The sequence below is a fragment of the Pseudarthrobacter sp. NPDC080039 genome (genome assembly GCF_040702335.1).
Classification (GTDB): domain Bacteria; phylum Actinomycetota; class Actinomycetes; order Actinomycetales; family Micrococcaceae; genus Arthrobacter; species Arthrobacter enclensis_A.
The window spans coordinates 57672-220319 of sequence record NZ_JBFBKY010000002.1 but is presented as its reverse complement, the minus strand read 5'-3'; the positions used below and the strand labels follow the sequence as shown (position 1 = coordinate 220319).

The following is a 162648-nucleotide window of genomic DNA, read 5'->3' as shown; positions in this document are numbered from 1 at the left end:
GTTGCGGGGTCGGTGGTGACCCCGCCGGTCCCGAGGTTTACGGTGGCGGCGAGGTCTGCCGTGGTTGCGTCCGTGGTTCCGGTCCCGGTGGTGGTGCCCCCGAGGCCGAGGTTGACGTCGGCTGTGGCGGCCGGGTCGGTGGTTGCGGGGTCGGTGGTGACCCCGCCGGTCCCGAGGTTTACGGTGGCGGCGAGGTCTGCCGTGGTTGCGTCCGTGGTTCCGGTCCCGGTGGTGGTGGTGCTGCCGAGGCCGAGGCCGAGGTTGACGTCGGCTGTGGCGGCCGGGTCGGTGGTTGCGGGGTCGGTGGTGACCCCGCCGGTCCCGAGGTTTACGGCTGCGGCGAGGTCCGCCGTCGTTCCGTCCGTGGTTCCGGTCCCGGTGGTGGTGCCGCCGAGGCCGAGGTTGACGTCGGCTGCGGCGGCCGGGTCGGTGGTGCCGGTGGTGGTGGGGTTGGTGGTGACCCCGCCGGTCCCGAGGTTTACGGCTGCGGCGAGGTCCGCCGTCGTTCCGTCCGTGGTACCGGTCCCGGTGGTGGTGGTGGTGGTGCCGAGGCCGAGGTTGACGTCGGCTGCGGCAGCGACACCAGTTGAACCGGCCGTCGTTGGGCCGCCCAGCAGGCCCAACGACGTCGACTCGGCGGGTGCCGCTGCCGAGATGAGGGCGGAAGCGGAAAGGTCCGTCCCGCTGGTGGTGTCTGCGGCGTTTGCCGCGGCACAGCCGAAGGCCAGAAGGCCGCCGGCAAAGAGGGTGCTAAGCAGCCCCCTGCGAAGGGTGCAGTTCATGATGGTTCTCCTGAGAAATTGATGTTGTCCGGGCGCAGGTCAGCTGCCCGTATAGCCACGTGCTGCCGGAAGGGGCAGGTGGCCTCAACTAGTCAGGAGAAGAACCGGGGTCGAATGACACCGGTGCAGGGAGGTGCTGGGAAGAGTCGCCGACGGGTATGACGCCGGGGCGATCAAGACCAAGGTCGAAAGGGCTCAGCCATGCTGCGGCACCGGACGGACTGCCCGACGACCCGCTGCTGCCCGTGCCGGATCCGGGGGCCGCGGGGGCCTGTCCGGGGAGGGGAACCGGACCCCCGGTCAATGGCGGCTCCACGGGAGCAGAGGCCGCGGCTATGTTAAAGTGCAGGACGTCCCCCGAGGCGACCGGATCGCTCCGCTCGTGGCCTGCGTTGCTGCCGGCAGGCGCCGCGGCAGTCAAGACTGCCGCAGCCTCGTCCGGCTCCGCGGCCGTCATGGCAATGTCCGCGGCGGCTTCCGGGGCTGACGGGCCGGCATCTGCCGAATCCAGGTTTGCTGCAACGGGAAGTTGCGTGGGCACAACCTCAATTGGCGCATCAGGAACCGCAACGGGCAGCGGAGCGGAACCGGTCAGAAGATCAGAAACCGGCTGCAGCACCGGGTCGAGTACGGGAACGGCTTCGACGGCAGGGGCAACAACACCCTGCGCAACACCTGCCGAGACGTCGTCGACGGCGCCTGCAAGGGGAGCGGATACCGAGGAAACAGATCCCGCAGGAACCACTAGGTTGAGCGCTGGAACTGACGCGATGAGGTTGTCTGCCAGGCCCGAGACGGGCGCTGCAACAGGTTGCAGCACCCCCGGGCCTGCAGCGGTTCCGGCCGGGAAGCCGGCAGGAGCCGGTGACACCGCACCTGAAAGATCCTGGGTCAAGGACGAAACCGAATTGGTGACACCGCCGGGAAGGGGCGGGGAGTCCTGGCCGGTATCGGCAGAGGCAGCGGCGGATGACAGGGTCAGCCAGGTAATCGCCGCAGCCCCCGCCAGGAGCGCCGGGCGCAGGGCACGCCATGGCGAACTCTTACGAGCCATGCGTACCACCCCCCAGTGACCGGCGCAATCGATGCTGCCTAAATCGTAAGACTGCTTATTACCGGAAGTCCAGATGTTGCTTAAGGGATTTTACAAAGCGTGCCGACAGGTATGAAAAGCGTCAACGGCAACGGCACCTCGAAATGCGGTGACCCACCCCAAAAGTGGCAAAACCGCCGTCGTGGTTTTCCGCCGCGCCTAACGCCTGTCGTTGGGGTAGGTCACCCCGAGCTGGGCCCGGACACCGTCAAAAAGGCGCATGGTGTTCAAAGTGTCCTCCAGCGGCATGACTGGGCTTTCGGTCAGCCCCTGCTGGACGCACCGCATCACCTCGCGCAGTTCGTAGGCATACCCCTTGCCGACGACGTCGAAGGTTTCCGTCCGGCGGTCCTCCCACCCTTTGGCGATCAGGAGTTCGCGGGGGTTGTTGATGGAACCTATGCTCTGCAGGAAGCCGCGGCTCCCAGCCACTGTTGCGGTCCGCGGTCCGTGTGCCAGCAGAGAGGAGGTGAGCTGGACCTGGGCAGCGTGGTCGTAGCCCAGGGTCATGGCGTTTTGTGCGTCCACGCCATCGTCGTTGACAACGCCTGTTGCGCTGACTGTTTGTGGAAAGCCGAGGGTGCCGAGCGCCCACAGGAGCGGGTAGACGGAGAGATCCAGCAGGGCGCCCCCGCCGTCGCTCCGGGCCCAGAGCCGGGCGGTGGGGGAGTAGGGCGCCGGGAACCCCAGGTCTGCGGTGACCCAGTGGATGTCTCCCAGTTCGCCGGAAGCGGCGATCTCGAAAGCGCGCTGCATTGAGGGCAGGAACCTACTCCACACCGCCTCCATCAGGAAGAGCTTTCGGCTCCGGGCCAGGTCGATGAGCTCTGACGCTTCCCGCGCGTTGATGGTGAAAGCCTTCTCGCAGAGCACGTGCTTGCCGGCGTTGAGGGCGGCGAGGACCATCTCGTGGTGCTGGGCGTGCGGCGTGGCCACGTAGACGACGTCCACGGCATCGTCGGCGAGCAGCCGCTGGTACCCGGGGACACCGCCGTCGTCACCGTATGCCTTGGCAAAATCGTAGGCGACCGCGAACGCGTCCGCCGTGTCCTGGGTCCTGGAACTGACCGCGTACAGCTCGGCGTCTTCAAGCAGCGCCAGGTCCTGCGAGACGGCGCGGGCGATGCTGCCGGTAGCGATGATTCCCCAGCGCAGCGGGGCTCCGGTGGCGGACCGGGGGTCCTGGCTGGGCTGGCTGGACAGCCATGGCGTGGCGATGGGGGCAGTCATAGCTGCAATCCTGTCACAGGGCCGCAGCGCGGCCCTCGAATCCCCGGGTGCTGCGCGGCTGGACAACGGGCTGCTGTGCCCAGATACGGAAAGCCCGGCCCCTCCGTGAAGGGGCCGGGCTTTCCTGTTGCCGGTTGTATCCGGCGGGTATTACAAGGTGTTACTTGGTGATCGGGCCGAGGATGGGATCGTCGACGTAGGCCGTCTTCACGTTGTCCTTGGTCACGATGACCGGGGGCAGGAGGTAGGCCGGAACGGTCTTCACCTTGTTGTTGTATGACTTGTCGTCGTTGATCTCAGGCGTCTTGCCGGCCTGGAGATCCTTGACCATGGTGATTGCGTGCTCCACGAGCTTGCGGGTGTCCTTGTTGATGGTGGAGTACTGCTCACCGGCAAGGATGGACTTGACCGATTCAACCTCGGAGTCCTGTCCGGTAACGATCGGCAAGGGCTTGCCGGCTGCCTTGACCGAGGTCAGGATGGCACGGGCCAAGGTGTCGTTCGGGGACAGCACGCCGTCCAGTGAGGCACTGGTGTAGCTGCCGGCCAGCAGGGTATCCATACGCTTCTGGGCGTTCTCGGCCTTCCAGCCCTGGGTGACGGCCTGTTCGAACGACTTCTGGCCGGAAACCACGTTGAGGGTCTTGTCGTCGATCTTCGGCTGCAGGACACTCATGGCGCCGTCGAAGAACACCTTGGCGTTGGCATCATCGGGGGAGCCGGCGAAGAGCTCGATGTTGTAGGGGCCGTTCGGCTTCTTGGACTTCAGGCCGTCCAGGAGCGCCTGGCCCTGCAGCACACCAACTTTGTAGTTGTCGTACGCCACGTAGTAGTCCACATCCGGAGTGTTGAGCAACAGCCGGTCGTAGGCGATGACCGTGGCCCCGGAGTCCTTGGCCTGCTTCAACTGCGTGCCCAACTGGGCGCCGTCGATGGCACCCACGATGATGACCTTCGCACCCTTGGTGATCATGGCGCTGATCTGGTTCTGCTGCTCCGAAACGCCGCCGTTGGCGAACTGAACGTCGGCCTTGAAACCGGCTCCGTTGAGCCCATCGTTGAACAGCTTCTCCGCGAGGACCCAGTTCTCGCTGGTCTTCTGGGGAAGCGCGACGCCGATGTCGGAGTTCTGGGGAAAGCCGCTGGCGCCGCTGCTGGATCCGCTGCCGGAATTGTCAGCGCGGCCGCAACCCGTCAGGGCCAGGGCCGCAATCGCAGCAACTGCCGCAGCCTTTCCTGTTTTACCAAACATTCGCATTGTTAGGGTTCTCTTTTCTTTGTGTTGGATAACTCGATCAGGATGCGGGGCTCAGGCTTCCCTGGCGATCGCTTCCTTGGTGGAGGTGGTCTCGTCGGGTTGGAGCGGGTTGCTCGGGCCACCGCCGGAGGAGCGGTTGAAGTTCCTGGTCAGCATGCCAATGATCGACGTCTTGCCCTGCGACTTGTTGTAGACATCGAAGGCGACAGCGATCAGGAGCACCAGGCCCTTGATGATCTGGGTCAGGTCGGCGCCGACGCCGAGGAGCTGGAGTCCGTTGTTCAGGACCGCCATGACCAGGCCACCGATGATGGATCCGATCACGGTGCCCACGCCGCCGGTCACGGCTGCGCCGCCAATGAAGACTGCAGCAATGGCGTCGAGTTCCCAGCCGACGCCGTCGAACGGGCCGGAAGCGGTGGAGCGGCCCACGAAGATCATGCCGGCGAGGCCAGCCAGGATGGACATGTTCATCATCACCAGGAAGTTGACCTTCTTGGACTGGACACCGGAGAGCTCGGCCGCATGGCGGTTGCCACCCACAGCGTAGATATGGCGCCCCACCACGGTCTTGGATGAAATGAATCCGTAGATCAGGACCAGGACCGCGAGGATCAGGCCGGGGATGGGGAAGGACGTTCCGGGACGGCCGGTGGCGAAGAGGTCTGTGGCGTACAGGATGGCGGCGCAGATCAGGACCAGCTTCAGGACGACCACCCAGGTTTCGGGAACCTCGGCGCCCAGGGCCTTGGCTGTCCGGCGCCGGCGGACTTCGCTGAAGATGACGTAGGCCACGGCTGCGAGGCCGATCAGCACCGTGAGGTTGTTGTAGGACGTATTGGGACCGATCTCAGGCAGGTAACCGGAGCCCAGGTACTGGAAATCCTGTGGCACGGGAATGGTGTTGGACTTGCCCACGAACTGGTTGAAGCCGCGGAACAGGAGCATTCCGGCCAGGGTCACGATGAAGGCTGGAATGCCCACATAGGCGGTCCACCACCCCTGCCAGGCGCCAATGAGCGCGCCGAGGAGGAGGCCCAGGAGGACGCCGAGGTACCAGGGGATGCCCCAGTCACGGATGGCTATCGCAACGGTGACGCCGACGAAGGCCGCCACTGAACCGACGGAAAGGTCGATATGGCCTGCGATGATCACCAGCACCATGCCAATGGCCAGGATGAGGATGTAGGAGTTGCCGTTGAAGAGGTTGATCACGTTGCCGGGGGTCAGCGTCCGGCCTTCAGTGGCTATCTGGAAGAAGATAATCAACGCCACCAGGGCAAAGATCATGCCGAATTGGCGGGTATTGCCACCAAAGAGCTTCTTGAGCGCGTTCATTGTTTCAGTCCTTGTGTCCGGAAGGTCTGGAGTGGTCCAGAGGGTCAGGCGGCGGCTTTACGTGCGGAGGTCATCAGCTTCATCAGGCTTTCCTGGCTGGCCTCGTCTTTGTTCAGGACACCGGTGATGGCGCCTTCGAAGATGGTGTAGATACGGTCGGAGAGGCCCAGGAGTTCGGGGAGCTCCGAGGAGATGACGATGACTCCCTTGCCCTGGTTCGCGAGCTGCTGGATGATGCCGTAGATCTCATACTTGGCGCCCACGTCGATACCACGGGTGGGTTCATCGAGGATCAGCAGGTCGGGGTCGGTGAACATCCACTTGGCCAGCACCACTTTCTGCTGGTTCCCGCCGGAAAGCTTGGCCACCCCTTCCTCAACGGAGGGCGTCTTGGTCCGGAGGGACTTGCGGTACTGTTCCGCAACGGTGAATTCCTGGTTCTCGTCCACCACGAGGTGGCGGGTAATCTTCCGCAGGTTCGCGGACACCGTGGTGGTCTTGATGTCGTCAAGGAGGTTCAGGCCCAGCGACTTGCGGTCCTCCGTGACGTAGCCCAGCCCGGCATCAATGGCCTGGCGGACGTTCTTGAGGACCACTTCGTGGCCGTCCTTGTAGATGTGACCGCTGATGAACCGGCCGTAGGACCGGCCGAAGACGGACCTGGCCAGCTCGGTGCGGCCCGCGCCCATCAGGCCCGCGAATCCAACGATCTCGCCGCGGCGGACGAAGAAGCTCGAACCCTTGCAGACCAGACGGTCCTGGATCGCCGGGTGGCCCACGGTCCAGTCCTTGACCTCGAAAAACACTTCCCCAATCTTGGGCGTGTGTTCCGGGAACCGGGACTCAAGGGTGCGTCCCACCATGCCCTTGATGATCCGGTCCTCGTCAACACCGTCTGCCTTGACGTCGAGGGTCTCGATCGACTGGCCGTCACGGATGATGGTGATCGAGTCGGCGATCTGCTCGATCTCGTTGAGCTTGTGGGAAATGATGATCGAGGTGATGCCTTTGGCCTTCAGGCCCAGCATCAGGTCCAGCAGGTGCTGGGAGTCCGACTCGTTCAGCGCTGCCGTGGGCTCGTCCAAAATAAGGATCTTCACGGACTTGTTCAGCGCCTTGGCGATTTCCACCAGCTGCTGCTTCCCGACGCCGATTTCCTTGATGGGGGTGTCGGGGTCATCACGCAGGCCCACGCGCGCCAGCAGGTCCAGGGACCGCAGGCGGGCTTCAGCCCAGTCGATCACGCCGTGCTTGGTGGGTTCGTTGCCCAGGAAGATGTTTTCCATGATGGACAGTTCGGGGATCAGCGCGAGTTCCTGGTGGATGATCACGATGCCGGCGTGTTCGCTGGCCCTGATGTCCCGGAAGTGCTGGATCTGCCCCTGGTAGACGATGTCGCCGTCGTAGCTTCCGTATGGGTAGACGCCGGACAGGACCTTCATGAGGGTGGACTTGCCGGCGCCGTTTTCGCCGCAGATGGCGTGGATTTCGCCGGCCTTAACCCGCAGGCTCACGTTCGATAGGGCTTTAACCCCGGGGAACTCTTTGGTGATGGACCGCATCTCGAGAATGATCGGCTCCGTATGCGTGGTCTGGGACGTCATGAGCCCTAACCCTCCAATGCGATGACTTCTTTGTCCGGCCGGCAAAGCGCAGGGCCGTCTGAACCAAAAGTAAACTGGATCACAGCTATTGTCGTCAAGTCTTTAACGCAATTGCTGGATAACGAAATGGTCTAGGGCTTTCGGATGCCGGCGTGCTGGAAGACCAAAGCCGCGGCGCCGAGGGCCTCCGCCCGGTCTCCCAGCGAGGACATGGTAAGGATGGTGGTTTCCCCAATCACGGGCACGGCATGGCGGATCAGGCCCCTCCGGATGGGGTCGAGCAAGATGTCGCCAAGGCCGGCCAGGGGCCCGCCCACGACTATGACCTCGGGGTTGATCAGGTTGGCTACGTTGCCCAGTGCGCGACCTACCGCCAGCCCCGCATCGTCCACTACGCGCAATGTGGCGGAGTCGCGGTTGAGGGCCTTGCGGACAATGTCCGCGGGCGTCAGCGGAGGGTCCTCGCCGCGGCTCAGGAGTTCGATCATGGTGGTGGTGGACGCGATGGTCTCCAGGCAGCCGCGATTGCCGCAGCGGCACACCAGTCCCTGTTCGTGGATGGTGGCATGACCGATTTCGCCGGTGATTCCAACGTTGCCGTAATAGGGGGCGCCATTGAGGATCAAGCCGGCACCGATGCCCGATCCGATCTTCATGAACATCAGGTTGCTGACCCCCGAGTGCTGCCCCCATGTCACCTCCGACCAGGCGCCCAAATTGGCGTCGTTGTCAACAAAGACGGGGATTCTCAAGGTTTCCTCAAGATGCTGGAGGATGTTGATGCCTACCCATTCGGGAAGGATGGCCCCCTGGGCCACCGTCCCGGTCCGCCGGTCGATGGGACCTGGAATTCCGACGCCGGCGCCCACCACGGAGGAGCGATCCACGCCGCTTTCGCGCAGCAGTTTCTCCAGCAGGCCCACGGCCGCCTGGATGCCGTTATCAGCCTGGTGGCCCAGGGGGAGCATGACCGATTCCTCGGCAATGACGTGGTAGCTGAGCGATGCCAGGACTACCCGCAGGTGGCGCCGGCCGAAGTCGATCCCGACCGCCACCGCGCCATTGCTGTTCAGCCGGACATTCAAGGCGCGGCGGCCGGAACTGGTAATGGGTTCGGTGGACGCCAGCCCGGAATCCAGCATGATTTTCACGATGTTCGAGACCGTTGCCGTGGACAGTCCGGTTTGCCGGGCGAGTTCCGCCTGTGTTGACGGGCCGCCCATGAGCGTCTCGATAATCCGCTGCTGGTTCAGCTGCCGCAGGGCTGACTGCGACCCGGGATTCTTGGGCTTGCTCCTCGTTGAGCGCGGGGTTGCGGACATGCTAAGAACATTGCCCTATCGCGGCTCTTGTAGTCAAGAAGTTAACGCATTGCTGTTCCTCCGCCCGTAGAACATGAGACAGCCCGGTCCGTTCGACGGCCACGTGCATTCCGTCCCGGAGCGCCGGGACCCGGGTCCAAACGCCCCGCTGGTCTGCGCGTGGTGCTGGCTAGGCTGGAGGCGAGAAGATACCGCCCCTGCATTTCCCTGGAGCGGCATACAGAAGGTGGTAACGATGCTGCTGTCCGTCCTGCAGGCCAACGCCGTGGTTATGGATGTGGAGGCCAATCTTCGGACCCTGGAGGAGGCCGCCCAACGGGCCGCCCAGGCAGGCGCCGACCTCCTCCTGACGCCGGAGCTGTTTCCCGTGGGATACGCCCCGCTGAGGCTGCGGGAGGAACTGGATCCCGCAGCCCTCCCCGCCATCCGTGCCCGCCTGGCCGGGATTGCCCGCCGGAACGGGATAGCCCTCGTCTACAGCCTGCCTGCCCTGGCACACGCCAAAACGGAGGCGTCCACGGAGGGCGCTCCCTGGCACATCTCGGCCACACTCGTGGATGCCACAGGCGCCGAACTCCTGGGCTACGCCAAGGTCCACCTCTTCGGCCGCGAAGAACGGGAGGCCTTCGAGGCGGCCGCGGAGCCTCCCGCCGTCGTCACCATCAAGGGCATCCGCACCTCCCTGCTGATCTGCTACGACATCGAGTTCCCCGAAGCCGCCCGCGCTGCGGCTGCGCGGGGGGCCGAGCTGCTTTTGGTGCCAACTGCCCTGTCCGCCGGCTTCGACGCGGTGCCGCAAGTGCTGGTCCGTGCCCGGGCCCTGGAGAGCCAGCTGAACGTGGCCTATGCCAACCACTGCGGGAATGAGGACATGTACACGTTCGGTGGCGGCAGCGTGGTCGCGGGACCGGACGGCACGCTCCTCGCGGGCGCGGGGGAAGGCCCGGAACTGCTGTTCGCGCAGGTGGGCGCCGAGGCCGTGCGTGCAGCCCGGGAGGAAGTGCCGTACCTGCGGGAGCGCCGCCCGGGACTGTATGCCGCCTGGGAGGCCGGGCTTCCGCGCGATATCGGCCCGGCGGGAAGGGGACGCCCCTAGAAACGGCCCCTAATCGGCCGCAGTCACTTCCTCCACGTACTGCAGTGCAATCCACAGCTCCGCCCGCACCTGTGCCCGGTTCAGGTCCATGCCCAGCAGCTCGCCGAGCACACCGATCTGGCGCCGCACGCTGTTCCGGTGCAGACCCAGCGTTTTGGCGGAGCCATCCCAGCTGCCGTTCTCGCCGAGCCACCCGCGGAGGACAGCCAGCAGCGGGTCCCGCCGGTCCGGTTCCAGCGCCAGGACCGGTCCCAGCAGCCGACCGGCCAGGAGGCTCCCGGCCTCCCGGCCCAGCAGCCCGGTCACGGACCAGGACACTTCGTCCGCGCGGATGCTGCGGCCACTTCTCTGGACCTGGCTGCGCAGTGACGTGGCGCGCTGGTAGGCGGCCGGAAGGGCGGTGAGCTCGGTGGGTTCACTGACCACCAGGCGCCACCCGAGCTTCTCCACGTCGGCAAGCAACGCGTCGTCCACCTTCAGCCGGGTCACGGCGGCGAATCCGTAGTCCGTGATCTCCACCAGCTTTGAATCAAACATGCGCCGCCATTGGAGCAGCTCCCTCACTGGGCTGTCGCCGGCTGGCCAGCCGGGAGCTTCCACGTTGATGCCCTGTACCACCCGCATGGGCGCGGACCGCGTGGAGGACAGGCTTTGTGCCAGCAGGTCCTTGAGCCCGTTGAGCTGCCTGGTTCCGCCGGTACGAAGGCTTTCGGGGTGCAGCAGGATTGCGGTGGCAAGCTGGCTGGGCGCCAATGACCCGCTGGTGCGTTGCCGCAGCAGCAGTTCAAGCAGGCCGACGGCGGTCTGGACCACGTTGTTCTGTGCCGGGCTCAAGGGAACGTCGGAGCCCAGGATCAGGGCGCCAAGGTTTGCGTCCTTGGTGCTGCGCAGCGGGTGGCCAACAACAAGCGCAGAGCCCGGCTGGTCGAAGCCGTCCATTTCCACGCGCGGGCCACGCCCGGTCAGCAGCCGTTCCAGCATGGGTTCCAGGAGGGAAAGTTCGACGGCGGTGCTGCCGCCGGCGCTGGCACCGCGGGCCCGGATCCGGCCGTCCGCGCCCACCATCAACGCCCAGACCGGCACGCGCTGGACCAGCGCCGCCAGCAGTTCATGCTCTGGCCGGGGGGAAAGGACGGCCCGCATAAGCTGCCGGTTGGTCTCGGCCAGCTGGCGGAAAACCCTGGCGTTGTCGGTCTCCAGCAGTTGGGAGAATTCGAGGCCGATAGCGGCGAACGGAAGCGACTCCGGCACCTCGAACAGGGTGAGGTTGTGCCGGCGGCAGGCGTCCTGCACCACACCGGGGACGGCGTCGAAGTAGGGCCTGATGCCAAAGCCAAGCGCAGCAACCTTGGCCTCCACCAGGCGCCGTACGTAGGCGTCCACGCGGGTGGGAGAACCGCCGTCGCCAAGGAACGGGAGGCCGGCGGTGAGCAGGAACTCACCCTCCGGAAGGTAGGGGGTGGGGTCCTCCAGTTCACTGGGCTCCACCCAGCGCAGCAGCCGGCCGCCGCTGCCACCGTCGTGAAGCATCTTCAGGACCGGAGGAAGTTGGTCCAGGAACTGCTGGAGGGTGACAAAGCTCAGCCTCCCGGCGGCTTCAGAGGACATGGCGGTGTCCCCGGGGCCCCGCTGCAACCGTCAGCCAATTATGTGCATAAAGTCTCATGCTGGTTGACTATAAGTCATTTTGCACCAGCCTGAGAGTTGGCTCACATGCCAACCTTGGTGAGGGGAAACCGCCAACTACTCTGAAGGGACGTCAACGGTGACTGTGCCTGTGACCACCGAAACAACCACTGAGTCAACAACCACTGACCCGGCAGCCAATCCGTCCCGGGGCCAACTGCCCGGCCTCGGAGCGCAGCTGCTGCGGCGTAAACCAATCAGCCAGATGGCCAGCGAAGCCGGCAGCGGCGAGGGCGGCGGACTGGTGCGCAGCTTCGGCGTCCTCCACCTGACCATGATCAGCGTGGGCGCCACTCTTGGAACAGGCATTTTGGTGATCCTTGGGGAGTCGGTTCCACTCGCCGGCCCTGCCATCTGGATCTCCTTCGTCATTGCCGGCCTGGCCGCACTGCTCTCGGCGGTGTCGTACGCGGAAATGGCCGCGCTCGTCCCGGTAGCGGGTTCGAGCTACTCCTACTCCTATGCCACCATGGGCGAAGGGATGGCATGGATTTGCGGCTGGTGCCTGGTCCTTGAATACGCGGTTTCCGTCGCCGCGGTAGCCGTGGGGGCCGGCCAGTACGTCAACGAGGCGCTGGCCGCCTTCGGACAGGTGCTGCCCGATGCCATGTCCCAGCCGCCCGGTGACGGAGGGGTGGTGAACATCCCGGCGGTGGCCATCGTGGTGCTGGCCATGGTCCTGCTGGTCCGCGGCGCCCGCGAAAGCGCCTGGATCAACACGTCCATCGTGATCATCAAGGTCGGCATCCTGCTGTTCTTCTGTGCCGTTGCCTTCACCGCCTTCAATGCCGGGAACTTCGAGCCGTTGATGCCCATGGGCGCCGCAGGCGTATCCGCCGCGGCATCGCGGGTGTTCTTCTCCTACATCGGGTTCGATGCCGCCTCCACCGCAGGCGAAGAGGCCCGGAATCCCAAACGCGACCTCCCGCGTGCCATCCTGCTGTCGATGGTGATCGTCACCAGTATCTACGTCCTGGTCGCTGTGGCTGCCATCGGCGCCCGCCCGTGGGGCTGGTTCGACGGCACCGAGGCCGCCCTGGTCCAGATCCTTGAGGAGCTCACCGGCCAGCCCTGGATTGCCCTGGTCTTTTCCGCCGGCGCCGTCCTGGCCATTGCCAGCATCGTGCTCACCGTCCTCTATGGCCAGACCCGCATCCTCCTGTCGATGTCCCGGGACGGCCTGGTGCCCAAGGTCTTCGGACGCGTTTCTCCCCGCACCGGCACCCCGGCCGCCGGAACCCTGATTGTGGGCACCGCCGTCGCCCTCACCGCGGGCCTGGTGCCGCTCGGCGCCCTGGCCGACGCCACCAGCATTGGGACTCTGTTCGCGTTCGCCCTGGTCAACATCGCCGTCATCTACCTGCGCCGCAACCGCCCCGACCTGAAGCGCAGCTTCCGGGTGCCGCTGTACCCCATTACCCCTGTGCTGGGCACCCTCATGTGCGCCTACCTGATGGCCAACCTCGGTGCTGATACCTGGGCTGTCTTCGGGGCCTGGATGCTCGTGGGTATCGCCATCTACTTCGGCTACGGACGCCGGAACTCCAAGGTAGCGGCGCTGAGCGAGCCCGACTACCGTGAACTGACCACCATGGCACCACGCCAGGAACCTGTGAAAGCAGAACAACCATGACCATCGCCACCGAACTGCCCGCGTTCGACCCCTCCAGCACCTCCACGCCGCCCGCGGACGCAGCCGGACGCGGCACCGGCGGGGAGGCAGCCCCCATCACCATGCTGAACCCCGACTTCCCGTTCAGCTACGACCACTACCTGGCCCACCCGGAGGGCCTGGGCTCGGTCCCACCGGAACTGTACGGCACGGAAGTGGCCGTGATCGGCGCCGGGCTCTCCGGCCTGGTCACCGCCTACGAACTGATGAAACTCGGGCTCCGCCCCGTCGTCTACGAGGCCGACCAGATCGGTGGCCGCCTCCGCACGGCAGCCTTCCCCGCAGCGCCCGGTGTGGTGGCGGACCTGGGCGGAATGCGGTTCCCGGTCTCGGGCAAGGCGTTCTACCATTACGTGGACCTGCTGGGCCTGGAGACCCAGGACTTCCCCAACCCGCTTGCCGAGGCCACCTCCAGCACCGTGATCGAGCTGGCCGGCAGGAAACACTATGCCGAAAAGCCGGGCGACCTTCCGCCGTTCTTCCGCGAGGTGGCGGACGCCTGGAAGGCCGCGGTTAACGACGGTGCAAAATTCGTGGAGATGCAGGAGGCCATCAAGGCGCGGGACATGGCCCGCATCAAGGAACTATGGAACGAACTGCTCCCGCTGATGGACGAGCAGACCTTTTACGGTTTCATCGCGGCCAGCGAGTCCTTTAAGAAGGCAGGGTTCGCGCACCGGGAAGCCTTCGGCCAGGTGGGGTTCGGCACCGGCGGCTGGGACACAGACTTCCCCAACTCCATCCTCGAAATCCTCCGCGTGGTGTACACCGACGCGGACGACCAGCACCGGCTCATCCGCGGGGGAGCGCAGCGGCTGCCCGAGGCACTGTGGCAGCACGCGCCGTCGGACCTGGTGCACTGGCCCGCCGGCACCTCCCTGTCCTCCCTGCACTCCGGCTCGCCCCGCGGCGCCGTGGGAAAGATCAGCCGGGACCCGGACGGCAACCTGCGGGTCCGTGAACGCTGGGGCCGCGAAGCCAGCTACCCGGCGGTGGTGACCACGTGCCAGTCATGGCTGCTGTCCACCCGCATCCACACCGAGGAGGCACTGTTCCCCGCCGAGCTGTGGACCGCCATGGAGAAATCGCACTACATGCAGTCCTCCAAGACCTTCGTGATGGTGGACCGGCCGTTCTGGAAGGACATCGACCCCGAAACCGGCAACGAGGTCCTGTCCATGACCCTGACGGACCGGCTCAACCGCGCCACCTACCTGCTGGACAACGGCCCGGACCAGCCCGCCGTCATCCTGCTCTCCTACACCTGGAACGACGACGCCCTGAAGTGGCTTGCCCTGGACGCGGACGAACGCGTGGAACTGATGCTGCACTCGCTCGAGCAGATCTACCCCGGCGTGGACATCGCCGGGCACATCGTGGGCCAGCCCATCACCGTGTCCTGGGAAGCGGATCCCAACTTCATGGGCGCCTTCAAAGCCAACCTGCCCGGGCACTACCGCTACCAGCAGCGGCTGTTCACCCACTTCAAGCAGGACAAACTGCCGGATTCCCAGCGCGGCATCTTCCTTGCCGGCGATGACGTCTCCTTCACCGCCGGCTGGGCCGAGGGCGCCGTGACCACCGGGTTGAACGCGGTCTGGGGCGTGGTGAAGCACCTCGGCGGGTCATCCGCGCCCGGCAACCCGGGCCCGGGCGACCTGCTGGACGAGTTCGGGCCGATCAGCCTGGACTAGCTAATGAAGGTCGCGGTGTTTAGCCGCGAGCTCCACGTAGCGCGTCGCATTGGCGCGCACGCCGTCGAACTCCTCATCAGTGAGTTCGCGGCGCACCTTGGCGGGTACCCCCGCCACCAGTGACCGGGGCGGAACCACCGTTCCTTCCAGCACCACGGCGCCGGCCGCCACCAGCGAGCCGGCGCCGATCACTGCCCCGTTGAGGACGGTGGCGCCCATCCCGATCAGGCAGTCGTCCTCCACCGTGCAGCCGTGCACGACGGCGGCGTGCCCCACGCTGACGCGTTCGCCCACCGTGCAGGGGAATCCGGGGTCGGCGTGCAGCACCACATTGTCCTGCAGGTTGCTGCCCGCGCCCACGGTGATGGCCGCGGTGTCGGCCCGGACTGAGACGCCGTAGAAGGCGCTGGAGTCCTGACCCAAAGTGGCGTTGCCGATGATCGAGGCCGACGGTGCCACGAACGCTGATTCATGGACGGCCGGGGAGTTGCCGGCGAAAGGGTAAAGAGGAGCCATGGCTTCACCCTAAGCCACCCCTGCCGGCGCCGGCATCCGTGTCTATTGCGACTGCCCCCGCCCGGGAGGGGGTTAGTTGAAGACCACCGTCCGGTTGCCGTCCAGCAGCACCCGGTGCTCGGCGTGCCACTGCACGGCCTGCACCAGTGTGCGGCCTTCCACGTCGCGGCCCATCTGCACGAACTGTTCCGCGGTGCGGGCGTGGTCCACGCGGATGACTTCCTGCTCGATGATCGGGCCCTCGTCCAATGCGGCGGTGACGTAGTGGGCGGTGGCACCGATCAGCTTCACGCCGCGGGCATGTGCCTGGTGGTACGGCTTGGCGCCCTTGAAGGACGGCAGGAACGAATGGTGGATGTTGATGGCCTTGCCCGTGAGGTCGGTGCACAACTCATCGGAGAGGATCTGCATGTAACGGGCCAGGACGGTCAACTCGATATCGTGCTCGGCAATCAGGGCGCGCAGCTTGTCCTCCGCCTGGCTCTTGGTGTCCTTGGTGACGGGGATGTAGTGGAACGGGATGCCGTAGAACTCGGCGAGCCCGGCCAAATCCCGGTGGTTGGACACAATGGCGGGAATCTCGATGGGAAGCGTGCCCGAGCGCTGCTGGAAAAGCAGATCGTTAAGGCAGTGCGCCGACGTGCTGGCCATCACCAGGGTACGCACCTTATCGCCCACAGTATTAAGGCTCCACTGCATGGAGAAGGCTTCCGCCACCGGCTCAAGCGCGGCGCGCAGCCCGGACTTGGGAGCAGCCGTGGTGACCTCCACCCGCATGAAGAAGTTCCCCGTTGTGGGGCTGCCGTACTGCTGCGAATCGGTGATGTTGCAGCCTGCCACCAGCAGTGCTCCGGCCACGGCGTGGACAATTCCGGGACGGTCCGGGCAGGACAGGGTTACGACGTACGCTTGGTTCAGCAGCTGTTCATTCACGCGTAATAGCCTACCCGCGCCGCAGGCCCCGCTTTTGGTAGGCTGGAACGGTCGCAACTGGCGTTGGGTGGCTAACCACCAGGGAGCGGCAATCACGAAGACCACGGATCGTACGCCTGGGCCGAGGGTCATGTCTTGCCGGAATTGGGGCTGCACCCCGCGTCAGCGCAGCAGTGCCATGCCGTGCTTCCATACCCTGTCATCAACACGGTAGGAAAGCGCGCCAGCCGGTAGCCTGACCTAAGCAGTGCCCGTATCCCTAGCCAGGAGTTCTTCGTGACTACTACAGCCACCTCAACCACAGCCGTCAGCAACCAGCCGCTGGCCGAGCTCGACCCCGAAATCGCCAAAGTCCTCGAGCAGGAGCTTGGCCGCCAGCGCGGCACCCTGGAAATGATTGCCTCCGAGAACTTCGCCCCGCGCGCCGTGATGGAGGCCCAGGGCTCGGTCCTCACCAACAAGTACGCCGAGGGCTACCCGGGCCGCCGCTACTACGGCGGCTGCGAATACGTCGACGTCGCAGAGCAGCTGGCCATCGACAGGGTCAAGGCACTGTTCGGCGCCGAGTTCGCCAACGTCCAGCCGCACTCCGGTGCCCAGGCCAACGCCGCGGCGCTCTCCGCCATGATCACCCCCGGCGACAAGATCCTTGGCCTGTCCCTGGCCCATGGCGGCCACCTGACCCACGGCATGAAGCTTAACTTCTCCGGCAAGCTCTACGAAGTTGCGGCCTACCAGGTGGAGGAAGACACCTTCCGGGTGGACATGGACAAGCTCCGCGAGCAGGCCATCAAGGAAAAGCCCCAGGTGATCATCGCCGGCTGGTCCGCCTACCCCCGCCACCTGGACTTCGCGGCCTTCCGCTCCATCGCCGATGAAGTGGGCGCGCTGCTGTGGACCGACATGGCGCACTTCGCCGGCCTGGTTGCCGCCGGACTGCACCCGAGCCCGGTGCCGCACTCCGACGTCGTCACCTCCACCGTGCACAAGACCCTGGCAGGCCCCCGTTCCGGCGTCATCCTGGCCAAGGAACAGTACGGCAAGAAGCTGAACTCCAACGTCTTCCCCGGCCAGCAGGGCGGCCCGCTGATGCACGTCATCGCCGCCAAGGCCGTAGCCTTCAAGATCGCCGGAACCCAGGAATTCAAGGAACGCCAGGAACGCGTCCTCGAGGGTGCAAAGATCATCGCCGACCGCCTGAACCAGGCGGACGTTGCCGAGGCCGGCGTCTCCGTCCTCACCGGCGGCACGGACGTCCACCTGGTCCTCGTCGACCTCCGCAACTCACAGCTGGACGGCCAGCAGGCCGAGGACCTCCTGCACTCCGTGGGCATCACCGTGAACCGCAACGCCGTTCCGTTCGACCCCCGCCCGCCGATGGTCACCTCCGGCCTGCGCATCGGCACGCCTGCCCTGGCCACCCGCGGCTTCGGCGCCACCGAGTTCACCGAGGTTGCCGAGATCATCGCCACCGCCCTCAAGGCAGGCAACAGCGCCGACGTCGAAGCACTGCAGGCCCGCGTGGACAAGCTGGCAGCAGACTTCCCGCTCTACCCGCAGCACGAGCAGTGGTAACCAATGACTGAAACCACAACCGCACAGATCCTCGACGGCAAGGCCACCGCCGCAGCCATCAAGGCCGAGCTGACCGAACGCGTGGCCGCACTCAAGGCTAAGGGCGTCACTCCCGGCATCGCCACTGTGCTGGTGGGCGCCGACCCCGCCTCGCAGCTGTACGTCTCCATGAAGCACAAGCAGTCAGTGCAGATCGGGATGAACTCCATCCAGCGCGAGCTGCCGGCCGACGCCACCCAGGAACAGGTGGAGGCCCTCATTGACGAACTCAATGCGGACCCCGCCTGCCACGGCTACATCGTCCAGCTGCCGCTTCCCAAGCATCTGGACACGGACGCCATCCTGGAACGGATCGACCCCGCCAAGGACGCCGACGGCCTGCACCCCACCAACCTCGGCCGGCTGGTGCTGAACGTCAACAACAAGATCACCACGCCGCTGCCCTGCACTCCCCGGGGAGTCATCGAACTCCTCGAGCGCAACGGCTACAGCCTTGCCGGCAAGCACGTCGTGGTGGTCGGACGGGGCGTGACCATCGGCCGTTCCATCGGGCTGCTGCTCACGCGGCGGGACGTCAACGCCACCGTGACCCTGACCCATACCGGGACCAAAAACCTGTCGGAGCTGCTCCGGCAGGCGGACGTGATCGTGGGCGCGGCGGGTGTGAAGCACATCGTCAAGGCCGCCGACGTCAAGCCGGGCGCAGCACTGCTGGATGTGGGAGTGACCCGTGAGACCGATCCGGAGACGGGCAAGAGCCGCGTCTACGGTGACATCGATCCCGCGGCCGCCGAGGTCGCCGGCTGGATCTCGCCCAACCCGGGCGGCGTGGGCCCCATGACGGTGGCGCTGCTGATGACCAACGTGGTCGAGGCCGCGGAACGCGCATCAGGCGTCGGGGAGTAGGACCGCCCCGAAGCGCACGACGGCGCCGCGGTACCTTCCGTACGGAAGGTACCGCGCCGCCGTCGGCCGTTTAAGCGCAGCGCCGGCAGGCCCGCCGAGGCGGCCCCGTGCACCTACTCCAGGAGGAGTACGGGCGCTACGCCGCCCACCTGACGACTTTCACAGTCCGCGGGAATAGGCTCGGACCATGCAGCACCGTTTCAGGGGACCGCCCACCGCCGTCATCGTGGTGGTGGTCGCCGTGATCCAGGTGGCAGGGTCGGCGTTCGCGTCCTCACGGCAGCCCGGCCACGTCCCGCTGGATCCGCTGGCACTGGCACTTCTGCTGCTGGGCCCCGCAGCCCTGGCCTTTCGCCGGCGCGCGCCGCTGGTGATGCTGCCCGTCGCCGCCGGGGCCACCGCAGCGTACCTTGCCATGGGCTACGCCTGGGGTCCGGTGGTCCTGTCCTTCGCGCTGGCCCTGGTCCTGACGGCGGCGGCCGGAAAGCGCGCTGCGGCATGGTTGGGGGCGGCGGCAGGAATCCTGGCGTTCTTTCTTGCCGCCGCACGCAGCGGCGACGAAACGGCGTTCGTCCGCGCATTTGCCGGTTCCTCATGGCTGGCCATCCTGGTCCTGATCGGCGAAGGGGTGCGGTTCCGCGGCGAACGGCTGGCCGAACGGCGCCGCCAGGAGGCCGCGGCGGAGCAGGCTGCCCGCGACGAATACCGGCTTGCCCTGGCCCGGGACATCCATGACGTGGTGGCCCATTCGCTGTCCCTGATCAATGTTCGGGCTTCGGTGGCGCTGCACCTGGGTGAGAAGGATCCGGCGCAGTTCCGGCCCGCCCTGGAGACCATCAAGGCAGCGAGCAGGGAATCACTGGCCGAGGTCCGGCAGCTGCTGGGCGTGCTCCGGGAAGATGCGCCGTTGAGCCCCACCAGCCGGCCGAGCCTGGACCGGGTCCCGGAACTCGTTGACAACGCGCGGCGGGCCGGGCTCGAGGTCCGGCTTCAGGGCGGCCCGGGTACGGAACACGTTCCCGCTGCAGTGCAGGAAACGGCGTACCGGATCATCCAGGAGGCGCTGACCAATGTGGTCCGGCATTCCGGGGCGCGGACGGCCCAGGTTTCCATCCACGCTGCGAAAGGGGAGCTGCTGGTGACCATTGACGACGACGGCGCCGGGGCCGGCACACTGCCCGAAGGTAACGGCATCACCGGCATGAGGGAGCGGGTGGCAGCTTTGGGCGGCAGGCTTGGGCTCGGGCCAGCACCGTCCGGTACGGGCTGGCGGGTCCGCGCGGTCCTCCCGCTGCCCGCCCGTGCAGGGCAGGAACCAGGATGATCAGCATCTTGCTTGCCGATGACCAGAACCTCATCCGTGCGGGCTTCCGGGCGCTGCTGGACGCCGAAGCCGACATGAAGGTGGTGGCGGAATGCGGGACGGGTCGCGAAGCGGTGCGGCTCGCCCGCCAATACCACCCCGACGTGGTGCTGATGGATATCCGCATGCCGGACGGTGACGGCCTGGAGGCAACGCGCCGGATCCTCTCCGATCCCTCGCTGTCCGGTACCCGGGTGGTCATCCTCACCACCTTCGAGCTGGATGAATACATCGCCGAGGCCGTGCGGGCCGGTGCCGCCGGTTTCCTGGTCAAGGACACCGAACCGGCCGAGCTCCTGCGCGCGGTCCGCATCGTGCATGACGGCGATGCGCTGCTGTCGCCGTCGGTGACCCGGCGGATCATGGCCCAGCTGGCACGCCACTCCCGCGCCGCCGAACCGCCCGTGGCGCTGGACCGCATCACCGAGAGGGAACGGGAAGTCCTGCAGCTTGTGGGGGAGGGGTTGAACAACGCCGAAATAGCGGACCGGCTGTTCATCACTCCGCTCACGGCAAAGACGCATGTCTCGCGGATCATGGCGAAGCTGATGGTCAGGGACAGGGCGCAACTGGTGGTCCTGGCCTACGAATCCGGCCTCGTCAGGCCCGGCTGGGCAGGCTGACCCCGGCATCGGGTGCAGCCGCCGGACTCCCAGGGGAGTACGCGGCCGGGTGCAGGTGACTCCCGCCGCCGGACGCGCCCGCAGGCTCCGGCAACGAGACTCGATACAAGGCCGGATCCCCGGCCTGTTGAGAAAGTCTGGAGAACGAAAATGTTGCCTTCACTGACCACCGCACTGTCCGCCGCAGCCCTGTCCGCGGCTGCGCAGGTGCCGGCCGACACAGTCGCCTACGGACCCTGGCACGGTGCCTTTTCCCCCTGGTTCCTGTTGTTCCCGCTCTTCTGGATCCTGGTGATCGCGCTGTTCATCTTCGTGGCCCGCAGGACCTGGCGCCGGAACCAGCACTGGGCAGCCGGCCAGGGGGCCGAAGGAGTGCTGCGCGAACGCTATGCCCGCGGCGAGGTCGACGAGACAGAGTTCCGGCAGCGGCTGGAGGTCCTGCGCAGCGGAGACCGACGCCAGAAGTGACCGATTGCTCCCGCGCTGTTCGCCCGAGGTGGAAGGCGGCGGGAGCACGGTCCACCGTTTGAGACAATAGCTCCATGCGAACTTTGGGCAGCTCTTCGTCATCCTCCAAACCCGCCAGGGGCGGCTTTTCGATGTTCCGGATCAGCGGGCCGGGCCTGATGGTCCTGGTGACTGCCTTCATTGTGGCGGTCATCTTCGCCGCCAACCAGAACGACGCCGTGGGCTGGGTTGTCGCCGTCATTGCCGCTTTCTGGCTGGCGCTGGCAGCGTTTGTGGTCTTCAGCATCCAGCGGGCCGCCAAGAAGGCAGGGGCGAAGCTCTCAGAGGCGCAGAGCGCCTTCCACACGGCCACCGGACGCGCGCCGGCCCATACAGCTGCGGACCAGGGCGGCACACGCGTCATCTACGAGCGCCGCGACGCTGACGAAGTGCGGGACCTGAAGCTGGACCACTCCTTCAAGATCGTCCAGGTGCAGGTCCGCGTGGTGGAGGAGGAACGCGCCAAGGGCGCCGCCGCCAACCAGGACACCATCAACCGCGCCCTGGAGACGATCGAGATCACGGCCACCAACGCCAGGGACATGATCAAGTCTTCCGGCGGCAGCGGCGAGCCGGTGACCGGAACCATCATCGACTAGAGTGGAGCGGGTGAGCTCGGCATTGAACAAGGACCACATCCGCATCGCATCCGTGAACGTCAACGGCCTCCGGGCTGCCTACAAAAACGGCATGGCGGCGTGGCTGGAGCCGCGCGAAGTGGACATTCTCTGCCTGCAGGAAGTGCGCGCCCCTGACGCGATCGTCCGGGAGCTGCTGGGGGATGGCTGGCACATCCTGCACGCCGAAGCGGAAGCCAAAGGCCGTGCCGGCGTCGCCATAGCGTCCCGCCAGGAACCGCTCGACACCAGGAACGGCATCGGCGACGACTACTTCGCCACTGCCGGCCGCTGGGTTGAGGCCGACTTCCGCGTCCCGGATGCCGCAGGGAACCCTGTCCACCTCACCGTTGCCAGCGCTTATGTGCATTCGGGCGAAGTGGGGACCCCCAAACAGGACGACAAGTTCCGCTTCCTGGACGTTATGAGCACCCGGCTTCCGGAGCTGACCAAGCACAGCGACCACGCCCTGGTGGTAGGGGACCTGAACGTCGCCCACACGCCCAGGGACATCAGGAACTCCAAAGGCAACGTCAAGAAGGCCGGGCACCTCCCGGAGGAACGCGCCTACTTCGACCGTTTCCTGGGCGAGGGGATCGGTTGGCACGATGTCCACAGGAACCTGGCCGGCGACGTCGACGGGCCCTACACGTGGTGGTCCTGGCGCGGCAAGGCGTTCGACAACGACACCGGCTGGCGCATCGACTACCATCTGGCCACTCCCGGGCTGGCGGCGTCCGCCATTTCGGCGGTCGTTGACCGTGCAGCCTCCTGGGACACCCGCTTCTCCGACCACGCCCCGCTGGTAGTGGACTACCAGCTCTAAGCCCGAAAGTTTCTCCATGACCACCCAGACTTCCCCCACCGCCAAAAAGCGCATCCTGTCCGGCGCCAAGCCCACTGCCGATTCCCTGCACCTGGGCAACTACATCGGAGCCGTGCGCAACTGGGTGGACATGCAGGCGGAGTATGACGCCGTCTTCTTCATCCCGGACCTGCATGCCATCACCGTGGATTTCGACCCCTCGGAACTGGCAAAGCGCACCCGGATCGTGGCTGCCCAGTACATTGCCGCCGGGATCGACCCCGACAAGAGCATCTTCTTTGTCCAGTCCCATGTTCCCGAGCATGCCCAGCTTGCATGGGCCTTGAACTGCATCACGGGATTCGGCGAGGCGTCGCGGATGACGCAGTTCAAAGACAAAACCCAGAAGTCCGGCGCCGACGCCGCCACGCTGGGCCTCTTTGCCTACCCCACCCTGATGGCCGCGGACATCCTCCTTTACCAGAGTGATCTCGTGCCCGTGGGTGAGGACCAGCGGCAGCACCTTGAACTCACCCGGAACCTGGCCCAACGGTTCAACACCCGGTTTGGCCACACGTTCACCGTTCCCGAGGCGACCATCGTCAAGGAAAGCGCCAAGATCTACGACCTCCAGAATCCCAGCGCCAAAATGTCGAAGACGGGGGAGTCGCCCAACGGCGCCATCCAGCTCCTGGAAGATCCCAAGATCGCCGCCAAGCGCATCAAGTCCGCAGTGACAGACGCCGGCACGGACATCCGCTTCGACCCGGAGGAGAAGCCGGGGGTCTCCAACCTGCTGACCATCTTCTCCTCCCTTACGGGCAAGTCCGTGGCGGACCTGGAAGCCGAATACCAGGGCAAAATGTACGGCCACCTCAAAGTGGACCTCGCCGAGGTGGTGGTGGACTTCATCACCCCCCTGCGCAACCGGACCAACGAACTCATGGCTGATCCCGCGGAACTCGACAGGCTGCTGGCCCTCGGCGCGGAACGGGCCCGCGAGATTGCCTCGGTCACCCTGGGCCAGGTGTACCAGCGCATGGGCTTCCTGCCGTCCCTCAGCCTCGCAGGAGTCCGCTAGCGTCATGTCTTCGGGAAACGTCACCGCCAGGGGAGGTGCCCGCCCTGCCGCCCAGGCCGAGCGGACCCTGGCCGACCGAATCGGAGACCAGTCAGGCAAGAGCCCCGGCGCCGAACAAAGCGTGACGCCCAGCGACGAAATCAGCGTGGGCGTCATCCTGGGTTTTCCGCCGGAGATCGCCGAAGAACTCCAGCGATGGCGGGCGTCTTTCGGCGACCCCATGGCGGGCGTGGTACCGGCACATATCACCCTGGTGACCACCACCCCCACCCAGGACTGGGAGGCCACCCGCCGGCACGTGCGCGAAGTGGCCAGGTGCCAGAGCCCCTTTATGGTCACCATCGCCGGGACCGGAACCTTCCGGCCGGTTTCTCCCGTGGTCTTCATCAACGTGGAGGACGGGTTTGATCACTGCGTGGACCTGCACCGCAAGCTCCAGCAGGGCCCGCTCCACCGCGAACTGCCCTTTGCCTACCATCCCCACGTAACCATCGCCCACGATGTTGCCCCCGAAAGCCTCGATGAGGCCGAAACGGTGCTGAAGAACTACAGGGCAACCTTCCCCGTGGTTAGCATGGGACTCTATGAGCATGATGCCGACGGCATCTGGCAGCTACGGGAAGAGCTGGACTTTGGGACCGAAACTGACAACCACGGCGACACCCGCTTCAGGGGCGATGCCGCGGACACCCCAACGGACGCAGGGTAACCAGCAGCCGCTGCCCACTGAGCACGCCCAGCTGAAGCTGGAGGTCATCCAGAAGCGGTTGGAGTGGAACAGGGTGCGCAGGACCGGAGCCAGGTTCGCCGCCCTGATGGCCCTTGTGCAGTGGCTCACTGCCCGCGTGAACGTCCTGCGGCCCATGCGCGCGTTCCGGCATTACAGCCTCCACTACGGGCCCTTGATGAGCGCCGGCATCGGCTTCACCATGTTCTTCTCCATCACCGGCCTGCTGGCCACCGGTTTTTCCGTGGCTGGCCTGGTGCTGAGCAGTCAACCGGCGCTGCTGGACACGATCATCAAAAGCGTGGCCACCAGCGCCCCCGGCCTGCTGAAGATCAATGGCGGCCAGGGCCTGGTGGATCCCAAGGACCTGCTCAATCCCGGCAGCCTTGGCTGGACCGCCATCATCAGTGCCGTGGTCACGGTTGTCACGTCCCTCGGCTGGATCAACGGCCTGCGGGACGGCCTCCGTGGCGTGCTGCAACTGCCGCCACTGATGGTCAACCCCATCCTGCTGAAACTCCGCGACGCCGGAACCCTCCTGCTGCTGGGGGTGGCCCTGGTACTCAGCGCGGGTGCGTCACTGGTATTCGGCACGGCGGCCGGCTGGGTTTCGAACTTCCTGCACCTTACCGAAGCCCTGGCCGGTCCACTCACCACGTCCGTCAAAATCTTCGTCCCGCTGGTGCTGAACTGGGTTACCGCGCTGATCATGTACCGGCTGGCAGCAGGCCTGAAGCTCTCACGCCAGGCCCTGCTTGAGGGCACCATCCTCGCCGCCCTGGGCACTACTGTGCTGCAGATCTTCAGCACCGAGCTCCTGGGCGGGGCCAGCCGCAACCCCCTCCTGGCCTCGTTCGCCGTCATCATCGGGCTCTTGATCTGGTTCAACCTGGTCAGCCAGGTCTACCTTGTCTCCGCAGGGTGGGCAGCCGTGCGGGAGGCCGACCTGGACTCCGGCAGCTCTCCCCGGAAAGCCATCCTCGGGGCGCGCCGAGCGACGCCCCAGACCTGACCACAGGGGATGGCCTCCGGTGCCGTTCTAGGAGCCGTTCCCGGCGTCCAGGTACTGGTCTGCCCAGGCGGCGATGATCCGGGCGGCCCGGGCAGCCTGGCCCTTGCCCGTCAGCAGGTGGTCGCTTCCCTCCAGCGATACGAAGTTCCGCGGGTGCCTGGCGGTCTGGAAGATGGTGCTGGCGTTCTCGATCCCCACCGTGTTGTCGGTGGGGGAGTGCAGCACCATCAGGGGCTTGTGCAGCTGCCGGATGCAGTCCGTCAGGTCTGCGTTCTCCAGGTCCTCGACGAAATGACGGCGGATTTCCACCCGCTTGCCGCCCAGGTCCACCTCGGCACTGCCCTCGCTGAGGATCCTGTCCAGTGCTGCATCGAAGACGTGCGCCACGTGCTTGGGGGAGAAGGGTGCGCCCACCGTGGCAACGGCATCGAGCTCCGGGATCTCCCGCGCGGCCGCAAGCACGGCGGCGCCGCCAAAGGAGTGCCCCACCAGGAGCGAAATCTCCTTCCCTTCGCTGCGCATGAACTCCGCAGCCTTTACCGTGTCAGCCACTTTGTGGCTGAAGGACCCCGCGGACCATTCACCGGCAGAGCCGCCCAGTCCCACGTTGTCGAAGCGCAGCATGCCAATGCCGCTGTCCGCCAGCGCCTTGCACATGCGGGCTGCGGAGGGGCTGTCCTTGCCCAGCGTGAAGCCGTGCGAGAAGACGCCCCACCCCTTAACCGGACCTTCCGGGACGTCGATGATGCCGGACAGCATTTCGCCCGTGGAACCGGCAAAGGAGACTTTTTCGGAGCGGGACATGCCGTCCCCTTTCTGTGCCAAAACGAACGACGGCGCCGCCACCACGTGTGGTGGGCGACGCCGTCGGCCGTTGTACCTGTTGTTGGACGCGACTAGATCCGGCGGGCCAGGATGGCCTGCTTGACCTCCGCGATGGCCTGCGTGACCTGGATGCCGCGCGGGCATGCCTCGGTGCAGTTGAAGGTGGTGCGGCAGCGCCACACGCCTTCCTTGTCGTTGAGGATTTCCAGGCGCATGTCACCGGCATCGTCACGGGAATCGAAGATGAAGCGGTGTGCGTTGACGATCGCTGCGGGACCGAAGTACTGCCCGTCCGTCCAGAACACGGGGCAGGAGGACGTGCACGCGGCGCACAGGATGCACTTGGTGGTGTCGTCGAAGCGTTCCCGGTCCTCTGCGGACTGCAGGCGTTCGCGGGTAGGCTCGTGGCCCTTGTTGATGAGGAACGGCATGACTTCGCGGTACGACTGGAAGAACGGTTCCATGTCCACGATCAGGTCCTTCTCCACCGGCAGGCCCTTGATGGGCTCCACTGTGATGGGCTTGGACGTGTCCAGGTCCTTCAGCAGCGTCTTGCAGGCAAGGCGGTTTCGGCCGTTGATGCGCATGGCGTCCGAGCCGCACACACCGTGGGCGCAGGAGCGGCGGAACGACAGGGTGCCGTCCATTTCCCACTTGACCTTGTGCAGGGCATCAAGCACGCGGTCCGTCCCGTACATGGTCAGGTGGAAGTCGTCCCAGGTGGCTTCCCCGGAAACCTCCGGGTTGTAGCGGCGGACCCGCATGTGGACGTCGAACGTGGGGATTTCCCCGCCTCCGCCGACGCCGGCAGGAAGTTCAACCTTTGAGGCTGGCTCAGCGATTTCAGCGGTCATCTTAGTACTTCCTCACCATCGGCTCGTAGCGGGTAAAGACAACCGGCTTGGTGGCGAGGCGGATGCCGGCGATTGATTCCGCCGATCCGTCGGCCGGCGCATGGTCATCCTTGTACGCCATGGAGTGCTTCATGAATTTCTCGTCGTCACGATCGGGGAAGTCCTCGCGGAAGTGTCCGCCGCGGGATTCCTCGCGGTGCAGTGCGGCCACGGTCATGACCTTGGCCAGTTCCAGCAGGAAGCCGAGCTCAACGGCCTCGAGCAGGTCCAGGTTGAAGCGCTTGCCCTTGTCCTGGACGTTGATGCGCTTGTACCGCTCCTCGAAGGAGGCAATGTCGCGCAGCACCTGGTTCAGGGTGTCCGCCGTGCGGAACACCTGCATGTTGGCGTCCATCGTGTCCTGCAGTTCCTTGCGGATCTGCGCCACCTTCTCGTCGCCGGTGCCGTTGCGGGCAATGTCCAGCAGTTCAGTGGTGTAGGCCAGCGGGTTCTCCGGCAGCTCCACGAACGGGGCGGTCTTGGAGTACTCCGCAGCGGCGATGCCGGCGCGCTTGCCGAACACGTTGATGTCCAGGAGCGAGTTGGTGCCCAGCCGGTTGGAGCCGTGGACGGATACGCAGGCCACTTCACCGGCGGCGAAGAGGCCGGGGATCACGGTGTCGTTGTCCTGCAGGACCTCGGTCTCGATGTTCGTGGGGATGCCGCCCATGGCGTAGTGCGCCGTGGGGAATACCGGCACCGGCTCGGTGTACGGTTCCACGCCCAGGTAGGTGCGGGCGAACTCGGTGATGTCCGGAAGCTTGGCGTCGATGTGTGCCGGCTCCAGGTGGGTCAGGTCCAGGAGGACGTAGTCCTTGTTCGGGCCGCAGCCGCGGCCTTCGCGGACCTCGTTGGCCATGGAGCGGGCCACGATGTCACGCGGTGCCAGGTCCTTGATGGTGGGGGCGTAGCGCTCCATGAAGCGCTCACCCTCGGAGTTGCGGAGGATGGCACCTTCACCGCGGGCGGCCTCGGACAGCAGGATGCCCAGTCCGGCAAGGCCGGTGGGGTGGAACTGGAAGAACTCCATGTCCTCCAGCGGGATGCCGCGGCGGAATGCGATGCCCATACCGTCACCGGTCAGGGTGTGGGCGTTGGACGTGGTCTTGAAGACCTTGCCGGCGCCGCCGGATGCGAAGACCACGGACTTGGCCTGGAACACGTGCAGTTCACCGGAGGCGAGGTCGTAGGACACGACGCCGGCCACGCGCTTCTGCTTGTAGGGCGTGCCGTCGGGGCGGACAGCATCCTCTTCGACCGTCAGCAGGTCCAGGACGTAGTACTCGTTGTAGAACTCGACGTTGTGCTTGACGCAGTTTTGGTACAGGGTCTGCAGGATCATGTGGCCGGTGCGGTCCGCGGCGTAGCATGCCCGGCGGACCGGAGCCTTGCCGTGGTCGCGGGTGTGGCCGCCGAACCGGCGCTGGTCGATCCGGCCTTCGGGCGTCCGGTTGAACGGCAGGCCCATCTTTTCCAGGTCCAGCACCGCGTCGATGGCTTCCTTGGCCATGACCTCCGCGGCGTCCTGGTCAACCAGGTAGTCGCCACCCTTGACGGTGTCGAACGTGTGCCATTCCCAGTTGTCTTCCTCGACGTTGGCAAGGGCTGCGCACATGCCACCCTGTGCCGCACCGGTGTGCGAGCGGGTGGGGTAGAGCTTGGTCAGTACTGCTGTGCGCGCGCGCTGACCGGATTCGATCGCGGCGCGCATGCCAGCGCCACCGGCACCGACGATGACGACGTCGTACTTATGGACCTGCATACCAGACGCTCTTTCTCTCAAAATTCGCTATGAAACAACGGGGCGGCTTTGCCTGCTCCGCAAAACAGGGCCCGCGGCAATGCCCGCGGGCCCGGGGTGGTGCCAGTGCTAGGCAGGGCAGAATCCGCCCGGAAGGGCGACGCCGTTCACCACGGGGCACGGGTTGAAGGTAAAGATCACCAGCGTGCCAAGGAGGATGATGACCACTGCGGCCGCATAGAGAACCGTCTTCAGCCAGCGGCGGGTGGACGTCTTCTCCGCGTAGTCGTTGATGATGGTGCGGACACCGTTGGTGCCGTGCAGCATGGCCAGCCACAGCATGGCAAGGTCCCAGAACTGCCAGAACGGGTCAGCCCACTTGCCGGCCACGAACCCGAAGTCGATGGCGTGGATGCCCTCGCCCACCATGAGGTTCACGAACAGGTGGCCGAAGATGAGGACCACCAGCACCACGCCGGAGAGGCGCATGAACAGCCAGGCGATCATCTCGAAGTTGCCCTTGGCGCCGCCGCTCCGGCGGTACTGGGGGGCGATCCGCCCGCTGCGGGGGCTCTCGATCGTTGCAGTCATGGCTTAGTGACCTCCGAGGGCGAGGGACAGGTGGCGGATGGAGAAGGCGACCATGGTCACAACCCAGAGGGCCAGTACTGCCCACAGCATCTGGCGCTGGTACTTGGCACCCTTCTTCCAGAAGTCGACCGCAATGATCCGCAGGCCGTTGAAGGCGTGGAAAACGATGGCGGCGACGAGGCCGGTCTCGCCCAATGCCATCAGCGGGTTCTTGTAGGCGCCGATGACAGCGGTGTAGGCCTCCGGTGACACACGCACCAAGGAGGTGTCCAGCACGTGGACCAACAAGAAGAAAAAGATCACTACACCGGTAATGCGGTGTCCTACCCAGGACCACATGCCTTCACGGCCGCGGTACAAGGTGCCAGCTGGTTTTGTCGGCACTGATAAACCTCCCTGCAACACAGCGGCGCTGGCATGAGATCCATGCGGGGGGAACGCCTGCTGCGAGAGCACTCGTAGCTCAGGCCTAAATCTAGGCTCCGCTTACAGCTTATTCAATTTAGACGTTCGTTGGTGCCCAGTGCTGGTGCGGATTTTCGCCCTAAATGAGACCAACACCACACCATTGGCCGCATTTGGACCCGGCGGCGGGGCGAATCACGGTGCGCCGGTGACATCACGGCCGGTGTCATCACAGGAGCCACTTGCCCCCCTTCGGCTAAAGTAGCCGTGATGAGTACAGACAAAGTGACAAGCCCGGCTTCACCCCTTGACCGCTTCATTGCGGTGATTCCGGCAGGCGGAGTGGGGACCCGCCTCTGGCCTCTGTCACGAGCAGCAGCTCCCAAGTTCCTTCACGATCTCACGGGATCCGGCAGCACTTTGCTGCGCGCCACATATGACCGCCTGCACCCGCTGGCTGGCGACCGGATGCTGGTGGTGACCGGCAAGGCGCACCGTGAAGCGGTGTGCCGCCAGCTTCCCGAGGTCCACGACGCCGACCTGGTCCTTGAGTCGGAGCCCAAGGACTCGGCCGCAGCCATCGGCCTTGCCGCGGCGATCCTGCATGAGCGCGATCCCGACACCATTATGGGTTCCTTCGCCGCTGACCAGGTGATCAGCCCGGATGCGCTGTTCCAGCAGGCTGTCCGCGAGGCGATCCACACGGCCGCCGCGGGCAAGATCGTCACCATCGGCATCAAGCCCACCCACCCCTCCACCGGTTTCGGCTACATCCGTTCCGGCAAGGCATTGAATGTCGAGGGAGCGCCGAGCGCCCATGACGTGGTGGAGTTCGTCGAGAAGCCCGACGAGGTGGTGGCCCAGCAGTACGTGGACAGCGGCGACTACGTGTGGAACGCCGGCATGTTCGTGGCGCCCGTCTCGCTGATGCTCAAGCACCTCGAGGCCAACCAGCCCGAACTGTTCCAGGGCCTGCAGGAAATCGCACGCGCCTGGGACACCCCGCAGCGTGACGAGGTCACCGCCCGCATCTGGCCCACCCTGCCCAAGATCGCCATCGACTACGCAGTGGCCGAGCCCGCCGCCGAAGCCGGGGACGTCGCCGTCGTGCCCGGGTCCTTCCGCTGGGACGACGTTGGCGACTTCGCCTCGGTCGGCCGGCTGAACAGCGCCAAGGAAGTGGACGACGTCACCGTCCTCGGTGAAGGCGCCCGCGTCTTCACCGAGAACTCCAGCGGCGTGGTGGTCACGGACACCAAGCGCGTGATCGCGCTGATCGGCATCCAGGACGTCGTCATCGTCGATACCCCGGATGCCCTGCTGGTGACCACCATGGCCAATTCCCAGCGGGTAAAGGCCGCCGTGGACGCTCTGAAGGCAAGCGGGGACACGGACGTTCTTTAGCCGGCACAACCTGCCGGCGCCGCGCGTGCCGGCAGGTTCCGATGTAATGCTGCGTCAGTGAATGGGTGCTAAAGCGGGCACCCTCGCTAGAGTGAAGCAGTGCGCAATTACACTACTGAAGCCGAGCCCACCGCTTTGGTGGCTCCGTGGCTCGAACCGCTCCTGCCGGAACTGATCGAATTCCGGAGGGACCTCCATGCGCACCCGGAACTGTCCTTCAAGGAATTCCGCACCACTGAAAAGCTGGCCGAGCGGCTCGAAGCGGCCGGCCTGTCCCCACGCCGCCTGGAGGGCACCGGCCTGACGGTGGATGTGGGCGAAGGCCCCATTGCCACCGCCCTCCGCGGTGACATCGACGCCCTGCCCATCATCGAGGAAACCGGCCTGCCGTTCGCGTCCAGGAACCACGGCGTGACCCACGCCTGCGGGCACGACGTGCACACCACCACCATGCTGGGCATTGCCCTGGTCCTGCAGCGGATGCACCAGGAAACGCCGCTTGGCGCCACCGTCCGGATCATCTTCCAGCCGGCCGAGGAAACGATGCCCGGCGGAGCGCACTCCTGCATCGAGCAGGGCGTCCTGGAGGGGGTTCCCCGCATTCTGGCGCTCCACTGCGACCCTCGGATTGAAGTGGGCAAGGTGGGAACGCGCATCGGTGCCATCACCTCGGCCTCGGACACCATCCGGATCGAACTCTCCGGCCGGGGCGGGCACACCTCACGTCCGCACCTCACCGAGGACCTGGTGTTCGCTTTGGCCCAGATCGCGGTCAACGTCCCTGCGGTGCTGTCCCGCCGGGTGGATGTCCGCAGCGGCGTGTCCGTGGTGTGGGGCCAGATCACGGCCGGCTCCGCACCCAACGCCATCCCCGGCACCGGCTACATGGCAGGCACCATGCGGTGCCTGGACCGGGACGCCTGGCACGCTGCCGGTGAACTCCTGGACGAGGTGGTCCACCAGGTGGCGGCGCCCTACGGCGTGGACGTGCACCTGGAGCACACCAGGGGAGTGCCCCCTGTAGTGAACTCCGAGCATGAGACCGCCATTATCGAGGCTGCCGCCCGCGCTGAAATCGGCGAGAACGCCGTGGTGCTGACCCCGCAATCCATGGGCGGCGAGGACTTTGCGTGGTTCCTGGCCGAACTTCCCGGAGCGATGATGCGACTGGGCACCAAAACCCCGGGCGGCGAGGACTACGACCTCCACCGCGGCGACTACATCCTGGACGAGCGGTCGCTGGGCATGGGCATCCGCGTCCTCGCCGCAGCAGCCCTGCGCACCGTCCGGGACCTCGAGCAGGCGCCGGTTCCCTAGCCGGGACACTGTCCTCGCCAGCCGCGCTAGAGGTACGACGGCGGGCGGCCCGCGCCAGCGCTGCGCCAGTTAAGTTGTGCACAATTTAGTTGTGCGATACGTTGTTGTTATGACCGAAGCGCCCCGCCTGGACCGGCAAGTATGTTTTGCGCTGTACTCGGCGTCCCGCGCCGCCACCGCTGTCTACCGGCCCATCCTTGAAGAGCTCGGACTCACCTACCCGCAGTACCTGGTGATGCTGGTGCTGTGGGAAAACGAACCACGCGGCGTGAAGGAACTCGGCGGGGAGCTGGGGCTGGACTCGGGCACACTGTCGCCGCTGCTCAAGCGGCTGGAGGCACTTGGGCTGGTGGAGCGCCGGCGGTCCGGCGAGGACGAACGCCGAGTGGCCATCCATCTGACGCCTGCTGGGCGCAGCCTCAGCGGGCCGGCAAGTGCCATTCCCCAGCGGCTGGCAGACGCTGCCGGCCTTTCCCTCGACGAACTCGAACAACTGCGGACCACCCTGGGCAAGCTCACGGCCGCACTGCATGAATCGCTGTAACCATCCACCAACAGGACGGACATCCCAATGAAGACTCTTTATACGGCCGAGGCCCTTGCCTCCGGCGAAGGGCGCGACGGCACTGCGCGCAGCAACGACGGCCGGCTGGCAGTTGACCTGGCAAGCCCCGTCGAACTTGGCGGCAACGGCCAGGGCACCAACCCTGAACAGCTCTTCGCCGCCGGATACGCAGCGTGCTTCCACTCCGCGCTGCGGCTGGTGGCCCGCAAGGCCGGCGCCGACCTCACCGACTCGGCGGTGGCGGCGAAGATCCATCTGGGGCAGCTGGACGGCGGGGCCGGCTTTGGGCTGGCCGCAGAGCTGGAAATCGCCCTTCCGGCCCTGGACCTGGCAACCGCGGAGGACCTGGTGGCCAAAGCGCACCAGGTCTGCCCTTATTCAAACGCCACCCGCGGCAACATCAATGTCGACCTCAAGATTCTGGAGTACGCAGCATGAGCACAGCACTGGCAACCACAACCCGTGAAATCCGGCTGGCCTCCCGTCCGGTGGGACGCCCGGGCGCCGACAACTTCGAGCTGGCAGAGTCCCCGCTTCCCGCGCTCGAGGACGGCCAAATCCTGGTGCGGAACCTCTTCATGTCCGTGGATCCCTACATGCGGGGCCGGATGAATGACGTGAAGTCCTACGCCGCCCCCTTCGCCGTGGGCAAGGCGCTCGACGGCGGTGCGGTGGGCGAGGTGATCGCGTCCCGTTCGTCCGCACACAAGGAGGGTGACGTCGTCGTGCATTCCCTCGGCTGGCGGGAGTACGCCGTGGTTGACGGCGCTGCCGCCACCCTGGCCCGCACGGACCTGGCCCCGGCTTCGGCGTTCCTGGGGGCCCTGGGCATGACCGGCCTGACGGCATACTCAGGGCTGCTTAAGGTTGCGGAGTTCAAGCCGGGCGACGCCGTGTTCGTCTCCGGTGCCGCCGGTGCCGTGGGCTCCCTGGTAGGCCAGATCGCCAAGGCCATGGGCGCGTCCCGCGTGATCGGCTCCGCCGGTTCGCCCGCCAAGGTGGCGCGGCTCCTCGAACTTGGCTTCGATGCCGCCTTCGACTACCACGATGGTCCCGTGGTGGAACAGCTGCAGAAGGCCGCCGGCCCCGCCGGCATCGACGTCTACTTCGACAACGTCGGCGGCGAACACCTCGAGGCCGCCCTGTCAGTCCTCAACGTCGGCGGCCGGGTGGCAATGTGCGGTGCCATCGCGCAATACAACTCCACCGAACCCACGCCGGCGCCCCACAACCTGATGCAGGCGATCGGCAAGCAGCTCACGCTTCGAGGTTTCCTGGTAGGTGGACAGCGGCAGCACGCGGCAGAGTTTGCGGAGAAGATGGCCGCCTGGCTGGCGGACGGGACGGTGCGCTACGACGAGACCATCGTGGACGGCCTGGAGAACGCGCCGCAGGCGTTCATGGACCTTTTGGACGGCGCGAACACCGGCAAAATGCTGGTCCGGCTGTAGCCAGCCCAACCATTGGCAGCCAGTAAGGGCACCGCGCTTAGCGGTGCCCTTACTGCATGGTAACAACTTGTAAACAATCTCCCGGATGGGCTCCCGACGTGCTATGGCGACGTGGCGCAGGCCACTAAAGTAAGTGCCGTCAGTGCGCTCCGGCGCAGTGCTGCGTGCCTTCAGTGAAAACAGAATTTCAGCGCCGAAACGGACACTCATTGAATTCCAGCCCGTAGCGCCACTCGCATCATCCCTGGAGGAAAATTGAAGAAATCACTGCGTGCCGGCTTCAAGCGCGGTTCAATGGCCGGCGTGGCCACCGCAGGTGCCGCGGCCTTCCTGCTGGCCGGATGTGGAGCACCGCCGTCCTCGTCGGGGGGCTCAAGCGCTGCGCCCAAGTCCGATTACACCGCATGCATGGTCTCTGACTCCGGGGGCTTCGACGACAAGTCGTTCAACCAGTCCGGCTACGAGGGCCTGCAAAGTGCGGTCAAGGACCTTGGCATCCAGGAGAAGCATGTCCAGTCCAAGGCTGACACCGATTACGACCCCAACCTGCGCTCCATGGTGCAGCAGGGCTGCAAGCTCACCGTGACCGTCGGCTTCCTGCTCGGCGACGCCACCAAGTCCATTGCCACGGCCAACCCGAACAGCCACTTCGCCATCATCGACTACAACGACCCCACGTTCCCCAAGAACGTCAAGCCGATCGTCTATGACACCGCCCAGGCTGCTTTCCTGGCCGGCTACCTGGCAGCCGGCACCTCCAAGACCGGCAAGGTGGCAACGTTCGGCGGCATCAACATCCCCACCGTGACCATCTTCATGGACGGATTCGCCGACGGGGTGAAGTACTACAACGAGAAGAAGGGCAAGAACGTCCAGCTCATCGGCTGGGACAAGGACAAGCAGGACGGCACCTTCGTCGGTGACTTCAAGCAGGTCGACAAGGGCAAGGTCCTGACCCAGGGCTTCCTTGACCAGGGCGCCGACATCGTCCTCCCCGTGGCGGGTCCCGTGGGCGGCGGTGCAGGCAGCGCGATTCTGGATGCGAAGTCCAAAGGTAAGGACGCCAAGCTCATCTGGGTTGACTCGGATGGCTACCTGACTGCCCCGGATTACAAGTCCGTGATCCTGTCCTCCGTCCAGAAGACCATGGCCACCGCTGTGGAATCGGTCATCAAGGACGACAAGGACGGCAAGTTCGACGCCTCCCCGTACATCGGAACCCTCGCAAACGGCGGCGTGGCCCTGGCTCCGTTCCACGATCTCGATTCCGCCGTGCCGGCAGACCTGAAGAGCGAACTGGACCAACTCAAGAAGGACATCATCTCCGGCACCGTCAAGGTCGAGTCGAAGTCCAGCCCCACCAAGTAAGCACCGAACCGCGGGGCGCGCTGCCCTTCCGCCGTTACCCCGGCCGGAGGGCAGCGCGTTCTGTTTTGCCGGCAACGTACGGTTGCCAGCACCATGCCGGCGGTCCTTTTTGCCGCCTGCCTGCCCTGCCCAGGAACCACACGTGACACTAGGCTGGGACTACCCGCTGCCTTGCCGCCCACAGCGCGCCGGAGCAGATCCATACACACACAGATTGGTTGGGGTTTTGAAACTCGAACTGAAAGGGATCACGAAGCGATTCGGGTCCCTGGTAGCCAATGACCACATCGATTTGGTCGTCGAACCGGGGCAGGTGCACTGCCTCCTGGGAGAGAACGGCGCAGGCAAATCCACCCTGATGAACGTGCTCTACGGACTGTACGATCCGACCGAGGGTGAAATCCTGGTCGATGGCAAGCCTGTCGTCTTCAAAGACCCCGGCGAGGCCATGGCGGCCGGCATCGGGATGGTCCACCAGCACTTCATGCTCATCCCTGTCTTCACAGTGGCCGAGAATGTGGCGCTGGGAAATGAGACTACCAAAGCCGCCGGCCTGCTCAATCTGGAAGCCACGCGCGAGAAAATCCGCCGCATCTCGGACCAATACGGGTTCGACGTCGACCCCGACGCCATGGTGGAGGACCTGCCGGTCGGCGTCCAGCAGCGGGTCGAAATCATCAAGGCGCTGGTTCGTGATGCCGAGGTGCTCATCCTCGACGAACCCACTGCCGTGTTGACGCCGCAGGAGACCGATGAACTCCTGGACATCATCCGGCAGCTGAAGCGCGATGGTAAGTCGATCGTCTTCATCTCCCACAAACTGCGTGAAGTCAAAGCCATCTCGGACACCATCACGGTCATCCGCCGTGGCAAGGTGGTCGGGCAGGCCGACCCGACGGCTTCCCCCACCGAACTGGCGTCCGCAATGGTGGGCCGCACCGTGAGCCTGACACTCGACAAGGCGCCGGCCAAGACCGGTGAGGTGACGTTCAAGGTCCGCAACTTGACCGTGACGGACCACAACGGCCAGCACGTGGTCGATGACCTGTCGTTCGACATCGCCAAAGGCGAAGTTCTCGCCATCGCCGGAGTACAAGGCAACGGCCAGACGGAACTGACCGAGGCGATTCTTGGCGTGCAGCCGCACGTGGCCGGGTCCATCACGCTCGACGGGGAGGAACTGCTGGGAAAGAGCGTCAAGCACGTCCTCGGGGCTGGGGTGGGCTTCGTCCCCGAGGACCGGACCCTTGACGGCCTGGTGGGCACGTTTACCATCTCCGAAAACATGATCCTGGACCTCTACGACAAGGCACCCTTCGCGCGCGGCGTGGGGATGAAGCCGGGCGTGATTGCGGACAACGCCGCCAGGAAGGTCGAGGAATTCGACGTCCGCACCCCGTCCGTTTCGGCCGCGGTGGGGACCCTCTCGGGCGGCAACCAGCAGAAGGTCGTGCTGGCCCGCGAACTCTCGCGTCCGCTGCGCCTGTTCATCGCTTCGCAGCCCACCCGCGGGCTCGACGTCGGCTCGATTGAGTTCGTCCACAAGCGCGTCATCGCAGAACGTGACCATGGAACGCCGGTCATGATCGTGTCCACGGAACTTGACGAAGTACTGCAGCTGGCAGACCGCATCGCGGTGCTCTACCGCGGCCGGCTGGTCGGGATCGTACCCGCCACCACGTCCCGCGACGTGCTGGGCCTGATGATGGCCGGTGTCCCGGCCGCAGAAGCCGAAGCCAGCGCCTCCGCCCATGCCTCCGGCGCCACGACCACAGCGGCGGTTTCGGAGCCTGCCGGCCACGAAGGAGAATCCCATGTCTGAGAAGACAACCCCGGAACCGCAGGCGCTAGGCGACGACAGCGCCCATGTGGCCGCCGACACCCAGGTGCCGGGCGGCACCACCGCCGAGGCTGTCGCCTCCGACGTCGTGCTGGACACCGCAGGCGGCCAGATGCCGCCGTCCGCCGTTCCGGCAGCCACCCAGCGACGCGGCCGGGACCATGACCGGGACGGCGGCGGATCCGTCCTGCACCAGATCTTCACTGGCAACGCCATGGTCTCCTTCCTCTCCGTGCTGCTTGCCATCGTGCTTGGCGGCATCCTGATGGCAGTGACCAACCCCAAGGTCGCCGTCGCGGCCGGCTACTTCTTCGCCCAGCCCGGGGACCTCCTGACCGAGGTCATCCGTCCCTACACTGCCCTCGTGCAGGGGTCCATCTTCAATTGGGCCGGCGCTGACCTGGCCGCCCAGCTGTATCCGATCACCGAGACCCTCACCGTCGCAACCCCGTTGATCTGCGCCGGGCTCGGCGTCGCGCTGGCATTCCGCGCCGGCCTGTTCAACATCGGTGCCCAAGGGCAGATCATCTTCGGGGCGCTCTTCGGCGCCTACATCGGCTTCGCCTGGCACCTGCCCATCGGCCTGCACCTGCTTCTCGTCATCCTGGCCGGTCTGGTCGGCGGCGCGGTCTGGGGCGGCGTTGTGGGCCTGCTGAAGGCCCGGACCGGTGCGCACGAGGTGATCGTGACCATCATGCTCAACTACATCGCCAACTTCCTGCTGCTGTTCCTGCTCACCACCCCGGCTTTCCAGCGCAAGGGTTCCACCAACCCGATCTCACCGTTCCTGGACTCCACTGCGCTGTTCCCCGAACTGCTCGGACCGCAATTCCGCCTGCATGCGGGCTTCCTGGTTGCCATAGCGGCCACAGTCCTGGTCTGGTGGCTGCTCAACCGCTCCACGATCGGCTTTGAGTTCCGGGCAGTCGGCGCAAATCCCAGCGCCGCCCGCACCGCGGGCATCAACGTCGCCCGCAGCACCATCCTGGTCATGGCGATCGCCGGTGCCCTGGCCGGCCTGGCCGGCGTGGCCCAGGTGTCCGGCACGGAAAAGTACCTTTCCGGCGGTGTCGCCGCCTCCATCGGGTTTGATGCCATCACGGTCGCACTGCTGGGACGCTCGACGCCGTGGGGAACCTTCTTCGCGGGCCTGCTGTTCGGCGCCTTCCGCGCCGGCGGCGTGGCAATGCAGGCCCAGACGCAGACACCGATCGACATCGTGCTCGTCATCCAGTCCCTGATCGTGCTGTTCATCGCAGCACCCCCGCTGGTCCGTGCGATATTCGGACTCAACCCCCGTAAGAAGAAGACCACCACAAGTGGGACCGCAGGTTCGCGTGCCGGCGGCGTCAAGAGCGGAGCGGCAGCATGAGCGCCACCACACAATCTCCCGCCGGCAAACAGCCAGGCACCGAAAAGGGAACCGGCAAGACAACCGGAGCAAACCGTGCCGGCAGCCGGGGAGGCACAACGGAACTGGTGAGCTGGAAGGCCGGCGTCGGCCTGGGCCTGCTCGCCATCCTGGGCACCGTGCTGTTCGGGTTCCTGGCCAACACAAAATCTGCCGGCTTCCGGATCGCCGAAGCCCGTGATCCGAACGCCTCCTCCACCGCAGCGTGGATCACCCTGGCTGTGGCGCTGGCGGCCGCCGCCTACGTCGGCTTCCGCTGGATCAGCCAGCGGCGCGAGGGCGGGGGAGTGGACCGCTGGATTCCCGCCACCACTATCGCTGCCATCGTCGTCCTGGGCCTGGCCGCCCTGGGCGTCGCCCGGGTCGAGAAGATCACCGTTCCCTCGATGGTGTTCGGCTGGATCTGCTCGGTCCTGCTGCTTGCCCTCGCCGCCTACGCCTGCTTCCTGACCGTACAGCGAAGGAAGGTCCCCGCCTGGGTGGGCGGAAGCTTCGCCGTCGTCTTCCTCGCCGGGTTCATGATCTGGATCGTGGCGGGCGGACGGGACCCCGAGCCGTCCATCTCCCTCGCAGGGCTGATGGCCGGCGCCGTCACCCTGGCTGTGCCGCTGGTGTTCGGTTCGCTCTCCGGGGTGCTCTGTGAACGGGCCGGCGTGGTCAACATCGCCATCGAGGGCCAGTTGCTGCTGGGTGCCTTCTCCGCCGCCGTCGTGGCCACCGTCACCGGCAACGTGTACGCGGGCCTGTTCTCCGCTGCTGTCGCAGGGGCGCTCGTGTCCCTGGTCCTGGCCGTGGTGAGCATCAAGTACCTCGTCAACCAGATCATCGTCGGCGTGGTGCTCAACGTCCTGATCAGCGGGCTCACCAGCTTCCTGTTCTCAACATTGCTGACCGCGGACCCCGAGCACCTGAACAAACCCGGACGGCTGCAGGCCGTGGACATCCCGTTCCTTGCCGACATCCCTATCATCGGACCTATCCTGTTCCGCCAGTCCCTTGTCGGCTACCTCATGTACGTGGCTGTGATCGTCGTTTACGTCGGCCTGTTCCACACCAAGTGGGGCCTGCGGGTGCGTGCCGTCGGTGAACATCCCCAGGCAGCGGACACGGTGGGCATCAACGTCAACCGGACCCGGTTCATCAACGTCCTCATGGGCGGTGCGATCGCTGGAATCGGCGGTTCCTTCTTCACCCTGGTGTCGGTGGACGCGTTCAGCAAGGACATGTCCGGCGGGAGGGGCTACATCGCGCTGGCCGCCATGATTTTTGGGCGCTGGAACCCCATCGGGGCGTTCCTGGCCGCGTTGCTGTTCGGATTCGCCGACAACCTTCAAAGCATCATCACCATCATCGGCTCACCGGTGCCCAGCCAGTTCATGGCAATGCTGCCCTACGCCCTGACCGTCATCGCGGTGGCCGGACTGGTGGGCCGCTCCCGGCCGCCCGCCGCCGACGGCATACCGTACGTCAAGGGGTGACGGCCGTGGAGGACACGGGAACCGTGGACTGGGCAGCCCTTGAGGCGGCTGCCGTCGCTGCCATGAAGAACGCCTACGCCCCATACTCCAAATTTCCGGTGGGCGCTGCGGCGCTGACCCGGGACGGCCGGATCGTCAGCGGCTGCAACGTGGAGAACGCCAGCTACGGACTGACCCTGTGCGCCGAGTGCGCCCTGGTGGGCAACCTCCAGATGACCGGCGGGGGCAGGCTGCGGGCCTTCTACTGCGTGGACGGGGCGGGAAACATCCTGATGCCCTGCGGACGCTGCCGGCAGCTGCTGTACGAATTCCGTGCCCCGGACATGCAGCTCATGACCACCCAAGGCATCAAAACCATGGACCAGGTGCTGCCTGACGCCTTTGGTCCCCAACACCTGGAGGAGACCCGGTGACTGAGAGCAAAGCCGAAGCGTTCGACGCCGTCGACATCATCCGCACCAAGCGGGACAAAGGGACGCTGAGCCCGGAGCAGATCGACTGGACCATCGACGCGTACACGCGGGGAGCCATCGCCGACGAGCAGATGGCAGCCCTGAACATGGCCATCCTGCTCAACGGGATGGACCGAACCGAGATCGCACGGTGGACCGCCGCCATGATCGCTTCGGGTGAACGGATGGACTTCTCCAGCCTGCGGCGTCCGGACGGCGGCCTGAAGTACACCACTGACAAGCACTCCACCGGGGGCGTGGGTGACAAGATCACCCTGCCGCTGGCTCCGCTGGTGGCGGTTTTCGGCGTCGCAGTACCGCAGCTGTCCGGGCGCGGACTGGGACACACCGGCGGCACCCTGGACAAGCTGGAATCCATTCCGGGGTGGCGGGCCAACCTCAGCAATGACGAGATCATGGCCCAGCTCCAGGACGTTGGTGCAGTGATCTGCGCCGCAGGCGCCGGCCTGGCGCCCGCTGATAAGAAGCTCTACGCGCTGCGGGATGTCACGGGCACAGTGGAAGCGATTCCCCTGATCGCGTCCTCAATCATGAGTAAGAAGATCGCCGAGGGGACGGGCTCGCTGGTCCTGGACGTCAAGGTGGGCAGCGGAGCGTTCATGAAGGATGAGGCCCGGGCCCGGGAACTGGCCGAGACCATGGTGGCCCTGGGCAAGGACGCCGGCGTCAACACGGTGGCGCTGCTGACCAATATGAACACGCCACTGGGCCTGACTGCCGGCAACGCGATCGAGGTGGAGGAGTCCGTCGAGGTCCTGGCCGGCGGCGGCCCGGAAGACGTGGTGGAGTTGACCGTCCGGCTCGCCGAAGAGATGCTCTCCTGCGCAGGCGTGCGGGACGCCGACCCCGCTGCTGCCTTGAAGGACGGCCGTGCCATGGACGTCTGGAACAGGATGATCTCCGCCCAAGGCGGAGACCCCCATGCCGCCCTTCCGGAGGCCAGGGAATCCGACGTCGTCTACGCCCCTGCCGACGGCGTGCTGGTGGAACTCGACGCGCTCGCCGTTGGCGTGGCGGCCTGGCGCCTCGGGGCCGGCCGTGCGCGCAAGGAGGACAGCGTCCAGGCCGGGGCGGGTGTGCGCATGCACGCCAAGCCCGGTGCCACCGTCCGGGCCGGTGAACCCCTGATGACGCTGTTGACCGACACCCCTGACCGGTTCGCTCGGGCACGGGAAGCCCTGGAACACGCCGTGGTCATCGCGCCGGAAGGCTCGCGGCCCGCCCAGCAGCTGATCATCGACCGCATAGCATAGGTATCAATGCAGGCCATCAACGACTTCATCCTCGCCGCAGCCGGACAGCCGTGGGTGCTGGTCCTGGTGCTGGCCTGCTGTGTCATTGACGGCTTCTTTCCGCCGGTCCCCAGCGAATCGGTGGTGGTGGGCCTCGCGGCCGTAGCCGCCACTGCCGACGTTCCCAGCCCGCTGCTCCTTGCCCTGGTGGCCGCAGCCGGCGCCTTCACCGGGGACAATATTGCCTATCTTCTTGGCCGGCGCGTAGGCACCAGGCGCTGGGCATGGATGCGCGGGCCCCGCATGCAAAGCGCGTTCCGCTGGGCGGGCAGGGAATTGCGGAAACGGCCCGCGTCGCTGATCCTTGTGGCCCGCTTCATTCCAATCGGCAGGGTGGCAGTCAACCTGACCGCTGGAGTGACCCATTATTCCCATCTCCGCTTCGCGGGGCTGACCATCCTTTCGGCCGGCCTTTGGGGCGGATACTCCGTGGCCATAGGGCTCTTCTTCGGCCAGTGGTTTGAGGACAACCATGTACTGGGGGCGGCCATCGCCATCATCTGCGCGGTGACGCTTGGGATTGTGGTGGACCTGGTAATCAACAAATTCCGGGGCAAACCCAACGTGGTGGAACGCATCCGGGAACCCGGCACCTGACAGGCTCGTTAAACAGGGCGATTCCCTGCATCAGGGCGTAGCGGACAGCGCCCCCGCCGTGGGACACTTAGGAACGATTTCCGCTTTGGCTGCGGCACTTTAGCTGTGTCATTTTCATACAGGAGCAACACCGCGTGGAGTTTATTAATGAGGCCGTGCTCCATGCAGCGGGCCAGTGGTGGATTTACCCGGCGCTGCTGGTGTTCTTCTTCGTGGACGGCTTCGCCATGGTGGTCCCCAGCGAGACCCTTATCGTGGCGCTCGCGGCTTTCTCGCGGCACAGCGGCGAACCCAACCTCTGGATCCTGGGTATCACCGCCCTGGTGGGTGCCATTGCCGGTGACAACATGGCCTACATGCTCGGACGCAAGATCGGCCTGGAGCGGTGGGGATGGATGCGGCGCCCCAAAGTACGGAAAGTGTTTGCCTGGGCCCGTTACGAGTTGGAGAAGCGCGGCGCGGTGCTGATCTTCACCGCCAGGTACATTCCGTGGGGGCGCGTTGCCGTCAACTACGTAGCCGGCAGCACAGGCTTCTCCCACCGCAGGTTCTTCGCATTCGACGCCGTCGCCTGCCTCACGTGGGTGGGTTACTCGCTTGGCATCGGCCTGCTTGCCAGCTCGTTCCCGTGGCTGCACCACAATCCGTTGCTGAGCGCGGGCATCGCGGTGGTGTTCGCGATCGTCCTGGGAGTCCTCATCGACCACCTGCTGCGCTGGTGGCACAAGCGGCTCGGCCGGAACGACGGGCCAGATACGGACAGCTGGAGCGAGGGAACCTCCGGCTCCGGCTCCGGCAAGGACGGACGTCCCGGCACCCATGCCCTGGTGGTGCCGTCGGCAGAGGCCGGTCCCGCGGCCAAGTAGCCGCCGGCTTTGAACGGCTGGCTTTGAACACCGGCCCACCCTAAGGTGGGAACGTGACTGAGCCCATTGTTGACGCTGCCCCTGCCATCGATTTTGACCTGAAGAGCCTGCCCAAGGTTTCCCTTCACGACCACCTGGACGGGGGACTCCGTCCTGCCACCATCATCGAACTGGCCGAGGCCGTTGGCCACCAGCTCCCCTCAACGGACCCGGTGGCCCTGGGCCAGTGGTTCCGTGAATCAGCCGACTCCGGATCCCTGGTGCGCTATCTGGAGACATTCGACCACACCGTAGCCGTCATGCAGACCTACGACGGACTGTTCCGGGTGGCCAAGGAGTTCGTGGAGGACCTTGCCGACGACGGCGTGGTCTACGGCGAAGTGCGCTGGGCACCCGAACAGCACCTCCAGAAGGGCCTCAGCCTGGACGAGGTCGTGGAAGCGGTGCAGGAGGGCCTGGAGGCCGGCGTCGAGGCCGTGTCCGAGACCGGACGCGAAATCCAGGTGGGCCAGCTGATCACCGCCATGCGCCATGCCGACCGCGGCCAGGAGATTGCTGAACTCGCCGTCCGCCACCGCAACAAGGGCGCAGTCGGCTTTGACATCGCCGGTGCCGAGGACGGCTTCCTGCCCAGCCGGTTCAAGGACGCCTTCACCTACCTGGCCCAGCACAATTTCCCCGCCACCGTGCACGCCGGTGAGGCTGCCGGCCTGGAGAGCATCCAGTCCGCCCTGGTGGACGGCCGCGCCCTGCGGCTGGGACACGGTGTCCGCATTGCGGAGGACATCATGGTGGAATTCGACGACGACGATGAAGCGGGGGACACGGTTGGCCTGGTAACCCTCGGCGATCTCTCCAGCTGGGTCCGCGACCGTGGGATCGCGCTGGAAATCTGCCCCTCCTCCAACCTGCAGACCGGCGCCATTGCCGCGTTCGGCGAGGGAATCGAGAGCCACCCCCTGGACATGCTCTACCAGCTGGGCTTCAACGTCACCATCAACACTGACAACCGCCTGATGAGCGGGGTCACCCTGACGGATGAGTTCAACCTGCTGGTGGAAACCTTCGACTACGACCTCGACGACCTGCTGGAGCTGACCCTGAACGCCGCAGAGGCGTCCTTCCTGCCCCTGGAGGAGAAGGAGGCGCTGGTGGAATACATCAACGACGCCTACGCCAACCTTGGCTGACCAGCATTCCTTGTCCGGCAGTTCCGCCACGGCGGAACTGCTGGACAAGATGGCGCAGCTGCGCGAGCACTGCCCGTGGATGCGCGCCCTCACGCACGCGTCGCTGGTGGAGTACCTCCTGGAGGAGGCGTACGAGGTGGCCGAAACCATCGAGGAGGGCCACCCCGACGCCGAACTCCAGGGCGAGCTGGGCGACGTCCTGCTCCAGGTGGTGCTGCACGCCCGGCTCGCTGAGGAGCGCGGTGCCTTCACGTTCGACGACGTGGCGCGCGGCCTGGGTGCCAAAATGGTGCGCCGGAACCCGCATGTCTTCCGGCCCGACGGTTCGCTGCAGGACAGCTTTCCCGCCACCGTGGAGGAGATCGAGCAGAAGTGGGATGCGGTCAAACGGGCTGAACGGCTGGGGCACCGCAACGCCTTCGACGGCATCCCGGCAGCCCTCCCGGCCCTGGCCAGGGCGCAAAAATCGCTGGACCGGGCAGCCCGGGCGGGCCTGGAGCTGCCGGGCGGAGTCCCGGTTCCCGAAAGCGAGGATGAGCTCGGAAACCTGCTGCTCGCCGTCGTGCGTTCCGCCCGGGACAACGGCATGGACGCCGAGCGCGCACTGCGCGCCGCCGTCAGCCGGTATCAGCGTGGCCAAAGTGGGCCAAGTGACCACGCGCCATCATGACGTCCCGGCCTTGACCCGTTTGAGTAACCCGGAGCACTCTCGACTAGGCTGGTCCGTGACGCGTACGTCGAGTTTTCAGCCTGATTCCCCCCGTTAATCGCCCATAAGGAGCAAATTCATGGCGCTTATCGATGCCATCCACGCCCGCGAGATCCTTGATTCCCGCGGCAACCCCACCGTTGAAGTTGAAGTCCTGCTGTCGGACGGCCAGATCGGCCGCGCGGCGGTTCCCTCCGGTGCCTCCACCGGTGAGCACGAGGCCGTCGAACTGCGCGACGGCGACAAGGGCCGCTACCTCGGCAAGGGCGTGCAGAAGGCCGTCGACGCCGTGATCGACCAGATCGCTCCCGCACTGACCGGCTTCGACGCCACGGACCAGCGCAGCATCGACCAGGCCATGCTGGACCTGGACGGCACGCCCAACAAGGGCAAGCTCGGCGCCAACGCGATCCTCGGCGTCTCGCTGGCCGTTGCGAACGCCGCAGCCGCCTCCGCCGACCTGCCGCTGTACAAGTACCTGGGTGGCCCGAACGCGCACGTCCTGCCCGTGCCGCTGATGAACATCCTCAACGGTGGATCGCACGCCGACTCCGACGTTGACATCCAGGAATTCATGATCGCCCCCATCGGCGCCGAAACCTTCTCCGAGGGCCTGCGCTGGGGCGTTGAGGTTTACCACAACCTCAAGTCCGTGCTGCAGCAGAAGGGCCTGTCCACCGGGCTCGGCGACGAGGGCGGCTTCGCCCCCAACCTGCCGTCCAACCGCGCAGCCCTGGACCTCATCACCGAGGCCATCAAGAACGCCGGCTACACCCCGGGCAAGGACATCGCCCTGGCCCTGGACGTCGCATCTTCGGAGTTCTACAAGGACGGCGCCTACCAGTTCGAAGGCAAGGCACTGTCCGCCAGCGAGATGAGCGCCTACTACGGCGAACTCGTGGCCGACTACCCGCTGGTCTCCATCGAGGACCCGCTGGACGAGAATGACTGGGAAGGCTGGAAGACCCTCACCGACGCCATCGGCGACAAGGTCCAGCTGGTGGGCGACGACCTCTTCGTGACCAACCCGTCCATCCTGCAGCGCGGCATCGACACCAGGACCGCCAACTCCCTGCTGGTCAAGGTCAACCAGATCGGTTCGCTGACCGAGACCCTGGACGCCGTCAGCCTGGCCCAGCGGGCCGGCTACACCACCATCACCTCGCACCGCTCCGGTGAAACCGAGGACACCACCATCGCCGACATCGCCGTGGCCACCAACGCCGGCCAGATCAAGACCGGTGCACCGGCCCGCTCCGAGCGCGTAGCCAAGTACAACCAGCTGCTGCGCATCGAAGAGGAACTCGACGACGCCGCACGCTACGCCGGACGCAGCGCGTTCCCGCGTTTCAAGGGCTAGTAACCGCCTAAACCCATCAGCGGTGGCTATGGTTGAAAGACCATAGCCACCGCTGTTGTTTCCAGCAGCATTTGGTCCAGCAGGCTGCGTTTCAGGAGTGTCATGGCTACCCGCCGCCCCAAAGTTCCCAAGGTTGCCCCCACCCGTCAAGCCAAGGCAACGGACGACGCCGGGTCCGCCGACGGTGCCGAGATCATCCGGGCCGATTTCCGGCCGGCCAAGGCTGCGGTGTCGAAGGGCAGCGCAGCGTCCCCGGACGCTGCGGCGTCCGGGCAGAACCACGGGCGTGGCACTGCGGAGCGGGCCAAGGCCGGGAAAGCGGGGGAGGGGAGCAAGCCCAAACCGGTTGCCGGACGCAAGGGCAGCAGCCCTGTGGACGCCGGCCGAGCCGGCGAAGAAGACCAGCACCCGGTCCCCGCCAAGGCGTTCTCCGGCCGCATGCTTGCCTTGGCCGTGGTGATGGTCGCCATCACCATCATGCTTGCCCCCACGGTGAAAATCTTCTTCGACAAGAAGGCCGAAATTGACGCGCTGAACGCCGATATCGCCGCACGTCAGGCCGAAGGCGACGCCCTTCGGCAGCAGGTGTCGCGCTGGCAGGACCCCAACTACGTCAAGCAGCAGGCCCGCGACCGCATTAACATGGTTATGCCGGGCGAAACCGGCTACTGGGTTTTTGGCAGCGATGAGCCGGCCGGAGAAAGCAGTAGCCCCGCCGACGCAGCAACAGCACAAGACCCCGCCGATCTGCCGTGGGTGGATTCCCTGTGGGAGTCCATCAGGCGCGCGGCCACAGACTGAACCGCACAGGAAGGACGGCCCGCGACAATGGAACACAACACGGCAGCCGCCCGGGACGAATCCCGCCAACCCACCGCCCACGACCTTGAAGTACTGAGCAGGCAGTTGGGACGACCCGTCCGCGACGTCGTGGAGATTCCTGCCCGCTGCGTGTGCGGCAACCCCCTGGTGGCGGCCACCGCACCCCGCCTCAGCAACGGGACCCCGTTCCCTACCACCTTCTACCTGACGCACCCGGTGATCACCGCCGCGGTTTCCAGGCTTGAAGCGGCCGGGGTCATGAACACGATGAATGACGAGCTGACCTCCGACGCTGGGCTCGCAGCCGGCTATCGGGCTGCCCACGAGGACTACCTGGCCGCCCGGGAGGCAATCGGCCGGCGCTCCGGCATCGGCCCTGTGCCCGAAATCGACGGTGTCTCGGCCGGCGGAATGCCTGCCCGCGTCAAATGCCTTCATGTCCTGGTGGGCCACTCCCTGGCGGCCGGCAAGGGTGCCAACCCCCTGGGCGACAGGGCGCTGGAGATGATCAGCGAATGGTGGACGGCGGACAAGTGCTACTGCGACGGCGCCTGGGACACCAGCGGCGAGGCACCGTCCAGGGACCTCAGCCGCCACGGACCCCAGGGCCTGCCGGACCTCGTTGGCCGTCCCGCCCCGATGCGGAAGTCCGCCGGCAGCACAGGCGCCGCCGAATGACCCGCGTGGCCGCCATCGACTGCGGCACCAACTCCATCCGGCTTCTCATTGCGGACATTGACCGCAATGACGGCAGGACAGTCCTCAACGATGTCGTGCGGGAGATGCGCGTGGTCCGACTGGGCCAGGGCGTGGATGCCACGGGCGAACTCGCTCCGGAAGCACTGGAACGGACATTTGCCGCAACCTCCGACTATGCCCGCATGATCCGGGAGCACGGCGCGGAGCGGGTGCGTTTCGTGGCCACCTCGGCAAGCCGGGACGCACGCAACCGGGACGTCTTCGTGGACGGGGTCAAGGACCTTCTGGGCGTGGAGCCGGAAGTGATCTCCGGAGATGAGGAAGCGGCGCTGTCCTTTGCCGGCGCCAGCAGCGTGCTGCCCATCCTCGACGGCCACGAGGTGCTGGTGGTGGACCTCGGCGGCGGGAGCACCGAGTTCGTCCTGGGCACCGCCGCGGGGGTGACCGCAGCCAAGTCCGTCGACATCGGCTGCGTCCGACTTACCGAACGGCACCTGCGCAACGATCCGCCCACACCCGAACAAATCGCCGCAGCGGAAGCCGACGTGGACGCTGCACTGGGCCGCGCCGGACGGGACGTGCCGCTTGAGCGCGCCACCGCCGTCGTCGGTGTTGCCGGCTCCGTCACCACCATCACAGCGCATGCGCTTCGCCTGCCGGAATACTCGCCGGAAGCCATCCACGGCGCCGTTCTGCCCATCAGGGACGTGCGTGCCGCTGCCACCGACCTGCTCAGCATGACCCGGGACCAGCGTGCCGCACTGCCCTACATGCACCCGGGCCGCGTGGACGTGATCGGCGCCGGGGGACTGGTGTGGCGCCGCATCCTGGAACGGATGGGGGAGCTGACCCGCGGGAGGATTACCGCGGCCACCGCAAGCGAGCACGACATCCTCGACGGCATCGCGCTGAGCATCGGATAGGCCCATGCAGTCCACCACAGCTTCCACCCCGCACTTTCCCCGGGCGTCGGCGGCCCTCATGGCTGTCCTCCTGGCTGCCTGCTGCCTCTGCGCCGGCCTCTTTACCGCCCCCGCAGCCAGCGCAGACGACTGGCGCGACAAAGAGTACTGGCTGGCCGACTCCGGCATCACCAAAGCCTGGGAAGTCTCCAAGGGTGCAGGCGTCAAGGTAGCGGTCATCGACAGCGGAATCGACGCCCAGCATCCGGACCTCAGAGGTGCCGTCACGGGCGGCTACGACGCCTCCGGTTCCGGCGATCCCAACGGGCAAAAGAGCGTGGGCTCCAAGCCCGAACACGGCACGCTGGTGGCCACCATGCTTGCCGGCCGCGGACACCAGCCCGCAGGCGCCAGCCCCAGCGCCGGGCCGGCCGCAACCCCGCCCGACGGCATCATTGGTGTGGCACCGGAAGCGCAGCTCCTCTCCGTGTCCACCTGGCTGGGTTCCCCCAACCCGTCCGGCAAGAGCGACCAGGACCAGATTCCGGAAGCGGTCCGCTGGGCCGTGGACAACGGCGCCAGGGTGATCAACATATCGCTGGGCAGTACCACGCCGCAGTGGCCGCAAAGCTGGGATGCCGCCTTCCTTTACGCAGAGCAAAAGGACGTGGTCATTGTTGCCGCGGCCGGAAACCGCATCGGCGGAAATACCCAGGTAGGCGCCCCCGCCACCATTCCGGGCGTCCTCACCGTGGCCGGCGTGGACCGCAAGAACGTGGCCAGCGTGGACGCCTCATCGCAGGGGATCAGCATCGGCGTGGCTGCCCCTGCGGAGAACCTTGTGGGCGGCCTCCCCGGAGGCGGCTACGCGGAATGGGCCGGCACCTCCGGCTCCACACCCATCGTGGCCGGTGTCGCAGCCCTGATCCGGTCCAAGTGGCCGGACATGAGCGCCGAACAGGTGATCAACAGGATCATCACCACCGCCAGGGACGCAGGCGCTCCGGGGAAAGACCCCCTGTACGGCTACGGCATCCTCGACGCCGAGGCTGCCCTCAAGGCCGATGTCCCGGAGGTCTCCGTCAACCCGCTGGGCACTATCGCTGAATGGATCCGCGTGCACCGGCGGGGCAACGCCGTGCCCGCAACTCCGGTGCCTTCCGCGACTCCGGTGGCGAGTGCCGCACCCACGCTTCCTGAAGCCACCGTTCCCGCAGCCAAGGCGCCCTCACAGCGGGACAGTGCCATTGGCGCCGCCGTCGTCATTGGATTTGCCGCACTGTTCCTGGCGATCATCGCGGCGGCCGCCGTCCAGCTCCGCAGGGCTGCCGGGGACCCCCTGGCCCCCGGGGAAGAACCGGAGACGGGAGCCACGGAGCGGGTCAATCCACACCGGAAACCGCACGTTACGGACGGCCGCACCGGTTAGTGAAGATTTTCACAAACTGGGCTATCCTTAAACTATGGCAACCACCCCACAGCTCCAGGACCGTCCCAGGGTACTCGTCGTCGGCGGCGGGTACGTCGGCCTGTACGTAGCACTGAAACTGCAGAAGAAGATCGCGAACGCCGGTGGCATCGTTACCGTCGTCGATCCGCTGCCCTACATGACTTACCAGCCCTTCCTTCCCGAGGTGGCCGGCGGCAACATCGAAGCCCGCCACGCGGTGGTGTCCCACCGCCAGCACCTGAAGCAGACGGAACTGATCCAGGGCCGCGTTACCTCGATCGACCACGTCAACCGCACCGCCGTGGTGGCTCCCGCCGACGGCGGCGAGAACTTTGAGGTTCCCTACTTCGACGTTGTGCTGGCTGCAGGCGCCATTACGCGCACCTTCCCCATCAAGGGCCTTGCGGACAAGGGCATCGGCCTGAAGACCATTGAGGAAGCGGTTGCCCTGCGCAACAAGCTGCTGGAGCGCATTGAGGTTGCCTCCACGATGACCGACCCCGCAGCCCGCGCCAAGGCCCTCACCTTCGTGGTGGTCGGGGGCGGATTTGCCGGCATCGAGTGCATCACTGAAATGGAAGACCTCGCCCGCGCCGCCGTGCGCAACAACCCGCGCATCAAGCAGGAGGAAGTCCGCTTCGTCCTGGTCGAAGCCATGGGCCGCATCATGCCCGAGGTTACTGCCAAGCAGGCTGACTGGGTGGTCGAGCATCTGCGCAGCCGCGGCATCGAGGTCCTGCTGAACACCTCGCTGGACAGTGCCGAAGGCACCCTGAAGCTCATCAACCTCCCGGACAAGACCCCGGCGCAGGAATTCGAGGCCGACACCCTGGTCTGGACGGCCGGCGTGCAGGCCAACCCGATGGTGCGCTCCACCGACTTCCCGCTCGAGCCGCGTGGCCGCGTCCGCGTCCTGCCGGACCTGCGCATCTCCGGCGATGAAGGCATCGTGGAGAACGCCTGGGCCGCCGGCGACATCGCCGCAGTCCCCGACCTCACCGGGAAGGGCCTCCCCGACGGCACCTGCGTCCCCAACGCCCAGCACGCGTTGCGCCAAGCCAAGCGCCTTGCCAAGAACCTGTGGGCTTCCCGCTGGGACAAGCCGCTGACGGACTACAAGCACAAGAACCTGGGTGCGGTTGCCGGCTTCGGTGAATGGAAGGGCGTTGCCAACATCAACCTCCTGGGCCGCATTGGCCTCAAGGGGGGACTGGCGTGGCTGGCCCACCGCGGCTACCACGGCATGGCCATGCCCACGGTTGAACGCAAGTTCCGCGTCATCCTGAACTGGATCATCGGCTTCTTCGCCGGCCGCGACACCACCCAGCTGATGGATCTGGACAACCCGCGCGGTGCCTTCGTGGCGGCAGCCACCCCGGCCCCCAAGCCTGCCGCTGCACCGGCTGCCGCTCCGGCCGCCGGTTCCGGTTCAACCGCCGCCGCCGCTCCCAAGGAAACGGTAGCGGCAAACGCCAAATAACGCGCCTGTCCCGGTACGCTGGCAGCGTCCGACGGCGGCTGGTCCCTTTGCGGGCCGGCCGCCGTCGGCGTTTCCGGCCAACCCGGGTTGGACAGGTACCATTGTCCCGGCGCCCCAGTAGCCCAATTGGCAGAGGCAGCGGACTTAAAATCCGCGTGTTGTGGGTTCGAGTCCCACCTGGGGTACACACTGTCCCGTCCATGGCATGGTCCAGCGGACACCGGAAGCCGCCTGCGATGCAGGCGGCTTCCGGCGTTTAATTCCGCATAGGCAACGACTGTTATAAGGCTGTGACCTCAGTCACTGAGTTTCGCCGCTGTCTATGCACTAGCTTGAAGCTAAATCAGGAATACCTGGTCCCATTCCGGGCGCCGAAGCGCCCTTGATTCGTACGCGCATCGCATGGCCCTGTTTCGGAAGGCAGACAAATGTACCGAAAGAAAGTCCTCACCTCGTTGGCAGCGGCAGCCACATTCAGCGTGCTGCTGTCGGCCTGCGCCAACCAGGCGGGCCCCGGCACCACCGAAAGTTCCGGCTCGTCCAGCAAGGTGAACATCCCCGCCATTTCGAAAGTCGATGTTCCCGCCGGTGCGGTCAAGCCGGCCGGTGACGGCAAGGCGAACTGCCCCTCCACCACCACCCTGGCCTACGCGGGCGCGGAGACCGGCCCCAACGCCCAGCTGGGCGTCAACATCTTCAATGGCATCCAGCTGGCCATCGACCAGCACAACAAGGCCAACCCGGGCTGCCAGGTGCAGTTCAAGAAATTCGACACTGAAGGTGACCCGAACAAGGCCACCGGTCCCGTCACCCAGATGGTCAGCGAGCCGGACATCGTGGGGGTCGTGGGACTCCCGTTCTCGGGCGAGTCCAAGGCCACGGGCAACATCTTCGAACAGAAGGGCCTGGTCCACATCACGCCGTCTGCCACCAACCCCACCCTGACGGAGAACGGCTGGACCACGTTCTTCCGTGGCCTCGGCAATGACGCCGTCCAGGGCCCCGCTGCGGCCAAGTTCCTCACCGGAAAGATCGGTGCCAAGAAGGTCTACCTGGTCCAGGATGACTCGGACTATGGCATCGGCCTCGGAACCTCCACCTCGGCCGGGCTCGGCAGTGCCCTGGCCGGCACGGAGAAGGTGACCACCGGCCAGAAGGACTTCTCGGCCGTGATTTCGAAGATCATGAACGCCAAGGCGGACGCGGTCTTCTACGCCGGCTACTACGCCGAGGGTGCACCGTTCGACCAGCAGCTGGTCTCCAAGGGCTTCAACGGAACGTTCGTGGGCCCTGACGGTGTGAAGGATGACCAGTTCATCAAGCAGGCAGGCGACGCTTCGAACAACGCGTACTTCACCTGCCCCTGCATCCCGGGTGAACTGATTACCGATTTCGCTTCCGCGTACAAGGACGTCTCCAAGGGCGCCGAACCCGGTACGTACTCGATCGAAGGCTACGACGCCGCTACTGTGCTCCTGTCCGGTATTGACGCGGGCAAGCAGAGCCGCGCGGACCTGCTGGCCTGGGTCAAGGCCTATGACAAGGACGGCCTGAGCAAGCACTACAAGTGGGATGCCAAGGGCGAGCTCCAGGCTCCGACTGTTTACGGCTACAAGGTTGACAACGGCAAGATCGTACCGATCGGCCCAATCGGGGAGTAGCAGCCCGGCGGGAAAAGGCTGTGGGGGCCAGCACTATGGGCCCCCACAGCCTTTTCTTCGCTTGGCAGCAGCCCAGGACCAAGCAACGTCAATCGACAAGCAACGTCAATAGACACAAGTCCCACGGCCGGGCCCACAAGGCCGCGTGCAACTGGATCAGGATGTTCCCATGCTTCCCTCTCTCGTCCCACTGCTCCCCACCGAAAATGACTGGATCACGTTCGACATACCGTCCCTGATCCAGAATTTCTGGAGTGCCACATTCGATGGCCTGACGTTCGGTGCCATCTACGCGCTCGTTGCGCTCGGCTATACGCTCGTTTACGGCGTTCTGAACCTGATCAACTTCGCCCACTCGGAAGTGTTCATTGTTGGGTGCTACGCAGTTTTCTTCACCCTCAGCAGCCTTGGCTTCGGCCCCTCCGCTCCCCGCCTCGACATCTGGGCCATTATCCTGAACCTGCTGCTGGCACTGGTCCTCGCGATGGTCGCCTCGGCGGTCACAGCCTTCCTGCTGGAACGGATCGCCTATAAACCCCTGCGGCAACGGAATGCACCACGCCTGGTCTTCCTGATCACGGCCATCGGTGCTTCCTTCACCATCCAGTACCTGATCTACCTGTGGCGCGGTCCCAGCCCTGAGCTTGCACTGACGATGTTCCGGCCCACGCCTATTTTCGACGTCTTCGGTACCATCGTCGACTCCCAGCAGCTGGTGATCATCATCGCTGCCGTCATCATGATGGTGGGTATTGACAGGTTCATCAGCAAGTCGCGCACCGGCCGCGGCATCCGGGCAGTCGCCCAGGACCCCGACACCGCCACATTGATGGGCGTCAACAAAGAGCGCATTATTATTACCACCTTCGTCATCGGAGGCCTGCTCGCAGGAGCCGCCGCTTTGTTTTACGTCATGAAGATCCCGTCCGGTGTCCAGTACAGCGGTGGGTTTGTCCTTGGCATCAAGGCGTTCGCGGCCGCGGTGCTGGGCGGCATCGGCAACGTCCGCGGTGCCCTGCTGGGCGGCCTGCTGCTCGGCCTGATCGGCAACTACGGCCAGATCCTGTTGGGCAACTCGCAGTGGACCGACGTCGTGGCGTTCGTGGTGCTGGTGCTCGTGCTGCTGCTGCGGCCCGAAGGCATCCTGGGCACCTCCCTTGGAAGGAGCAAAGCATGAGTATGACGGATGGCCCCACGCCGCTGCAGACTGCTGCCGCGGAACAGGCTGCAGAGGACCGCGAAGCGTCGTCGAAAGCACCGGGCAGAAGCTCCCTCCGGCCGCAGGGCAAACGCAAGTCCGGCTACTTCTCCGACCGGTGGCACGCCCTGTCCCGCCAGCAGCAGTGGGCATTCCTGGTGGTCGTGGTGGTCCTGGCCTATATGCTGCCGCTGATCAATCCGCCGATCATCACCACCGAACCCGGCAACAACTTCGCCCTGGCCTGCTTCGACATGGCACGCTTTGCGCTGATCGCGGTCGGACTCAATATCGTGGTGGGGTACGCCGGCCTGCTGGACCTGGGATACGTCGCCTTCTTCGCGGTGGGTTCGTACGTTGCCGCCATGCTGACAAGCCCGGACTCGCCCTACCTGCACATCCCCTATCTGTGGACACTTCCTGTGGCCATGGCGGTCACCATGTTCTTTGGCGTCATGCTGGGCGTGCCCACCCTCCGGCTCAGGGGCGACTATCTCGCCATCGTGACGCTCGGCTTCGGGGAAATCATCCGCATCCTGGCCACGATCATCCCGGCCATGAAAGGCCAAGTGGGCTTCCAGAACGTCGGCCACCCGCCCGGTGACGGGGCCGACGGAACGCCGATCTTCTCCAACTCAAACGGCGTGCCCTGGTACTGGCTGACACTGACGATCATCATCATCGTCACCCTGCTGGTGGGCAACCTGGAACGAAGCCGGGTGGGCCGGGCGTGGATCGCCATCCGCGAGGATGAGGATGCCGCAGAGATCATGGGCGTCCCCACCTTCAAATACAAGGTGTGGGCCTTCGCTATCGGTGCTGCGGTCGGCGGCCTTTCCGGTGCCCTGTTTGCCGGCCAGGTAGGGTTTGTCAACAACCAGAAGTTCGATGTCACCACGTCCATCCTGTTCCTCGCCGCCGTCGTCCTGGGCGGTGCGGGCAACAAGGTGGGTGCCATCCTTGGCGGGGCGTTGGTCAGCTACATACCGCTCCGGTTCACCGCTATTGCCGAGTACAAATACCTGATCTTCGGCATCGCCCTGGTACTGATCATGATCTTCCGTTCCCAGGGGCTGCTTCCGGCCCGGCAGCGACTGCTTGCCTACGGGCGGACTGCCCTCAACAAGGTCACCAGCCGTGACGCCACTGAAACCAAAGACATGGACAAACCACCGGCCGGACCGGACGCCCGAGCGGCCGGCCAGAGAGGAGCGGAGGCATGAGCTCCGAGGAGAGGCACAGCGGCTCCAGCAGCGTGGAGGAGCAACCGGCACGGGATGACACCGCCCAGGAAACGTCTGCTGCCCCTGTTGCGCCGGAACTGGACATGGAAGCCCTGGCCGAGGCAGGGGTCGACCAGGAACTGGCGGAGAAAGTGGCGCCCGACCGGGACATCGCGGTCAAGGTGGGTGACAACATCGTCGAGGTGCAGAACCTGACCATCAAGTTCGGTGGCCTTGTGGCCCTGGACAACATCAGCTTCAACATCAAGCGGGGCGAGATCCTGGGGCTCATTGGCCCCAACGGTGCCGGCAAGACCACCTGCTTCAACGCCATGACCGGCGTCTACAAGCCCACCAGCGGGAAGGTGGTGATGGAAGGCGTGGTCCTGAACGGCATCAAGCAGCACAAGATCACCCGCCTGGGGCTGTCGCGCACCTTCCAGAACATCCGACTGTTCGGCGAAATGACTGCCCTTGAGAACGTGGTGGTAGGCCTGGATGCGCGTCACCGCACCAGCGTTGGCGGGGCGTTGCTGCGCCTGCCCACCCACACCAGGGAGGAAAAGTCGGCCATCGAGCGCGGCATGGCGCTGCTGGACTTCGTTGGCATCGGCAGCCATGCACATGTGCTGTCCCGGCAGCTGCCGTACGGCTACCAGCGCCGGCTGGAGATCGCACGCGCACTTGCCACCGACCCAAAGGTGCTCTGCCTTGACGAACCCGCCGCCGGCTTCAACCCCGCGGAGAAAGAGGAACTGATGGCGCTCATCCGCACCATCAGGGATGAGGGCTACACCGTGCTCCTGATCGAGCACGACATGAAGGTTGTGATGGGCGTGACGGACCGGATCGTCGTGCTGGAGTTTGGGAAAAAGATTGCGGACGGACTGCCGCGCGAAATCCGCGAGGACCCGCGTGTCATTGCCGCCTACCTAGGAGAGCCTGAAGATGACGTTGCTTGAGCTTGAGGGCGTATCCGTCCACTACGGACGGATCCAGGCCCTGCGCGACATTTCCTTCACGGTCGAGGAAGGGGAAGTGGTGGCACTGATTGGGGCCAACGGCGCCGGCAAGACCACCACAATGCGGACCATCTCCGGCCTCTTGAACTGCACCGAAGGCAAGATCACCTTTGCCGGTCAGGACATTACCAGGATGAAGGCCCATATCCGGGTGGTCCACGGGATTTCCCAGGCCCCCGAGGGCCGCGGGATCTTCCCGGGCATGACGGTGATGGAAAACCTGGACATGGGAACTTTTGGGCGCAAGGACAGAAGCGGCGTTTCCAAAGACCTGGACCGCGTCTTTGACCTTTTTCCGCGCCTGAAAGAGCGGGAAAAGCAGTTTGGCGGCACGATGTCCGGCGGCGAGCAGCAGATGCTCGCCATCGGCCGCGCCCTCATGTCCAACCCGAAGCTGCTGCTGCTGGACGAGCCATCCATGGGTCTGGCACCGCAGTTCATCCGACAGATCTTCAAGATCATCAAGGAAATCAACAACCAGGGCACCACGGTGCTGATGGTGGAGCAGAACGCCAACCAGGCGCTGGCCGGGGCGCACCGCGCCTTTGTGCTCGAGACGGGGGCGATCACCCGCAGCGGCACCGGCAAGGAGCTGTTGGAAGATCCTTCCGTCAAGGAGGCGTACCTGGGCGTCGGATAGGCGAGGGACGGGGTCCGGTGCCCGAACGGGCCGCAACGGTCACGGTTCGGTTGCAACCGGGCCCCGGGGGAACTTTCCCCACTGCCTCCACGTGGGAATTGGTAGCGTGACAAAAAGCTCATCACCCAAACCCACATGGAGGAACCCCGCAATGGCACTTGGCGGCAACCCGATCTTCAACGGAAAGAATTTCCGTGGAGCCACCCAGGCACCGCCTGTCCCGCAGGCTCCCTACGGCGCCCAGTACGGCCAGAGCGCGTACGGCCAGCAGCAGTATGGGCAGCCCGCATACGGTCAGCAGCCCTACGGCCAGGAGCCCTACGGCCAGGCCCCTTACGGGCAGCCGCAGAGCATGACTGACGAGCAGCTGCGCCAGATGTACGCCCAGCCGTCGGCCGGCCCGGCGGACACCGGCCGCATGACGTTCGACGATGTCATCATGAAGACCGCCGCGTGCCTGGGCGCTGTGCTGGTGGGCGCAGCCATCACCCTCACCGTGGGACTGCCGCTCGCTTCCATGCTGATGATCGTCGGCGCACTGGGCGGCTTCGTGCTGGCCATGGTCAACACCTTCAAGAAGCAGCCCTCACCGGCACTGATCCTTGCTTACGCAGCTCTGGAAGGACTCTTCCTGGGCGGCCTCACCAGGATCCTGGACACGCAGTTCCCGGGCGTCGGCCTGCAGGCCGTGATCGGCACGCTTTCGGTCTTCGCCGTCACCCTGGTCCTCTTCAAGAGCGGCAAGGTCCGGGCCACACCCCGTGCCATGCGGTTCTTCATGATCGCCATCATCGGCTACGCAGTGTTCTCGCTGATCAACTTGGTGCTGGTCTGGACCGGCGCCGTGCAGGAACCGTTCGGCCTGCGCACCAGCGTCGTGATCTTCGGCATCCCGCTGGGCGTCTTCATCGGCCTGCTGGCCATCGGCCTGGCCGCCTTCTCGCTGATCATGGACTTCACCAGCATCGAAGCCGGCGTCCGCAGCGGTGCCCCGCAGCGCTTCTCCTGGACTGCCGCCTTCGGCCTGACTGTCACGCTCGTGTGGCTGTACGTGGAGATCATCCGTCTCCTGGCCATCCTCCGTGGTGACGATTAGGTGCCCAGGCAGCTGCCGCCGTCGTAAGCCGCAACAACCGTGGGCCCCGCCAATCTGGCGGGGCCCACGGCCGTTAAAGCGCTGCGCCTGTGCAGCCGCGACCGGCTAGGCGATCCGCATGGCTCCGGCAGCGGGGGAGACGGTGAAGATTTCCGGCGCCTTGAATCCTGCTTCGGCGAATGCCTTGGCGACGGCGTCACGCACCTTTTGCTCGGAGTCCGCCGGGGTCAGTGCAATCGCCGCCCCGCCGAACCCACCCCCGGTCATCCTGGCACCGATGGCGCCGTTGGCCCGGGAGGCATCAACGGCCAGGTCCAGTTCGGGGCACGAGATCTCGAAGTCGTCGCGCATGGAGGCGTGGCTGGCGTCCAGCAGGGGGCCGATGGCGGCCGGGCCGGGGCCGCCCAGAAGTTCCACCGTCTGGAGCACCCTGTCATTCTCGGTGACGACGTGCCGCACCCGCCGGAAGGTGACCTCGTCCAGAAGCCCGCCTGCTTCGGCAAGGTCTGCCACCTCGACGTCGCGCAGTGCCCTGACTCCCAGCACCTCGGCCCCCAGCTCACAGGAAGCCCGACGGGATGCGTAGCCGCCGCCGGCATGCGAGTGTGAGACTTTGGTGTCGATGACCAGGAGCACCAGGCCGGCGGGTTCGGTCTCGAAGGGAACCAGGCTTGCCGTCTGGTCCCGGCAGTCCAGGAAGACGGCGTGTCCCTTCGATCCGCGCAGCGAGGCGGACTGGTCCATGATGCCCGTGGGGGCCCCGACAAAGGCGTTTTCCGCCCGCTGTGTGGCCAGTACCATCTCCTGCGCCTCCAGCCCGGCGCCCGTAATGTCATTGAGGGCCGTGATGACGGCGCATTCGATGGCGTGCGACGACGACAGGCCGGCACCCAGCGGCACGTTGGAGTCCAGGAGCAGGTCCACCCCCGGAACGGCGATGCCGCGCTCCCTGAGCGCCCACAGCACGCCCAGCGGATACTTCGTCCAGCCTTTCGCTGTTCCGGGCTGGAGCGCGTCCAGCGTAGTGGTGACGACGCCCTGGTCGCCGTATGTGGACAACAGCCGGACAGTGGCATCGCGCCGGGCGGCAACGGCCACGCGGGCCGTCCGGTCGATGGCGAAGGGCAGGACGAAGCCCTCGTTGTAGTCGGTGTGCTCACCGATGAGGTTCACGCGGCCGGGCGCCTGCCATATGCCGTCGGGAGCGCCGCCGAACTCCTGCTCGAAGCGGGCGCTGAGGTCCTGGGATGAGGCACGGGCCGTCCGGCCGTGCTCCTGGTTCCGGCTGCTCACGCCGATGCTCCTTCCGGGGTGGTCGCCACGGCGGTGACGGTCGTGGATGGCGGCGGTACGGCGACGGTGCGCAGCCGTTCGGCCACCTTCTCGGGTGTGGTGTCGTTGATAAACGCGCCCATGGCCGCCTCCGACCCGGCCAGGTACTTCAGTTTGTCGGCGGCGCGGCGCGGAGAGGTCAGCTGGAGGTGGAGGTAACCGGCCGGCCTGAAGAGGTCGTCCAGCGGGGCCTGGTGCCAGGCGGAGATGTAGGGGGTGGGGGTGGGATAAAGGGCGTCCACCCGCTTGAGCAGGTCCAGGTAGACCTGTGCCAGCTCGTCCTTTTCCGCCCCGTTTAAGCCGGCCAGGTCCGGGACGTGGCGATGGGGGACCAGGTGGATCTCCAGCGGCCATCGGGCTGCGAAGGGCACATAGGCGCTGAAATGGGTCCCTTCCAGGACCATCCTGCTGCCGTCTTCCCGCTCGGCACGCAGCAGGGATCCGGTCAGGGTGTCCCGCCCGTCGTGTGCGTCGAAGTACTTCCGGGCGGCACTGCCCAGCACGCCGGCGCGGGGCGTGACGTAAGGGTAAGCGTAGATCTGTCCGTGCGGGTGGTGCAGCGTAACCCCGATGTCCGCACCCCGGTTCTCGAACGGGAAGACCTGCTTGATGCCGGCCAGGGCGCTGAGCGCGGCGGTGCGCTGCGACCAGGCTTCGATCACCGTGCGGGACCGCTCCGGGCTCAGGCCGCTGAAGGATCCTGTGTGCTCGGGAGTAAAGGAGACCACCTCGCACCGGCCGTAGGCGGGGCCTTTCGTTCCCCAGACGGCGTTCTGCGGGACGGGGCCCAGTGCCGGTCCAAGGGAAGGGAACCGGTTTTCGAAGACCACCACGTCATAGTCCGCCGCCGGAATTTCTGACGCGTTGCCGGGAGTGGTGGGGCAGATGGGGCACTGGTCTGCCGGCGGCAGGTGGGTGCGGGCCTGGCGGTGGGCGGCGATGGCCACCCATTCACCCGTCAGGGCATCGAAGCGGACCTCGCCCGGTTCGCCACGGGGCGGCAGCCCCCGGTGATCGGCGGTGAGATGCGCGGCGCGTGAGTCGCGGGTGCCCGCGTCGTCGAAGTAGATCAGCTCCCGCCCGTCGGAGAGTCTGGTGCTGGTAATCCCGGTCATGAAAGAATTTTCGCACAAACGCTCAAGAATGAATAGTTTCCAACAAAAAGTAACAGGAACGGATATGGGGTCTGCGCTGGCCCGTTGTACGGTAATGCCCATGACAGCCTCTTCAGAACAAGGAAACACGGAACCGACGTCCATCCGGTCCTGCGCCACGGGACGCCAATATGAACTGCGCCGGGGCGACGCTGTTGCCGTGGTGACCGAACTCGCCGCCGGGCTGCGCTCATTCACCCGGGGCGGCGTCCTGCTGACCGAAACGTACGGTGATGACGAGATTTCCCCCGGCGGTTCCGGCATTACCCTGGCGCCCTGGGCCAACAGGGTGGAGGACGGGCAATGGTTCCTCGATGGCCGTAAGCAGCAGCTGGATATCACCGAGGTTTCCCGCAATAACGCCAGCCACGGGTTGCTGCGGAATACCGGCTACGCACTGGTGGAGGAGTCCCGGTTTGGCGTGGCACTGGAGGCGACGGTCTTCCCGCAGCACGGCTACCCGTTCCTGGTGCGCCACCGCGTGGAATACCGACTTTCCGAAGACCTTGGGCTCCACGTCCGGCAAACCCTCACCAATGACGCCTCGGCCGGGGCGCCCTTCGTGCTGGGGGCGCATCCCTATCTGCGGGTTGGCGACACACCGGTTGAGGAACTGCGGCTGACGGTTTCCGCCGACACCCGGCTGGTGACCGACGAGCGCCTGATTCCCCGCAGTTCGGCCCCTGTTGACGGCGATGTGGACTTCCGTTCCGGGCAGCGTGTGGCGGACCTGGCAGTGGATGTTGCCCTGACGGACCTCCATTACCGGGACGGCCGGGCCCGCCACATCCTGGCTGCGGCTGACGGCAGTGAGGTCTCCCTCTGGCAGGACGAAGCCTGCCGTTACGTCCACGTTTACGTGAGCACGGTGTATCCGGGGAGGGAACGGGCTGTGGCCATAGAGCCGATGACCGGGCCCGCGAACGCGTTCAACTCAGGGGAGGGGCTCCGTTGGCTTGACCCCGGAGAATCCTTCAGCATGCAGTGGGGCATCGACTACCGACCCGGCGCAGCGGCCCGCTAGTTTGCTTTGGGCTGGGGCTGCGGAAGTATGGGGATATGACGCCAAAAGAGGACGACGTTACCCTGGCCCACCCAGCTCCCGCCCATTCGGCTCCAGCGGCGCCGGCCGCCGCTGCGCCCCTTCGGGTGCTCACTGACCGCGAACTGGACAAGGACATACCGTACGGCATCCGCATCGCCGCTTCCTGGTCGTGGCGCCTCGGCCTGATACTCCTGATGGTGGGGACTCTGGTTTGGCTCCTCAGCCACATCACCCTCCTGATTATTCCGATCATGGTGGCGGCCCTCCTCGCCGGACTGCTCAGCCCCGTCACGGCTTGGCTGAAGCGGCGGGGACTGCCGGCGGGGCTGGCCGTCGCCGTGACTGTCCTTGGCTTCATCGGCGTCATCGCCGGTGCGTTGGCACTGGTGGGCAGGCAGCTGGCGGTCGGGTTCGGCGAGCTCTACTCCCAGGCGCTTGAGGGCGTCCGGCAGGTCCAGGACTGGCTTTCCGCGGGCCCCCTGCACCTCACCGCCACCCAGATCGACCAGTATGTCAAGGAAGCCACGGACGCGCTCCAGAACAACAGCAGCAGCATCGTCAGCGGCGCCCTGTCCTTTGGCAGCACCGCCGGACACTTCGCCGCCGGGATGCTTCTCTCGCTCTTCATCCTCATCTTCTTCCTCCTGGAAGGTGACCGGATCTGGGCGTTCCTGGTCAGGATGCTTCCCCGCAAAGCCCGAGCCGCCACCTTCGGGGCCGGCCATAGGGGTTGGGCGTCCATGGTCAGCTACGCACGCATCCAGATGTTCGTGGCGGCCGTCGACGCGCTCGGCATCGGCGTGGGCGCGGCGATTATTGGCGTCCCGCTGGCGCTTCCCCTGGGTGTGCTGGTCTTCCTTGGATCCTTCATTCCGGTGGTCGGCGCCCTGGTGACGGGCGCCGTCGCCGTCCTTCTGGCCCTTGTGGCCAACGGACCCGTAAACGCCCTGGTCATGCTGGCCATCGTCCTGTTGGTCCAGCAATTGGAAGGCCATATCCTGCAACCCCTGGTCATGGGCAAGGCGGTATCGCTGCACCCTGTAGCCGTGATCCTTAGCGTTGCGGCCGGTTCCTACCTCGCGGGCATCCCCGGAGCCTTGTTCTCCGTACCCATCCTGGCCGTAGCAAACTCGGCCGTTCGCTACATCGCCGCCAGAACGTGGGAACATGAACAGGTGCCGGTAATTGCCGGGAAGCCCATCACCGCCGGAGCGGGCGGGGACAACACCATCCAGGATGTTGAACCCCGGACTGCATCCGATGACGTGGGGGACACCGCGGCAGGCACTCCAGCCGAACACCGTGATGCCCGTGCCTCCTCGCCGGAAGGCAGCCGGGCGGAACCCAGAGGAGAGTAGTCCGTGAAGATCCTTGAAACCCTTCCCGTCACACTGGACGATGTCCTTGAGGCGCAGAAGCTGCTTGACGGGATTATTGCGCGCACCCCTGTGGAATCGTCGCGGGCCCTTGGCGGCATGGTGAACGGCGAGGTGTACTTCAAGTGCGAGAACCTCCAGCGTGCCGGCTCGTTCAAGGTGCGCGGCGCTTACGTTCGGATGGCCCGGCTTTCCCCGGACGAGAAAAAGCGGGGGGTAGTGGCAGCGTCCGCCGGCAACCACGCACAGGGAGTCGCCGTCGCCGCCAAGAGCCTTGGCATCAAGGCCCGTATCTACATGCCCCTCGGCGTAGCACTGCCCAAGCTTGCCGCCACCCGCAGCCACGGCGCCGAAGTGGTGCTGCATGGACACAACGTGGACGAGGCACTCGCCGAGGCCCAGCGCTACAGCAATGAAACGGGCATGGTCTTCGTCCACCCCTTCGACAACGTGGACGTGGTGGCAGGCCAGGGGACTGTGGGCCTGGAAATCCTGGAGCAGGTCCCCAACGTCGATACCGTCCTCATGGGCGTAGGCGGCGGGGGACTGCTGGCAGGGGTCGCGGTCGCCATCAAGGCGCGCGCCCGGGAACTCGGCCGGGAGATCCGGATCATTGGTGTCCAGGCGGAGAACGCCGCAGCGTACCCGCCCTCGCTTGCCGCCGACGCCCTGGTGCCGCTCAAAAAGGTGTCCACCATGGCCGACGGCATCGCGGTGGGCCGCCCGGGGCAGTTGCCCTTCAGCATCATCCGGGAACTGGTTGATGATGTGGTCACCGTCAGTGAAGACTCGCTGGCCCGCGCCCTGATCTTCCTGCTGGAACGGGCCAAGATGGTGGTGGAACCAGCAGGCGCCGTGGGCGTGGCTGCCCTCATGGACGGCAAGATCGAGAACCCCGGAACCACCGTGGCCGTCCTGTCGGGCGGCAACATCGACCCCATGCTGATGCTTAAGGTGATCCAGCGCGGCCTTTCCGCTGCAGGCCGTTACATGACGGTGCGGATGATGCTGGATGACCGCCCGGGTTCGCTGGCAACGATCGCCCGCATCATCGCCGAAAACGACGCCAATGTCACCGGCCTGGACCACACCCGGGTGGGTGGCTCCATCAGCATGGGCGACGTCTCCATCACCGTAAACCTGGAAACCAAAGGCCACCAGCACGGGGAACAGGTACTCAGCGCCCTCCGCGCCGAGGGCTTCCAGCCAATCGTGGTGCATTAGGAACGGCGATGGCGGGACCGGTCAGCGGACCCACGGGTGACGGGCGGGATCCGGAGCGCCACACCATTGCCTCCCGCGCAAGGGCCGGACTGGCGGTCCTTGGCGGGTTCGTGGCGCTGCTGTTCGCCATCGAAGTGCTCAACACGCTGATGATGGGAGCACTTAACCGGACCTTCGGCCTGCGGCCGAGGAGCCCCGACGGGCTGCTGGACATCCTGACCTTCCCGCTCCTGCACGCCAACCTGAACCACCTGCTGTCCAACAGCCTTCCCCTGGTCATCTTCGGTTTCCTGGTGTTCCTTTCAGGGCTGCGGGTGTTCCTCACCGCGCTGGCTTTCAGCTGGCTCGGCAGCGGCCTCACGGTCTGGCTTATTGGCGACGGCGTCACCGTGGGGGCCTCGGGGTTGGTCTTCGGGCTCTTTGCGTTCCTCCTGGTGCGGGGATTCTTCAACCGCAGCTGGCGGCAGATCCTGCTCGCAGCGGTCCTCTTCATGGGCTACGGAAGCATCCTGCTGGGCGCTTTGCCGTTCGTGGCCGGGTACGTCAGCTGGCAGGCGCACCTCGGCGGCGCCGCCGGTGGGGTGGTGGCCGCCCTGCTGCTGCGTCCGCGCCTGCCCGCCGTCACGCGGCAGGTCTGATCCGGGTCCGTGCCAACGCAGCTGGACCAGCCCGGGAGCGTTAAAGCGAACCGGCGGCCGTCCCCCGTGGGGGCGGCCGCCGGTTGTCTGCGCCGGATGGTTACGCTACGCGGCGTACGGCTTGGCAGAGAGGATCTCCACCTTGATGTCCTTGCCGTTGGGCGCAACGTAGCTGAGGGTTTCGCCTTCCTTATGGCCCAGGATGGCTGCACCAAGGGGCGACTTTTCACTGAACACATCCAGGTCGGAGTCGCCAGCGATCTCGCGCGAACCCAGCAGGAAGGTCTCCTCGTCACCGGCGATCCTGGCGACCACAATCATGCCGGGTTCAACGATGCCGTCATCGGCAGGCGCTTCACCCACATGGGCGTCACGGAGCAGCACCGTCAGCTGGCGGATACGGGCTTCGATCTTGCCCTGTTCCTCCTTGGCCGCGTGGTAGCCCCCGTTTTCCTTGAGGTCCCCCTCTTGCCGCGCTGCTTCAATCTTCTGGACGATCTCCGCCCGGCCTGCGCCGGAAAGGTGGTCCAGCTCTGCCTTCAGGCGGTCAAAAGCTTCCTGGGTGAGCCAGGCTGCAGATGCGCTGTTGGTGGTAGACACGGACTTCTCCTCTAGTGGTCCTACATGCAAAAGACCCCGCCACGGTGGCCACTTGTGGAACAGTAACCAGCTCAGCGGGGTAAAGGTATCTCTCCATTGTAGTCAATCCACTGGAGATAACCCAACACTGAAGCGTTGCACGTCACACGACCTATGACTCTCCGCCCGGTATCCAGCAGCTGTCCACCACGCCGGAGACCGACGCCGACTCGGTGCGCAAGGTGACGCGCTGGGCCACTGTCCTGCCGCCGTCGGGCGTTCCATCTGCCGCCGATGGCGGAACGTCCACCACTTTCCAACCCACTACCGCAAACTTTGAATCGAGGGCCTTCACGGCGCACTTGACGGGTTTGGCCGGCTCCCTGGTGACCTGGAAGTCCACTTCGGCGAGCGTTGAATCGGTGGTGCTGTAGCCAACGTCCTTGAAGGTCACCCCGGACAGCGAGCTGGACGTGGTGGCCCACCCCAGGAAAGCGATTCCCCCAGCCAACGCCACTCCGATCACAACCCGGGCAGCCTTGGGGGAGAGCCGGCGCTTTTTAGCACCATACCGATTGGCTAGGCTAGTGTCTGCGGGCGCGGGTTGGGCCGGCTGGTCCGGGGAAGTCACCAGACCAGTTTAGTGCCCTTTCCCCATACTCCCTGCGTTGGCCGTGGCCGCCGCAGGGCGGGGCGCCCCCACATCATCCGACAGCTGCCATCATGCCGCGAAAGAAGAATAAGGAGCCGTCCCTTCCATGACAGCGTCCAGCAACCCCCAGGTGCCGCTCCGGCTGCTCGCGGTCCACGCCCACCCGGATGACGAATCCAGCAAGGGCGCTGCCACCATGGCCATGTACGCGGCTGCCGGCGTGGATGTCCTCGTGGCAACCTGCACGGACGGATCGCGGGGAGACATCCAGAATCCCGCAGTGGAGGGCGAGCCGCATCCCAAGCGGGACATGGCCGGCGCACGCAGGCTGGAAATGCAGCGCGCCGCCACCATCCTCGGCATCCGCCAGCGCTGGCTGGGGTTTGTCGACTCGGGCCTTCCGGAAGGAGACCCGCTTCCGCCCCTCCCGTCGGGTTCCTTCGCCACTTTGCCGCTGCACCAGGCCGCAGCGCCCCTGGTGCGGCTGGTCCGGTCTTTCAGGCCCCACGTCATCCTCAGCTACGACGAGAACGGCGGCTACCCGCATCCGGACCACATCATGGCCCACCGGGTGGCTGTGGAAGCCTTTGAAGCGGCGGGCGATGCCGAACGCTACCCTGGGGCGGGGGAGCCGTGGGAGCCGAGCAAGCTCTACTACGACCGGGCGTTCAGCCCCGAGCGTTTCCGGGCGCTTCATTTCGCCCTGGAAGAGGCCGGGCTGCAGTCCCCGTATGCCGAGCGGCTGGCCGCCTGGCTGGAGTCCGACGCCGAGGGACACACGCCGCCACCGGCCGCCCATGCCACCACCACGCAGGTGGATTGCGGAGACTTCTTCGAGGTGCGCGACGACGCGCTGCGCGCCCACCGGACACAGGTGGACCCCCTTGGATTCTTCTTCGCCGTTTCGCCGGAGATGCAGCGCCGGGTCTGGCCCTGGGAGGACTATTCGCTGATTCATTCACGAGTGCACTCGGAGCTCCCCGAAAAGGACCTGTTTGCAGGGCTAAGATAGACAGGGCAGACAATTTCTATCTTGCGTAGAAGATAGCCGCGGCGACACTCCGTCCGCTTCCTGCTGCATCCGTTCCACCAGAAGGTTTCAACCGTGCATTATCTGCTCCTCCGCCTGGCCACCACGCCCACCCCGCTGCCCACTCCGACACTCAGGGACGGCATCTCCGAGGATCAGGTGACCCCGGGCCTGCTGGGATTCATCATGACGGCCTTCTTCGTCGTGGCGACCGCCCTGCTCATTGTCGACATGGTGCGGCGGATCCGCCGCGTCCGGTACCGGGCCCAGGTGGAGGAAGAGCGCATGGCGGCCGCCGCTGCGGCGGACGTGGAAGCTGCGGAGGACCAGGACGGGCTCGACGACGGTGCGCACCGGCCGTCCAGTCAGTCCAGGGAAGACGGGTCGTCTAACGGGCTTTCCCGTCCCCGCGAGTAGGCCGGCCCCGAAACGGCCGTTTCCTGGGGAGCCTGCCGCTAGGAAAGGACCGCCAGGGCGATTGCCCCAAAATGGGCAGCGAATGCAAACACGGTGAAAGCGTGGAAGAGTTCGTGGAAACCAAAGTGGTAGTAGCTGAAATTGGGCTTCTTCAGCGCGTAGAAGACGGCGCCGGCGATGTACAGGACGCCGCCCACGCAAACCAGCACGGCCGCCGTGACGCTGGCCTGGAAGAACTGCGGCAGGTAGAACAGCGCACCGCAGCCCAGTGCGATGTAGATGGGCACGTAGAGCCAGCGGGGCGCGTCAGTCCACAACAGCCGGAAAGCGACGCCGAGGATGGCTCCGGCCCAGATTACCCACAGGAGCACCACGGCCTGTCCCCGTTCCAGGAGCGTCCAGGCCAGCGGGGTGTAGGTGCCCGCGATCACCAGCATGATGTTGGTGTGGTCCAGCCGCTTCAGGACGAGCTTGACGCGCGGTGACCAGTTGCCGCGGTGGTAGACCGCGCTCACCCCGAACAGCAGGACGCCGGTGGCGGCGTAGACGGCGGACGTGACTTTGCGGTCCGGCGTGGGGGCAAGGGCGACGAGGATGACGCCGGCGACCAGGGCGAGAGGAGCCGTAACCGTGTGGATCCATCCGCGCCACTTCGGCTTGATCATCAGCAGCTCAGCCAGGCGGACCGCGGCATCGTCCACGGCACTGGCTTCCGGTTGCAGGCCGGGAGTCCGGTCCTCCGGCGGGGGTGCCGCCGAGGCCTCGGGGGAGTGGCTGTTCATGACACCAGAATAACCTACGGTCCGGTAAGTTACCGATGAGTAACATAGCTTTCGTGCCGCGTTTCTGTACTGCCGGTCCAGGCTCCCGCGAGCGGTAGCCTAGGATGTGGATGTACGTTCGGCAGGAAAGTCAGGTGAGTGGACGCGTGGAGTTGCCCGGGTTCCTCTATGGCTATTACGAGCGCCGGCTTCTCAAGGATCTCCCGCGCGACCGCATTCCGCGGCACATCGGCGTCATGGTCGATGGCAACCGGCGCTGGGCCAAGCAGTTCAACGCCCCCACCAGCCAGGGCCACCAGGCGGGTGCCGACAAGATCCACGAATTCCTGGGCTGGTGCCAGGAGCTGGGCGTCAAAGTGGTCACGCTGTACATGCTGTCCACGGACAACATGAACCGCTCCAGCGAGGAGCTGGACCTCCTGATGGGCATCATCGCCAACACGCTGGACCGGCTGGACGAAGACGCGAACATCTCCGTGCACGCCATGGGCGCCCCGGAACTGCTGCCCGACTACCTGGCCGAACGGCTCAACAAGCTCACGACCAGGACCCCTGTGAGGGAGAAGATCCACGTGAATGTGGCTGTAGGGTACGGCGGCCGCAGGGAGATCGTGGATGCCGTGCGCGAACTGCTGCACGACGCCGTGGCCAAGGGCATGGACATCTCCAAGCTCGCCGATGACCTGTGCGTGGATGACATCTCCCGCTATCTCTACACGCGCGGCCAGCCGGACCCGGACCTGGTTATCAGGACGTCGGGGGAGCAGCGTCTCTCCGGCTTCCTGATGTGGCAAAGCGCCTACAGCGAGTTCTACTTCTGCGAGGCCCTCTGGCCCGCCTTCCGGAAGGTGGACTTCCTCCGTGCCCTGCGGGACTACGCGGGCCGCCAGCGCCGCTTTGGCGCCTGAAACCCCCGGTTCATAACGAGTTCATACATCCGCCAGAGAAATCGCGGCCAAATGGTTGCGGAAATCACCTGTGGTGGATTTACGTTATATCCATCAGCAGGCAAAACCGCCGGCTGATCGGGGAGGCCAGTACATGGAGCGAAACATCGCACCGGTTGTATGGGAGGCCGGACCCGGCCTCGTGGCCGAGCCGCTTCACCAATAACAATTCCGGGCTTGCGCCCGGGGCTGGAGTCGATGTGGCTACTTCTGAACAACTGCCCGAGGTCCTGGTTGGACAGGGCGGGAAAGCTACCTCTCGCGCCGAGCGAGCCACCTTTGAAACCGGTGCGGCAACTGATGCTGCGGCCGGTTTTGCTGTCTCCGGAAGGGAAGCCGACATCCACACGTTCGTCATCGACACCTCTGTCCTGCTCTCCGATCCCCATGCACTCCTGCGGTTTGCCGAACACGAGGTGGTGGTTCCCGTCGTGGTCATTACCGAACTGGAATCCAAGCGGCACGATCCCGAACTCGGCTACTTCGCCCGGAAGGCGCTCAGGCTCCTTGACGACCTTCGGATCAAGCATGGCGGCCTGAACCAGCCCCTTCCCATTGGCGAGGAGGGTGGCACCCTCATGGTGGAACTGAACCACATCTCCGCGGAAGTACTGCCGCTGGGTTTCCGCAGCGGGGACAACGACAGCCGAATCCTCGCGGTGGCCAAGAACCTGGCCAACGAGGGACGCGACGTCACCGTGGTCTCCAAGGACCTGCCCATGCGGGTCAAGGCATCTGCCATGGGGCTCACCGCAGACGAGTACCGCAACGAACTGGTCAAGGACTCCGGCTGGACGGGCGTTGCCGAAATCGAGGCCGACGAGCAGGAGATCGCAACACTGTACGGCCACGAGCCCGTCTTCATCCCCGCCGCAGCCGAACTTCCCGTCAACACCGGGCTTGTCCTGCTCTCCAACCGCGGTTCCGCCCTCGGCCGGGTGGGTGCAGATAAGCAGGTGCGCCTGGTCAAGGGCGACCGTGACGTGTTCGGCCTCCACGGCCGCTCGGCCGAGCAGCGGCTGGCCATCGACATGCTGATGGACCCCGCCGTCGGAATCGTGTCCATTGGAGGCCGCGCCGGCACCGGTAAGTCGGCGCTGGCCCTCTGTGCCGGGTTGGAGGCCGTGCTGGAACGCCGCGAACACCGCAAGGTCATCGTCTTCCGGCCGCTCTATGCCGTGGGCGGCCAGGAACTTGGCTACCTGCCCGGATCCGAGTCCGAGAAGATGAACCCTTGGGCGCAGGCAGTCTTCGACACCCTCGGCGCGTTGGTGAGCCAGGAAGTCGTCGAGGAAGTCATGGACAGGGGCATGCTCGAGGTCATGCCCCTCACCCACATCCGCGGACGTTCCCTTCACGATGCCTTCGTTATCGTCGATGAGGCCCAGTCGCTCGAAAAGAACGTCCTCCTCACCGTCATGAGCCGCATGGGCCAGAACTCCAAGATCGTGCTCACCCACGACGTCGCCCAGCGGGACAACCTCCGCGTCGGCCGCCACGACGGTATCGCAGCCGTCGTCGAAACCCTGAAAGGACACCCGCTCTTCGGCCACGTCACCCTCACCCGCTCCGAACGCTCTCCCATCGCCGCCCTGGTGACAGAGCTCCTGGAAGGCTGACGGGGGTGCGTGGGGCACCCTTCCTCTGCGTGCTGGCTCGTTCCTCGCCTTTGACGCACGCTGCCGGAAGGCTGCCCCACGCCCAAGCCGGGTTACGGGCCTTCTCGTAGGAGCGCATCGCGGCGCATCGGCCGCCGTAGGTCGCCCAGCGACCGAAGGTGGCCCTATGCGCTGTGTCTAAGCGACGGAGAAGGACCGTGGCCCGGCGTACCCAGCCACGGACAGGCAATCAACGCACGCTGAGGAACTTGGCCGCTGCCTCGTGCCCTTGGACCTGCAGGGACCACTCGGGGCGTTTGAACGTGTCCGGGGTGACGCGGACGTGCTGGACTGTTTGGACCTTGCTGCCCCAGGCCTTGCGGGTAATGCCGTTGAGTTCGTAGCCGAGGGAGCGGGAGACGCCGAGGGAAGCGGTGTTCCACTGGGCGGCCTCGGATTCGGCAACTTCGGCGCCCAGCCAGTCAAAGGCCCAGAGGACGACGGCGGCGCGCATCTCCTTGCCGAGGCCAACGCCCTGCACGGACTGCTTGAGCCACGATCCGGTGCTGACGGTCTTGAGCGCCGCCAACTCCTTGGCGCCGACGTCCTGGCATCCGACGAACTGGCCCTCGTGCCAGATGCCCAGGAGCAGAGTCCAGTTCTCCGGTGTGCACTCAGCCCTGCACCGCCAGTACCAGCGGGCCATGTTGGGACCGAGTTCATCGTCCGGCAGCTCGGACCAGGGCGTGCTGAAGGGATTCCTGCCCGGTTCATGGATGCCGCTGCGGGCGGCATCGACGGCTGCCGGGATGTCCTGGTCGGTGATGGGGCGGAGCTCCAGGCGCGGCGTCCTCAGCTTGAGGTCGAACAGGGGCCAGATGGAGCTCATCGTCGTCATCCGCGAAGCCTAGCCGATGGCACGCCCGGGATCTGCCACCCTCAGGCGGGCACGTCCCAGCTGATGTGCCGGCGGACGTCGGTCAGGTTCATGGACTCGGCCAGGAAGAGGTCATCGAGCATGTACTCGTCCACGGCGATAATGCGGATCCAATGTCCATATTCGTCCTTGTCGGGCTGCAGGGACCGGCTGGACACGCAGATTCCTGTACCCACGTCCACGCGGAGTCGGGACCTGCCGGGAAGGCAGAGCGGTGCTGACGGATCGGCGGGCCGGTAGGCAGCGTTCGGTACCACCTCCGCTTCGAGGACAGGGCGGCCTTCATGGTCGGCGTCCCGGACGTCCTGGATGTCCAGGGCGTTGCTGCCGGGAAACTCGATGGGTGGCGGTGCGTTGCCCGCGAGCTCCACCGGGTCAAGCGCGGCGGAGAAACGGCCGTTGCCGAAGCCCGGCTCGCCGTAGGCGGCCTCGGGCCTGCGGCGCACCAGGCCTGCGTCGTCGTAGACGGGGGTGACCAGGTGCGGAGGGAGGAGCCAGGACTTGCGGGTGGCGCTCACGTAGAAGACGTCCCTGGAATCGTTGATTCCGGTGGTGCTGTGCAGGACCAGTCCCTCCGGACTTTCCAGCCGCAGGGCCCCCGGACGGCGAAGCCAGGCGCGGACGAAGGGAGCTCCGGGGGCAGGTGCAGAGGCAAAGGGCTGGTCCCAGTACTCAAACCGCAGGGACTGCCATTTCCATGGCGAAGAGCGGCACAGGTTCCGGAACATGGCAGCCAGGTCCGCAGGGGCAGGAGTATCCGGAGCCGGGCGACGCCGGGAGTCCCAGGTGGACATATCCACATTTTACGCGGCGGTGCTACGGCCGGAATGGGTGGATCCAGTAGCATCCGAGGGGTGATCGGACGACTCGGCGAACTCTGGCAGCACACACCGCTTGCCTTTTGGCTGGTACTCGCGGCGTGCCTCTACTTTGCCGTGATGGCCGTCAGGCTCACCATTATCGATGTCCGGCACCACCTCCTGCCCAACAGGATCGTTTTCCCGTCCTATGCCGTGGCCGGTGCGCTTCTCCTGCTGGCGGCCGCTGTGGCCTGGACCGGCCCCGATCCGGCCCGGGGGACGCTCAGCGCGGTTCTGGCCACGCCTTTGGTCCGCGTGATTGCCGGCGCTGCCATCCTCTGGCTTTTCTACTTCATATTGCGCTTCGTTTACCCGCCGGGCATGGGATTCGGGGACGTCAAGCTCGCCGGCGTGCTGGGAATGTACCTTGGCTACCTCAGCTGGGGGCACCTGTTCGCCGGTACCTTCCTGGCTTTCCTGCTGGGCGGGCTGTGGTCCCTGGCAATCCTGGTGACACGGCGGGGCACCCTGAAGTCCGCCATACCGTTCGGTCCGTTCATGCTCGCCGGCGCCGCTGCCGCCATGCTGCTGCCTGCGTGAACCACTCCCGGGGCGCCCGCGGAAGTCAGCGGCTCTTCGGTAGGCTGGCAGTATGCCTGCACCCGAATACGTCCTGAAGCTGCGCAAGAAAATCGGCAACGATCCCCTCTGGGTCCCGGGGGTACGGGGCGTGGTGGTCGACGACGCCGGCCGGATCCTCCTGGCCCAGCGCGCGGACAACCGGCAGTGGGCGCTCATCAGCGGCATGCTGGATCCGGGGGAGCAGCCCGCCCGGGGCCTGGTGAGGGAAATCTTCGAGGAGACCGCGGTGGTGGCGGAGGCCGAACGCGTGGTCTCCGTAGGCGCCGTCGGTCCGGTCACCTACCCCAACGGAGACGTCTGCGAGTTCCTGGATGTAGTGTTCCTGTGCCGCTACGTCTCCGGTGAGGCAAGGGTCAATGACGACGAATCCCTGGCTGTCGGCTGGTTTGGCCTGGACGAGCTTCCCGAACTCATGCCCGGGCACCTCACCAGCATCCGCCAGGCCCTTTCCCCTTCCGGTGCCGTCCACTTCGAGCCCTAAAGGCCCGCGCGGTGGCACCTTCTGGATGCCGCGCTTAAGTACGACGGCGGCCGGTAGCCTTCCGTGTGGAAGGTGCCGGCCGCCGTCGTACGCGGAGTGGAACTGGCGCTGCTAGGCCTTGTGGGCCGGGGCCGTCATGGTGGTAACGTCCAGGGCCTTGTCGAGATCAGCCTCAGAGACCTTGCCGTCGCCTTCACCGACGAAGCCCAGCTTCTCGGTGGCCTGGCGGATGGTCAGGCCCTCCTTGACGGCCGTCTTGGCGATCTTGGCGGCGTTCTCGTAGCCGATGTACTTGTTCAGCGGCGTGACGATGGACGGGGAAGCCTCCGCCAGGAAGCGGGCGCGCTCAACGTTGGCGGTGATGCCGTCGATCATCTTGTCCGCCATCACGCGGCTGGTGTTGGCCAGCAGGCGGATGGACTCGAGCAGGTTGGCGGCCATCACGGGGATGCCGACGTTCAGTTCGAAAGCGCCGTTGGTGCCGGACCAGGCGATGGCGGTGTCGTTGCCGATGACCTGGGCTGCGACCATGATGGAAGCCTCGCAGATGACCGGGTTGACCTTGCCGGGCATGATCGAGGAGCCGGGCTGCAGGTCCGGGAGGGCGATTTCGCCCAGGCCTGTGTTGGGGCCGGAGCCCATCCAGCGGAGATCGTTGTTGATCTTCATGAAGGAGATGGCGATGTTGCGCAGCTGGCTGGACGCTTCGATGAGGCCGTCGCGGTTGGCCTGGGCCTCGAAGTGGTCGCGGGCCTCGGTCAGCGGCAGCCCGGTGTCCGTGGCGAGCAGTTCGATGACGCGCTCAGGGAAGCCGGCAGGGGTGTTGATGCCGGTGCCCACGGCGGTGCCCCCCAGCGGAACCTCGGAAACGCGGGGAAGCGAGGCGTTGATGCGCTCGATGCCGTAGCGGACCTGTGCGGCGTAGCCGCCGAACTCCTGCCCCAGGGTCACCGGGGTGGCGTCCATGAGGTGGGTGCGGCCGGACTTGACGACGTCCTTGAACTCGGCCGCCTTGCGTTCCAGCGATTCGGCCAGGTAACCCAGCGCGGGGATGAGGTCGTTGATCAGTGCGGAGGTTGCGGCAACGTGCACCGAGGTGGGGAACACGTCGTTGGAGGACTGCGAGGCGTTGACGTGGTCGTTCGGGTGGACCACCTTGTCGCTGCCGGCGGCCTTCAGCGCGCGGGTCGCCAGTTCGGCGATGACCTCGTTGGTGTTCATGTTCGAGGAGGTGCCGGAACCGGTCTGGAAGACGTCGATGGGGAAGTCGCCGTCGTACTTGCCCGCAGCCACCTCATCGGCAGCGTCAGCAATCGCCTTGGCCAGCTCTCCGTCGAGCACGCCCAGTTCTGCGTTGGCCTGGGCTGCAGCCTTCTTGACCCGTGCCAGCGCCTCGATGTGGGTGCGCTCCAGGGTCTTGCCGGAAATAGGGAAGTTCTCCACTGCCCGCTGCGTCTGCGCGCGGTACAGTGCGTTCACGGGGACGCGGACTTCGCCCATCGTGTCATGTTCAATGCGGAACTCTTCAGTGGAAGTCATGGGGCTAGCTTATGGCGATCGGGCGCCCCATCGAAAACCGTTAAGGCAGCGTTGGCGGCGGCCCGAAGGACCGCCGCCGGGCGCAGTTAAAGCTCGCCGATTCCGGAAACAAGGTCGGCGCGGCCCTCCGCCAGCCGGTAGGAGAGGCCGATCACCGCGGTCCGGCCGCCCTCAATTGCGTCGGAAATCACACGCGAACTGTCGGCAAGGCGCCGGGACATCTGCTTGACGTTTTCCACCACCATGTCGTTGACCTCGGTCTGGTTGTTCCGCAGGGACGTCAGGACGGAGGGCGTGATGCGCTCCACGAGATCGCGGATGAAGCCTGCGGGCATCTCGCCGGTTTCAACGGCATCCCGGGTGGCCGTGACCGCCCCGCAACTGTCGTGCCCGAGCACCACGATCAGCGGCACCCCCAGCACCGCGACGCTGTATTCGAGCGAGCCCAGGACGGCGTCGTCAATCACCTGTCCTGCCGTGCGGACCACGAAGACGTCACCGAGGCCGACGTCGAAAATGATCTCTGCCGCAAGCCGGGAGTCGGAGCAGCCGAAGATGACGGCGAAGGGATTTTGCGTGTCCACCAGTGAGGAGCGCCGTGAAGCGTTCTGGTTGGGGTGGGAGGATTCGCCGTTTACGAAACGTTCGTTGCCTTCGCGCAGGCGGCGCCAGGCCAGTGCAGGGGTCAGGTTAGTCGTCACGGCCCCCACTTTACGGGGTGGGGACGGCGGACGGGGAAACCGTGACTGCCGGGTTGGTTTCGAGGGACCGGACGACGGCGGTGGCCAGGGTTGCCAGTTCGTCCAGTTGCGCGGCCCCGGAGAGGATCACGGTGCTGCCCCGGTAGTTCAGGATCATGGACTTTTCGCCCTTGCCGGTATCCCGCAGTTCCCAGTCCTGGCCGCCGGCATTCCGGGTCCCGGTGACGGGAGCGTTCTTGGTCTGTTGGAGCAGCCAGGTGGGGTTGGCTTTAGTGGTCTGCACCAGGGCGATGAAGGAGGTCTTGGGGGTGAGGTACCCCACTTCCCAGGTGGGGACACCATTGGCTGTCCCTGCCTCCCACCGGGCATAGTTCGCGCGGAAGGTGTTGCCCGTGTCCGGAGCAACCGGTGTGAAACCGGCCACATCCGCCGCGTTCCGCGCCACCGACGCAACATCCACGTCCGGCCGGTAGCCGTCACTTTTCGGCTGCGGGTTCATGAGGACAACGGGCAGGAACGCGGCGATGCTGAGGACCAGGGCGATGATCATGCCGATCACCGACGCGTTGGCGCGTTTGGCAGCCGCCGCCGGAATCACGGGCCTGATGGGGGTATCCGCACTGCCGCCCGCCGGGGCCGGACGGCCTTCGGGCTGCGCCCCTTCCGGGCTGGGACTGGTGGCTTCCTGGATGTCATTCACCCCTCTATAGTCGCCCATCCCTGAACCGGACTTCCATTCGGGCCGGCCGGGAGCGCCCGGGCCCGGCCGGCGTACATTGCGGAGCCGCGTCACGGGGCCGCCCGCGGCACGGCGCCCCGACTATGATCGATAGCAGAGGAATCACCGTTCTGCTGCACCGGCAGGCGGGTTCAATGATCGCCACTCGAAGAAGAGGTTCACGTGTCACCAGCGTCCATGACCCAGAAGTACTCCACGATTTCACCGTCCCTTGCTGTGGGCCACGACGAGCCGGACCGCAACCTTGCCCTTGAACTCGTCCGGGTCACCGAAGCCGCTGCCATCGCCGGCGGCCACTGGGTTGGTTTCGGTGACAAAAACACCGCCGACGGTGCAGCCGTGGACGCCATGCGTTCCTTCCTGCAGACCGTCCACTTCAATGGCGTCGTGGTGATCGGCGAAGGCGAAAAGGACGAAGCCCCCATGCTGTTCAACGGGGAGCGCGTTGGCGACGGCACGGGCCCCGAGGTGGACGTTGCCGTTGACCCGATCGACGGGACACGCCTGACCGCCTTGGGCATCAACAATGCGCTGGCCGTCCTGGCTGTCGCCGAGCGCGGCTCCATGTTCGATCCTTCTGCCGTTTTCTACATGGAAAAGCTCGTCACCGGCCCTGAAGCCGCGGACATGGTGGACCTGCGCCTTCCGGTCAAGCAGAACCTGCACCTGATCGCCAAGGCCAAGGGCGTGAAGGTGAACCAGCTCAACGTGATGATCCTGGACCGTGACCGGCACCGCCCGCTCGTGGAGGAAATCCGCGAAGCCGGCGCGCGCACCAAGTTCATCATGGACGGCGACGTCGCCGGCGCCATCGCGGCGGCCCGCTCCGGCACCGGCGTGGACGCCCTGATGGGCATCGGCGGTACGCCTGAGGGCATCGTGGCCGCCTGCGCCATCAAGTCCCTGGGCGGCGTCATCCAGGGCCGCCTCTGGCCCACCAGCGACGAGGAAAAGCAGAAGGCCATCGACGCCGGCCACGACCTGGACCGCGTGCTGTCCACGAACGACCTCGTCTCCAGCGACAACTGCTACTTTGCCGCCACGGGCATCACAGACGGTGACCTGCTCAAGGGCGTGCGCTACTCCAAGGACAAGGTCCTGACCCAGTCCATCGTGATGCGGTCCAAGTCGGGCACGATCCGGTTTGTCGAAGGCGAGCACCAGGCCAGCAAGTGGGAGAACTACGCCCGCAAGAGCTGATCCGCGTCCAGTGCCGGATGGCAAACCCCGGGGCGCCCACGTGCGCACCGGGGTTTTGCCGTTAATGCCTTGGTATAGGGTTTAAGCCATGATTCCTGCTGTTGTTCCCTGTACTGACCGCGCCCTCTGGGACGAAAACGTCGACAAGTTCCAGGGACACCCGCAACAGCTGTGGGGGTGGGGCGAGACCAAAGCGATGCATGGCTGGTCCGTGGACCGGGTCCTGGTCAAGTCGGGGGACGTAACCGTCGGCAGCGCCCAGCTGCTCATCCGCCGTCTTCCCTTCCCTTTCCGGGCACTGGCCTACATCCCGCGCGGCCCGATGTGTTCCCTGGAACACGCCCAGGAGGTCCTCAACCGCCTGGCCGAACACGCCGCACTCCGCCACCAGGCTGTGGCCCTCAGCATCGAGCCGGACTGGGACCGGGACTCCGCTTTTGCCGGTGCCGTGGCTTCTTCCGGCTTCCGGGAATCGACCAACACCGTCCTCATTCCCCGCACGCTCATCCTGGACCTCACCCGGACCGACGACGAACTGATGGCGGAGATGTCCAAGTCCACCCGGGCCAACATCCGCAAGGCGATGCGCAGTGACGTGGAGTTCCGCAAGGTCAAGAACGAATCCGAGCTGGAACAGGTCCTGGCCATCTACCATGAGACCGCAGAGCGGGCGGGCTTCGGCATCCACGAAGACCAGTACTACCGGGACATCTTCCGGAACCTCGGCGACGCGTCCCCGATTATCGGTGCGTTCGACGGGGAACAGTTGCTTGCCTTCACGTGGCTGTCGCGCAGCGGCGCCACCGCGTTCGAACTCTACGGCGGGGTGTCGGCCGAAGGCCAGAAGCAGCGCGTGAACTACGGCGTGAAGTGGGCGGCCCTGACGTCAATGCGCGAGGACGGCTGCACCCGGTACGACTTCAACGGCCTGCTCAACGACGGCATCTCCGACTTCAAGAAGCAGTTCGCGCGGCACGAAGACATGCTCCTGGGCACTTGGGAAAAGCCGCTGTCCCCGTTCTACCCCGCCTATTCCAAGGCCATGCCGATGGCCCGCAAGGGCCTCCAGCAGGGGCGCCGGCTGCTGAAGACCGCAGCCGGGCAGATCCGCCCACTGATACGGAAGCTGCGGCCCGGCAACTGAGCCGCCAGGACAAAGGGCGACGGCGGCACCCTCCAGGGTGCCGCCGTCGCCCTTTGTTGCTGTAGCGGAGCGGGCTCAGAGACCGGTGGTGACGGCAAATGCCAGGGCCGGCTCGGCGCTCCCAGCCACTGCGTGCACGTTGACCGGAGCTTCCGCCGCGGCGATGAATGCGCTGCCGCCCCGGGACAGCTCCAGATCGCCCTTGGGGGAGTCGAGGTACACGGAACCGGCTACCACGATCACTACCGCTGCGCCTGATTGCGCCAGCGGAACCGGCCCCGAGCCTGGCCCGAGCTCGATGCGCTGCAGCTGGAACTCCCGGAACGGTGGACGGAACAGTTCCTGGTCCATCACCGTCCGTTCCGCAGCCAGCATTGGTACAGCCACCGGGTGGAAGTCGATGGTACGCAGGAGCTCCGGGACGTCCACGTGCTTGGGCGTCAGGCCGCCCCGGAGGACATTGTCGGAGGACGCCATGACTTCCACGCCCAGGCCGTGCAGGTACGCGTGCACGTTCCCGGCGGGAAGATAGACGGCCTCTCCGGGCTTGAGCGAGATCCTGTTCAGCAGCAGCGAGATCAGGACGCCCGGGTCGCCCGGGTACTTTTCATTAAGGCTGATGACCGTGCCCAGCTCGGCCTGGAACGGCTCAAGCGACCCGCCGGAAAGCAGGGCTTCCACCACCAGGGCCGTTTCCCCTGCAACCGCCTCGCCCCCGGTGATCAGCCGCTCAAAGGCCTGGCGGAGCCCGGCACCCTCATCCCCGGCAGCGAGATCGTCGATGAGGGCCTGAAGCAGCGCCGGGGCCTGTTCACGGCCCGGGAAGGCCCCGGCAATGTGCTGCAGGATCCGGCGCGTCTCAGCTGCCGGGCGGAAGCCACACAGCGCCTCGAACGGAGTGAGCGCGAAGATCATCTCCGGCTTGTGGTTGTCATCCTTGTAGTTCCGGTTTGGGGCATGCGGATCGAGTCCGGCCCCGTTTTCCCGGGCAAACCCTTCCCGCGCCTGTTCAAGGCTTGGGTGGACCTGGAGGGAGAGCGGCTGCGCGGCCGCAAGGATCTTGGCCAGGAACGGCAGCCGCGGGCCAAAGGCGGAAACGGATTCCGCGCCCAGGAAGTGTTCGGGGTCGGAAGAGACCAGCGCATCGAGAGGGCTCGTGGTCCGGTCCTCCGGGACGTGGGCCACCGAGGGAGAATCGGGATGCGCGCCGATCCACAGTTCCGCCTCGGGCCGCCCGGATTCGGGACGGCCCAGCAGTGAGGCGATGGCAGTCGTCGACCCCCAGGCGTAGTCCCTGAGGACGTTCTCAATCTCGTACAAAACGGTTCCGTTCCTTAGGGGTATGGGCAGTGATGAGTTGCTGGCCGTCAATGGCCGTGCGCTACAGCGGGGCGCACTGTCCGTTAGTGGCCACGAGCTGGCGGATAGCCTCTTCATCGCCTTGGCGCTTTAGGTCGTTGAGCATTGCTTCGGTGATCGGTTCGCCATCCGGCGTCGTGGTCACCGGGGTGAAGTCCGACGGCGGGGGCTGCTGCCCTGCCTTTGCCGTTTCGGGCAGCGCGGCCGGGACAGCCCCTGCCGCCTGGACATGTCCGGCGCCTGCCTGTGGAACTGCGGCCCCGCCGTCGGGAATTTCTGCGGACTGTGCACCCTTGGCAGATGCGGACGCCAGCACCTGGTCCACCCGCTGGTGGATCTGGTCAAAGTCCGGATTGGTGGAGAACGACGGGTCGAAGTCGGGCGGCCCGATGGTGAGCCTCTTGACGTCCTTGCCCCTGGCTTTGATGGCGAGGTCCAGGAAGCTGCCCAGCTGGGTGGAGGAGATGTTGGAGTCCACTACCTTGGTTCCCGCATTGGCGATGTCCTCGAACTTGGACAGCAAGGTGGCGGGATCCAGTTGTTTCAGCATGGCCTGCTGCACGCACTGCTGGCGGGCGATCCGGGCATAATCATCCACGAACTCCCGGGAGCGCCCGTACCAGAGCGCGTGGAAGCCATCCAGCTTGTTCTCGCCGGCGGGGATCCAGCCGAGGGGCATCCCGTGGATTCCGTTGGCTTCGTCAATGGTCTCGCCGCTGATCGGTACCCAGCCGCCGGCCTTGATATGGATGCCGCCCATGGCGTCGATGAGCTTGGAGAAGCCGTCCATATCCACGAGGACGTAGGCCTGGATCTGCATGCCCAGTGTTCCGGAGACGGCCTCCATGGTTGCCTGGGCGCCGGGATCGGGCACCCCCGGGTAGAGGTCTGCATGTTCGTTGGTGACCTCGGTGTTGATGGCATTGATCAGGCATTCGTTGCCACAGTTGTAGCCGTCAGGGTAGATGGAACGCATGGGGGAGCCTGCGCTGAATTGCGCGTTCTGGAAGTTCCGGGGGACCGAAATAATGGCGGTCTGACCGGTCTCGGCGTCAACGCTCAGGACGGAAAGGCTGTCCGGCCTGCGGCCGGTGCGGTCGTCGCCCGCGTCGCCGCCCATCAGGAGGAAGTTGTAGCGTCCTTCCACGGCCTTGATTGCCGGGCCGGACGAAAAGATGTTGCCGATGGCGTTGCGGCCCACATTCAGGAGGTAGGCGGCGTAGCCCACTGAGCCGCTGCCGAGGACCAGCGCCAGCACTAGGGCAATCCCGACGGCGGGACGCGCCCGGGGTGCCAGCAGCACAGGGCGGATGAGGCGCAGTGTGTTCAGGAAAAGGAACGACCAGCCGAGGGCCAGCGCCGCGAGGAGGACCACCAAGACCAGGGACGTGACAGGGTTGGTGACGACGCTGATGACCAGGCTTCGGTCGAGCAGGAGCAGGAGTACGGCCAGCAGCAGGACCGCCCATGCAGAGAGCGTTACGCGCAGTGCCGTCCGTCCCAGTTTCCTGTCGCCAGCAACGAGCTGGGCGCTGCCCGGAAGCAGGAGCGTCAGCAGGATCAGCACGAAGGCGCGCTTGGTGCGCACCGGGGAGGAAGCGCTGACCGGGTAGCGGACCGGGTCCATGAGGGACGGGCCGGAACCAGTGTGGGGCACACTGCTGCTGGTGGCCATGCCCGCCGCCCTAACGGCTGCCCCGAAGAGCGCCGGAACCTTCAGGGAAGACTTCGCTGACCTTTTGCCGCAGGCTGGCACCCTTGCGCGAGGCCACAGCATTAAGGTCGGCGGCGAAGTCCAGGAGATCCGCACGCAGTGAAGCGGCAAGCTCGTCGGTGCCGGACGCCAGCATCCGGACGGCCAGCAGACCGGCGTTCCGGGCTCCCGCGATGGATACAGTGGCCACCGGCACGCCGGCGGGCATCTGGACGATGGACAGCAGGGAGTCCATCCCGTCCAGGGTCTTCAGCGGCACCGGCACGCCGATTACGGGTAAGGGCGTGACGCTGGCGAGCATCCCCGGCAGGTGGGCCGCCCCGCCGGCACCGGCGATGATGACACGCAGCCCACGTTCGTGGGCAGTCTGGCCGTACCGGATCATTTCGGTGGGCATGCGGTGGGCGGAGACGACGTCCGCCTCAAAAGGGATGCCGAATTCGGCCAGGGCTTCTGCCGCCGCCTCCATCACGGGCCAGTCCGAGTCGGAGCCCATGACCAGGCCCACCAGGGGACTGGGGCCGGAAGCGGCAGCGGGGGTGGCTTCAGCGCTCATGCGTTCTCCTCGAAAAGTGCGGATGGTTCTTCGGCGGCTGCACGGCCGTCCCGGATGATGCCGGCCACAGCTGCGGCACGGCGCCGGACGGAGTCCACTTCTGCGGTGGAACTGCCCACCAGGTTGACGTGGCCGATCTTGCGGCCGCGCCGTACGGACTTGCCGTAGCAGTGGACCTTCGCGGCGGGCTCGGAGGCAAGGGCCATGGGGTATGCGGAAAACAGATCCTGGTTGTCCCCGCCCAGGAAGTTCTTCATCACAGTCACGGGTGCCAGCGCATCGGTGGCACCCAGGGGCAGGTTCAGGACGGCACGCAGATGCTGTTCGAACTGGCTGGTGATGGAGCCGTCCTGGGTCCAGTGACCTGTGTTGTGCGGCCGCATTGCCAGTTCGTTGATCAGGAACCCGGCTCCGGCGCCGGGGGTTTCGAAGAGTTCCACCGCCAGGACGCCGGTCACGTCCAGCTCCGCCGCGATGCGCAGGGCGGCGTCCTCGGCCGCGGCAGCGACCTCCAGCGGAATATCCAGTGCGGGGGCAATCACCTCGTCGCAAACGCCGTCCACCTGGATGGTGTGGACCACCGGCCATGCCCGGGCCTCGCCGTCGGGATTGCGTGCCACCAGTGCGGAGAGCTCCCGCGTGAATTCGACCTTCGCCTCGGCCAGCAGGGGACTCATGGCGGCGAACCAGTCGGCGGTTTCTGCGGCTTCATCGGCGGAGGCGACGATCCTGACGCCCTTTCCGTCATATCCGCCGCGGGGTGTTTTCAGGACGACGGGCCAGCCCGTCCGATCGCCGAATTCAACCAGCGCGTCAACGTCCGCTACGGACGCCCAAGCGGGGTTCGGCAGTTCCAGGCGGTCGATGGCGGCACGCATCACCAGTTTGTCCTGCGCGTGGACCAGCGCATCGGGTCCGGGCTGGACATTGACTCCGGCCTCCTGGAGGGCGCGGAGGTGGTCCGTGGGCACGTGCTCGTGGTCGAACGTCATCACGTCCAGGCCCTTGGAGAACTCCAGGAGCGTCTGCAGGTCCTTGTAATCGCCTACTGGCGTCGCGGGTACGGCTGACACTGCGGAAACGTCGTCGCCCTCGGCGAGGACGCGGAGTTCGAAGCCGAGTGCAGTAGCGGCAGGGGCCATCATTCGCGCGAGCTGGCCGCCGCCAACCACGCCTATCACTGGAAAAGTCACATGTGCCAGCCTACCGAAAACGGAAAGGATCGGCGGTTTTACCGGTCCGCGGGAAGAACAGTTTCTCCCCGGACCGCGCGACGGGCACCTGCCGCCGGGGGGCCTTTCAAAGCTTTGGGGGCTAAAATGGACCCTTGGCCGAGTGGCCCACAGTTCGTCGCGGCCATGGAGGGTCATGTTTAACGCACTTGCAGATCGTATCCGGGGGCTCGCCTCGCTCTTCTGGCGTGAGGTGGCCAAGTTTGGAGCGGTGGGCGGTGTGGCGTTCGTCATCGATAACGGCCTGACCTACTACCTGATGCACGGACCCATGTCTGACAGCGAAGCGAAAGCGCGGTTCGTGGGCGCCACCGTCGCCACCGTCTTCTCATGGGTGGCGAACCGTTTTTGGACCTTCAGGCACCGACGCCAGGCCAATGTGGTCCGTGAGTTTGTCATGTTCGTCATCATTAACGGGATCGGCATTGGCATCTCCACCGGCTTGACGGCCCTGGCCAAGTACGGGATGGGCATCGACGACAAGAACCTGCTGTTCCTGGCCGGCGTCGTCGGCATCCTGGTGGCCACGGTAGTGCGCTTCTTTGCCTACCGCTTCCTGGTCTTCAACCAGGAACTGGACCAGGAACCCGAGTTCTCCCACGACCACGAAATCATCGAGGCGCACCCCCACCGCGAGCCCGCGCGTGCCGCTGAGCGGGCGGCCTCCACTCCTGCCGATGGCGGCCCGCAGGCCTGACGGAGGCGCTGCTAACTCCCGTGGATTCGTTCGGCCGCCAGCAGTTTGTCGGTGAGCGCCACCTCGGGGTGAGTCAATACTATGGAGCCGTCACGCTGCCAGGCCCCCAGCGCATGCGCCAAGGCGTTCTCAAGTCCGGCCGCGGCCGGGACATGCAGCCTGGCGCCGTCCGTGTGCGGCACCGCAAAACCAGTGATTAGCTCCCCGTGCAGGACCGACGTTCCCTGACCGGTGAGGACGGCGCGGCCTGACGGGTCCGGGTCTGTGTGGGGCATGAACACGTCCCCGTGGGACCGCACCTCCGCAGCGTAGTCCAGGCAGCCGGCGGGGAGGTCGCCCGCCCAGCGCATGGCGAGTGCCGGCAGCGCAACGGCAATCACGGCGTCGTACTGACCCTCGTGCGCGCCGGGACTGTCCGTCACGAGGAAATCGGCGGGACCGCCGTCGAGCACCGTTTCCAGGCCAAGCTGCCAGCCAGCCAGTGCCCAAACCAGAGCCTTCCAGTGGGCGGGCAGCGAGAGCCGCAGCCGCATGCCCGGCTCCGCGTCGAGTTCGTCCTGCAGGAGGTTGCTGGTCTTGGCTGCCCAGTTGTCCAGGACGCGGCCCGACAGTTCCACGCGCTCGGAGTCGGGTCCGTACCAGGTGAGGCGTGGTGCCGTGGCGTTGCCGGAGCGGAGGCTGTGCATGAGGCCGATAGCCGGGATTGTCGTCATGGCTTCATCCTGCCACTCACGGCTACCCGGGAAATGCGGGCGGAGGTCCCTGGCAGGCGGGCCGACGTAATGTGATGTTAATCACCAGCATTGCTAAGGATGCTTGCTATTTTCCACAAGAGCGGGTATTTTCCCCGCCAGCACAAGGTTTGGACCGCTTTTTTGGGCTTCCGGGTGCCCCTGGCCGCTCCGCCACGCCCGGGTGAATGAAAATCCCGGGCGTGGCGTGCGCAAGCATCACCGCGGCAAGTGTCTATTATCCCGGCAACGGCTTGACTCACCCTAGTTACACACGTGTAATTAGGTAACTAAAGCAATTGCGTAAATACCGGCACACAACCGAGTGTCCACGTATCCAGGCAGTGGCTGAAAACATCAGGAGGGTCGCCGTGGGGCAAGCAGAGCGTATCCAGGAAGATGCCGTCGTAGCCGGTCAGGCAACGGCAAAATACCGTGCGCGGGGGGTGCCGAGTGATTGGTACGTGGATCCCGCCGATCCTGATGCTGCGGAGCGGTACAACAGGGATTCCACTACTATCCTGGAGGACCAGGCCACGGCGTTCCTCGCGGCGCATCAGGCCCTCCTCGAAGGGGTTACTGAGTCCGAAGATGACCTCGACCCCCCAATGGAACTCGCTGCCGCCGGCAATGTCCAGCCGGTATGGATCGGGTTGCCGCTTCAGCAGGATTTCGATGACGAGGGGGAGCTGGGCTGGCAAACGGACGCCCTGTGCGCCCAGACGGATCCGGAAGCCTTCTTTCCCGAAAAGGGCGGCTCCACCCGCGATGCCAAGAAAGTCTGCGGGGCCTGCAACGTACGGTCGCAGTGCCTGGAGTACGCGCTGGCCAACGACGAACGGTTCGGCATCTGGGGAGGCCTTTCCGAGCGTGAACGCCGGCGGCTAAGGAAGCGAGCAATCTAATTCTTCAGGATGTGCACGTCACTGCCGTTGTGGTTGCCCACAACGGCAGTGCCTACCTGCCCAGAACCCTTTCAGCACTGGCTGCCCAGAGCCGTCCCGTGGACCGCGCCATCGGCGTGGACACCGGGTCCGGCGATGACTCCGTCCGCCTTCTCAGTGAAGCGCTTGGGGAGGCCAGTGTCGTCCGCCATGCCCGGGCCAAGGGCGGCATGGGCGCCGCCGTCTCCGCTGCCCTCGCGGAGCTGGCGCCGTTCACGGAGTCCGCCGAGGGTGCCACCGCGGAGTGGATCTGGCTGCTGCATGACGACGCAGCGCCGGCGCCTGAAGCCCTCGCTGAACTTCTCGGCGCCGTGGAACGCGCGCCTTCGGTCACCGTTGCAGGCTGCAAGCAACTGGACTGGCACTCACCGCGCAGGCTCATTGACGTCGGGCTCTCCACGAGCCGCTGGGCCGAACGGCTTACCCTGATCGATGCCGATGAAATGGACCAGGGCCAGTATGACGGCAGGTCTGATACCTTCGCCGTCAATTCCGCAGGCATGCTGGTCCGCCGCGACGTTTGGGAGCAGCTGGGCGGGTTCGACCCCGCACTGCCCGGCAGCGGTGACGATGTGGATTTCTGCTGGCGCAACCGCCTGTCGGGCCATCGCGTCGTGGTGGTCCCTGCCGCCCGCATGTTCCACGTGGCCCACCGGCCGCATGCCCTTGGGAACCCGGCCGCGGCCCGCAAAGCCCAGGTCCACCTCCGGCTGAAACACAGCCCCCTGTGGATGGTGCCCGTCCATGGCATCGGCGCCCTGCTCGGCAGCCTCTTCAAGCTGGTCCTGAGCATCGTGGTTAAGGATCCCGGCCACGGCATTTCCCAGCTCCTTGCAACCTGCGCCGCACTGGCCAGGCCCCGGGCCCTGGCAAAGGGCCGCCGGACCGCCAAACGCACGCGACGTATCCGCCGGTCCGTCATCCGCAAGCTCCAGACGCCCCGGCGGGAGGTCTGGAGCCACCGGCGGTCGCTGATGGAGGCGCTGGGGTCCGACGGATCAGGTACTGACGATCTTGTCCAGGATCCCCTCGCGCACCAGCCCACAGGTGACGCCGCCGATGACTTTGCCGCCCTGGCCACCACCAGACGCGGATGGGTGGGCAACGGTGCCCTGGCCGCCGTTATCATCGCCTCCGTGGCCTCACTCCTGGCTTTGGCGGGATTGTTCCGGGCCGGCGCGGTGGCGGGCGGCGCCCTTATTCCTGTTTCTCCACGGCTCGGGGACGTCTGGCACAACGCCTCCACGTGGTGGATCAGCCTTGGAGCCGGACTTCCCGGGCACGGCGATCCCTTTGACTACGTCCTGTGGCTCATCGGAGTCCTCGGCGGTGGCGACGCCAACCCGGCCATGGCCTGGCTGCTTCTGCTTGGGTCCCCGCTGTCCGGCCTCACCGCCTGGTTTGCGGCAGGCGGCCTGACAGTGCGCCGCCGGCTGCGCCTGGTTGCAGCCCTTTTCTGGGCGGCTTCACCGGCACTGCAGGTTGCATTGAACCAAGGCCGCGCCGGTGCGCTGGTTGCACACATCATGCTGCCGCTGGTGGTCCTGGGCCTGCTGCGGGCCACGGGCTCCGCAGTAGGACACGGCCGCTTCAACGCCGACGCGCCATCCGTTGAGACGGCCGGCGAACAGACCCCCGCCAAGCCGGGGGTCAACGGCACGCCCTCCTGGACCGCTTCCGCTGCAGCGGGCCTGGCCCTGGCAGTCACCACGGCGTCGGCGCCGTCACTGGTCATCCCGGCCACCGTGGTCATCCTGCTCTGCGGTTTGCTGCTGCGCCGCCGCGGGCGAACGGTGTGGTGGGCGCTGCTGCCCACCGCCGCCCTGTTCATCCCCTTCGCGCTGTCAACGCTCGACAGGCCCCGGGCCCTCCTTGCCGATCCCGGTCTTCCGCTTGGGTTCGACGCCGCACCGCTGTGGCAGCAGGTCTTGGGCCAGCCGCTCTCATTCGACCCCGGCGCCGGCCTCCAGGGACTGGCTGCCTTCACCAGCGGCACCGTGCCGTGGGCCCTGCTGCTCGCCCTGCTTATCGCGGCGCCCGTGCTGCTCCTCGCCATCGTGGGAGTCTTTTCAAAAGGACAGCGGGCAGGGACCGCCAGATGGTTCTGGATTGCCGCGGTCATCGCGCTGGCCAGTGGCTGGTTCTGCAGCCACGTAGTGACGGGGCTGAACGCGGGCCTCCTGGTGGCGCCCTTCTCCGGCCCGGCAGTCTCGGCCGCGTCCTTCGCCCTTCTTGCGGCAGCCATCCTGGGCGCCGAGCAACTGCTGTCCGCTGCGGACAAGGCTGCCGGGAACGGAGCTAAGACCAAGACGGCGGCGCGCGCCGCGCTTGCGCTGGGACTGGTGGTGCTGCTGGCGGGCCCGCTCGCGGGCATGGCCGCCTGGTCCGCACAGAACCTGCTGCGTCCGGCCGCCGCAGCGGGTAACCAGCCCGCGGCAACCCAGGGGACCGCCCTCTCTTCAGCGCCGAACACTTCCGGCACCGGGGGAGCGCTGGGCGCTGCACGGCTCGTGGAAGCCGCTCCCGGCCGGTCCCTTCCCGCCACCGCCATCGACCGGGGGACCGGTCCCGAACAGACGCGCACCCTCCTGCTGAGCACCGGAGACGACGGTACCTTTAGCGCGTCGCTGATGCGCGGATCCGGCACTACGCTGGACGGCCTCTCCGCCATCGCCTCCGCACGGAGCGTCATCGGTGCACCAGGCGCCGAAGAAGTCCGCGGTGACGACGACGTCACCGCAGCTCTGCGGCGCGTCGTGGCCACCCTCGTTGCGGGCCAGGGCGTGGACCCGCGCCCCGACCTCGAACAGCTCGGCGTTGGATTTGTCGTGCTCCGTTCCGCGGATACGGCAGCCCAGCTCACCGCCAGCCGGATGGACGCAGTCCCGGGCCTCGTCGCAGTGGGCCAGACCGACGTCGGCTGGCTCTGGCGCGTCAGCCCGCTGAACCAGCCGGTCCTTCAGGCGGCTGACGTCGCCCACCGGGTCCGGATTGTCGATTCCCGTGGGACTGCCACCGCCCTGGTCGACTCCGGCACTGATGATGTGGACGCTGCCGTCCCGGCAGGACCGGAAGGCCGGCTGGTTGTCCTTGCCGAGCGGGCGGATCCCGGCTGGAGCGCGTGGCTGGACGGCCGGAAGCTTACCTCCACTACCGCCGGTTGGTCCCAGGCCTTTACGCTTCCTGCATCGGCCGGCCAGCTGACCGTCCGCTACGAGAACCCATGGTCATTCTGGGCTGCCGCTTCCCAGATCGCGATCATTGGGTTGACCATCATCCTGGCAATCCCCATGCCGGCACGACGGCCGCGGACCGGCCTCTCCCGTGACGAGGGCTCCCTGCGTAAGGAACACCAACATGCATGAGCACACCACGCCGGACGCCGGCGTTCCGGCCGGGGCCGACCAGCAAGACGTGCCCGGAACCTTGGCATCGGCCGGGAAGAACCACGGCAGGAAGGCGTCCCCGCGTGGCGCCAGCCGGGTGCCGGGCGGCAAAGGGCGGGTGGCATCCGTAGCCGGAGTTGCCGCGGGCGTCCTCATCATTGCAGGCGCCGGAGCAGTGGTGGCGGCAGGATCACTGGTGCCGGCTCCTTCCTCCAGCCGGACGGTGCCGGCGGCCGAAGCCGCTGTTCCGGCGGGAGCCAGCGTAGGTGTCTGCCCCGGGCCCGCACGGCTGCTGGAAGGTACAGAGGCCGGAACCGACGCGCAGTTCCGGCCTGAATCGGCGTCCGCCGCAACCAAAGTCACTGCCGCCGTCCTCAGCGCGGGAGGCGTACTCCCGGGAAGCCGGCTGGCTCACCTGGACGGTACGGCCGCCGTCGATATTTCCAAGGACCCTGGACGCGCCCCGACCCCCGGAGCCCCACAGCAGCTCCTCGCCGGCGTCCTCGCCGACCGGACCGTGGACCAGGTGAGCGTCCTCAGCGCCAACCCCGTGGCAAACCAGAATGCCTCAGCGGCCGGGGCCATGAAATACACAGCCAGCGACGGCGACCTCCGAGGCAGCGCCGCGGCCACGTGCGGGCAGCCCTCGAACGACCAATGGCTGGTGGGGGCGGCAACCACTGTCGGCCGCACTTCCGTGCTGGCGCTTACGAATGCGTCCAGTACCCCGGCCACCGTGAGCCTGGAACTGTTTGGAGCAGGCGGCCAGATCCAGGCCCCGGGGAGCCGGGGACTGCTGGTCGCGCCCGGCACGACGCGCAGTGTTGTCCTTGCCGGCCTGGCCCCCAATGAGTCCCGGCTCGGCGTGCACGTGCGCAGCGCCGGTGGCCCGGTGGCTGCTTCCATCCAGCAGAGTGTCCTGCGCGGCCTCACTCCGGGCGGAGTGGATTTCATCACCCCCGGGACTGCCCCTGCCATACGCCAAGTGATGACCGGAGTGGACATCCAGGACACCGCAGGAGTTGCCGCACTGACGGCCCAGACCGCTTACAAGGATGCCGGACCGGCGCTTGAGCTGACCGTTCCCGGTGCATCGGACGCGGTGGTGGAGGTCAGGCTGTACGGGCGGGACGGCCAGCATGCGCTTCCCTCCGGTGGCGTCATCACCGCCAAAGCAGGTTCGACCACGGAGGTATCCCTGGCCGGAGTACCTGCCGGGCAGTACACCGTCTCGGCCTCATCCGATGTCTCCTTTGTTGCCGCCGCCCGCATCAGCCGCGGACTACAGGCGGGACAGCCGTCGGACGTGGCCTGGGCTTCCTCCGCCGTGCGGCTTGGCAGCCAGCACATTGTTCCCGTCCCCAAAGGCGGTCTCCGGCAACTGGTATTCGGGGCCCTGGACGCCAGGGCCACCATCACCTACGCGCCCATCACTGCCGACGGGAAAGTTCGTGCACCCGCCACGGCCGATATTGCCGGAGGCACAACCGCCTCCATCAGCATCCCGGATCAGGCCGAAGGATCGGATGTCGTAGGTTACGCAGTATCCGCGTCGGGTGACGCCGCCGCCTATGGAGCCGTGCTGGTGGGACAGGACGGGCGAAACGACGTTTCATCCCTGGCTTTCCTCGCGGCCGCAGCCGGCCAAGAGACCGTCCCGGTAAAACTCGGCTACTAGGAGCCGCTGGTTCCCGGCACTACTGGCTCAGTAGCGCCGCCGGTATACCGGGTCCAGGGTCTCCGGCGCCACGCCCAGCATCTCTGCCGTGTGCTCAACCACTACGTCGTGGACCAGGTCCTGCAGTTCCTCCGCGCTGGAGCATGCCTGCTCAACAACCCGCCGGTACACGGTAATGGTGGGCCCGTCATCACCGGCAGCGGGAATGTAGGCGCCCATGGGTGCCGGGGACCCGTTCGCGGCCAGCTGTTCAAGGTCGGGCGGGATCTCGTCCACCCCGAACCTGACGCCATCCAGCGTTTTTCCCCAGATGTCGTGCAGCCGCTGCGCGGAGTCCAGCACCATGTCATCGAACCGGTCGCCGCGGGTCCGGTATCCAGGGTGGGTGGGCAACATTACCTCGCCGCGAAGGCCGCGGCCATGGCGGTTCCGGCGCCGCCTGAAAAAGCTCCTGCCGTTGGTATCCCCACCCTGAGCCACGTGAGCATCAGGGTCAGCCAACCGGACCGAAAAACCTGATTCATGGTTCGATGACTGCATATATCGACTCTAAACCCGGGGGAGCATTTACGCGATACATCACCGCAGCTTCGCGCCCGCGCCGGACAGCGGCCGCAATGCGCGGCTTTTGGTCCCTGAAGGGGTAGTCTGTGATGTCGTGGGAGCTATACGTCAATGTTCAAGGTCTGCCTGCCGCCAGTCGGCGGTAGCCACCCTGACGTACGTTTACGCAGACTCCACTGCTGTCCTGGGCCCGCTCGCCACCTACGCGGAGCCCCACTGCTACGACCTCTGCGAGCAGCACGCCGATTCGCTGACGGTTCCCCGCGGCTGGGAAGTGTTGCGGCTGGCAATGCCTTCCACCCCCCAGCAGCCCGGACCCGATGACCTGTTGGCGCTGGCCAACGCCGTGCGGGATGCGGCGGCGCTTCCCCCGGAAGCCCAGGCTCCCGCTCAGCGGGCCCACCATTCCGCTTTGGAAGCACCCGGCGCTACTGAAGGGGCACGCCGGGGACACCTGCGTGTCCTCCGGGAACCTTCCTGACCCCTATCTGGCGGTACGCTGGAGCTGCACATCTTTTCCGCTACCGGCGCGAGCGCGCCCGCCAGGGAGCATGACCAAATGCCAAAGATCAGCCCCGAGCTGTTGTCCGTCCTGCGTTGCCCCGTCACCGGCTCTGCCCTGGTTCAGGAGGGGGAGGAGCTGGTCGCCACCGCCGCAGGGGAAACCGGGGGGAGGACCCGGTACACCATCGAGGACGGGATCCCTTTGCTGCTGCCTCCGGAACTGCTTGCCGCAGCAGCGTCGGCGGGTTCAGACCAGCACGATCCCGCCACGGCCGGCCACTAGTACGCCCTATCGCCAGCACAGACACAGCAGAACGGGACTGGACCAGTTCCCGGACCAAGCAAAGGACCACCCATGACTTTTGAGTACAAAGTTGCCGACATCTCCCTGGCGGAGGCCGGCCGCCACCAGATCCGCCTTGCGGAGCACGAGATGCCCGGCCTCATGTCGCTCCGCAAGGAGTTCGGCCCCGAGCAGCCCCTTAAGGGCGCACGGATCGCCGGTTCGCTGCACATGACGGTGCAGACGGCCGTGCTGATTGAGACCCTCACCGCGCTGGGCGCCGAGGTCCGCTGGGCCTCCTGCAACATCTTCTCCACGCAGGACGAGGCCGCTGCGGCCGTGGTGGTTGGCAAGGGCACCGTCGAAGACCCGCAGGGCGTGCCTGTGTTCGCCTGGAAGGGCGAGACGCTTGAAGAGTACTGGTGGACCGCCGAGCAGATCCTCACCTGGCCCGGTGCCGACACGAACCCCGAGCTGGGCCCCAACATGATCCTCGACGACGGCGGCGACGCCACCATGCTGGTCCATAAGGGCGTTGAGTTCGAAGCCGTGGGCACCGTCCCCTCCGCCGCGCCGGAGGATTCCGAGGAATACGGCATTTTCCTCGAGGTGCTGCGCCGCTCCCTTGCCACAGACCCCCACAAGTGGACCCGGACGGCCGCCACGATCAAGGGCGTCAGCGAGGAAACCACCACGGGGGTCCACCGCCTCTACCAGCTCGCGGACCAGGGCAAGCTGCTCTTCCCTGCCATCAACGTCAACGACTCCGTGACCAAGAGCAAGTTCGACAACAAGTACGGCATCCGCCACTCCCTCCCCGACGGCATCAACCGCGCCACGGACGTGCTGATGGGCGGCAAGGTTGCCGTGGTCTGCGGTTACGGCGACGTCGGAAAAGGCGCGGCCGAGGCCTTGCGCGGCCAGGGCTCGCGTGTCATCGTCACGGAGATCGATCCCATCTGTGCCCTGCAGGCTGCCATGGACGGCTACCAGGTAGCCAAGCTGGAGTCGGTCCTGCCGCAGGGCGACATCTTCATCACCACCACGGGCAACAAAGACGTCATCATGGCCGAGCACATGGCCGGGATGAAGAACAAGGCCATCGTGGGCAACATCGGCCACTTCGACAACGAGATCGACATTGCCGGCCTGGCCCGGGTCCCCGGTGTCAAGAAGGTTGAAATCAAGCCCCAGGTCCACGAGTGGGTCTTCGATGAGGGCACTGATGGGGAACGCTCCATCATCGTCCTGTCCGAGGGCCGGCTGCTCAACCTTGGCAACGCTACCGGCCACCCGTCCTTCGTCATGAGCAACTCGTTCGCCAACCAGACCATTGCGCAGATTGAGCTGTGGACCAAGCGGGACCAGGACGAATACGAAAACAAGGTCTACGTCCTGCCCAAGGTCCTGGACGAGAAGGTGGCCCGGCTGCACCTGGACGCCCTGGGTGTCGAGCTCACCGAACTGTCCAAGGACCAGGCGGAATACCTGGACATTGATGCAGCCGGCCCCTACAAGCCGGAGCACTATCGTTACTGAGACCTAAGGGCCCGGGTGCCGTCAAGCGCCCGGGCCGTTATGTCCTGCACCTAGGATCAAAAACATGGAGCCTGATGTAAAGCCCCGTCGCAGGGGGACCGCCAAGAAAGTCCTTGCCGTGGCCGCGGTCTGTATCCTGGCCGCCGTGGGCGGGGTTTTCGCCGCCGTCGCTCCAGGCCTTGCGGGCGGACCCCTCGAATCGGAAGCAGGCTCCGCGCTGCGGACGTCGCCGGGCATTGCATCGCCCGTTGTGCCGCCGGTCCAGCTTGACGCGGCGCCCGCCAACGGTGCCAAGCAGGTGAATCCAGCGGCCCCGGTGTCCCTGAAGGTTGGCAACGGGACCATCCAGCGTGTCACCCTGGCCAGCACTGCCGGGAAGACCATTGACGGCAGCATCGACCCGAGTGGGACGTCGTGGTCCGCCACGGCGCCCCTCGAGTTCAACACCGAGTACAGCTACACCTACGTGGTCAAGGACTCAGCTGGACGCGAGACCAGCACCACACAGTCCTTCAATACCGTGTCCAGTTCGCACGAGGCCGACGCCGCCGTCTATCCGCTGAACGGTATGAAGGTTGGCGTAGGCCAGCCACTGCAGGTCATCTTCAGCGAGCCCGTGACCAACCGTGCGGCGGTGGAAAAGGCCATCAAGATCAGCACCTCCGCAGGGCAGACGGGGGCGTTCCACTGGTACAGCGACACCATGGTGCGCTACCGCCCGGAGAACTTTTGGGCAGCCAACTCGACCGTCACCATGGACATGCAGCTCTTCGGCGTTGACCTGGGCAACGGCCAGATCGCTAACTTCAACAAGAAGGTCAACGTCTCGATCGGAGACAAGAAGGTGGCCGTTGCAGATGCCACGGCACACACGTTTACTTTGAGCGTCAACGACCAGCCCGTGAAGACCCTGCCCGTCAGCATGGGGGACAAGCGCTTCCCCTCCGCGAAGGGGTACGCGGTGCTGATGGAGAAAAACCGTTTTGACCACTTCAGGGCGGCAAGCATCGGCCTGAAACCCGGTGACCCCGCCTATTACGGTGAAGCGGACGTGGAATACACCATCCGCCTTACGCTCAGCGGGGCCTACATCCACCAGGCGCTCGATTCCGCATTCCCCTATATCGGGAACACCAACGTGTCCCATGGCTGCATCGGTTTCCTGCCGGACGGTGCAGCCTGGGTATTCGACAACATGGGCACCGGTGACGTGGTCCAGATCATCAACACCGAGGGCGACTACGCTGCGAACACCGACGGGTTCGGGGACTGGAACATCCCCTGGAGCGAGTACGCCAACTGAGTCAGTCGCCAAACGGCAGGCGCTGCAGCCGTTGCCTTGTCTGCATGTACCGGCGGCGTGACTGCGACAGCCTGCCGAACTCCCTGTTGCGCCGTTCAGCGAGCACGGCGGCCAGATAGTCAGCAGGAACGGTCCCCGGCGGCGGGGCCGGTGCTACATGGCCCGACAGCTCTGCGGCGATCGTGGCCGCCATGCCTGCCCGGGAAAGCGGCGCCATCCGGCCCGCCTGGCGGATGAACTGGGCCGCCCGGCGTGCCGTGGCATCCGGGATGCGTCCAATGTCCGCCGCTGCAGCCCACGAGTGCAGGTGCGGCGGAACGAAAACCCTGATGGCCTGCTCGGCCGGTATCCGGCTTCGTACCGCGTAGGTGCCGGCCAGCAGGTCGCCCAGCCGCCGGGATTTGTCGTTGAAGAGCGCGACGGCGAGGGCAAGGCCGCCAAACGTCAGGTAAATCTCGAGGAATCCGGTCAGCCCCCGGGTCACGGCGTGCCGGAACCGGATGGCGCCGCCGTCCTCGCGGACCACCCGCAGGCCCGTGGCGAGTTTTCCCAGCGACTTGCCGCGGCTCAAGGTCTCCACGGCCACCGGCACCACCACAAGGCAAAAGACGACGGCGGCCAGTGCAAGGGCCCGGGCGGCGGCGCCATCCAGGTCCGAGCCGGCGGCGGCCAAGCCAATCATGATCAGCACAAGCAGGACCAAGTGGACGACGATGTCGATGGCCAGGCCCAAGGCCCGGGCGGCAAAGCTGGCGGGCCGAAGCTCCAGGACCACTGCCTCGCCGGTGATGATCGGACTCACACTGCGTCCCTGCCCTTCGCAGCTGATGTTGCGCATGATCGGTTGGTGCGGACGCTCAAAGTCTAATGCCGGGCGCTAGGCTGTTGCCGTGGACATGGATGCCTTCGCCGCCGTCAATGCAGATACATGGGCGCGGCTGCAGGAGCTGGCCGGCAAAGGCCGGCTGAGCGGCGCCGAGGCTGACGAACTGCTCACGCTCTACCAGTCCACGTCCGGGCACCTGTCACTCGTGCGTTCCGTGGCACCGGAAAGCGTGCTGTCGTCCTCCCTCTCCGCGACGCTGGCACTGGCGAGGACGCGCTTTACCGGCGCCAGGTCCAACGCCATGGCCGACCTCGCAAGGTTTTTCGTGGTGGCCTTGCCCGCGGCGCTGTACCGGCTGACCCGGCTCACCCTCGCGTGCGGCACGGCATTCGTCCTCATTGCTGCTGCCTATGCGGTATGGATCGGGACGTCCCCTGAAGCGCTCAAGGCCGTGGCGTCCGAGACCGCGGCAGCCCAGTACGTGAACGAGGATTTCGTCAATTACTACTCGGAGAATCCGGCGGCATCCTTTGCCGGCGCTGTCTGGACCAACAACGCCTGGATCAGTGCACAGGCCGTGGCCTTGGGTATTACCGGCGTATGGGTACCGATGATCCTGTTCGGCAACGCCCAGGGGGTGGGCATCGCCGCGGGGATCTTCGCGGCTGCCGGTAAGTCCGACGTCTTTTACAGCTACATCCTGCCGCACGGACTGATGGAACTCACGGCGGTCTTTGTTGCCTCGGCCGCCGGCCTGCGTATCTTTTGGGCCATGGTCTCACCCGGGCCACGCACCCGTGCCCGGGCCGTGGCCGGGGAGGGCCGGTCACTGATAACGGTGGCGCTTGGACTCGTCCTCGTCCTGTTCGTCTCGGGCCTGGTGGAAGGCTTCGTGACGCCGAGTCCGCTGCCCGCCTGGGCCAGGATCGGTATCGGAGCCGCTGTCCTCGCAGCGTACTGGACGTACGTCCTGGTGCTGGGCAGGCGGGCATACCTGGCCGGCGAACGCGGCGACCTCCGCGGCGAAGATGCAGGCTACACGGAAATCGCTGCCTGAATCGTTGTAATCCTGCCGGGGTGGTTCCTCGCCCAGTGGAAGTTCCGGACGGTAGGCTCGTCAGCAGAATAATCGCGCCGGCTGACTGGGCCCGGCACGGAACCCAACGGAAGTGACGCTGCTGTGAATGACGAAACACCGGCCCGCGCCAAAAGCGCCGTGCCGCAGCCGGAACCTTTCCTGGACACGTCCGGGGATTCCGACGAGCCCGCGTTTTCCTGGCTGACAGCCGAGGGAGGGGACGCATCCACCGGGCGGAAGGGGAGCGGGAGCGCCGCTGACCGCGACGAGTCCGGCGGGGCAGGGCCCGGCACGGAAGGATCCGTCCGGAACGCACCAGCCGGCACGGACAAGGCCGTGCAGCCCGAAAGCCGGGCCGACCGCAAAGCGGCCGAAGCCGCGGTCGGATCTTCCGGGCTTGGAAACCATGCTGCCGGATCCCCGGAAAAGGATCCGGCCGGCAGCGACGGTTCGTCCGTATTCAAGGAACCCCTTCCCACCTCGGCACTGCACGTCCGGCCGCCCCAGGAGGAGGTGGAGCGCAGGAATGCCGAGCGTGAGAGCGCTGCTAACGCCAAGCCTGTGGCGCCGCGCGTCATGCAGGTCCTGCTGGCCATCATTTACCCCTTCATCCTCCTGATCCTGGCCGTCCGGGCCGTGACCAGCCCGCTGTTTCTCTGGGTGGAGTACAACCGTCCCGGCTTCCCGGGCGATGGGTACGGCTTCAACACCGACGACAGGATGACCTACGGTTCGTACGCCGTGGACTACCTCAGCAACTGGGCCGGCCCCCGCTACCTGGGCGACCTGGTGCAGCGCGGAGGCGACAAGCTTTTCAAGGACGGCGAAGTCAGCCATATGGCTGACGTCAAGACCGTCATCCTTTCCACTTTCAGCGCCGGCGCTGGGTTGATCCTCCTCGCGCTGATCGCCATTCTGTACCTGCGCCGGCGCAGCACCGGCGGGGTCCGGCGCGGGCTCTTCGCCGGGTCCATCATCACGCTGGTCCTGATCCTTGGCCTTGGCACGCTGGCGGCGATGGGCTGGCAGCAGTTCTTCACCGACTTCCACCGGATCTTCTTTGCCGACGGCTCGTGGACCTTCAGCCTGGACGACACACTGATCCGGCTGTTCCCCAGCCAGTTCTGGATGGACGCGGGCATCGCCATCGGGGCCATGGTGCTTCTGGCGTCGATCGTGACACTGGTGCTCACCTGGCCCACGCGCAGGCGCCGTGGCGTTCCCCGGGAGGACAAGCCTGCCGGCAAGCAGGAGAAGACCGTTCAGCCGTAGATCTTGGCGATCTCCGCCTGGAATTCCTTGACGACGGCGGAGCGTTTCAGCTTCAGGGACGGCGTCAGGTGACCGGATTCCACCGAGAAGTCGGCGTCGATCAGCCGGAAGGTGCGCACCGATTCGGCCTTGGACACTGTCTGGTTGGCCAGGTCGACCGCCTCCTGCAGGGCGGCAAGGACCTGGGGGTCCGTTGCGGCCTCGCTAAGGGGAAGCACAGGCAAACCACGCTCGGCGCGCCAGTGGGCAAGCCCCTCAGGATCCAGGGTCAGCAGGGCCGAGACGAAAGGCTTGCCGTCACCCACCACCACGGCGTGGCCCACTAACTGGTGGGTGCGGATCTTCTCCTCCAGCGGCCCGGGCGCCACGTTCTTCCCGCCCGCCGTGACCAGGAGGTCCTTTTTCCGGCCCGTGACGGTCAGGAAGCCGTCCTTGTCCAGCTCACCGAGGTCACCGGTGCGGAAGAAGCCGTCCACGAACGCTTCGGCATTCGCGGCAGGGTTGGCGTGGTAGCCCCTGAAGACACCGATTCCCTTGACCAGGATCTCGCCGTCTTCGGCCACTCGGATGGTGGTCCCCGGGATGGGGATGCCTACGGTTCCCACCCTGGTGCGGGACGGAGTGTTGGCGGTGCAGGGCGCTGTGGTCTCCGTCAGCCCGTACCCCTCGAGTACGGGGATTCCCACACCGCGGAAGAAGTGGGCGTCCTCCGAGGCCAGCGGACTGGCACCGGAAACGGTGTACCCCACGTCGCCGCCCAGCGCCTGGCGCAGCCTGGGATAGACCACACGGTCGTACACTGCATGGCGGACCCGGCTCAGCAGCCCTGGCCCCGGACCTTCACCCCGGCTCTGCCGGTCCTGTTCGCGTGAGTACTGGATGGCGGCCGCTGAGGCGGCGCCGAAGAGCCTGGCTTTGCCTGCCAGGGCCGCTTTGTGCGCGGCCGTTGCCCTGACCTTTTCGAAGATGCGCGGCACCACCAGGAGGAAGGTGGGCCGGAACGTCCCCAGATCATCAAGCAGCTGCGCAGCCCCCGGCGTGTGGCCCACGGTGGCGCCGGCACTCACGCAGACCACTTGGACGGCCCGCGCCAGGACGTGCGCCAACGGCAGGAACATCAGGGTGCGGGCCTGGTCCTTCAGCAGGATCTCCGGCAGGAACGCAACGATGTTTTTGGCGACCAGGGCGAAGTTCCCGTGGGTGATCTCGCACCCTTTGGGCTTGCCCGTGGTGCCGGACGTGTAGACCAGCGACGCGAGGTCTGCCAGCCCGGCGTGGCTGCGTTGCCGCTCCAGCTCGGAGTCGCTGACTCCGGCGCCGGCAGCAGCGAGGCTGGCGAGGTCCGGTGCCTCGCCGTCGTAATCCATCCGCACCACATTGACCAGGCGGTCGCTGAGCTCGGCCGATCCTGCCACCACGCCGGTGACCAACTGCACCGTGGCGCGGTCGCCGGCAAAGACCCGCCGGACCCCTGCATCACGGATGATCCACTCCACCTGGCTGGCCGAGGATGTTTCGTAGATAGGCACGGTGACGCCGCCAGCGAACCAGATGGCGAAGTCCACCAGCGTCCACTCGTACGAGGTGCGGGACATGACGGCCACGGTGTCCCCGGGTTCCAGGCCCCCGGCGATAAGGCCCTTGGCCAGGGCAGCGACGTCCTGGAGAAACTTCTGCACGGGAACGTCCACCCAGCCGTTGGGGCCCTTCCGCCGGTACAGGGCACGCGCCGGGTTGGCGGCGTGCTGCTCCAGCAGCAGGTCCGTCACGTTGCTGTTGGCGTCCAGCTCAACCAGCAGTTCCGTGCTCGCTTCTCTCACAGCAGGTCTCCGTTTCCGCTGCCATGCCGCGGCAGCGGCTCCTTCAGGGCTTTGTTGCCATCCTGCCCTAGATCCAGGACGGCATCCACATCCGGGCCCTCCAGTCGACGTAGGGGATGACCTCTCCGGTCCAAATGGGGTAGAAGAACGCGGACAGCAGGAGGGCGGCCACAAGGAACAGGACTACCAGGTACAGCCCGGCGCGGCGGCGCTGGGGCGGGTCCGTCGCCTTACCCAGGACCAGCCCCATGCAGTACACCAGGGCCAGGACCAGGAACGGCTCGAACGACACCGCATAGAAGTAGAACATGGTCCGCTGCGGGTACATGAACCACGGCAGGTAGCCCGCGGCAACGCCGGCCAGGACGGCTCCGGCCCGCCAGTCCCGGCGCCCCGCCCACCAGAACAGCAGGACCACCAGGGAAATGGCGGCTGCCCACCAGATCAGCGGGTTTCCGACGGACAGGATGGCGGAGGTGCACTTCTCGACGTCGCAGCCGGGCGTCCCCTGGGGCGGGGACTCATAGAAGAACGATGTTGGCCGTCCCATCACCAGCCAGCTCCAGGCACTGGCCTGGTACGGGTGCTCGGAACTGAGGCCCTGATGGAAGTTGTAGGCTTCCAGGTGGTAGTGCACCAGGGACCGGACGGAGTCGGGAAGCCAGCCCCATTCCGGCGAGGGGTTGCTTTCCGCCCAATGGCGGAAGTACGCGTTGTCCGAGAGGAACCAGCCTGTCCAGGTGGCGGAGTAGACGATTCCTGCCACGGGGACCATGCCAAGGAACGCGGGAATTCCGTCCCGGATCAGGCCGCCGCTGATCCAGCCACGGATGCCCGCCACGCGCCGCGCGCTGAGGTCCCACAGCACCGTGAGGAGGCCAAAACCGGCGAGGAAGAAGAGCCCGGACCACTTTGTCCCCACGGCCAGGCCCATGCAGACTCCGGCGGCAACACGCCACCACCGCACGCCCAGCCACGGCCCGGACAGCAGCGCCCCGGCCGGGTGCTGTCCACCGTTGGCCGCAGCGGCACGGGCCAGGCGGTCCGCCAGCCGGCGGCGCCCGTCGTCGCGGTCCATCAGCAGGGCACCAAAGGCGGCGAGTACCCAAAACGTCAGGAAGATGTCCAGCAGCGAGGTCCGGGACATCACCAGGTGGTGGCCGTCGACGGCGAGGAGCAGCCCGGCGGCGCCCGCCAGCGGAAGCGAGCGGAACAATTTCAGTGCGATGAGGGAGATGAGCAGGACGGTAAGGGTGCCGGTGAGGGCCGCGGCAAAGCGCCAGCCGAAAGGATTCTCCGGCCCGAACAGCCACATGCCGGCCGCGATCATCCACTTGCCCACCGGCGGGTGGACCACATACTCGGGCGTGTTCAGCAGGACGTCGGGATTGCCTGTGTTGAAGGAATCATTGGCCTTGTCAGGCCAGCTGCGTTCATAACCGCTGATGAGGTAGGAGTAGGCATCTTTGACGTAATACGTCTCATCGAACACCAGCTTGTGGGGTACTTCGAGGCGGACGAAACGGAGGACCCCGCCTATGACGGCCGTCAGGACCGGAACCAGGATGAACCAGAGCCGCAGCGACGGCGGATAGTCCCGCCACTGCAGGCCGGCGCCGATAAGCCGTTCCCGAAGTGCCTCTGCGGTAAACGCGTGGTCCGGGCGGCTGATCCATCCCCGCTCGGCCTTCCTGCCGGGCGCCGCTGTGGCGCCTGCTCCTGAGGGGGACTCCGGGCTGTTTTTCCCGGCCCCGGCGGGCCGCGTCGAGGTGTGCGTCACGAGCCCCATGCTACCTTTTGCGGCTGGAGACTCCGGCAGCAGTAGGCTGGGTGGGTGGACCCGAACCCCAGCCCCCTTTCCGAGACCGGCACCTCCGCGGCGGGACGTATCGTCCTTGCCGCCACTCCCATCGGGAACACCGGAGACGCCTCCGCCCGGCTCGTGGAACTGCTGGCCACGGCGGACATTGTGGCCGCCGAAGACACGCGCCGCCTCCACCGCCTGGTCCAGAGCCTGGGCGTGGCCGTGGCCGGCCGCATCATCAGTTACCACGAACACAATGAGGCTACCCGGACGGCCGAGCTCCTGGACCAGGTGCGTACCGGCAGCACGCTCCTGATGGTCACCGACGCCGGAATGCCTGCGGTCTCGGACCCCGGTTTCCGGCTGGTGGAAGGGGCCATCGCCGCGGGACTTCCCGTCACCGCGGTCCCCGGCCCCTCCGCCGTCCTCACCGCGCTGGCCTTGTCCGGACTGCCCACAGACCGGTTCTGCTTCGAGGGATTCCTTCCGCGCAAAGCCGGTGAAAGGGCCTCGCGCCTGGCTGACCTCGCAGGTGAGCGGCGCACCATGGTGTTCTTTGAGGCGCCGCACCGGCTCGAAGCCATGCTGCGCGCCCTGCGCGAGAGGTTCGGCCCGGACCGCCCCATCGCCGTATGCCGGGAACTGACCAAGACCTACGAGGAAGTGATCCGTGGCACTGTGGGCGAACTCCTCAAATGGGCTGAGGACAACGAGGTCCGCGGCGAGATCGCCGTGGTGGTCGGCGGCGCCCCCGACCAGGCGGCCGGAACTCCGGAAGACCACGTTGCGGCGGTCAACGAGCTGGTGGCACAGGGCATCCGTCTGAAGGAGGCAGTTGCCGCCGTCGCTGACGATGCGCGGGTAAGTAAACGGGAGCTGTACTCGGCAGTCCTCGCCGCCCGCTAGGGCCCTCGGCCACGCGTCCGGCTTTAGTGCAGCTGCACAGCGAAGCTGCGATCCCGCAGTGCGCAACGGCGTAGACCATGCGGGTGGCCCGCAGTAGTCTGGCTGTTAATCAGCCCCATGATCCCGGTCACTCCGGCCGCGGCCACGGGCTGCCACAACCCTACTGACGAGGGAGTCATCGTGACTGTCACTGCACAGCCGGCCGTTACCGCCGAGCGCGAAACCCGGCTTTTGGCCTCCGTTCCCACCGGGCTGCTCATCAATGGTGAGTGGCGCGATGCCGCCTCCGGCAAGACGTTCGACGTCGAGGATCCCGCCACGGGAAAGGTGCTGCTGAGCATTGCCGACGCCGGCCCCGAGGACGGCGCCGCGGCCCTGGACGCTGCCGCGGCTGCCCAGGACTCCTGGGCTAAGGTGCCGCCGCGCGAACGCGGGGAGATCCTTCGCCGCGCCTTCGACCTGGTGACCGAACGGGCGGAAGACTTCGCCCTGCTGATGACCCTGGAAATGGGCAAGCCGCTGGCCGAAGCCCGCGGCGAAGTGACGTACGGCGCCGAATTCCTGCGCTGGTTCTCGGAGGAAGCAGTCCGGGCCTTCGGCCGCTACTCCGTCTCGCCGGACGGGAAGTCCCGCCTCCTCGTGACCAAGAAGCCGGTGGGCCCCTGCCTGCTGATCACCCCCTGGAATTTCCCGCTGGCCATGGCCACCCGCAAGATCGCCCCGGCCGTTGCCGCCGGCTGCACCATGGTCCTGAAGTCGGCAAACCTGACACCCCTGACGTCCCAGCTGTTCGCAGCCGTCATGCAGGAAGCAGGGCTGCCCGCCGGCGTCCTTAACGTCATCCCCACCTCAACGGCAGGCGCCACCACCGGACCCTTGGTCAAGGACTCCCGGCTGCGCAAGCTGTCCTTCACCGGCTCCACCGAAGTGGGACGCCGACTGCTCGCCGACGCGTCCGAAAACGTGCTCCGGACCTCCATGGAGCTGGGCGGCAATGCCCCCTTCCTGGTGTTCGAGGATGCGGACCTCGACGCCGCAGTCACCGGCGCCATGGCCGCCAAGCTGCGGAACATGGGCGAGGCCTGCACCGCTGCCAACCGGTTCATCGTCCACGAGTCCGTGGCGGGTGAGTTCGCGGAGAAGTTCGCCGCGAAGATGAAGGAAATGACCACGGCCCGTGGTACCGAGCCGGAGTCCAAGGTTGGCCCGCTGATCGATGCAAAGAGCCGTGACAAGGTCCACGAGCTGGTGTCCGACGCTGTTGCATTGGGTGCCAAGGCGGTCCTGGGCGGCGCTCCCGTGGAGGGGCCGGGGTACTTCTACCAGCCCACGATCCTGTCCGGCGTCTCCGAGGGAAGCCGCATCCTGTCCGAGGAGATCTTCGGTCCTGTTGCCCCGATCATCACCTTCAGCAGTGAGGACGAGGCTGTGCGTCTGGCCAACAACACCGAGTACGGGCTGGTGGCGTACGTATTCACCAAGGACATCAACCGCGGTATCCGGATGGGCGAAAAGCTCGAAACCGGCATGCTCGGCCTGAACGCGGGCGTCATCTCCAACGCCGCCGCACCTTTCGGCGGCGTCAAGCAGTCCGGCCTGGGCCGCGAAGGTGGCCTGGAGGGCATCGAGGAATACCTCTACACCCAGTACATCGGCATCGCCGACCCCTACGCGGGCTAGTACCAGGCGGCCCGCCGCCTTAAACAAACAAGTGCCGGCCGGGCTAACCCGGCCGGCACTTTCGATTCAGCCTCCGCCTGCCCTGCGCCCGGCGTCGTGCGCACGGCCCCTGCTTCCGTGCCACAGGCGGGCCGTGGCAGCAGCTGCGGCCCCGAACGCCCTGTTGGCCGCACTGAACGGAGTCCCGGCAAGCTGACCCAGGCGTCTGGTAACTGACCGCGGCAGCCATGCCGCGCCCAATCGGCTGGGCAGCGTGGCGTTCGCCCGCAGGGACGCTGCGACGGCGGCAATCTCCTCTGCTGCAGTACCGGCCACAAGGCCGCTGTCAGGAGAACCGCCCTGATCGGGGCGGCCGTAACGGTAACGCTCAATGGCGGAGGTCAGGGTGGCCATGGCGGCATGCGCGTCCCGGTCCATGCCCCCGGGCTCACCCAGCAGTGCTTCCCGGAACCGCGCCGAATAAGCCCGCGGTGTTTCGCTTCGCTCCGCAGGAAGGCCGTAATCGGTGCCGAGGTCCATGACCTCGTTCCATGCCAGCGGAACGGCACGGTCCGCCCGCTTGGGATGCAGCCGCCGCGAGCGTGTCCCGGCGCGGACCAGGTGCGGGGCGGCGGCCAGGAGGGCAAGGCCTGCCACAGCGCCACCGCCGAGGAGCCACGGCATGAGCTCCGTGCCGCCGGTGCTGCTGCTTCCGGCGCCGGGTGCGGCCTGGGCGGTGGCACTGGGCGGGGTGGTGGGTACGGGGGCGGCGTCGGGAACGAGCCCGTCATTGTTCCCCAGGGTATCCGGGACCGATGGCGCCGGCCCGTCAACGGCGTAGTCCGGTACCACTCCCCGGGACGGCGTCGGTTCGAACGGTACCCATCCCAGGCCCTGGAAGTAGAGCTCCGGCCAGGCGTGGGCGTCGCGCGCATCGGCTTCGTACTCCGGAAGGGCCCCCTGGCCGGCCACCGTGACCGTTGCACCGGTCAGCCTGCCGGGTGCATAGCCCACGGCAATCCTGCTTGGAATGCCTTCCAGCCTGGCCATTACCGCCATGGCGGAGGCGAAATGGATGCAGTAACCGCTCTTCTGTTGCAGGAAGTCCGCCAGGACGGAGAGGCCGTTGCCGTCGTAACCGCCCTGCACGGGCGACTGCAGCGAATACGTGAACTCAGACGATCGCAGGTACTTCTGGATGGCCATGGCCTTCTGGTACGGCGCTCCCGCGGCTGCCGCGACGGTCCGGGCCGTGGTTTTGACGATCTCCGGAACGTTGGCCGGTATCCGGGTGAAGACGTCCGGAACGTCCCGCACCTGTCCCGAGGACTGCGCTAGCAGTGCTGCGGAAAGTTTGGGTAGTGCGGACGTGACCAGGTACTCCTGCCTTCGCGTGGTGGTGTCCGTCCCCTTGATGCTCAGGGTGGCCGGGTCCCACGTCCACTGGCCGCCGAGCCCGCTGATGGTTTCGGGGGCGTAGGGTACTGGCAGGTAGGGGCTGTTGAAGGATCCGGCGTCGATGGCGGTGACCAGCCGGACCTGCTCGTCCGCCAGGATTGCATAGCCGGGGTCGATCCGGCCGTCCAGGGGTACCCGGGAGGCGGAGCGGTCATCCGGTCCCCAGGAATCGCCGTCGAAGTTGTCCACGGTCACCGAGCGCAGGTAGAGCGGTGTCCCGGAGTTGGTGGCATAGGTGATCCTGCCGCTGCCGTCAGGAGCGCGAAGGCTGTTACCCAGTGTGATCATCGGATTGAGGCTGTTGGAGGCGCCCCACGGATTGAGCCGGGACCCTTGTGGAAAGGTACCGCTGTCGAAGCCGGGGATGGCCAGTGGCAGCACCAAGGTTGCAGCCAGGGCCACGGCTCCGGTCAGCGCTGCGCGCCGCACCACCCCCGGACTCCGGGCCGGCCCGGGCTCCACCCTGCCGTCCGGAGCAAACCACTGGCTGCAGGCCAGGATCAGCAGGTAGCCCGCTGCGGTGGCAAGGAAACTCCACGCACCCACGCTTTGAGGCTTAATCATGGCGGGAACCACCAGCAAAGCCAGCAGGCCCATTCCGGAGGCGGCCGGCATGCCCAGGGGTACGGCCAGCGCGTCAACGAGGATGACGGCCAGGCCGAGCACGGCGCAGGAGACCAGCACGATCCCGGCATTGGGCGCCACGGGGGCTGTCTCGCCAAGGACCGTTTCGCTGGCCCGCCCGATAAGCCGGTTCAGGTCCTGGAGGGTGGCGGTGGTGGGAACGACCCAGAGGAAGCTGGAACTGCGGAAAAAGGTCAGCGTCAGCACGGCACCCAGCGCGATGAATCCTCCGGCAGTGACCAGCAGGGGCTGGGCGCGGAGCGAACGCAGCGCGGCGAGGGTGAACCCCACCACCAGGACCGTGGTGAGGCCCGGCCAATACCAGTTCCAGCCGCGCAGGACGCCGTTGAGGGACAGTGCCGCCCCGGAGACAGCCACCATGATGGCTGCCGCCATGGCCCAGGGGTAGGCGCCCGCGCGCGTCCGGTCCGGCCGGTCTGGTTGGCGTGCCGCCTTTTGCTCCCCGCCTGTTGGCCGGGCCGGTGCCACGGTCATCTGGTCAACCCCGCTCCCCGCCGGACCTCTGACGCCGGAGCCGACGGCAGGGCGGGATCCTGGTCGAACTGGGCCCAGGCCCCGGCAAGCTGCGTTTTTGGATCAACGGCCACGGCCTGCCAGCCGCCTTGGCGCAGCACTTCCAGGACGCTCCGGGCCTCAGCCGGCCGCTCCACGGCCACGATGGCGAACGCGTTGGTGCCGTACGCGGCAGCCGGTGCCAGGGCCACGGCTTCCTCAGCGGTAATGCGGCCCAGGACTGCTATCACAGGCCCCCGCATCCGGTGCGCGGACAGTTTGTCCATCAGACGGTCATCGAATGCCGGTGGCTCATGGGTGGTGTCTGGTGGAATGCGGAGGGCCGTGGCTCCGTGGGACTGGGACGCTCGGCCGGCTGCGTTCCGGCGCGCACCGTCCCGGCGCGGATGCGGGCTTCCGGACAGCTGGATTGCGGCGAGGCTTTCTGCGATGGACTGCAGGCCGGACGTCCCGGCGTACGCTTCAGTTGCCGGTTCCGGCGAAGAAGGAGAGTGCAGGAATGCCGGATCCCCTCCGGTATCCAGCAGGCGCAGGCTGTAATTGCGCTCAGCAAGGTGAGCGCTGATGGACATTGCGGCAACAACGCACCATTCGAAGGTTTCGCTGGTGGCCATTGGGTGGCCGTCCTGGCCCCGCTTCCAGTCCGTTGCCGCTCCGGGGCCGCCAAAGGCACCCGGGCGGTGGTCGAGGAGGATGGTTGCTTCGGGCGTGGTGACGGATTCCTCCTGCCGCACCATCAGTGCCCCGTGCCTGGCCGTGGCGGCCCAGTGCACCCTCCGCATGGGATCGCCGTGGCGGTATTCGCGGGTCATGACGTCGTCATCACTCGGGTTTGCCCGCACCCGCGTGGCGGTGACACCGTCATAGCCGCGCGCTCCGGCCAGTCCGGTGGCAGGCAGGACGACGGCGGCAGGCGTCACCGTGAGGACGTCGCCGTCGTCGATTGCCTGGCGGTGCAGCGACAGCCCGAAGGGGTCGGTGAACTCGGCGGTCACGGGCCCGATCCTGAACTGGCCCCGGTGCCTGGAACTGAGGCGGTACTCGTAGCGGCTGACTCCGCCGGAGGCGGACCGGGACGGAAACCGGAATGCCGGTGCGTGCCCGAACTGCGGGGGCAGCCGTTCCTCCATGGCCACCCGGCCGCTCCCAGGGTCCGTTCTGGCTACTGCAAGATGCACGGCGGCAGGGGCCGAGGTTTCCACGGGGGAAGGATTGAACTCGCGGTAGACCCGGAACCGGGGCTTGGCCAGGCGGACGCCGGCAAGGGAGATGAGGGGAAGTACGAGCAGCAGCAGGGCCAGGGTCAGGAGGTCCCGGCGTCCCATCACCTGGGCCGCAGCAAGGGTGAAGGCACCGGAAGCAAGCATGCCCCAGCCGCGCCTGGTGAACAGGTGGCGAGGAAGCTTGTCCAGCAGGCCCATGGTGCCTGCCTAGCGGTTCCTGCCGACTGTACCGGCAGCAGCCCGGCCGGCCTGGGCCTGGGGCACGGGCAGCCGGGACAGGATGTTCCGCAGGACGCTGTGCGGGGTTTCACCTGCACCCGCGGCCTTGCGGTCCAGGATGATGCGGTGCGCCAGGACCGCCTGGGCCACGTCCGCCACGTCGTCCGGCAGGACGAAGTCGCGTCCGTCCAGGGCAGCAGTGGCCTTGGCAGCGCGCAGCAGCTGGAGCATGGAGCGGGGGCTGGCGCCCAGGCGCAGCATGGGACTTTCCCGGGTAGCCCTGCCTACCGAGACCGTGTATTCCTTGACGGGCCCGGAGACAAAGACTTTCTGCACAGTGGCGGTCATGGCGGCGACATCGGCGGCCGTGACAACGGGGGAGACATTGGCCAGCGGGGAGACGGCCTGGTGGGTTTCCAGCATTTCGATTTCTGCATCCATGTCCGGGTATCCCATCGAAATCCGGGCCATGAAGCGGTCCCTCTGGGCCTCGGGCAAGGGATACGTCCCTTCCATTTCGATGGGGTTCTGCGTGGCCACCACCATGAATGGTTCATCGAGCCTGTAGGTGCTGCCGTCCACCGTGACCTGGTGTTCCTCCATGCATTCCAGGAGGGCAGACTGCGTCTTGGCCGAAGCACGGTTGATCTCGTCGCCAATGACGATGTTTGCGAACACCGCGCCCGGACGAAATTCAAAGAGCCTGGAGGCCTGGTTGTAGATCGACACGCCAGTGACGTCGGAGGGCAGGAGATCCGGGGTGAACTGGATGCGGTTGACGGTGCAGTCAATGGTCCGGGCAAGGGTTTTCGCCAACAGGGTTTTCCCGACGCCGGGCACGTCCTCAACCAACAGGTGGCCCTGGGCGAGGAGGACAGTGAGCGCCAGCTTGGCGGCGTCGGACTTGCCGTCGATGACGGTGTTTACGGTGGTGAGGATGCGCTGTGCCGCCGCGTGGAAAGCCCCTGGGTCCATGGCCACCGGACGGTGTCCGTTCAGGTGGCTGACGGGATCGGAGACGCCGGCCAGGTTGAGGTTTGGCGCGCTTCCATTGGTGGCAGTGCGTCGGTGGGGTTCCATCGGCAACCTTTCAGCCCGGGTTCACGTGGACGGGACAGCGAGCCTGCCTACGCCCCACGGTGGGCGTGCGCGTGTACTCGTTCCAGACTACTAACACAACTGCCATGCCTGACAGAGAGTTCCGGCAAATTTGGGGAGGCCCGCGGCCGATAGGCTGGGCACATGTGCGATTCGTCGATCCCTGCCGCCTACAGGGCGCCTGCCGCTGACGGGGCCACCGGGCCGGAAGCCGTCCGCCGGAGGAATTTCCCGCCTGCGCCGCAACCCCTGCCCGTTCCGGTCATGGACAACCACACCCATCTGGACTTTCCGGAAGGGGAGGGGCCTGTGGGGATCAAGGCCGCCCTCGACGCAGCAGAGGCAGTGGGCGTCCAGGGGGCCGTGCAGGTGGGTTGCGACCTTGAATCCTCACGGTTCACGGTGGCCGCGGTGGACCAGGACCCACGGCTCCTGGGAGCTGTAGCCCTGCATCCCAACGACGCTCCGCACTATGCTGCCCGCGATGAACTCGAAGCCGCGCTCGCCGAGATCGAACACCTGGCCGCGCATCCCCGGATCCGGGCCATCGGCGAAACGGGCCTGGACTTCTTCCGCACGGAAGGTGAGGGGCTGCGCCACCAGGAATACTCGTTCCGCCGGCACATTGATATTGCCAAGCGGCTGGACCTCACGCTCCAGATCCACGACCGCGACGCGCACGCCGATGTTGTGCGCGTGCTGAATGAGGAAGGGGCGCCGGAAAGGGTGGTCTTCCACTGCTTCTCCGGTGACGAGGAACTGGCCCGGACCTGCAACCAACATGGCTGGTGGATGTCATTTGCCGGCACACTGACCTTCAGGAATGCCGCAAACCTGCGCGCCGCGCTCGCAGTGGCAGAGCGGGATCTCATCATGGTGGAAACCGATGCCCCGTTCCTCACCCCGCACCCGCACCGGGGGCGTCCCAATGCCAGTTACATGGTCCCGTACACCGTGCGGGCCATGGCAGAATTGACAGGCTCAGACCTCTCCGGCCTGTGCGCCGCCATCAGTGAAAATACCGGACGGGCATACGGATCCTGGGCCTGATCCGCGGACCTCATCCTCCCGGTAAATGCATATCTGGTATGCAAAAATGTTGGTCGCTTTATAACGCTACGGTTACAGTGGGAAACTATTAGCCGGGGTCGGGGAAGGCCATCGGGTAATTTCACTCCTTGCGCAGCCGGCCCGGCCTGGACTCCAGACAGCCTTGCCACTGCCAGGAGTGTGGCGGCGCATCGTTGCCCGGACTGTCCTTTCCAGGTCTGTTCCGGGCATTTTTCTGCGCGTTTCCCCGTGCCCGGATGGACCGAGAGTTACGGGCAATCGTGATCAAGTTCTTCACATCGGACGGCAAGTTCAGCTTTCTAAAGGTTGGCGCCCAGCTGCTGGTGCTTTGCGGCCTGGTCGCAGGCCTCGTAGCCTTCGTGGGCAATAACAAAACAATCACGCTCAACGTGGACGGCAAGACGTCGTCCGTGCAGTCCTTTGGTGGAACAGTCGCCCAGGTGGTCAGGAGCGCCAACCTGGAACTGAAGCCCGGCGATCGCGTTTCGCCTTCGGTTGATGCAACCGTGCAGAACGGCACGGTCATCAACATCAACCAGGCAAAGGAAGTCAAGGTCAGCCTGGACGGTGCCGAGAAGACCGTGAACACTACGGCCCAGGACGTTGAAGACCTGGTGACCGAGCTTGGCGTTGCCAGTGCATCCGAGGTTTCGGCGCCCAAGGACGCCACCCTCTCGCTGGCCGGCTCCTATGTCTCCATCTCCACCCCCAAGACCGTCAGTATCGTGGCCGACGGCAAGGTGAACACCACCACCACCACCGCCCCCACTGTCGGCAAGGTCCTGGAGGACTCCGGTGTGACCCTCGGTGCCAATGACCGTACCTCCCAGCCTGCCAACGCCAATGTGGTGAACAACATGGTCATCAAGGTCTCCCGCGTGGACACCGGCCAGACCACAACTACGAGCGAGGACGTGCCGTTCCAGACTGTCACCGCCGAGAGCGCGGACATGCTGAAGGGTGAGAAGCAAGTGACCCAGGCCGGCGTGGCCGGAAAGCTGGAGCGCACCTTCAAGCTGGTCCTCGTGGACGGACGGGAAGCCTCCCGCACGCTCGTGTCGGAGAACGTCGCAGTCCAGCCTGTAAACGAACAGGTCACCGTGGGTACAAAGGACAAGCCGGTAGCCCAGGCCGCCCCGGCCCCCGCCGCGGGCGCCAACACCGGCGCAGCCGCACCGGCCATGATGAACGAGGCCATGTGGGACAAGATTGCCCAGTGTGAGTCCAGCGGCAACTGGAGCATCAACAGCGGCAACGGCTACTACGGCGGCCTCCAGTTCGACGTCCGCACCTGGATTGGCGCCGGCGGCGGCGCCTATGCCCCCAATGCGAGCCTGGCCACCAAAGCGCAGCAGATCGACATCGCCAACCGCGTATACGCGCAGCGCGGCCTGTCGCCCTGGGGCTGCGGTTGGGCTGCCAGCAGCTGATTTACAGTTCCTGACTGCAGGAAACATCGTGGCCGGGCCGGGTACTCCGGGCCCGGCCACTGCCGTTAACCCGGCAGGGCCAATCCGCGGCGCGGGATAGGATACCTAGGTGACTGAACCGACTCCCGCCGCGCCCGCACCGTTGTTCGGTGCCTCCGACATACGCCGGATGGCAGAGGAAATCGGGGTCAGGCCCACCAAGACCCTGGGCCAGAACTTCGTCATCGATGGAAACACCATCCGCCGGATTGTAGCCGCCGCAGGGGTGGGACCCGAAGAGACGGTGCTCGAAGTGGGGCCGGGGCTTGGGTCGCTCACCCTGGGCCTGCTGGATGCGGCCGCGGCGGTTGTCGCCGTCGAGATCGATCCCGTCCTTGCCGCAAGGTTGCCGGAGACGGTGAAGGAATGGCGGCCCTCCGCGGCAGGATCCTTCCACCTGGTCCAGGCCGACGCCATGAAGGTGACCGAACTGCCGGTGGAACCCACCGCGCTGGTGGCCAACCTGCCCTACAACGTGGCGGTCCCCGTCGTGCTGCACCTCCTGCAGCACTTCCCCAGCCTGCAGCACGGGCTGGTGATGGTGCAGGATGAGGTCGCGGACCGGCTGGCGGCCGGTCCCGGCTCCAAGACCTATGGCGTACCGTCCGTCAAGGCCGCCTGGTACAGCCAGATGCGCAAGGCCGGTGTCATCGGTATGAACGTCTTCTGGCCCGCACCCAAAATCCACTCCGGGCTGGTGTCCTTCACCCGGCGCGAACCTCCGGCCACCACCGCTACACGCGAACAGGTGTTCGCCGTGGTGGACGCTGCGTTCGCCCAGCGCCGGAAAACACTTCGTGCCGCGCTGGCCGGCTGGGCCGGCGGAGCCCCGGAAGCGGAACGCTGCCTGCTCGCAGCAGGTGTGGACCCCACGGCGCGTGGCGAGGTCATCGACATCGCCGCCTTCGCCAGGATCGCCGAAGCCAGGGAAAACCGCCCGTGAGCGCCGCAGGGCGGTTCGCCGCCAGGACAGTGCGGGTCAAGGCGCCTGGAAAGGTCAACGTGTCCCTGGCCGTGGGTCCGCTCCGCCCGGACGGGTACCACTCAGTCGCCAGCGTGTACCTTGCCGTGTCCCTCTACGAGGAAGTGGCGGCCACCAGTACCGCGACCCCGGGCATCACCATCAGCCTCAGTCCGGAGAGCACCCTGGACCTGGACGACGTCGACATTCCCCTGGACAGCAGCAACCTGGCCTACAAGGCGGCCGCCATCATGGCCGATGTGTCCGAGCATGCCACGGGCGTGCACCTGGAAATCACCAAGCGCGTCCCGGTGGCCGGTGGAATGGGCGGGGGATCGGCAGATGCCGCTGCCACGCTCCTGGCCTGCGATGCCCTTTGGAACAGCGGACTGTCCCGCGAGGAACTGGCGCATCTTGCAGCCGAACTGGGCGCCGACGTCCCCTTCTCGCTCCTGGGTGGCACCGCCGTCGGTCTTGGCCTGGGCGACAAATTGTCGCCGGCACTGGCGAAGGCGCAGACCCACTGGGTCCTGGTGGTGGCCGACTATGGCCTGTCCACGCCCGAGGTGTACCGGACACTTGACCGGTTGCGCGGGGCCGAGGGGGTCGACGCCACAGAACCCAGCGGCGTTGATCCGCAGATTTTGGCGGCGCTGCGCGGCGGCGATGCCGAATCTCTGGGCCGGGTCCTGGTCAACGACCTGCAGCGGGCGTCCATTGAACTGTCCCCGTCACTGCGCGATACGCTGGGAATCGGCGAGTCCCACGGCGCCATCGCCGGGCTGGTTTCCGGCTCCGGCCCCACTGTGGCTTTGCTGGCCGATGATTCCGTTGCGGCGGAGGCGCTGGCTGAGGACCTTCGGCGCCATGGCCTGACAGCCCTCCCGGTCCACGGCCCGGTCCCGGGGGCGCGCATCATCTCCGACACCCTCCTTTAGTACTTCCAATCCGGCAGCAGAAAGCAGTTCCCTTTGGCACACCTTCTCGGCGGCGAGAACCTCACGGTTTCCTACGCGACCCGCACCGTCCTGGACGGCATCACCCTGGGCCTGGAGGAGGGGGACCGCATTGGCATGGTGGGCCGCAACGGCGACGGCAAGTCCACCCTGATGCGCCTGCTGGCGCTGCGCTCCACTCCGGATTCCGGACGCGTCACCAAACGCGGCGATGTCAACGTGGGATACCTGGACCAGAGCGACGTGCTCGACGGCGACCTGACGGTGGGTGCCGCGATCGTGGGGGACCAGGCCGATTACGAATGGGCACGGAACCCCCGGATCCGGGAGATCATGGGCGGCCTGGTGTCCGACGTCGACTGGCACGCCAACGTCCACTCGCTCTCCGGTGGGCAGAAGCGGCGGGTGGCGCTGGCCAAGCTGCTCATCGAGGACCACGACGTCATCATGCTGGACGAGCCCACCAACCACCTGGACGTCGAAGGCGTGGCGTGGCTGGCCCGGCACCTCAAAACTCGCTGGCGGGCCAACCAGGGCGCCTTCCTGGTGGTCACCCACGACCGCTGGTTCCTTGACGAAGTCTGCACCAAGACGTGGGAAGTCCACGACGGGATCGTGGACCCGTTCGAAGGCGGCTACGCCGCGTACGTGCTGGCCCGGGCCGAGCGTGACCGAATGGCCTCCGTGGTGGAAGGCAAGCGCCAGCAACTGGTCAAGAAGGAACTGGCCTGGCTGCGCCGGGGCGCACCCGCCCGCACTGCCAAGCCGAAATTCCGCATCGAGGCGGCCAACGCTTTGATCGCCGACGTTCCCGCTCCGCGCGACTCCATGGCGCTGAGCAAAATGGCCACCGCCCGCCAGGGCAAGGACGTCCTGGACCTGGAAAATGTCTCTCTCAACTTCCAGGGCGGCGACGACGGCAGGAAGCTCTTCGACAACATCACCCTCCGCCTGGCCCCGGGGGAGCGCCTGGGCCTGGTGGGTGTCAACGGTGCCGGCAAGACCACCCTCCTGAAGCTGCTCAACGGCGAGATCACCCCCGACGCCGGAAGGCTGAAGCGCGGAAAGACCGTGGTCACCGCCGTCCTCACGCAGGAGGTCAAGGAACTCGACGACGTCGCGGACCTGCGAGTGATCGAGGTCATCGAACGGGAAAAGCGCTCCTTCAATGTTGGCGGCAAGGAATTCACGGCTGGCCAGCTGGTGGAGCAGCTCGGGTTCACCAACCAGAAGCAGTGGACGCCGGTGCGCGACCTGTCCGGCGGCGAGCGGCGCCGCCTGCAGCTGCTCCGCCTGCTGGTGGGTGAACCCAACGTGCTGATGCTCGACGAACCCACCAACGACCTCGACACCGACACACTGGCCGCCGTCGAGGACGTGCTGGACGGCTGGCCCGGAACCCTTGTGGTGGTCAGCCACGACCGCTACCTGCTGGAACGCGTGACGGACCACCAGATGGCACTCCTTGGCGACGGGAAGCTCCGTGGCCTGCCCGGCGGCGTGGACCAGTACCTTGAACTGCGCGAAGCGGCCCTGGCCGGCTCCACCGTTACCGGCGGCGGAAACCCTGTGACCAGCGCCGGCGGCCAAACAACGGCGGCGACGGCAAACGGTGCCACCGAAGCCGAGAAGCGCGAGGCCCGCAAAGCCCTCAACCGGATCGAGCGGCAGCTCAAGAAGCTCGATCAGGAGGAAAAGAAACTCCACGACGCCATGGTGAGGACCACCGAGGCCGGCGACTTCGACAAGCTCGCCGACCAAAACAAGCAGCTCAAGGACCTCACGGACGAAAAGGACGCCCTGGAAATGGAGTGGCTGGAGTCCTCAGAACTCCTGGGCGACTGACAAAGGCGACGCGGGCAAGAGCGGAGCTGGGGGCCTTCGTGTAGTCGCGCATCGCGGCGCATCGTGGCGTGGAGGTCGCCCAGCGACCGGAACGTCACCTATGCGCTGTGTCTAAGCGACGGCGAAGGGCCCCTGCGCCGTGTAGGCGACCAGGACGAAGGCGGCCTGGGCTCACAGTTCAGACTGCAGCCCAGGGTCCCTTTTGAGGCCGGTCAGGCCGTTCCAGGCGAGGTTGACCAGGTGCGCGGCTACGGTGTGTTTGTCGGGCTGGCGGCTGTCCTGCCACCACTGGCCGGTCATGGCCACCATGCCGACGAGCATCTGGGCGTACATGGCACCGTCCTCGCCGCTGAAGCCGCGGCGGGAGAATTCGTCGGAGAGGATGTGCTCCACGCGTGCGGTGACGTGGGAGAGCAGGGTGGAGAAGGCGCCTTCCGGCTGGGAGGGGGGAGCGTCCCGCATCAGGATGCGGAAACCCTCGGTGCGCTCCTCGATGTAGGTGAGCAGGGCGAGTGCTGCGCGCTCGACGAGGACGCGGGGCTTGGCTTCCTCGGTGAGGGCTGCGTTGATCGCGTCCAGGAGGATGTGGAACTCGCAGTCCACCACTTCGGTGTACAGCCCTTCCTTGGAACCGAAATGCTCGTAGATGACCGGCTTGGACACTCCGGCGCAGGCCGCGATTTCCTCAATGGTGGTCCCGTCCAGCCCCCGTGCGGCGAAAAGCCCGCGGCCGACGTCGATCAGCTGGCTTCTGCGCTGCAGGCCAGTCATCCGCATCCGCGGAAGGTTGTTGCTCACCTTCCCATCATGCCCCACTGCAGGCGGCGGGATTCCCGGAGGAACGCCACGGCCGGACCCGCCGTGTCGCGCGGCGGCCTGAACCCGTGGCAAAATAGGGACTTGTGCCCGGGCCTTGAGTCTTCCGGCACGGTCCGCTCTGGTGTAACGGCAGCACCCCGGCCTTTGGAGCCGTGGAGTATAGGTTCGAATCCTATGGGCGGAACTGCTGGGCAAGGAGCGATCATGAGGATGGCACCCGGTGCGCAGCGGCCTGGCCCGCAGAACACCGCGAAGCGCCAGCACAACCAAGCAAGGAGAGCCCGTACGTGATCCCCGAGAATACCGGCCCGGCCGCTGTAATCGTTCTGGCAGCAGGCGCCGGTACCCGGATGAAATCGCGTACCCCCAAGATCCTCCACGAAATCGGCGGCCTGTCCATGGTGGGCCACGCCCTCCGGGCGGCCCGCAGCATCAACCCGCAGCGGCTGGCCATTGTGGTCCGCCACGAACGGGACCTGGTGGAAAGCCACGTTGCTGCCCTGGACCCGCAGGCCGTCATCGTTGACCAGGACGACGTCCCCGGCACCGGCCGCGCCGTCGAAGCTGCGCTTGAGGCGCTGCATGCCGACCAGGACCTGGCAGGAACCGTAGTGGTTACCTACGGCGATGTGCCCCTGCTGTCGGGTGACCTGCTGACCGAACTGGTTGCCACCCACGAACGCGATGGCAACGCCGTCACGGTCCTCACGGCAGTCCTCGATGACGCCGCCGGCTACGGCCGCATCCTCCGTGGCGGGGACGGCTCCGTCACCGGAATCCGCGAACACAAGGATGCCACTGACGCCGAAAAGCTGATCCGGGAAGTCAACTCCGGAATTTACGCCTTCGACGCCGCCGTGCTCCGCGACGCCCTGGCCAAGGTCACCACCGACAACGCGCAGGGCGAAAAATACCTGACCGACGTCCTGGGACTGGCGCGGGAGGCGGGCGGGCGGGTTGCCGCCGTCGTCACCGCCGACCGCTGGCAGGTGGAGGGCGCCAACGACCGAGTCCAGCTCGCCGCCCTCGGCGCGGAACTGAACCGCCGCACCGTGGAAGCCTGGATGCGTGCCGGCGTCACTGTCGTCGACCCCTCCACCACGTGGATTGACTCCTCGGTTACCCTGGACGAGGACGTCCGCCTGCTGCCCAACACCCAACTGCACGGCGCCACCACGGTGGCGAGGGACGCCGTCGTGGGCCCCGACACCACCCTGACCGACGTCAAGGTCGGCGAGGGCGCCACGGTGGTCCGCACCCACGGCTCCGGTTCGGTCATCGGCCCGCGTGCCGCCGTCGGTCCCTTCACCTACCTTCGCCCCGGCACCGTGCTGGGTGAAAAGGGCAAGATCGGCGCGTTCTACGAAACCAAGAACGTCACCATCGGCCGCGGCTCCAAGCTGTCCCACCTGGGCTACGCAGGGGACGCCGAAATCGGCGAGGACACCAACATTGGCTGTGGCAACATCACGGCCAATTACGACGGCGAGAAGAAGCACCGCACGGTGATCGGCTCGGGCGTCCGTACAGGCTCCAACACTGTCTTTGTTGCCCCCGTCACCGTGGGGGACGGCGCCTACAGTGGCGCCGGCGCGGTGATCCGCAAAGACGTACCGGCCGGAGGGCTGGCCCTGAGCGTCGCTGCCCAGCGCAACGTCGAAGGATGGGTGCCCGCGCACCGTCCGGGAACCCGCTCCGCTGAACTGGCCCAGGCGGCCACCAATGACTCCTCAAGTACCCCGGCATCTACAGAAGAGGGCAAGTAACAATGAGCGAAATTACGGCGCACGGCGAAAAGAAGCTGGTGCTCGCCACCGGGCGGGCCCATCCGGAGCTGGCCCGGGAAATCGCAAAGGAACTGGGCACCGACCTCCTTCCCGTTGACGCCTACGACTTCGCGAACGGCGAGATCTACGTCCGCGCCGGCGAGAGCGTCCGCGGCACGGACGCCTTCGTGATCCAGGCGCACCCGGCACCGCTGAACAACCACCTCATGGAACAGCTGATCATGATCGATTCGCTGAAGCGGGCCTCAGCAAAGCGCATCACCGTGGTGTCGCCCTTCTACCCCTACGCCCGGCAGGACAAGAAGGGCCGCGGCCGCGAGCCCATTTCCGCCCGCCTGGTGGCGGACCTCTACAAGACCGCCGGCGCGGACCGCATCATGAGCGTGGACCTGCACACCTCGCAGATCCAGGGCTTCTTCGACGGCCCGGTTGACCACCTGATGGCCATCCCGCTGCTCGCCGACTACATCCGCACCCGCGTCGCGGCGGACAACATCACCGTCGTCTCCCCGGACACCGGCCGCGTCCGCGTTGCCGAGCAGTGGGCCGAACGCCTCGGCGGCGCGCCCCTGGCCTTCGTCCACAAGAGCCGCGACCTGACCGTTCCCAACCAGGCCGTCTCCAAGACAGTGGTGGGCCAGATCGAGGGCCGCACCTGTGTCCTGATCGATGACATGATCGACACGGGCGGAACCATCTCCGGCGCCGTCACGGTCCTGAAGAACGCCGGGGCCAAGGACGTCATCATTGCCGCCACGCACGCCGTGTTCTCCGACCCGGCCGCCCGCCGCCTGTCCGAGTCCGGCGCGCGTGAAGTTGTGGTAACCAACACCCTTCCGCTGAATTCGTCCCAGCGCTTCCCGCAGCTGACGGTGCTTTCCATCGCGCCGCTGATCGCCAGGGCCATCCGCGAAGTGTTCGACGACGGATCGGTCACCAGCCTGTTCGACGGCAAGGCCTAGCCGCCGCCGGTGGTTGAGGCTTTAGAAACCAGCCCTTGGGTTTCGACGGCCTCAACCACCCATGCCCGCCCTGGGCCCACGCCGGCAGGGTTCCCTGAGTGAGCTTGCGAGCTCAGGCAGCCGGTGGGAATTTAGGGAAACCGCCCGCGACTGGTAGGCTGTTTCCCGATACCTTGGCGAGGGAGGGCATAGCCTCCGTTATCGACTGGGTCTGCTGGTCCCCGTGGGGACCGCCTTCTTGAAGGGCCGCCTTCCGGCCGCCCGGCGTTGAAGGTCACATCAGACCTCCGCCCTTGCTGAACACCGTTTAGTCTTCAAGGAGATATCCATGTCTGAGCAGAAGCTCGCAGCAGAACTGCGCACCGAATTCGGCAAGGGCTACGCCCGCCGCGCCCGTGCGAACCACCAGATCCCTGCCGTCATCTACGGCCACGGTGCAGAGCCCATCCATGTGACCCTGCCGGCAAAGGCCACCACCCTGGCCGTCCGCACCCCCAACGCCCTGCTGTCCCTGGACATCAACGGCGAAGGCCACCTGGCCCTGGTCAAGGATGTTCAGCGCGATCCCGTAAAGCAGATCATCGAGCACATCGACCTCCTGACCGTCCGCCAGGGCGAGAAGGTCACGGTTGACGTTCCTGTCCACGTCGAGGGCGAAACCGCACCCGGCACCGTGCACAACCTGGAACTGACCGTTGTGTCCCTCGAAGCGGAGGCCACGCACCTCCCCGAGTCCGTCGTCGTCAACATCGAAGGCCGCGCTGCCGGCGAGCACATCCACGGCTCCGACCTGGTGCTGCCCAAGGGGACGGTCCTCCTGACCGACGCCGAAGCGCTCGTGGTGAACATCTCCGAGGCCGTCGAAATCGCCGAGGAAGCAGAAACCGAAGCTCCCGCCGAGGCCGGAGCAGGGGAAGCTCCTGCAGCCGAAGAAGCCGCAGCCGAGTAACCATTCCGCAGTTTGCGCAGTGGCCGGACCCGCATGGGTCCGGCCACTGTTCGTTTCCGCCTGCGGTGTCCCTCCCCGCAGTTTCCGGTCCACCCACACCGCATCAATAGGATTGATTCCATGACAGACACCTGGCTGATCGTTGGCCTCGGCAACCCCGGCACCCAGTACCAAGGCAACAGGCACAACGTGGGCCAGATGGTGCTCGATGAACTTGCCGGCCGGATCGGGGCGGGATTCAAGACGCACAAAGCCCGCGCCCAGGTCCTGGAGGGCCGGCTGGGCATCGGCGGCCCCCGGGTGGTCCTGGCCAAACCGATGAGCTACATGAACGTCTCGGGCGGCCCGGTTTCTTCCCTCGCCGGCTTCTACGGCATCCCGGCAGACCATGTGGTGGCCGTCCATGACGAGATAGACATCCCCTTCAACACGGTCAAACTCAAGCTCGGCGGCGGGGAAGGCGGCCACAACGGGCTTCGAGACATCTCCAAGGCGCTGGGCACCAAGGACTACTTGAGGGTGCGCGTAGGTGTGGGACGGCCGCCCGGCAGGATGGACACCGCAGACTACGTACTGCGGGATTTCGGCACTGTGGAGAAGAAGGAATTGCCCTTCCTGCTCGATGATGCCGCCGACGCCGTCGAGTCCCTGCTCAAGGAAGGGCTGACCGCCGCGCAGCAGAGGTTCCATCCGGCCAAGTCAGGATCACGCGCGCCGGAATCGTAAAAGTTCCCTTTGACCCTGTTTCCTTGTCTGTGGCACGAGGTACTCTTCTTCCTATGCGGGGGAGCAATGGGGCTACATCCCGCTAATGCAGGATGTAGGGGAAAAGTTCATGTCAATCGAGCCACTCAGCTGGGGACGTGGGTCAACACCTCACGGTGACGTGCTGCCCACGCCCCCCTCCACGGCGCCGGAGGGCCAGCAATGGTCCATGCCTGCTCGAAGCGTCAACCTCGACGCCGTCCGCACCGCCCTGACCAGCCAGGATTCACTGGGCGTCGTCATCACCGGAGCCAGGGGAGTGGGGAAGTCCTCCCTTGCCCGCGCCGCAGTGGCGGACCTCGGTCCCAACATTTGGTCCCTGCAGCTGCGCAGCGGCCCTGCCGGGTCCACCACGCCCTACGGTTGCCTTTCATTCCTGTTGGCAAGGCTGCCGCAGGCTTACATGGGGTCGCCCACGGCCATCCTTCGCGGCATCACGTCGTTGATCCGCAGCGACGCCGCGGGCAGGCCCTGCATCATTACCCTGGACACGTCTGCCAGCATCGACGACATGAGTGCGGGGGTGCTGCTGAACGTCCTGCTGACCGGTACGGCAAAGATCGTCGCGGTCGCGCCCAACTCCAGCGACCTGCCGGCGGATTTCCACTGGCTGTTGACGGACCGGAAGCTGACCGAAGTACGGCTGAGCAACCTCAACGAACTCCAAACGCGGCAGGTCCTGCTGTCCCTCCTGGGGCACCGCGTAGCTTCCTCGCTGGTCAGCACCTACCACCAGATGGTGGGCGGGAATCCCTTGCTGCTCAAAGCCCTGGTCACAGAACAGCAGCTCTCCGGCAACCTGGTCCTGTCGGACTCTGTCTGGACACTGCGGGACAAGGTGGTGCTGGACGGCGCAGCGAGCCTGGATGACATCGTCCGCTCCCGCTGGTCACGGGAAACACCCGAAACCCGGGAAGTCATCGAGATGCTCTCCTGCGCACGGCGGGTGGAACTGGCCAGCCTTACCGCCATCTATGGTTCGGATGTCATTGCCGACATGGAGGACGGCGGCCTGCTGGAGATCGACGATTCCGAATATCGTTGGGTGTCGCTGCGGGAGAAATACATCGGGGACGTCGTCAGGACCTGGCTGAGTATTTCGCGCCGTCGTGAACTCCGCAGTATGTTGCTTGGTGGCGAGGAGCCGGACCCGGCGTTCATGACCGTGGAAGAACTGATGTCCTTCGCCGCCTGGACCCACGAGTGCGAGGCCGAACTGAGCCCGCCGCTGGCGCTCGCGGCCGCCCAGGCAGCAGTCCAGCTCTTCGACCCCCGTTTTGCCCTGGCCTACGCCGGCATGCTTCAGCGGTCGGACGCCCAGTGGGCGTCCGCGCAACGGCAAAAAGCTGCCGCGTATCTCCAGCTGGACATGCCGGTCCAGGCGCTGTCCGCCCTGGAAGACATCTCCCAGCCCGAGCTCCAGGCCCTCGACCCCGACGAGTACGCCCAGGTGGTCGCCGCGAAGGCGCGGGTGATGCTCTCCATTCCGGAACGGGCGGCCCGGGTCCCGGAGCTCCTGGCGGACGCGCGCGAACACCTGGACCCGGCAGCCCGGCATTCCTCCTGGCCCGAGCCCGCTTCGGTGGCTGCCAACCGCATCGCGTTGAGCGAATTCGAGTACCGTGCCCACGCCGGTGACTTTGCAGCCATGATCCCGGCGCTCGAGCAGGCGGCCGATCCTGACGCCAACCCTGACACCGCGTTCCGGATCCAGGCCGCGATCATCCTGATGGGCGCCCTTGCGTTGACGGGACGCGAAATGGACGCCCTTGGCCTCATGCGCCAGTTGGGGGGTCAACTCACCGATGCCTCGCACATCGTGGGCCTGCGGGAGCGCTACACAAGGGAGGCTTACGTCGTTCTGCTCATGGCCGGCCAGTGGCGGCGCTGCATCGACCTCCTCAGCCCCTTCAGCTCCGGCCAGCTGCACCGGCTTCCGTACCGCAGCGCGGCCACCGAACTCGCGGCCGGCGTCGCCTTCGCTTTTTCCGGCCGTGGCGAGGCCGCCTTGGAGCCCTTGATTTCCGCCACTGCCCAGTTGGAGCTGCAGCCGGTCCAGTCCGCGCTGCGCACAGCGTATGCAGCCACGGCGTTGGCCTACGCCCAGACGGGCAATGCGGCCATGGCCCGCAAACACCTCGCCAAACTGCAACGGATGCCAGGCCGCTCGGGGTTCGTCACGGAATGCATCGTCGATTTCTGCGCCCTCGTCGCCGGGCGCTGGCTGGGGGATGCGGAGGCTGTCGCGGGATTGAAGCAGGCAGCCCGTCGGAACCTGGAAGCGGGAAGGTACACGGTGGCAGGCATCTCACTGCTGGCGGCAACCGTGAACGGGAGCGACGCCGACTTCCGGCTTCTCGAGGAGATTGCTGGCCACCGGCAGGGCCCGCTGGCCGAAGTCTCCCGACTGATCGCCGTCGGAAGCAGGACGAAGGACGCCAAGTCCCTCCTGGCAGGCGGCGAACTCGCTGCCACGTTGGAACTCGACGCCGTCGAGGCCAGGTGCATGGCGTTGGCCGTGGACTTCGCCCGCCAGGACGGGGACGCCCTTTCGGCGAGGACCGCACAGGCGAGGCTTGACATCCTGGCGGCCACCGTGGCCAACCTCCCCATCGTGCCCAGCAGCGGAAGCCCGCTCCTGACCAGCCGGGAGCGGCAGATTGCCCGGATGGCCGGACGTGGAGCATCCAACCGGGACATCGCCATGGAGATGGGGGTTTCCGTCCGCACCGTCGAAGGCCACCTATACCAGGTCTTCACCAAGCTTGGCGTGACTTCAAGGGGTGATCTGACTGGACTCGTCTAACGGCCACAGGCCTTCGTCCCCACACCGGCTCCTGACCGGCCGCCGTGAGCCGGTGGACCGCATCTGCGCAATGCTTGGGGCCGGAACCCACCACGCTGTGTTCATCATGGCCGGCCCCGGCATTGGAAAGTCGGCGGTGACTGACGCGGTGACGGACCGCCTTGCAGGGAACATGACCATTCTGCGCATCCATGCCAGTTCGGCCCTGGCCGGCGTCCCGTTCGGTGTCCTGACTCCTTACACGGGGGAACTCACGGCGGAGGAATCCGTCTCGCCCGTGGCTGTGCTCCGGTCGATGTGGTCATACTTTGAGAAGTTGAAGGCCGGCAACGGGACGGCAGTGCTGCTTGCCGTGGACGATGCCCACCACCTGGACGATGCTTCGGCCGGCGTGCTGGCTGAAGTGATTTCGGCCGGCTGGGCAACGGTGGTGGCGGCCGCCCGTCCCCGCCCGGGCCTGCCCCAGCCGCTTGACCAGCTTTGGTACGACGGCCTGGCCGAACGGGTGGACCTGCGCCCCCTCAACCGGGAACAGGTTGAGGAGGTCCTGGAACACGCTCTCGACGGGACGGTCCCCGGCGCAACGGTGGACGCCATCTGGAACGCCTCGGGTGGCAATCCGCGGATCCTTGATGCCCTGCTCCACGATTCAGCGGAGGCAGGCGTCCTTGCAAAGCGCAACGGAATCTGGATGCTCCTGGGCGCGCTGCCCTCCGACGGGGCACGGCTGGCAGCGGTGGTTGCCAAAGACCACCTCCGGCGACGGCCCGAGGAACAGGAAGCGCTGAAGCTCATTGCCCTGGCCGGCCCGGTGGGCAGGAAAGTCATCGAAGACATCAGCGGTGCAGCAGTGGTCCGCTCACTCCTGGACCAGCAGATGATCGTCGAAGCGCCGGGCGTTCCGGCCGAGCTTTCCATGTGGAACGGCCTCTTTGCCGGGGCCATCAGGAATACCGTGTCGGTCTCCCGCAGCCTTCAACTGCTGGAAAAGGTCAAAGCGCACCAGGACCCGGCCCTGCTGCAGGGGGAAGGGCGGCTGAGGTCCGTGGAGTGGGCCCTTGAGTGCGGCGTCCGGGTCAGTGATGAGGAGATGCTGGCGGCGGCCAAAGAAGCGCTGTTCAGGTTCCGCAACCAGAGCGCGCGGACCATTGCGGCGCGGATTCACCTGCCCGCGTTGGTTCCGCTTGCCCAGGCGATCCAGGCCCGCGCCTTCTACAACGAAGGCGCTTACCACCAGGCCGCTGCCCTCCTCGATGAATGTTGGCTTCCGCTGGCCGACGACGCCCAGGGGCCCGCCGTGCTGTTGCTCCGGGTCTCCGCGCACCAGGGCGTCGGGCACCCCCTGGATATGGTTGCCGGGGACGTCGAAAAGCACATCGTGCCCGGCAGCGACGCCGAAAAGAGCTGGCAGGAAGAGCTCCTGCACCTGCTTCATCTGGGGGCCGAGGTGAACGTCCAGGCGCTGGGTGACGAAGTGGAGGCCGTGCGCACACGCCCGCCGGCACTCGGGGCAGAACCCCTCCGCGCCCTGGCCGAGGGTCTCCTGGCCCATGCCCTTGCCGCAGCGGGGCGGCCGGTCCAGGGACTTGAGGCGGCCCTGTTGGCTGCTTCGGAGCTGCCCCCGCTGGAAGACAGCCTGTTCTTCTTCCCGGAGTTCGTGTTGGGACGGCTCGTCTCGGATTACCTCGCCATGGGTGAATGGGAGTCGGCAGAGCGGGAAATCAACCACTACGCGGCCGGCCATGCACAGGGCGCGGCCACCTTCAATGGCAGCCTCCAACTGCTCCAGGGCTACTCGCTGCTGCGGCAGGGCAGGATGGAGCGCGCCTACCAGGTCCTGCTGCCCGCCGTCGAAGCGCTTAGGCTGAATGACCCGCTGCACCTGTATCGCTTTGGCACCGCCCTAGGCTTCTACGCCGCGGCACGGCTCGGAGATTCCGAGCAGGCAAAACGCCTGGAACAGGATCACAAGGATGCCGATACCGGCTGGCCTGCGCATGATCTTCCCGCAGAAGCCTACGTGGCAGCGGCCGGCGAATATCTGGCCCGTGACGGCAAGGGCCTGGCGGCCCTGCAGACGTTGATGACCACCACGGAGGCCTCCGCCAGGAGCGGAAACCTCCTGGAAGTCCTGGCCATGTGCTGGGACCTTGGGGACCCTTCGGTGGTTCCCATGGTCCAGGCAGTGGCCAGGGAAGTGGAAGGCCGGTGGGCTGAGTCAATGCTGACGCTGGCCACCGCATGGGAAAACGCCGACGGCGACACTCTCATGGCGACGGCTGCCTCGCTGGAGGAGGCAGGCTTTGCCAACCTGGCCCGGGAGGCCTACGCGCGTGCGAGCACCGTACTGGAGCAGGCCGGCGAACGCCGCCGGTCGCGGCAGGCGGTTGCCCAGCGGGAGAAGTGCGACCACGAACTCGGTGAGCGCTTCCGTGAAGGACGCTTCATAGCGGCGGCACCCACCATCCGGCTCACCCGCCGGGAACAGGACATCGTTGAACTGGCCGTGCAGGGCCTCACCGACAGGGAGATTGCGCAGCGGCTGATGGTGTCGGTCCGGACGGTTGAAGGCCACCTGTACCGCACCTACGTCAAGCTCGGCGTCCGCAGCCGCGACGAACTGGAATCGGCACTCCCCAAGTAGGCGCTTCCCAAAGCAAGCCGCCCAGGCGCCCGGCGCCTGGTTTCCGCGTGCGCCCCCGCAGCGGAAGCGTCCTGAACCGCCGGCCCCGGGTCTTACAGCGCGTAGGAGCACCGAGGGCTAGTAGTACGGGCGGGAGGAATCGAGTACTCCCTACTCGTGTACGGGAGGGCACTCCCGGATTTACTTAAGGAGGCAAAGCAAAGCGGCAGGCTGGAGGCCGCAGAGCAGCCACACGGACACATTGAGGCCCTTTCAATTTTCCGGTCCCCGCGGACCGGGCATGGACGGGGCCGGCGACGTCAGAGTCTTCTGAGACCGAGACTCTCCCCCCAGCCGTCGCCGGCCCTCTGCTCCCTCGGCTGAAGCCCGGGGCAGCGGTGGCGGCTACCCCTCCGGGGCGGCCGCCACCGCCGTGTGTGGGACAATTGGATGTCAGACATTGGCAGCCCAAGGAGTTCGTTTTGGCCGTAGTATCAACGCCAGCCACACTGGAACGCGCCGTACCTGCCATTGACAACGCCGAGGTGCTGCGCATCAGGAACGACTTCCCGGTCCTCAACCAACTGGTCAACGGACAGCCGCTGGTCTACCTCGACTCCGGCGCCACGTCCCAGAACCCGGCCAGCGTCATCGAGGCCGAACAGGAATTCTACGAACAGCGCAACGCCGCGGTTCATCGGGGAGCCCACCATCTTGCAGTCGAGGCTACCGAGGCCTTCGAAGATGCCCGGCAGACGATTGCCGACTTTATTGGTGCGGACTACGAGGAAACCATCTGGACATCCAACGCCACGGAAGGACTGAACCTCCTCTCCTACGCGCTGTCCAATGCCGGTTTGTGGGCGGCCCAGGATCGCGGTGACCGGGGGCTCAAGGAACTGGCGCTGAACCCGGGCGACGAGATCGTGGTGACCGAGATGGAACACCACGCCAACCTCATTCCCTGGCAGGAACTGGCGTTCCGCACCGGGGCGACGCTCCGGTACATCCCCATCGCAGACGACGGCAGCCTCCGCATGGACCAGGCCGCGGCGATCATCGGCGCCCGCACCAAGGTCCTGGCCTTCACGCACGCGTCAAACGTCCTTGGCATCATCAACCCCGTAACGGAACTGACAGCCCTGGGCCACAGCGCAGGAGCCCTGGTGGTCCTGGACGCCTGCCAGTCCGCACCGCATCTGCCCCTGAACGTCAAGGAACTCGGCGTGGACTTCGCAGTCTTCTCCGGCCACAAAATGCTGGCTCCCACCGGAATCGGCGTGCTCTATGGACGGCAGGAGCTACTGGACATCCTGCCGCCGTTCCTGACCGGCGGATCAATGATCACCACGGTCACCATGGAGCGGGCCGAGTACCTTCCGGCGCCGCAACGCTTCGAAGCCGGCACGCAGCGGATTTCCCAAGCGGTGGCCATGGCAGCCGCCGCCAACTACCTCACCGAGACCGGACTGGAGCGCATCCACGCATGGGAGGCCGAACTGGGCCAGCGCATGGTGTCCGGACTCGAAAGCATTCCCGGCATCAGGGTCCTCGGCCCGGCCGCCGGAAAAGAGCGGATCGGCCTGGCCGCGTTCGACGTCGAGGGCGTCCACGCACACGACGTGGGGCAGTTCCTGGACTCCCGCGGAATCGCGGTCCGTGTGGGTCACCACTGCGCCCAACCCCTGCACCGGCGGCTCGGACTGACGGCCACTACCCGGGCCAGCGCCTACCTCTACAACACCACGGACGACGTGGACCGCTTCCTCGAAGCCGTGGCCGGCGTCCGGGCCTACTTCCGCGCGTAGCGGAGAAGACGAAAGGTAGCACCATGAGCCTCGACCAGCTGTACCAGCAGATCATCCTGGACCATTCCAAGGCCCGCCATGGCAGCGGCCTCGCCGCGACGGAAGCGCCCCAGGGCACATCAACCGGGCAGTCGCACCAGCTCAACCCGGTGTGCGGGGACGAAGTGACCCTTCGGCTCGCGGTGCAGGACGGCAAAGTGGCGCAGGTCGCCTGGGACGGGGCGGGCTGCTCCATCTCCATGGCCTCCGCCTCCGTCCTCACCGACCTTGCCCAGGGCATGACCGTGGCAGAACTGCATGAGGTTATCGACAGCTTCCGGGAGGTGCTCCGCTCGCGCGGCAAGGTCCATGCCGATCCCGAGCTGCTGGGAGATGCCGCCGCGTTCGAGGGCGTGGCCCGGTATGCCGCGAGGGTCAAGTGCGCCATGATTTCCTGGGTCGCCGCCGAAGACGCCCTCAACCAGGCCGCCTGAGCCCGAAACGCAAGCAGCCCGGGCCTTCATCCATCAGGAGGAAGGCCCGGGCTTTTCTGTCAGTTTCCGTCAGCCGATCAGGCCGAGGACGCCAATCACAGCGGTAGCGAGTCCCAGCACCATGGAGATGCTGACCAGCACCACATGGACGGTCAGGAATTTTGTTGCTTTTCCGGCCGCATCGCGGGCGCGGGGATCCTTCATCACCCGGCGCAGGAACTGCGGCCAGACCACCAGGGACCAGATGCCGGCCACGATCAGGACCAGGGCGGCGAAGACGGGAAGCTGCACGGGTTAGTGGCTTTCCAGCCAGGCCTGTGCCTGTGCGGCCTGCAGGTTCAGTGCCTTGGCCACCATGGGCTCCGCGGCGTCGGCGATCTTGCCGCCGAGGAACGGAACGGAGGACTTTACGGCGCCCTCAAGCTCCACCCGGGTTCCGCCGGCGTCGGCCACCAGCCGCTGCACGGCGGTGACGTCCACCGGGGCGCCTGCGATCTTCAGGGAGATGTTGCTCTGGCGCGAGCCATCTGCGGCGGGCGCTTCCCAGTTTTCCACCTGGGTCACTTTGAGGTGCTCGCCCACGAATTTGCGGGCGATTTCCGGGAGGCGGGTGGTGGGAAGGGTGCGCACTGAGGTGGCGTTGAATGCGCCTGCAATGTCTCCGTCCACGGTGAAGGATTCCAGGCTGCCGCCCACCAGTTGGCTGACGTGGCGCTGGAAATCCTCGTTCACCAGCACAGCGGCCACGCTGTCGACGGAATGCGGAAGGGTGGTGGTTGCGCTCAGCGCCATGGGTCCTCCTGGGACGTGGGGAATGGATTAAGCCTCCAACATCCTACGGTCTCACCTGGGCGCGGTCCGCATCGGCCAGTTCCTGCGCCGCCGTGGTGATGTTCCGTGCCATGGCCGGGAAGATCAGGCTGTGGAAGGGAAGCACAGCCAGCCAGTAGAGCCGTCCGCTCAATCCCTTGGGAAAGAAAATGGCGCGCTGCCGGTAGCGGCTGCCCCCGCCGTCGGGCTCCACGGACAGCTCAAGCCACGCCCGTCCCGGCGCCCGCATCTCCGCCCGCAGCCGCAGCAGCCTGCCGTGTTCGATCCGTTCCACCCGCCACCAGTCCACAACCTCTCCTGCGGCCAGCGTGTGCGGGTGCCGGCGGCCGCGGAGCAGGCCTGCACCGCCGGTGAGCTTGTCCAGCCACCCCCGGACCTGCCAGGCCAGGGGCAGGGAGTACCAGCCGTTCCGGCCGCCAATGCCCTCAATGATGGTCCACACGTGGGCGGGGTCCACATCGCCGTGGAACGTCCGTTCGTCGATGTACACCTTGTGCCCGGCCCACTCCGGGTCGCTGGGCAGCGGATCGGAGTCGGCGCCGGCATTGGCCCAGGTGGTTTCCACCTGTCCGTCCCGCTCCTTGCCCAGCGCCAGGGCCACCGCTGTCCGGTAGGGCGTCAGGCCGCCGTCGGGCTGGGGAATGTACTGGTCGATGTCGTGCTCATTGGACACGGCATCATGCTGCAGGGACTGGACCAGGGGAACGGCCATGGAGAGCGGGATGGGGGTGGTCAGGGCCACCCACATACCTGCCAGTTTGGGCGCCGGCACCGGCAGGGCCAGCACTACGCGGTAGGGCAGTCCCGCTTCAGCCGCGTACTCCTTCATCATGCCCGCATAGGTCAGCACCTGCCGGCAGCCGATGTCGAAGGTCCGGTTGATCGGGCCCTCCAGCGACGCGGCGGACACCAGGTAGTAGAGGACATCGCGCACCGCAATGGCCTCGATCCGGTTCCGCACCCAGCTGGGCGCGGGCATCAGCGGCAGCGTTTCCGAGAGGTGCCGGATCATCTCGAAGGAGGCCGAGCCGGAGCCGATCACCACGCCGGCCTGGAACACAATGGCGTCCACCGGGCTGTCCAGGAACACCTTGCCCACTGCCTCACGTGAGCGCATGTGCATGGAAAGCTCCACGCCCTGCGGGTGCAGGCCGCCAAGGTAGACGATCCGCCGCACGCCCGCGGCGGCAGCTGCGTCGGCGGCCGTCCGGGCCATGGCCTGTTCCTTCGCCTCGAATCCCGCCCCGGCGGCCATCGAGTGCACCAGGTAGTAGAAGACGTCGACGCCGGCCAGGGCTTCGCGGAGGGCGTCGCCGTCGTCCAGGCTGCTTTCCACCACCTCGACTTTGTCCCGCCACGGGACGCCGGCGATCTTGTCGGGGGAGCGGACCAGGACCTTCACGGTGTGGCCGGCCTCGAGGAGCCTGGGCACCAGGCGGCCGCCGATGTAGCCGGTGGCGCCGGTGACAAGGACGGTCGTTGGTGTTGGCTGGGCACTCATTGCGGTCATGCTTGCTCCTGTTCGTCCCTTGGAATTCGGAGCGGCGGCCGGTCAGGACGGCTGCTCCGGCGGAGAAGGCCCGGCGGGAAGCCCGGTGCTGCCAGCTTAGATGTATTCCCAGGAGGTTTGTGCCGCGCTGCCATGTCGTTCCTGCGCGGTAGGCTGGGAGTACCCGGGATTCGCAGCGAATTTCGGGTTTTCGCGTTGCCTGCTTGCCTTCGATGAACACCACAGGAGCTTCTGCCATGAGTCTTCCCGGCCAGTCCGCCGCCGGCACATCCAGCACGGGCACGTCCGGCGTCCCGCGCCCGTCGCTCGACGGATTGCGCCGCGCCCTGGCGCCGGACCAGACCTTCGCCCGCGTCCGGGCAGAGGCTGCCCGTGGCTTCGCGGTCCGCGGGCAGGATTACCAGATCAGCGCCCCTGCAGGCCTGCGCCCGGTGCTGCTGGCGGAGATGGCGGACGGGCTCGCGGCGGCGGCAGAAGGCGGTGCGCCGGGCGTGGTGCTGGCAGTCACCGCCACCGGCCGGGAAGCGGAGGACCTGTCCGCGGCCCTGCGCGCCTACCTGCCCGCCGACTCGGTGGCCGAGTTCCCCAGCTGGGAGACACTCCCGCACGAGCGGCTGTCGCCGCGCTCGGACACCGTGGGCCGGCGCCTGTCCGTCCTGCGCCGCCTGGCACATCCGGAAAGTTCGACGGCGGGCAGGCTGCGCGTCGTCGTCGCGCCCGTCCGCGCCGTGGTCCAGCCGGTGGTGGCCGGCCTGGGCGACCTGGTTCCGGTCACCCTGAAAGTGGGCCAGGACGTTCCGTTCACCGACGTGGTGAAGAGCCTCGCCGACGCCGCCTATGCACGGGTGGACATGGTGACCCACCGCGGCGAGTTCGCCGTCCGCGGCGGCATCATCGACGTCTTCCCGCCTACCGAGGACCACCCCATCCGGGTGGAGTTCTTCGGGGACGAAGTGGACCAGATGCGGTGGTTTGCCGTGGCCGACCAGCGCTCGCTGTCAGCACCCGGAATCCACCACCCCACGGAGCTGCATGCCCCGCCCTGCCGCGAAATCCTCATCACCCCTTCCGTCATGTCCCGCGCCGCCACCCTGAAGGCCCAGCTTCCCGCGGCGGCTGACATGCTGGAAAAGATCGCCGGCGGCATCGCCGTGGAGGGCATGGAGTCCCTGGCACCGGTGCTGGTGGACGCGATGGTTCCGTTCGTGGACCAACTGCCGGCCGATTCCATTGCAGTGGTGATTGAACCGGAGAAGGTCCGTACACGCGCCCATGACCTGGCCGCCACCAATGAGGAGTTCCTCGAGGCGGCCTGGTCCACGGCGTCCGACGGCGGGGCGGCACCTTTGGACCTCAGCTCGCAGGCCAGTGCGGCCCTGCACTCGGCGAGCTTCCGGTCCCTGGCCGAAACGCGCGGCTCTGCGCTGGGGCACGGGGTGTCCTGGTGGTCCATCACGTCGTTGGCGCAGGACGCCGAACTGCTGCCCGAGATCGATGTGCTGAACCTGCACGCCCGCGAACCCCGGGGCTACCAGGGTGACGTCGCGGAGATGATGGACTTCATCGGCTCCCACGTCCGGGACCAGTGGCGGATCGTGGTGGCCACCGAAGGTCCGGGCCCGGCCCAGCGCCTGGCCGAGCTGTTCCACGAGAACGACATTCCGTGCGCCCGGGTGGACAGCCTGGACCACGAGCCGCAGGCGGGCATCATCGAAGTGACCACTGCCGCCGTCGGCCGTGGTTTTGTCCTGGATGGGCTCAAGCTCGGCCTGCTCACCGAAGCCGACCTGCTGGGCCGCACCTCCGCCGGGTCCACCAAGGACATGCGGCGCATGCCCTCCAAGCGGCGCAACGCCGTCGACCCCCTGCAGCTGGTGGCGGGGGACCACGTGGTCCACGAACAGCACGGCATCGGCCGGTTCGTGGAACTCATCCAGCGCAAGGTGGCAGGCGGCGGTGACGGCGTGCGTGAATACCTCGTGCTGGAATATGCGCCCGCCAAGCGCGGCGCCCCCGGCGACCGGCTGTTCGTGCCTACGGACCAGTTGGACCAGGTGACCCGTTACGTGGGCGGCGACACCCCGGTCCTGAGCAAGATGGGCGGCGCTGACTGGGCCAGCACCAAGTCCAAAGCCCGCAAGGCCGTCAAGGAGATCGCCGGCGAGCTGATCCGGCTGTACTCGGCCCGGATGGCCTCCCGCGGCCACGCCTTTGCCCCCGATACCCCTTGGCAGCGGGAACTGGAGGAAGCGTTCCCGTACGTGGAGACCCCGGACCAGCTGACCACCATTAACGAGGTCAAGGCGGACATGGAGCGGGAGATCCCCATGGACCGCCTGGTGTCCGGCGACGTGGGCTACGGCAAGACCGAAATCGCGGTGCGCGCAGCCTTCAAGGCCGTCCAGGACGGCAAGCAGGTGGCCGTGCTGGTGCCCACCACCCTGCTGGCCCAGCAGCACTACGAAACCTTCACCGAACGCTTCTCCGGCTTCCCCGTGCGGGTGAAGCCGCTGTCCCGGTTCCAGTCCGCCAAGGAGTCCAAGGAAACGGCGGAAGGCGTCAAGAGCGGGGCCGTGGACGTGGTGATCGGCACGCACCGCCTGCTGTCCAAGGACTTCGAGTTCAAGGACCTGGGCCTGGTGATCGTGGACGAGGAACAGCGGTTCGGCGTCGAACACAAGGAGGCGCTGAAGAAGATGCGCACCAACGTGGACGTGCTGGCCATGAGCGCCACGCCGATTCCCCGGACCCTTGAAATGTCCCTCACCGGGATCCGCGAAACCTCCACCCTGGCCACTCCGCCGGAAGAACGCCATCCCGTCCTGACCTATGTGGGGCCCTACACGGACAAGCAGACCTCTGCCGCCATCCGGCGCGAACTGATGCGCGAAGGCCAGGTGTTCCTGGTCCACAACCGGGTGTCCACCATCGAGCGGACCGCGGCCAGGATCCGCGAACTGGTGCCCGAGGCGCGTGTGGAGGTGGCGCACGGCAAAATGTCCGAAAGCCGGCTGGAACAGATCATCGTCGATTTCTGGGAGCGCCGGTTCGATGTGCTGGTCTGCACCACCATCATCGAGACCGGCCTGGACATCTCCAACGCCAACACCCTGATCGTGGACGGCGCGGACAAGTACGGGCTGTCCCAGCTGCACCAGCTGCGCGGCCGTGTTGGCCGCGGCCGCGAGCGTGCCTACGCGTACTTCCTGTACCCGTCCGAGAAGCCGCTGGGCGAGGTGGCGCTCGAACGGCTCAAGGCCGTGGCCGCGCACAACGAGCTCGGCGCCGGCATGCAGCTGGCCATGAAAGACCTGGAGATCCGCGGCGCCGGCAACCTGCTGGGCGGCGAACAATCGGGCCACATCCAGGGCGTGGGCTTCGACCTGTATATCCGGCTGGTGGGCGAGGCCGTGGCTGATTTCCGCGGCGAAGCCGAGGAGAAGGCCGCGGAGATGAAGATCGAGCTGCCGGTCAACGCGCATCTGCCGCATGACTATGTCCCGGGGGAGCGGCTGCGCCTGGAGGCCTACCGGAAGCTCGCCGCGGCCCTCACCAACGAGGCCATCGACGAGGTCCAGGCGGAGCTGGTGGACCGCTACGGTGAACTGCCCCTGCCGGCGCAGAACCTGGTGGCGGTGGCGCGGTTCCGGGTTGGCGCCCGGGAAGCCGGCCTGTCCGACGTGGCGCTGCAGGGAAACTTCATCAAGTTCTCCCCGGCCACGCTCCCCGAGTCCAAGACCATGCGGCTGAACCGGATGTACCCGGGGTCGCAGGCCAAGCCTGCGCTGGACGCGGTCCTGATCCCCAAGCCCAAGACAGCGCGGATCGGGGGCCGGGACCTGCAGGACGCCGAGATCCTGGAGTGGGCCAACGGCGTGATCCGGAACATCTTCTCCGACGCCCCGCTGGCGGTGAGTTAACACTTGATGGGAGGACACCACGCCGCGTCGGGAGCCGCGGCGTGGGTAGCTGTTGCGTCCACCGGCCCCTACACCCTGGGTTGGTATCCGCTGGATCCCACGGGCATCCTGATCGGCGGCATGGCCACCGCGGGCACAGCCCTGGTCTGCGACTGGGACCACCGCTCCAGCACGGTGGCCCATTCCCTGCCGCCGCTCTCCAACGTGATCGCGCGGGGCATTGAAAACGCCAGCGGCGGCCACCGCCAGGGCACGCACTCCATCCTTGGGGCGGCGTTCTTCGTGTTCCTGGCCGGACTGGCCTCGCAGGTCCACATGGACACCGGCTGGGGCCGGCTGTCCATCGGCGCCGGCCTGTTGTGCATGTTCCTGATCAATATTGCCGCGAAGGCGCTGAAACTGTTTCCCAAAAGCGGGTTCATCTCGAACTGGATCTTCGCGCTGGTGATGGCCGGTCTGGTCACCGTCTACGCGCCGGAGCAGTGGACGTGGCTGCCCACCTCGATGCTGATCGGCGTGGTGGTGCACATCGTCGGTGATTTGATCACCACCGGGGGAGTGCCGCTGCTGTGGCCGCTGGTACTCCGGCCCCCGAAGGTGCTGCGCCGGCTGCCCCTCCTGCGGAACGTATGGCGGCCCAACGGCGCCCTGTCCGTACCCCTGCTGGGGCGGGCCGGCTCCAAACGGGAGTGGCTGGTGCTGATCCCTGTGAGCGCCTACGCCATGGTGGGCATGTCAGTATCCGGCTGGGCCATCGCCCAGCACCACTGGGGCCGTGTGGCCGCTGCCGCGGGGGCCTGGATCAGGCTCTGGTTCTAGCGCCCGGGAACTGACAGACAGCAAAGGACCCCGGACGATGTCCGGGGTCCTGGCTGCTTCTGATGCCTGTCCCAACTGGGTGGGAGTTGTTTGGGCCTAGTGCTCGCCCGCGGAGTCGGAGCGGCCGAAAATGGTCTGCGGAAGCCAGAAGGCCAGCGCGAAGAGGATCAGGCAGACGGCCATCGGCCAGGGGTTGCCCAGGCTGAGGAAGGACAGCGAGTAGATGGCGCCCAGGAACAGGGCGAAGCAGATCACGAAGAGCACGATGCTGCCGCCGAGCTTGTTCTCGTTCTGCGGGGTCCGGACGTATTCACGGTTGGACGCCGTGTCCTGGCTGGACGGGTTGATCTGGCTGGACATGTGTTCCTCCTCGGCCCCGCGGGGCGTGATCTGTGGCGGCTCGCGGTTCCGGTCAGTAAGCGGCTGAACCCTGTTCACCCTTGACGATGGCAATTCCGGAGCTGGCACCAATTCGTGTTGCACCTGCTGCAATCATAGCCTGCGCGTCCGCCAGCGACCGTACGCCGCCGGAGGCCTTGACCCCCAGGTCCGGGCCGACGGTCCGGCGCATCAGGGCCACGTCTTCAACAGTTGCACCCCCGCCGTTGAAGCCCGTGGAGGTCTTCACGAAGTCCGCCCCGGCCTCCACTGCCGCCTGGCACGCCAGCACCTTCTGCCCATCCGTCAGGAGCGCTGTTTCGATGATGACCTTCAGGATGGCGCCGCTGGCATGGACGGTCTCTGCCACAGCCGCGATATCCTCCACCAGGGCGCCCTTGTCACCTGCCCTCGCGGCGGCGATGTTGATCACCATGTCAATTTCGTCGGCACCGTCCAGCACGGCGCCGCGGGCTTCGAACGACTTCACATCGGTGGGGGTGGCCCCCAGCGGGAAGCCCACCACGGAGCAGGTGAGGACGCCCGAGCCCTTGAGCGCGGTGGTGACCGTCTTGACCCAGATGGGGTTCACGCAGACGGACTTGAACCCGTACTCCGCCGCCTCGGCGCAGACCTTCAGGACATCGGCTTCGGAGGCTTCGGGCTTGAGCAGCGTGTGGTCGATGTAGGAGGCAATGTTCGTGGCCGCGGCCGGACCGGCGGTGGCGGCGTGAACGGTGGCTTCGTTGCTCATGATGGTCCTCTCGAAGGGCCTTGTGGGCCCGGCGTTGGCTCGGTTTCGGAAACCATCTTGTCACAGCGGAGGGCGCCGGGAGCAGCACCCGCTCAGGCGGCCGCCTGGAGGACCGGGGCTGCCGAGGTTGCCGTCAGCAGCTGGGTGGCGCAGGCGCCTGCCGCCGAAGAGGCCGCCACCAGCAGCCCCAGCCGGACGCCGTCGAACGCTGCGGCGTCGCCGATGGCCCAGATTCCCGGGACGGAGGTCCGGTAGTCGCGGGTGATCACGATGCCGCCTCCCGGAGCGGTGCGCAGGCCCGCGCTGGCGGCCAGGCCGTCACGGGACACCCGTTCCTCGGCCAGGACCACGAGGTCTCCGGTCATGCTGCTGCCGTCCTCGAAGACCACCGCGGTTGCGGCCGTCCGGGGAGCCGATCCGGCGACGACGGCCGGGATGACGGCGGAAGGGCGGGCCGTGGTGCGGATGGGCCGTACGCCCTTGGCCCGCAGGACCGCCTCGGCCTGTCCGGCCGCGGCGCCGGTTCCCACCAGGATCCCCACCGGGCGGCGCCCGAGCTCCCGGGCTACCTTCTGCACGCTCTTCGCGATGCGGGGTGCGTCGTCGATGGTGGCGTAGCTCAGGCACTGCGCGGCGCCGTCCACAGGCCCGGCCACGGGGGCCGAACCGGTGGCGATGACCAGTTGGTCGTAGGCGAATTCCATGCCATCCGCGGTGGCCACGGTGCGGTTGACGGCGTCGATGTGGCTGGCGGGCTGGCCGAACCGCACGGAAACCTGGGGAAGCATGGCCAGCTCCAGCAGCTCCCCAGGTGCGTCATCGCGGTTGCTTAGTACCGTGATGGTCCCGGTGAACTGTGCGCGGTCGAGCTGTGCCACCAGGGCCTGGGCGGCGGGACCGGCACCGGCGATGACGATGCGGGTTGCGGCGGAAGCGGATGTTGAGGGTGCCGGAGCGGACATGTGCTGGCCCTTTCGCTGGCGGCCGGGAACCGGCCGGAACTTCGTGATGGAACCCAGCGTAGGGCCCTGCTTTTTCGGTTGTGTTACCCGTCGGTTGCCGTTTCCGGACCCCTTGTTCGCCAGTATTTACCGGCCGGTAACAGAACCCGTGACGCACCTCTCATCGATGGGGAAGTCGACACATTCGCCGCTGCCAAACCACGTTCGGAGGTGCTGCTAGACGCGGATCCGGTACCCCCGCTTGACCACGGTCTCGATCAGCTTTCCGTCCGGCAGCGATGAGCGAAGGCGGCTCACGGTCATGTCCAGCGCGTGCACCGAGCCCCGGAGTTCCAGCAGGTCGGAGAGGGATTCGCGGGACAGGACCGCACCGCCGGCGCCAAGCAGGGCGCGCAGGAGCAGCAGGGGGGCGGGGGCCAGCTCCACCTGCTGGCCGTCGATGCGCAGGCTGCGGCCGCGCAGCTCGATGTTCCCCGAGCGGGTGTCCAGCCGCCGGACATGGTTCAGGGCCAGGTGCTCGCACACCAGCCGGATGAGCGCACCCATGCGGAACCGTTCCGGGATCAGCGGCGTGACGCCCGCATCCAGGAGCGGCTGCGCAGTCACCGGTCCCACGACGGCGGTGGTGACGTTCAGTTTCAGGCTCTCCACCAGCTGCTTGTACAGGCCCATTTCGTGCGCAGTGCTCCACATGGCGTCCACCGCAGGGGCGCTGGTGAAGGTGAGGACGTCCAGGTTGCCGCTGCAGGCAGCTTCGATCAGCCGTGGAAGCTTGTCCTCGCCGTCGGGCTTAACCCAGCGGTAGGGCGTGACGGTCAGGACGGTGGCGCCGGACATGCGCAGGCGTTCGATCTGGCGGACATCTGTATAACCGTGCAGCTGCATGGCGACGGTTTTGCCGCGGACTCCCTCAGTGAGCAGCATGTCCACCAGGGTGGAGGTGGTTTCGTCGCTGCTGATGCCGACGTCGGCAAGGCCTGCCGCGCGCACCGCACCGCGTGCCTTCGGTCCCCTGACGAACATGCGGCAGTTCCCCAGCGTGTCCAGCAGTTCGTCGCCGATGCCGAAGGAGTCCGCAGCCTCGCACCAGCGGCGCATCCCGTAGGCGGTGGTGGCGATGCACAGGTCCGGCTTGGCGGCGATGACGGCCTTGGTGTCCTCGATGAGGCGCATATCCTCCTGGACGGGAGCGATCTTCAGCGCGGGGGCGTGCAGCACCTCGGCGCCGCGGCGCTCAAGGGCTTCGATCAGGTCGCGGGACCGCCGGTCAGACGTCACTCCGATGCGGAACCCCTCCAGCGGCGATTCGGCAGCTTCTGGAGCTTCGTCAGCCTGCGGTGGTTCGGGCTGCGTCTGTTTGGCCGGGGCAAGTGCGGTCATGGGGGTCAATCCTTTCATGATCCCAGCAGCGAGGCCGCCAGCATGTCCAGGTCGGCGGCGGCGTGGGCATGCCCGCGGTTGGCCTCAGCCACCCGCACCACCTCGCCGATGACCAGCACGGCCGGGTTGCTGCAGCCGGCGGCGGCGGATGCGATGGTGCCGAGGTCTGCGATGGTGGTGCGCTGGCCGGGCCGGTAGCCCCGCTCCACCACTGCCATGGGCATGTCAGGGCGCATTCCGGCACGGCGCAGGCCCGCGGCGAGCTGGTGGAGGGTTCCAATGCCCATCAGCACCACGATGGTGCCGCCCAGGCCGGCCAGGTGCCGGTGTTCCTTTTCGGTGAGCGGCGCGTGCCCGGAGACCACTGTGAACATGTGGCTGACTTCCCGGTGGGTGACGGGGATGCCTGCCGCGGCCGGCACGGAGATGGCGCTGGTCACGCCGGAGACCACCTGGACCTTGACGCCCGCTGCCACGCAGGCGGCAACTTCCTCGCCGCCGCGGCCGAACACGTAGGGGTCACCGCCCTTGAGCCGGACAACGTTGTTGCCTGCCAGTGCGCTTTCCACCATCAGCTTCTCGATGTCCGACTGGCTGACCTTGTGGTGCCCTGGCTTCTTTCCAACGTCCACCAGTTCTGCGGAGGTCAGCAGCGGCAGTTCCTGGTACGGGGCCAGTCGGTCGTAAAACACGACGTCGGCGTCCCGGAGCGCCTTGACGGCCGCCACGGTGAGCAGGTCGCTGGTGCCCGGGCCGCCGCCCACCAGCGTTACGTGGCCCGCGGGGCCAGCGGCCGGTTCGGCGGCGACGGGAATGCCGGCTTCCCGGCAGCGGTCCAGGAGGGCAGCCCACCCGGGCTGGCCGTCCTCGACGGCGGCCACCAGGAATGTCCCCTGCGGCACCTGGGCGGGCTGCCCGGCGTCGTACGGGCTGATGAGGCGGTGGACGACGGCGCCCGCGGCCTGGTACCGCCGCACCGCCTGCCGCGCGGCGGCGTGGGTGCCGGTCACCAGGACGTCCCGGCCGGTGAGGTCGATACTGAGCTGCATGGCTATGCCTCGTTTCCAATGGTTTCCGGTGTGGCGGCGCGGACCGGGATGGAAGAGCCGATCAGGACTTTGCCTTTTTCCTCGGGGGTGGCGGGACGCATCTGGCCGCGCTCGTCCGGGACGAAGGTGATGGAGTCGTCCTTCTGGTCCGGGGCGTTGACGAAGGAACGGAACCGGCGGAGCCGCTCGGGGTCCTTCAGGGTGTCGGCCCATTCATCGACGTAGGTGTCCACATGCTTGGCCATGGCGGCTTCCAGCTCCTCGGCGATGCCCAGGGTGTCCTTGACCACCACGTCCTCGACGTGCTTGATGCCGCCGTCGAGTTCTTCCTGCCAGCGCGCCGTGCGCTGCAGCCGGTCCGCGGTGCGGATGTAGTACATGAAGTAGCGGTCGATGTACTTGATCAGGGTCTCGTCGTCCAGGTCCTTGGCCAGCAGCTGGGCGTGCGCGGGGGTGGCGCCGCCGTTTCCGCCGACGTACAGGTTCCAGCCGTCCGCGGTGGCGATCACGCCCACATCCTTGCCGCGGGCCTCGGCGCACTCACGGGCGCAGCCGGAGACACCCATTTTGAGCTTGTGCGGGCTGCGCAGGCCGCGGTAGCGCAGCTCCAGCTTGATCGCCATCGCCACGGAGTCCTGGACGCCGAAGCGGCACCAGGTGGAACCGACACAGGACTTCACCGTGCGCAGGCTCTTGCCATAGGCCTGGCCGGACTCGAAGCCGGCGTCCACAAGTTCCTTCCAGATCTCGGGCAGCTGCTCCAGGCGTGCGCCGAACATGTCGATCCGCTGGCCGCCGGTGATTTTGGTGTAGAGGCCGTACTTCTCGGCAACGGCGGCGATCACGCCAAGCTTCTTGGGGGTGATCTCACCGCCGGCGATGCGGGGGACCACCGAGTAGGTGCCGTCCTTCTGCATGTTGGCCAGGGCGCGGTCGTTGGTGTCCTGCAGGGTGCCGCGGCCGGCGTCCAGGACGTAGGCGCTGTTCTGGCTGGCCAGGATGTTGGCGATGGTGGGCTTGCAGATGTCGCAGCCCGCTCCCGTGCCGTACTTGGCCATGATCTCCTCGAAGGAGGTCAGTTCCAGGACGCGGATGGCGTCGAACAGCTCCTGGCGGGACAGTTCAATGTGCTCGCACAAGGCCTTGGAGACCTCGACGCCGGACTTGGTCAGCTCCGTTTCCAGCAGCTTCTTCAGCATGGGCACGCAGGAACCGCACTGGGTGCCGGCACGGGTGCAGCCCTTCAGCTCCCCGAGTTCCTGGACCGGGGCATTGCCCTCGCATGCGCCGCAGCCGTTGATGGCGTCGCGGATGGTGCCGGCGGTGACGTTGTTGCAGGAGCACAGCGTGGCGTCATCCGGGAGTTCGGTCTCGGGAGCTTCGCCGCCGCCTGCCGCGCTGAGGAAGGCGCCGGGCTCTGCGGGAAGTTCGCGGCCCAGGAGCGGCCGCAGGCTCATGTACGGAGACGCGTCACCCACGAAGATGCCGCCCAGGAGGGTCTTGGCGTCGTCGGTGGTGACGATCTTCTGGTAGACGCCGCGGGCAGGGTCCGCGTACACGATCTCCAGCGCGTGTTCTGTCCTGGCGAAGGCGTCGCCGAAGCTGGCCACGTCCACCCCGGACAGCTTCAGCTTGGTGGCGGTGTCGAAGCCGGGGAAGGTGGCGTCGCCGCCGTGCAGCCGGTCGGCCACGATCTCGGCCATGGTGTTGGCCGGGGCCACCAGGCCGAGGCACATGCCGCCGAAGTTGGCCACCTCGCCAATGGCCCAGATGCCGGGGACTTCGGTGGCGCAGTAGTCGTTGATGACCACGCCGCCGCGGGGACCCAAACTGAACACCTGTTCTCCGCCCTCGGCCGCGCGGAAAAGTTCATCGCGGGGCTTGACGCCGACCGCCACAATCACCAGGTCAGCGGGGATGATGCGTTCGTCCGCCATGAGCACCCCGGTGACCTGGCCGTCGTCGTCCGTCAAAACTTCGCTGGGGAACACGCCGCCGTGGACTTCGAAGCCCTTCGCTTCGATGAGGCGCCCCAGGGCCTGGCCTGCGCCCTCGTCCAGCTGGGTGTTCATCAGCCACGGCGCACCGTTGATGACCACGGGCGTGGCACCCAGCTGCTCGGTGCCGGCAGCCGATTCGAGTCCCAGGAGGCCGCCGCCGATGGTCACGGCGTTGATTTTGCGGCCGAGCTTTTCGGTCAGCTCCGCGATGGCTTTGTTGATGGCCCACACATCTTCGAGGGTGCGGTAGACGTGGGCCTTGTCGGCGCCGGGAATGGGCAGGCGCACGGCGTCGGAGCCGGTGGCCACCACCAGTTCGTCATACGGATAGCTGTTCCCTGCAGCGGTTTCCACCGTCTTGGCGCCTGCGTTGATTTTCACCACCCGCTCGCCGGTCTTCAGGACCAGCGATCCGTGCTCCCACATGGAGGCTGTGCCCAGGGTGAGGTCCACCCCGGTATCGGTGAGGGCCTTCGAGAGTGCCACCCGGTCGTAGGGGAGGTGGGCTTCCTCGGTGAGGACCGTGACATGCCAGCCGTCGAGGCCCCGGGCATGCATGGCGTCCGCAAAACGGTGGGCCGCGGGGCCGCCGCCGGCGACGACGATGCGGCGCGGAGTCTCTGTGCTTGAAGTCTGTTCGGTCACTGTGGGCCTTTCGCATGGGCCGCAGACGGTGCTCTGCAGCTTGTGCCTCCAGCCTAGGGAGGGGCAGTTTCGCCTCAGTTTCCCAATTGTTTCGCCAACTTAACTTCTGCATCACGGGGACATTTCGTGCGGCGTTAGGTCTCTTTTACGCACCGGACACATTGCCCGCACCCGGTTGAAACACCCGGACCCTAGCGTGGAACACGGTTGCAGAAGCGGCCACTGCAAAGGACAACAGGCACAGGGAAAGGAGCCGGACATGACGGCAACACTGGAACTTGGGGCGCTCGCCGCCGAATCAGACCTCGCTGGATTCGAGACCGGCTGGTACCGCGTCTGCGCGGTTGACGACCTGGAGCCTGCCTGGGGAGAGGCTGCCTTGGTGGCAGGCCGCCAGGTGGCCCTGTTCCGCACCGCCCCGGCCGAAGTTTTCGCTGTGGCCCACGAGGATCCGGCCACCGGGGCCCACGTCATGGCCCGTGGCATCCTCGGTTCGAAGGGGAACCGCCCCACTATCGCCTCGCCGCTGCACAAGGAGCTCTACGACCTTCAAACCGGCGAATGCTTCACTACGCCCGGCCTTCGGCTGGCGGCGTACAGCACCCGCATCACGGACGGCTTCGTTGAGGTGGAGCTGTAGCACTTAGACCCCAAAGGGGCGCCGGGCCTTTCGTGGCCCAGGCGCCCTTTGAGGTTAAAACCGCAGTTCCTACAGCCCCAGCGCCTCGCTGACGTCGTGCAGGACTTCGTCCAGCGAGGCCCGTGCCGCCTGGCGGGCCGCCGGCAGTTCCGCGGCGGATTCCACCTGCTGAATGACCTCCAGGTAGCACTTGAGCTTCGGCTCCGTGCCACTGGGCCGGATGATGACGCGGGTCAGGTTGCGCGTGATGTACAGCAGGCCTTCGGTGGGCGGCAGCTCGGCGCTGCCCTCGGCCAGGTCGGTGAAGACCTCTACCGCCGATTGTCCGAACGATTCCGGCGGCGAGACCCGCAGGCGGTTCATCATGGCGTCCAGCAGTCCCAGGTCCGCCACCCTGATGCTGAGCTGGTCGCTGGCGTGCAGGCCGTGCTGGAGGTAGAGCTCATCGAGCGTGTCGAAGACGGTTTTGCCCGCTGCTTTGGCGGTGGCCGCGAGTTCTGCGATCAGGACGGCTGCGGAAATGCCGTCCTTGTCCTTCACCAGGTCCGGCGCCACGCAATAGCCCAGTGCCTCTTCGTAGCCGTAAACCAGGCCGGGAACCCGGGAGATCCACTTGAAGCCGGTCAACGTTTCCTCGTGGGCAAAGCCGGCCGCGGCGGCGATGCGGGCCAGCAGCCTCGAGGAAACGATCGAATTGGCGAAGACGCCGGGGCTGTCCCCATCAGCGCCGGTGGCAGCGCCGTCGGCGAGCCGGGCCACCATGTGGGCGCCCAGCAGTGACCCCACCTCGTCGCCGCGGAGCATCCGCCATGCGCCGGTGTCGGGGTCCTTGGCGGCCACGGCAGCCCTGTCGGCGTCGGGGTCGTTGGCGATGACCAGGTCCGCATCCAGGCGGGCTGCCGCCTCCAGTGCAAGGTCCAGCGCGCCCGGTTCTTCCGGGTTGGGGAAACTTACGGTGGGGAAATCGGGGTCCGGATCGGCCTGTTCCGCCACCACGGTGACATCTGTGAAACCTGCCGCCGCCAGGACGTCGACGGCCGTCCCGCCGCCGACGCCGTGCAGGGGGGTCAGGACAATGCGCAGGTCCCGCGCGGGAAAGCGTTCCTGCATGGCGAGTGCCGCCGTCGCCCGTTCGTAGTCGGCAGCGAGCGAGCCGTCCAGGACGGTCCAGCCATCCGCCGCAAGCGTTATTGATCCCAGTGTTCCCACCGCGTCGATCCGCGCGGCAATCTCCGCGTCGTAGGGCGCTACGATCTGGGCGCCGTCCCCATCCGCCGCCACGGCATGCCGCCCCAGGTACACCTTGTACCCGTTGTCCTGCGGCGGGTTGTGGCTTGCGGTGACCATGACGCCGCCGTCGCAGCCCAGGGCCCGGACGGCGTACGCCAGCACGGGAGTGGGCAGGGCGCCCGGGAGGAGGAAGGTTTCGATGCCTGCCGCAGTGAAGATGGCAGCCGTTTCTGACGCGAAGACATCCGAGTTGTGCCGGGCGTCATAGCCGACGACGGCGCGGGGCCGGGTACCGGGCGCGGCCTTTCCCACGGCGTCCCCCAGGAAGGCGGCGAGACCTGCGGCTGCGCGGCGCACCACTACCCGGTTCATCCGGTTGGGACCGGGACCCAAGGCAGCGCGCAGGCCGGCGGTGCCGAACTGCAGGGTACCGCGGAAGCTGTCTTCCAGTTCCTGCCGGGCTCCGGGATCACCGTGGTCCACCAGGCGGACCAGCTCAAGGAGGGCCTCCCGGGTTGCGGGGTCCGGGTCCTGGGCAGCCCATTCGCGGGCCTCGGCGAGCAGGCGAAGTTCAGCATCGGCAGTCGTCATGGGCATAACGCTATCGTCATTGCCGGTCCGCGCGCGGCAACCGGCGGCCACGGCTGCTACAGCTTGGCGATGATGTCTGCCAGCAGCCGGGAGATCCGTGGTCCTGCAGCCTGTCCGGACTCGATGACCTCCTGGTGGCTCAGCGGTTGCGGGCTGATGCCGGCGGCAAGGTTGGTGACCAATGAGATGCCGAACACCTCCATTCCGGCGTGCCGCCCGGCGATGGCCTCCAGCGCCGTCGACATTCCGATCAGGTCGGCGCCGATCCGTTTGGCGTACTGCACTTCCGCGGGCGTCTCGTAGTGGGGGCCGGGGAACTGGGCGTACACGCCTTCGTCCAGGGTGGGGTCGACTTCGCGGGCCAGCCCACGGATGCGCGGCGAATACAGGTCCGTAAGGTCCACGAACGTGGCGCCTTCCAGCGGTGAGGCGGCGGTGAGGTTGATGTGGTCCCGGATCAGTACCGGGGTGCCGGGGGCCCAGGCCTCGTTGAGTCCGCCGCAGCCGTTGGTGAGGACCAGTGTGCTGCATCCGGCGGCTGCCGCGGTCCGGATGCCGTGCACCACGGCGCGGACGCCCTTGCCCTCGTAGTAGTGCGTCCGCGCGCCCAGGACCAGGGCGCGTTTGCCCTCCTTGGTCAGCACGGAGCGGATGGTGCCCACATGGCCTTCCACGGCAGGCGCGTGGAAGCCCGGAACTTCCTCTGCAGACAAGGTGGCGGTGGTCTCGCCGACCAGGTCGGCGGCTTCGCCCCAGCCGGAGCCCAGGACCAGGGCCGTGTCGTGGCGGTCCACGCCTGTCTCTTCGGCGATGTAGTCCGCGGCGGCGCGGGCGGCGGCGAACGGGTCCGTGTTCAGGAAGTCTGTTGTACTCACCAGTACAAGTTATCCTGCCGCCCCTGTTACCCCTGTCACGGCTGGCCCCGGGACGCCCTGTTTTCTTGGTGGTCAGGCGGTGGATGGGCGAGAATGGATGACTGTGACTACGCATCCAGATTTCAGTTCCCCACGGATCGCAATCCTGGGAGGTGGTCCCGGCGGATACGAAGCCGCCATGGTGGCCGCCTCGCTCGGGGCGACGGTCACGATTATCGAACGCGCCGGGCTGGGCGGCTCCGCCGTGCTGACCGACGTAGTCCCTTCCAAGACCCTCATCGCCACGGCTGACCTCATGACCCGGGTGGCCGAGGCCGGCGAGCTGGGAGTGAAGTTCGACGTAGACGGCGGCGACTTCGTGCCGGTGATGCACGCCGACCTCAAGCACATCAATGACCGGCTCCTCAACCTGGCGCGCACGCAGTCCCAGGACATCCGTGACGGCCTGGAGAAGCGCGGCGTTCGCATCATCGCCGGCTCCGGCCGCCTCCTGGACCCCCACACCATCGAGGTCCTGACGGCCGATGGGACGGAGACAGTGGAGGCCGACACCATCCTGCTGGCCGTGGGCGCACACCCCCGGGAACTGGAGACGGCGCGCCCGGACGGGGAACGGATCCTGAACTGGACCCAGATCTACGACCTGGACGACCTGCCGGAGGAACTCATCGTGGTGGGCTCCGGCGTGACCGGCGCCGAATTCGCCTCCGCCTACAACGGCCTCGGCTCCAAAGTCACCCTCGTCTCCAGCCGCGACCGTGTGCTGCCCGGCTCGGATGTCGATGCCGCCGTGGTTTTGGAGGAAGTCTTCGAACGCCGCGGAGTCCGCGTCCTGTCCCGCTCCCGCGCACAGACGGTGGAACGCACGGACGACGGTGTGGTGGTCACGCTTTCTGACGGCACGAAGGTCACCGGCAGCCACTGCCTGCTGTGCCTGGGCTCCATCCCCAACACCGCAGGCATCGGCCTCGAAGAGGCCGGAGTGGCCGTCAGCGACAGCGGCCACATCAAGGTGGACGGCGTCTCACGCACCACCGCGCCCAACATCTACGCAGCCGGCGACTGCACCGGCGTCCTGCCGCTGGCCTCCGTGGCCGCCATGCAGGGCCGGATCGCCGTGGCCCACTTCATGGGGGACGGCGTCACCCCGCTCAAGCTCCACCAGGTGGCATCCAACATCTTCACCTCGCCCGAAATCGCGAACGTCGGAGTGTCCGAGGCCGAAATCGAGTCCGGTAAATACCAGGCCGACGTCATCAAGCTCTCGCTGAAAAGCAACGCCCGCGCCAAGATGCGCAACGCCAAGGACGGGTTCGTGAAAATCTTTGCGCGGAAGGGCTCCGGCACGGTGATCGGCGGTGTGGTGGTGGGGCCCAACGCCTCCGAGCTGATCTTCCCCATCTCCATTGCGGTCAAGCAGAAGCTGCACGTTGACGACGTTGCCAGCACCTTCACGGTATACCCGTCGCTGACCGGATCCATCTCCGAGGCTGCCCGCCGCCTGCACGTCCATATGTAAGGCCGTCCGCAGCGGCAGTGGGAGGGTGGACCCCTCCGGGATTGTCCGCCCACGCCCCGGTACTTTCGACTCTGTGGCCCTCGGTGGCGCGGGCGTCACACTGATGCCATGACGGCTGCGCGGACCCTGGCACATGCGAACAAAAGCCCTGGCGTTGGGAAAGCGATGACGACGGCGGTGCTCGCCCTGTTCCTGGCCGCGTGCTCGCCGCCGGCAGGCCAAGGCGGGCCGGGTTCGACATCAGCACCGCCTCCCAGCGCGGGCGGAGCAGGCGGAACAGCGGGCAGATCCGGCACCGGCAGCCCGGCCTGCGACCTCATCACCCCCGGGATCGCGGCCAAGGTGGACCCCGGACTTGTGCCCGTGGGCCAGAACAGCCCGGCCCGGCCACCGGGAAGCAAGGCCTACCTGTGCAGCTATTCGGGCAAATCGCCGGAACGGGGCCTGACCGCCTTGTCCGTGGCCCTGGTCTCGCCCGCTTCCGACTCTGACATCGCCAAAGCGAAGGCAACGTCCGACTGTTCGCCGGTTACCGGCATTGGTGACTTCGCCTGCCTGCAGTGGACCGGATACTTCCGCGGCGAGGCCGGCGGCGCGTCAGCCAACGTGGTCCTGACCGCCGTCAGGGGCAGCGAAACCCTCGAAATGCCGTATGTCACGGGACCGCCGACGGATGGCGGCGCCGTCCCCGACGGCAATGCCATGGCGAAGGCGCTCGCCCAGGCTGCAGCGGACGCGGGCTGGGGCAACGGCAGCCAGCTCAACGTCCCTGCCGCTCCGCCGGTGGGTCCGCCTGCCACCACCAACAATGCCGTTTGCGCGCTCTTCAGTCCCGCCCAGGTCAAGCAGGCCTTCGGGGCGGCAACGGAACCGCAGATTCTTCCGGGCGAAGTCAGCTGCCGCTACACATTTGGCCAACCGGGGACACCCGGGCCCGACTCCATGATCTTCAGCGTCGAAGTCCTCAAGAGCTCAGGTTCCCCACTCGGTGCCCCGGCCATGGGCGGCGAGCCGGTGGATGGCATCGGGGACAGTGCTGCGTTCTCCACGACCACCGAACCCGCAGGGCCCAAGGCACTTCGACCGGCCGGAGACGTGCCCATCACGGTCCTGTCCGTGCAGGCGGTCAAGGGGCAGACCGTGGCGACATTCCTGGCGCAGGTCCTGATTTCCCCGGCCGGACCCACTGCAGAGCAGACGAAGGAGCAACTGATCTCGCTGGTACGGGGCGTGGCGTTCTAGTCAGGCTGCGGCCACTGCCTGGAAGTGCCGTTCGATGAGGCCCTTGATGTCCTCGTGGCATCCGCCGCAGCCGGTGCCGGCGCGGGTGGCCTTGGAGACGTCCGTGACCGTGGAGCAGCCGTCGGCCACCGCTGCCGTGATGGCAGCACCGCTCACCCCCGCGCACCGGCATACGGTACCGGCGGGGTCGGCGGAGGCTCCCGGCAGCTGGTCCGGCCCGTCGAGGCGCAGCAGCAGTGACCGGTCGGCCGGCAGCTCGGCGCCGCGTTCGAAGAGCCCCACCAGTTCAGCGGCGGTCCGCGGCACGCCCACGGCTACAAGGCCTTCGAGCACGCCTCCGCGCGTGGTCATCTTGACGTACCGGCCATGTTCCGGATCCGCCCATTGGGCCACCTGCAGGCGCGGCCTGCCCGCTGCCGCTCCCGCCGTGAGGGCTTCTTCGTCCCAGGGGTCCGCCGAGTTGTCGCCGGCCACGGCCATGGTCATTCCGCGTGCCTTGAGTACCACGACGCCGGGCTGTTCCGCGGGCAGCGCGGGCAAAAGTTCCGCCCCCGCAGCTGAGCCCTCCGCAAGGAGGGTGAGATATTCGGCCAGCCATTCGGCCTGCCGCCATCCCGGGCCCACAAGCCCGGACGGCCCCTTGCTGTTGCGGCATTCGGCGCAGCCCGGATCCGGGCAGCGGACTTCGGCGCAGTCTCCGATGGCGAAGATGTGCGGTTCGTGGTGCGCCCGCAGCCGGTGGTCCACCAAAATCCCGGTGCCGGTGGACAGGCCGCAGCCCTCGGCCAGCTCTGTCCGGGGACGCACGCCGCACGAGATGACCAGGAGGTCGCCGTCAATCGCGGAGCCGTCGTCGAGCAGCAAGGCCGAGAAGCCGCCGTCGGGCGCGTTGTGCTCAACCCCGGTGGAGCGGGCGTTGCCCGCCACCCGGACGCCGCACCGGCGAAGTCCGGCCGCCAGGACCGCCCCGCCGCCCCGGTCGATGCTGCGGCCCAGCGGATGCGGCCCGTTGTGGACCACGGTGACGGTGGCGCCTTCCTCGGCTGCCGCCAGCGCGGTTTCCAGGCCCAGGACGCCGCCGCCCAGTACCACCACCCGCTTGCCGCCGTCCACCGCCTCCCGGAGTACGGCGGCGTCGCGGAGGTCGCGCAGTGCCGTGACCCCGGCGGGCAGGACGGGGGAGGACGGGTCCGGATTGATGCCAGTGAGGTTGGGGATCACCGGCCGGGACCCGGTGGCAACCACCAAGCGGTCGTAGTGGACCGTCGCACCGTCCGAGAGCAGGACCTGCTGCCGCGCCCTGTCGACGCGCCTGGCCCGGAGTCCCAGGCGGACGTCCACTCCCTGGGCAGCCAGATCTGCGGCATCGGCAAGGGCCAATGCGTCCGCGGTGGTCCGGCCGACGCCGAGGTCGGCGACCAGGACCCTGTTGTACGCAGCTTCAGCCTCCGCGCCCACCACGGTGAGCCGGACGTGGCCTCCGCGGACTGCTGGCAGGAGTTCGTCCACCAGCCTGGCGGCCACCGGGCCGAATCCCACGATGACAATCTGCTCGCTCATGAGGCCTCCGTCGTTTGCAGTTGGCGGGCGGAACCGGGCGCCGGCACCGGCCGCACCCATACCGTGTTGAATTTGAATTCGGGCATTCCGGAGACGGGGTCCGTGGCGGCTTCGGTCAGCCGGTTGGCGCTTTCGGAGCCGGGGAAGTGGAAGGGCAGGAAGACCGTCTCGGGGCGGATGGCCGTACTGAGTTCGGCCCGGCACAGCACTTCGCCGCGCCCGTTGGAGACGGACACCAGTGATCCGTCCGTGATGCCCAGGGCCTCTGCGGCCGCCGGGTGGAGTTGGGCCCTGGCCTCGGGCTGGGCGGCGACCAGCTCGGCGACCCGGCGGGTCTGGGCGCCGGACTGGTAATGCTCCAGGAGCCGGCCGGTGATGAGGGTCATGGGTGTGCCGGCGGGGTCCGTTGCCAGTCCTTCGGGAGTACGACGGCGGCGCGGCGCCACCGGGACCAGGACCGCCTTGCCGTCGGGGTGGGCAAAGCCGTCCCGGAACAGTCGCGGGGTTCCGGTGCTGCCTGCCGGGTAGGGCCAGTAGGCCGCTTCGCCCCGGTCCAGCATGGCGTAGTCGATGCCGGAGTAGTCGGCCAGTCCGCCGGCGGAGGCGAGCCGCAGTTCCTCGAAGACCGTTTCGGGATCCTCGCTGTAGGTGGAGGGTGCGTCCAGCCGCTCCGCGAGCCGGGCCATGATCCACAGTTCGCTGCGGGCACCGGCGGGAGGGGAGATGGCGCGGCGGCGGCGGAGGACGCGTCCCTCCAGGTTGGTCAGGGTGCCGTCCTCTTCGGCCCACTGGAGGACGGGAAGGATGAGGTCCGCCTCCGCGGCGGTTTCGGACAGGAAGAAGTCGCAGACCACCAGGAAGTCCAGGCTCCGCAGTCCCTGGATCACGGCGTTGGCGTCAGGTGCTGCCACCGCGATGTTGGAGGCGTGGACGAAAAGGCACCGGACACCGTCGGGCTTTCCGAGTGACTGCAGCAGCTGCACGGCGGGCAGGCCCGGGCCGGGGATCATGTCTTCGGGAACGCCCCAGACGGCGGCGACGTGCGCGCGGGCTGCGGGGTCCGTGATTTTGCGGTACCCGGGCAGCTGGTCCGCCTTTTGGCCGTGTTCACGGCCGCCTTGGCCGTTGCCCTGGCCCGTGAGGGTGCCGTACCCGCTGCGGGCCGAGCCGGGCAGGCCCAGCAGGAGGCTGAGGTTGATGGCGGCAGTGGCGGTGTCGGTTCCGTCCACGTGCTGTTCCACGCCCCGGCCGGTGAGGATGTAGCTGCCGCCGTTGCGGGCGCCGGCCGCGAGTATCCGGGCGGTGTCGCGGATCAGCTCCGCGGGGACACCGGTGATGGACTGGACGCGTTCGGGCCAGAAGGCGTTCACGCTGCGGACCACGGCGTTGTAGCCCGAGGTGCGCTCCTGGATAAAGGCGGCGTCCGCCAGGTTTTCGTGGATGACCACGTGGGAAAGGCCCAGCAGGAGGGTGAGGTCGGTGCCCGGGAGGGGCTGAAGGTGGAGCCCGCCGCCGTCGGCCGTGAAGGCTGCCGTGGCGGACCGGCGCGGATCCACCACGATCAGTCCGCCGGCGTCGCGGGCGCCCTTGAGGTGCTGCACGAACGGCGGCATGGTTTCGGCGACGTTTGATCCGAGCATCAGGATGGCGCTGGCCGTATCCAGGGCATCGAGCGGGAAGGGCAGGCCGCGGTCCACGCCGAAGGCGCGCATGCCGGCGGCGGCTGCGGAGGACATACAGAACCTGCCGTTGTAGTCGATGCGGGAAGTTCCCAGGGCCAGCCGGGCGAACTTGCCCAGCTGGTAGGCCTTCTCGTTGGTGAGGCCGCCGCCGCCGAAAACGCCGACGGCGTCCGCGCCGTGGCGGGCCTGGGTGTCCTTCACGGCTCTGGCAGCCAGGTCCAGGGCCTGGTCCCAGCCGATGGGCCGGTGTACGCCGTCGGCGCCCTTCAGCAGGGGTTCGGTGATCCGGCCCGCGTGGTTCAGGAGGGAAGCCGAGGTCCAGCCCTTCCGGCACAGGCCGCCTCGGTTCGTGGGAAAGTCCCGGCCCTGGACCTCAACCTGCGCTCCCGGGACGGCTGCTGCTGCCGGGCTGGTTCCAGGAAGTACAGGCGCGGGGCCCGGCCCCGGCTGTGAAGCCGGGGCCAGGTCCGCGCGGGGAGTGAGCGTCATGGCGCACTGCAGCGCGCAATATGGGCAGTGCGTGTCGGCGCTTTTGGGCATGTTAGACGTGTCCCATCGCGTTCCGGCCGGCCTTGCGGATGTAGCAGGTCCAGCAGACCAGCAGCATCAGGATGTAGGCGCCGACGAATCCGTAGAAGGCCGGGGTGTAGGAGCCGCTTGCGGTGCTGGAGGCATTCAGGACCTGGGGAATCACGAAGCCGCCGTATGCACCGATCGCGGAGATCAGGCCGAGCGCCGAGGACGCCAGGCGCTGGGTGGCCACGGAATCTGCGCCCTTCCGCGCGGCCCGGCTGGACGTGGCGAAGATGACCGGGATCATCCGGTATGTTGCGCCGTTGCCGAATCCGCTGGCGGTGAAGAGCATCAGGAAGAGGACCAGGAAGAGCGGAAAGTTCTTCAACGGCAGGGTCCAGATCATGGTCAGCGTGATCACGGCCATGGCCCCGAATGCGGAGACTGTCATCCTGGCCCCGCCCATGCGGTCCGCCATGCGGCCGCCGTACGGGCGTGCCAGGGAGCCCACCAGCGGGCCGAGGAATGCCAGGGACAGTGCCACGGTCCCCACAGAGATGGAGGAGAACGCGGGGAAGTAGTCCTTGATCAGCTTGGGGAAGACCCCCGCGAAGCCAATGAACGAGCCAAAGGTGCCGATGTACAGCAGCGCCATGATCCACAGGTGCGGCTCCTTGAGCGCCGCCACTGAGCCGGCCACGTCCCCCTTGGCGCTCGTGAGGTTGTTCATGTACTTGAAGGCGCCGAACGCGGCAATCAGGATGAATGGAACCCACATCCATCCGGCCATGGGAAGGTTCACCGTACCGGCGGCCAGCAGGGTGACCACTATGGGAACGGCAAGCTGCGCGACGGCGGCGCCCAGGTTACCCCCGGCGGCGTTCAGTCCCAGCGCCCAGCCCTTCTCCCTGGCCGGGTAGAAGAAGGTGATGTTGGCCATCGAGCTGGCAAAGTTGCCGCCGCCGAAGCCCGCCAGGGCTGCCACCAGGAGCATTACGCCGAACGGCGTCCCGGGGTTGGAGACGCAGAGGGCCAGCCCGGTGGAAGGGATCAGGAGCAGCAGGGCGGAGACGACCGTCCAGTTGCGGCCGCCGAAGCGGGGAACCATGAAGGTGTAGGGGATGCGGAGCGTTGCCCCGACCAGGCTGGGCATGGAGATGAGCCAGAAGATTTCGGAGGTGGAGAACGTAAAGCCGGCGGCCGGCAGCTGGACCACCACAATGGACCAGAGCTGCCACACCACGAAGCCGAGGAACTCGGCGAAGATGGACCAGTTCAGGTTCCGCCGTGCGATGGCGCGGCCGGCCGACTCCCACTGTTCCTTGTTCTCGGCGTCCCAGTTGGCAATCCATCGGCCGGGGCGGAAGTCAAGGACAGGGGTGTCTGTGGTGCGGGCGGGGCCGGGCTGCACGGCGGCCTCGACGGTGCGGTCAACAGTCACGGGTTACCTCCTTCAAGGGGATGATGTTCCTCCCAAGGTAGGGACGGCGCGTTTCGCGGACCGTCGATGTTTGTTAACGAGCTGTGACTTTTGCCTATCCGCCCACTTCCGGCCGCGTGAGGCCACCCTCACGGACCAGAAAATGAGATACGCAACACAGGTCCGGATAGTGGACGTTTCGTCCATTGACTGGACGTGGCGAAGTAAGATCGAACTCTAACTACTCGCGCCGGGAGGCAGGCTTCCCCTGTGCCCGGCCGGTCTCACGAAAGCGTTTACCTATGTCATCCACCGATACCACCGCGCTGCCTGGTGCACAGCAGCCGGTGAATTCCCGCGGCCGGGTCATCGTGGCCAGCCTGATCGGCACCACAGTGGAGTTCTACGACTTCTACGTCTACGCCACAGCCGCAGTGCTCGTCTTCCCGAAGCTCTTCTTCCCCAGCGCCAACGAAACCACGCAGCTGCTGAGCTCGTTTGCCGTCTTCGGCGTGGCCTTCATCGCCCGCCCCCTCGGCTCCATCGTCTTCGGGCACTTCGGCGACAAGTTCGGCCGCAAGGGCACGCTGGTGGCGTCGCTGCTGACCATGGGTATAGCAACATTCCTGATCGGCTGCCTGCCCACGGCGCTGGTGCCGGGCTGGGAGTTCTGGGCCCCGGCGCTGCTGGTGGTCCTGCGCTTCGCCCAGGGCCTGGCGCTCGGCGGTGAATGGAGCGGCGCCGCGCTGCTGGCCACGGAGAACGCCCCGGCCAACAAGCGCGCCATCTACGGCACCTTCCCCCAGCTGGGTGCCCCGATCGGCTTCATCATCGCCAACGTCATCTTCCTTGTGGCCAGCTACACCCTGACGCCCGAGGCCTTCGCGGCATGGGGCTGGCGCGTGCCGTTCCTGCTTAGCGCCGTCATGGTCATCCTGGGGCTCTACGTCCGGCTCAAACTGATCGAAACGCCCGCCTTCACCAAGGTGGTGGAATCCAACGAGGTGGCAAAGCTTCCGCTGGGCCGCGTCTTCAGGACCAGCTGGCGCCAGCTGATCCTGGGCACCTTCATCATGCTGGCCACCTATGTGCTCTTCTACCTGATGACCACGTTCACGCTGACCTACGGCACCAAGCCCACCCTGGAAGGCGCCAAGGCGGCAGCCGAAAAGGCAGGGAAGCCCATGTCCGAGGCCGCTGCTGCCGCGTTCGTTCCCGGCCTGGGCTACAGCCGCAACGACTTCCTCTGGATGCTGATCGCCGGCGTCGTCTTCTTCGGCATCTTCACCCTGGTCTCCGGGCCCCTGGCCGAGAAATACGGCCGCCGCAAGATGCTGATCGCTGTCACCGCCGGCATCTTCGTCTTCGGCCTGCTGTTTGTCCCGCTGTTCAGCGGCGGCTTCGTGGGCACGATGGGCCTGCTGATCCTCGGGTTCTCGCTCATGGGCCTCACTTTCGGGCCCATGGGAGCGCTGCTGCCGGAACTGTTCCCCACGAACGTCCGCTACACCGGTTCGGCCATCAGCTACAACTTCTCCAGCATCCTGGGTGCCGCGGTGGCCCCGTTCATCGCCGTGGCCCTGTGGGAGCAGGCAAAGGGAAGCCCCTTCCTGGTGGGTGTCTACCTGACTGCCATGGCCGTGCTGACCCTGATCGCGCTGTTCCTCACCCGCGAAACCCGCGACGTCGACTACGAGAACAACGTGGCCTGACACCCCTGGAAAATGCCCGGCGGACCCTGGTGGTCTGCCGGGCATTCTTGTGTTCAGCGGGAGTAGCGGGCCACGAAGTTCTTCAGCACCGTCATCGGTTCGGTGACCGTGAATCTGCGGGCGTTGGCCATCAGTTCCTCGGCGGACTCGGGCGGAAAGTACCCGGCGTGCCGGTAGATGTCGATGCGCGTCACCAGGCCGGCAGTGTCCAGCTCCGGGTGGAACTGGGTGGCGTACAGGTTTGTCCTGATGCGGAACATGTGGACGGGGCAAGTGGCGGAGCTGGCCAGCAGCACCGCGTGCCTGGGCAGCAACCTCACGGCCTCCTTGTGTCCGGTCAACGCCGTGAAGGCCTGTGGCATCCCCTGCAGGATGGGGTCCTGCAGTCCTTCTTCGGTCAGTTCCACCTCCACCGCGCCCAGCGGCTCGCCATAGGTGCGGTCAATTACGGCGCCCTGGTGGCTGCCGAGCGTGCCCACCCCGTAGCAGGCCCCCAGGAACGGGAAGTCGAGGGCAACCAGCTGGTCCAGGAGGGCGGACAACTCGCGTTCCACCCGGTGCTGGACCGGGCTCTTATGCTCCGGCGGGTCGCTGGAGGTGAACGGGCTGCCCCCCACGATCACGCCGGAGTACCGTGACAGGTCCAGGGCCGGCAGGGGCGCGGCTTCGAGCCGGACCCGGTGCAGCTCCCGCTCGTCCAGTCCGCCATACCTCAGGTACGCGGCGTACTCGTCCTCGGCGGCGGCATCCTCCGCCCGGGAGGCCAGGAGCAGGAAAGGCAACATGAGCTAAGTCTGCCTCCTGGCGCAGCTGCCCGCCAGCACGCGGCAGGCGGGCCCGGAGCCAGGCGGCAGGGAACGGTCTAGGCAGGCGGCTGCATCAGCGACCGGCGGGACTGTGGGCGGGCCGCCGGGTCCGCGTGGCGGTGCACCAGCTTCCAGTAGCCTTCCTCGCGCCGGAAGATGCTGGTCACGCGGAGCGCGAACTCCTCGGTGGCAGCCGCCTGGTCCAGCCGTGCCCGGAAGTGTTCGGTCTCCACCAGGTAGGCGGTGTCACGGGCGGTGTAGGAGACCACGGTATCGAAGCCCAGCATTTCGCCGTCCCGGAACTGCCGGGCGGCCTGGTCCAGCCGGGCTTCCACCTGCGCCCAGCCGCGGGCAATGCCGCCGAACGGATTGGCAAGGGTGACGTCATCGAGCCTTGAGTACAGATCCTTGATGGGTGCCGGGTTGCCCCGGGTGATCTCGGGGACCGCCTGGTGGTAGCGGTCCACTTCTTCCTGGAAGCTTGGTGCGAGCATGGCTGGGCGGCCGCTTTCTAGTCTTCGATGGTGGCGATGATGGCGCCTGCGGACACCGTTTCGCCCGCGGTTGCTGTCAGTCCGGTGATGGTGCCGGAACGGTGTGCTGTGAGTGGCTGCTCCATCTTCATGGCTTCCAGGACAACTACAAGGTCACCTTCGGTCACCACATCGCCGTGGGAAACGGCCACCTTGACGATGGTTCCCTGCATGGGGGAGGTGAGTGCGTTGCCGGTGGCGGCGGCGGGGCCGGCCGAACGGGAGCGCTTCTTGGACTTGGCCGGCTTGCCGGCGGCTGCGGCGCCGGGAGTGCCCAGGGACGCGGGGAGAACCACTTCAAGGCGCTTGCCGCCCACTTCAACCACCACGCGCTGGCGGTCCCCGGCCGTACCGTCGGCATCTGCGGTGCCCTCCGGAGTCCACGCGGGAAGGTTGTTGGTGAATTCGGTTTCGATCCAGCGGGTGTGGACCTTGAACGGGCCTTCGGCGGGCGCGAACGCGGGGTCGGAGACCACTGCGAGGTCGAACGGGATGACGGTGGGGATGCCCTCCACCACCATTTCCTCGAGTGCGCGGCGCGCGCGCTGCAGGGCCTGCGGCCGGCTGGCACCGGTGATGATGAGCTTGGAGAGCATGGAGTCGAAGTTCCCGCTGATCACGTCGCCCTGCTCCACGCCGGAGTCCACGCGCACGCCGGGGCCTGTGGGGTTCTTCAGGACGCGGAGCGTGCCGGGGGCGGGCAGGAAGTTCCGGCCCGGGTCCTCGCCGGTGATACGGAATTCGATGGAGTGCCCGCGCACTTCGGGGTCGCCGTAGCCCAGTTCCTCGCCGCGTGCCAGCCGGAACTGTTCGCGGACCAGGTCGATGCCGGTGACTTCCTCGGAGACACAGTGCTCCACCTGCAGGCGGGTGTTGACCTCAAGGAAGGAGATGGTCCCGTCCTGGCCCACCAGGAATTCGCAGGTACCGGCACCGAGGTAGCCGGCCTCCTTCAGGATGGCCTTGGAGGATTCGTACAGCCGGCGGTTCTGGTCCTCGGTGAGGAATGGTGCCGGGGCCTCCTCCACGAGCTTCTGGTTGCGCCGCTGGAGCGAGCAGTCACGGGTGGACACCACCACCACGTTGCCGTGGGCGTCTGCCAGGCACTGGGTTTCCACGTGGCGCGGGGCGTCCAGGAAGCGTTCGATGAAGCATTCGCCGCGGCCGAAGGCGGCAGTGGCCTCACGCACGGCCGATTCGTAAAGCTCCGGGATCTCTTCCCGGGTGCGGGCCACCTTGATGCCGCGCCCGCCGCCGCCGAAGGCGGCCTTGATGGCCACCGGAAGCCCGTACTGGTCGACGAAATCCAGGACCTCGCTGGCGGATTCGACGGGGTCGGCGGTGCCGGGCACCAGCGGAGCGCCCACCTTTTCCGCGATGTGCCGGGCCTGGACCTTGTCGCCCAGGGCGGAGATAGCTTCGGGGGAGGGGCCGATCCAGGTGATCCCGGCCTCGATCACGCGGGCGGCGAACTCGGCGTTCTCGGCGAGGAAGCCGTAGCCGGGGTGGATGGCGTCGGCGCCGGACTGGCGCGCGGCGTCGATGATCTTGTCCATGACCAGGTAGGACTCGGCCGCGGTGGTGCCGCCCAGGGCGTACGCCTCGTCAGCGAGCCGGACGTGCAGTGCGTCACGGTCCGGGTCTGCATAGACAGCCACGGAGGCAAGGCCCTCATCCCGGGCCGCCCGGATGATCCGCACGGCGATTTCGCCGCGGTTGGCGATCAGCACCTTTGTGAGGCTCGGCTGCGTGGTTCCTGCGGAATGCTCCAAATTTGCTGACAAGGCGTCTCCTTCTTTCCTTCAGGGAGCCTAGCGCGGTTTTGAGGGTTCCGCCGATATTACTTGCGGAATCCGCGTGTAAAGCGGCCCTCCTTTGTAGGGAAGCTACAAGGAGGGCCGTAAATGAAGTGCTTTACCGCGGCGGCCAGAGGTCCGTGATGCGCACGCTGGCGGCAGCGAGCAGGCCCCTGAGTGTGGAGACGGAAAGGCCGACGACGGCGTGCGGGTCGCCGTCGACCTTCCGGATGAAGGCCCCGCCGAGGCCGTCGATGGTGAAGGAGCCCGCGCAGTGCAGCGGCTCGCCCGTGGCGATGTAGGCGTCGATCTCTTCGGGATCCATGTCCTGGAAGGAAACCTCGGCGGAGGCCACCGCCCCCAGCGTGGCGCCCGAGCCGCGGCCGGCGCCGCCGTCGTCGTCCGTGTCCCTGCAGTCCACCAGCCAGTGCCCTGTGTGCAGCACCCCGGCGCTGCCGCTCATCCGGAGCATGCGTTCGCGGGCCACCTCGGCGGTGTACGGCTTGCCGTGCGCCTCGCCGTCGAACTCGAAGACGGAGTCGCAGCCCAGCACCAGGGCGCCTTCGGCTTCCGGCAACGACGCAACGGCCTCCGCCTTGGCCCTGGCCAGCAGCAGCGCGGTGTCGTGCGGGTCGGTGACGCCGTACTTCGCCTGGACGGCTTCCTCGTCGACGTCGGACACCAGCACGGTGTGCCGGATGCCGGCTTCCGCCAGGAGCTTGGTGCGGGCGGGGGACTGGGAGGCGAGAATCAGATGCAGCACGGCTTCAGCCTAGTGGACCAGCTCGCCCGGAGCGGTTGCGGCCTGGCCGCGGTTGAGCTTGGCGCCCTCCACGTCCACGTCCGGCAGGAACCGGTCCAGCCACCGCGGCAGCCACCACGACTTGGCGCCCAGCAGGTACATCACGGCGGGCACGATGGTCATGCGGACCACGAACGCGTCGAACAGCACGCCGAAGGCCATCGCAAAGCCCAGCGGCCGGACCATGGTGAGGTGGCTGAAGATGAAGCCGGAGAACACGCTGACCATGATGATCGCGGCTGCGGTGACCACGGCGGCTGCGTGCCGGAATCCCACCCGCACAGCTTCCTTGGCCGGCGAACCGTGCATGTAGGCCTCGCGCATGCCCGACGCAATGAACACCTGGTAGTCCATGGCCAGCCCGAACAGCACGCCGATCAGGATGATCGGAAGGAAGCTCAGCACCGCCCCTGGGTTGGCCACGTCGAAGACGTTCCCCAGCCAGCCCCACTGGTAGACGGCAACCACAGCGCCGAAGGCGGCGGACAGGGACAGCAGGAATCCGCCCGTGGCCAGCAGCGGGACCACGATGGAACGGAACACGAGCAGCAGCAGGATCAGGGAAAGTCCGACGACGATCGCCAGGTAGGGCGGCAGGGCGTCGCCCAGCTTGGTGGAGACGTCCACGTTGCCGGCTGTCTGCCCGGTCAGGCCCATGGTGACGTCATAGTCGGCCTTGATTTCACCGTTGAGGCCACGCAGTTCGGAGACCACCTTGACGGTGCTGGCGCTGGCCGGGCCCTCCTTGGGGATGACCTGGAAGACGGCGGTGCGGCGGTCTTCGCTAAGGGCAACCGGGACGGCGGCC

General features: G+C 66.6%; 139 protein-coding genes, 2 tRNA genes and 1 pseudogene (1 of these 142 cut by a window edge). 85 read left to right on the top strand and 57 right to left on the bottom strand.

The features are described 5' to 3' along the window. From AB0313_RS02935 to AB0313_RS02905, 7 genes and pseudogenes are all read right to left on the bottom strand, one after another. A pseudogene (locus AB0313_RS02935) lies at positions 1 to 782 on the bottom strand (hypothetical protein); the annotation flags it as partial. Positions 783 to 870: 88 nt separating this feature from the next. Next, positions 871 to 1836, bottom strand: coding sequence for a hypothetical protein (locus tag AB0313_RS02930; protein WP_366303450.1), 966 nt, complete (start codon positions 1834 to 1836; stop codon positions 871 to 873). 198 nt (positions 1837 to 2034) lie between these two features. Then, positions 2035 to 3105, bottom strand: coding sequence for a Gfo/Idh/MocA family oxidoreductase (locus AB0313_RS02925; RefSeq protein WP_366303448.1), 1071 nt, complete (start codon positions 3103 to 3105; stop codon positions 2035 to 2037). A 160-nt stretch (positions 3106 to 3265) separates the two neighbouring features. Continuing rightward, on the bottom strand, positions 3266 to 4363 hold the full coding sequence (locus AB0313_RS02920) for a sugar-binding protein (RefSeq protein ID WP_141940525.1): 1098 nt from the start codon (positions 4361 to 4363) through the stop codon (positions 3266 to 3268). Between the two features lie 51 nt (positions 4364 to 4414). Next, positions 4415 to 5701, bottom strand: coding sequence for a multiple monosaccharide ABC transporter permease (gene mmsB / locus AB0313_RS02915; RefSeq protein WP_141940526.1), 1287 nt, complete (start codon positions 5699 to 5701; stop codon positions 4415 to 4417). A gap of 44 nt (positions 5702 to 5745) precedes the next feature. Beyond that, a complete protein-coding gene (gene mmsA, locus AB0313_RS02910; protein ID WP_141940527.1) occupies positions 5746 to 7305 on the bottom strand; it encodes a multiple monosaccharide ABC transporter ATP-binding protein in 1560 nt (519 codons plus the stop codon). A 131-nt stretch (positions 7306 to 7436) separates the two neighbouring features. Next, entirely contained in the window at positions 7437 to 8627 is a 1191-nt protein-coding gene (locus AB0313_RS02905; RefSeq protein WP_141940528.1) for an ROK family transcriptional regulator, read from the bottom strand. Positions 8628 to 8862: 235 nt separating this feature from the next. On the opposite strand from AB0313_RS02905, the gene AB0313_RS02900 reads away from it, so the two are divergent. Further along, positions 8863 to 9723, top strand: coding sequence for a nitrilase-related carbon-nitrogen hydrolase (locus tag AB0313_RS02900; protein WP_366303445.1), 861 nt, complete (start codon positions 8863 to 8865; stop codon positions 9721 to 9723). Between the two features lie 9 nt (positions 9724 to 9732). Here the strand turns inward: AB0313_RS02900 and AB0313_RS02895 are convergent, their stop codons facing one another. Continuing rightward, positions 9733 to 11331, bottom strand: coding sequence for a PucR family transcriptional regulator (locus tag AB0313_RS02895; RefSeq protein WP_366303443.1), 1599 nt, complete (start codon positions 11329 to 11331; stop codon positions 9733 to 9735). A gap of 283 nt (positions 11332 to 11614) precedes the next feature. Between AB0313_RS02895 and AB0313_RS02890 the strand changes: the two genes are divergently transcribed. Then, positions 11615 to 13042, top strand: a complete 1428-nt coding sequence (locus AB0313_RS02890) for an amino acid permease (RefSeq protein ID WP_366303762.1) — start codon at positions 11615 to 11617, stop codon at positions 13040 to 13042. Then, complete coding sequence (locus AB0313_RS02885) at positions 13039 to 14775, top strand: NAD(P)/FAD-dependent oxidoreductase (protein WP_174237476.1); 1737 nt, start codon at positions 13039 to 13041, stop codon at positions 14773 to 14775. The genes AB0313_RS02890 and AB0313_RS02885 overlap by 4 nt, the downstream gene beginning before the upstream one ends. Here AB0313_RS02885 and AB0313_RS02880 read toward each other — a convergent pair whose 3' ends face one another. Beyond that, a complete protein-coding gene (locus tag AB0313_RS02880; RefSeq protein WP_141940532.1) occupies positions 14776 to 15291 on the bottom strand; it encodes a gamma carbonic anhydrase family protein in 516 nt (171 codons plus the stop codon). A 72-nt stretch (positions 15292 to 15363) separates the two neighbouring features. Then, the gene (gene purU / locus AB0313_RS02875; RefSeq protein WP_141940533.1) at positions 15364 to 16224 is read right to left on the bottom strand and encodes a formyltetrahydrofolate deformylase; all 861 of its coding nucleotides are present in this window, start codon (positions 16222 to 16224) and stop codon (positions 15364 to 15366) included. Positions 16225 to 16500: 276 nt separating this feature from the next. On the opposite strand from purU, the gene glyA reads away from it, so the two are divergent. From glyA to AB0313_RS02825, 10 genes are all read left to right on the top strand, one after another. Further along, entirely contained in the window at positions 16501 to 17799 is a 1299-nt protein-coding gene (glyA, locus tag AB0313_RS02870; RefSeq protein ID WP_141940534.1) for a serine hydroxymethyltransferase, read from the top strand. A gap of 3 nt (positions 17800 to 17802) precedes the next feature. Next, complete coding sequence (locus tag AB0313_RS02865; protein ID WP_141940535.1) at positions 17803 to 18705, top strand: bifunctional methylenetetrahydrofolate dehydrogenase/methenyltetrahydrofolate cyclohydrolase; 903 nt, start codon at positions 17803 to 17805, stop codon at positions 18703 to 18705. Between the two features lie 187 nt (positions 18706 to 18892). After that, positions 18893 to 20029 carry a sensor histidine kinase gene (locus tag AB0313_RS02860; protein WP_366303439.1) on the top strand — a complete coding sequence of 379 codons (1137 nt, stop codon included), beginning with the start codon at positions 18893 to 18895 and terminating at the stop codon, positions 20027 to 20029. Further along, positions 20026 to 20691, top strand: coding sequence for a response regulator transcription factor (locus tag AB0313_RS02855; protein WP_366303437.1), 666 nt, complete (start codon positions 20026 to 20028; stop codon positions 20689 to 20691). The genes AB0313_RS02860 and AB0313_RS02855 overlap by 4 nt, the downstream gene beginning before the upstream one ends. A gap of 150 nt (positions 20692 to 20841) precedes the next feature. Beyond that, positions 20842 to 21159, top strand: coding sequence for a hypothetical protein (locus tag AB0313_RS02850; protein WP_141940538.1), 318 nt, complete (start codon positions 20842 to 20844; stop codon positions 21157 to 21159). Positions 21160 to 21233: 74 nt separating this feature from the next. After that, on the top strand, positions 21234 to 21797 hold the full coding sequence (locus tag AB0313_RS02845; RefSeq protein WP_366303435.1) for a hypothetical protein: 564 nt from the start codon (positions 21234 to 21236) through the stop codon (positions 21795 to 21797). 10 nt (positions 21798 to 21807) lie between these two features. Continuing rightward, positions 21808 to 22641, top strand: coding sequence for an exodeoxyribonuclease III (locus AB0313_RS02840; protein ID WP_366303433.1), 834 nt, complete (start codon positions 21808 to 21810; stop codon positions 22639 to 22641). Positions 22642 to 22657: 16 nt separating this feature from the next. Further along, positions 22658 to 23701 carry a tryptophan--tRNA ligase gene (gene trpS, locus AB0313_RS02835; protein WP_141940541.1) on the top strand — a complete coding sequence of 348 codons (1044 nt, stop codon included), beginning with the start codon at positions 22658 to 22660 and terminating at the stop codon, positions 23699 to 23701. A 4-nt stretch (positions 23702 to 23705) separates the two neighbouring features. Next, a complete protein-coding gene (locus tag AB0313_RS02830) occupies positions 23706 to 24410 on the top strand; it encodes a 2'-5' RNA ligase family protein (RefSeq protein WP_366303428.1) in 705 nt (234 codons plus the stop codon). A gap of 58 nt (positions 24411 to 24468) precedes the next feature. Continuing rightward, entirely contained in the window at positions 24469 to 25440 is a 972-nt protein-coding gene (locus tag AB0313_RS02825) for a YihY/virulence factor BrkB family protein (protein WP_174237575.1), read from the top strand. 27 nt (positions 25441 to 25467) lie between these two features. Here AB0313_RS02825 and AB0313_RS02820 read toward each other — a convergent pair whose 3' ends face one another. The 5 genes from AB0313_RS02820 to sdhC form a co-directional block, all read right to left on the bottom strand. Continuing rightward, positions 25468 to 26244: an alpha/beta hydrolase gene (locus AB0313_RS02820; RefSeq protein ID WP_141940544.1), complete on the bottom strand. Its 777-nt coding sequence runs from the start codon at positions 26242 to 26244 to the stop codon at positions 25468 to 25470. A gap of 92 nt (positions 26245 to 26336) precedes the next feature. Next, the gene (locus tag AB0313_RS02815; RefSeq protein ID WP_141940545.1) at positions 26337 to 27119 is read right to left on the bottom strand and encodes a succinate dehydrogenase iron-sulfur subunit; all 783 of its coding nucleotides are present in this window, start codon (positions 27117 to 27119) and stop codon (positions 26337 to 26339) included. A gap of 1 nt (position 27120) precedes the next feature. Next, complete coding sequence (gene sdhA, locus AB0313_RS02810; RefSeq protein WP_366303425.1) at positions 27121 to 28920, bottom strand: succinate dehydrogenase flavoprotein subunit; 1800 nt, start codon at positions 28918 to 28920, stop codon at positions 27121 to 27123. Between the two features lie 108 nt (positions 28921 to 29028). Next, positions 29029 to 29490 carry a succinate dehydrogenase hydrophobic membrane anchor subunit gene (locus AB0313_RS02805; RefSeq protein WP_141940547.1) on the bottom strand — a complete coding sequence of 154 codons (462 nt, stop codon included), beginning with the start codon at positions 29488 to 29490 and terminating at the stop codon, positions 29029 to 29031. A gap of 3 nt (positions 29491 to 29493) precedes the next feature. Further along, positions 29494 to 29874 (bottom strand): succinate dehydrogenase, cytochrome b556 subunit, encoded by a 381-nt coding sequence (gene sdhC / locus AB0313_RS02800; protein WP_081620212.1) that lies wholly within the window; start codon positions 29872 to 29874, stop codon positions 29494 to 29496. Between the two features lie 291 nt (positions 29875 to 30165). On the opposite strand from sdhC, the gene AB0313_RS02795 reads away from it, so the two are divergent. The 28 genes from AB0313_RS02795 (at position 30166) to AB0313_RS02660 (ending at position 59409) form a co-directional block, all read left to right on the top strand. Further along, positions 30166 to 31299, top strand: a complete 1134-nt coding sequence (locus tag AB0313_RS02795; RefSeq protein ID WP_141940548.1) for a mannose-1-phosphate guanylyltransferase — start codon at positions 30166 to 30168, stop codon at positions 31297 to 31299. Positions 31300 to 31398: 99 nt separating this feature from the next. Continuing rightward, a complete protein-coding gene (locus AB0313_RS02790) occupies positions 31399 to 32616 on the top strand; it encodes an amidohydrolase (RefSeq protein ID WP_141940549.1) in 1218 nt (405 codons plus the stop codon). Between the two features lie 109 nt (positions 32617 to 32725). Then, the gene (locus AB0313_RS02785) at positions 32726 to 33160 is read left to right on the top strand and encodes a MarR family transcriptional regulator (protein WP_307303284.1); all 435 of its coding nucleotides are present in this window, start codon (positions 32726 to 32728) and stop codon (positions 33158 to 33160) included. Between the two features lie 27 nt (positions 33161 to 33187). Continuing rightward, a complete protein-coding gene (locus AB0313_RS02780) occupies positions 33188 to 33619 on the top strand; it encodes an organic hydroperoxide resistance protein (RefSeq protein WP_141940551.1) in 432 nt (143 codons plus the stop codon). Further along, positions 33616 to 34632: an NADP-dependent oxidoreductase gene (locus AB0313_RS02775; RefSeq protein WP_307303287.1), complete on the top strand. Its 1017-nt coding sequence runs from the start codon at positions 33616 to 33618 to the stop codon at positions 34630 to 34632. Before AB0313_RS02780 ends, AB0313_RS02775 begins: the two co-directional genes overlap by 4 nt. A 255-nt stretch (positions 34633 to 34887) precedes the next feature. Next, positions 34888 to 36000, top strand: coding sequence for a BMP family ABC transporter substrate-binding protein (locus tag AB0313_RS02770; RefSeq protein WP_141940553.1), 1113 nt, complete (start codon positions 34888 to 34890; stop codon positions 35998 to 36000). Positions 36001 to 36226: 226 nt separating this feature from the next. Further along, positions 36227 to 37822 (top strand): ABC transporter ATP-binding protein, encoded by a 1596-nt coding sequence (locus tag AB0313_RS02765; RefSeq protein WP_141940554.1) that lies wholly within the window; start codon positions 36227 to 36229, stop codon positions 37820 to 37822. Continuing rightward, on the top strand, positions 37815 to 39212 hold the full coding sequence (locus AB0313_RS02760; RefSeq protein WP_366303420.1) for an ABC transporter permease: 1398 nt from the start codon (positions 37815 to 37817) through the stop codon (positions 39210 to 39212). The genes AB0313_RS02765 and AB0313_RS02760 overlap by 8 nt, the downstream gene beginning before the upstream one ends. Continuing rightward, entirely contained in the window at positions 39209 to 40729 is a 1521-nt protein-coding gene (locus AB0313_RS02755; RefSeq protein WP_366303418.1) for an ABC transporter permease, read from the top strand. Before AB0313_RS02760 ends, AB0313_RS02755 begins: the two co-directional genes overlap by 4 nt. A gap of 5 nt (positions 40730 to 40734) precedes the next feature. Next, positions 40735 to 41142 (top strand): cytidine deaminase, encoded by a 408-nt coding sequence (locus AB0313_RS02750; RefSeq protein ID WP_141946176.1) that lies wholly within the window; start codon positions 40735 to 40737, stop codon positions 41140 to 41142. Further along, the gene (locus AB0313_RS02745) at positions 41139 to 42455 is read left to right on the top strand and encodes a thymidine phosphorylase (RefSeq protein ID WP_141940557.1); all 1317 of its coding nucleotides are present in this window, start codon (positions 41139 to 41141) and stop codon (positions 42453 to 42455) included. The genes AB0313_RS02750 and AB0313_RS02745 overlap by 4 nt, the downstream gene beginning before the upstream one ends. Before the next feature lie 6 nt (positions 42456 to 42461). Continuing rightward, entirely contained in the window at positions 42462 to 43091 is a 630-nt protein-coding gene (locus tag AB0313_RS02740) for a VTT domain-containing protein (protein ID WP_141940558.1), read from the top strand. A 134-nt stretch (positions 43092 to 43225) separates the two neighbouring features. Further along, positions 43226 to 43957, top strand: a complete 732-nt coding sequence (locus AB0313_RS02735; RefSeq protein ID WP_141940559.1) for a DedA family protein — start codon at positions 43226 to 43228, stop codon at positions 43955 to 43957. A 53-nt stretch (positions 43958 to 44010) separates the two neighbouring features. Further along, positions 44011 to 45147, top strand: a complete 1137-nt coding sequence (locus AB0313_RS02730) for an adenosine deaminase (RefSeq protein WP_366303415.1) — start codon at positions 44011 to 44013, stop codon at positions 45145 to 45147. 79 nt (positions 45148 to 45226) lie between these two features. Continuing rightward, positions 45227 to 45817 carry a MazG nucleotide pyrophosphohydrolase domain-containing protein gene (locus AB0313_RS02725; protein WP_366303760.1) on the top strand — a complete coding sequence of 197 codons (591 nt, stop codon included), beginning with the start codon at positions 45227 to 45229 and terminating at the stop codon, positions 45815 to 45817. A 118-nt stretch (positions 45818 to 45935) separates the two neighbouring features. Next, positions 45936 to 47216 carry a phosphopyruvate hydratase gene (eno, locus tag AB0313_RS02720; RefSeq protein ID WP_141940561.1) on the top strand — a complete coding sequence of 427 codons (1281 nt, stop codon included), beginning with the start codon at positions 45936 to 45938 and terminating at the stop codon, positions 47214 to 47216. Between the two features lie 102 nt (positions 47217 to 47318). After that, a complete protein-coding gene (locus AB0313_RS02715; RefSeq protein ID WP_141940562.1) occupies positions 47319 to 48017 on the top strand; it encodes a septum formation initiator family protein in 699 nt (232 codons plus the stop codon). 27 nt (positions 48018 to 48044) lie between these two features. Further along, complete coding sequence (locus tag AB0313_RS02710) at positions 48045 to 48716, top strand: DUF501 domain-containing protein (RefSeq protein ID WP_141940563.1); 672 nt, start codon at positions 48045 to 48047, stop codon at positions 48714 to 48716. Next, positions 48713 to 49660 (top strand): Ppx/GppA phosphatase family protein, encoded by a 948-nt coding sequence (locus AB0313_RS02705; RefSeq protein WP_141940564.1) that lies wholly within the window; start codon positions 48713 to 48715, stop codon positions 49658 to 49660. The genes AB0313_RS02710 and AB0313_RS02705 overlap by 4 nt, the downstream gene beginning before the upstream one ends. A gap of 4 nt (positions 49661 to 49664) precedes the next feature. Next, positions 49665 to 51068, top strand: a complete 1404-nt coding sequence (locus AB0313_RS02700; RefSeq protein WP_366303412.1) for a S8 family serine peptidase — start codon at positions 49665 to 49667, stop codon at positions 51066 to 51068. 34 nt (positions 51069 to 51102) lie between these two features. After that, positions 51103 to 52569: an FAD-dependent oxidoreductase gene (locus AB0313_RS02695; RefSeq protein ID WP_141940566.1), complete on the top strand. Its 1467-nt coding sequence runs from the start codon at positions 51103 to 51105 to the stop codon at positions 52567 to 52569. A gap of 111 nt (positions 52570 to 52680) precedes the next feature. Then, positions 52681 to 52754: transfer RNA gene (locus tag AB0313_RS02690), tRNA-Leu, on the top strand. Between the two features lie 243 nt (positions 52755 to 52997). After that, positions 52998 to 54230: a branched-chain amino acid ABC transporter substrate-binding protein gene (locus AB0313_RS02685; RefSeq protein ID WP_141940567.1), complete on the top strand. Its 1233-nt coding sequence runs from the start codon at positions 52998 to 53000 to the stop codon at positions 54228 to 54230. A gap of 169 nt (positions 54231 to 54399) precedes the next feature. After that, complete coding sequence (locus tag AB0313_RS02680) at positions 54400 to 55407, top strand: branched-chain amino acid ABC transporter permease (RefSeq protein WP_141940568.1); 1008 nt, start codon at positions 54400 to 54402, stop codon at positions 55405 to 55407. Continuing rightward, the gene (locus AB0313_RS02675) at positions 55404 to 56651 is read left to right on the top strand and encodes a branched-chain amino acid ABC transporter permease (protein WP_141940569.1); all 1248 of its coding nucleotides are present in this window, start codon (positions 55404 to 55406) and stop codon (positions 56649 to 56651) included. Before AB0313_RS02680 ends, AB0313_RS02675 begins: the two co-directional genes overlap by 4 nt. Next, positions 56648 to 57613, top strand: a complete 966-nt coding sequence (locus tag AB0313_RS02670) for an ABC transporter ATP-binding protein (RefSeq protein WP_366303408.1) — start codon at positions 56648 to 56650, stop codon at positions 57611 to 57613. Before AB0313_RS02675 ends, AB0313_RS02670 begins: the two co-directional genes overlap by 4 nt. After that, complete coding sequence (locus AB0313_RS02665) at positions 57606 to 58313, top strand: ABC transporter ATP-binding protein (protein ID WP_366303758.1); 708 nt, start codon at positions 57606 to 57608, stop codon at positions 58311 to 58313. Before AB0313_RS02670 ends, AB0313_RS02665 begins: the two co-directional genes overlap by 8 nt. Before the next feature lie 151 nt (positions 58314 to 58464). After that, entirely contained in the window at positions 58465 to 59409 is a 945-nt protein-coding gene (locus AB0313_RS02660) for a Bax inhibitor-1/YccA family protein (protein WP_307303305.1), read from the top strand. A 105-nt stretch (positions 59410 to 59514) separates the two neighbouring features. Here AB0313_RS02660 and galK read toward each other — a convergent pair whose 3' ends face one another. Both galK and galT read right to left on the bottom strand, forming a co-directional pair. Then, positions 59515 to 60702 carry a galactokinase gene (gene galK / locus AB0313_RS02655; protein WP_366303406.1) on the bottom strand — a complete coding sequence of 396 codons (1188 nt, stop codon included), beginning with the start codon at positions 60700 to 60702 and terminating at the stop codon, positions 59515 to 59517. Continuing rightward, positions 60699 to 61856 (bottom strand): galactose-1-phosphate uridylyltransferase, encoded by a 1158-nt coding sequence (gene galT, locus AB0313_RS02650; RefSeq protein WP_366303404.1) that lies wholly within the window; start codon positions 61854 to 61856, stop codon positions 60699 to 60701. The genes galK and galT overlap by 4 nt, the downstream gene beginning before the upstream one ends. 100 nt (positions 61857 to 61956) lie before the next feature. Here galT and AB0313_RS02645 point away from each other — a divergent pair, with 100 nt between their 5' ends. From AB0313_RS02645 to AB0313_RS02630, 4 genes are read left to right on the top strand one after another with little or no spacing between them, the layout of a single operon-like run. Next, positions 61957 to 62919, top strand: coding sequence for an aldose 1-epimerase family protein (locus AB0313_RS02645; RefSeq protein ID WP_366303402.1), 963 nt, complete (start codon positions 61957 to 61959; stop codon positions 62917 to 62919). 35 nt (positions 62920 to 62954) lie between these two features. Next, positions 62955 to 64298 (top strand): AI-2E family transporter, encoded by a 1344-nt coding sequence (locus AB0313_RS02640; RefSeq protein ID WP_174237477.1) that lies wholly within the window; start codon positions 62955 to 62957, stop codon positions 64296 to 64298. A 3-nt stretch (positions 64299 to 64301) separates the two neighbouring features. After that, on the top strand, positions 64302 to 65540 hold the full coding sequence (ilvA, locus tag AB0313_RS02635; RefSeq protein WP_141940576.1) for a threonine ammonia-lyase: 1239 nt from the start codon (positions 64302 to 64304) through the stop codon (positions 65538 to 65540). 8 nt (positions 65541 to 65548) lie between these two features. Next, positions 65549 to 66178 carry a rhomboid family intramembrane serine protease gene (locus AB0313_RS02630; RefSeq protein ID WP_141940577.1) on the top strand — a complete coding sequence of 210 codons (630 nt, stop codon included), beginning with the start codon at positions 65549 to 65551 and terminating at the stop codon, positions 66176 to 66178. Positions 66179 to 66283: 105 nt separating this feature from the next. Here AB0313_RS02630 and greA read toward each other — a convergent pair whose 3' ends face one another. Then, the gene (gene greA / locus AB0313_RS02625; protein ID WP_141940578.1) at positions 66284 to 66778 is read right to left on the bottom strand and encodes a transcription elongation factor GreA; all 495 of its coding nucleotides are present in this window, start codon (positions 66776 to 66778) and stop codon (positions 66284 to 66286) included. Between the two features lie 151 nt (positions 66779 to 66929). Next, a complete protein-coding gene (locus tag AB0313_RS02620; protein ID WP_141940579.1) occupies positions 66930 to 67388 on the bottom strand; it encodes a DUF4307 domain-containing protein in 459 nt (152 codons plus the stop codon). Between the two features lie 127 nt (positions 67389 to 67515). On the opposite strand from AB0313_RS02620, the gene mca reads away from it, so the two are divergent. Then, on the top strand, positions 67516 to 68421 hold the full coding sequence (mca, locus tag AB0313_RS02615) for a mycothiol conjugate amidase Mca (protein ID WP_307303312.1): 906 nt from the start codon (positions 67516 to 67518) through the stop codon (positions 68419 to 68421). Positions 68422 to 68514: 93 nt separating this feature from the next. Next, positions 68515 to 68856 carry a hypothetical protein gene (locus AB0313_RS02610; protein ID WP_141940581.1) on the top strand — a complete coding sequence of 114 codons (342 nt, stop codon included), beginning with the start codon at positions 68515 to 68517 and terminating at the stop codon, positions 68854 to 68856. 38 nt (positions 68857 to 68894) lie between these two features. On the opposite strand, the gene AB0313_RS02605 is transcribed toward AB0313_RS02610, so the two are convergent. Next, positions 68895 to 69536 carry a hemolysin III family protein gene (locus AB0313_RS02605; protein WP_366303756.1) on the bottom strand — a complete coding sequence of 214 codons (642 nt, stop codon included), beginning with the start codon at positions 69534 to 69536 and terminating at the stop codon, positions 68895 to 68897. Positions 69537 to 69784: 248 nt separating this feature from the next. Here AB0313_RS02605 and AB0313_RS02600 point away from each other — a divergent pair, with 248 nt between their 5' ends. Together AB0313_RS02600 and AB0313_RS02595 are read left to right on the top strand one after the other, a co-directional pair. Then, positions 69785 to 70546: an isoprenyl transferase gene (locus AB0313_RS02600; protein ID WP_141946184.1), complete on the top strand. Its 762-nt coding sequence runs from the start codon at positions 69785 to 69787 to the stop codon at positions 70544 to 70546. 239 nt (positions 70547 to 70785) lie between these two features. Further along, on the top strand, positions 70786 to 72204 hold the full coding sequence (locus tag AB0313_RS02595; RefSeq protein WP_307303315.1) for a PhoH family protein: 1419 nt from the start codon (positions 70786 to 70788) through the stop codon (positions 72202 to 72204). Positions 72205 to 72433: 229 nt separating this feature from the next. On the opposite strand, the gene AB0313_RS02590 is transcribed toward AB0313_RS02595, so the two are convergent. Further along, positions 72434 to 73081, bottom strand: coding sequence for a GNAT family N-acetyltransferase (locus tag AB0313_RS02590; RefSeq protein WP_366303401.1), 648 nt, complete (start codon positions 73079 to 73081; stop codon positions 72434 to 72436). Between the two features lie 41 nt (positions 73082 to 73122). Further along, on the bottom strand, positions 73123 to 73914 hold the full coding sequence (locus AB0313_RS02585) for a hypothetical protein (RefSeq protein WP_366303400.1): 792 nt from the start codon (positions 73912 to 73914) through the stop codon (positions 73123 to 73125). 60 nt (positions 73915 to 73974) lie between these two features. Here AB0313_RS02585 and AB0313_RS02580 point away from each other — a divergent pair, with 60 nt between their 5' ends. Together AB0313_RS02580 and AB0313_RS02575 are read left to right on the top strand one after the other, a co-directional pair. Continuing rightward, complete coding sequence (locus AB0313_RS02580) at positions 73975 to 74520, top strand: A24 family peptidase (protein ID WP_141940585.1); 546 nt, start codon at positions 73975 to 73977, stop codon at positions 74518 to 74520. A 52-nt stretch (positions 74521 to 74572) separates the two neighbouring features. Next, positions 74573 to 75043, top strand: a complete 471-nt coding sequence (locus AB0313_RS02575; RefSeq protein WP_141940586.1) for an NUDIX domain-containing protein — start codon at positions 74573 to 74575, stop codon at positions 75041 to 75043. Positions 75044 to 75154: 111 nt separating this feature from the next. Here AB0313_RS02575 and AB0313_RS02570 read toward each other — a convergent pair whose 3' ends face one another. From AB0313_RS02570 to AB0313_RS02560, 3 genes are all read right to left on the bottom strand, one after another. Further along, positions 75155 to 76582: a class II fumarate hydratase gene (locus tag AB0313_RS02570; RefSeq protein WP_141940587.1), complete on the bottom strand. Its 1428-nt coding sequence runs from the start codon at positions 76580 to 76582 to the stop codon at positions 75155 to 75157. 86 nt (positions 76583 to 76668) lie between these two features. Then, entirely contained in the window at positions 76669 to 77283 is a 615-nt protein-coding gene (locus AB0313_RS02565) for a carbonic anhydrase (RefSeq protein WP_366303397.1), read from the bottom strand. A 10-nt stretch (positions 77284 to 77293) separates the two neighbouring features. Beyond that, positions 77294 to 78001, bottom strand: coding sequence for a DUF4245 domain-containing protein (locus AB0313_RS02560; protein WP_307303324.1), 708 nt, complete (start codon positions 77999 to 78001; stop codon positions 77294 to 77296). Between the two features lie 198 nt (positions 78002 to 78199). Here AB0313_RS02560 and glpX point away from each other — a divergent pair, with 198 nt between their 5' ends. Beyond that, positions 78200 to 79222 (top strand): class II fructose-bisphosphatase, encoded by a 1023-nt coding sequence (gene glpX / locus AB0313_RS02555; protein WP_174237577.1) that lies wholly within the window; start codon positions 78200 to 78202, stop codon positions 79220 to 79222. Positions 79223 to 79310: 88 nt separating this feature from the next. Continuing rightward, on the top strand, positions 79311 to 80366 hold the full coding sequence (locus AB0313_RS02550) for a peptidoglycan bridge formation glycyltransferase FemA/FemB family protein (RefSeq protein ID WP_366303395.1): 1056 nt from the start codon (positions 79311 to 79313) through the stop codon (positions 80364 to 80366). Between the two features lie 75 nt (positions 80367 to 80441). On the opposite strand, the gene manA is transcribed toward AB0313_RS02550, so the two are convergent. The 4 genes from manA to AB0313_RS02530 all read right to left on the bottom strand — a co-directional run bounded on the left by manA (position 80442) and on the right by AB0313_RS02530 (position 85140). Further along, the gene (gene manA, locus AB0313_RS02545) at positions 80442 to 81686 is read right to left on the bottom strand and encodes a mannose-6-phosphate isomerase, class I (RefSeq protein ID WP_366303393.1); all 1245 of its coding nucleotides are present in this window, start codon (positions 81684 to 81686) and stop codon (positions 80442 to 80444) included. A 61-nt stretch (positions 81687 to 81747) separates the two neighbouring features. Continuing rightward, positions 81748 to 83400, bottom strand: coding sequence for an LCP family protein (locus AB0313_RS02540; RefSeq protein WP_366303391.1), 1653 nt, complete (start codon positions 83398 to 83400; stop codon positions 81748 to 81750). A 10-nt stretch (positions 83401 to 83410) separates the two neighbouring features. Then, complete coding sequence (purE, locus tag AB0313_RS02535; protein WP_141940594.1) at positions 83411 to 83995, bottom strand: 5-(carboxyamino)imidazole ribonucleotide mutase; 585 nt, start codon at positions 83993 to 83995, stop codon at positions 83411 to 83413. Then, positions 83992 to 85140 (bottom strand): 5-(carboxyamino)imidazole ribonucleotide synthase, encoded by a 1149-nt coding sequence (locus AB0313_RS02530; protein ID WP_366303753.1) that lies wholly within the window; start codon positions 85138 to 85140, stop codon positions 83992 to 83994. The genes purE and AB0313_RS02530 overlap by 4 nt, the downstream gene beginning before the upstream one ends. A gap of 223 nt (positions 85141 to 85363) precedes the next feature. On the opposite strand from AB0313_RS02530, the gene AB0313_RS02525 reads away from it, so the two are divergent. Beyond that, entirely contained in the window at positions 85364 to 85924 is a 561-nt protein-coding gene (locus AB0313_RS02525) for a GtrA family protein (RefSeq protein ID WP_141940596.1), read from the top strand. A gap of 11 nt (positions 85925 to 85935) precedes the next feature. Here the strand turns inward: AB0313_RS02525 and AB0313_RS02520 are convergent, their stop codons facing one another. After that, on the bottom strand, positions 85936 to 86637 hold the full coding sequence (locus tag AB0313_RS02520) for a TIGR03089 family protein (RefSeq protein ID WP_141940597.1): 702 nt from the start codon (positions 86635 to 86637) through the stop codon (positions 85936 to 85938). A 389-nt stretch (positions 86638 to 87026) separates the two neighbouring features. Between AB0313_RS02520 and AB0313_RS02515 the strand changes: the two genes are divergently transcribed. The 3 genes from AB0313_RS02515 to AB0313_RS02505 are packed head-to-tail and all read left to right on the top strand — an operon-like array spanning position 87027 to position 92663. Then, positions 87027 to 87560, top strand: a complete 534-nt coding sequence (locus AB0313_RS02515) for a WhiB family transcriptional regulator (protein ID WP_141940598.1) — start codon at positions 87027 to 87029, stop codon at positions 87558 to 87560. Positions 87561 to 87571: 11 nt separating this feature from the next. Then, on the top strand, positions 87572 to 90964 hold the full coding sequence (locus AB0313_RS02510; RefSeq protein ID WP_366303388.1) for a glycosyltransferase family 2 protein: 3393 nt from the start codon (positions 87572 to 87574) through the stop codon (positions 90962 to 90964). Further along, positions 90957 to 92663: a DUF5719 family protein gene (locus AB0313_RS02505; protein ID WP_366303386.1), complete on the top strand. Its 1707-nt coding sequence runs from the start codon at positions 90957 to 90959 to the stop codon at positions 92661 to 92663. The genes AB0313_RS02510 and AB0313_RS02505 overlap by 8 nt, the downstream gene beginning before the upstream one ends. Before the next feature lie 27 nt (positions 92664 to 92690). Here AB0313_RS02505 and AB0313_RS02500 read toward each other — a convergent pair whose 3' ends face one another. Beyond that, the gene (locus AB0313_RS02500; RefSeq protein ID WP_141940601.1) at positions 92691 to 93203 is read right to left on the bottom strand and encodes a metallopeptidase family protein; all 513 of its coding nucleotides are present in this window, start codon (positions 93201 to 93203) and stop codon (positions 92691 to 92693) included. A 118-nt stretch (positions 93204 to 93321) separates the two neighbouring features. On the opposite strand from AB0313_RS02500, the gene AB0313_RS02495 reads away from it, so the two are divergent. The 4 genes from AB0313_RS02495 to AB0313_RS02480 all read left to right on the top strand — a co-directional run bounded on the left by AB0313_RS02495 (position 93322) and on the right by AB0313_RS02480 (position 96856). Beyond that, positions 93322 to 93708: a DUF3499 domain-containing protein gene (locus AB0313_RS02495; protein WP_307303340.1), complete on the top strand. Its 387-nt coding sequence runs from the start codon at positions 93322 to 93324 to the stop codon at positions 93706 to 93708. 78 nt (positions 93709 to 93786) lie between these two features. After that, positions 93787 to 94014, top strand: coding sequence for a hypothetical protein (locus AB0313_RS02490; protein ID WP_366303384.1), 228 nt, complete (start codon positions 93787 to 93789; stop codon positions 94012 to 94014). Between the two features lie 72 nt (positions 94015 to 94086). Then, positions 94087 to 95553, top strand: coding sequence for an adenosylhomocysteinase (ahcY, locus tag AB0313_RS02485; protein ID WP_141940604.1), 1467 nt, complete (start codon positions 94087 to 94089; stop codon positions 95551 to 95553). Positions 95554 to 95617: 64 nt separating this feature from the next. Continuing rightward, positions 95618 to 96856: an Ig-like domain-containing protein gene (locus AB0313_RS02480; protein ID WP_307303344.1), complete on the top strand. Its 1239-nt coding sequence runs from the start codon at positions 95618 to 95620 to the stop codon at positions 96854 to 96856. Position 96857: 1 nt separating this feature from the next. Here the strand turns inward: AB0313_RS02480 and AB0313_RS02475 are convergent, their stop codons facing one another. Then, the gene (locus AB0313_RS02475) at positions 96858 to 97658 is read right to left on the bottom strand and encodes an RDD family protein (protein WP_366303381.1); all 801 of its coding nucleotides are present in this window, start codon (positions 97656 to 97658) and stop codon (positions 96858 to 96860) included. 88 nt (positions 97659 to 97746) lie between these two features. Between AB0313_RS02475 and AB0313_RS02470 the strand changes: the two genes are divergently transcribed. Further along, on the top strand, positions 97747 to 98739 hold the full coding sequence (locus AB0313_RS02470) for a stage II sporulation protein M (protein WP_366303379.1): 993 nt from the start codon (positions 97747 to 97749) through the stop codon (positions 98737 to 98739). Positions 98740 to 98862: 123 nt separating this feature from the next. Next, complete coding sequence (locus tag AB0313_RS02465; protein ID WP_366303377.1) at positions 98863 to 100032, top strand: TIGR01906 family membrane protein; 1170 nt, start codon at positions 98863 to 98865, stop codon at positions 100030 to 100032. Here the strand turns inward: AB0313_RS02465 and AB0313_RS02460 are convergent. Together AB0313_RS02460 and AB0313_RS02455 are read right to left on the bottom strand one after the other, a co-directional pair. Further along, positions 100023 to 101852, bottom strand: a complete 1830-nt coding sequence (locus tag AB0313_RS02460) for an AMP-dependent synthetase/ligase (protein ID WP_366303375.1) — start codon at positions 101850 to 101852, stop codon at positions 100023 to 100025. The genes AB0313_RS02465 and AB0313_RS02460 overlap by 10 nt on opposite strands. Before the next feature lie 67 nt (positions 101853 to 101919). After that, positions 101920 to 103641: a phospholipid carrier-dependent glycosyltransferase gene (locus tag AB0313_RS02455; protein WP_366303373.1), complete on the bottom strand. Its 1722-nt coding sequence runs from the start codon at positions 103639 to 103641 to the stop codon at positions 101920 to 101922. A 45-nt stretch (positions 103642 to 103686) separates the two neighbouring features. On the opposite strand from AB0313_RS02455, the gene rsmI reads away from it, so the two are divergent. Next, positions 103687 to 104562 carry a 16S rRNA (cytidine(1402)-2'-O)-methyltransferase gene (gene rsmI / locus AB0313_RS02450; protein ID WP_366303371.1) on the top strand — a complete coding sequence of 292 codons (876 nt, stop codon included), beginning with the start codon at positions 103687 to 103689 and terminating at the stop codon, positions 104560 to 104562. Positions 104563 to 104742: 180 nt separating this feature from the next. Further along, entirely contained in the window at positions 104743 to 106242 is a 1500-nt protein-coding gene (locus AB0313_RS02445) for an NAD-dependent succinate-semialdehyde dehydrogenase (RefSeq protein ID WP_366303369.1), read from the top strand. 66 nt (positions 106243 to 106308) lie between these two features. Here the strand turns inward: AB0313_RS02445 and AB0313_RS02440 are convergent, their stop codons facing one another. Genes AB0313_RS02440 through AB0313_RS02430 form a run of 3 tightly spaced genes read right to left on the bottom strand, consistent with a single transcriptional unit; the run spans position 106309 to position 111359 of the window. Continuing rightward, a complete protein-coding gene (locus tag AB0313_RS02440; RefSeq protein WP_307303357.1) occupies positions 106309 to 108798 on the bottom strand; it encodes a DUF3488 and transglutaminase-like domain-containing protein in 2490 nt (829 codons plus the stop codon). Continuing rightward, on the bottom strand, positions 108795 to 110258 hold the full coding sequence (locus AB0313_RS02435; RefSeq protein ID WP_366303367.1) for a DUF58 domain-containing protein: 1464 nt from the start codon (positions 110256 to 110258) through the stop codon (positions 108795 to 108797). The genes AB0313_RS02440 and AB0313_RS02435 overlap by 4 nt, the downstream gene beginning before the upstream one ends. A gap of 9 nt (positions 110259 to 110267) precedes the next feature. Continuing rightward, on the bottom strand, positions 110268 to 111359 hold the full coding sequence (locus AB0313_RS02430) for a MoxR family ATPase (RefSeq protein ID WP_366303365.1): 1092 nt from the start codon (positions 111357 to 111359) through the stop codon (positions 110268 to 110270). A 162-nt stretch (positions 111360 to 111521) separates the two neighbouring features. Between AB0313_RS02430 and AB0313_RS02425 the strand changes: the two genes are divergently transcribed. From AB0313_RS02425 to AB0313_RS02405, 5 genes are all read left to right on the top strand, one after another. After that, entirely contained in the window at positions 111522 to 112427 is a 906-nt protein-coding gene (locus AB0313_RS02425) for a TatD family hydrolase (protein ID WP_366303363.1), read from the top strand. Between the two features lie 281 nt (positions 112428 to 112708). Next, a complete protein-coding gene (locus tag AB0313_RS02420) occupies positions 112709 to 113878 on the top strand; it encodes a ubiquitin-like domain-containing protein (RefSeq protein ID WP_366303361.1) in 1170 nt (389 codons plus the stop codon). 109 nt (positions 113879 to 113987) lie between these two features. After that, positions 113988 to 114860: a 16S rRNA (adenine(1518)-N(6)/adenine(1519)-N(6))-dimethyltransferase RsmA gene (gene rsmA, locus AB0313_RS02415; RefSeq protein ID WP_141940616.1), complete on the top strand. Its 873-nt coding sequence runs from the start codon at positions 113988 to 113990 to the stop codon at positions 114858 to 114860. After that, positions 114857 to 115816, top strand: coding sequence for a 4-(cytidine 5'-diphospho)-2-C-methyl-D-erythritol kinase (locus AB0313_RS02410; RefSeq protein ID WP_307303368.1), 960 nt, complete (start codon positions 114857 to 114859; stop codon positions 115814 to 115816). The genes rsmA and AB0313_RS02410 overlap by 4 nt, the downstream gene beginning before the upstream one ends. Positions 115817 to 115849: 33 nt before the next feature. Beyond that, entirely contained in the window at positions 115850 to 117679 is a 1830-nt protein-coding gene (locus tag AB0313_RS02405; RefSeq protein WP_366303358.1) for an ABC-F family ATP-binding cassette domain-containing protein, read from the top strand. Between the two features lie 171 nt (positions 117680 to 117850). Here AB0313_RS02405 and AB0313_RS02400 read toward each other — a convergent pair whose 3' ends face one another. Then, a complete protein-coding gene (locus AB0313_RS02400; RefSeq protein ID WP_141940619.1) occupies positions 117851 to 118477 on the bottom strand; it encodes a TetR/AcrR family transcriptional regulator in 627 nt (208 codons plus the stop codon). Positions 118478 to 118610: 133 nt separating this feature from the next. Here AB0313_RS02400 and AB0313_RS02395 point away from each other — a divergent pair. The 9 genes from AB0313_RS02395 (at position 118611) to sufU (ending at position 130671) form a co-directional block, all read left to right on the top strand. After that, positions 118611 to 118682 (top strand) — tRNA-Gln (locus AB0313_RS02395). Positions 118683 to 118785: 103 nt separating this feature from the next. Continuing rightward, complete coding sequence (gene glmU / locus AB0313_RS02390; protein ID WP_366303356.1) at positions 118786 to 120264, top strand: bifunctional UDP-N-acetylglucosamine diphosphorylase/glucosamine-1-phosphate N-acetyltransferase GlmU; 1479 nt, start codon at positions 118786 to 118788, stop codon at positions 120262 to 120264. A 2-nt stretch (positions 120265 to 120266) separates the two neighbouring features. Further along, positions 120267 to 121247 (top strand): ribose-phosphate diphosphokinase, encoded by a 981-nt coding sequence (locus AB0313_RS02385; RefSeq protein WP_141940621.1) that lies wholly within the window; start codon positions 120267 to 120269, stop codon positions 121245 to 121247. A gap of 328 nt (positions 121248 to 121575) precedes the next feature. Continuing rightward, positions 121576 to 122196, top strand: coding sequence for a 50S ribosomal protein L25/general stress protein Ctc (locus AB0313_RS02380; protein WP_141940623.1), 621 nt, complete (start codon positions 121576 to 121578; stop codon positions 122194 to 122196). Between the two features lie 120 nt (positions 122197 to 122316). After that, positions 122317 to 122922, top strand: coding sequence for an aminoacyl-tRNA hydrolase (gene pth / locus AB0313_RS02375; protein ID WP_141940624.1), 606 nt, complete (start codon positions 122317 to 122319; stop codon positions 122920 to 122922). 208 nt (positions 122923 to 123130) lie between these two features. Further along, the gene (locus AB0313_RS02370; RefSeq protein ID WP_366303353.1) at positions 123131 to 125767 is read left to right on the top strand and encodes a LuxR C-terminal-related transcriptional regulator; all 2637 of its coding nucleotides are present in this window, start codon (positions 123131 to 123133) and stop codon (positions 125765 to 125767) included. A 136-nt stretch (positions 125768 to 125903) separates the two neighbouring features. Continuing rightward, positions 125904 to 128411, top strand: coding sequence for a LuxR C-terminal-related transcriptional regulator (locus AB0313_RS02365; protein WP_366303351.1), 2508 nt, complete (start codon positions 125904 to 125906; stop codon positions 128409 to 128411). 461 nt (positions 128412 to 128872) lie between these two features. Continuing rightward, positions 128873 to 130198 carry a SufS family cysteine desulfurase gene (locus tag AB0313_RS02360; protein WP_366303349.1) on the top strand — a complete coding sequence of 442 codons (1326 nt, stop codon included), beginning with the start codon at positions 128873 to 128875 and terminating at the stop codon, positions 130196 to 130198. Positions 130199 to 130221: 23 nt separating this feature from the next. Then, positions 130222 to 130671 (top strand): Fe-S cluster assembly sulfur transfer protein SufU, encoded by a 450-nt coding sequence (gene sufU, locus AB0313_RS02355; RefSeq protein WP_366303347.1) that lies wholly within the window; start codon positions 130222 to 130224, stop codon positions 130669 to 130671. Between the two features lie 69 nt (positions 130672 to 130740). On the opposite strand, the gene AB0313_RS02350 is transcribed toward sufU, so the two are convergent. From AB0313_RS02350 to AB0313_RS02340, 3 genes are read right to left on the bottom strand one after another with little or no spacing between them, the layout of a single operon-like run. Further along, positions 130741 to 130962, bottom strand: coding sequence for an SCO4848 family membrane protein (locus AB0313_RS02350; RefSeq protein ID WP_307303383.1), 222 nt, complete (start codon positions 130960 to 130962; stop codon positions 130741 to 130743). A gap of 3 nt (positions 130963 to 130965) precedes the next feature. Next, a complete protein-coding gene (locus AB0313_RS02345; RefSeq protein ID WP_141940629.1) occupies positions 130966 to 131463 on the bottom strand; it encodes a DUF2505 domain-containing protein in 498 nt (165 codons plus the stop codon). Between the two features lie 43 nt (positions 131464 to 131506). Next, positions 131507 to 133012 (bottom strand): SDR family oxidoreductase, encoded by a 1506-nt coding sequence (locus tag AB0313_RS02340; RefSeq protein WP_366303345.1) that lies wholly within the window; start codon positions 133010 to 133012, stop codon positions 131507 to 131509. A 236-nt stretch (positions 133013 to 133248) separates the two neighbouring features. On the opposite strand from AB0313_RS02340, the gene mfd reads away from it, so the two are divergent. Together mfd and AB0313_RS02330 are read left to right on the top strand one after the other, a co-directional pair. After that, positions 133249 to 136932 (top strand): transcription-repair coupling factor, encoded by a 3684-nt coding sequence (gene mfd / locus AB0313_RS02335; RefSeq protein ID WP_366303343.1) that lies wholly within the window; start codon positions 133249 to 133251, stop codon positions 136930 to 136932. 6 nt (positions 136933 to 136938) lie between these two features. Further along, a complete protein-coding gene (locus AB0313_RS02330) occupies positions 136939 to 137751 on the top strand; it encodes a metal-dependent hydrolase (protein WP_141940631.1) in 813 nt (270 codons plus the stop codon). A gap of 96 nt (positions 137752 to 137847) precedes the next feature. On the opposite strand, the gene AB0313_RS02325 is transcribed toward AB0313_RS02330, so the two are convergent. The 6 genes from AB0313_RS02325 to nirB form a co-directional block, all read right to left on the bottom strand. Then, positions 137848 to 138111, bottom strand: a complete 264-nt coding sequence (locus AB0313_RS02325; RefSeq protein WP_307303390.1) for a hypothetical protein — start codon at positions 138109 to 138111, stop codon at positions 137848 to 137850. A gap of 52 nt (positions 138112 to 138163) precedes the next feature. Then, on the bottom strand, positions 138164 to 138883 hold the full coding sequence (gene deoC / locus AB0313_RS02320; protein ID WP_366303340.1) for a deoxyribose-phosphate aldolase: 720 nt from the start codon (positions 138881 to 138883) through the stop codon (positions 138164 to 138166). A gap of 92 nt (positions 138884 to 138975) precedes the next feature. Further along, positions 138976 to 139845 carry an FAD-dependent oxidoreductase gene (locus AB0313_RS02315; protein ID WP_366303338.1) on the bottom strand — a complete coding sequence of 290 codons (870 nt, stop codon included), beginning with the start codon at positions 139843 to 139845 and terminating at the stop codon, positions 138976 to 138978. A gap of 216 nt (positions 139846 to 140061) precedes the next feature. Next, a complete protein-coding gene (locus AB0313_RS02310) occupies positions 140062 to 141225 on the bottom strand; it encodes a uroporphyrinogen-III synthase (protein ID WP_366303336.1) in 1164 nt (387 codons plus the stop codon). 14 nt (positions 141226 to 141239) lie between these two features. Continuing rightward, positions 141240 to 142274 (bottom strand): uroporphyrinogen-III C-methyltransferase, encoded by a 1035-nt coding sequence (gene cobA, locus AB0313_RS02305; RefSeq protein WP_366303334.1) that lies wholly within the window; start codon positions 142272 to 142274, stop codon positions 141240 to 141242. A gap of 2 nt (positions 142275 to 142276) precedes the next feature. Continuing rightward, positions 142277 to 144919, bottom strand: coding sequence for a nitrite reductase large subunit NirB (gene nirB / locus AB0313_RS02300; protein ID WP_366303332.1), 2643 nt, complete (start codon positions 144917 to 144919; stop codon positions 142277 to 142279). 259 nt (positions 144920 to 145178) lie between these two features. Here nirB and nirD point away from each other — a divergent pair, with 259 nt between their 5' ends. Further along, complete coding sequence (nirD, locus tag AB0313_RS02295) at positions 145179 to 145559, top strand: nitrite reductase small subunit NirD (RefSeq protein ID WP_141940638.1); 381 nt, start codon at positions 145179 to 145181, stop codon at positions 145557 to 145559. 69 nt (positions 145560 to 145628) lie between these two features. Here nirD and AB0313_RS02290 read toward each other — a convergent pair whose 3' ends face one another. Beyond that, complete coding sequence (locus AB0313_RS02290; protein WP_366303329.1) at positions 145629 to 147380, bottom strand: phospho-sugar mutase; 1752 nt, start codon at positions 147378 to 147380, stop codon at positions 145629 to 145631. A 56-nt stretch (positions 147381 to 147436) separates the two neighbouring features. Continuing rightward, positions 147437 to 148255 carry a purine-nucleoside phosphorylase gene (locus AB0313_RS02285; RefSeq protein ID WP_141940640.1) on the bottom strand — a complete coding sequence of 273 codons (819 nt, stop codon included), beginning with the start codon at positions 148253 to 148255 and terminating at the stop codon, positions 147437 to 147439. A 103-nt stretch (positions 148256 to 148358) separates the two neighbouring features. Here AB0313_RS02285 and AB0313_RS02280 point away from each other — a divergent pair, with 103 nt between their 5' ends. Next, a complete protein-coding gene (locus tag AB0313_RS02280; RefSeq protein WP_141940641.1) occupies positions 148359 to 149774 on the top strand; it encodes an NAD(P)H-quinone dehydrogenase in 1416 nt (471 codons plus the stop codon). Positions 149775 to 149939: 165 nt separating this feature from the next. Next, complete coding sequence (locus AB0313_RS02275) at positions 149940 to 151016, top strand: hypothetical protein (protein WP_366303326.1); 1077 nt, start codon at positions 149940 to 149942, stop codon at positions 151014 to 151016. On the opposite strand, the gene AB0313_RS02270 is transcribed toward AB0313_RS02275, so the two are convergent. The 3 genes from AB0313_RS02270 to AB0313_RS02260 are packed head-to-tail and all read right to left on the bottom strand — an operon-like array spanning position 151017 to position 156212. Next, positions 151017 to 152576 (bottom strand): FAD-dependent oxidoreductase, encoded by a 1560-nt coding sequence (locus AB0313_RS02270; RefSeq protein WP_307303409.1) that lies wholly within the window; start codon positions 152574 to 152576, stop codon positions 151017 to 151019. It abuts the gene before it with no gap. Beyond that, positions 152573 to 154798 (bottom strand): molybdopterin oxidoreductase family protein, encoded by a 2226-nt coding sequence (locus AB0313_RS02265; RefSeq protein WP_366303324.1) that lies wholly within the window; start codon positions 154796 to 154798, stop codon positions 152573 to 152575. Before AB0313_RS02265 ends, AB0313_RS02270 begins: the two co-directional genes overlap by 4 nt. A gap of 1 nt (position 154799) precedes the next feature. Continuing rightward, entirely contained in the window at positions 154800 to 156212 is a 1413-nt protein-coding gene (locus tag AB0313_RS02260; protein WP_366303322.1) for an MFS transporter, read from the bottom strand. A gap of 281 nt (positions 156213 to 156493) precedes the next feature. Between AB0313_RS02260 and AB0313_RS02255 the strand changes: the two genes are divergently transcribed. Then, the gene (locus tag AB0313_RS02255; protein WP_307303416.1) at positions 156494 to 157903 is read left to right on the top strand and encodes an MFS transporter; all 1410 of its coding nucleotides are present in this window, start codon (positions 156494 to 156496) and stop codon (positions 157901 to 157903) included. A 53-nt stretch (positions 157904 to 157956) separates the two neighbouring features. Here AB0313_RS02255 and AB0313_RS02250 read toward each other — a convergent pair whose 3' ends face one another. The 5 genes from AB0313_RS02250 to AB0313_RS02230 all read right to left on the bottom strand — a co-directional run. Further along, positions 157957 to 158688 carry a glutamine amidotransferase gene (locus AB0313_RS02250; RefSeq protein WP_141940646.1) on the bottom strand — a complete coding sequence of 244 codons (732 nt, stop codon included), beginning with the start codon at positions 158686 to 158688 and terminating at the stop codon, positions 157957 to 157959. 77 nt (positions 158689 to 158765) lie between these two features. After that, on the bottom strand, positions 158766 to 159203 hold the full coding sequence (locus AB0313_RS02245) for a nuclear transport factor 2 family protein (protein WP_141940647.1): 438 nt from the start codon (positions 159201 to 159203) through the stop codon (positions 158766 to 158768). Between the two features lie 17 nt (positions 159204 to 159220). Continuing rightward, entirely contained in the window at positions 159221 to 161014 is a 1794-nt protein-coding gene (locus tag AB0313_RS02240; protein ID WP_366303751.1) for a biotin carboxylase N-terminal domain-containing protein, read from the bottom strand. 142 nt (positions 161015 to 161156) lie between these two features. Beyond that, positions 161157 to 161801, bottom strand: a complete 645-nt coding sequence (locus AB0313_RS02235) for a nucleoside triphosphate pyrophosphatase (RefSeq protein WP_141940649.1) — start codon at positions 161799 to 161801, stop codon at positions 161157 to 161159. Between the two features lie 9 nt (positions 161802 to 161810). Next, positions 161811 to 162648, bottom strand: the end of a protein-coding gene (locus AB0313_RS02230) for an MMPL family transporter (RefSeq protein WP_366303319.1). Its footprint extends 1685 nt past the window's final position; only the last 838 of its 2523 coding nucleotides appear in the window; the start codon falls outside the window, past its right edge — the gene reads right to left on this strand; its stop codon occupies positions 161811 to 161813.

Excerpts from the sequence above, each read along its gene's own strand:
- AB0313_RS02275 (WP_366303326.1), top strand. The coding sequence starts at position 149,940 with ATGACGACGGCGGTGCTCGCCCTGTTCCTGGCCGCGTGCTCGCCGCCG.
- sdhA (WP_366303425.1), bottom strand. The coding sequence starts at position 28,920 with ATGCAGGTCCATAAGTACGACGTCGTCATCGTCGGTGCCGGTGGCGCT.
- AB0313_RS02715 (WP_141940562.1), top strand. The coding sequence starts at position 47,319 with ATGGCTACCCGCCGCCCCAAAGTTCCCAAGGTTGCCCCCACCCGTCAA.
- pth (WP_141940624.1), top strand. The coding sequence starts at position 122,317 with ATGACAGACACCTGGCTGATCGTTGGCCTCGGCAACCCCGGCACCCAG.
- AB0313_RS02640 (WP_174237477.1), top strand. The coding sequence starts at position 62,955 with ATGACGCCAAAAGAGGACGACGTTACCCTGGCCCACCCAGCTCCCGCC.
- AB0313_RS02865 (WP_141940535.1), top strand. The coding sequence starts at position 17,803 with ATGACTGAAACCACAACCGCACAGATCCTCGACGGCAAGGCCACCGCC.
- AB0313_RS02700 (WP_366303412.1), top strand. The coding sequence starts at position 49,665 with ATGCAGTCCACCACAGCTTCCACCCCGCACTTTCCCCGGGCGTCGGCG.
- AB0313_RS02250 (WP_141940646.1), bottom strand. The coding sequence starts at position 158,688 with ATGTTGCCTTTCCTGCTCCTGGCCTCCCGGGCGGAGGATGCCGCCGCC.
- AB0313_RS02775 (WP_307303287.1), top strand. The coding sequence starts at position 33,616 with ATGAGCACAGCACTGGCAACCACAACCCGTGAAATCCGGCTGGCCTCC.
- deoC (WP_366303340.1), bottom strand. The coding sequence starts at position 138,883 with ATGAGCAACGAAGCCACCGTTCACGCCGCCACCGCCGGTCCGGCCGCG.
- AB0313_RS02455 (WP_366303373.1), bottom strand. The coding sequence starts at position 103,641 with ATGGGGCTCGTGACGCACACCTCGACGCGGCCCGCCGGGGCCGGGAAA.
- AB0313_RS02885 (WP_174237476.1), top strand. The coding sequence starts at position 13,039 with ATGACCATCGCCACCGAACTGCCCGCGTTCGACCCCTCCAGCACCTCC.
- purE (WP_141940594.1), bottom strand. The coding sequence starts at position 83,995 with ATGAGCGCTGAAGCCACCCCCGCTGCCGCTTCCGGCCCCAGTCCCCTG.
- trpS (WP_141940541.1), top strand. The coding sequence starts at position 22,658 with ATGACCACCCAGACTTCCCCCACCGCCAAAAAGCGCATCCTGTCCGGC.
- cobA (WP_366303334.1), bottom strand. The coding sequence starts at position 142,274 with ATGCAGCTCAGTATCGACCTCACCGGCCGGGACGTCCTGGTGACCGGC.
- AB0313_RS02430 (WP_366303365.1), bottom strand. The coding sequence starts at position 111,359 with ATGGAACCCCACCGACGCACTGCCACCAATGGAAGCGCGCCAAACCTC.
- AB0313_RS02785 (WP_307303284.1), top strand. The coding sequence starts at position 32,726 with ATGACCGAAGCGCCCCGCCTGGACCGGCAAGTATGTTTTGCGCTGTAC.
- AB0313_RS02520 (WP_141940597.1), bottom strand. The coding sequence starts at position 86,637 with ATGACGACAATCCCGGCTATCGGCCTCATGCACAGCCTCCGCTCCGGC.
- AB0313_RS02340 (WP_366303345.1), bottom strand. The coding sequence starts at position 133,012 with ATGACCGCAATGAGTGCCCAGCCAACACCAACGACCGTCCTTGTCACC.
- AB0313_RS02245 (WP_141940647.1), bottom strand. The coding sequence starts at position 159,203 with ATGCTCGCACCAAGCTTCCAGGAAGAAGTGGACCGCTACCACCAGGCG.
- AB0313_RS02820 (WP_141940544.1), bottom strand. The coding sequence starts at position 26,244 with ATGTCCCGCTCCGAAAAAGTCTCCTTTGCCGGTTCCACGGGCGAAATG.
- AB0313_RS02925 (WP_366303448.1), bottom strand. The coding sequence starts at position 3,105 with ATGACTGCCCCCATCGCCACGCCATGGCTGTCCAGCCAGCCCAGCCAG.
- AB0313_RS02675 (WP_141940569.1), top strand. The coding sequence starts at position 55,404 with ATGAGTATGACGGATGGCCCCACGCCGCTGCAGACTGCTGCCGCGGAA.
- AB0313_RS02255 (WP_307303416.1), top strand. The coding sequence starts at position 156,494 with ATGTCATCCACCGATACCACCGCGCTGCCTGGTGCACAGCAGCCGGTG.
- AB0313_RS02695 (WP_141940566.1), top strand. The coding sequence starts at position 51,103 with ATGGCAACCACCCCACAGCTCCAGGACCGTCCCAGGGTACTCGTCGTC.
- AB0313_RS02490 (WP_366303384.1), top strand. The coding sequence starts at position 93,787 with ATGCCAAAGATCAGCCCCGAGCTGTTGTCCGTCCTGCGTTGCCCCGTC.
- AB0313_RS02905 (WP_141940528.1), bottom strand. The coding sequence starts at position 8,627 with ATGTCCGCAACCCCGCGCTCAACGAGGAGCAAGCCCAAGAATCCCGGG.
- AB0313_RS02385 (WP_141940621.1), top strand. The coding sequence starts at position 120,267 with ATGAGCGAAATTACGGCGCACGGCGAAAAGAAGCTGGTGCTCGCCACC.
- AB0313_RS02525 (WP_141940596.1), top strand. The coding sequence starts at position 85,364 with ATGTTTAACGCACTTGCAGATCGTATCCGGGGGCTCGCCTCGCTCTTC.
- mca (WP_307303312.1), top strand. The coding sequence starts at position 67,516 with ATGACAGCGTCCAGCAACCCCCAGGTGCCGCTCCGGCTGCTCGCGGTC.
- AB0313_RS02725 (WP_366303760.1), top strand. The coding sequence starts at position 45,227 with ATGCGCGCCCTCACGCACGCGTCGCTGGTGGAGTACCTCCTGGAGGAG.
- ahcY (WP_141940604.1), top strand. The coding sequence starts at position 94,087 with ATGACTTTTGAGTACAAAGTTGCCGACATCTCCCTGGCGGAGGCCGGC.
- AB0313_RS02670 (WP_366303408.1), top strand. The coding sequence starts at position 56,648 with ATGAGCTCCGAGGAGAGGCACAGCGGCTCCAGCAGCGTGGAGGAGCAA.
- AB0313_RS02270 (WP_307303409.1), bottom strand. The coding sequence starts at position 152,576 with ATGAGCGAGCAGATTGTCATCGTGGGATTCGGCCCGGTGGCCGCCAGG.
- AB0313_RS02680 (WP_141940568.1), top strand. The coding sequence starts at position 54,400 with ATGCTTCCCTCTCTCGTCCCACTGCTCCCCACCGAAAATGACTGGATC.
- sufU (WP_366303347.1), top strand. The coding sequence starts at position 130,222 with ATGAGCCTCGACCAGCTGTACCAGCAGATCATCCTGGACCATTCCAAG.
- mfd (WP_366303343.1), top strand. The coding sequence starts at position 133,249 with ATGAGTCTTCCCGGCCAGTCCGCCGCCGGCACATCCAGCACGGGCACG.
- AB0313_RS02570 (WP_141940587.1), bottom strand. The coding sequence starts at position 76,582 with ATGACTTCCACTGAAGAGTTCCGCATTGAACATGACACGATGGGCGAA.
- AB0313_RS02435 (WP_366303367.1), bottom strand. The coding sequence starts at position 110,258 with ATGGGCCTGCTGGACAAGCTTCCTCGCCACCTGTTCACCAGGCGCGGC.
- AB0313_RS02890 (WP_366303762.1), top strand. The coding sequence starts at position 11,615 with ATGGCCAGCGAAGCCGGCAGCGGCGAGGGCGGCGGACTGGTGCGCAGC.
- AB0313_RS02900 (WP_366303445.1), top strand. The coding sequence starts at position 8,863 with ATGCTGCTGTCCGTCCTGCAGGCCAACGCCGTGGTTATGGATGTGGAG.
- mmsA (WP_141940527.1), bottom strand. The coding sequence starts at position 7,305 with ATGACGTCCCAGACCACGCATACGGAGCCGATCATTCTCGAGATGCGG.
- AB0313_RS02705 (WP_141940564.1), top strand. The coding sequence starts at position 48,713 with ATGACCCGCGTGGCCGCCATCGACTGCGGCACCAACTCCATCCGGCTT.
- AB0313_RS02345 (WP_141940629.1), bottom strand. The coding sequence starts at position 131,463 with ATGGCGCTGAGCGCAACCACCACCCTTCCGCATTCCGTCGACAGCGTG.
- galT (WP_366303404.1), bottom strand. The coding sequence starts at position 61,856 with ATGACCGGGATTACCAGCACCAGACTCTCCGACGGGCGGGAGCTGATC.
- AB0313_RS02780 (WP_141940551.1), top strand. The coding sequence starts at position 33,188 with ATGAAGACTCTTTATACGGCCGAGGCCCTTGCCTCCGGCGAAGGGCGC.
- AB0313_RS02795 (WP_141940548.1), top strand. The coding sequence starts at position 30,166 with ATGAGTACAGACAAAGTGACAAGCCCGGCTTCACCCCTTGACCGCTTC.
- AB0313_RS02550 (WP_366303395.1), top strand. The coding sequence starts at position 79,311 with ATGATTCCTGCTGTTGTTCCCTGTACTGACCGCGCCCTCTGGGACGAA.
- AB0313_RS02480 (WP_307303344.1), top strand. The coding sequence starts at position 95,618 with ATGGAGCCTGATGTAAAGCCCCGTCGCAGGGGGACCGCCAAGAAAGTC.
- AB0313_RS02325 (WP_307303390.1), bottom strand. The coding sequence starts at position 138,111 with ATGTCCAGCCAGATCAACCCGTCCAGCCAGGACACGGCGTCCAACCGT.
- AB0313_RS02440 (WP_307303357.1), bottom strand. The coding sequence starts at position 108,798 with ATGACCGTGGCACCGGCCCGGCCAACAGGCGGGGAGCAAAAGGCGGCA.
- AB0313_RS02855 (WP_366303437.1), top strand. The coding sequence starts at position 20,026 with ATGATCAGCATCTTGCTTGCCGATGACCAGAACCTCATCCGTGCGGGC.
- AB0313_RS02505 (WP_366303386.1), top strand. The coding sequence starts at position 90,957 with ATGCATGAGCACACCACGCCGGACGCCGGCGTTCCGGCCGGGGCCGAC.
- eno (WP_141940561.1), top strand. The coding sequence starts at position 45,936 with ATGGCGCTTATCGATGCCATCCACGCCCGCGAGATCCTTGATTCCCGC.
- AB0313_RS02310 (WP_366303336.1), bottom strand. The coding sequence starts at position 141,225 with ATGACCGCACTTGCCCCGGCCAAACAGACGCAGCCCGAACCACCGCAG.
- AB0313_RS02645 (WP_366303402.1), top strand. The coding sequence starts at position 61,957 with ATGACAGCCTCTTCAGAACAAGGAAACACGGAACCGACGTCCATCCGG.
- AB0313_RS02380 (WP_141940623.1), top strand. The coding sequence starts at position 121,576 with ATGTCTGAGCAGAAGCTCGCAGCAGAACTGCGCACCGAATTCGGCAAG.
- AB0313_RS02530 (WP_366303753.1), bottom strand. The coding sequence starts at position 85,140 with ATGATGGCCCCTGCCGCTACTGCACTCGGCTTCGAACTCCGCGTCCTC.
- AB0313_RS02265 (WP_366303324.1), bottom strand. The coding sequence starts at position 154,798 with ATGCCCAAAAGCGCCGACACGCACTGCCCATATTGCGCGCTGCAGTGC.
- AB0313_RS02930 (WP_366303450.1), bottom strand. The coding sequence starts at position 1,836 with ATGGCTCGTAAGAGTTCGCCATGGCGTGCCCTGCGCCCGGCGCTCCTG.
- AB0313_RS02560 (WP_307303324.1), bottom strand. The coding sequence starts at position 78,001 with ATGGGCGACTATAGAGGGGTGAATGACATCCAGGAAGCCACCAGTCCC.
- AB0313_RS02685 (WP_141940567.1), top strand. The coding sequence starts at position 52,998 with ATGTACCGAAAGAAAGTCCTCACCTCGTTGGCAGCGGCAGCCACATTC.
- AB0313_RS02290 (WP_366303329.1), bottom strand. The coding sequence starts at position 147,380 with ATGACGACTGCCGATGCTGAACTTCGCCTGCTCGCCGAGGCCCGCGAA.
- AB0313_RS02540 (WP_366303391.1), bottom strand. The coding sequence starts at position 83,400 with ATGGCCACCAGCAGCAGTGTGCCCCACACTGGTTCCGGCCCGTCCCTC.
- AB0313_RS02740 (WP_141940558.1), top strand. The coding sequence starts at position 42,462 with ATGCAGGCCATCAACGACTTCATCCTCGCCGCAGCCGGACAGCCGTGG.
- AB0313_RS02760 (WP_366303420.1), top strand. The coding sequence starts at position 37,815 with ATGTCTGAGAAGACAACCCCGGAACCGCAGGCGCTAGGCGACGACAGC.
- AB0313_RS02660 (WP_307303305.1), top strand. The coding sequence starts at position 58,465 with ATGGCACTTGGCGGCAACCCGATCTTCAACGGAAAGAATTTCCGTGGA.
- AB0313_RS02575 (WP_141940586.1), top strand. The coding sequence starts at position 74,573 with ATGCCTGCACCCGAATACGTCCTGAAGCTGCGCAAGAAAATCGGCAAC.
- AB0313_RS02845 (WP_366303435.1), top strand. The coding sequence starts at position 21,234 with ATGCGAACTTTGGGCAGCTCTTCGTCATCCTCCAAACCCGCCAGGGGC.
- AB0313_RS02755 (WP_366303418.1), top strand. The coding sequence starts at position 39,209 with ATGAGCGCCACCACACAATCTCCCGCCGGCAAACAGCCAGGCACCGAA.
- glpX (WP_174237577.1), top strand. The coding sequence starts at position 78,200 with ATGACCCAGAAGTACTCCACGATTTCACCGTCCCTTGCTGTGGGCCAC.
- AB0313_RS02710 (WP_141940563.1), top strand. The coding sequence starts at position 48,045 with ATGGAACACAACACGGCAGCCGCCCGGGACGAATCCCGCCAACCCACC.
- AB0313_RS02880 (WP_141940532.1), bottom strand. The coding sequence starts at position 15,291 with ATGGCTCCTCTTTACCCTTTCGCCGGCAACTCCCCGGCCGTCCATGAA.
- AB0313_RS02830 (WP_366303428.1), top strand. The coding sequence starts at position 23,706 with ATGTCTTCGGGAAACGTCACCGCCAGGGGAGGTGCCCGCCCTGCCGCC.
- AB0313_RS02630 (WP_141940577.1), top strand. The coding sequence starts at position 65,549 with ATGGCGGGACCGGTCAGCGGACCCACGGGTGACGGGCGGGATCCGGAG.
- AB0313_RS02330 (WP_141940631.1), top strand. The coding sequence starts at position 136,939 with ATGGGAGGACACCACGCCGCGTCGGGAGCCGCGGCGTGGGTAGCTGTT.
- AB0313_RS02585 (WP_366303400.1), bottom strand. The coding sequence starts at position 73,914 with ATGTCCACCTGGGACTCCCGGCGTCGCCCGGCTCCGGATACTCCTGCC.
- AB0313_RS02860 (WP_366303439.1), top strand. The coding sequence starts at position 18,893 with ATGCAGCACCGTTTCAGGGGACCGCCCACCGCCGTCATCGTGGTGGTG.
- AB0313_RS02425 (WP_366303363.1), top strand. The coding sequence starts at position 111,522 with ATGTGCGATTCGTCGATCCCTGCCGCCTACAGGGCGCCTGCCGCTGAC.
- AB0313_RS02920 (WP_141940525.1), bottom strand. The coding sequence starts at position 4,363 with ATGCGAATGTTTGGTAAAACAGGAAAGGCTGCGGCAGTTGCTGCGATT.
- AB0313_RS02850 (WP_141940538.1), top strand. The coding sequence starts at position 20,842 with ATGTTGCCTTCACTGACCACCGCACTGTCCGCCGCAGCCCTGTCCGCG.
- AB0313_RS02590 (WP_366303401.1), bottom strand. The coding sequence starts at position 73,081 with ATGACGACGATGAGCTCCATCTGGCCCCTGTTCGACCTCAAGCTGAGG.
- AB0313_RS02805 (WP_141940547.1), bottom strand. The coding sequence starts at position 29,490 with ATGACTGCAACGATCGAGAGCCCCCGCAGCGGGCGGATCGCCCCCCAG.
- AB0313_RS02370 (WP_366303353.1), top strand. The coding sequence starts at position 123,131 with ATGCCTGCTCGAAGCGTCAACCTCGACGCCGTCCGCACCGCCCTGACC.
- AB0313_RS02315 (WP_366303338.1), bottom strand. The coding sequence starts at position 139,845 with ATGTCCGCTCCGGCACCCTCAACATCCGCTTCCGCCGCAACCCGCATC.
- AB0313_RS02500 (WP_141940601.1), bottom strand. The coding sequence starts at position 93,203 with ATGCAGTCATCGAACCATGAATCAGGTTTTTCGGTCCGGTTGGCTGAC.
- AB0313_RS02815 (WP_141940545.1), bottom strand. The coding sequence starts at position 27,119 with ATGACCGCTGAAATCGCTGAGCCAGCCTCAAAGGTTGAACTTCCTGCC.
- AB0313_RS02895 (WP_366303443.1), bottom strand. The coding sequence starts at position 11,331 with ATGTCCTCTGAAGCCGCCGGGAGGCTGAGCTTTGTCACCCTCCAGCAG.
- mmsB (WP_141940526.1), bottom strand. The coding sequence starts at position 5,701 with ATGAACGCGCTCAAGAAGCTCTTTGGTGGCAATACCCGCCAATTCGGC.
- nirD (WP_141940638.1), top strand. The coding sequence starts at position 145,179 with ATGACGGCAACACTGGAACTTGGGGCGCTCGCCGCCGAATCAGACCTC.